The organism is Phyllobacterium sp. SB3, from assembly GCF_040009165.1.
In the GTDB taxonomy this organism is placed as follows: domain Bacteria; phylum Pseudomonadota; class Alphaproteobacteria; order Rhizobiales; family Rhizobiaceae; genus Phyllobacterium.
Window position 1 is genome coordinate 1 of sequence record NZ_JBDYKI010000010.1, and the last position, 181799, is coordinate 181799.

Here is a 181799-nt window from a genome sequence, read left to right on the forward strand (position 1 = left end):
CTTCAAAATGAAGGCGATCTGCGCTTCTGTAAACTTCGTCTTCTTCATCGGTTTCTCCTCAGCCCGTAACCGGGGCATTATTGGAAAATTCCAGTTGAGAATGGACTAATTTAACGGGAGCACGTCAGCACAAATAGACGCTCAGATACAGAACACAGTTAGACTTCTTTAGTTCGCAGCTTCACAAATACGTCCGACCTCGCTTCAATCGCAGCGACATATTCGGGGTTATTTTCTATGTCATCAATATAAAGAAGATATGCATACTCGGGAAAATCCTGCTCAAGTAATTCATCATCATCAATCAATTCGTTCGTATGCAAGTATACAATTTCCTCGTCTGGTGTTGTAGAGAAATAATCTCCATATGTTACACTGTCTCCCATTTCGAGTTTTATATTCAGACATGCGTTTATCAGTTCAGATATGGCAATAAATTCTCTTAAATCCCAGATGGCATCTTTTTCTTCGTTTTGTATTCCAAATATTACTTCAGTCATCACTCACCTGTCTCGGATCTTATAAAATTACCATTTCTATCAAGTATAGCAAATGGGGTTTTCCGATTAACAACCGCTTCTCTGGTCTCAAAAATTACAAATCCCAAGTCTCGACTCGTTTGGTGGCAATCCACTTTCTTTCGGTGGTATGGTACAGATGCGCAAACGAGACGCTCAGATACAGAACATAGTTACACTTCTGTAGTTCGCAGCTTTACGAATATGTCCTGTCGCCTTTGAATTGCAGCCAAATAATCTGGATAGGTTGGATAGTTCTCGATCTCAGAAATATAAAGCAGAAATGGATACTGAGCAAAATCGGGTTCAATCGGCTCATATTCCTCTGCCGGAAACATATTCTCTCTTAACTCTAAATATCTATCCGCGCTTTTCAAACGATAATAGGTTCCCTTATGGTCGCTGTTTCTCTCTTGCAAATCGCCGCCAATTACTTGTTCAATACTTGTCGCAATGCCCTGCATAATAGACAGTTTTCTGTCATCCAACTGCTTATGATGTTCGTCAAGTGCGTCGGTATCAATTGGCCAATTCTCAATTTCCATTGCCTCTACTTCTGCACAACGAATTCCAAATAAAATTTCTCTGTTCAAAATCGCCCCCCTTAGTAAGGCACCAATCCATAATGATCGATAATTTCATATTCGCCGCGACGACCTACATCGACTTGTGATCGATAAATCATAAAATTTACATCTCGTCCGCCCATACGCGACGTTAATGTATCACGTAATTTCAAGAGACCTAGCTTTTGAAGCTGACTATCCGTTAGCCGCTCCGTACGGCTTCCGCTCGTGCGCAAGTTCCACCCTTCATTTACCGCCCGTCGAAACAACATCGGACTGACAATGGCCATGTCCAAATCGCTTTTTTCATCGAATGGTACTCTTCTCTTGAAACTCTGACCGGTAACGGCGCTTCCCCGAATATAGGTTTCTACATCTTTCAGGCCTGCTCTAACATATCCGCTACGCAAGTCTTGGCGAAACCCTGCAATGTCCTGACTGTTGCGAAAACCATGTGGAACATAAGCTGGCCTTGTCGTGAAATCGAGTTCCCTTATTCTACCCTCAGCCTCTAGCGCTCGGCCCTGATTGTAGCGGATTTGGCCCTCTACGTTCTCATAAATACCGGCACGGGGTTTCCAGCTTGGATCCCGTTGCTGTACACTTCGGACTGCTTCATCGGCGCGTATTCGCGATGCTTCAAGTCTAAGTTCCTGTTCTGGCGTTACCGTCTGAGGACGTCCCGCGATGATACGGACGTTTGGACCACGTGCGCCACGCCCACCGCGAGTCTGAGCCAGTTGAACCGGTGTGCCGTCCGGCGCTTTGGGTGCCGCACCTTGTGGCTTCGGCGCAGGCACTGCTCCGGCGAAACGGCCTCCCCTCGAGGTAATGGGGCGATTAACGGCACTCGCCTGCCCGCCTCCTCCACCACTGGTCCACTGCCCTCCATCGGAGTTGCCTTCGGACACACGCGGCTGGTTCGGATCATATTTGTGCGTCAGCCACAGTTGAAACAGCTCATAGTTGTTCGAGCGGCGTTTCAACTCCGCATTCTCCGCTTGCAGACTTTCAATCCAGCGGCGGTTGTAGTCGGTCGGGCTGGCACGCTTCAGTGCGCCAAGCAGCAGTTCATTAGCTTTGATGTTCCAGAGCAGCTGCGGCGGATGTTTATAGCTTGGCTTCTGCAAATCCGGCGGCTGGCTTTTAACCTGCCCCACTCTTGCCGAAGGCAGCATGGGAAAGGTGACGACTGAGATTTCCCACAGATCAGCCTCGTGAATGTGCCGCACGCCCGCGCCATCCGCCTTGGCACGCACAGTTTTGAACCCAATGGAGAGGCCATCGATTGCGCCGGATCGCATCAGCTCCAGCACTTCCTGAGCCTTGGCGACGCCTTTCGCCAACTTACCCTCTACGTAAAGTCCGCGCTTGTCCTCGCGCACTTCCGTCCAGACGCCGATAGGCTGGTTGGGATCATGCTGCCAGAGCATGCGGATGCCACCCGGGCCTCGCTCCCGTACAGACTTCAGAAAGGCTCCCGCTTCCACGGAGTCCTTACCAAGGTCCACTTCACCGAAAAGGCTGGCATAGCCTGTAAAGCTGCCATCGGCGGTAACATTCTCAATCGTCAGGCCGGCAAACTTCTTTTCGATGAGCGGAATTGTTCTTCGAGTAAGCCCAAGGCTAACCGGCATTGGCCGCATCCCCCTTGTCAGAGGAATCGGGGATAACCGGCGGTGCTTTTGCCTCGCCCATGCGTGCAGCGATGCGTGCGAAAACGCCAAGTGCCGTCCATGCCGCAAGACTTGCCGCAGCCGCACCCATCAGCATGAGTTCGCCATCGCCAAGCTGACCGCGAATATCGAGTTCGGCGGCAATCTTGATGCCTGCGACACCGCCGAAGGCGAGGCCGCAGACAATGCCTACGATGAAACGGATGGCTGCATCGCTTTTGTCGCGCGGCAGCATGTAGGCGAGAGAGACGGCGGAACCAGCAATGGCACCAGCCGCCTTTGCCGCCAATATCCAGGCGGCATCGGACCAGTTTGTCATGATTTTCTTCCTTTCAAAGCAATTCCAGGAAAAGTGTGAAGCGGTTTTCCGTCCGGAATTGCGAAACAAGAAATTGGAATTCCAGGAAAAGTGCGAGGCGGTTTTCCGTCCGGAACTGCCGTCTTTATTGCGGCGCGTAGCCGACAGCTTCGCGCTTTTCCTCATCGCTGAGGAATGGTGCAGCGGAGATGCGCGCCCATAATGCATCGCGCTCCTGAGCCAGACCGTCGATACGGTCGAGATCAGGCTCAAGACGCAGATCCTTGCCGAAAACCGGGCCAAGCCAGCCGCTGATTGCCTTTGCCGTGCGCATGACCAGAGGCAGCACTGTCAGGCGGTAGAAGGCGCGGTTTGCCTCCGCATAATTGGCGTAAGTATTGTCGCCCGGAATACCGAGCAGCATCGGCGGAATGCCGAACGCCAGCGCGATATCGCGGCTGGCCGTGTTCTTTGCTGCAATGAAATCCATATCGAGCGGCGAAAGACCCATGCTTTTCCAGTCGAGGCCGCCTTCCAGCAGCAAAGGTCTTCCGGCCTTCGCCGCACCCGTATAACCCTCTTCAAGCTCGCCTTTCAGCCGATCAAACTGATCCTCGGTCAAATGGCTGGTTTCGCCCGGCGCATAGACCAGCGCCCCTGATGGGCGGGCCGAATTGTCAAGCAGCGCCTTGTTCCAGCTGCCGGACGCATTGTGGATATCCAGCGCCATAAGTGCCGCTTCCAAGGGTGCAAACCCATAATGATCGTCGAGCGGGTGAAACAGTTTCAGATGCAGCCCGCGCCCGTCATCGAGAGGTATTGTGCGCTTTTGCGCGCCTGCCCCATAAGCCAGCGCAATCGGCCAGCCATTGTCGTCGGCCATTACGCGCACCCGGTCCGGGCGCAGCAGATGCAACTCGCTCGCTCCCCCGCCGCCCTGCACGCGCTCGATATAGGCATTGCCCGATAGAAGGATATGCCCGTAAAGCGCCTCAAAGAAGCTTGCTCCATCCATGCCGCGATGCGGGCTGGCCAGAAGTGCCAGCAATGGATGTTCGCTGTGCTCGGCCTTGCCTTCATAAAGCAACCAGGGTGCAGCCCCCGCTGCCTCTGCCAAATGCCGCACGCAGCGATAGGCTACAGGGTTGCGCATGAAGCCCTGCCGTGACAGGCCGACATAGCCGCTTTGCGACCAGCGCGCTTCCCGGTCAAATTGCAGGGCGACAAAACCCTGTGCTGACTTTTGCTGCAGATGCGGGTTCTCGTTCGCGGCGCTTCTGCGCCACGGCCAGTTGATTGCCATGGTTGGAATTCTTTCTGTTATGACGTTTTTAGAGCGGTTCTCGATCAGCCAACTACGCGCACCCTCGGCCGGTTGTCGCGCCTGCCGAAAAGATCACTCAGCGCCCAAACCAAAGCATCCACGCGGTCGGGCGAGCGGCCGTTGGAAAGGCCAGTATGAGAAAAGTCGCACATCTCATCTTCAAGCATTGGAAATCGCGCCGCATGACGCACCCTGCCCTGTTCGTAAAGCGCCGCGACGGGTTCTGCCCGTACCGCCTTGCCGCGGTTGGCCCGCACCGGCTTTACCGGCACATTCATGTCTTCGGCTGCAATCACGGCGGGCACCATATCGCCGCCCTGATTGACCTCCGCGATCATCAAATCCGCCTCCAGCCGATAGTATAGAGCGATGGCACGCCGCGCCCATTCGTGCGGCTTGGCAGGGGCAAAGCTTTCATCGGCCAGCACCCAGCCTATTCCCTTGTCATCAAGGCCAGCAGCGACAATCCCGCAAGCATCGGATTTCTTGGTAGCGCTCGCAGGTGGATCAATAGCAATGACAACGCGTTTCAGCTCCGGCACATCGGGACAAAAGACATTTTCCATCATCAGACGTGACCAGAGAGCGCCTTCGCTTTCCTCGATCAGTTCTCCATCAAGTTCCTGACGCCCAAGTCGCGTATCGCCATAAAGCCCGCTAATATGCTTGACGAAGCCGGGTGCCAGAAAATCGGCATTCTCGCGCATCTTCATGCGGCGCACGGGAATACTTGGATCGGCCAGCATTTTCTTCAGCAACGGCAATGGTTTCGGCGTCGTTGTGATGACCTGTTTCGGGTTTTGACCAAGGCGCAAACCAAATTGCAGCATGTCCCATGTCGCTTGCACATTTTTCCACTTCGCCAATTCATCGCACCAAGCCGCGTCAAATTGCGGCCCGCGCAGGCTTTCGGGATCTTCCGACGAGAACATCGAAGCGGTCGCGCCGCTGTTCCAGAGCAGTCGACGCCTTGTCATCTCAAAGCGTGGACGTTCAGCCCGAGAGACCGACATGATGCCGGAAGGACCGTCAATCATCACTTCGCGCACATCGGCAAATGTTTCGCCGACAAGAGCAATGTGCAATGATTGGGTGTCGGAAAATGGCCGATAGCCCTGAGCCATTCCGCTTACCCATTCGGCACCCATCCGTGTCTTGCCCGACCCGCGACCGCCAAGGATCAGCCATGTATGCCAATCATTTTCCGGCGGCTGTTGTGTCGTTCTGCCTGTGAATACCCATTCCGGATTGACCGCCTCCGTCTCCCGCTTGCTTAGATTGTGTAATGCCCAACTCTTGTGCGCGGATGTGAGCAAGTTCATCGATCCTTTCATCAATGCGTTTCAAAACCACGCGAAGCTCATCGGGCGAAAGCCCGCTGGAACTGCTTTCCCGCGTCGCATCAAACCTGTCCTGCAGGTCGCTCACCTTGTCGATCGTGCGAGCCAGAAGCGCCAGCGCGTCGAGGCGTGCTTTGCTCGACGTTTCGCTTTCAACAGCAGAAAGTGTTTCCAGCTCTTTACGCAGCAGTTCCATTATTTTCCGGGCGGCACGCAGTTGGCTGTTGCCCTGCTGCATGTCCTGAAGCGAAAGGCCATCACGATGAATCCCGCCAAGAAAACATTGCTCGCTGACGCCAAGCAACGGCGCAATCTCGCCGGGCGGGATACCGTATTCGCGGCACAGCGCAAAGGCGCTGCGCCGGCGCATTGCCATCGCAAACGGGGTTGTCATCAATTGTCCTTGAAGCATGTCGGCTGACTGGCGGAAGGCCCTAGTCACAATTCCGACGATGACTAATATCTACAGCAGCATCGTTACGCAGTCAAGGACTATTTTCCTATAAAGGTAAATTTTCTTACGATGCCTTTTTCCATCCGGCGGCGAGAAGTCCTGCTCCGATCATCAGCGAGCCGCCTGTCCGGTTAACGATACGCTGCACGCGAGGCTTGCGGATTGTCTGGCGCGCCATGGATGCCATCAACGCATAGACTCCGGCGTTGAGTGTCGCCAGCACAAGGAACGTTGTTTCGAAGATCATCATCTGCGTCAGTATCGGACGCGTCGTGTCGAGGAATTGCGGTAGGAACGCTACGAAAAAGATGATGCTTTTCGGGTTCAAAGCCGTCACGACATAGGTATGCAGGAAGATGCGATGCGCCTTCTCGTTTTTTACCGGCGCTTCACCTGTCTGCGGATCGGCTACAGGCGCGCGCCAGAGTTTGATGCCGAGATAGATCAGATAGGCCGCGCCGATCCACTTCAATGCCGTGAAAATCGTGGCAGATGTTGCGAGCAACGCGCCAAGGCCGAGCATGGAAGCTGTCATGGCTGTGAAATCGCCCAGCGCGACCCCTGCAACAGTTGCCATAGCGAACCGTCTTCCATGGCCAAGCGCATAGGAAATCACCAGCAGGATGGTCGGCCCGGGAATGGCGAGGAGAATTGCCGATGCCGCGACGAATGCCAGCCAATGCTCAATAGACATGTTCCTGCTCCATTTTGAAATCAAAGGCCAGCAATCCATCGGAACCCGCCATTTGCAAGAGAAAAATTCACGAGGCTTCCGTTGCACAGAAAGCCGGATTTTTTGGCTTCACTTGTCGCAGGACATAAAAAGGGGCTAATCTGCCCATCGGGGTGAAATGACAAGGCAACGCTTCAAAATAACAAACTTCAGAAGCTGTTAAGCGTAATCGGATACACCATATTCTTTATAGGGAATGTGGATACAGGGCAGGCACAGAGTTTCGATGAAAGAGACCAAGCCAGATAAGCGTAAACGATTCAGAGTCTCGCCACTTCTAGGGCTTGATGCATGGATTGATTCATCGCTTTACGAGCTGCGGTTTCGTGCTGCCGAATATTGGGAAGATCTGACGATATTCTTCCGCCGCTTCCATGTTTCAGGCTGGCGGCGCGCGATTATCGAGGTACTGGGCGAAGGTTTCACCTGGGGCACTGCCGGTTCTGTTGTCATGCTGACGCTGGCGATACCGGCATTTCACGAGACGGACAAAAACTGGCGCACCCGTGATGACTTTGCCGTCACCTTCCTTGACCGTTACGGCAATGAAATCGGCCAGCGCGGCATTCTTCATCGCAGCGCCGTTCCCATCGACGAACTTCCGGACCATGTCATCAAGGCGGTTCTTGCCACGGAAGACCGGCGCTTCTTCGATCATTTCGGCATAGATTTCCTCGGCCTGTCGCGGGCAATGACGGAAAATCTGCGCGCCAATTCGGTGGTTCAGGGCGGATCGACGATCACCCAGCAGCTGGCGAAAAACCTGTTCCTTACCAATGAGCGCAGCCTTGACCGCAAGATCAAGGAAGCTTTCCTTGCGCTTTGGCTTGAAGCCAACCTCAGCAAGAAAGAAATTCTCCAGACATATCTCGACCGCGCCTATATGGGCGGCGGCACATTCGGCATCGCTGCCGCATCGCAATTCTATTTCAACAAAAGCGTCAAGGATGTGAACCTTGCCGAGGCCGCCATGCTGGCTGGCCTGTTCAAAGCGCCCGCGAAATATGCCCCGCACGTCAATCTTCCCGCCGCCCGCGCCCGCGCCAATGTGGTGCTGAGCAATCTGGTGCAAGGCGGTCTGATGACGGAAGGTCAGGTCGTCGGTGCGCGGCGCAATCCCGCCACCGTGGTTGATCGCGGCCGTCTTGAAAGCCCCGATTACTTCCTCGACTGGGCCTTTGATGAGGTTCGCAAGGTTGCTCAAAACCTCAGCACGCATACGCTTGTTGTCCGCACTACCCTCGACGCCGGTATCCAGAAGGCCGCCGAAGAATCCGCCGAATATCATTTGCGCCAATACGGCAAGGAATATCACGTCGGACAGGCTGCCATTGTCGTTCTTGAAAACAATGGCGCAGTACGGGCAATTGTCGGCGGGCGCGATTATGGCCTCAGCCAGTTCAACCGCGCCACGGCCGCGCTGCGACAGGCAGGCTCCTCGTTCAAGCCTTACGTTTATGCTGCGGCGATGGAAAAAGGCATGACGCCGAAAACACTGGTTTCCGGTGGTGCGGTATCGTGGGGCAACTGGTCACCGCAGAACTACTCCCGCCGTTATCTGGGCAAGATCGATCTCACGACTGCTCTGGTCAAGTCAATCAACACCGTGCCGGTACGCCTCGCCAAGGACTATCTCACCACTGCACCTATCGTGGCATTGGCCAAGGCGATGGGCGTTGAATCAGCAATCAGTTCACACAAGACCATGGTGCTTGGCACATCAGGCATGACGGTCATGGATCAGGCAACAGGCTACAATGTCTTTGCCACCGGCGGCATTGTTGGCATGCGCCACGCCTTCACCCAGATATCGAGCCAGAATGGCGACGTTCTATGGGATTGGCGCAAGGACGGCGCCAAGCCGCACCGCGTTCTGACGGAAACCGCGGCAAACAACATGAACATCATGCTGTCCCAGGTGCCGGAATGGGGTACAGGACGCCGTGCTGCCCTGCCCATGACTCGCGTTGCAGGCAAAACCGGCACGACCCAAAGCTATCGCGATGCGTGGTTTGTCGGGTTTACCGGCAACTTCACGGCGGCAGTATGGTTCGGCAATGATAATTTCACACCAACCAAGGAACTGACAGGTGGCATACTACCCGCCATGACATGGCAGCGCTTCATGAATTACGCGCACCAGAATATCGACCTGAAGGCTATTCCCGGCATCGACCCGACCATGCCGAAGCAGGAAAAAGTCGTGGCTGAAAATACTGCCACCGATACAGACAGCGAAATCAAGGCTGGCGAGCGGCCCCGCGTTCTTTCCAACGCTACCGCGCAAGTATTGCGGGAGATTGATCAGGCGTTGAAAACAGCGCCCAAGCTGAAGTTGCCCCTGCTTCCCACAAAAGTTTCCGCACGCTGATTGCGCGTTGCGATAACGCCGTGTAGTCATCGTTCATGCTTCGTAATGTCTTCCTCGCCCTTGTTGCGCTTGTCATTGCCGTCGGCGGCGGCACAATGAGCGCATGGTATGCGGTGAACCGTTTCGATGGCTTCGGCGCTCTCGCTATCGGCCAGTGGACAGGCCATCCGGATGCTGGCACGCCGCTTTCCGATCCTTATGCCAAGGCTCGCGCAGCGCGCGAAGGCGCTTTTCCGCTCGGTTCTGCCGAAGGGCTGGCGTTCTATGCCTATGACGACGACAAGGGCGCGGCGCTCGACCGGCGTTGCACCTACAGTCTAAGTGGTAATAGCCCGAACTCCCGCTTCTGGACCCTTTATGCTGCTGATCGCGCCTTGCTGCCACTGGACCCCGGTTCTGGCCGCCTGCCTGCGTTGCACTCACGGCAAATCCTGCGCGGTGAGCATGGCACTTTCGTTGTCACTGTTTCGCCGCACGCCCAACCCGAAAACTGGCTTGCCACATCCGGTTCGGGGCGCATGACTCTCGTTATGACGCTGTATGATACGCCGGTGGGCAGCAATTCCGGTCTTGTCGATATGACCTTCCCCGCGGTCACAAGGATTAGCTGCGATGGGTAAGCTTCTGCGCACTCTTCTTTTTGGGCTCATTGGCGCAGGCATCATCCATATCAGCGTTGTGCTGCTTGTGCCTCATTACTCGGATCGCAACGCCTGGTCGCGTATTTCAGCCTATGGAAACGATTGGCAATTCCATACGGTGACCGGAGAAACCAAGCCGGGCACTGCCCGCCTTGCGTTTGACCCGTTGTTTCAGGCTGCGGCGTGCCGGTTCGATATCACCGACCTGCCAGCCCACATAACGGGCGTCGGCACCCTGCCCTATTGGTCGATTTCCGTTTATAATCGTCAGGGTGAAAACATCTATTCAATCAATGATCGCACGGCGATTGCCGATCAGCTTGATCTGGTCGTCGCAACACCGCTGCAGATGATCGAACTGAATAAATCCAAGCCGCTTTCCGCTGAAAACTCCGTGCTGATCGAAGCCGATATGGACGAGGGATTTGTCGTCATCCGCAGTTTCGTGCCGGACGAGTCATGGAGCGAGCAGGTTGCTTCCTTCCTCAAGAACGCGAACTGCTCGCCGTTGCTGTAGCTTAGCCGTTACAAAACCAGTGTACGCCAACCGGACCCGATAGAGAGAGTGACCCATGAAAAAGATCGCTGCCGCAACCATTGCTTTGCTGACACTGAGCACCTCGCTTGCATTTGCCTATGACCCGCAGAATGCCGAGCGCATCAAGACGCTGGTTGATACCGGCATGCAATATTACTGGTCAGGCGGCGATGTGAAAAAGGCGGAAGCGGAGATTTTCAAGGGTATCACCCTGCATGGCCGGTATGATGTGGTTGAGCAATCCTTTGCGGAAGCTTCAAAGCTGGCGCCCGAGCGACTGGATTTCCGCTTTGCCGTTGCTTCCTCACAGATTTTGCAAAAGAACCTTGATGGCGCACGCGCGACTTACGAGGAAATCCTTGCGAAAGACCCGACTTCTTTCGATGCGCAGGCATGGCTGGAAGCGCTTGGCCGCATCCGTAATGATGAAACCGAAGCTGGTCTTGCGCATCAGGCTCTGGCCGGTCTCGACCGTGAACGCGCCGAGGCTTATCGCCAGCGTTTTGTGCGCGCAGAGCAAATCATCGCCGAAAAGCCGAACACGGATGCTCCCGCCCTATCCGGCAAGGTCATGATCGTCACCCTCGGCTATGCGCTGGCCAAGGATGGTACAGCCGAAAAGCCATTGCTGGACCGGCTGGATGTCGCTCTCAAGGCTGCGCAGGCAAACCCGACTGCGCGTGTCATGGTGACAGGCGGACAGCCGCAGGCAGGTGTTACCGAAGGCGATGTCATGATGAAATGGCTGGTCGAACGCGGTGTAGACCGCGACCGCATTCTCATCGAGGACAAGTCCAAGGACACTGTCGGCAATGTGCTGAACGTTGCCAATCTTATCAAACGCCATACGGCCGACAGCGTTATTCTGGTTACGAGTTCCAGCCATATGCGCCGTGCCCGCACCTTGCTGGAAGACGCGCTGAAGCAATATGATCTTGACGCCAATGTCGTGCCGGTCGTCGCGCTGGACGCCCCTTCCGTGGAGGAGGCCGCCAAGGTTTCGGCTGATGAGCGGCTGGTCATCTACCGGGACCTGATGCGGGTTTCAGGTCTATGGGCATATCCGGGTGTACAGCAGTAACGTTTTTATTGCCGTTCGGACTGCATGAGCGAACCACGCACTACATTGGTGCAGCCAGCGTAGCTAGGGATTCAAAGCAACCCCTCAAGCCCCGGCTGTACTTTTGACGGCGCAAATTCCTGTACGTCAAAATTGGCGAGCTTGCGTGTGTGAAACGGGTCTTCCTCAAGTACTTTGAGAAGCGCCGCTTCACTTTCCGCTTTTGCGAGAATGATACCGCCGGTGCGCGGCACTTTCCGGCCGGAGGCAACAAACATTCCTGTAGCGTAGTGTTTTTCGAGGAAAGCAACGTGGTCTGCCATTGCGGCATCAAGATCGGCCAACGGCGCGATGTAGGTAAGGGAAACGATAAACATTCGGGACTCCTGATATGCGAGTCCTGATAGTCACATAGCTGCGTTCACAAGAACAGGTTCAAATCAGCCCGGTTGGGGCATCTTGTCGAAAAACCGGCGCTGATGCTTTGTCTTGTCGCGCTTCTGCGGCTCGGCTGCATAATGTTCATACCGCACGCCGGGAAAGATTGTGATCTCGGCGGTTACCTGACGTTTTCTTGTGTCCCGGTTGCTGCGCGTTTTGGCGCTTCCCGGAAATGCGATTACAAATCCCATTTGGTCCATCCGTAAGGTTCGTTGCTCTCCTGAACTCGAATGCTACGCAGATGCCTGTTGGTACTTATGCCGTATGCGCGTGATTTGCGCTATTATTTAATAAGACACGTCGATGGTTAACGACTTGCTAACGCTTAGAGGCTAATTTTAGAAACTGTTATTGCGTTGCGTGCAGTGTTGGAGTGTGTTCGTGAAGTATCCTGAGTTTCGGGCGCTTGAAGACCGCAGTGGCGGCAGCAAGGCTGACGATCTCCTTACCGCGTCCATTACCGCGTTCTGCTGCGTCGCAAGGCCGGCAAAAAGCGATGCTCAGCAACTCGAAGATCTCGCTGTCCCTCTCCTGCCTCTCACTTCCCCGCGCGTGCGCCGCCATGCGGCCGCTGTGCTTTCCGAGCTAACCCATGCGCCCCGCCGTCTCATCATGGCACTTGCCGAAGATGACGTGGACATTTCCGCGCCTATTCTGCTGCGCTCGCCTGTGCTCAAGACAGCCGACCTACTCGATATCATCCGGCGCAAAGGCCTTGGCCATGCCCGGGCCATAGCCCGCCGCGCAACCACCGACCCGCTATTGCTGGATGCGCTGCACAGTTTCGATGATGCTGCACTTGAACGCACGCTGGCGTTTCAACCCCCGGTGGAGGCTGAATCCCCTGCCGTCCCGCAGTCGGAGCGCTTGCGCGAGACACGGCAGGCTCTCAAGGAACTAATGCTCAGCAGCGACATTGGGCAATCGGATGATCAGGCGCTTGCCGACCGATTGATCGATGCAGCCCTGCTGGACGAGACGGCAACGTTCCACGCAGAATTTGCACAGGCGCTTGATCTTGGCGTTGAGAACACTTCGCGGATTATTGGTCGCGGGCTTAATGCTGAACTGACAATCGCCTTTGCATCGCTGGGCCTGTCGGCGGAAGCCGCACACCTTATCCTAACAGGGCTTTTCGGCCTCGTGCACAAGGACCTGCACTCGCTGCGCCTGTTTGTTCAATCCTATCGCCAGATCGATCAGGAAAAGGCCGGGCTTACAGTCGCGCGCTGGAAGCTCCAGGAAAACTCGCAAGCACTGCGTGAGAAACTGCGCGAGATGGCCAAGGACGTAGAGAATACCGCGCGCAAGGTTTCCTGACAGTCGCAATCTCCCTGCGCTAGCAGGATTCTCATTGCGTGGTTCGACAAGGCTCACCATGAGGGAGGTTGTTGATTGCAATGACAGTGGCCACGGTTACAACCATGTTGCAGATACGCAGGTAGAAATCTCCCTGCAACTATCCAACTTTCCTCATGGTGAGCCTTGTCGAACCACGCATTAAAGATACTGCAGCCTAAACCTCAACCACCCCAAAAAGCTCTGAGCGATCACCTCGATAATCTTCTATTTCGACGATCCATAGATCGCGATCCCAGCGCTTCTGCTTTTCCAGATCGTCATTGATGTCCATCTCGGCCGACCCCGATTTCAGCCGTGTAAACAGCCGCTCGTCGAGTTTTGTTTCATCATAGACCATCTGTGGCGCGGGACCGAAAAGATCATATGTGCCGTCAAAATTACGAAACTTGATGAAGATCGCCCCCGCCTCCGTCGCCCCTTTGTTACTCAGAGCAGCGAATGCACCTGTGCCATTAACCCGTCTTACCAATGCGGAAACCCAGAAATCAGATGTCAGCCGCATGAGAACAATCCTTGGTGGTGAAAATTCGCGTCATGACGTGCCGAAAATGGTGATTTCGAGTATCGGCGCGCAGTGAACTTTTGGTTCATGAGCACCGAAGCAAAGAAAAGTGCCATTTGCAGGCCATCACGGCGTGAATTTAATTGATAAGGCCGATTTCCTGCATCTTGGCCAGAAGCTTCGCATCCGGCTCGCCTGTTACCGGCAGGCGGAACAGCTTCTGGAATTCGCTAACGGCGGTTTTGGTGGATTCGCCAACCTTGCCGTCGATCTCCACCTTGTCATTGCCGAATGCGCGCAGGCCTGCCTGTACGCGGACGATCTCCGGCGCCGAAAGACCGCCTTCCGAGGCACCGCCCTCATCCGAAGACGCGGAGATTTTCTGTACTGTTGCCTTCTCGGGCGCAGCATCCGGTTTTTTTGCAGGCACGGCAATACTGGCGGTCGTGTCGTCGGCGTTGCCAACTGCAGGTTCAGCGTCAACACCAAGTTCGGCACTGGCCTTGCGATAAGCCTCTATCGCCGCCCGCGTACCCTTGCCGGAAATTCCGTCTACCGTTCCACTGTAGAAGCCCAGCGCCAGCAATTTCTGCTGAAGCTGAGCGACTTCGGGATCGCCGCCCGGTCCAAGAACCGGATCGCCATTGATGGCGGCGGCAATTGCGTCCTCGTTTTTGGGAACAGGAACAGAATTAACCTTGCGGATTGGCGCATCAACCGATGACTGTTTTTGACCTGACAGGGCAGGCTTTTCCTGCTTTATCGGTTTGAAAACAAGCTCCGGACGCGTCGAGAAAAAGACGCCCTCATGCACATGCGGCTGATACCAGAGCGCATTTGCCGAGATGAAACCGAGCGTGACCAGAAAAGCCGTCGTACCACCTGCAATACCGGGATTGCTGGCGATCAAGCCACCTGTTGCAATCAGGGCTTTCAGCGCCGGGTTTCTTTTAGGTGCGCGGCGCTTACCTGTCCGGCTGCTAGGCCGACTTGCGGGCTTCCCCATGGGAACCTCCCTTTACATCGCTAATCTCTTTGAAGTCGACAATATTGGCAGCGAGTTCTTCGGCTTGCTCATCGCTGGCGGCAATGCGGCCGGAGCGGGGAATGCGAACGTCCACAATTGTGCCCTGCCCCGGAACGCTCTTGATTGTCAGTTCGCCGCCGTGAAGACCGATCAGCCCCTTGACCGTCGCCAAACCTAACCCCGTACCTTCCTGGGCGCGGGTATAGTCGTTCTGCACCTGCCGGAAAGGCTGTCCCAAGGTCTTGAGGTCGGCTTCGGCAATACCGATACCCGTATCGCTCACTGAGAACACCAGCATATCGTCCTCGACCTGCGCGTCGATAGTGACCACACCGCCGGTTTCAGTGAATTTCACCGCGTTGGAAACGAGGTTGATCAAAACCTGATGAATGGCGCGATTATCCGCAACGACATTGCCGATGCGCGGGCTTACACGATCGCACAGGGTCACTTTCTTCTGTGCGGCCTGATGCGCCATCATATCGTGCACCATGACAACCGTATCCTTGAAGGCAAAGCTTTCAGCGTAGATCGGATAGGCTCCGGCCTCGATCTTCGACACATCAAGGATGGCATTGACTACGGAAAGCAGATGATTGCCCGAACGATGCACCAGCTCGACATATTCGCGCTGGCGGCCATCCGGCAATTTTCCGCAGATTTCCTGCAACAGGATATCGGAAAAGCCAATGATGGAATTAAGCGGCGTGCGTAGCTCGTGGCTCACTGTCGACAGGAAGCGGCCCTTGGTTATTTCCACTGTTTCGACTTCGCGGCGCGCGGCCACCAGAGCGTGGCGGTCGGCAACAGCCTGAGAGATATCGGTAGCAACAACCAGAAAACCTTCGCCCTGACTGTGGGGAACGGCGCTCAAATGATAGGTAGCAAACCTGACGTGGTGCGGCTGGCCGGATGTTTCTGCCGGAGCAACGCAGCGCAGCTTCACATCGACATTGGCCCTTGCGGCACCGCGCTTCATATCGCTGAGAAAGCCGAGAAACTGCACACGGTCTGCCACGTGCACCCGTTCGAACAGCGGCGTGCCGATCAGAAGGTTGCGTGCAATGCCGAATTGTTCCTGTGCCTTGGCTGAAAGAGACTTCACCAGTCCATCGGTGCCCAAAGTCAAGACCACGCCGTCGATGGCATCTTCAAGGTCCGCTACACGATCATCACGACGAGCCGCTGCAACGCGCTGAACGAGCCCATTGGCAATACGAATAATGAGCGTAGCTGAATAGGCAAGCGAGCCGAGCAGCGCAAAAGCAGAAAGCCCGACGTTGGCACTCCTGATTATTGTCAGACCAAGCAGGACAGCCAATACCGCAGCTGAGATGCCGCCAGCAATATGTAGCGAGCGTTCTGTCCGGTATATAAACCATGCTTCAAGCGGAATGGCAGCAGCCAGCAGCCAGAGCAGTAGATTTGGCACCGGCGAGGCAATCGCAATCGCGCAAATAGATGCGCCATAGGCAATGAGAGCACCAAGCCCAATCTTCCGGCTGTCCTTTGACATGACAAGCGCACCGCAGAAAATCATGGGCAGCGCCAGAACGCCGATGACCATACTGACGATACCGGCCATTTCACCAGCAAGGACATGATTGGTCAAAGCGGCAAGTGCAAGTATCAGTGGCATCGCCAGAAACGCACCTGCCATGCGCACATCGCGGTCGCGGGCAACCGGGCAGGCAACAGACGTATTGACCCAATGCTTGCACAGCCCACGAAAACGACTGGCAATATCGAGCCGCCGGTTCTTACCGGCAATATCGGAACTTGTGGCGGAATGAATCGGCACCAATTTTTTCCTGCTTTCCGCAAAACCCCGGCTGGCGCCTGAATGAAGCGGTCATTTCACGAATGCTCTTTCAAGCACTCTTGTCGGCGTTAACTTTTGCAGACGAGGCTTTAAGGAAAGGATAAAACGGACGGCCAGAATGCCCCTCAAACACCGTTTCAAGCGATTGTGGCTGTCATGGTAAATGAAGGGTTTCGCGGAAGCGCCGATTGGCAGGCCGAATCGTGAAATCGGGGATTTGCGCCTCAACAGTTGTTAATGCTTGGTTTCTATAGTGGCTCAAATTCCGATGCCGGCTTCAACGGTATTTTGCCAAGCTTGTGTCACTGTCGTCGCGTGGATCGCCCTATGGCGGTTGGTTTTGCGCAAAAGGGTTGGGTCATGTTCTTTTTGATCAGATTTGCGATCAAGTTCTGCTTCTGGATGGCAGTGGTGTCCATATTCATGCCTTCGCTATCCGATGAAAAAGGTGGGCCCAGCACGATTGATGCCTTGATTGCTGCGCAGGATACAATCAGCGATCTCTCGGATTTCTGCACGCGCAAGCCCCAAGCGTGTGAAACCGGCAAAGCCGCCTTTGCAAATGCCGGTGCCCGCGCCGGTGAAGCAGCCAAGGCCGGCTATGAATATCTTGATTCCCAGCTCGGCAAAAAATCCGATGATCCCAATTCGCTGGTTGCCAGAGCCCACGGCGAAACTTCGGATACAAGCGAGACCGAAGCGATAAAAGCCAAGCTGCGCGAAATGGCTTTGCGCGAGATTATAAATGCAGTGGCGCGTGAGCGTGAAGAGACCAGTAAGGTCGATGCCAAGGCCCACACAGGTTCAGTTACAAAGAACTGAGCATGTAATCCATAAAAACGGTGACGTTTGCGGCCCGGAGCACTATATGTGCCCCGAACAGGACGGTACCTATGGCACAGACTATTGATGACATCATTGGCGATTTCGACTTCATCGACGATTGGGAAGAGCGCTATCGCTATGTCATTGACCTTGGCCGCGATCTGAAACCCTATCCGGAATCGGCCCGCGATGCGGCGCACAAGGTCAATGGCTGCGTCAGTCAGGTCTGGCTGAAGAGTACGCTGTCAGAAGGCCAGGACCCGGTCATTGAATTTGTCGGCGACAGCGATGCGCATATTGTGCGTGGTCTGGTTGCAATCATGATGGCGCTCTATTCCGGCAAAAAGGCATCTGAAATCCTCGCGGTTGACCCGGAGGCGGTGCTCAAGAAGCTCGGTCTCAATGAAAACCTGACACCGCAGCGCTCGAACGGCCTGCGCGCCATGGTCGCCCGCATCCGCCGTGAAGCCGAAGCAGCGCTCGGCACGACGGATGCAACACAGCATTAATCAGATCACTGGCCGGTAGCCCTCAGCACCCCAATGAATAATCGTCGGGCCATAGCGAGTTGGTGCAGGCGGGTTGTAGTGCCTGTCCAGCACCGCCAAAGCTGTCTTGAGGATAAGTTTCGCTGAACGCACAGGCCATTGCCGTTCTCGCTCAACCATTTCCAAACCTTTCAGGAAGCAGCATACGTCAACCAGCACTCCGGAAAGTTCCGGCCCTACCGCACTCAGCGCGCGCTCAACGCGTTGGCGCGCGGCCAAAGCAGCGTCGGTAATTTCAAGAACTCCGTTGGCCCGCGAACCGCTGCCTGTAACGTCCCAATTCACGCCGATCGAAGGCATAAGATTGCCAAGTGTGAAATCACGGCGCAGTTGCTCACCCGCCTTGAATGCCGCCTCGCTGATCAGGGCGCGACCGGAGGCATCCTTGCGTTTACGCAGGTTTGCCAAGGGCGACTCAGCCTCGTTAGTGCGGACTTTGCTTGATCCATTTTCGTCCTGAATATGTATCAGTGCCTCGCGCCGGTGCTGACTGGCGAAGGCGTCAACACCAGCTTCCTGCCGCCGCAACCACGCCTTGCCAGCGTCCGTAATACTCAATTCAGCTTTGCTACAAGCTAAAAGTCCCGCTCTTTTGGCATGAATAATGACATCGCCTTTTGCGGACATAACTCCATAGGCTGCGCTTTCCAGCGCCATCTTGCCCGGCGTTGCTGTTTCAATGAGTTGCACAGGCCCCTTGGCGAGAAACCGCAAAAGGCGCGCAAGCATGGCATTATCTACCCGGGGCATAGAAGTACTCATCGGCGCACCCTCCCGCTATTGGCGAATGCTGCCCTGACAACCGTTTCAACCGTTTGGACGATGCGGTCGAAATCCTGATCCTCCCGCATGTCCTCAATCAGATGACACGCATGGGCAACCGTGCTGCGATCCCGCCCGAAGGCGCGGCCAACTTCTGTCATGGACATGCCAAGCGTCACGTGAACCACATACATGCCAATCTGGCGAACGCGCGCGACAGCACGTTCGCAGCGTGAATGCGAACGCAGGTCCCTGCCGGAGATATTGAAGAAGGCCGACAAGATATCCAGAACGTGGTCACACGTCCGGAAAGGTCGCTCATCGATTGCCTCGCAAGCCTGAGCGACTACAAGTACAGGCTTTGCCTTATCACGACGCGAACGGAGTGCATAAATCATCGCACGCGCATCTGCTGCTGATCTGATCGTGCGGTTGAAATTCGCGGCCATTACTCAACTCCACCTCTTATGTAGGAATATCTTCTTATAAACTTCCTATCAAGAACGTGGATAAGTTTTTGCTCAAATATCTTTTAACACTTTGTTTTATAAGTATTATTTGTTTTTCGTGCTCAAAGTTATAGGTCTTTTATCCTACACCATTGCACTCCGCATAATATCGGACATCCATGAAAGGAGTGGTCCGATGTTGATAGATGAATGGAAAAAAGAGCGGGGTATGTTTCTGGCAGCCAAGGAAACGCTTGCAACAGAAACGCGGCAACGCCTGGCATTGCAGATACTTTGCAATGTAGATCTGGAAAAGATGCTTTTGCAGGACGAGGCAAGCAGAATGCATATGTGCCTCCGTCTCACGCGTCTCATGGAGCGCGAACGACTGAAAGGAATAAGCGGCCACTGGAGCTACGATCTTAACCGGCACATCGGCTTGAAGCAGGCATTGGATTGCCTGCGGTCAAAGGCAAGGCAGACGGACGCAGCATAACAAAAAAACGGCGCCAAAGGCGCCGTTAAGCCGATTATCACAATCGGAAGTCCAGTCTGGTCCCAGCGCATTTATCACCCCCCGAAAAAAGAGTGAACGTTTGCCCACCGACTCCGCGAGGTTGAATTTGTGCGGCTATCAGACCGAAATAAAGCCTTAAGCGGCCTTCTTGCGCTTGCGGCCAAGACCCATGTTTTTGGCAAGGCGCGAGCGAGCAGCAGCATAGTTTGGCGCAACCATCGGATAAGATGGATCAAGATCCCACTTCTCACGATACTGTTCCGGCGTCAGGCTATAGTGCGTCATAAGATGGCGCTTGAGTGATTTAAACTTCTTACCGTCTTCAAGGCAGACAATATAATCATCCGCAACGGACTTCTTCGGGTTGATTGCTGGTTTCGGTTTCTCCTGAACAGCAACAACTGTCTCCGCACCACCATTAACGCGGCCCAGAGCTGAGTGTACATCCGCGATGAGCGTCGGCAGATCGCCGGCCGGAACAGAATTGTTGCTAACATAAGCAGCAACCAATTCAGCCGTAAGCTCAAGCAGAACGTCGCTGGCTGTGGAGTTTGAATTGTCGAATGTGGTCATTAAAGTCCAATTCCTTCGTCTAATTTGAAATATCGGGAGGGAGTTAAAAAACACCAATATAAAGCTCGTAAGGCGCTTGGTTCAGCGACGCCTTTGGCGACTCTCTTTTTCGGATTTTGCTGAATTTGTCAAATCAATACTTCATTTACAAAAGAAATATTTCAAATGAAGCCAAACTCAGAGATTAAACACCAATCGCACCAAGAAGCCACAATAACGCCACTCAGCGAATGCATTCGTCAACCAAGACGTGCACTCGAGAATTCGCCCCATACAACTAAGACAAAAAATGGCAAAAATGAGGAATATAACGTTTCACGCAAAGCATTCTATAATAACGGATGTTGTCGAGTGCAGTGTTCATGCTTACATTTGCACCGAAAGGAATAAAAAATGAATACAAAAACGTTCAAAGTTGTAAAAACTGATGCAGAGTGGCGGGAGCAGTTAACACCAGAACAGTATCAGATTACACGAAACCATGGAACGGAGCGAGCCTTCTCCAGTCCCAACTTCGATAGTAAACTCAAAGGTGTTTACAAGTGCGTTTGCTGTGATCGCCCGCTTTACAAATCAGAAGCAAAGTATGAGTCCGGTACAGGCTGGCCAAGTTTTACAAATCCGATTGAACCCGATGCAGTAATAGCTGTCGAAGATCGTTCCTATGGCATGGTCCGCACCGAGATCAAATGTTCCGATTGCGATGCCCATCTTGGCCATGTATTCCCTGACGGTCCTCCTCCAACAGGCCTGCGTTACTGCATGAATGGGAATGCCTTGGTGTTCGATGCCGCATAAGGTCCAAGCGGCTGCCGTTCAAATCAGACCAAACGACTAAAGCTGCATTGACGCGATACAAGCTTGTATGAAATCTGTCTCGCAGCCCGGCTGTTTTGCCGGGCGCAGAGTTGATTTTCTGCTCCGCCTGTCCGCCAACATTTTGAAAGTCCCTTATGACGAATTCGTCGCGTTTTTCCACCCACCCTGTTCCGCAATCTGAAAAACAGCCTGTTTCCGATACACGTCATGGCATAACACGCATTGATAATTACGCTTGGATGCGAGCGGAAAACTGGCAGGATGTGTTTCGCGACCCATCAACGCTGGACCCGGCAATTCGCAGCCATCTTGAAGCTGAAAACGCTTATCAGTCGGCCCTCATGGCCGACACAAGGGAATTGCAAGCCAAACTGTTCGAAGAGATGAAGGGCCGCATCAAGGAAGACGATTCGTCTGTGCCCTCAAAGGATGGCCCTTTCGCATACGGTACTTCGTTCAAAACGGGAGGCCAGCATCCGCGCTTTTTCCGGACACCGCGCGATGGCGGCGAACAGACAATGCTGCTCGATGGCGATCTCGAAGGGCAGGACAAAGCCTATTTCAGCCTCGGCTCTGCCGATCACTCTCCGGATCACGCCAGATTGATATGGGGTTTCGATGACAAAGGCTCGGAGTATTACACGCTCAAGGTGCGCGACCTTCAGACATTGCAGGATGATGCCGAAACGGTCAGCGATACGTCAGGCGGCGGTGTCTGGAATGCCCAGTCCGATGGCTTTTACTATACGCGCGTCGACGCCAATCATCGCCCTTCCCGCTTGTTCTATCACAAGCTTGGAACGCCGGAGAGCGAAGACCGCCTGATCCATGAGGAAAAAGACCCCGGTTTCTTTCTTGGCGTCGGCGGCAGTTCGCTCGATGATTTCGTCTTCGTGGATATTCACGACCATGAAACCTCGGAGGTCTGGCTGATCCCTGCCAACGACGCTTCCGCGGAACCGAAACTTGTCGCATCACGGCAACCAGGAGTTGAGTACAGCCTCACTGAAGGCGGTGATGTTTTTTATATTCTCACCAATGCCGACGGTGCCAAGGACTTCAAGATCGTGAGTGCGCCGGTGGCGACACCGGAGAAAGCGAACTGGAAGGAAGTCGTCGCCCATAAGGCCGGACGTCTCCTGCTTGGTCATTCCGCCTACAAGAACCATCTCGTCTGGCTCGAACGCGAAAACAGCTTGCCCCGCATCATTATCCGTGACCGTACGACAGGTGAAGAACACGCCATTGCCTTCGATGAAGAGGCCTTTTCACTCGGCCTATCCGGCAGCCCCGAATATGACACGGAAGTCATCCGCTTTTCCTATTCGTCCATGACGACCCCGACGCAACTTTATGACTATAACATGCGGACGCGCGAGCGCACTTTGCTCAAGACCCAAGAGGTGCCTTCCGGTCATAATCCCGACGACTATGTAACCCGCCGCCTGCTTGCACCGGCGCATGACGGCGAAACTGTTCCCGTGTCCATTGTCTATCACAAGGACACCAAACTCGATGGCTCCGCGCCAGCGCTGCTTTACGGATATGGCTCATACGGACACAGCATCCCGGCAAGCTTCAATACAAACTGCCTGTCACTGGCAGATCGTGGCTTCATCTATGCCATCGCCCACATTCGCGGCGGCAAGGACAAAGGCTATGACTGGTATGAAAATGGCAAGCGTCTCAACAAGCTGAATACGTTCAAGGACTTTATCTCGGCTTCCGAACATCTGGTTGCCAAAGGCTTTACCAGCCACGACCGGATTATTGCTCAGGGTGGCTCTGCAGGCGGCATGCTCATGGGCGCCATCGTGAACATGGCGCCGCAAAACTTTGGCGGAATCATCGCGGAAGTGCCATTCGTCGATGTCATCAATACCATGCTGGATGACACCTTGCCCCTCACCCCGCCCGAGTGGACGGAATGGGGCAATCCGATCACGTCGGCTACGGATTATTCCTACATGGCGTCCTACTCGCCTTACGATAATGTCAGCGCCCAGGCCTATCCGCCTATCCTTGCCGTGGCAGGGTTGACTGATCCGCGTGTGACTTATTGGGAGCCCGCAAAATGGGTTGCCAAGCTGCGCGAACTCAAGACCGACGATAATCCAGTGTTGTTCCGCATCAATATGGATGCGGGTCACGCAGGAGCTTCCGGGCGATTTTCAAGACTGGAAGAAGTTGCCTACACTCAGGCCTATGCGCTGAAACTCGTTGGCAAAGCCGGAGTGTAACCATTTTGCTGTTGGTTCCAGCCGAGTATTGTGAATACCGGCTGGACGGCGCCCCTCCTGCGAATTATCTATAAAAAATGACGACTGCCAAAGATGAAACACTCGCGGTGCGGATCAGCCGGGCCCTTGCTGATCGCATTATCGCGGGAGCACTCGAACCCGGTTCCAGACTGGGTCAGGATCATATCGCGGAAGAGTTCGGTGCAAGCCATGTGCCTGTGCGCGAGGCTTTTCGTCGTCTGGAAGCTCAGGGCCTTGTAGCCAGTGAACCGCGGCGCGGGGTGCGTGTCGCAGGTATCAGCCTTGATGAGGTCAAGGAAGTGGCCGAAATGCGGGCAAGCCTTGAAATTCTGGCACTTCAACATGCGGCACCGCACCTGACCAGAGCCATACTCGATCAGGCTGAAAATGCTATTCGGGCCGGTGACAAGGCTGGCGATGTGCAGTCTTGGGAAGAGGCAAACAGAGCATTTCACAGAACCATTTTAATACCTTGCGGCATGCCAAGGCTGCTGAAAGCCATCGATGATCTGCATACAACCAGCGCCCGCTTCCTGTTTTTGGGCTGGAGGGCAGAATGGGAAGCCCCTACGGATCGTGACCACCGTGCAATTTTGACCGCTCTACGCGACGGACAGATAGAATTGGCATCTTCCGTACTCGCAAGGCATGTCCGCTGGAGCGGCCATAAACCACAAAAAGCAAAATAATAGATATTATTGAGCTAGGTATGCAACCGGTGAAACCGGAGGCGAATGGCTATCTATCCTGCTGTTTTTAAGCATATTATTCGACAACCCCTTCTTATCTTCCAGCAAGAATCCCACAGTGATTGGATTTCCCCACGCAGCTTCTTGCGTTCACTGCATTTATGTGAAAGTTTTTAGCGATAGATTCTTTAAATTATCTATAATTTATAACGAGGAAGATGATGGCACACATCCCTGAAGGTTCAATTCTTGAAAACAGCGTTATTCCGTCGAGGCGTACGGTTCTCACCGTCATTGCCGGGGCGGCGTTAATGACACTGGCAGCCAAGACGCAAATACCATTCTGGCCCGTCCCAATGACCCTGCACACGCTTGCCGTCATGGCATTTGCGGTTGTTTTCGGCCCGCGCATCGCAGCTTCGATTTTCATCGCCTACCTTGCGGCAGGCGCAACCGGTCTGCCCGTGTTTTCCGGCTCTCCGGAACGGGGCATCGGTCTTGCTTACATGGTTGGCCCGACAGGCGGCTATCTGCTGGGCTATCTCGTTGCGTCTTGGCTGGTTGGCGTAATGGCGTATGGCAAAGGCGCTCTCGGACGCATCGGCGCGATGCTTACAGGCCTGACCCTAATCTACGCACTCGGCATTACCTGGCTGGCTGTCTACGTACCTTTTGGGAAACTACTTACCACAGGCGTATTCCCGTTCCTGCTCGGTGACCTGATGAAAATTGGTGTTGTTGCACTTGGTGCCACACTGATGGGCGCATCATTCAAGCGGTTTAGGGAAAAGCGTCAATGACCATGACAGATGGAACTATTCGCTCCGACTGGACAATTGCCGAGATCGTCGACCTGCATAATCTGCCGCTTCTCGATCTGGTGGGGCGGGCCAATGCCGTACATCGCCAGTATCACGACCCGAGCAAAGTCCAGAAAGCCAGCCTTCTCTCCATCAAGACCGGTGGATGTCCGGAGGATTGTGCCTATTGCCCGCAATCAGCGCATCATCGTGAAGTTGACCTGACACGTGACAGGCTCATGCGTCCCGAAAGCGTCGTGGCAATGGCTGCAACGGCAAAGGCGGCGGGCGCTGAGCGTTTCTGCATGGGAGCTGCATGGCGGCAAGTGCGTGATGGCCGCGATTTCGATGCTGTTATTGAAATGGTCAAAGGCGTCCGCGCATTGAATATGGAAGCCTGCGTGACCCTTGGGATGCTCCAGCCACATCAGGCGGAGCGGCTGGCAGACGCCGGACTGACGGCCTATAATCACAACATCGACACCAGCCCCGAGTTCTACAACCGGATCATTACCACCCGGACTTATGAGGAAAGACTGGACACGCTGGCAACCGTGCGGTCTTTCGGAATAGATGTTTGCAGCGGCGGCATTATCGGCATGGGCGAGACCATTCACGACCGTGCTTCCATGTTGCAGGTTCTGGCGGCATTTGACCCGCATCCTGAAAGCGTGCCCATAAATGCCCTTGTTCCCGTTGCAGGAACTCCTCTGGCAAACCGACCGCTTATCGATCCTCTCGAACTGGTGCGAATGGTTGCAACCGCCCGTCTCGTCATGCCCACTTCAACGGTGCGGCTTTCGGCTGGACGCTCCAATCTGAACCGGGAGGCGCAAATTCTTTGCCTTGCAGCAGGAGCAAACTCGCTTTTCTACGGCGATACATTGTTGACGACGCCTAATGCAGGCATAGGCGAAGATGCAGAATTGTTCAGCGCAATTGGTCCGATCGATACCGATTGCGGCTTGCATCCCGGTTTGCCTGATGCGAATTCGGGCTTGTATGAGGATATGCGTCAGGCAACATAGTTGCGACCGAAATCAGCGGCGGAATATCAGCTTGAGCGAAAATACCGTCAACCTCCCGACAAGACGTATAAAGAGCCTCGCGACCGCTCCCGGCGGTCGCGTCGGACTATTATTGCAACGGGCTTTAGCTTGCTTGCAGCGCGAATCCTGATAATCAGGAATTCCGGTTCAATCGAAGGAAAACGATATGCCGGATTTCTCTACCATCATCATTTTTGCCCTTGCCGCCATTGTTCTGACGGCAACACCGGGTCCCGATATGCTGCTCATCGCCTCGCGCAGCGTCAGTCAGGGGCGCGCTGCGGGGTTTCTCACCTATGCCGGAATTGCTGCGGGAACATATTGCCATGCTCTGGCGGCAGCGCTCGGCCTTTCTCAACTCTTTCTCGCAGTACCGGTAGCCTATGAAATAGTCCGCTGGGCCGGTTGTGCATATCTGCTTTATCTTGCGTGGAAGACAATCCGCTCGGAAGGAACACGTTTTTCTCCAACCGCCGGACTGAGGCAGCTTTCTTCCCGGCGTATTTTCGCCGAAGGTCTTGCGACCAATCTGCTCAATCCCAAGATGGCGCTTTTTGTTCTGGCTCTCTTTCCGCAATTTGTGCAGCCCGAGGCGGATCCGTTGATCGGGCAGATGCTGGTACTTGCGACTGTTCTCAATGGTATAGGGTTTCTGGTGAACGGCTCGGTGATCCTCCTCAGTAACCACATAAGAAGCCGCATGAGCGGGCTTGGCAGGTTCAGGAAACTGCCGCAATATCTTCTCGCTACCGTATTTGCCGGGCTTGCCTGCCGTCTCGCTTTGGGCAGCAGGAACTAAACCTGCATTTCTTGCGTATAAGGATTACAAGCTGCGGCTCGCGTGGCCGCAGTCTTGCCGTTAATGCAAGCTAGTTTTGAAACATGCCCGCCGCGTGATCGCTTGAAGCTGAAACAGGCCGCTTGATCGCGCATAGGAGAAGTAAAATGAAGCGCTTTACTCAGATATTGATGTTTGGTCTGGCCGTTTGTGTGCAGCCAGCACTTTTATCCGCAGACATTTCGCAGGCACAAGCTGCCGTTCGCAAGAATGTCAGCGAATATGCAGGCGAGCGCTGCACCCCGCCGCCTGTCGGTTCTGGTGTAATCGTTGGTCGTTATACCGGCACTTCCGACAATGGGATGATTTCGTTTGGCGATGGCATGAGCACTATTTGGGAGCTTCGTTGCTTTACCTCGATGTCTGAGTGTCAAGGCTGGCTTTATACGATGCGCAGCAAGTACACCGATGGAAACTCGGTGCTCATTAGCTGCAAGCGGCGCTAATCAACCTGCCTGTTGCCCCTTCCAGACGATCTCGCTGACATTGAGCTTTTTTGGAACAATCTTGAGATTATAGAATTCATCGGCGAGAGCCTGCTGATATTTTATGGCCTCCTCCGATATGGTCGTCACATCGCCGAGATCAGCGTCCTTGCGCGTCAGAATGATGCGCTGGATATCTTCCGGCACACCTGTGATCTTCGACAAGGTGGCAACCGTCTCATCGAGATTGTCCTGTGCGCTGCGCCCAACGATGGCAAGCTCGTCAATGATTTCGGTCAGCACGTCGCCGTGCTGCGTTGCGAATTCTCCGTTGCTCAGGAAGAATGACCAGGATTCCACAATCCCGTCCGCCGTGGTCAATACCCGGGCTTCAGGGCGCTTTTCCGCAATGGCAAAGTAAGGGTCCCATATGGCCCAGGCGTCGATCTTGCCAGCGGTGAATGCAGCGGCTGCATCGGAGGGCGAAAGGTCAATCGCCTCGACATCGTTCACCGTAAGCCCCGCTGTGCGCAGCGCCTTCACCGTGAAATTGTGTGCGCTGGATCCCCGTTTAAAGGCTACGCGTTTGCCTTTAAGGTCTGCAATTGATTTGAATGGCGCATCCTTTGCCACCAATATCCCCGAGCCTGACGGCGAGCCGCGATAGGTGCCCGCATAGACAAGATTGCCTCCTGCGGCCTGCGCGAAAAGCGGAGGCACATCGCCGGTCGGTCCGAAATCGATTGCACCGGCGCCAAGCGCCTCAAGCAGTGGCGGGCCGGAAGAGAATTCGGACCACTTGACGTCGACACCGCGGGATTTCAGCCGCGCTTCCAACGCACCTTTTCCCTTTGCCAGTGCCAGAACACCATTCTTCTGCCAGCCTATGCGCAAAGTCTTCAGCGGCTGCCCTGCGGAATTGGCCGAAAATGGCAGGACTACACTTCCGGCGGCAGCGCCTAGCAAGGCAAGTGTCTGTCTACGATTGAACATTTGCGGCATTCCTTTCCAGTGGCAATGACGCCGCATGATCGGGCGCTCTGATGGAAAGCATCGCGGAAAGGTAGCATCGCAGCGAGTTCAGAAGATGCGAATATATGGGCTTGGCGGGAAAATATTCGCAAATTTCAGCCAAACCGCGAAATCAATGCGGTGAGCCAACGCAACAGCGATGGGCGCATTTGCTGTCAATAGCAGTTGGGCGGGTCTTCCTGCACGACTGTCCAAGGCGTATTCGGCGGCAGGATTACAGATCTGACAAACGCAACCAGCCCGTTGGATTTTGGCTGAACATTAAAGCTGTCATTGCGGGTATCGCTTTGTCCGGCAATGGTCAGCGTGTATCTCGTGGAACAGTTGTAGGAGCGGTCCTCCGGATTAATCGCTGTAATCCAGAATCCTTTGTCGTTGGAATCCCACATTAATAGCGGCGAAGACCAAGCTGCGCTCGGAACGGTGGCAAGCACAAGCAAACAGCAAATAATCCACTTTCTCATCACGCACCTCACGAAGGCCGGAGCTTCGGCCAATGTGTCTGAGATTATCAGCTATTGCTGGCTCGCAGGCATCAAAGATTCTTTCACAATCAAGCAAATAGATACCGGCCGGTTACTCTTCGCGCGAAGCTAAGCACGGATCGAGGACGATGTGCGTTCTATCCAGCATTCTCATACCACCGCGAATGAGAATGCGTTCGCCGATCTTCATTCCGTTACCGGAATAGGTGATGCACATCACCTGCACGCCGGGTTCGGAACATATGGCCAAATACCAGAGGGCTTCATCACTATGAATAAAGGTGAGAGGACCTGAGGCCCAAAGGTCAATCCGGTCACCTGAAGGAACTTCAAGCCCGGCAATCGTCGCCGCAAGTCCTTCACACGATACATTTTGTTTAGGCATCTCTTCCGGCCCAGCCAATCCCGGCCGATCGGAAAGAGAGTTGCTTTGCGCCAGCGCCGGATAGTTCATGCCACTGATCGATAAGTATATAGTACAGAAAATGCGGAGTTTTGCGGAAACCATTGCTGTGGCGAGCACCTTTGTCGTGATCAGATACCGCCAGTGGACGACACAAGACGCCCATGCCGCAAGCAACTAATTCCAAGGTTTGTCATAAGAAAATCTATGGCAGATCACTGCGCGGCAGGATATCCGTTCGGATGCGCAGGGATGGCCTTCAGATAGGCAGCGATGGCATCGCGATCAGAGGCTTGCAGATGGGACATATTCTGCACCACATCAGCCATGGAACCACCGAGAGAATCGAAATCCGGCGTGAACCCGCTTTCCAGCGCATAGGAGATATCCTGTGCCGACCATGAGTCGATACCGCCCTCACCGCCGGTAATATTCGGCACGACGCCTTTGCCTTCGGGTGCCTTGGCACCCGCCAGCCAAAGCGTTTTATCAGGCCCGCCAATCGCATTGCGCGGAGTGTGGCACTCCCCGCAATGTCCCGGTCCCTCAACCAGATATTGGCCACGTCTGATGGCCTCGCTGGCATTGGCAATTTCGAGTACGGGCTGATCGGAAAGGTAAAGCCGCTTCCATAGGCCGATACCGCGCCGCACTGTGAACGGGAAGCTCAGCTTGTGCGGCCCGGCGACGTTATCCGATGGCGGCAGAGTCTTCATGAAGGCATGAAGATCGGCAATGTCCTGCAATTGCATGCGGGCATAGGACGTATAGGGAAAGGCAGGGTAATAATGCCTTCCATCAGGCGAGACCCCGTGGGTCATGGCATTGGCAAAATCAGAGAGCGACCAGTCGGCAATTCCCTGCTTGGAAGGCGAAATATTGGGCGTAACGAAGGTGCCGAAGGGCGTCACCAGTTCCTCACCGCCACTCAAGACCAGCCTTGCATCGCCCGTTGCGCCCGGCGCGGCATGGCAGGAGGCACAGCCGCCCTGCCAGAATATGCCCTGCCCGCGAGTCACATCGCCCGGTGCTGTTGCCGCAAGCTTTGCCTCGTCAAGATGGGTCGGTGCTGATATCAGCCAAAAACCGGCACCGCCGATAATCAGCAGGCTGAAGATAAGCTTGAAAAGCCGGCGCACCACCGGAAGATTCGGGTCCGGACTCATTAATCTGGTCGCAATGGTATGAGGCTTTTCGTTTGGCCAGGAGGAGCAAAGGCGAAGGCAATGTGGTTCATTGTCGAGACTTTGCGACAAACTGGGCGGGCGAAAAGACCATATCCTGCGGACGCCGAAACGGCTGCAAGCTGCAGTGTCGAACCGCTCGTCCGGGGGAAAGACCCCCGCCCTTCGCACTTCTCCTCGCATCTTGCAGCCGTTTCAGGCGCCATTGCGATCATATTAATGAGTCCTGACCCTAGTTCTTCTTTACGCGGAATGCCTGATGGCATGTGCCGCAGTTTTGCGTCACTTGATTGAATGCAGTCTTGAAGCTTTCAAGGTCTTTCGGGTCAGCGGCTACGGCCGCGGCCGTATCGGCCTTATACTTGTCGACTGCTGCCACGAAGGCGGCGTTGTCTTCCCATATTTTCGGTGCAGCAGTCGTATCGCCCGTGTCACTACCCGCCGGGAACAAGGTGGCCGGGTCCAGTTTCTGCGCGTCGTCATTCAGCTTTTTCAACGCGGTCATCACGGTCGCGGCATCGAAGGGCTTTTCGCCTTTGGCAATGGGAGCGATGCTTCCTATCGCTCTGCCCTGATCTTTCATCAGCGCCTGCCTGTCCGCAATAGGGTCAGCGTTGGCTGCAGCGGCAAACACTGCAACAGCCAAAATTGGCGCTGCGGAAAAAGCAATCAGTCTCTTCATTGGGTAAGTCCTACTCTTGTGGCTAACAACTTGGCTTCAAGGGCTTGGAATCACTCTAATCAAAAGATTTCGAATTGCACGGGCGCAGCGCCATCACATTTTCGTTTGCCGCACTAGGCAGACCGTGACGATGAAAGTTCGATCTGACCCTGCAGGAACTCGCCAAAACTCATGCCATGAGCCGCCAAAGCCTTGGGAAAGAGCGATGACTTGGTCAAACCCGGCAACGTATTGATTTCAAGGAATATCGGGCCATTGGCGGTGATGATGAAATCGCTTCGTGAATAACCGCGTGCACCTACGGATGAGTGCGCTTTCAAGGCCATTTCTTGCAGCGATATATTGACATGCTCATCAAAGGTGGAGGGGCATAGCTCGTTTGTTTTGGGTGACAGATATTTGGCTGCATAGTCAAACACTCCATCCGCCGGCCGGATTTCGACAGGCGGCAATGCAATCAATTTGCCTCCGTGTTCCAGAACGCCGCAGGTGGCCTCAACCCCCTTGATAAATGGCTCAATCAGATAGGCTTCCTTCTGCGCCGCCTCTTCAAGCTCCGCAAGCTCTTCCTGCTTTTCAACGAAGAAGAGACCGTAACTCGACCCGTCGGCAATCGGCTTTGCCACGAGCTTGCCATAGGTACCGAGACTGCTCGCGGCTTTCTCAAGCGTCAATGTTGGCGGCGTTGAAACACCGGCCTTTGCGACGGTCTCCTTGGTGGCAAGCTTGTCGAACGCAAGTTTGCTCGCCTTGGAACCGGAACCAGTAAACCGGGCACCGTGCTTCTCACACAAGGCCGCAAGATCGCCATTTTCAGCCATGCCGCCATGCATTCCGAGGACAAGCACCCGCTGCTCGCGAGCAGCGCGCTCAATCGCTGTTTCAATCGGGCCAAGAGGCTCGCCGGACACTGGCAGTTCGGTTTCGAACGGACGCGAATGCTGCATGAGCACGTTTCTGTCGCAACTGCTGACAATGCCATCGCTGCCCCAGAACCAAAGGTCGGCATCCGGCAGCGTAGCGGCTATCGCTTGCGTGCTTGCAACCGAGACGAGACGTTCACGATTTTCGCCGCCGAAGAGGATGGTATTGCGCATGTAATGAGAATCCCTCGATATTTATGATGCCGTCACTGGCCTCAACACCAGTCTTATCGTTTGACGGCTTTTTCAAGGAATCCGATGCAGTTTCAGTCTGCTTTCAGCCCGCCATTTGAAAGCGGATTTCGCCATTGTTCACAAAACATGTCTTGTTGAACAGCGACAGATCCAGCGGATTTGGCAAGCGGACATCCGTGATTTCGGGAAAGGGTTTTGCCGCCGGATCATACAGGCGGTCAATCTGCGACAGGAGTATGATGATTATTCCCTTGTCTTTCGCAAATGATTTCAGCTTGCGAATCTGCGTCATCAATTCCGGCTTATCGCGATTTTGATCGAGTATCTGCAAATAGTCGATCACAACCAGAGTGCCCCGTGCGGCTGATGCGAGCCTCCCGACAATATAATCAGCGCTTATGGCGTCTGATGTGTCAAACTCAAACAAGCCTTTGAATTTCTCCCAATCCGCTCCGATGCGACGGAAGCAATCCACAATGTCCTTGCGGGTATACTCCAATGTAAAAAAGGAGGCTGATTTGCCGGTCTTCATGGCCTCAACCGCCAGTTCCAGACTGAGCAGCGTTTTGCCATGGCCGGGACGCGCACCTATCAGAACAAGATCACCCGCTCTCAGCTGTTCAAACAATTTTGCTGAATGGGAAACTTCCGATATTTTGGCGGCAAGCAGGCTCCAGCTGTCGAAGCCTTCCCCGGCTGCAATCCGGTCGAGCGCCTTGTGCAAGGGAATCTTTTCCAACCGGGAAAGTAGCTTGGCCTTACGCTTCAAATGGTAGACGGGAGCAGAAATTTTCATCACAGGCAAACCTCCTATTGCGAGCAATATTCCTGCAACTCCTCCTTATGCATCATGCCCGAACAGATGGTTCAACAACCATGAAGCCCCGCATGAATTATACTTTCCTGATGGAGGGCGGAGGCGCGGGCCGAGCCAGAATCAAATCATAACTCAGCATTGCCGAAACCCCAATATGCAAATCTCTATAGAACAAAAAGCCCCTCCATCGTGCGATGGAAGGGCTTTGGTTTATTGCAGTCAAATCAACGAATTAAAGATCGAAGATGATCTGCGGGTTGCCCGTGCGGTAATAGCGTGGACGACGGTGACGCGGACGGTCCCAACGCCGATCCCAGCTGCGATAATACGGCCGGTCATAGCGACGATAATGCGGGCGGTCATAGCGGCGATAGTGGCGACGCTCCCAACGGTTGCGGCGATCACGACGATCCCAACGGCGCTCGTAACGATCACGTCGATGCCAACGGCGGTGGTCTACTTTCTGAACCAGTGTATCAGCAGTCGTTCCTGCTGTTTCTACCGGCCTTTGCACGGTTGCAGGCGCGGCGCCGGCCGTTCCTGCAGTTCCCAGAGTACCAACCGATATTAAAACAGCGCAAATGGCTGAAATCAGCTTTCTCATCGTTCCTCCAGTGAATGCCCCCTCTACATGAAGGCGTTCAGCATGTTAAAAGTCCCTAAGGATTTAGACTTAAGTCTAATCCTCTGAACCACAGATGAACAATCAATATGGCAAGCCGAAGGCATGAAGTTTCGTCAAACGGAACCCGAAACCGCTCCGGCTGAATTTGAGGAATACGGTGTCACGATCCGAACGACTGCTTGATCTTATTCAGATTATGCGCCGCCACCGCCACCCTGTCAGCGGCAAGACGCTGGCTGAGGAAACCGGCATCAGTATCCGCACGCTCTATCGCGACATAGCGACATTGCAGGCGCAAGGGGCACATATTGAAGGCGAACCGGGGCTGGGTTACGTGCTGAAGCCGGGCTTTGTCCTGCCACCGCTCATGTTTTCCCAAGATGAACTGGAGGCTATCGTGCTCGGATCACGCTGGGTCACCAATCAGTCCGATGCGCGTCTTTCGACCGCCGCCCGCGATGCCTTGGCAAAAATTGCGGCCGTTCTTCCTGAAAATCTGCGCAACGATGTGGATGCATCCACATTGCTGGTCGGTCCGTCTAATCCAGTCAATACGGATACCGTCGATCTGGCCATTGTCCGCAAGGCAATACGTTCGGAATACAAGCTTGATATCATCTATCAGGATGTGGATGGCGCAGCCTCGACACGTATTATATGGCCGTTTGCGCTCGGCTTTTTTGACCGGGTACGGGTCATCGTCGCTTGGTGCGAACTGCGCCAGGATTTCCGGCATTTTCGCGCGGATCGGATATCCGACGCGAAAGTGACTGAAAGCCGTTATCCGCGCCGTCGGCAGGTACTCTTGAAAGAATGGCGCCGCAGCCAGAACATCGCAGAGCCCCTATGACCGCTATCGCTACTGCCGGAAACTGACAGCATCGCGGTTTAGATCTTTCTCCACATCAACCGGAGAAAGACAAATGCTCAATTCCTCATTCGTGCTGTTTTACGTGCAGGATGCCGCTGCAAGCCTGAAATTCTATTCGCAGTTGCTTGACCGCGAGCCTCTGGAAAACTCTCCCAACTTCGCCATGTTTGGCTTTGATTCCGGCCTGAAACTCGCCGTCTGGTCACGGGATGCCGCAAAACCGGCCCCTGTTGCAGAAGCTGGTGGCTGTGAACTGCTTTTCATGGCTGCGAATGTCAAAGCGCTTGATGCGATGCACGACGATTGGCGTGCCCGTGGTCTCCCGATAGAACAGGAGCCGGTAACTCTGGATTTCGGGTACACATTCGTCGCGCTCGACCCGGATGGACACCGCCTGCGCGTTCTTGCACCTGTTTCTGAAAGCAGCCATCAACATGCGTAATCACTGGATAGTGGTGGCCTCTGCCGATCATATCGGACACGGCAAGGCGGAAGGCTTCATGCAGGCCTGTCATGGCAGGGAAGCGCCTCTCAAAAGGATGCGTCCGGGAGACGGGATTGCCTGCTACTCCCCCTCGACGGAGTTTCGCGGCAGCGATCGGCGTCAATCCTTCACCGCCATAGGTATCGTCTCGGACGGCGATCCCTATAGGTTCGACATGGGTGCCGGGTTTGTACCATGCCGACGCGACGTGGAATGGGCGCAAGCTGTAGAAGCGCCCATCCACCCCTTGCTGGAACAACTTTCCTTCACCGCCAACCGGAAGAATTGGGGTTATCAGTTCCGGTTTGGCCTGTTCGGTATCACGCAACAGGATTTTGAGATCATCGCGGCAGCCATGTCGGCAACCATCAGGACTGATGAATTGCAGGTGCCGGGGTCAAATGCCTCGTCGCCGCCCAGAATGCCAATGTTGCTATGCTGATGGCAAAGCCTGCGACACAGACCCCGGCCCAGCCTGCATGGGCATAGATGATCGTTGAGCTTAACGAACCCGAAGCGCTGCCGATGGAATAGAAGATCATATAGCCCGCAGTCAGGCGGCTTTGCGCTTCGGGGCGTACGCGATAGATCATGCTCTGATTGGTGACATGAACGGCCTGCAAGCCAAAATCGATTGCGACCACGCCGATAACAAGCAGCCAGAGCGACGACTGCATGAAGGCTATGGGTATCCAGGCGAGCAGCATGACCGTAAGCGCTATGCCGGTCATGCGCTGGGCGTATCCCCTGTCAGCCAGACCGCCCGCACGCGATGCTCCCAAAGCCCCCGCAACACCGGCAAGACCAAACAGGCCGATCTGCGTGTGGGAAAGATCAAATGGCGGGGCGCTCAACGGCAGAACCAGCGGCGTCAACAACATGGTAATATTGGCGAAGATCAGCATTGTAATCAGGGCGCGAACACGCAGCACCGGCACTTCGACGAAAAGCTGGAAAACCGAGGCAATGAGTTGAGGATAGCTGATATCGCTAACACGTTTTTCGTGCTTGGGCAGATACCGGAAAAGCAAAGCTGCAATGATCAAGGTCAGCACAGCGGAAACCGCATAGACGGAGCGCCAACCCGCAACGTCCGAAAGTGCGCCAGCCACAGACCGCGCCAGCAATATTCCGATGACAATGCCGCTGGTGACGATACCGACGATTTGTCCGCGCTCATGCGGCTTTGCAAGGCTGGCTGCATAGGCAACCAGCGTTTGCGTGACAACCGCAAGCAATCCGATAGACGCCATGGCGATCAGCAAGGCCAAGGCATTTGGCGCGAAATATACCGCCATCAGGGCAATGGCAGACAAAACCGATTGCCCTGCGATCAACAGGCGCCGGTCAAGCAGGTCTCCAAGCGGCACCAGCAGAAGCAAGCCCAAGCCATATCCCACCTGCGATATCGCAATGATGATACCGATTGTAGCATGGTTCATACCGAACGTATCAGCCATGGCGTCAAGCAATGGTGGCGCGAAATAGACATTGGCAACCGCCAACCCGCTGGCAACGGCAAACAGTAGCGCCAGCGGTCGTGACAGACCGGAAACAGGTGATGTACGCGCCGTGGCGGAGGCATCTCTTTCGCCAGACTGGCCATCAGTCGCGAGTACGCCGCCCTGTTCAAACGCCATCTTATTCTCCATAAACGGTTGCAAATTAAAACCACTTGCTCATTATTGCGTTTGGTTTTATCTTGCAACCATAAAAATCAAAACAGCTTCAATGAAAGCTGAAAGGGGGAATGGATGGTCAAACGCACAAGTCATGAATTTTCAGCCTGTCCGGTCGCAAGACCACTCGATGCGATAGGCGATTGGTGGTCGCTCCTCATCATCCGTGATGCTTTCGAGGGGGTGACGCGTTTTGGCGAGTTCCAGAAAAGTCTGGGCCTTGCCAAGAACATCCTGTCGGCGCGGCTGAGAAATCTGGTTGCCCATGAGATTCTCGAACTGAAGCCCTGCGCTGATAACAGCAACTACAACCAATATGTGCTGACGGAAAAAGGGCGCGGTCTCTTCCCGCTGCTCGTTGCGTTACGCCAGTGGGGCGAAGACTATTTCTGCACAGAAGACGAAGAGCACGTTACACTTGTTGACCGCCAAAAAGGTGAGCCTGTGCGACGTCTTGAATTACGGGCGCAGGACGGACGGCTTCTAGGGCCGGATGATACGCTGGTATCCGGTCATTAAAAATGCCAACCTGATCTTTGAACAGCGACACTCAAAGGCAGGCACGCATGCAGAAATCGCCACCCCGGCAGGGTCCGCTTACTGGTGTCAAGGTGCTGGAGTTTATCGGCCTCGGACCCGCCCCGCATTGCGCCATGTTGCTTGCAGATCTCGGTGCTGACGTCGTGCGGATTGAGCGCGCCGGTGGCAATGGCTGGCCCAATCCTGTTCAGGATCGCGGTCGCCGCATTGTCGAGCTGGATATACGAACCGAAGCAGGATGCGCGCGCTGCCTTGAACTTGCAGCGAAAGCCGATGTCCTCATCGAGGGCTACCGCCCCGGTGTCATGGAGCGGCTTGGCCTTGGACCGGATATATTGCAACCCCTCAATCCCGGCTTGATCTATGGCCGCGTGACAGGCTGGGGACAGACCGGCCCGCTTGCTCAAGCGGCCGGGCACGATATCAATTACATTGCGCTTGCGGGTGCGCTGGCCTCCATGGGAACCAGCGGACCGCCGGTACCGCCGCTCAATCTGGTCGGTGATTATGGCGGCGGCTCCATGCTGCTCGCTTTCGGCATTCTTGCTGCGCTGGTCGAACGCCAAAGTTCAGGCAAGGGACAGGTCATCGATGCCGCAATTGTCGATGGCGTCTCATCCCTGATGAGCCTTTTTAGCGGCCTTGCCGCTTCCGGCAGCATCTCCATGGATCGCGACAGGAACCTTATCGGCGGTGCGGCGCCCTATTATCGCAGCTATGCCTGCTCCGACGGGCGCTATGTTGCTATCGGCGCATTGGAGCCAAAGTTCTTTGCCGAATTGCTGGAAAAGCTCGGCATGGACTCCGGCTTTCGGGAGTTGCAGAACGTCACCGCAAGCTGGCCACAAATTGAAGCAGAATTTGCCCGGATATTCGCGACACATACGCAGGCGGATTGGTGCGAACTTCTGGAATCAACCGATGCATGTTTTGCGCCGGTGCTCACTTTGAGCGAAGCGCCGGATCATCCGCACATGTCAGCGCGCGAGACTTATGTTCAGGTCGACGGCCAGCGGCAATCCGCACCCGTACCAAAATTCTCGCGGACACCCGGCGCTGCGCGGCCATCCGTAACGCTGACGGGAGATGATGAGATTTGGTAGAGCCAGAGCCTATCCAGGCCGCTTTGTTTCATCAGCCAGCTCGGTCGCTCCAGCCGAGTTTTCAGCTTCATCCTGCAATAGCACGTTTCGCAAGTGGACGGTCTTTGTTGCCGCTTGCTGAACGTTGTTGACCTCGCAAAGCAGAAGCTCATCCCGCGCAGTCTGTTCGGCGCTGATCGCCTGATCGATGCATTTTTCAATCAGAGCACAGTTAACCGGACTCGCTTTATAGTGGTGATGGATTGCTCTCAACCGCGCAATTATCCGGCGTGTTGCAACGTGTCGGTCAATGAGGCCAGCAAGCTCCAGAGTAGTGGCATCCATCTGCTCGGAATTGTCGTTATTAGTGATTTTTTCCGAACTCAATGTGACCCCGTACGATGTGATTTCCACGATGAAATCCCGATAGCCGGGTTCACATTCCACCGGAAGTGACAACGCTGTCCCTTTTCGATATATGTACACTTATTGGTGTATCCTGTTGTATATTTTTTTAAGAATTATTTTTTATGACCAAGTCGAATACCTTCCGGCATGTGCTGGTAATTGAAGATCAGCATCTCATGCGTCTTGCTCTCGTTCAGGAGTTAAAGGCAGCTATTCCCCTCTCGGTTGTCCATGCGGCGCCAAACCTTGAAACGGCGCTGGACCTGATCCGAGCTTTCTCTTTCGAGCTTGTTTTCATTGATCCGGGACTGCCCCACCCGCCTCCCGGTTCCAGCAGGCATCGTCTGACCGTTGTGAAAACGATTGTCGAACGATCCCCCGGTGCCACCCATATTGTCGTAACCGGGGCCGATAAAGGCAAGGAATCCGGTATTTTCCGAAAACTCGGCGTGAGCGGCTACATTACGAAGAATGAGCTGAAGCCCCGAACGATGCGCGCGATACTGGATGAAATTGCCCAGCATGGATGGAGCGATGGTCTGATCCTGAAAACGTCCACAAAACCTGAGATTTATCATGCGGCATTGTCGGCACGCGAACAGGAAGTGCTGGCATGGATGCGTCAAACCCCTGCAGGTATCAGCCGCAAACAGGTCTACGACCAGTTGGCCGAGCATATGAGCATAGATCCGGCCTCTGCCGAGCGCTATTACAAGCGTGCCAAGGCCAAGCTTTTGAAATATGGGCCGGTGCCGGGGATGGTCTAACGCCCTGATTTCTGCCACTTGCATATATTGGAAAATTCCTTACCTTAATGTAAGGAATTTTTCAATATGGAGACTGACATGCCAGTAGCGACGCTTACATCAAAGGGCCAGGTTACAATACCTGTATCTGTACGGAATGCTTTGGGCATTGATACTGGCGACCGGATTGATTTCGTCCAGACGGAAGATGGTGCCTTTACGATCGTTGCAGCAACCCTGCCGGTCACAACTCTCAAAGGACTTCTTGGCAAAGCATCCCAAACGGTTTCAATTGATGAGATGAATGAGACGATTGCACGGAAGGGTGCATCTGCCGGATGATCGGTCTGGATACCAATATTATGGTCCGGTATATTTGGCAGGATGATACGGGCCAATCGCCGAAGGCTACAAAGCTTATCGAAGGATTGAGCGCAGAAAATCCCGGCTATCTACCCTTGATTGTCGTTGTCGAGCTTGTTTGGGTTCTTTCCGGGCGATACGCCGTCGCCAAGCCCGGCATTGTGAAAGTGCTTGAGACACTCTTGCGTATAGATCATCTTTATGTCGAACAATCGGATCTGGTATGGGCAGCGCTTCGCGTCTTTGGCGGCTCAAATGCCGATTTTACTGATTGCCTGATCGAACGAAACTGCCATTTCGCCAACTGCAGCCATACGGCCACCTTTGACGAAAAAGCCGCAAAAACTGCAGGCATGAAACTGCTCAAATAAAAACGGCCCCGCATGAGCGAGGCCGTAATGAAGTCTTTTGCAAAAGCCGCTTACTTGGCTTTTTCGTAGAGTTCGAGAACATAGTCCCAGTTGATCAGGCTATCGACAAACGCTTCCAGATATTTCGGACGGGCGTTGCGATAGTCGATGTAGTAGGAATGCTCCCAGACATCGACGCCTAGAATTGGCGTTGCACCATGAACCAGCGGATTTTCGCCGTTTGGTGTCTTGGAGATCTCAAGCTTGCCATCCTTGACGGAAACCCATGCCCAGCCGGAGCCGAACTGTGTCGTTCCGGCAGCGATGAAGTCGGTGCGGAACTTGTCGTAACCGCCGAGATCGGATTCAACTGCCTTTTCAAGTGCGCCGGGAAGCTTCTTGCCGCCGCCGTCCTTCTTCAGCCAGTTCCAGAAATGCAGATGGTTGTAGTGCTGGCCTGCATTGTTGAACAGGCCGGCATTCTTTCCATAGGACTGCTTGACGATTTCCTCAAGCGAGAGGCCGTCAAGGCCAGCTTCGGCAGCCAGTTTGTTGCCGTTGTCGACATAAGCCTTGTGGTGCTTGTCGTGGTGATATTCGAGCGTTTCGCGCGACATGAAAGGTGCGAGCGCGTCGTAATCATACGGCAGTGCGGGCAATTCGAAAGCCATGGAAGTCTCCTCTTCGATCTATATCTGTGACGGGATAGGCTGCCCGTTCGGGTAATGGCCTATCCTGACAAAACCTGCCTTGGTTACATAGGTCCGTATTTGTTCGGGAGCAATGCGAAACGGATCAATATTTCGGCTTGATCGCATTATCGGGTCAAATTTTCGGCCCGGCATGGGCGAACTCCCAATAAAGCTCCCTCGCCTTGCGGGCTATCGGACCGACTTGCAACTCACGGTCCTCAATTTTGATAACGGGAACAACCTTTGAATGGTTCCCCGTCGAGAAAATCTCGTCCGCTTCAAGGAAATCCTGAACCGTCAACGTTGTCTGCGTTGTGCGGAAGCCGTAATCGGCCAGAACATCGATAATACGCGAACGGGTGATGCCTGAAAGGAATGTGCCATTCGGCGCAGGCGTGAAGATATGCCCATCCTTGACCATGAAGATATTGGAGCTTGCTGTTTCAGCCACATTGCCCAGCATGTCGAGAACCAGCGCATTGTCGAAGCCGCGCGAGCGGGCTTCCAGAATGGCGCGGCCATTGTTGGGGTAGAGGCAACCGGCCTTGGCATTTGTCGGCATGGTTTCGAATGTCGGGCGGCGGAACGGCGAAACGCTTAGCGAAAACCCACTTGGTTCCAGCATTGGCGCTTCATAGATGCTCAGGCAAAAGCGCGTGGATTCCGGATCGGCCGGAACGCCCATATAGCCGCCATGCTCGCCCCAATACATGGGACGGATATAGACAGCCGTATTGCCGTCGAACTTTTTCAGGCCATCATGGGTCAGGCCGACGATTTCATCGGCCCTCATGGTGGGCTTCAGGCCCATGGCAAGCGCCGATGTGTTGACGCGGGCGCAGTGCAGATCGAGATCAGGCGCCACGCCTTCAAACCAGCGCGCGCCATCGAACACTGTCGAAGCCAGCCACATGGCATGGGTTCGCGGACCGATCAGCGGCACGTTTCCCTCATACCAATCCCCGTCAACATAGGTCCAGGTTACGGTTTGCGCTGCTGAGTTGACTGCCATGATGCTGATTCCGTTCATATTGATTGTGTCGGCGCATCGAAAAGCCATTTAGCGCCAAGGTCAATGGTGGAGTGTTAATGGTGATATCAATTGACTGGCGATTTGCATTAACATTGTGCGTGGTTCTTAAAGCTCTCAGGCACCTCCCCATCCTCACAAAGTGTTTATCATCGGGTGATACAAGAAAACTGATAATGGCCCGGCGTTTCTGTTGCCTTCGCGCAACAGTTGTGTCTTTGCCTTGTTTACGCCCTATTGCTAACGGTTCATCGCCATATTCTTTGTGCGTTTAGAGCACGTTACATCGATTTGACTACCTGTTGAACTTTCCCGCCACCAACCTGGTTTAATGATGCAAAACACACTTACCCGTCGCGGCTTTCTGACCGCAATGACTGCTACCGCAGCTGCCGGTCTCGCAGGATGTGCCCAGATCCGCGGTGATATGCCGGTCATCAAGGTCGATGATTATGGCAATCCGTTGCGGCCCGGATCTGACGTTGATCCGGCATTGGGCTCTTATGAAGCCATGTATTCGGCTCGCGAAGATGGCGGCTTCCAGTTGCCCGCCATCCCGGTAAAGAAGATGGACCCGCGCTATCTGCGCCAGATCGTCCGTGACCCCACCGGCGAACAGCCGGGAACCATTGTCGTCGATACCAATACCAAGTTTCTTTATCTGGTGCGCGAGAATGGTGAAGCGCTGCGCTATGGCGTCGGTCTCGGCCGTGAGGGCTTTGCCTGGTCCGGGCGAGCCATTGTCCAGTGGAAGCGCCATTGGCCAAAGTGGACTCCACCGGATGAGATGGTTGCCCGTCAGCCGGAACTGGCTCAATACAGCGCCGCAAATGGCGGCATGGCACCGGGGCTGAAAAATCCGCTGGGTGCGCGTGCACTTTACATTTTCCAGAACGGCGTCGATACGCTCTATCGCCTGCATGGTTCACCAGAGTGGTGGAGCATTGGCAAGGCAGTGTCTTCCGGCTGCGTCCGCTTCATCAATCAGGACATTATCGATCTCTACGATCGCGTTCCAAACAAGACGCCGATCCTCGTTATCTGATCTCATCTCGTTTCCAGACAAAAGGCCGGTGGAGCGATCCACCGGCCTTTTTCTTTCGTGCTCCGGTAGTTTGCTGCCACTGTATAAAAAGACAGGCCCCGAAGGGCCTGCAAGTTTCCGCAGGGGAACAGTTCTGCGGGGGAAGCTGTCAAAACCTGACGCTGAGATCGGCCTTGATGGCGTTGTCATGTGACTGGCTGGAGAACTGCCCGGTATAGCTGAGGCCGATGGTTGTGGCCCTGCCGATGCCGATATCAAAGCCCGCCTCGATGATGGCCGCATCTTTTGCAATGCCGGCACCCTCAACCGTAAAGCCTGCGCTGCTGTTCAGGGCAAGGCTTGCCTCAGGTGTCACATCGCCAAAGCCATGGGTCCAGCCAAGCATGCCGCGTGCCGTCAGTGTCGTGCTTTCGCTCAAGGTGAACTGATGCGCGGCACGCAGGCCAAGCGTCGTGATCGTCAGGTCGGTGCTTGAACCTTCCCCGCTCAGACTGCTGACAGCGCCATCCTCCTTGAAGCTGCCGGTTTTGACATGCACATGCCGTGCTGCAGCAAAGGGTTCGAGCTTGGCATAGGGCGTAGCGATCTCATAGCCGAGTTCGCCGAATACCTGCACCGTCTGTGCATCATAGGAAGCCTCATGCTCATTGTTGAGAGTGCCGAAGCGTGCTGTTCTTTTCGTGTCGATCTCATGCTGACCGAGATTGACGCCAAGGCGCAGGCCGAGTGCATCGAGCTTCGTGCCGCCATAGACGCCGATCTGATAGCTGTCGACCGATGCCTTGCCATATCCTGTCTGCAGCGAGGTGCTGCCATATCCGGCAAGCAGGCCAAAGCGCCAATCATCGGCAACAATGCCGTCAAAGCCAGTGACAAGACCGCCGGTATTGCGGCTGTAGCCGGAAGCATTGCCATCCCCGTCCGCATGCGCCCATGAGCCATAGGCTTCACCCCAGAATGCCGTGGTGGCAGGGGCAGGCTCAACGGGGGCAAAGGCATCGCTGTGCTTTGCCTTGCTCTCCGGACCATAGGCCAGTGGCGTGGTCACTGCCTGCTCTTTGCCTGCAACACCGCCAAAGGCATTGCGCACCCGTGCCTGAGCCGCATCAGCGATGAAGTGGCTATCGGCCGCCAAAACACCCGACAGGCTGGCATGGACTTCACCCGATAGCACATCGAAGTCGAGGGGATTGTCGCTGCTTGATGCCGCTACCTGTGCCAGCAGGGGATTACCCCAACCCGTGGATTGAATGCCTTTCCACACACTTTTTTGATTGCGGCTCTTAACGCCAATCGCCAGAAATTCAGGCGACAGGAATGTTTTGATCGCCGCTTCAAGCTCTGCTTCTTTCGTGGTCTCTGCTACCTCGGTAACCAGGAGTTTGGTCTCTGCCCCTGCTTCCGCAGCCTTATCATCGGCCTCCTCGGCAACACGCTTGGCTTCTGCTTCTGCAATGCGAATATCCTCCGCCTTCTTCGCAGCCTCCGCTTCCGCCTCCGGCGTAAAATTAAAACCAAGGATCACCTTGCTCGCGTCAGTCTTGTAGTCAAGGTTGGCAGTGATGTAGTTGTATCGCGGCCAAACACTCTCAAACTGACCTGTTACACCACCAACAGCAGTCAGAATGTCAAACGTTTTCAGGAACAGGCTTTTGGTCACGTCTTCGGTCAAAAGCGCTGCATCGTTTTCCAGGCGCACATTGACGACACCGCCGAGAAGCGTTGCCTGACCCGCGATTGCCAAATGATCCGCACTCAGGAAATCAGGTTTGATCTCGACCTCGAAGCTACTGCCCTTCTCGAACGTTGCATCCTTGCTCACATTGAGCGTTCCTACTGAATTGCCCGGCGAGACAACACCGCCGCTTTTGGCAATAAGGCTATCAAGCGTACCACCTCCTGAAACAACACCCGCATCGCCAACACTGGTCGAACCGCTCTTGCCATTGACTGCAGCCCATCCGCCAATAACCGATGTATCGCCGGTTGACCCGCCAACGGCAACGTTCAAACGACCACCCTTGTTGACGGTCGTTGCCGCAGCAATCCCCTCAACCGTAAACAACGCAGTGTCATTGACGAACGATGCAGAGGTAATCGAGCCTTCCTTGCCGATCACCAGCTCCCCGCCATCGACAATTGTATCACCCGAATAAGTGCTGTCGCCGGTCAATGTCAGTTGGCCAGTACCAAGCTTGGTCAGTCCGGATTCGTAAGATGAAGGATCTTCAAGCTTTTGCATCAGATATTTATTGCGTTGTACGCTGACATCATACCCTCCTAACTCAGCGGCAATAGCCTCTGTAATGAAAAAGTTTGATATTTTATTCATATCACCTTCTGGGGATACTTCGAACTTACTCACACGAGCGGAAAGAAGCTCAGAGGTATATATCCATCCAGGATTTACCTTCTCAAACGCATTAAGATATGCCTTTCCTGCGGAGTTTGCCTGAGCCTCATTGTAAGTTGCCCAAAAGACTGCCACGTCAATCGGACGCGTATCAAAAATCTGGATCAATTTCGTCAGTACAGGCTTCGCGATGTTCCACTCGGACACAAAGCGATCTCTTGTAGAATTTTTTAGCATGTCTGTTGACGTACCCTCACGACCATTGGTCCAGCCGTACGCCGATTTCTTCGCTTCCCAGTCAGCGATCTCTTTAACTTCTTCTGCTTTGCGTGCAATTAGTGCCTTATCCGAAATATCGTTGGACCAGGTGTCCTTGCCAATCACCTCGTCAGAAATAATGTCGTCTTTCGAAAGATTTACTACAAACCGATCCATAAACTGCGCTGGGCCATTCATGGCACTTTCCATGTTTGGTCGACCCCAGCCAAAGACCTCATTCGGCAAGTCAGGATTATCGTTGGGCACCCTGGCATCTGTGAGGTGCGTCGCTGTGGTGAACATGACATCTCTGGCCTGAGAATTGTCCAGATATGGAAACCGCTGCATGACCAGTGCAAGTGACGCAGTCACATTGGGTGCTGCTGCCGAAGTGCCGTTATACCAACTAAGGTAGGTAGGTGCGATTTTGTCGGTGGGCTGACCGTGACCAAAATCGTAGTCATTCCCGTTTCGGCCGACTGACGTGGAGTAGATATCCACAGTGGGCCCCGCCATGCACCAGTACTTGGTAACACCGCAACGATCGTAATGGGAATTTCCATTTTTATCGACGCCAGTTACTGCAATCCAATACTTTTCCAAACCTGGCCTGAAATAGGGAAGACTTGCAACTGCACGAGGATTATTTCTTCCCTCATTTCCATTAGCCCAAACTTGTATTGTTTTATATTGAGTTGACACTTCATCGACTGCGTCCAGAAAGGTTTTTTTACCGAAGAACATACTGTAAAGATTGGTCAGACCAGCGATAGTGCCGTAGTCTCCGGCCTTGGAGTATTCCTGCCCCCAACTGGAGTTGACAACGCGAGCGCCATTGCGAGAAGCAACGCTATAGGCCTCTTTAAAATAATCGTAGTCGACAATGTGACCGAAAACAGTGGCGTCAGTCCCGCCCGTATTAACCGAATAGAGATGCGCATCAAAAGCGATACCATGCATCTCTTGACCATCACGAAGTCCGACCATCTCACCTGCTGCGGCCGTTCCATGGCTGTCATTGATTGCCGGATCATAGTCTCCTGAAACTGAAAACTTGTCGCCTTTTTTCCAGCTCCATTTTCCCGCCTCTGCTCCTTCATATCTGTCGCCATCTGCGCCATAGGTGCCCTGAACAGTCAATGAAGTAATTTTACCGGCAAGTTGCGGATGGCTTGTCAAAACACCTGAATCGACTGCAGCGATTTTAACACCTTTACCAGTAATGCCATGGGCATAAGCATATTCCGCTTTGACGCCTGCCAAAGCATGGTCCTTCAAAAATTCCGGTGTTCGCCATGTTGCTGCGGCCGCTTCCAGATCGTCGGTCTTACTGCCATCAGCATTAAAATACTTGCCGTCTGCCAGTGCCGCGGCACCGGTCGCAACAAGGATCACTGCAATACACGCGGAACTCTTCAAAAATTTACGAAAAACAGAAAGGTAGTTGTGGCGTGCGGAAACAGCCGCAGCTTCGGCATAAAAAGACATAATAAAATTCCCCGACTTATAAAAAAGTTCTTACAATATCCGGGTATTAAGAATGAAACTCTTTGCTCGCGTCAAGTGCCTAATTTAGGTGCAGTCATTATTGATGCACTTTTGAACGTCAATTTTCTGGTTCCATGTCTTTAAAACTGATTGAGAAATCAGGACTGTAAAGGTTTACAAGGCAAACGCTTTAGCCTCGCGTAAATCGTGGGGCTTCATTCTTTTTAAAGACAGTGCTTCAGGTTCAACAGGCTAGCGCTTGCTCAGGCTTCCGAGGATGCCGCGTACCAGCGCCCGACCAAGCGACGAGCCGACAGAGCGGACCACGGACTTCATCGCCGCTTCCGCCACCGTCTGGCGGCCGCGTGTCTGACCGCCGCGAGGGCCTGTCTTGGTCTCGCCGCCAAGGAAATCCGGAAGCTTCCACCCCCCGGTGCTGTCAGCTTCAGTCTGCTGGGCCTGCGCCTCTTCGACTGTCTTGGTCTCGACGGCCTTCTTCTGCAAAAGCTCATAGGCGGATTCGCGGTCGATCATTTCATCGTAGACGCCTGAAACAGGGCTGGCATTGATGAGCTTTTGGCGTTCGTCACTGGTCAATGGACCGATGCGGCCTGATGGCGGGCGGATCAATGTCCGCTGGACGATTGAAGGCACGCCCTTTTCAGCCAATGTCGAAACCAGCGCTTCACCCGTTCCAAGATTAGTGATCGCTTCGAATGTGTTGAAGTCCGGATTGGCGCGGAATGTATCGGCAGCCGTCTTTACGGCGTTCTGTTCGCGCGGCGTATAGGCCCGCAAAGCATGCTGCACGCGGTTGCCAAGCTGGGCCAGCACGGTTTCAGGCACATCCAGCGGATTTTGCGAGATGAAGAATACACCGACGCCCTTGGAGCGAATCAGTCGGACAACCTGCTCAACGCGGTTCAACAGTGCCTTTGGTGCTTCATTGAACAAAAGATGGGCCTCATCGAAGAAGAAAACCAGACGCGGCTTTTCCGGATCGCCGATTTCCGGCAGTTCCTCGAAGAGTTCCGATAGCAGCCAAAGCAGGAAGGTCGAATAAAGCCGCGGATTCATCATCAGCTTGTCAGCGGCAAGGATGCTCACCTGCCCGCGACCATCGGTTCCCGTGCGCATGATATCGGCGATTTTCAGCGCGGGTTCACCGAAGAACTTGGTGCCACCCTGTTGTTCGAGCACCAGTAGCGAGCGCTGGATTGCGCCAACGGAAGGCTTTGTCACATTGCCATAGCGCGCCGAGATTTCTTCGGCGCGTTCCGCGATATTGACCAGCAGCGATTGCAGATCCTTCATGTCGAGAAGCAGCAGCCCCTCCTCATCGGCAATCTTGAAGGCGATGTTCAAGACGCCTTCCTGTGCTTCCGTCAGGTTCATCAATCGCGAAAGAAGAAGCGGGCCCATTTCAGAAATGGTCGCGCGGATCGGATGCCCCTGCTCGCCAAAAATATCCCAGAAGATAACCGGCGATGAAGCCAAGGTGTAAGGATCGAGTTTTACATCGGCCGCACGCTTGACAAGAAAATCCTTCTCCTCGCCCTTCGCCGCAATACCTGAAAGATCGCCCTTGATGTCGGAGCAGAAAACCGGAACGCCGGCAGCCGAGAAACCTTCAGCCAAAACTTGCAGCGTGACAGTCTTACCCGTTCCGGTTGCGCCTGTGATCAGACCATGCCGATTACCGAATTTGAGCAGCAGCGACTCGGCCTGGTTATAACTGTCATCCGGCTTGCGGCTTGCCCCAAGGAAAATACTGTCTGCGGCCATGTCGTTTTATCCTCGTCACTATCGTCACTTTATCCATGGTATAAACAGCCAAATCCGGTGCGACAATGGCAGAACGTCGATGTTGCGGAAAAGCTCGGGCGAAGAGCGCCAAGCCGGATTGCAAATACGACGAAATGGTTGCGGCTTTCGAGAGATTTCGGACATATTGCTAGTAAAACGAACGAGTTTTGCAGCAAATTCGCTATCTGTGATTGTATTTTGGTTGCGTGACGTTGAAAACGCCGGTCAAATGTAAAAACATCGATTGTATGAAAACGAAGGCTTGTGTCATGGAACGTTCACGCATATTACGTAAACGTAATTCAAGCCAGTTGGGAGATTGCACTTATGGATGAACTTATCGCTCGCATCACCGCCAATGTCGGTACTGACCCTGAGACAGCCCGCAAGGCTGTTGGTCTCATTCTGGCTTTCCTGCAAAAGGAAGCGCCTGCTGATAAGGTCGATCTGTTGATCGCCGGCGTTCCGGGCAGCGAAGAAGCCATTGCCGAAGCCAAGGGTAGCGGCGGCCTGCTTTCCGGGCTTATGCCGGGCGTTATGGGCCTTGGCTCAAAGCTTATGGGCATTGGCCTCGGCATGGGCGAAATCAGTGGCATCTCCAAGGAAACCATTGCTTTTGCTCGCGAAAAGGCTGGTAGCGGTCCTGTCGATGAAGTCGTAAATTCGATCCCGGGCCTTAGCCAGTTCGTTTAATCAGGTCAAGTCCGTCTGGGCAAAATCCGCTCCTTTGTAAAGCAACGGAACCCCGGCGACTTTAGCACTGGCATAAGAAAGGCAGTCGGCGAGATTAAGTTGCGCCGGGTGCCCTCTCCCTTTTCCGTATTCCGAAAAAGCCTTAACTGCTGCAACTGCCATGCTGCCATCAATCGGCACAATAGTAATTTCAGCCTCATCAAAAAAGTCCTGAAGCAATCCAGCAATAATTGTTGGGTCTGCACTCAGCTTCGTTGACAAACGCATTGCTGCTTCAAGAAAAACCAGTGTTGAAGTTGTTCGTACTTTAGCAGATTCAATCGCTTGCGCGAAGAAATCCGCGTCTTCTTCTTTTGAAAGTATGGCAACAATAACTGATGTGTCGATGAACATCAGTTATGACCCCACATTGCGTCAATTTCGTCTTTGGTCATTTCCCGGCCTTTTGAACCGGCCAGCGCCTGCATGCGATCAGCAATTTCTGCAAGCCGTGCGGAAAGGGGAACTTGATGATTTTCTCTTTGCAATTCGGCTTGAAGCGCTTCAATCACCGCTTCGGTCAGTGACGTTTTACGCTTCTCGGCCAACTGCCGCGCTAGCTCATGCGCTCTCGGATCGCGAATTTGCAAATTCACAGTTACCACCATTTGCTTGAAATACTTCAATACACTTTATAATCTTTGTCATGACAAATCCATGAAGATTTTTAAAGGAAATTTTACAATGCCCAATGCTCTCGATCAACTGGACTGCCTGAACAATCGCTAATCACGCCAGCGGCACTTTGCTTTGTTGCGAAGCAGCATGGTTCCACATAAAGTCGCGGCCAAAGAATAGGACTGCCGGGAGAAAGCATGGACGCGTCACTGCTCAAGGAAACTGAATTTGCCGGGACAACCCATGAGAAATGGGTCCAGCTTGCGCAAAAAGCCTTGAAAGGCGCAGATTTCGATCAAACCCTGATTTCCCATACGGATGACAATATTGCCATCAATCCTTTGTATGACCGCGCTCGCAAGGCGCAACTGACACCGCGCAAGAATTCATCGCAGCCGTGGCATATCGTGCAGCGAATTGACGATCCCGATCCCGTGCGGGCCAACAGGCAATTGCTTGAAGATCTTGAGAATGGTGCAACGGGAATCGCACTGGTTTTCGAGGGAGCGCCGAACGCTTTCGGCTATGGCATTCCGTCAACCCGTGAGGCTGTCGATCAGGTGCTTCGCGGTGTCTATCTCGACATGATCCATCTGCGCATGGACGTTCATCCCAAGAGCCGCGCCTGCGCCGACTGGTTCGTCGATTACATGCGACCACGCGATGTCAATCCGAAGACATTGAGTTTCTCGCTGGGCATTGATCCGGCGGCAACTCTTGCCGGCACCGGGCGTTTGCGCATGAGTATCGCAGCGTTGAAAGCTTCGCTGCCTCAATCACTTGCCGGATTCTTTTCAGATGACTTGCCCGGCATTGTACTGGAAGCCGATGGCCGGGTTTATCACAATGCCGGGGCCACCGAGGCGCAGGAACTGGGAGCCGTGCTCTCCATTGCTGCCGGACATTTCCGGTTGTTCGAAGAGGCGCGCCAGCCCATCCACTACGCCGCGCCGCATATCGGTTTTGCACTGTCAGTCGATCAGGATCAATTCGTTTCCATCGCAAAAATACGTGCTCTGCGCCGCCTTTGGGCGCGTCTGCAGGAGGCCTGCAGTATCAAGCCGTCCGCCGCTATGATCCACGCGGAAACCTCCATGCGGATGATGACGAAACTTGATCCGGAAACCAATATTCTACGCACGACCATTGCATCCTTCGCTGCTGCTATAGGCGGCGCAGATACGATCTCCATCCTGCCGCATACGATTGCCCACGGGCTGCCGGATGCTTCGGCACGCCGCCTTGCCCGCAACACCCAGCTTGTACTGGCGGATGAAAGCAACCTTGCTTTTGTGGCTGATCCAGCTTGCGGTTCGGGCGCGGTTGAAAGCCTCACAGAAGCGATGTGCGAAGCTGCATGGAAGGAATTTCAAACCCTTGAACGTGATGGCGGAATTCTCCAAAGCCTTGTTGATGGAAAGATTCAGGCGCGCATCATCAACGCCCGTCAAGCCCGCGCTGAAGAGTTTAAATCGGGCAAGCGTGCCATCATCGGTACGACGGTTTTTCCGGCAGCCACCGAGCGCCCCGTCACAATATTGGATGCTCCGCATATGCCTTTGCCCACGGACGGCGTGGTTCATTGCGAACCGCTGACTTTCCCGCGCATCGACGAAACATTGCAGGCTTGAATCAATGAGAATTCCTGATTTCACCAAAGTCGAGTGGCAAGAGCCAAAAAGTTCCGGCGCTAAGCCAGATGCAACGGTCTGGAAAACGCCGGAAGGCATAAAGGTCAAGCGTTCCTACAGTGACACATCCCTGCGTGGCCAACCGCATCTGGACACATTTCCCGGCGCTGCCCCGTTCATTCGAGGCCCCTACCCGACCATGTATGTGCAGCAGCCATGGACGATCCGGCAGTATGCAGGTTTCTCCACCGCGGAAGAGTCCAATGCCTTTTATCGTCGCAACTTGAAGGGTGGTCAGAAGGGCCTTTCCGTGGCCTTCGATCTTGCCACCCATCGCGGCTACGACAGCGATCATCCCCGTGTAGCGGGTGATGTTGGCATGGCCGGCGTTGCAATCGATTCCATTCTCGACATGCAGCAATTATTCGATGGTATTCCGCTCGGCGAGATGACCGTTTCAATGACGATGAACGGTGCGGTGCTGCCCATTCTTGCGCTCTATATCGTGGCTGCGGAAGAACAGGGCGTGCCGCAAAACAAGCTTGCCGGAACCATTCAGAACGATATTCTGAAAGAGTTCATGGTGCGCAACACCTATATCTATCCGCCGCAGCCATCAATGCGGATCATTTCGGACATTTTCTCCTATACCTCTGAAAACATGCCGAAATTCAACTCCATTTCGATTTCCGGCTATCACATGCAGGAGGCTGGAGCGACGGCAGATCTCGAGCTTGCCTATACCATCGCCGACGGCATTGAATATGCCCGTGCTGGCGTAGCGGCAGGTCAGGACATCGATACATTTGCGCCAAGACTTTCGTTCTTCTGGGCGATTGGCATGAACTTCTTCATGGAAGTGGCCAAGCTGCGCGCTGCACGCCTGCTCTGGGCTGTCTTGATGAAGAAGAACTTCAATCCCAAGGATGAGCGCTCGCTTTCACTGCGTACCCACTCGCAAACGTCCGGCTGGTCCCTGACGGCGCAGGACCCGCATAACAACATTATGCGTACGATGATTGAGGCGATGGCTTCAACGCAGGGACACACTCAATCCTTGCACACCAACTCCTTCGATGAAGCATTGGCGCTGCCGACAGATCACTCCGCGCGTATTGCGCGTAATACGCAGCTGATCCTGCAAAAAGAGTCCGGAACAACGCGGATCATCGATCCTTGGGGCGGTTCTGCCTATGTCGAGCGCCTCACCTATGATCTGGCACGGCGGGCACTGTCGCATATTGAAGAGATTGAAACGCTGGGTGGCATGGCCAAGGCTATCGAGCAGGGCATTCCAAAAATGCGGATCGAGGCAGCCGCTGCCCGTACGCAGGCCCGGATTGATAGCGGTCAGCAGCCTGTAATCGGCGTTAATTCATATCGCCCGACAGAAGACACGCTGGTGGACGTACTCAAAGTCGACAATGCCGAAGTGCGCGCCCGCCAGCTTTCCAAGCTACAGCAATTGAAGGGCACACGTGACGTTGCAGCCGTTGATACGGCTCTTTCCGTGCTGACCTCCGCCGCCAAATCCGGCACCGGAAACCTGCTCGATTTTGCCGTCAAAGCCGCTCGTGCAAGGGCGACAGTCGGCGAAATCTCGCTGGCGCTGGAAAAGGCCTATGGCCGTCATGTCGCCACCATTCATACGATCTCCGGTGTGTACCGGAAAGAAGTGGGCAAGAGCGAAGTCATTGATCGTGTGCATGCCAAATGTGCAGCATATGAGAAGCGAACCGGTGAAAAACCCCGTATTCTTGTCGCTAAAATGGGTCAGGATGGTCATGACCGCGGCCAGAAGGTCATTGCCACAGCCTTTGGCGATCTCGGCTTTGAAGTGATCGTCGGAGCGATGTTCCAGACGCCTGAAGAGGTGGCCGAGCTTTCGTCGGAAAGCAATGTCCACATTGTCGGCGTATCTTCTCTTGCAGCTGGTCATCTAACGCTGGTGCCGGAACTCAAGGAAGCATTGAAAAGGCGTAACCGCGAGGACATATTGGTCATTGTCGGCGGTGTCATACCACCGCAGGACTACGAGGCCGTTCTGCAGGCTGGAGCCGCTGCGATCTTTCCTCCGGGAACGGTTATTGGCGAAGCTGCAGAGAAACTGATCGATACGCTGTTGGATTCGCTTTGAAATGATTACGATTTATACGCTTGATGGCGATCGCCTCGTCCCTCATGTCGCTCAGGCGGGCGATCCCGCGCCGGACAATGCCGTGTGGATTGATCTGTTGAATCCTACCCATGAAGAGGATGTGCATACAGAAAGCTGGACCAATGCATCGATCCCGACCAAGGAAGACATGGTTGAGATCGAGGAATCGAGCAGGTTCTACGCTGATAATGGTTCACAATATTTGACGGCATCCATCCTCCATTCCACCGAAAACAAACATCACGGCATTGCCCCAATCACGTTCATATTGACTGGCCATCTGCTGGTGACGGTTCGCTACAGCGAGCCGAAAGCTTTCGCGCTCTATGTCAGCCGCGTCACCAAGGCCGGTAATGGCCTGATCAATACCAAATGCAGCGGTGTAACCATTCTGCTTGGGATCATCGAAGCCGTGACCGACCGCATCGCCGATATTCTCGAAGGCGTTGCGGGCGATATCGATCACAATTCATTCGCGATTTTCCGCCGCTCTGAAAAAGACCGGCCTATGACCACCAAGAACTTTCGCGACAGCCTGACCCGCATTGGCGGCCAAGGCGCGTTTCTTTCCAAAATTCGTGAAAGCATTGCGGGTGTCAGCCGCCTTCTGGTCTATATGACCGCAATTACCGACCAGAACACCTACAAGAAAGAAACCCGCGCCTGGATCAAATCACTTGAACGCGACACGCAATCGCTGAGCACCTATGTCGATTTTCTTTCCAACAAGATTACGTTCCTGCTCGATACGGTGGTTGGCCTCATCTCCATCGAGCAAAACGCCATCATCAAGATTTTCTCCGTCGCGGCAGTAGCGTTTATGCCTCCGACGCTGGTAGCCTCGATCTACGGTATGAACTTCCATTTCATGCCTGAACTCGACAAGGTATGGGGCTATCCCATGGCTCTTGGTGTCATGGTCGCGTCAGCCGTCATCCCCCTGCTGATCTTCAAGAAAAAGGGCTGGCTTTAGACGAATTGATGAGGCCAGCTAGCTTGACTGTCTGCGAAATTGTAGCTGTAGTCTGCTTTTAAGACTAAGGCCTAATTATGCATATTGTCACCTTATTGGAACTTGAAGATGAAGTGGGTTTCATCTTTCCAACAGAGATTGTTGCCTGGCATAATTTAACTACGGGTGACGCGTTGGAATTAGTTGAGATGGAAGACGGATTTCAACTTAAGAAAGCAATTGAACCAATACAGCCCTGACAGCGCTGGCTACGTGCGCGCCACTTCCATCCCAACAATCTCCCACTCGCGGCCATTCAAAACAAAACTGTCGCCGACAGACTTGCCGAACATCAGGTTAGCGATGGGGGAAACATGCGAAATCTTGCCGTGGCTGGCGTCTGCTTCGTCCTCGCCGACAATCTTCCAAACCTGCTTTTTGTCATCCTCATCGGCAATAGTAACAACCATGCCGAACCGCACGACATCGCTGTCCGGATCGGGATGCGATAACTCGGCCGTTTCCCGGCGCGCCGACCAATAACGCAGATCACGGGAAGCACGGGCAATCACGTTGCGGTCAGCATTGGCGTTTCCCTTGGCCAGTTCGGCATGGGCGGCAGCAAGTTCCGCATCAATCATTGCAAGCCCCTCATCCGTCACCAGATTGCGATGCGGGCTGATCGGGCGCTCGCCCAGATCGATTGATGAATTACTGTCATCTTCCTTGGTAAAAGCTCTGCTCATACAGCTAAGGTAGGGATTGCGGCGTGTCGCAGCAAGTGCGAAGAAATAGCTCGCAATGTTGTCTCCCACCGTTATGGGCTTTCAAATGATCAACAGACGCTATGTTCTTGGAAGTCTTGCCGGAATTGCAGGGGCTGCGCTCCTTCCCCATTCGTCACGTGCAATTGCGGCCGCTGGCGCTATCAATGCCGTAGATTTCGGCTTGAAGCAGGCGTCAAAGGAAGACCAATCCGCCAAGTTCAATGAGCTACTCAAACAGGCAGCGGTTAAAGGCGAGCAGATATTCTTGCCGTCAGGAACATATATCGTCTCGGATCTCCAATTTCCTTCCTATGTAAACCTCTTCGGTGTAGCCGGAAAAACACGTTTGAAGTTCGGCGGCAGCAAAAGTCTTATCAACGGCCATGAAGGTCATATCCAGCTAACTGGCCTCGTATTGGACGGTGACAAACGCCCTCTGAGCAAACAAGCCAGAGGTTTGATTGAGATCAGCAATGTCGATCATCTGGTGCTGGACGATTGCCAGATTGTTAATGCCGACAAGAATGCTCTCGATCTCTTCAAGTGCGGCGGACGAATTGAAAACTGTCGTATTTCAGGTGCAGCCGATGTTGCTATTTTCAGCGCTGATGCAATTGGTATGCAGATCACCGGCAATCAAATTGTCAGTTGCGGGAATGGCGGCATCATCGTGCATCGATACGAGCAAAGCCGCGATGCGACGTTAGTGACTGGCAATCGTGTATCTAAAATAAGCGCCAATGCCGGCGGAACAGGCCAGAACGGCAATGGCATCAATGTTTTTCGCGCAGACAATGTGATCGTTGCGAACAATATCATCAATGGATGCGCGTTTTCCGCAATCCGGGCCAACACAGCCAAAAGCCTGCAAATTACCGGCAATAACTGCACGGGCAGTGGTGAGACTGCAATCTACGCCGAGTTTGCTTTTGAAGGTGCCGTTATCGCCAATAATCTCGTGGATGGCGGCACCAATGGCATATCCATGGTCAATTTCGACAGTGGCGGACGCATCGGCACATGCAGTGGCAATATCGTGCGTAACCTTTCCACCAAAGGACCCTATGTACCCGGCCCGGGCACCCCGGCTAATTTCGGCATTGGTATCAGTGTCGAGGCAGATGTCTCGATCATCGGGAATCTCATCGAGAATGCACCGCAATATGGCATTCAATTGGGATGGGGACCCTATATGCGCAATCTGGTTGCCAGCGGCAATATCATCCGCAGTTCAGGCGAAGGCATCGCCGTGAGTGTCGTAAAGGGAGTGGGTTCAGCCATCGTCACCGACAATGTAATTCAGGGTGCAAAGCGTGGTGGAATCGTCGGCCATAGCTGGCTCGAAATTACCGAAAAAGACCTCGTAGCAAGCGCAGCAAAGCATCCCAACCTGACAATTGACGGAAACAGGATCAGTTGATCATTGCATCGGTCAGTGCTTCTGTAGGGCTGACCACGCCAAAGGTGATACCATTCCAGTTGCGCATTTCCCGATCGGCAAAACGATCAAGCCTCGACTCCAGTTCGTCTTCATTGCGATAGATGCGTGCAAGAACGCTCGCAATCATTGCCTCCGACGCCCTTGTCGTACCATCGTCGCACTTGACGGCAATGCCCAGGCCAAGCTCGGGCAACGCTCCGACAAAAACACCTTCCGCACCTGTTTTGACGAATATACGTCCCGGTGCCATTTCCATAAGCTTTGTGCAGGCACGACCAGTACCGGCAACATAGAATGGAGCAGCCATAGCGGCATCGAGGAGCCTTCTTGCCGCGTGGGCTCGCTGCGGTTCAAGCCCTGTTCCAGTCGCCATACGGGCAAAACCATGCGCCAGACTGCGTAAGGGAATGGCATATGTCGGGATGGAGCAGCCATCTGTCCCGCACTGATCCAGCGTATGAGCTGCACCGGTTACGCTTTGCATCGCATCACGCACCATGTCCTGTTCGGGTGAACCCAGAGCAGAATAGCCGCGTGTTTCAATGCCGAGATGCTGGCAGGTGCACAGAAAGCCCGCATGCTTGCCGGAGCAATTATTATGTAACGGCGTCGGTGCCTGCCCACTCTTGGCGAGGTCAATCAACACGGATTGTTCAAATGGCCAGTGCGACCCGCATTCGAGAGCCGCGGCATCCAATCCGGCACGGCCAAGCATTTCACTGGCCTTTGCCACATGCAACTGTTCGCCGGAGTGAGAAGCGCAGGCCATGGCAAGTTCCTCATTGCCGAAGCCATAAGCGTCCGCAGCGCCGCTTTCCACAAGTGGCAATGCCTGAATGGCTTTTATGGTCGAGCGGGGAAATGTCGGTCGATCAATATCGCCGAGCGAGAAGACAACTTTGCCATCGCCGTCCGTGACAACGACTGAACCCCGATGACGGCTCTCTGCCGTTTCGCCCCGAAAAACTTCCACCAGAACCGGATTGCTCATGATACCTAAATTTTCCCATCAATAGGGCTGAAATCGGCCCGAATTTATGCCGTTATAGAGTGCTCCGTCTGCCTTTCCAATGGAGAAAACTGCTTGCTCAAATTCACACGCCGCCTTGCACTTTCCATCTTCGTGCTTTTTCTGGCACCCGCTATGCTGGCGACCGGATGGTGGATGACCCAGACCCGCGCTTCAAACTGGCGTGATGCGGATTGGAGTTCAAGTGGTGTACTGCTTGCGAAACCTGCCGCAAACGACGCGGCGATATATGTCATGGCGGCGCGGACAGGCGGCCTGAAGGGCGCTCTCTCCTTGCATACATGGCTGGTGCTGAAGCGTCCGGGTGCAACCAGCTATGATCGTTACGATGTGGTTGGCTGGGGCAATCCCGTGCGCAAGAATGCCTATGATGCAGATGGAAACTGGTATTCCAACCGACCCGCCATCATCCACGAGATTCACGGCCAGCAGGCAGCCTCGCTGATACCGCGCATCGAATCGGTCATCGCAAGCTATCCTTATGCCAATCGCGGCAACTATGTCATCTGGCCCGGCCCCAACTCAAACAGCTTCGTTGCCCATGTCCTGCGGGCTGTTCCGGAGATCGGAATTGTGTTGCCATCCAATGCCGTGGGGCGAGATTTCCCGACGGAAGGAAAGTTCTTTGCAATCGATGATGACTGGAAGAACTTCCACGCTAACCTCTTTGGATATGCCGGAATTTCGGCAGGCGTTCGTAGCGGATTCGAGATTCAATTCATGGGCTTGGTCGCAGGTCTGGATGTTTTGAATCCGGGACTTAAAGTTCCGGGATTCGGTAGGATTGGCTTCTAGCCACCTGTCATAGCTTCACCGCCAATCCAATTTTCTTCACCGTAAAACGTGGCACATCTTGAAGCGGCTCCCTATTGTAACTTATATAGTTACATGAAATGAATTGGCTCTTTGAGCCTCGAATGAGATGGAGAACGAGATGTCGTCCTTTTCCAATCCCGAAATTGTGTCAGGATATGCAGCACGAACCGAACAGCTCGTGCCGGGGCTTCATCATCTCCATCAAATGACCGGGCTGCTTCTGGCAGAGAGCGCTCCCGTCAATGCGAGGGTTTTGGTCCTTGGTGCTGGTGGTGGAATGGAACTCAAGGTACTCTCAGAGATGCAGCCGGGCTGGCACTTTGATGGCGTAGATCCTTCAGCTGAGATGCTGCAGCTCGCCAAGATCAACCTCGGCGCACAGGCGTCCCGCGTGGCGTTTCATGAAGGCTACATCGACAGCGCATCCGAGGGCCCATTTGACGCTGCGGTCTGCCTTTTGACGCTTCATTTCCTGCCGAAACAGGAGCGACTACAAACGCTGCATGAAGTGCAAAGCAGGCTGAAACCGGGGGCTCCATTTGTCACCGCGCATCACAGCTTCCCTAACACTGATGCGGAACTGGACAGATGGCTGACGCGCTATGCTGCTTTTGGAGCAATGTCCGGCGTGCCAGATGCTCAAAACAACATCAAGGCGATGAAAGAACGATTGCCTGTGCTTTCGCCGGAACAGGATGAGACCCTGCTTCGCGAAGCAGGGTTCTCAGATATAGAGCTGTTCTATGCCGGACTGACGTTCAAGGGCTGGGTCGGCTATAAAACTACTTGATACGCTCAAGCACCGAAACATAGTTGGCAACCGCCGCACCGCCCATATTGAAAATACCAGCGAGCTTGGCATCCGGCACCTGAATGCCACCTGCCTCGCCCGTCAGCTGCATTGATGAAAGCACGTGCATCGAGACACCGCTGGCGCCAATCGGATGGCCCTTGGCTTTCAAGCCGCCTGATGGATTAACCGGCAGCCGTCCGCCCATCGCCGTCTGGCCTTCCAGCGCAACCTTGGCACCCTGCCCCGGCTTCGCCAGTCCCATGGCCTCATACTCAATCAGTTCGGCAATGGTGAAGCAATCATGGGTTTCAACGAACGACAAATCATCAATCGTCACACCTGCCTGACTGAGAGCTTGCTTCCAGCCTTCAGCGCAGCCTTCGAACTGCAATATGTCGCGCTTGGAGATTGGGAGGAAATCCTGCACGTGAGCAGCCGCACGGAATGCCACGGCGCGGCGCATCTTCAATGCCGTCTGCGTATCTGTCAGCACCAAAGCAGCAGCGCCATCGGATACCAGCGAGCAGTCAGTACGCTTCAACGGACCAGCGACAAAAGGATTCTTTTCGCTTTCCTGACGGCAGAAATCATAGCCGAGATCCTTGCGCATCTGCGCATATGGATTGTTGACACCATTCTTGTGGTTCTTGGCCGCGATGCTGGCAAGCGCGTCCGACTGGTCACCATATTTCTGGAAATAAGCCGCCGCAATCTGCCCGAAGACCCCAGCGAACCCCGCAGGAATGTCGCCTTCCTCTGGCAGATAGGAGGCCTTCAACAGGTTCTTGCCAATCTCGGGTCCGGGCGTTGAAGTCATCTTTTCAACGCCCACGACGAGCACGACCTTGGCTGCACCGGCGCGAATTGTCTTGATACCCTGATGGACGGCAGCAGAACCGGTCGCGCAGGCGTTTTCAACGCGCGTAGCAGGCTTGAAGCGAAAAGCATCGCTGGCCTGCAGCACAAGACTTGCCGTGAAATCCTGCGGCGAAAAACCCGCATTGAAATGGCCAAGTACGATTTCATCGACGTCTTCCGGACCGATACCGGCGTGATCCAGCGCGCCCAGCGCAGCTTTGACGATCAGCGTTTCCACTGTTTCGCCTTCGAGCTTGCCAAAAGGCAAATGCGACCATCCAACGATGCAGGCTGTCATTTTATTCCTCCACAAAATGTCCTGTTCTTTTGAAGTAACCATGGACCCGCACCCCATCAAGGTAAACGCCGTATAAATACGTAAATCTCGCATAATTTTATTATTGATTGATCAGTCAATCAATAATAATCTTGCCGTTGAAGAAGGACATTCTCATGCCAAAAGTTGGAATGGAGCCACTGCGCAAGCGCGCGCTGATTGATGCAGCTATACGCACTATCGGCGAACGCGGCTCACTGGATGTAACTGTTGCGCAAATTGCGCAGGAAGCCGGTGTATCCGCCGCTTTGGCGCATCACTATTTCGGCGGCAAGGAGCAGTTGATCCTCGCAACCATGCGGCATTTGCTGAATGAGCTTGGGCAGGATCTCCTTGGTGCACTTCATAGCGCACATACACCCGCCGCACGTATCGCAGCAGTTATTGCGGTCAACTTTTCCGCAGCACAATTCGCACCGCAGACAATTGCGGCTTGGCTAACATTCTATGTGCATGCACAGCAGTCAGATGAAACTCGGCGCCTTTTGCGGATCTATGCAAGGCGTATGCATTCAAACCTTGCCTATGCCTTGCAGCAACTCACTGACCGGCAGACCGCCCTCCAGATCGCCGAAGGCACCGGCGCGATGATTGATGGCCTCTATATCCGCCACGCGCTACGCAGTGGCGCGCCTGAGGCAGCAAACGCTATCGCCCTCGTGGAAGATTACGTGACCACCAAACTTGCCGCAGCCAAGTCTGCCGAACATCCAAGAGCATCCGCATGAAGCCCAACATTCTCATCATCATGGTTGATCAACTAAACGGAACATTGTTTCCGGACGGTCCCGCCGATTTCATCCATGCGCCGCACCTGAAAGCCTTGGCTGCAAGGTCTGCGCGCTTTGCCAATACCTACACCGCTTCACCGCTTTGCGCTCCTGCCCGTGCCTCGCTGATGTCGGGCCAATTGCCATCGCGCACCCGCGTTTATGACAATGCTGCCGAGTTTGCTTCGGACATCCCTACCTATGCTCATCATCTGCGTCGTGCCGGTTATTACACCGGCCTTTCCGGCAAGATGCACTTTGTGGGCCCAGACCAATTGCACGGTCTTGAAGAGCGATTGACGACCGACATCTACCCGGCTGACTTCGGCTGGACGCCGGATTATCGCAAGCCCGGAGAGCGTATCGACTGGTGGTATCACAATCTTGGTTCGGTCACTGGCGCGGGCGTTGCCGAAATTACCAACCAGATGGAATATGATGACGAGGTTGCGTTTCACGCGCGGCAGAAGCTGTACCAGCTATCGCGCGAGTCTGATGACAGCGCCCGGAGACCTTGGTGTCTGACCGTCTCGTTTACTCATCCGCATGACCCCTACGTCGCTCGGCGCAAATATTGGGACCTGTACGAGAATTCACCGGCGCTGAACCCTTCGGTTACAGCGATCCCGTTTGATGATCAGGATCCGCACTCGCAACGTTTGCTGCACGCTTGCGATCATGAAGCTTTCGACATCACGCCTGAGCAGATTCGCCGTGCACGTCAGGGTTATCTGGCCAATATTACCTATGTCGATGACAAGGTGGGGGAACTTCTCGAAACCCTCAAAACAACCCGCATGCTGGATGATACGATTATCGTTTTCACTTCCGACCATGGTGACATGCTGGGCGAGCGCGGGCTGTGGTTCAAGATGAACTTTTTCGAGGGTTCTGCACGCGTGCCATTGATGATCGCGGGCAAGGGCATCAAGCCGCAACTGATCAGCCAACCTGTATCGACACTAGACATCAATCCGACGCTTGGCGCTCTCGCTGGAATCGACATCGCTGAGATTCTTCCATGGACCGATGGCGAGGATTTGACACCGCTGTTCAGCGGTAATGATCGCAACGGACCTGTGCTGATGGAATATGCTGCGGAGGGCTCACACGCGCCTCTCGTCTGCATACGTACCGGCAAATACAAGTTCGTGCATTGCGAGATCGACCCGCCACAACTGTTTGATCTTGAATCAGATCCCAATGAGCTGACCAACCTTGCGGGCGATGCCGCCTTTGCCGAACTGGTGAGTGAGTTCACCGCCAAAGTACGTAAGCGCTGGAACATCGAAGCCTTCGATGCGGCTGTACGGGAAAGTCAGGCACGTCGCTGGGTCGTCTACGAGGCACTGCGCAACGGCTCCTATTACCCATGGGATTACCAACCGCTGCAAAAGGCATCAGAGCGCTACATGCGCAATCATATGGATTTGAACGTTCTGGAAGAGAACGCCCGCTATCCGCGCGGCGAGTGAGAGAATCGTGGAAGCAGATTTCGTCATAGTCGGTTCGGGTTCCGCAGGTTCGGCAATGGCGTATCGCCTGTCCGAAGACGGGAAATATTCGGTGATCGTCATCGAGTTTGGCGGAACCGATATAGGACCGTTCATCCAGATGCCGGCGGCCCTCTCCTTTCCAATGAATATGAGCACCTATGATTGGGGCTTTACCTCCGAGCCTGAGCCGCACCTTGGCGGACGCACGCTTGTCACGCCGCGCGGCAAGGTCATCGGCGGGTCATCATCGATCAACGGCATGGTCTATGTGCGTGGTCACGCCCACGATTTTGACCATTGGGCGGAGAGTGGCGCGGCTGGCTGGTCCTATGCGGATGTACTGCCCTATTTCAAACGCATGGAACATTCGCACGGCGGCGAAGCCGGATGGCGCGGCACGGATGGCCCGCTGCATGTCCAGCGCGGGCGACGCGACAATCCCCTGTTTCACGCCTTCGTCAAAGCCGGGCAGGAAGCAGGGTTTGAAGTTACCGAGGACTATAATGGTTCCAAGCAGGAAGGCTTTGGACCAATGGAGCAGACCATCCATAATGGTCGCCGCTGGTCCGCAGCCAATGCCTATCTGCGCCCAGCCCTGAAACGCAGAAATGTGAATCTCGTCAATGGCTTTGCCCGGCGGGTGATCATCGAGAATCAACGTGCGGTTGGGGTTGAGATCACACGGCGCGGCAAGGTTGAAACCATTCGTGCGCGGCGCGAGGTGATCATTGCAGCCTCATCGATCAATTCGCCAAAGCTGCTTATGCTCTCCGGCATCGGTCCCGCAGCCCACCTGAAAGAACACGGCATTGGTGTTGTTGCAGACCGGCCGGGTGTGGGCCAGAACCTGCAAGACCACATGGAAGTCTATATCCAGCAGGAAAGCCTGAAGCCGATAACGCTGAACTCCAAGCTGGGGCTGTTCTCCAAGGGCTTGATCGGCGCGCAATGGCTGTTCTTCAAGACCGGTGATGGTGCGACCAACCATTTTGAATCTGCTGCTTTCGTGCGATCCAAGCCGGGCGTCGATTATCCTGATATCCAGTATCACTTCCTGCCTGCCGCAATCCGCTATGATGGCAAGGCGGCCTCCAAGGGGCATGGCTTTCAGGCGCATGTTGGCCCCATGCGTTCCAAATCACGCGGCAACGTTACGCTGCGCTCGTCTGATCCATTCGAGAAGCCGAAGATACTGTTCAATTACATGTCACATCCGGACGACTGGACCGATTTCCGCCACGCTGTTCGGCTGACGCGCGAAATCTTCGGACAGGCTGCGTTGACCCCATATCGCGGCCGGGAGATTTCTCCCGGGGCTCATGTGCAGTCAGATGACGAGATTGACGACTTCCTGCGTGAACATGCAGAAAGCGCTTTCCATCCCTGCGGCACCTGCAAGATGGGCGCGGCAAGCGACCCGATGGCAGTTGTTGATCCGCAGTGCCGAGTGATTGGCGTTGAAGGTCTTCGCGTTGCGGACTCCTCAATTTTCCCGCGTGTTACCAATGGCAATCTCAACGGACCTTCGATCATGACTGGTGAGAAGGCTTCGGATCACATTCTCGGTCGCGATCCACTGCCTCGTTCCAATCAGGAGCCTTGGATCAATCCACGCTGGGAAGTGAGTGATCGATGATCCTGCAATGTCATTATGCGTGGTTCGACAAGCTCACCATGAGGAAAGTTAGCGTGCTGCAATCGCTCACCCTCCTCATGGTGAGCTTGTCGAACCACGCATAACGCTTATGCTAATTATATAATTCAAGGAGAACATCATGCGCGCGCAGCCAAAGGCATCGCATTTCATCAATGGCCGCTTTGTTGAAGACAAGGCTGGCAAGCCGCTCGACGTGATCTATCCAGCCACCGGCGAAATCATCGCCAGGCTGTTCGGCGCCACGCCTGCGCTGATCGAGCAGGCAGTACAAGCGGCTGCCGCTGCACAACCCGCTTGGGCTGCGCTGAAACCTGTGGAGCGTGGCCGCATTCTCCGGCGCGCCGCCGACATCCTGCGGGAACGCAATGCAGAAATCGCTCACCTAGAAACGCTGGATACCGGCAAGGCAATTCAGGAAACCCTCGTCGCCGACCCTGCATCGGCGGCGGATGCGCTGGAGTTCTATGGCGGGATCATTGCCGGTTTCAATGGCGAGATGATCGAACTTGGCGGTTCCTACGCCTACACACGCCGCGAAGCACTGGGCGTGTGCGTCGGCATTGGTGCATGGAATTATCCCATTCAGGGCGCAGGGTGGAAATCCGCTCCGGCTTTGGCTGCTGGCAATGCGATGATTTTCAAGCCTTCCGAGAACACACCGCTTTCTGCTTTGGCGCTCGCCGAGGTTTACAAGGAAGCTGGTTTGCCAGACGGACTATTTAATGTTGTTCAAGGCTTTGGCGATGTCGGATCGCAACTCGTTGACCATCCGCTGGTCGCCAAAGTTTCGCTCACCGGCTCCGTACCTACCGGCAAGCGCGTCCTCGCGCAGGCTGGTTCGCACATGAAACACGCGACGATGGAACTCGGCGGCAAATCCCCCCTGATCATCTTCGACGATGCCGATGTGGAAAACGCTGTTGGCGGCGCGCTTCTGGGTAATTTCTATTCGACCGGACAGGTCTGCTCCAACGGAACCCGCGTCTTCGTGCAAAGCGGCATCAGGGATCAATTTCTTGATCGGCTGACGACCCGTACGAAAGCCATCCGCCTTGGTGATCCGCTTGATCTGGAAATTCATCTTGGTCCGCTGGTTAATGCTGCACAGCGCGATAAGGTCGTATCCTACATCGAGAAGGGCAAGGCTGAAGGCGCAACGCTGCATTTCGGTGGCGGTGTGCCGCAGATGCAGGGTTTTGAAGGCGGCTGCTTCGTAGAACCCACGATCTTCACCAATGTCACCGACAATATGGTCATCGCCCGAGAGGAAATATTCGGGCCCGTCATGGCCGTGCTGGATTTTGCCGACGAGGAAGAAGTCGTTGCCCGCGCCAATGATTCAGAATTCGGGCTTTCGGCAGGTGTATTCACCAAAGACCTGTCCCGTGCGCATCGCGTAATCAGTCAGCTCAAGGCCGGGACATGCTGGATCAATACCTACAATCTTGCGCCGGTGGAAATGCCGTTCGGTGGCTTCAAACAATCGGGTGTCGGCCGCGAAAACGGTCTGGCCGCTCTATATCATTATAGCCAGATCAAGTCGGTTTATGTCGAGACCGGCAATGTGGAAAGCCCTTACTGAGGGTCAATTTGCACCTCCCTCATGCGTGGTTCGACGAGGCTCACCATGAGGAAGGTTGGCGCTCTTGCAATAATCAAACCTTCCTCATGGTGAGCCTCGTCGAACCACGCACAAATATCTTGCAACATCTACTGCGGCCGCTTACCCACATAATCCACATACTGCGTCAGGGCACTGACCAGATGATAGAAAATCGAAGCCGGAACCTCTTCGGCTTTGGCCCTTCCTGTCTGGTCGATAAGATCAATCCATAGGCCCTTTGGCGCAGGCTCGATATGCCAGCGGAACAACCGCCCGACACGTGCCTCGACCTCAGGCTTCAAATCAGGTCCACCATTGCCGTCAAGCGCGATAGCCGCTTTCACTGCTTCGGTCTGCGGCCAACTGCGGGAATTGGTATCAAGCGGGAGGCCATGCCGTGACACGGCTCCATAGGCAAGTTCTGTGGACCTGTTCAGGCCATTGGCAATGGCTGAGGCATAGAGTTTGCGGGCATAACGGATTGCGTCTTTCTGCCCTGACGATGCGGCAAATGCCGACAGAAGATGCGCCCACTCGAAGTGATGGCCCGGCTCTGTCCATTCGCCCTGTTCACCCGGCGCGCGATCCCAATCATTGCTGAAATACTCGCCAAGCGTCCAAGTTTCCGCATCGAACATATGATGCCGGAAGAGATCGACGATACGCGCTGCCCTTTGCAGATAATCACGATTGCCCGTTGCATTATACCAGGCCAAAAATGCTTCCAGCAGATGCATATGTGGGTTGGAACGCCGCAAGCCTTTGTCATCCGGCATTTCAAGGAAACCAGTCATGCGTGAATCCGCAAGATACTCATCAATGAACGCAAAGGTTTCCGTCGCTAGCGTCAGTGCCTGCGGGTGCCCTGCCTTGTGCGCATGGGCGAGCGCCAGCAGCACAAAGGATTGATCATAGGTGTCTTCCGAGGCATCCAGAACGCTGCCGTCCGGATTAAAAGTCTTGACCCATCCGCCGCGATCCGTGCGGCCCTTGGTGATGAAGCTCAGTCCATGTTCGATAAGGTCCTGCGCGGGACCATCCCAGCCCATTTCCTTGGCGACGGCAAAGGCATATATCTGCCGCGCCATGGTGCGCATACGCTTGGTCTTGTTGATGGGGATGGCGTCGAACGACATGGCTTCATGAAAACCGCCATACCGCGTGTCGACGCCGACCGTCGACCAGAGCGGTAGAGTCTCATCGAAAAGCCAGTGCCGCACGCGGTTTCCATAGGCGCCCACCTGCGGAAGGCGATCCTGAGAAGGCGTAAACTTGGTTTCAAGTCTGCCAGTCTTTTCAAGCTGTTCGACAATTTTCCTGACATTTTGACTCTCATTGACAGGCGCCACAAATGTAGCGTCCGCCGTCGCAACAACTGCCGTGTCGCGCAAGCCGACAGCCGAAAGCAGACGCCCTTCACTGCGCAGATAACTGTGTTCGCAATCAATGGCGACGACATCGCCAACGAGCACATTGCCATTACCGTCAACCGACCCTACTTCCAGCAGAGACTGCCAGGAGCCCAGATCGTTCCAGCGAAATCTGGCTGGCACCAGCGCGATATCCTTCGCATGTTCCATGATGGCGTAGTCGACGGATATGGAAGGTACGGCGGCATAAAGATCATGCGGCAGATAGGTGCCGGAGATATTGGTGCTCGCTTCATCCAGCGCCGCAACGGCCTTGTCCCAAATCTCCGCCGCATGCTTCCTGAAAGCATCGCGCATGACACTGGCGCGGAAAAGGAAAATACCGGCATTCCAGAGGAAGTTTCCCGATGCCAGATATTTCGTTGCGGTCTCTTCGTTCGGCTTTTCAACAAACCGCACGACATCACGCGTTTGCGCCGCCTCGGGACCTACCTCAATGTAGCCAAACCCTGTTTCCGGACGATCCGGCTTGATACCGAACACGACAATGCGCCCTGCCTTGGCTGCCTCTACACCAGCTTCGACAGTATTCCAGAAATCGCGGTCGGTTGTAATTTCGTGATCGGATGGCACGACAAGCACCAGTTCGTCGCCATGTTCACGCAGCGTGACTTCGGTTGCCAGCACCACGGCTGAAGCGGTGTTACGCCCCATAGGCTCAAGGATAGGACGCCCGCCCGCAAGATCGATCCCAGCTAAATCCTGATTGATGCGATCTGAATGGCGCTCGGAAGCCAACAGATAGACAGGAACTGCTGTTTCGCTGCGTGCTGCCATGCGCTTGATCGTACGCAGCAGCATGGAGCCCTGCCCCGACAAATTATGAAATTGCTTGGGAAAGTCCTCGCGCGACAATGGCCAAAGCCTTGAGCCGACACCGCCGCTCATGACGAAGCTGATGATCGTTGCTTTATCGGTTGTCATTTATTCCCCGTAACGCCAGCATTTCAGAACTTCTTGTTCAATGAATACAAGACTTATCCTAACGATCCCAGAACTAAAGTCTTACTTATTCATAAGCCGCCAGTTTCGCGCTTCTATAATTAAAAAAGTGCTTCTTAAACGGCTTGCAGCTGTCTAAATCGGGAGTTATAAACCGCCCTCACTGGTTACGGAGTGTAGCGCAGCCTGGTAGCGCACGTCGTTCGGGACGACGGGGTCGGAGGTTCGAATCCTCTCACTCCGACCAGATAGAACGGGGGGTTTAGAACCCTCATGAAATTTCACGGCAACGATTACGGCAATGATACGTCATTTTCGACGCCCTGCCTTGCCACTTGTGAAAGCATTTCCGACACCACTCTGATGGTCTGGGTGATGATGTCCGTAAGTCTTTTCCAGCGTCTCTTTGGTCATCCCAAGATAGCCAGCAGCCTGCCACATATCCACGCCGGCCTGCATCAGCCATGTTGCTGAGGTATGCCGCAAAGTGTGCCGCACAACGCCGATAGCGTCGTCACCTAGCACATCGTTTGCAAGGTTCCTAAAGGCCCGCTTAGGGTCAGCAGGACGGCCCTGAAATTCAACTACGTACTGAGCGCCCATTTTATGCCATCGACGCAGGTGCGTCAGCAATCTGTCTGGAAGGCGTATAGGAGGAGCCTGCTTATTAGATGCCACAACTTCGTCTGTAGCGGCACGATAGAACACGCCCTCCTCCAGATCGATAAAGGGCTTGCCTTTCTCTTTTTTGAAGGATGCTTGCCAAACACGGGCGGATCGGCTGCCAGTATAGACGGCTGCAATGAGGAATCGCGCAACGTGCAAGGTAGGACGCTTCTTGGTAGGAACGCCCTTCTGTATCTCCCGTTTGCGATATGCAGCCCAAATCAGCTTGGCGATTGCATCACGCTCCAGATGCCTCACACGGCCCTTCGGCTTTGGTGGAAGCGTCACTGTCACAGATTGGCGCGTAACGTTGTCAGCGATAGCCATGCGGCACGCTGCGCGCAGGTCTTCAAGCTCACGGCGCGCCTGATTAGGTGTCGACCGTGACTTGGTGTAATCCGAGCATGTTTTTGTCGTTATGTCGTCGAGTGTCTTGTCACCCCAGAATGCAAGCAGAGCCTTCGCGCGACGGGCAAGATCCTTAGCATTGCGTACTGTATCGCCCTTCATGTCCAAATAATGCGCAATGACTTCCGCCACCTCAACATCTGCAGCCGCTCTATTGCGCGACGCAGGGGCGGCCAGAAACTTCTTCGCGAGATACTCGGCTAACTTTTGCTCAGCCTCTCCACGAGCATGTTCGCCGCAGCCCGTGCCATGCTGACGCCCTCCGTCGAGGATGACGTAGATTGCCTCTCGGTCTTTGCTGGCTGGCCTGAGCCATAACCTTGCAGCTTTACGGGCACGCGGCATTTCAGTTTCATCTCCTCAACAGCAGATAGCGTGGTGAAGTCCTTTCCCGCGATCCGCATAATTGTCAACCGCCCCTTCCCTGCCTCTTTGCGAAGTCCGCTCACCGACATTCCTCCATAGGGGAAAGTCATCGTGATGATGTCGCTGAGTCGGATTGGTACGTCTGGTCCAATGTTGTCATTTGCTGGTTGCATTGTTCCCCTCCTCCTTATAAGCGCGCAGCATCATTCCGCGGGCGCGGTTGGTTGGTCTGTTTCTTTGGTATGATTGCTACTGACTCGGGACTCGCGTCCAGATGTCAACTACATGGAAAGTGACTCCGGCCAAGGTGTCAAATCGAATGTATGCCAGGTTAAAGTCGCGTCAAGCAATGGAGCCCCGCCCAAGATTTGAACTTGGAACCTCCAGGGTAGAAAACCGGTGCGCTATCCGATTGCGCCAGCGGGGCAATTCTTGCGGCTACCCCGACTCTAATTGGGGCCAGCCTCCGAAGCTCGCGCTTCAGTCATGCTCATCGCGAAGTCCTGAAGGAGAACCCGCTGCCAGTCATCAGCAATACTATGCAGGAATTCCACAGAGCCGGTACGCAAGCCGTCATCATCAACCGCGTATGACATTGCAAGGCGAAGCTTTGCGATGATGTCAGCCATCGAGTTTGCGGGTGTATCAACGATGATGTCTTCGAGTTGATAGATCGTGCCCATGAGGCTGTCCATCACATCATCCGGATATCCAGAACCATCGGCAGCGATGGCATGCAGTCTGGAACGCTGGCCTTCATGTTTTAGCAGGTCGGTCATGACTGCACCTGTGGTAGCAAGCGATCTGACAGTACGCGAGGAGCGTAATATTCAAAATTGAAATCGGTGCGGTCGATCTCGAAGTGTTGCTCCATGAAGGCGAGCAGGCCGTTCAATCCCTTTTCCAAGCGATCCATCCACTCCCACCCCCTAGCTTCGAGGTCGGAGTCGATCAGTCCAGGTAGCACGACTGAGTGACACAGCAGCGAACACAGTTGGAACATTGCTCCTTCTGGGCATGATGCAACCAGCGAATTTGCAGTGGCTTCCATTGCCCCCAAGCTCTTCGCCGCATTTTCCATAACGGCGTCTTTAAAACTATCGTTTCCCTCGTCCGCTGCATTGTATGCCGAGATCAGATTGCTAGCCTGCTTGGCAAGCGATCCGACAATGCATGGGGTGGGTGAGGCTTGCGGCAGGGGGTGAATGTTAATTGCTGTGTTAGTCATTTCGGCGATCTCCTTCTATCATATTAAAATGTGTATGTCGCCATATTGCGCGATTGAAATCTAATGTCAACATAAAAATATGACATTGCCTGAAAGAACGATAATCATTACTGATAGTGATAAAGTGATATTAGTGATATTAGGCTAAGCAATGACGTTAACCCCCGCACAATCTCGCGCTGCAAGAGCACTTATCAATTGGTCACAGCCACAACTTGCCGAGGCATCTAAGGTCAGCATTTCAACAATACGAGATTTTGAGACCGGAAAGCGCCAGCCCATTACCAACAACCTGACAGCCATCCGCACCGCCCTCGAATCCGCAGGCGTTAAATTCCTAAAGGATGGCGACACTGCTGAAGGTCCGGGCGTCAGTATTTTTTTAAACGATGATTAAAAATATCAGTCGACTTATATTAATCTCCATCACGAGAAGTTACGATTTGTAACATTCCAATTGTGTTCCTCCTGTAGTCATGGCAGCGTGTCTAAAATAACGGGAAGGAATCAAAATGAGTGACGAGATTGCACAGTATCAAGCGGCTCTCCGCGCTTTAAACACAGCTGAAGATAAAGTGCGCGATATGGTAAAGACAATAAACCAGGTCCGCGAAGCTTTTTATCCTAGCAACTTCCCTTCATTCGTAGGCTGGCGTTTCGATATTAACGACCAGATTGAGCCTGGTAGACGTTACGATGAGAAGGCAAACATAAGTTTAGATTCTTGGCCTTCTAAAGAAGATATGGGTGAGTTGATAAGGCATTGGCACGCGACCCTGCTGTCGGCACAGTCGGCTTGGAAAAAAATTCCTGAAGAGAGTAGACTGGGTATCAGTAGCCCTCCCACAAGAATGGACATCAGAAGCTGGTAATCCAAAGATTGATAGTCAAGTACTCTAACTTGTGTCACGCTTCCCCACACTGCTCAACTGGAGGTTTATGTCATGACTGATTCGCCGTTTGAGATTGGCCAAGAGGTCCAACATAAGGCAGGCAATACTAAGATGATCTACATTGGTATGGATGATCTCGGCCAAGCAATCTGTACTTGGATGTCCGGTGTAGATAAGAGGAAAGATACCTTTCATCCCGCTGAATTAATGCCTTACAAGCCGCGTTCGCCAGGCATCTTTGTGGTATGATGAGGATGGGCCAGTATGGCAACTGAGATTGAAGCTGGCGAATTTCCTGAAGGTTCAAAGGCCGCAAAAGCTGGTCGACACGCCCTAAACATAGTCAGCGGTGCAATTCCCTTCGCAGGCGGCCTGTTGGCAGCTGCCGCTGCTGCATGGTCGGAAAAAGAACAAGACCGCATCAATGCTTTCATCAAGCACTGGTTAGAAATGCTAAGCGATGAAGCCAAAGAAAAAGAACAAACCATATTAGAGATCATGTCACGCGTAGACATGAGCGATGAGGAGACTGCTGCTCGCGTCGAGAGTCCAGCTTACCAGTCTCTGCTAAAGAAGTCCTTCCGAGATTGGGCAGGCGCAGAAAGCGAAGAAAAACGCATTCTTCTTAGAAACCTTCTCGCGAATGCCGCATCCATAAAACTCTGCAACGACGATGTAATTCGACTGTTCCTAGAATGGATTAAAGCCTACTCAGAACTACATTTTGCCGTGATAGGCAAAGTGTACAACGGTGGAGGCCTCACGAGAGGTCAAATATGGAGCTCACTTGGTAAAGATCGAGTTAGGGAGGACTCCGCTGATGCAGATTTGTTCAAGCTGTTGATAAGGGATCTCAATACAGGCGGCATCATCAGACAGCCTCGACAGACCGATGGGTACGGCAATTACATTAAAAAGGCGCCACAGCGCAGCCAACCAGGTCAAACCAGTAGACAGATGGTTTCGGCTTTTGATGAAAGAGAACTTTATGAATTGACAGCTCTGGGCGATCAGTTTGTGCACTATGCGATGACAGACTTGCCGCCGAAACTAACATTCCATCAGACATCTGATTAAAGCTTCACATTGCGTTTGTTCGCGTCTCGTACCGCCATTACGACACGCGCAGGCAGTTCAGCCTTCAGCCGTGCGAGACTTTGCTCAGTACGCGCCACCGCCTCAGCTGACGCACCCCGGTTATCGATTACTGGATTGAAGTTTACCACCACACCACCTCCACCAGCATTGGACGCCTTATTCAAAGTCGGCATCCTTGGCGGCACCATAGGCTTGGACAGATCGGGCGTGCCAACTAGGCCACCGTTGGCATAACCGCCTAGGCGAGCCTCGACACCCTTTACGCCCATCTTATCCACCATCGACTTGGGTATGACGTATTCACCCTTGTGGACGACGCCTGCAGGAGTATTCTTTCCGCCTGCGCCTGTGTAGCCGCCCTCGGAGAACAATCCCGCACCAGGCGTTACCTTGAAACCGCCACCGCCCAATGCTCCGAAGATAGATCCAAGCAGGCCGCCGCCAGATCCACCGGCTTGATTCACCTTGAAGATTGAATCTAGAACATCGTCCAGCAATGTATCGCTGATCTTTTTCAAAGCTTCCGAAAACACATCGGCAGCGCTGGCACCGTCCAGAAGGCCCGAAACAATACCGCCAGTCACATCGCGGGCGGTGTTATTGATATCTTCCCATTTATCTTTGCTGTCCTGGAGCGCTTTATTTTCGTTGTAAATCGCCTCGGTCAATGCACCGATCTTTGCCTTTTCCGTATCGGATGCAGCCGCACCGGCATCACGGATGGCATTGAGCTTTTCCTTTTCGACGGCAGTTTTACCGATCAAGGAGCGCTCAAACTCCAAATCAGAAATCAACTGGCGCACTTGTTCAGCTTCGCGGGCGGCTTGTGTGGCGGCTTTTTCACGGGCCGCCCCCTGCTTCTTCGCTGATGCTTCGCCTTCGTCGCGGGCCACCTTTTCACGGGCAAGAGCGTCGGCCTGCTCCTTGGTTACTTTTAGCCCCCTTGACGCAGCATCACTCAATATCCTCTCGGACTCGGCTGCAATGCTCCGCTGCTGATTTGTCAGAGCCAACTCTGCGCGGTACTTCGAGAGATAGTCTGCCGACAATTTCTCCTGCGACGGCAACGCTGCAGGTGCTGGAGTTAGCCTATTGGTCTTGGGCGTCGTGTTAGCACCAATCCGCTCCAACGGCTTGCCCGCCAGGCTGCCCATTGCAGCGCCTACTTCAGCCGCATTCTTGCGCTTGTCATACTCTGCGAAGAACCCTTGGAAGGTATTGATGAACTTCTGCAGTTCCGTGGCAGCACCAACGATTGCCATTTTCAGGCCCGTACCCACCGAGGTTGTTATGGCGTTAAACTTGCGGTCAAGCTCTTCGGCGGACTTGATAACTTCGTCCGTCATCACGGTGCCAAGCTTATGCGCTTCAGCAATGGTTGCGCGGATTCCAGCTTCACCCTGACTAATAAGCTGAACGAACTTCTCGCCTCCAGTGCCGCCGAAGATTTCATCGGCAATACGAATCTGGGCGGCCTTATCCAACTGCCCCAGCTTGCCGATTATCTCGGTAAATAGCGCGGATGGGTCCTGAAGTTTCTTTTTCAGATCCGAGGCGCCATAGCCCAAACGCCCGAATGCTTCGGCAGCACTGCCCTTGCCGGTTGTTATGAACTCATCCGCTCGGAGGTTCAATTCCTTGATTCCGTCCGTAAGGGAATCTACACCGACGCGGTTTTGCTCGGCTACATACTTCAGCTCCTGGAATGACCTAGTATCAATGCCAGCTTGTTTCGCTGCACGGCCAATGTCGGCAACAGATTTAGCAACATCACCAAACTTCGATACAATCCCCGCGATACCACCGGCTGCGATTCCAGCGACTAGCCCCTTGCCGAGGTTTGCGAGGTATCCGTTACCAGTGTCACTGAATTTTTTAAGCCGTTTTTCCATCTTGCCGGACTGCTTATCTACGACGCCAGCGCTCTTCGCCATTGCCTTCTCGAGCTTATCAATGCGCGCGACAACATCGACTTGCAGTTTTTTTGCTTGGTTGGCCATTTGGCCTCCTTTAAAAAGTTAGGTAGAGATCGTCGTCGCTGGCGCTGTCGTAGGAGCTGCGGCCAGTGTTGCCTGCCATGGCGCGACCGACGGACATGATGCTTACACAGGCAGGGTCGATGCGATCTACGGATTTGTCTTTTAGTGGCCTGCGATTTTCGCTGGCGTCTGAATAAAGGACCACATTGCCGACTGCCCATCGAAGTAGTGGATTTCCACCGTGCATAAGACGCCGATTAAACATGGCATCCTCAAAATCGTTGACTGGCTTGGCGTAGGTTGCGACATTCTGAGGAAATTCCACGACCGGCAGCCCTTTATCCTCAAGTGACTCCATTGTGGCGCGTGCTGACCACTTGTCGAAGCAGATTTCCTGAACGTCAAAGCGGTCGCATAGGCTAATAATGTAGTCCTCAACCGTACCCAGATCGACAATATCACCGGGACATTCGGTCAAATAACCCTGATCACGCCATAACGGGTATGGTGCCGTATCAGTATCGGCACGCTTTCGAATGCCTTCGGAAGGCGCAAAAGCCTGAACATGCAGCGCAAACTGCACGTCATCCACCTCAATGCAGATGCCGACAGCAGTCAGATCGACGCGTTTGCTCAGATCCACCGCTATCCACGCCCGTTTTCCCTCAAGCGCGTCCAAGTCATATGGAGCGGCGTTTTCATCCCAGATCGACATGTCCCAAGCAGGCTCTGCCGCACCGTCTAGCCATTGGCCAAGGTGAAGGCGTTTAAACACTTCCCTTGAGGCTGGCCGATGCTCGGCTTCGCGCACAAACTTGCGCAAACCGTCAAGATCGGGATAAGGCGGGCTGCATGAAAGGCCCGGATTGGTTTTAAACCAGACCTTCTCGTCACGGTAATCGTCATCTTTGACCATCTCGAACAAGACGGGCAGGAATGCTTCATCCTCAACCACGCCCGATGCCACCCGTTTGGCGTACTCATATACATTATATGCAGCGGTTGTGGTGCCGACACCGGCAGTCGTGGCGATGAACATCAGCGTGTTTGCTGATTTGTTCAGGCCAGTCTGCATGGCATCGTACAGATCAGACTTGGTAAACTCATGAAGCTCGTCGACCACGCAGAAAACCGGTGTCAAACCGTGGGCGGTCTTGGCTTCATTAGATAGGGCAGCGAACCTCGCTTTGGATTTTGAGTGTGTGACACGCTTCAGCGAATCCTGAATATATGTGGCCTCAAGAGTGCGAGGATGGGCTCTGCATATGCCTGCAAGCTCATCGAAAGTTAGTGCGGACTGCTCGCGGCTGTTGGCAATCGCGTATGTGCGACTGTCTGGACGGCGTTCTGGACCTATAGTCGTGAGCGCAGCCCATGCACCCGCAAGCGTAGTTTTGCGATTGCCACGGCCAACCATGAGAAAAACCGTCTTAATCTTGCGCTGGCCGTCATCACGCACATCACCGAACACTCGACGTGTCAGCCGCTCCATCCACGGGCTTAGATCAAAGGCTTGTTTCGGGAGACTGGATTTTGGGTGGCGAAGCGCCTTGATAAATTTAACAGCGCGTTCGCCTTTGCCTTGCGGATCCGGAATGGGGGAATCGTCGAATAGCCAGGCGTTTGGATCAGAGGTCTCCGAGGTCTGTGTTTTCGTCATTTCCCTTTGCCCCTCCCTTGTTCTTTCCACGGCTTGCGGGTGTACCGCCAAGCTCGATAAGCAACCGGCGAGCAGCTTCTTGGTGTTCCTTGAGGATGGCCGTAGCGGGGTGCCTACGAGGCGTTCCGTCTGGTGCGCGGTAGGTCATGCCCTCACGCTGGATCACCTCTTCAGCCTCGCGGATGCGGGCCACAGATAGGCAATAAGATTCTACGGACTGAAGTTCATGCGATGCCAACTTGCGATCCATGACAAGCAGCGGAACAATCCGCTGCCATTCTGCCTTCGCGTGCTTGGGCATCCATGATGGAGCACGAGGAGCTACAGAAATTGCCCCGTCGATGGCGGTGATTTCCGCTTTTCTACCTCTGGCCATTATGCACCCCTCGCGACACAACGGATTTCCAATCCACGGCGGCGGCCAATAGGTTTGATTTCTTTGATGTTGAAGTCGCGGTCGTCGTATTTAATGAAGTCACCGACCTGAATGTCATCAACGTGTCGGGTGCGGAAAATGATCAAACGTTCGGTGCTGGCACCCCAAGCCCGAATGTATTCCTCGGTATTCGCTTCAATAATCTGGGCACGAAGCTCGTAGATGGACTCGGGCGGTCCCATACCTGGGATAGGCGGACCACCGAGGCCGTCATCACCATCCGTTGCACGCATGATATCGATGACATTATCTAATTTTCCTGCCCTCATAGCGACACTAAATCCTCTGCAAGCACGTTGAAAGTGACGACCCCATGGCTGTAAATGCCTGATGGATCGCGCAAGAATCGGCTATCTTCGAAGGAAAAATCCAAAGAAAATCCATCTTGGACAGCACTTACATTGCGCAAGGCACGCCTGATCTCGCCAGCAATAGTCTTGCAGGCCGTAAAGACGTTTTCCTTAGTCCACACGTGGAGCGTCAAATACACCGTTGAGGTATCGGCACAATCGATGTCCTCCCCAACTGTTTGCGCTTCACCGCAGATAATGCAGGGAAAAATTTCGGGACGTTCGTTTCGATCTATGATGTTCACGGATGGCACCAAGGCCAGCAGCGCCGGACGTGCGCGCATGCTGATGATGGCGAGCCGTTGGGCTGCTAATGATGCTTCCATTATGGCAGCTCCTTGTATGCAGAAGCGGCAGCATTGATCAACGCATCGCGGGTCTCGCCATACGCCAAAGAAACGCCAGACGTCTTTCGCCCGGGGAAGCTTATAAATAGCCTTCCGTCCGTGTGGTCCTCGCGAACCTGAGCGTTGTGAATTTTGAAATCTCCGACGCGTGCATCAAATGCGGCAACGATCGTCGAGCGCTCGCATGTGACGTGACAACGACCCATGCGTAGTATTGAAATATCCATTTTACTTTCTCCAAGCCTTATCAATGGCCTTGCTAATGGCGCGGTCTATTCGACTCTTCACGCGCTTTTTGGTGGTGTTTACCGATGGCCAGAAGAACGGTGAGGCAGGCATATCTGCGGTGCCGTATTCTTGCGCGAGCGCGTTGTCGAAGCCGTCAGGACCGATGTCTATGGCTGATACGCGGATCGCCAACGGCACGTCGCCACGGGTTTTCTTGATGCTTCCCTTAAGGTCGGTTCCGTTCGTCTTCGGGTCGTCTGGAGCGAGGTATCTCATGCGTCCAGCCATCTCTTCGGCACCTTTTTCAATGGCCGGATCGATGTCTTTGCGGACCTGTATGGGGATGGAGAGCAGTGCCTTTCGAATAGCGTCTACGTCTCTACGCGCCATCGAAGCTGTACCTGCGCCGATTAGCTATGATGTCGTCGACGCCGTTTGGTACAAGCTGGATAGACACGCCTGCAATAGTGGCTTCGCGGTTTTCATACATATGAGCGCACTGCATTTTTACGGCCATCACTAAGTCTGCAGGAACTGTGTCTGGGTATTCGTCGGCGATAGCGTAGCCAAGAAATGACTCTAACCACGCCTGAGACTCCTCAATTTTTGCGGAAATCATGGTGTCATCGACATCATCTAGGATGCCGAGCTCAGCCTTCATCGCTTCCAAAGTGACAATTGCCATTGGGTTTTCCTTGCTATTCCATAGTTATGGAATCTGAATTAGATTGAAATGGTGAATCTGGGGCGCGGGTGGTCCCTAGCGGAATCGAAGAAATTGACGACCAGCCCCCGGTCGTGGGATGCTGTGTGAATGGACATGGGTTGGGGGATGCGATGCGCCTATTGTTTTGTCTTGTCATGCTGTCGATGACGATATCGATTTCCAACGCGGATATCCTGCATGTGAAGCAGGCCAAGCTTGCTGGAGCCGCCTTCCGGTGTTCGGTATTCGCCACTATGCTTGGAAATGGAGATGAGATGAAAAGACTCTTCGCTATAGGCTGGCGTGAAGGGATGAACTTTTTGGATGCCACAAATGGAAACCATGCGTTGCAAACGGAAATGTACAAGCAGTTGCCAATCTCCATGATTCCGCAGAACTCAATGCATGGGCGCGATTTCGACCTGGGAAGGTTCTATGAGAAAACGACTGCAAAAATAACAAACCCATTGTCCAACTTGCCCATTGGGGGTGATGCCGATGCTTGGCTAGACGAAAGCGAAAAGACATTACGGGCATTTGCAAAGATGCAATCGGAGAATGAGAATTGCTCCCTTCTTCAATGACCCCAATTAGCTGACTGGTCCTTAGCAGTGCGCCTCGAATGGCATGGACCACACATACTTCGCAGATTGCTATCCACTAGCCTTAGCTGTGGTGCATCTCTTACCGATTGAATATGGTCCACATGCGAGGCAGGCTTACCACACACCACACAGTTGGGATGGTGGTGAAGGTGATGAGCGCGCACCTTTGACCAGTCGGCGTCATAGCCACGACTGGCAGCACTACCACGCTGGGCATCGTTGACCTTCTGCCGTTCCGTGGTTCGCCTTGCCTGGCAGTCACACTTCGTACCTTTGGGTACTGAGAAGCCACAAGGGCATATACGGTTGGCCATGTTGGCTCCTTGAAATGAAAAGGACCACTGCAGCCAAGATCCCACTGCTTCGGCAGGTGCTGCAGTGGTCCTTTGGTGCCCTAACGCGGGCTCCGGTTTTCGCGCTAGTTCTCAGGTAGCACTTGCCGTTCCTGTACCGACACATGTCTGAATGGGCGGCTCGGTGCAGGATTTAAGTGTCGGCCATCACCCAAGGAATTGCCGCCCTGTGTAAGTAGGGGAGCCGAAGCTCCCCCTCGGTATTAGTTACTCCGCAGCGACAGTCAGAACGCGGAAGGCGTCAGCGAGAAGCAGCGAACCACCAACGCGACGGCGCGCACGGAACTTCACGATGCCATTGTCGGCGCCTGTGTAATCATCACGCAGGATGTCCAGGCCAATGCGATCGACGATCTGATAGTTCGAGAAGTCGCCGAGGACGACAGCCTTTGCAGATGCTGCGAAGGCAGGCAGGTCAGGAAATTCGCGAACCGGAGCGCCGAGGAAGCGGGCCGGCGTACCGTCCTGCACCGAGTCAGCCCAGATGCCACGTCCGATACCATCGGCAGCAGCGCGAACCTTACCAATCGTGGCACGTGGCATCGCCCATGTGGCCTTTGCAGCGTAAGCGGAAGGCAGGCTGTAATAAAGAGCGATCAGGTCTTCGATCAGATCGGAGCCGTCAAGTGCGGTCTCTACGCCCTCAAAAACGTTCTCGCTATCAAGCAAACCGGAGGGCTTGCCCGTGCCATCGCCGGAAACAAATGCCAGGCTTTCAGCCTGAGCAAACTTCTGCGCGATGCGATCAGCAAGCAGGCTCGAAAGATCGATGAAACTGTCCTCCAAGAGCTGGCGCGAAATCGGAATGATGACCGCGTGCTCATGAACGTCGATGCCAATCTGTCCAAAGGTAGGCTCAGACGATGGGCGTGTACCGACTTCTGTAACCCATCCACCAGCAGCATCGGTTGCCAAGGTAGGAATAAATACCTTGCTCGTGCCAATCGACAGAGTGGAAGCAACTTGCCGCATCGGGCTCAGTTCAATGAGCTTTTTGATGATGTTCGTCGAATATTCTGGCGCAACGGTATAACCGCCGGCAGCCGGAGCGCCGATAGTGAGCGTTTTAAGTTCTGGATCAACAGAGCCGGTGCGCAAGAATTGGTTGAGCGCCTTGGCTTCAAGCTCGGCAGTCGGTTCGTCGTTGTCGTTGCTGGCCTCAAGGCGGTTTGCCTTGGCTTCGATTGCGTCAAGACGCGCGGCCAGCTTGGCCTCTAGATCGGCGATTGCTTTGGTGTCGATTGCTACTGCGGTGTTTTCAGTTGTCATGGTTTGTTCTTCCTGGCCAGCGGCCTTGGTATTAGTGATTTGAGCATTGGGGTGAGCCGGGATTGCGACGAGACTTACCTCGACAAGATCCAGATCAGTGATTGTGCGTCCGCCACCCTTTCGGGGCAGTGCCTTTTTCGTCATGAAACCGATACTGAGGCCGGTTACACTTTTTGCCTGGAGCAGGGCGCGAACCTCCTTGGCACGCGACACGTCATCGACGAGCAGCTTGCCGCTGACCTTCAAGCCATCGGACTCAACGCTAACGCCATCCCACGTGCCAAGCACTTGCGCCTGATCGTGTGCGAACAGCATTGGCAAAGACTTTCCAACCGCATTGGCGAATGCAGATGGCTCGATGGCGTCACCCACACGGTCAGGCGAAGAGAAGTCCCAAGCCTTGCCTTCGACCAGGCCAGTCTCGTCCGCGGTGAATGCGGCTTTGAACTCAAGCCTCTCCATCAACGGACTCCTTGTCGCCAAAAACTGCTATGGTCAGAATCTCGGCGGCCAAGTCAGCGAAGTTGCCGTGACCATCCCGCTCAAGGACGGCAATAACGTCAGGGTGCGGTTTGTAATGAAATGGCGGATGAGCGAAGCCGAACTTGGCCGCTTGCCGAGCGTAACCGATGGTCTGCCGATCAGTTACAGACGGGCCCTTAAGCGCGAATGAAATGACCTGCGCCACGTCTGGGTAAGTCCAGTGACCATTAGTGAAGTCCTTCAAGACGGCGTATAATGATCGTCCAAGGCTTTGTTCGATGTATGGTACGAATTCACGTTTGATTTCGAATTCGCGGTGTTCGCCGTCGTATAGGCTAGTGATCTTTGTCACGCGGCCTCCTGTTTTGGCTGGTTGTTATCGTTGGCTGCTGGTGCAACCGTTATTGCGGGATTTTCATAAACCTCGCCTCCAGCACGGGGTTCTAATCCGAGCCAGTCTCGTGCCTCATTTGGGTTCAGAACCTTCGAGGCTATTAGTGATGAAATCGCCGTTGCCCTTGCCGTAAGGTCGGCTTGGCTGGTATCGTCAATGTCGAATGCGATCCGATATTCACCGCGCTCGCTGTCTGTGAACAAGGCGCGGTTGAGCGCTGCTTCCAGTGAGCGAATCCATGGAACCAGCGTGTAGGAGATGAACTCCTTTGCCTGTTGTTCTGAATTCCCCCATGTGTTGCGCGTGAGCTCAAACAACATCCCCGGTGGAACGCGGAAAGCCCGGGCAATTTCCAGAATCTGGAACTGGCGATTTTCAAGGAACTGGCCATCCGTTGATGAAAGAGCCAGTTGCTTATAAGTAGCCTCGTCAAAAAGGATTGCAGTTTTACCGGCGTTGGCAGGACCGTCATGAGCGGCTCGCCACGCGGTAATCATCTTCCTGATCCCATCATCGCCAACCTTCTTAGGTGTCTCAATCACACCTTTAGGGGAGCCGCCGTTGAGCCACAGGTTCGAAGCGTGGGACTCCATTAGATGTGCAAGGCCAATTGCCTGCCGTGCCAATGTGAGCGGACACTTTGAGAACGGGCCGCGTAAGTGGATCACATCGGCGCTGTTGATTTTCTTGCCGCTAAGCCGGTAGGTTGGCTCGCCAGTGCCCTTCGTCGAGTAGGCAACGCCGATGCTACCCGGATCATAGTGAATGACCTCAGCGGGCCTGCCTGACACGCGGTTGACCCACGCAAATCCGCCAGCATCGTGTGTCAAGGCTTCCGACACTAGATCTCGAATAATCTCATAGCCTGATGTCCAAGGATTGGCGGCACCAGTCAGTAGCTTGGCTGCCGGATGCTCTGGCACGTCAACCTCAGCATCGCCAACCTTGCGTTTTACCGTAACATCCAGGCTTGCCGCAGCTTCGGATATGACGCGGACAGCAGCCTGCACTGCCGGCACGGTCAATGCGGTTGCAGCCGATACTGCGGATGATCCTGCAGCACCGGCGCCGAACAGTTCAAAAAGCCAATCGGCGGGGACTGCGTATCCGGATGTATCGGCCTTGGTTTCCACGACAGGCGCGGGTTTAGAAAACGGCCACTTCATAGGGCCTCCAATTTTTGTTTGATTTCTTTGGCTGTCCTGCCGACAGGTACGATCGAGCAGTTGCACTCAGGCCAGTCATCGTGATCATGCTGAATCCATGCGGCGTCATCGGTGACGATCAGAACGTCATCGGAATGAGGCTCACGAGCCAAGGGTGGCCCGCAAATCTGTAACGCTTCATCCAGACTAAACTCTGGACCAGCCAAGGCACGGGCGGATTTGATGGTGGCGAGATCACGCAGAGAAAATAGGCGTGCACCTTTGCGGCGTTCGCCAAGCGTGAAGCGGTGGACCATGACGTCTAGTGAATTGAGATTTATGCGGAGGACGCGCGAAGCATCGTCGCGCGAGATATCGCGTAGGCCGTATTGCATCACGGACCGCCTTTCATTTGTAAGTTTTTCGTTTGGGCAATAAAAAAGGCAGGCCCGAAGGCCCGCCAAAGTCGCGATGGAAGTTTGAAAAACACCGCGATTGATTTGGTGCATATGCACCGGAACTGCACCCTGCACGACAAGGAGGGAACGCGCAGTGGAGATCATGCCACTGCCATCCCGGCAGCCGTGCAGATAGCAAAAACAGGCGCGTTCTAACTTCCGATAACCTCGATTACCGGAACCCAGAGCGTGTTTTGTGAATTATGGCTGAGCCGAAACATCAGCCATGCGCGAGAACCGCCAAGAACGCGCGCAAAGAAAAAGGCCGCCGAAGCGACCTTTGAAATTGTCTATCCATGCATACCCATGTCGCGGCTCTTAGGGTGCACCTCAACTATGCAGCTTTTGACCTGCCATAGATTACACAGGGCTTTGCTGTCACATCTTTGCCGAAGTACAGAATCCTTCCGGCTTCTATGTCACGCCTTGCCCGGGCAGTCACTATCTCCGCATATTCGGCTGCACCTCTAGCCCTGCGCTTGTCGCAAGTCCACGCATGGCTCAGTGCTTCAATGGCTGCATAAATCAGGGCCTTGGCTGCTGCACTTGCCTGTTTGCCCTTAAAGCCTCGTGCCTCGCCGATTTCGGTTAGTGTGAGGCAGTCTAGTGCCGCGTCCTCGAATGTTTCTAGCAATGGCCCCATAGCAGCTCGCAGCGGACCTAGCACGGCCTTTGCGTCTATGTGCGCGATTAGTGCGTCCTCGCTCCCGGACAGGTTGACAGGCGCCTTAGATGACGCAGGAATATCGCTCGAAGTTACCTTAACCTTCGTTCCATATGAGAGCATTGGCCTAGCTGTTATGCGCTGGCCGTGGTCTTTTAGCTCCTCGCCCGCACCGCCATCTGGAAAAGATGTACGGCGCGCGATTTCGACACCGTCTCTACCCACATCAACATTATCGTCCATGCCTGGTAGGCCTGCAACTTCAACTAGGAGGCGATAACGACGAACTAGCGTAGCGTCGTCATGGCGTTTATCGCGGATGAGTGCCTCGCATAGTGGGACCGACTCCTTGTTGTCGTTCGCAACCTCAAGCCGTTTGGGCTTCCATGCCTTGGGCTCTGGTTGAGGTCTTGTTGGTATCTTCGTTATCTTTGCGCCGACCATTTGTGGCGCAAGCCATTCGCGCAAAGCTTGCTTTTCTGGCGGTACCGTCACCGGAACTTCAAATTCTTCGTTATCGTTTGCTAATGTGAGGTTCATGCGCGTTTAATCATTTGGCGGTTCTCCTTTTTATCTCCTCGAATTTATTTTCGAAGAGGGCTTGACATTCGTATTAACAGTTTGTACTTTTAGAGTAGCTCTTAATGGGCTCTCTAAGTGCGTCTAGTATAAAGCACGAAAACGTGGGGAAAGTCAAGTCCCCCGCGCGCTTTATTTTCACGCCGCCTCTTTCAACGGCCTGTAAGATATCGCACCCCGGTTGCCGATAGTTACGCTGCAAGGCCGGTACAGCAATTCGTCCACGTCCTCGATCTCCCTGTTAATGCCCACAGCGCGCTGTATATCTCGCACGAACCGTTGGCCCCGTTCCTGCTCCTCGGGGACGAATGCCTCGTACAAGAAACTGTGCTCCACCGTTTTCTCCGCAATACCGTCGAGCTGGATTGTCAGGATCACTTGGGTATTATGGCTGGTTAGCTTGTTGACAGTAGCGTCGATAATCTCGCCCCGGAATGTTCCTATTGGAGCAAACTGGCTGACATCACCAATCCATGGACCCGCTGGTTCGTCGTCATTGGCAGGCTCGGCTTTGAGCTTGGATGGTTTGCGCTCCTTAGGTTTATAGGCGGTGGGTGCATCTTCTAGGTAGCACTCGTCACGCAGCCATGTGCTGAGGTGCTTACGGGGAGCATCCGACTTGTTCTGTGCTGCCCATGCTTCCCTCCACAGTTTTGCTGCTGAGATTACGTCCTCTATGTCGACGTTATCAGGAAGACTATCGAAGACCTGCTTCGCATCGATCCTCTTTCGTCGCACACCATAAGCGTTCCACAGACGATCAAATGAGTTGCCTTCCTTTTCTTCCGCACGCGTGGCGGGCGCAAGCCCAGCCAAAGCGGGTGCGGAATCATTTATTCTATCTACTTCCTTACCCGGGTCTTGTACCCGGGTCGGAGTAGATAGGTCTTTGTCACCTACAGGGTTACGCAAAACATCATTAGCGTCACCTACGTGGGTGACAGTGCTGTCACCTATAGGGTGACACAAATGTGTCTCGGTATTAGCGTCACCTACAGGGTGACACAAACTTGGAAACTGCCCATTTGCCGCATTTTCCAGAAGGGCCCAGTTTACGGTGAAGCGGGAGGCATTACGGCCAGTACCTTTGGCTAACAGTGTGATATAGCCCCAATCGCATAAATCACGGTTTGCCAGATTTATGTGATTTAATGATAGAGGTGAGCGACCAGCAGGACTTCGGATAGTCATCTCGTCGTATATCTTGCGGACGCTGGCCAGCGATGTATGCTCATAGTCGGCATGCGACCAGCCGAGGTGGAATTCCCAGACTCGCTTGTGCTTGTAGCTGCAGCGGGGGTCGTAGTTCATAAGGTCGGAAAGCTTGATCTTCCCGACAGGCGTGCGCGGGTCTTTTACGCCTGCTGTCCAATACGGTTGCTTATCGTTCTGCATGGGCTGTACGCTCCGATAGGGCAGCTACAGCTGCCCTGGTGATCTGCTCTGCGATGACAGGATGAAATGAAGCAACATGCTTGCCGCAACTGTTCGGCGCATGGGTGCGGTATTTCCCATCCGGGAATTTCTTGAGCAGCAGACCAAACAAACGGACATGCTCATTAAGCTCTAAATCGAAACGCGCTAAAGCGCCCGTGCCCGTTAAGGCGCGGATTGAAAGGATTCTCATGGAATCTCCTGTTTTGTGGAATGGTACGGCAACGTTACGCCCGGTCTACGGCAACGTTTGCCAATGATTGAACGTTGCCGAACGTGCTTTTTGTTGCCGAACTTGACGACTAAGTTATTGATTACAAAGGGAAATATCCTTGACTTGGTAGTTCGGGACGACGGGGTCGGAGGTTCGAATCCTCTCACTCCGACCAGATAGAACGGGGATTTTAGAACCCTCATGAAATTTCGCACCGTCGCATATGATCAAGGCGCAAATCTTATTCCAGTCTTACAGCTCTCAGACATATGCATGTCATGCCCGTTTGCTATCCAAAAGTGAAATAGCAATGGGTGCGATGGCCCAGCCAGAGCCCACGCTTTACTGGAAGGCAATGCATGATAAAAGACGGCAGTGCCTCAGCCTCGACAAGTGCCATGCCATTTAACCCAGTGCCAACAAAATCCGCCCCTGCCTCTGTTTGGAATTTGGCGTCTCGAAGCCCGGCAATACTTTTTATATTATTGTATTTTGCATTCCAGGTTTTCTACCTCACTGGAATCTCGAACGGCGCAGGCATGGATGATGCGGAACAGCTGGCATATATGGGCACGCTGCAATGGGGGTATGGTGGCTCCCAGCCGCCACTGTACACGTGGATAAATAGTCTCGCGAGCAGCCTTTTCGGGATCAGTCTGTTTACAATCTATCTGGTCAAGTTTTCGATGCTGGCAAGCACGTTTGCCAGCATATATTTTGGGGCGCGGTTACTTAACATAACAAAACTTGTTGCAGCAGCAGGTATGCTGGGTGTCTTCCTTCTTCCTCAGATCGCATGGGAATCCCAAAGAACTCTCACGCATTCTGTAGGTGGCACGGCAGGTTGCGCTTGGGCCTTTTTGACATTCGCCTGGTATATGAAGTCGCGATCGTGGCTGGCTGCATCAATGTTCGGGATTGCAATGGCAGCAGGATTGCTTGGCAAGTTCAATGCGATCTTCTTCATGACCGCTCTTGTAGCATCTGCATTGACCATACCCGGATATCGTTCAGTCATGCTGTCAACAAAAAGTATAGCGACGGTTCTGTCGCTGGTGCTTTGTATTGCCCCTACAGCCTTTTGGGCGTTCACGCATACCGAAAATTTACTGGCCAGAACCCATAAGTTTCAGGTCAATGAGGGTGGCCAATTTTTCAGCAGTCGAATGCACGGAATATGGCGGCTATTGTCAAATAGCGTTCTGTTCTCCGGTGTCGCATTAGTTTGTTTTGGAGCGATATTCACAGTAGCAAAACCACATGAAGAAAGCTCTGCAAAGAAAGCATGGAGTGACGGCGAACTGTTGGTCATTCGGACCTTATTGATTGCTTTCTTGCTTGTTCTGGCGGGCGTCATTTTTAGCGGAGCCGCTGAAGTGAAGGACCGATGGCTACAGCCCGTCCTTTTTCTTGCTCCACTTGGCCTTTCCATAATCATCGGGCGGCGTATCGCCGATGAACGGCACTTGCGCAATTTTGCACTGGCAGGCGTATTTTGTGCCCTGATCGTCATCCCATCGCTTGCTGTTAACCGGTTATACGCCAGAGAGGGAAATGTGCCCTCAATAGGCCAGTTGGATTACGCAGAGCTTTTCAACGTAACGCGCGCCGACGCTGACTATAAGTCGGTTGTCTCCATGGGCCCTCAGCTACCCGGAAATCTGCGCCTCTTCGATACGTCGATCAATCCAGTCCACCTGGAAATGCCCAATGCAGCATTACATCTGAAGCGCCCTGCTTTGATCGTATGGTTTGGAACCGAGCCGAGTTCAAATCTGGTGGAATTCCTCGCATCGACAGGCATAAACCTGCCTCATAATGTTCGTCACATCAGTTTAAAATATAAATACTACCCTGACGTCACAGAAGATGTGAGCTACTTCATAGCGCCTTGACCCGTTCAGGTTGTTGTCAGTTTGTAGTTTCACAATTCGAGTTTGCTTAGAGTCGCGTGGCAACCATCCGCGTCCCTACGCAATGTCCAATCGGATGTGAAAGGCCAGCCAATTTGATTACTCGCGCAATCACCATAGTTATCCCTTCAAGGAATGAGAGCGAAAACCTTACCGTTCTGCTTGATGAGGTCGATAGCGCAATGAATGGCCGTGACTACGAAGTTATCGTTGTTGACGACGGCTCAACCGATTCGACCGCTGCCATATTGCATGAGCGGATCAAGGCAGGCAGGTGTTTGCGCCATATTCGTCACGACAAATCTGCAGGACAGAGCGCTGCGGTGCGCACAGGTGTCCTTGCCGCAAAGGGCGAGATTGTCGTTACCATGGACGGCGACGGACAGAACGATCCTGTTTACATTCCTCGCCTTGTGGACGCATTGATCTCGGCCGGACCAGGCGTTGGAATCGCCGCGGGGCAGCGTTCAAAAAGAACCGACAGCAGGTTGAAACAACTGGCCTCCAAATTCGCAAACGGGCTCAGAGAAGCAATCCTGAAAGACAAGACGCATGATAGTGGTTGCGGCCTCAAGGCAGTCTATACAAAGCTCTTTCGTGAACTGCCATTCTTTGACGGCTGGCATCGATTCCTACCGGCGCTGGTGATGCGCGAAGGCCTCGGTATTATACATATCGAAGTGGTAGACCGCCCTCGTCTCAACGGCCAATCCAACTATGGGGTTCTGGATAGAGGGGCTCGAGGTATCGTCGATCTGTGCGGCGTTTGGTGGTTGAAAAGACGAAGAAGAACTTTACCGGATATAACCGAATCCCACTACGAACTGGTGCCCTTCGATACTCCAGAAGCTTATGAGTTGTCCTCAGGTGAAAATTCAGTCAATATTTCTGCTGCGGGATAGGCCGCCTTTAAACTGATGACCATAGTTCCTTCATAAATCCCAATTGAATCAATTGGTCAGGCCCTGAATATGTTGCAGACCGATTATTATCGCGAAGCTCAAGATCTGGCGCGTCAGAAAGGGCTTTTGCTATTATTTTGTATTCCGCCGCATTGGAGAAATACTGACCGTCTGCAACGGCTATCTCAATCTTCGGTTTAAGATCGGAGAAGAATTTGAAATGTAACATTACGCCGTATATCGGGCTGAAATTGCGTTTCAACGGGAAAGGCTTGTGTATGCCATCGGCTAGAGAGCACTCGCTGTCCCAATAGGTCAACGGGTACTTTATCAACTGATTTTCCAATCCGAACTTTCTTCCCCGGACTCCACCCTTGATCGACCATCCGGAGCTCGACTGCCGGATGACATATCCACTTGCGTCAAATTGATTTGCAATCTCCCATGGCAATATATCATCTGACAAAATGGCAGCCGCATGCTGACCAGAGTAGAAATCAATCATGGGCGCAGCCATGCGGTAATGCTTTTCCTTCTCAAGGTACTTCACAACATCTATAAGCGGACGCTTATCGCAATCCTGGTAGACGAGATACTCGTCCACATCGAGATTGAGATACCACCTGTTTTGCCCGTAGTGATTGAATATCCATTCGCGCCAGAGGATTGAGCGCTTCGCATCGGAATACCGTACAGTCGAGCGCCAAACATCGACGTCATTTTGAGCGGACAAAAATTCTATCGTTCCGTCTGTAGACTGGTCATCAATAAAGATGAACCGTTTCACACCAAGATTTCTGTAATGCCGCAGAAATGAGCCTAGATACTTCCGCTCATTTCTCACTGGTACGACAACTGCAATGTCCTTGGCGTCATAGCCAGCTGCCGCTGATGCAATTTGATGCATACCGAGTTCGAGTTGCCCCGGGCCGGATGGAGCTTTCTCTTTACGCCATGTGCGAAAAGCGGCCACAATCCCCTGTCGCTGAAAGCCGACCGAACTGCGGGAGGGGTAATTCGTATTTTCCAAACCGAACAATCCTTGCTGTCTGACTATTTTTACAGCGTACAAAGGCAGCGAGCCGAGCCCGTTTACCTCACTCTAAAAACACGACATAGAACCAGAGTAAAACCGGGGCAATCAATATGATTGCCAAAAAGCACCAGAATACCCGCCAAACCGTTTCGCGCGTACCGAACTTAGCTAAAAGCAGAAAGATCAAAACCACTGTCAGGGTAACAGGCCAGTAGTGCCCAAGGTACATTACGACTATGGCCCAGTACGGTATCGACATATTGCCTGTTTAGCTTAACGCGAAAGTTCCAGCAACGAGCTGGGGCGGGTGCTGAACAAGTAAATTTTAGTTCGCAATGAACCTATACCCGACGCCGGGCTCGGTGCGGATGAAATGCGGCTGGTTCGGGTCCTGCTCTATCTTGGCACGCAGTTGCCCGACAAATACATAAGGATTTGCCGGTTTATCAGAACCCGACACCTTTTCTGGTCGTTTCAACGGCATAGACTGAACTTGTGGCGGTAATGAACAGACGCGACCCATGAGGCCCGCCAAATGTCAGATTGGCGACGACCTCCGGAATCAGGATGCGGCCCAGCCTGCGTCCTTCGGGCGTGTAGCAGTGAATGCCGTCCTCGGCCGAAATCCACAGCAACCCCTCCGTGTCCACGCGCAGGCCATCCGGCACCATATCAATATCAGCGACGACACGGCTTTTGCCGAGTTTGATCCCATCGATCACTTCCAGCGCCCGGACATGGTGCGGACGGCTATCGTCAAAGCCGAAACCATGCCCTCGCGCACGGCCCGAATCGGCGACATAAAGCACGCTCTCATCGGGCGAAAATGCCAAGCCATTGGGACGGTCAAAATCATCGGCCACCAGCTCCACCTCACCCGTGGATGGGTCGAGCCGGTAAACATTGTTGCTGCCGATCTCGCTGTCGGCCCGAATCCCCTCATGATCGGAAATGATCCCGTAAGGAGGATCAGTGAACCAGATCGAGCCATCGGATTTGACAACAAGGTCGTTCGGTGAGTTTAGTCGCTTGCTCTCCCAGTGCGTTCCCAGCACCTCGTAGGTGCCATCTTTGCCGGTACGGCTGATACATCGCCCGCCATGCTCGCAGGAGACCATATTGCCCGCGCGATCCACTGTGCTGCCATTGGTGCGCTGCGAAGGCTGGCGGAAAACCCGTGTGCCTTTTTCCTGCGACCAAGTCATCATTCGATTGTTTGGTATGTCGGAGAAACGCAGTTCGCCTATATCATCGAGCCAGACAGGCCCTTCAACCCAGATATAGCCGGTGGTCAGGCGCTCAAGCGTCGCGTCCGGCTTGAAAAAGGATTGGAACTGCTGATCGTCCTGCGCAAGAAACCCGTGTTGCGACGCCATAATCCAGCCCTCCCAGCCTTGATGATTATTTGCCTCAAACTTGCCGAACATTTATCTGAGGTATCATATATTAGTATAAATCCATCGATGATTTGCAAGAGGAAACGGCGCTCGAATGACTGAAATTCTGATCAATGCAGGCGACCTTTCTGCTCGTCTTGCCGCAGCGCTGAAGAACGAGAATGTATCGGATGAAGCGGTCGCTGCAACGACCCGCGCGTTGATGCATGCATCGCGCCTTGGTGTCGACAGCCATGGCGCCCGATTGATCGCGCATTACTGCAATGTCCTGCGTGGCGGGAGGGTAAATCCTCAGCCGGCAATCTCGACGCAGCGTACAGGTCCTGCCAGTGCCATCGTCGACGGTGATGACGGGCTTGGTCATTTGACTGCTTACCGCGCCACAGCGCTCGCCGTCGAGATTGCTCGCGAAAGCGGCATCGGTGCAGTCGGGGCAGTCCGTTCCTCGCATTTCGGTGCTGCCGGTGCCTATGCGCTGGATATTGCCGAGGCTGGAATGATCGGCTTTGCCACTACCAACACCGATTCCGTTGTCACCCTGTTTGATGGTGCCCGCTCGTTTCACGGTACCAACCCTCTGGCCTTCGCCGCGCCTGTAGCAGGTGGCAAGCCTTGGCTTCTCGACATGGCAACCTCATCGATTCCGCTTAACCGCGTCCTGCTCTATCGGTCGTTGCAAAAAGAACTGCCGGAAGGTGTAGCCGCCGATGAAAACGGCGCTCCGACCCGCAATGCGGATGAAGCGGAAATGCTCCTGCCTCTCGGTGGTGCAGGATATGGCTTCAAGGGCGCAGCACTGGCGGGTGTCGCGACCCTGCTTTCAGCGGTTTTGATGGGCACAACGCTTGATGCCGATTTCATTCCAATGGTCAGCAAGGACGATGTTTCGACCCCGCGAAACATGGGGCATTTCTTCATTGCCATTGATCCGGCGCGCTTCGCCGGAGCAGATATTTTTGCCGCCGGGATGCGAGCCTACCTCGATCAATTGCGATCTGTTCCTGCTGTCGAGGGCGGCAAGGTCATGGCGCCGGGCGACCGGGAATGGGCCGTGGAGGAACAACGGATGCGTGATGGCATACCCATTGATCCTGACACGGCTGCATTCCTCGGCATCAGCGTCTGATCAGGACGGATTATTTGGCCTTTTTGGCGCCAACGAGTTCGTCCCACTTCCTGAAGGCAACAACCATCTTGTCCGGCTTCAACGGCAATTCAATCGGATTGTTGGCAATCAGGTCGGCATATTCCGGCCTGCCGAATTCCTTGATGACATCCTGGCTATGCTGGGGTGCCATCGAAAGCGGCACATTCTTCACCGCAGGGCCGGGATAGAGATAACCTTCATCATAGGCATAGGCCTGTGCTTTTGGTGTCAGCAGGAACGCCATCAGGTCAAGAACGACCGCGACCTTATCTTCGGCGATCCCCTTTGGAACGCACATGAAGAACGCGTCAGACACCCAATGGAAGCCCTTCAGCGTGCCGATCTTGGCCGTTTCAGGCACGATACCGAGGGCGCGCGGATTGATGTCCCAGCCCGTTGTACTGATGATGATATCGCGCGAACCTTCGCCGAATTCCTTCATGGTTACGCCGGTTCCCGCCGGATAATAGTCGATGTATTGGCCAATCTCGGCCAGATAGGCCCATGTCTTTTCCCAGCCATCTACTGGATCGGAAGGGTCTTTGTCGCCAAGCAGATAAGGCAAGCCCATCATGAATGTGCGGCCCGGACCTGAGTTTGTCGGGCGGGCATACATGAAGCGCCCGGGGTTTTCCTTGGCGTAGGCCAGCAATTCCTCAGCAGTCTCCGGCACCTTCTTTACGCGCTCGGGGTCATATTCCAGCAAGGGACCGGACGGGTAATAATTGATGACGACACCAAAGCCATCGCCCTGTGCCTTCAAGAGGTTAAGTGCAGCAGGTTCGTAGTTTTCTTCAAGGTTCGGGAAGGTCGATGAGAAGTCCGGGAGCAGCTTCATCCACGTTTCATTGACGAGACCGGCGGCGAGCCCATCGCTGCCTGTCAATACGAGATCAATGTCGACACGGTTGGCGCTTTGCTGTGCTTTCAACTTTCCGGCAAGCTCGGTGACCGGTGCTTTGGCGAAAATGATCCGCGAAGCACGCTCGGGAAAAGCCTTGGCATATTCTTCAAATGCAGGCTGGCTCAGGGCCAAAGCGCCACCAACATCCATGACAGTGATAACGACCGGCGACGCGGGCAATGCCGGTGCTGCAGCCCGTGCTCCGGTGATGCCGGTGACAACCGAAGCGGCCATGCCGCCAAGCACCGCGCGGCGATTCAATCTGAAAAAGTCCTGTGTCATTTCATTCCCCTTATCTTTGGATGATTATCGGAAAAACCGTTCTTCATTACCTATGCGAACCCGCGTGACGGCTAAAGTATCCGACCATTCGAGTTCACTGTCTGCCAAAGTCACGCCATGCGCTTTCAAAACCGGAGCGAGCACATGCATTAGCCGTGCTGATGCCATCTCCACCGCCTGATCGAACGTCGCGATATTCCAGCGCACCAGATTACGGACCGCATCATCCAGACAAAGCGAAGATCCGGCCAATCCCGTGGCGCCGCTTTGGCTGACTGTACCGTCTTGCGTACGATCAACATGCATACCCGCAAAAGCGTAAGTACCGGCTGGTGCTGCGGCGGCAGCAACCGCATCGGTTACCAGTGCGGACCGCTCGAAACCCTTGGCGCGGATCAGGCTTTTCAGGACATATGGCGGCATATGAATGCCATCCGCGATGAATGTAGCGAGCAGCCGGTCTTCCGCCAATTGCGCGAATAGCGGATTGTCAAGTTTCGGCAATATTTGCGGTAGGCCATTGCCAAGATGGGTGGAAAGCGCTGCTCCTGCTTCTGCCGCAGCAGTGACAATCTGATTATTGGCCGAAGAGTGGCCAATGGAGACGAGCCTGTCGCTGGCGCGCATCGCCTTGATGAAATCAAGGCCGCCATGAACTTCAGGAGCAACAGTTACCAGCAGGATTGGCCGCTCGATCATTTCCTGCAACGCGATGACAAGTTCCGGATCGGCTGCAATCATCGCGTTCGCCGGATGACAACCGGAAAAACCGTCTGCCGGATTGAGAAATGGGCCCTCAAGATGATAACCGGGGCACATCAAGGGCCCGAGCCGACTTTCACCCACAGCCCGGTCCAGCGCCGCGAACCGTGCCTCAAGCTCATTGCGGTGTGCAGTGATAATCGTTGGCAGACAGGTGGTAACGCCCGACACCAGCATGGCCTCGAGCGCATGGTCCATCGCATCAGGTGTGATGCCGGGATCGTTGAAATCAACGCCCGCGAAACCGTTCACCTGTATGTCAACGAGGCCCTTCGTAATCATGCAAGTCTCGATGCGGAATCAGGATCGAGTAAAAGCACGGTATTCGGATGCTTCTGTACGATGGAAGCCGGATGCATTGGGTCGACCTTGCCCTGCACCGCGTCCTTTACGGCCTGCGCCTTACGCTCGTCCGGTACTGACAAGATGATGAGTTCACTCTTCAATATCTGGCGGATACTCATGGAAATGGCCTTTTGCGGCACAGCCTCAAGTGTTGGAAACCACCCCTCGCCCATTTGCTGTTTGCGGCAAGCTTCATCAAGTGTGACAACAATGTAAGGCTTGTCAGTTTCAAAATCGGCGGGAGGATCGTTGAAAGCAAGATGACAATTCTCACCAATCCCCGCAAAACACACATCGATCTTGTGACGGGCAATCAACGCACTCACACGCTCCGCTTCGGCTGCGGCGTCACCCTCTCCATTAATCCGATGAAATGCAACAGCTCCGCCCAAAGGATCGACGAATCGTTCCTGCAGAAATTTGCGGAAACTCGCCGGATGGGTAATTTCCATCCCAACATATTCATCGAGATGGAAAGCCGTAACCTTGGACCAGTCAATATCGTCAGCCGTCACCAGATTCTGCAAAACTTCAAACTGGCTTGCTCCTGTGGCAACAATGATCGAGGCTTTGCCTTTGGCAGCTATTGCGGCCCGAATTGCTTCTGCACCAAGCTTGGCTGCCGCTGCACCGAGGGCGGTTTTGTCGGCTAATTGCCTTATATCGATCATATTTTATCCCTTTTGGACATGTCATTCGCCTTGCTCTCATAGTAAGCACAGCTTTATATGACACAGCAAGGTATTTTCGAATATTAAAGTTCAAAAATAAAAACAGGCAGAAATTCCATGTTTTTGACGATAGACGAAACCGTTTATGAGGATGCGCACCAGCGCGATTGCGCACGCGTTGCTGCACTGCTTTCCGGCAAGGGCCCGCATTCGCGCGCCAGTGTCGCCGATCAGCTGAAAATGACATCGACGGCAACATCCCATGTCGTCAGCGACCTGACAGAACGTGGCCTTGTCACTGAACGTCCGGGCACGAAGATGGGTCGTGGACGCCCGCCGATCGAGATAGCTCTGAACTTGGGACGGCTGGGTGCTTCCGTCATCCATATATCCAGCCGTACGTTGCTTGGGTTTCTTCTGGATCTTGGCGGAACCGTCATTGAACACAAGGCCGTGGAGATTCCCGCCAGCTCGGACAATGCCGCCATGGCCGATGCAATGCGCCAATTGGTACATTGGTTGATCGAAAAATGTCCGGCCGGAATGGTACATCTGGGCACCTCCGTTGCAGTACCCGGCGTCGTCGATGTCAAAGCCCGGACATGGCTTATAACTTCCCGTTGGCCGAAGGTGCGCAACCTCGATATCGGCAGTGCGCTTACTTCCGTAACACCCGTCACAATTGTTTGCAGGCATCTTGATGCTGAGCTTGACGCACGCACGACAAGGGAGGTGGCCTATCGCAGCGGCAACACGCTGTTGCTGCACTGGGGATGGGGTATTGGACTTTCCTGCAGTATAGGCGGCCAGCCTCTTTTGCAAAATGGCGGCCCGTTTGGCGAGATCGGCCATTGGCGTTTCAACGCGCTGGATCAACGTGAATGCGACTGCGGCAATCACGGATGCCTTGAAACGGGAGCCGCCTTATGGGCAATGCTGCCGCACCTGCGAAACCTGTGGCCGGACATATCGGAGGAAGAGGAGCCGCTGGCTGAGCAATTGGCCGATCTGCCCCTGCTCAACATTCCCGAAATGGCGGAGGCGATAAAGCTGATGGCCCGCTCCTTGGCAAATGTATGCCGGTTGCTGTTTCCGTCGCGTGTTATCGTAACGGGTCCTTTTGTAGCCAATGCAGATCTATGGGACGCGTTTACCAGCACATTCAACACGGAAGGATTGATCGGCACGCTCGAACTTCCCACCTTGATCGCTGACAAGTTCAGCCAGGATTATGTGATCCATGGTGCCTGCCTGCCGCTGTTGAATGCCGGACTGGAAACATTCATCAGGGAAAACAGGCGTGCGACATAAACATAACAAAAAGCCCGCGGCTTGATCCGCGGGTTTTTGAACCATCATTACTTTGAATAATCAGGGTTGATTTGAGTAATAGATACCAAAGTTGACTGCAATCAGCACTGCCAGCATGGCCACAAAGCCAATGACAAAGTTGAGCAATCGTTTCAAACCGGACTGCTCACGGCTTTTCTTGGAAAACGTCATGACGATAGCAACGCCAAAAGAGATTCCGACAATTGCCGGAAGGGACATCATGTTCATTTTGGATTCTCTGTTTAAGGTAGGACACCCCTTGCATAGCCATCCTCGCCGCTGCGAACAAGGCTCACGTGGCACTATTGACGACGCCTATGTTGATAACCACCTTTCGGAACAAAACCTCTCGTCGAATATTGTTCTCAGATGCAGTAAAGGAGGACTCCCATGGGCCTGCCCATCACTATACATCCGTTTTCCGGTACGGTGACCGTACGATTTCTTGACGTTGTTATTGCGTCAACGACCAAAGCGCTCGAATTGCGTGAGGCAGGGCATGACCCTGTGCTCTATATTCCCTTCGACGATATCTATTTCGTCCATCTCGAAAAGACCGCTACTCATACACACTGCCCGTTCAAGGGTGACGCCTCATATTGGCGAGTTACAGGTCAGGGCGAAGCCGCCAACGATACAATGTGGGCCTACGAAGAACCCAAGACCGAAGTATCTCAAATTGCCGGACACGGTGCCTTCGATCCTCGCAAAGTGACCTTTGAAGGCGTCGAAGGTGCTCGGCAGGTTCTGCCTTAAACTTCAAACGTTCAAGCGCGGCACGGCGTCAATCAGCACGCGTGTCGTGTTGGCTTGCGGATTTGCCAGTACAGTTTCCGTATCACCCTCTTCGGCAATACGCCCCTCTTCCATGATGACCATCCGGTCCGCAAAGGCCCGGACCACGGCGAGATCATGAGAAATAAACAGGTAAGACACTCCTGTTTCCTCCCGCAGATCCAACAGCAGGTTTAGTATCTGCGCGCGGACTGATACATCCAGAGCCGAGACTGCCTCGTCCAGCACGATCAGCTGAGGTTTGGTCAGGATTGCCCGTGCAATCGCAACACGCTGCCGCTGGCCACCGGAAAGCTCCCGTGGCAACCGCTCCAGGTGATCCGCGCCGAGCCCAACCCTTTGCAGAGCATCCACAACGATATCGCTATATTCATTCCTGCCGGCAAGACCATGAATTCGCAATGGATCTTCCAGAATACGCTTTACATTCGCACGCGGATTAAACGCCGCTAAAGGGTCTTGGAAAACCATCTGGAAGCGAGGCCTGATACGTCGCAAAGCTTCTCCGCCAAGGCGCGAAATATCCTGTCCCAGAATATGAACGCTGCCCTCATCAGGCGAAGTGAGCCGCATCACCAGACGTGCAAGGGTTGTCTTGCCTGATCCTGAACTGCCCGCCACAGCCAAGGTTTCGCCATGTGCCAGCGAAATGTTTATTCCCTTCAAACCTTCATGGGTTCGCTCACCAAATCTCTTGCTAACGTTCCTCAATTCCATGACTGGCGATGTTGATGTGCTCATGCCTGCAACCTCGCCATATCGATTTCCGGGAGCCGGCGACTGCGTGGCTTGTCCACTGACACATAGGTATCAATCAACGCTTTGGTGTAAGGGTGCTTTGGTTCTTTGAGCAATTGGCTCGCAGGCCCGGTCTCCACCAATTCTCCCTGATAGAGCACGGCGATCTCGTCAGCCCGTTCCGATGCCAGCGCTATATCGTGCGTGACAAACAAAAGAGTCAGTCCGTCATCCTTCACCAGTTCGTCCAGCAGATCGACAATGTGCCGTTGGATCACTGTGTCGAGTGCGCTGGTTGGCTCGTCCGCGATCAATATGGAAGGACTACCGGCAAGCGCCGCGGCCAAGGCAATGCGTTGTTTCTGTCCGCCCGAGAATTCATGCGGGTAGCTGTTGAGACGTGAAAGGGCTTTGGGAATTTTCACCCTGTCGAGCAGTTCGGCAGCACGCACCCGGGCCGATATCCAGCTCATGCCAAGGTGTGTCATCACCACTTCGGCGATCTGATCGCCAATCTTCATGACCGGATCGAGGCTACCGCTGGCATCTTGAAACAGGACGCCGATATCACTTCCAAGCTTTGGTCGATGCCCGGCAAAATCTATCGTACCATCAATACGTGCCTGTTTTGGCAGGAGACCGGCAACAGCCATTGCCAAGGTGGACTTGCCCGACCCGCTCATCCCGATCAATGCAAGCCTGCCGCCGTTTGCCACCTGTAATGAAATATCTTTCAACGCAGCCGTTTCGCCATAGCTCACATTCAGATTCCGCACATTCAGGTAACTATCTGTCATGATTGCAACCTTTGCGTGCGAGACAGCCCGCGTCCAATGAGATGAACACTGAGAACTGTCACAACCAGAGCGATACCCGGTATGATCGAGAGATAGGGTGCAGCGCGTAAAACCGTCCGCCCTTCCGCAATCATGCTGCCCCATGTCACCCGGTTCGGATCGCCAAAGCCAAGGAACGATAGTGCCGCTTCGATAAGGATCGCCGTTGCAACAGAGATGGCCGCGAGTGATGCCGTCGGACCGAAGGCATTCGGCAATATTTCCCGGAACGCAATCTCCAGCGGGCGCATACCCATTGTACGGGCCGCCGCAACAAAATCGCGCTCACGCAACGACAAGACCTCGGCGCGTGTAACACGGGCGGCCTGTGTCCAATTGCCAAGACTGATGGCGAAGATCAGTGTAGGCACGCTTGGTCCGGTAACACTGACCGCGGCAAGTGCTAGAAGGAAGCCGGGTACCGTCTGGAATGCCTCGGTGATGCGCATGAGGACCGTATCGGCAAATCCGCCAAGGAAACCGGAAATCGTTCCAACGGCACTACCGACAACCAAAGCCGCCGCAGCGGAGAAAAACGCCACCAGCAGCGTTGTTCGCGTGCCGTGAACCAGACCCGCCAGCACATCGCGGCCGAGCCTGTCGGTTCCAAGCAGATGCGCTTCGGATGCAAATGGTCTCAGCATTGCCTCTCCACTGATTGCCAGCGGATCACCCGGGGCAATCAAGGGAGCGAACAGTGCTATCAGAATGAGCACCAACAACAGCGCAATGCCGATCTTCGCCTCCAATCCACTTGATCTCATCGCCCGATCCTCACGCGGGGATCAAGTTTGCCATAAGCCAGGTCGACAAGAAGATTGGCAATAATCACCGTGACGGCACTACATAAAAGTACACCGAGCAGCAGAGGCGTATCGCGCTTTGCCACGGCTTCGGCAGCCAGCCTGCCAAAACCCGGAATGCTGAAAACGCTTTCCACGACCACACTTCCACCAAGCATTGCCGCCGATTGCCAGCCGAGCATCGTTATTGCTGGCAGGATGGCATTGCGGGCAACATGACGCCAAACGATGCGGCGGCGGGTCAATCCCCTCGCCTCCAGCCCTTTGACAAAGGGATCGCGCCATATCTCCGCCATGCGGTCGCGCATCAGCCGCAGATAAAGCGCTAGATAAACCATCGCCAACGATGAAACGGGCAGGACCAGATGCACCGCAATATCGCCAAGCCGCGCAAACCCGGTCTTACCGGAAGCGATGCTTTCAATTCCACCAATCGGCAACCAGCGCAGATCGACGGCAAAAATTACGATCAGGACCAGACCCAGCCAGAAACCCGGCACCGCATAGAGCGCGAGCGAGCCTGTCGACAATATCCGATCCCTTATTGATCCGGGATGGGCACCCGCGATTACGCCGAGCAATGATCCTGCGAAAAATGCCAGACCAGTCGAAATGCTCATCAACAGCAATGTAACCGGCAATCTTTCCGCTATAACTGACGTTACTGGCCGCTCGAATGCAGTTGACCAGCCAAGGTCCCCATGCGCCAGCGCTGAAACATAAGCTTCAAAGCGATTGAGAGGGCTTTTATCCAATCCCCATTCGGTTCGCATCTGCGCGATTTGTTCGGCATCCATCGCCCCCGATCTTGCAATATAGGCGTCCACTGCATCGCCGGATGCAGCTTCAAGCAGGAAAAAGCTTCCCACAAGCACAATAAAAAGCACCGGAAGCGCTGCGATGAGGCGTTTCAGGAAAAAGGAAGCAAGAAGCGGCAAAGGAAACCCTTAAATGAAAACGTCGTTGCATTATTGTGTTGCGTGGTTCGACGGGGCTCACCATGAGGAAAGTTATTGGCCGAAGCATAGGAAGTGATTGCCTGCAATTTAGCGAAGTCCCTACAGACTCGGCTTTTGCTACCAGACCACTTTCCTCATGGTGAGCCCCGTCGAACCACGCATAATTTGTAGTGCAATTCTATAACTAAGAAACTGAAAATTATTGCTTCAACCAGACATTCGACCAGTTAGAAACAGCCCATCGTGGATTGTCCGAAACATTCTGTACCGTATCTCTCGCTACCGTAATGAATGAAAACTCAGCAACGTTTATCAGTGGCAAGTCCTCCGCCACCTTCTTCTGAAGTTCCTTGTACAAGCCCGCCCGCTTCCCCGCATCCAGCTCGGAAGCAGCGGCTTTAATCAGTTTGTCGACGTCTGCACTGGCATATCCATACTGATTGGAGAAAGGCACCCCTGCAGGCAATCCGCTTTCGAAGAGGATTGTCGTCGAGATGGCAGGATCAGAACGATAGACCGGCGTTGCGACTGTAATATCGAAATCATGGTCGGTATAAACCGCTTTCAGATGCGCAGGCGTATCATTGCTGACAACTACCGCATCGATACCGATCTTGCCCAAGGCCTGACGAAGATAATCGCCAAACTGCTTGGTCTCGTTGAAGAACGGCGCAGGCAGCAATTTCAGCTTGAAGCGGTTGCCATCGCTGCCCCGTTTGTATCCGGCTTCATCAAGCAATGCTTCCGCCTTGGCAGGATCGAAGACATAGGTTGCCGTTCCGGGTTCATAGAAAGTCTGGTCATAGGCTGGAACCGGACCAGTCGACGATTTGGCATAGCCAAGGAAAATGGTTTTCACGACGAAATCATGATCGATCGCATGGGCAATAGCCTGACGTACTTTCACATCCGCCAGCTCCTTGCGACGATGATTTATCTCGACAATCAGCTGATAGGTCAGTCCTTCATAGCCATTGGCATAGACTTTGAGTCCGGATGATTTTGATATGCGGCCGATGTCGGCAAGCGGAACGGCGGAGAATGCTGCCAGCTGTATTTCCTCTGCCTCCAGTGCATTTCCGGCGGCAGCGCGGTCGGGCAGGAACTGATAGACGATTTCATCCAGAAGCGGTTCGTCCTTCTGCCAATAGGTGTCGTTACGCTTGAGCAGGAAATATTCGCCCGGCTTGTATTCACCGAATTTGAACGGGCCGGTGCCAACCAGTTTCTGATTGGCCGGGTTCTTGGCAATATCCGTGCCTTCATAAATATGCTTCGGTATTACCGAAGTAACCACTGGGAGTGCGTTGCGGATAAGCTGAAAAGGCGTTGGTTCGGAGAATTTCAGGATCGCGGTATGCTCATCCGGCGTGTCAACGGAGGTCAGGTTTTTGAACACGATGCGGCCAAGGTTCTGCAACTTTTTCCAGACTTCAAGCGCGGAGAATGCCACGTCTGCCGACGTGAAAGGCTTGCCGTCATGCCACGTCACACCTTCACGCAGCTTGAAAGTTGCAGAAAGTCCGTCCGCCGCGCCTTCCCATGAAACCGCCAGCCGGGGATCAAGGCCGTCCTTCCCATTGTAAGATTGTTCGGCCAGCGGTTCAATGACTTTGCTGGCGACGAAGAACACGCCATTGGACGCAACGATTGCCGGATTGAGATTGGCAGGTTCGCTATCCCCTGCAACGACAAGGCGTCCGCCTTTTACCGGCGCTTCCTGCGCCCAGCCGATTTGCGGGACAAGCGATATCGCACTCACACTAGCGGTCAACTGGAAAAAAGTACGGCGATTCAACAGGATACGGGACATGGCTGCAACCTTTTAGTCAGTGGATCTGGAGAAAATGAGGCTTAACGCTGAGATTGTCTTGCGGGCGAATTCCGGTTGGGCGGATGCCCCCATATGCGCGATGCGCAGAACCTTTCCCGCCGTATCTGCACGGCCGAGCGAAAGCAGGATACCATGCTCGTTCAGAAGCCGGTCACGCAAGTTCACATCGCTGTAGCCATCGGGTATCCTGAAAGCCGTGGTTGTCGGTGCACACCACTCCTCGCGTTTCGGCCACAGGGAAATGCCGAGAACGTTCAAGCCTTCACGTGCGATTGCTGCCGTCTCGGCATGGCGGGCCCAGACATTTTCGGGCCCTTCCAGCGCGTAACGATCAAGCGCGGCATCCAGCGCATAAATCTCGGCAATGGAGGGGGTCACCGGAAAAGTCCTGCCCGGAATGGAAGCATCCTTCCAAGCAGCCAAACTCAGGAATGAACCGCGCGGAGCGTCCCTGTTCCGCTCAATCTTTTCCCAAGCACGCGAGCTAACACTGATCAGGCTCAGGCCCGGCGTACTGCCAAGACATTTCGACGGCGAAGTTATGAAAATATCCACATGAGCAGCCTGCGGATGCGCATCCATCCCACCGAATGACGACACTGCATCAACAATAAGGTAAGCGCCGTGTTCGGCAACAATCGCGCCGATCTCGTTCAGCGGGTTCAGGGTGCCCGAAGGCGTATCGTGATGGCAGAGCGAGACCACGGTAATATCGGGCCTCCGGCGAAACGCTTCCCGAACGGCCTGTGGATCAATCACTTCGTCAAACGGAACCGCGAGTTCCACGATTTCCTTGCCATAACGGTTTGCCCAGCCTTCAAACCCTTTGCCATAAACGCCGGATACAAGATTGAGAACCACATCATTCTTCGAGATTAACGCCGCGGCCGCAGCTTCGATGCCAAGGATTGCCTCGCCCTGCATGATGACCGGGGCAATATCGCTCCGGAATGCAATTCGAAGCTTCTCGATAACGCCAGCGTAGAAGTCTTGAAACACAGGATGATAATCATAGAGAACGGGAGAACTGAGCGCTTCAAGCACTTCAGGATAAACAGGAACCGGCCCGGTCGTGAGCATCAAAGGCGGTACAGAAAGAGACAATGGCACTTTGGAATATCATCCCACAATTGGACGCTGATGGCTCGAAAATTGAACCATATTCCCCAAACTACCGAAACCCAAGAAAAACCATTCCAATAATCTTGTCACCGTTGCAAATCTGTTGTGCCACATCATTGGGATAAATCAGTTAGCTCGCTGGAAAAAGAATACGCTCGTAATCCTGCGCGCCATTTAGAATGTGGAGGATATCAACGCTTGTCTCACTTATCTTGTAGAAGATCAGATATTCTCCATAAGGAGCACGGCGAATTCCCATTGACTCGTATCGTGGCACGAGAGGGAAAGCGCGGGGCATATCTTCAAGGCGTCGACATTGGTCAACCAACTCAATAATGAAGCTCAATGCACGTTTGGGATTATCCCGGGCAATATAATCACCGATGTTCTCTAAATCAGTTTCGGCTTCTTCAGTGAGATTGACAATCACAGGCCGTTATCTTTGGATATATTGCTGTATTTTTTTTTGAGACGAGCTGATGTCTCCTCAAGCGGCGTCACACGTCCCGCCTGCACGTCAGCCAGCCCCCTGCTGATTGCTGCATCAAGCGCATCAAGGCGCTTTTCGCGCTCTTCAACCATACGCACTCCTTCACGCAGAACTTCGCTGCGCGAGTTGTAGCGCCCGGTTTTTACGAGGTCGTCAACGTAGTTTTCAAGTTTTTGTCCAAGATTTGCGCTGCTGGCCATCTTCATTTTCTCTCAAAAATTCAGAGCATATGATAATAGTTAGCAATATCATTCCAGCGGGATCACGTCCACTGATTGCTTTCCTTCCTGCGAGCCACTGGTCTTCAGCACACCGACAATCGGCGAAACATCGGAATAGTCCCGGCCGCAGCCAATCGTAATGTGATCGTTGCTTGCAGCCATATTATTGGTCGGGTCGAATTCCAGCCAACCAGCCTCCCGCCCGCACCACGCACGCACCCAGGCATGCATGGCGTCGGCGCCTTCAAGCCGTACCTTGCCCGGTGCCGGTATGGTCCGCAGGAACCCGCTGACATAACCCGCCGGAATGCCAAGTCCGCGCAAGCCTGCTATCATCACGTGACTGAAATCCTGGCAAACGCCGGCTTTCAGATCGAATGCCTGCCGTGCGTTCGTGCGCACATCCGTGGCATCGCCATCATATTTGAAGTCCGCATGAATACGCCGATTCAGGTCCTTGACGGCTTCCGTAACCGTTCTCGTATTGGCGAGACTTAGAGCGGCATAGGCAGTAATATCCGGATCAATGGCAGCATGTTTACTGGAGGTGAGGAAATGGTGCGGCGCGTCTGCTGCAATCGACCAGACGCTGCGAATTTCCTTCCTCAGCCCGGCAATATCCGGCGAGACATCGAGCATGACAGGTGGACGCATAACATTCACCCGCGCTGTCATCGTCACATCCAGCGTCTCATGCGGATTGCGATAAACGATGGATGTAACTGAGTTGGAAAAAAAGTCGGTGAATTCCGAGCGCTCTGCCGAGGCTGGTTCGAAGGAAAGGCTGGATGCGATGACGCGCTGAACACCCGGCAACGTCTGCGGCATGACCCGGACGTGGTGCCTGCCAGCGGCGGCTGACCGCTCATAATCATAATGGAGATGAAGGCGGATATTATAAAGCATCAACAGCTACCTTCAGGCGAAATACGTGTCAGAAATTGCGTCGGCAAGCGCACCAATATCGTAGGCAACCTGATGGAGCGTTTCGGGCTTCAATTCCCCGGCTTCCGATATCGCCAATTGTGTGTGCAGGCGCAGCGCATCTTTGGAGAAAACCTGCATGCCTGCGGGCGTATTGCGACCCGTTTCGCGCACCGGCAACAAGCTGAACTCGGTTTTCAACGCATCGAGCTGGAAAATGATCGAGCGGGGATTAAGCGGATCGAGAGCCAGAAGATCGAGCACGCTGATGCGCCCCGAATAGACGCTATACTGCCGACGATGGGTCATGACGCTGTCGCCGATTTCCAGCAGCATTTCCAGTGAACCTTCGGCTGCATCATGACGAGCCAGCCTCGCAAGAACGCCGGCCATCTGGATGCCGCGCTCAATCCTGCGGCCAATCTCCAGAAACCTCCAACCCGTAAAACGGTACATATTCTCGTGGACGAGACCGGAGAACCCGGCAAGCTTGCGCAGGATGATCGTCATGGCGCGGGTAGCATCATCGCCCGGCGTCACCACATCGGAAAAGCGATGCACGGTCTTTGACAAATCATGCAAGGCAAGCCAGCCATCCGGCGAAAAGCGGTCGCGTATACGCCCGGCGGAAAGCATTGCACCATCAATCGAACGCTGCAGCCCCTTTGGAATTGCCTGATCAAGATCGACACCGAGCGGTTTGAGGTAAGCGCGCATCTCCGTCAGCAGCGGCAGCTCCTGATTTGGCGCTTCGGCAAAGCGGGCATGGCAGGCGCGCAATATTCGGGCGGTTCCTTCGGCACGTTCAATATAGCGGCCCATCCAAAGCAGGTTTTCCGCAGCACGCGCAGGCAATGTTCCCGGCACGTTGCGCTGAAATAAATCATCTTCGCGAGGTAGCAGCGTATCTTTCGCTACAGGCCCTTTGCTGGTGATCCATACATCTGCAGCCTGCCCGCCGCGCTGCATGGCGATAGCCGCCGTATCCAGCGTGAAGCCGACCCGGGCAAACCCGCCGGGCATAAAGCTCCAGCCATCCTTGTGGCGCGCTGCAAACACGCGCAGCACAAAGGGGCGCGGCTCAAGCTTGCCATCGACATAAACCGGCGTCGTTGAAAGTTTGACCGCCTCCTGGCCAACTAGTCCACGTCCATCGCTTTGGAGCCGTGCCAGCAGTTCGCTGCGTGCTTCAGGGTCAAGCTTCGATCCAAGCACCGTTGCCTGCACGTCTTCAAAGGGCAATCGCGTTGAAAGTGCCGGTCCCACCATCATCTGATCGAGACGGTCCATCACATGTTTGCGCTCTTTCTCCTGCCCGCACCACCACGTTGCTATACTTGGCAAAGCCAGATCACGTTCATGCAGCGCTTTTGAAATCGCCGGAAGAAAAGCGAGCAGCGCGCGGGTTTCAAGAATGCCGGAGCCGAGCGCGTTGACAAGCGAGACTGTGCGCCTGCGCAGGGCACCGACCATGCCGGGCGTGCCAATCCAGGAGTCCGATTTCAGCTCCAGCGGGTCCATATAGGCAGCATCCATGCGCCGCCACAGCACGTCCACCGGCTTCAATCCCGAAACAGTCCGCACCATCACCCTGCCCTTGGCAACCGTCAGGTCCTCGCCTTCCAGCAGCATGAAGCCAAGATAACGGGCAATATAAGCATGTTCGAAGTAGGTTTCGTTGTTTGGTCCGGGTGTCAGGATCGCAGCGCGTCCCTGTGGATCGGTGACCAGCGATTGTATGGAATCGCGGAAATCCTTGAAGAATCCGGCAAGGCGATGAACATTCATCGATGCGGAAATATCCGACAGTGCGCGCGTTGTTGCCACGCGGTTTTCCAGCGCGAACCCTGCGCCAGACGGCGCTTGTGTTCTATCGCCGAGCACCCACCACTGACCGTTTGGGGCACGTCCAAGCTCGAATGCACAGAAATGCAGGAAGCGCCCGCTTGCCGGTTTAACTCCAGCAACGGGATGCAGGAATTCCGGATTGGATGCAATCAAGTCCGGCGGCAGCACGCCATCGCGGACAAGTTTCCCTTCGCCATAAATGTCGGCAACGATATCCTCAAGCAGATCGGCGCGCTGGGTCAGACCGGCTGTAATCGTATTCCAGTCTTCCTCGTTGATGAGCAGCGGGATATGAGCGAGTGGCCACTCCCGCTCCTGCGTGCCGTTCTCGTCATAGATACGATAGAATACACCAGCGTCGAGCAGATACTGGTTTGCGCGTGCAAAGCGGGTTGCAAGCTTCTCCGGCCCAATCTCATCGAGCGCGCCGAGCAGTCTTTCCCAGCCAGGTCGCACGACGCCGGAAGGATCAACCATCTCGTCGGCAATACCCGGCAAGGGCGTGTATCCCGCAAGCAGGCCGGGGCTTAGTTTTGGTTGAGCCTTAGTCACTTGTGACATCTGCGCTTACGACCATCTTTGTTTCATCGTCGGACAGCGGATCAACCGCAATGTTCTGCCCTCTGTAAAACACGCCCAAAATCAAAACAGAATCATCGAGTACCGCGAATGCAATACTTCCTATACGCTTGAATCCGACCACTCGGATACCCTTAGCGATATCATCGCGAATGAGTCCGCGATGAGGAAATGTCGAGAAGCCAAGACAATAGGATTGAATTTCACGCAGGAATACCGTGGCCCGATTAGGCCCGAAATTCTCATTTATATAATCATACAACTCGAAAAGGTCTTTTTCCGCACGCGGATGAAATTTGACTTTATACTTCATCCACTATCCGGCTTTTTTGCGATCAGGGTGCCTAGCTTCAATCCGAGCAAAGACCTCTTCAGCGGAAATTGCCATCGCCGGATTATTCTTGATCTCTGCAAGTCGCGCCGGAATCTCTTCCTTTAGCCAATTTTCTCTAGCTGATTCGAAGTCCTCCAACATACGTAAGCCAGCTCTCACAATCTCGCTGGCGTTGTTATATCGGCCCGATTCCAATTGTTTTTTGATAAAACGTTCATAGTGCTCATTGAGCGCAATGCTAGTCACGGCAACACCCTCTTTCGATTGTTCCTTCGGTACTTTTAACAAATATTGACAATAGATAACACAACTATTCCTAACCACGCGGCCTTCTCAAATCGAGCGTCATCGGGAATTCCGGCGAAGCCTGTTCTTTACGTAGCTCGTAAGCCCCTGCCGTATGGCCGCGCGGTTCAAATCGCGCCAGCCTGCGAGCCTCGGCTTCGTTGGAATTAATGGGGAAGGTGTCATAACTACGTCCGCCGGGATGTGCGACGTGATAGGTACAGCCCGCGATAGCTCGCCCGGACCACTGATCGTAAATATCAAACACCAGCGGGGTGTTGACCGGGATCATCGGATGCAGACCGGAGCGTGGTTGCCAAGCCTTATAACGGACACCCGCAACTGCGGTGCCATTGGTTTCGGTCATTCTCAGTGGCACTTCGCGGCCATTGCACGCGACACTGTAACGGGCTGCATTATACCCTTCGACCTTGATCTGCAGCCGCTCCACGGAGCTATCGACAAAGCGGACTGTACCGCCGATAGCGCCCTGCTCACCCATGACATGCCATGGCTCCAATGCCTGCCGCAGTTCGAGTTTGACGCCTTCATTCTCGATTTCCCCACAGAATGGAAAGCGAAACTCAAGCTGCGCTTCGAACCATTCCGGCCGGAAATCAAAGCCGTTTTGCCGCAGGTCGGCGAGCACATCGAGAAAATCCGCCCAGACGAAAGCAGGCAGCATGAACCGGTCATGCAATGTCGTTCCCCAACGCACGAAACTGCCTTCAATTGGGCTGTTCCAGAAACGTGCAATCAAAGCCCGAACCAGCAATTGTTGCGCAAGACTCATACGGGCATTCGGCGGCATTTCGAAACCGCGAAACTCGACAAGGCCAAGCCGCCCCGTTGGGCCATCGGGCGAAAACAACTTGTCGATGCAAATCTCGGAACGATGCGTATTGCCGGTTACATCCACCAGCAGATTGCGGAAGAGCCGGTCGACCAGCCACGGCAATGGCGGCGTACCATGCCCCGGCAAAGGCACCTGTGCCATGGCGATTTCGAGTTCATAGAGACTATCGTGGCGCGCCTCGTCAAAACGTGGCGCTTGGCTGGTCGGGCCGACAAACATGCCCGAAAACAGATAAGACAAGGAAGGATGACGCTGCCAATGCAACACCAGACTCTTCAAAAGGTCGGGACGACGCAGGAACGGGCTGTCATTGGGTGTTTCACCACCAACCACCACGTGGTTGCCACCACCCGTGCCGGTATGCCGCCCATCGATCATGAATTTGTCCGCACCAAGCCTTGTCTGCCGCGCCTCCTCATAGATCGTCTCGGTCGTCGCAACGCATTCACGCCAGTTCGAGGCTGGATGAATGTTAACTTCGATCACGCCCGGATCTGGCGCAACACGTATGACACTGATGCGCGGGTCCTGCGGCGGACCATAACCCTCAATGTGTACCGGCAGACCGAGTTTGGCGGCTGCAGCTTCCGCTGCGCCTACCAGCTCAAGATAATCCTCAAGCGCCTCAACCGGCGGCATGAATACACTTAACCGGCCATCGCGCGGTTCAACAGAGATTGCCGTCCGAACTGCTCCGCCAATCTCGCCAAGTTCCTGCTCCACCCGCTCCTGTGCGCTGCCTTCAGCGGCGGTAAACGAAGCAACCGCTTGTGAAGCCTCTCTCGCATCAACCGCTGCTGGCGCTGGTGAATCCGGCAATGGGCCCCGCTCGACCGAGGGATCGACCGGCACAATAAATGGAAACTCTGAAGGCGGCACATGCGGCAGCGCGCCCAATGGCAGGCGATAACCAACGGGTGAGTCCCCCGGCACAAGGAATAGTTTGCCGCGCCGTGTCGTCCATTTCTCACTGCGCCAGCGTGGACCTTGTGCGGCCTGACTGTTCCAGCGCTGCACAGGAAGTACGAACCCCGTGGGCTCGGTCAGTCCGCGCTCGAAAACGCGTGCCATGCGGCTGCGCTCTTCCGGGTCTTTCAACTTGGAGTTCGAAGGATCGACATTCTCCGGAAGATTGCCTTCCTTGACGATCCATTCCGCCGGGTCCTCATAGGCCGCGGTAACCATTTCGTCTTCAATGCCAAGTTCACCAGCCATCCCGACCAGCAGCTTGCCCGCATCCTCCGGTTTGACGTCTGCCTCGCTGTTTTCTTCCGCGATAAGGTCCGGATTAACCCAGATCGGCTTGCCGTCCTTGCGCCAGTAAAGCGAGAATGTCCAGCGCGGCAGGCTTTCACCCGGATACCATTTGCCCTGTCCGTAATGCAAAAATCCGCCCGGTGCAAAACGATCGCGTAAACGGCGGATAAGCTTGTCGGCCTTTTCACGTTTTGTCGGACCAACGGCTTCCGTATTCCACTCGCCGGATTCAAAATCATCGATGGAAACGAATGTCGGCTCGCCGCCCATGGTCAGCCGCACGTCCCGTTCTTTCAGCAGCGCATCAACCTCGTTGCCGAGAGCATCCAGCGCGTCCCATGATTCGTCTGAAAATGGCTTGGTGATCCGTGGGTGCTCCGAAACACGCGTCACGCGCATGTCGAAACCGAATTCGACATTGGCGGGTTCGGCCATGCCCGAAATCGGCGCGGCATTGCGATAATGCGGTGTCGTCGCCAATGGAACATGGCTTTCGCCGGTCAAAAGGCCCGAGGTCGGGTCAAGCCCTATCCAACCTGCACCCGGCAGATAAACCTCGCACCAGGCATGGAGATCGGTGAAATCCGTCGTGGTTCCGGCAGGACCATCGATCGCCACAAGATCGGGCTTCAACTGAATGAGGTAGCCGGAAACAAAGCGCGCAGCCAAACCAAGATGACGCAATGTCTGCACCAGAAGCCAACTGGAGTCGCGACAAGAACCGGTACGGACATTCAATGTGGTTTCCGGCTCCTGCACACCCGTTTCCATACGGATCACATAGCCAATCTCGCGCTGGATACGGGCGTTCAGATCAACGACGAAATTGACTGTATTCGTGCTGGAGCGGTCAATCGTCGCCAGAAAATCCGACAGAAGCGGACCAATCGGGTCCGGTTTCATATAAATGGAAAGATCGTCGCGTATTTCTTCCGGATAGGTGAAAGGCCAGATTTCCGCGACCGGTTCAACGAAAAAGTCGAACGGGTTGTATACCGTCATATCAGCAACGAGATCGACTTCGATCTTCAGCTCGGTCACAGGTTCCGGAAAGACAAACCGCGCAAGGAAATTGCCATATGGGTCCTGCTGCAAATTGACGAAATGGTTGGCCGGGCTGACCTTCAGCGAATGGCTCAATACCTTCGTTCGGGAGTGTGGGGCGGGTTGAAGGCGGATGATCTGCGGCCCGAGCATGATGGGGCGATCATATTTATAGTGCGTCAAATGATAGACTGCTGCGTGTATTGCCATGTCGCCCCGAAATTTAATATAAAATTCAATGTCGCCAAAGAGTACGCGCGAAGCCTAGCCTACTCCACGCGCTTGTTCACGTTTAAAAATCCTATTCTGCCATTTATTTTAGCACGTGCTGATTCTGCACCTTAAACGGGCTGATAATTTCTAAGCGAGAGCCAGTATAATTTGCATCTGGCTTGCGGCGTGGTTCGACGGAGCTCACCATGAGGAAGGTATGCTGATTGCAGGAAGTTAACCCTTGAAGGTTGGCGACTAACATGCAGTCAAACCACCTTCCTCATGGTGAGCCCCGTCGAACCACGCAGAGAAACCAATGCAGTAAAGGGAGATCGCTGAGCATCACCCTGGAACTGAAAAAGACCCGGACGAGCTGGACACTCACTATCCGGGTCTCATTTCATTAACACCAGGAAAACGGGAGGCGGGCGAAAGCCTGCCTCTCACTCCTGCTACAAAGATAGCATTTCCTCCGATTTTTCCAAGCACTATCTCTTTTGTGCCATTTCATTTCCAATCTTGTTCCTCTAGTAATCATCACCGATGGTTTCTTCGGCTCGACAACGCCGGAGATGAAAAGAGAACACGGTGAGGCGTACCCAAAAGGGACCGAAACCGTGGCTGCCCCCGCAACTGTAAGCGGTGAGCGACGCCTGACAATGCCACTGGCCGCAAAGCCGGGAAGGCAAGGCAACGCCGAGACCCGCGAGCCAGGAGACCTGCCATCATAATTGAAATTCGAACCGGACGGGGTGTGCCGGGAGCGATGCGATGACCTGTCCGCATGCTGCGGTCCCGAACGCTTTGACATAAAGCCGATCATCGCCTGCGTTCCCTACCCTCCACAGATGGACAGGTATGAACGTTCTCAACGTCTGCGTTTCCGCCCAGATTCTCTCCCCAATTTCACGATCGTTATTGACGATTGTTATAACATTACTATATCGCAAAACCATGTTGAATAGACCGAACGATTTTTGTGGCATCGGAGTACAGGCATGACGCACATCCAGCTTGATGCGAAAGCTGTGAGCTACCAAACCGGCGCGCATGTTCTCGTCAATGCTGCTTCTATAAGCGTCCGGTGTGGTGCCCGTCTCGCAATCATTGGGCCCAATGGCGCTGGCAAATCCACCCTCCTGCGCATGCTGGCCGGGCTGCAGCGGCAAACTTCCGGCGAGATCATCTTCAACGGCAAGAATATCATCCAAATGACACCTCTAGAACGTGCCCGGCAGTTTGCTTTCGTCGGCCAGACCGACTCACCAGACCAGCAGCTGCTTGTCGAGGATTACGTATCGCTCGGGCGTATTCCGCATCTTGGTTTGCTTACCAAAGCGGCAGACCGGGAAATCGTCGAGGATTCGATGCAGCGCGCAAGGATCACGCATTTTCGCCGCCGTCCTCTGGGCTCGCTATCTGGCGGTGAGCGTCAACGCATGCAATTGGCACGGGCGCTCAGTCAACAGCCCGCCATCCTGTTTCTCGATGAGCCTACCAATCACCTCGACCCCAAAGCCCGCAGCGAACTCTTATCGCTGGTCGCAGGTCTGAATGTCACAACCATCGCTGTCCTGCACGATCTGCCGCTTGTCGCGCCATTCGCAACCCATGTTGCCGTCATGCATAGCACACAGCTGGTAGCATCAGGCACGCCGGATGAGACGCTGACCCCGCGCATTGTCAGTGACGTTTTCGATCTTGACGTGCTCCGCCTGCGGCATCCCTCGCGCCAGCGCGATCTCATGGTCTTTGAAGCACCCGAACAAAATCACGATACCCACCCTCATCCACGGAGCATTTGATGAAAAAGTCTTTTCTCGCCCTCGCATTGACCATGCTGTCGGCACCAGCCTTCGCCCTTCCTGTGACGGTCGATAGCTGCGGCAGATCATTGACATTCGATGCCGCCCCCAAACGTGTTGTCGTCAACGATATTAATATGAGCGAAATGGCTTTTGCGCTTGGCCTGCAACCACTCATGGTTGGCGTGACCGGCATCACCGGCTGGTACAAGCTGGACGATGCGTTCATCAGACAGCAGGGCTCCATACCGGAACTGGCACCCAAGAACCCGACACTTGAAAATCTTATTGCCGTGCAGCCGGATTTCTTTTTTGCAGGCTGGAACTATGGCATGCGTGTCGGCGGCGAAGTTACGCCCGACACACTTGCTCCCTACGGCATCAAGACGCTGGAATTGTCGGAAAGCTGCGTTCACATCGACAAAAACCGCCCTGCCGCTACCATGGATTTGCTCTATGATGACATGGAAAAGTTGGGCAAGATTTTCGGCAAGGAAGCTGAAGCTGATAAGCTAGTTTCCGGCTGGAAGGCCCAACTGGCTGAGATCAAGCAGAAGGTCGGTGCCAATAGCGGAACCCGTGTATTCCTTTATGATTCCGGTGAAGACAAGCCATTCACTGCGGGCAAGTTCGCTATCCCCACCGCGCTGATCAGCGAAGCTGGCGGCGTCAACATCATGGATGATCTGGAATCAAATTGGGCTACCACCTCCTGGGAAACTGTCGCAGCGCGCAATCCGGAATTCCTCGTGCTGCTCGATTATCAGGACGATGCCGGGTACAATAAGCTCCTCGACTTCCTGAAAAGCCATCCGGCGATGAAGGAAACCGATGCCGTGAAGAATGAGCGCTTTGTTGCCCTGCGGTATGCCGAAATCACACCCGGACCGGCAAATATCGAAGCCATCGCGAAAATCGCCAAGGCAATGCATCCGGAAGCATTCTGAGTGCATCTCCCGATACGAACAAAGCTGACACTTGCAGCAAGTACGGTGCTGGTCATCGTGCTTGCATTGCTTTCGATTGCCTATGGATCAACTTTCATCGCACTTGGCGATGTCATCAATGCGTTGGCACACTTCTCGGGCCTGAGCGATCTGACTACGACAGTGCCCATTGAACGGATCATCGTCGACCTGCGCCTGCCACGTGCTATTCTCGGCCTGTGTGTCGGTGCGGGGCTTGGTATCATCGGCGCAATGCTGCAGACAGTCACACGCAACGATCTCGCCGATCCATTTCTGTTCGGCCTTTCTTCCGGTGCAGCGGCTGGCGCCGTTTCAGTCATCAGCATTTTCGGGGACCGGTTTGGCGTGTGGACCCTGCCTGTAGCAGCTTTCAGCGGCGGTATGCTCGCCGCTATTATCGTCCTGCTGCTGGTGCGGCGTGTACAGGGTCAAGGCCCGGAACGCATGATCCTCGCTGGCCTTGCAGTATCCTTTATCTTCACGGCACTAGCCAACTATATGGTTTTTTCCGGTGATCAGCGCGCGGCTCATTCGGTACTGTTCTGGACACTTGGCGGTTTAGGGCTGGCGCGCTGGGATAATCTGCCACTGGCGCTGATCGGGCTTGCTTCGATCCTCATCTTCGCGCTTTACAATCACCGCAATCTCGATGCGTTTCTGGCTGGCGAAAACACTGCCGAGAGCCTTGGAGTACGCGTCAATCGCACGCGCAATATCGTTTTTATCGTCTGCGCTTTTTCAACGGCGATTTTCGTTTCGGTCTCAGGTGTCATCGGCTTTGTCGGCCTGATGATCCCGCATATTGCCCGCCGCTTTTCCGGCCAGCTTCACTCAGGACTGATTGTAACCTGCACACTGTTCGGAGCCATACTGCTCCTGCTGAGCGATCTTACCGCAAGACTGCTGCTTGCTCCGCAGGAATTGCCCATCGGCGTCGTTACAAGTTCAATCGGTGCATTCTTTGTGGTGACGCTCCTGCTGCGCAAGGGATCGGGATAGACAAATTATTAAATAGGAAATTTCGAATAATGGCCGTATATTATTACTTGGTATTACCTTTGGAGAATTTTGATGGCCTCGATCTCGATCACCAGCGTGAAATTGGATAGTTCCGTAAAGGATCGGTTGCAACGATTGGCGGAAAGTCGTGACAGGAAGCCTCATTGGCTGATGAAGGAAGCCATAGAACAATATTTGGAGCGAGAAGAAAAGCGTCAGACTTTTCGTAACGAAGCAATTGCCTCTTGGGAGGAATATCAGACCAGTGGCGAACACGTGACCAGCGATGCTGTTACTAAGTGGCTTGATACATGGGGTAACGACGACGAAACACCTGCTCCCGAATGCCACAAATAATTTTCACGGGAGCGGCGCTGCGTGATCTCGAGCGGCTCAGACAATTTCTCAAGTCCAAAAATCCAGCTGCTGCCAAAAGAGCAGCCGATGCGATTTTGCGGACTATTGAGCTTTTAAAACAATACCCGCAAGCCGGACGCCCCGTTGACGAAATGGAGCACTACTATCGTGAACTACTGATCGATTTTGGCGACAGCGGATATGTTGCCTTGTACCGCTATGAAGAAGGCAATGTTGTTATTCTCGCGATCCGTCATGGTCGCGAAGCCGGCTACTGATTACAATCTGCCCCGCGCGACGAAACCGGGATTGGCGAAATCCGCGTCATCCGCCTGATTGCGACGGCCATAGGTGAGTAATTCACCATCGAGCGTCAGCGTTACACCACCAGCCGCCCGTAACACCGCATCACCGGCTGCCGTATCCCATTCCATCGTCCTGCTCAGTCGCGGATAGATGTCTGCCTCGCCCCGCGCCAGCAGGCCGAACTTGATCGACGAACCAACGGAAACACATTCTTCGATATCAAAATCTTCAAGATGAGCATCAGTTTCCGGCGTGCGATGCGAGCGACTGGCAACCGCAATCATCTGCTGCGGTGCCGTGCGACAGGAAATCTGCTTCGTCGAAACCACACCTCCCTCATGATCCAGCGTGATTTCCTTTGCACCATCAGGACCGCCGGTAAACAACCAGCCACGTACGGGAGCATAGACTATGCCCAAAACCGGAACACCGTATTCAATGAGAGCAATGTTCACTGTAAAGTCACCATTGCGATTGACGAATTCGCGTGTGCCATCCAGTGGATCGACAAGATAGAACCTGCCACCGAGATCGCCCGGAACATGGCCACCGGAAATCTCTTCTTCCGCAACCACCGGAATGTCCGGAGTTGCCTCCCGCAATGCTTTCAGAATAATAGCTTCGGCAGCGTGATCAGCAGCAGTGACAGGCGACTTGTCTTCTTTAAGCGCCACGTCGCAGCCTTCCTCATAGATGCGCAGGATTTCGAGTCCGGCTTCAATCGCGGTTTTCTCGAATACCGAAAGCAGCGACGCGTAGTCTATTGTTGGAAGTGCCGGATTTACTGTCACGTTAGCCCTGACTAGATCGACCAAGAACTATGGTCGAAGTTAAAGATGATCCCGCGATCAATGAGCAGCTTTTCAACTTCCGAGGCAAGTTCTTCCGTTGTCCGCCCCACGGTTTTCAGGTGAAGCTCTGGATTCTCCGGCGCCTCATAAGGCGAATCCACGCCGGTGAAATTCTTGATTTCACCCCGCAACGCCTTGGCATAAAGTCCCTTTGGATCGCGTCGCGCACATTCTTCAAATGGCGTATCGACGTAAACCTCCATGAATTCTCCATCACCAAGCAATTCACGAACCATGCGTCGTTCCGCTTTGAACGGCGAAATAAACGACACAAGCACGATCAGCCCGGCATCGACCATAAGCTTGGCAACTTCGCCAACGCGGCGGATATTCTCCACGCGGTCTTCTTCAGTAAATCCAAGATCGCGGTTAAGTCCGTGACGGACGTTGTCGCCGTCCAGAATATAGGTGTGTTTGCCGAGTGCTGCCAAACGCTTCTCGACAAGATTGGCTACAGTGGACTTGCCCGACCCTGACAGACCAGTGAACCAGATCACCGCAGGTTTCTGATCCTTCTGGCCAGCACGTGATGTCTTGTCGACATCGAGAGCCTGCCAATGAACATTCGAGGCACGCCGTAATGCAAAGTCGATCATGCCGGCGCCGACAGTCGCATTTGTCAGCCGGTCGATGAGAATAAACGAACCGGTGGAACGGTTGGATTTATAACCATCGAATGCAATCGCTTCCTGCGTCGAAATATTGACGACGCCGACCTCGTTGAGATCGAGTGATTTGGCTGCTTCCTGTGCGAAACTATTGATATCGATTCGATATTTCAGATCGGTGATCGTCGCTGTTACCTGATCGGTCTCGGTGCGCAGGATATAGGAGCGACCGGGAATCAGAGGAGCTTCGGAAAACCAGACGAGATGCGCAGCAAACTGATCTGCTACCTCGGGCCGATTATCCGGCGAGACAAGCATATTGCCGCGCGAAACCTCGACCTCATCTTCCAGGACAATGGTGACAGCCTGACCTTCTCCCGCGCTATCGAGGTCGCCGTCCCAGTTGGCGATGCGTTTTACGCGCGAAGTCTTGCCTGATTTGGCCACAACGATCTCGTCGCCCGGCGCAATTTTGCCGGATGCGATCGTGCCTGAAAATCCACGGAAATCCAAGTTGGGCCGATTGACGAACTGGACCGGAAAGCGGAACGGTCGCGTGGTATCGGCATCATCCAGCACTACATTCTCAAGATGCTGCAGAAGCGATGGACCTTTATACCAAGGCAGGTTTTCCGAGGGCGCAGTTACATTGTCGCCAAAGCGCGCAGAAAGAGGAATTGCCTGTATGGTTTTGAATCCGAGTTCGCTCGCAAACTCCTGATATTGCGCAACAATCGTCTCAAATACTTCCTGCGAATAGTTCACAAGATCGATCTTGTTGATCGCTAGGACAATGTTGCGGATACCCAGCAGTGAAGCAATAAAGCTATGACGCCGCGTTTGACGCAAAATCCCCTGCCGCGCATCGACGAGCACAATAGCAAGGTCTGCCGTAGAAGCACCCGTCGCCATGTTGCGCGTGTATTGCTCGTGGCCCGGCGTATCTGCAACGATGAATTTGCGCTTCGGCGTCGAGAAAAAACGATACGCGACATCGATTGTGATGCCCTGTTCGCGCTCGGCCTCCAATCCATCAACCAGAAGAGCAAAGTCGATGTCTTCGCCATTCGTGCCATGCTTGCGGCTATCGTTCTGCAATGCCGCGAGCTGGTCTTCAAAGATCAGTTTGGTGTCATAGAGAAGACGGCCGATCAATGTCGACTTGCCATCATCGACAGAACCACAGGTGAGAAACCGCAGCAGCGACTTCTTCTCCTGCTCAGCCATATAGGCATTAATCTCATCGGCAGCGGACTGTGCCGCCGGTATTTCGATCTGGGCTAGTTTGCTCATCAGAAATAGCCCTCGCGCTTCTTCTTTTCCATCGAACCGGCTTCGTCGCGGTCGATCATGCGACCCTGACGCTCCGATGTCCGCGAGATCAGCATTTCACTGACAATCTCGGGAAGCGTTGCCGCGTCGGATTCAACGGCTCCCGTCAAAGGATAGCATCCAAGTGTGCGGAAACGCACCATTTTCTGCTGTATTACTTCACCCGGCAGAAGCTGCATGCGTTCGTCATCGCGCATGATCAGCATCCCATCACGCTCCACAACCGGACGCACGGCGGAAAAGTACAGGGGAACAATCGGAATATTCTCCTGCATGATGTACTGCCAGACATCCAGTTCGGTCCAGTTGGAGATCGGAAACACCCGGATCGACTCACCCTTGGCGACACGCGTATTGTAGATTTTCCACATTTCAGGTCGCTGGTTCTTCGGGTCCCACGAGTGCTGTGCATTGCGGAAGGAGAATATACGTTCCTTCGCGCGGGCTTTTTCCTCGTCGCGTCGCGCACCGCCAAAGGCAGCATCGAAACCGTATTTATCAAGCGCCTGACGCAACGCCACGGTCTTCATGATATGGGTATGCGTGTTCGATCCATGCACAAAAGGGCTGATGCCCTGCTCAATGCCTTCCTGATTGCTGTGAACACGCAAATCAAAACCGAGACGCTCAGCTTCTGAATCACGAAACGCAATCATCTCCTTGAATTTCCACGTGCTGTCGATGTGCAGGAAAGGAAAAGGCGGCTTGGCGGGATAAAAGGCTTTCATCGCCAGATGCAGCATTACGGATGAGTCTTTGCCAATGGAATACATCATCACCGGATTGGCAAATGTAGCGGCAACCTCACGAAAAATATGGATCGCTTCGGCTTCAAGACGCTGGAGATGCGTCAAATTCCTGGTCATAAAAATCACTATCCACTCATGTCATCAGGCATCAAGCCTGCAACGAACATCGACCAAACCCAAACGCAGTTCATCACGTTTCGGCAGCGGCCGCAAACATAGTGTAGCGTCCCGCTTTAGGAAAAGGATAGTTTCTCGGGCCAACATAAATCCGCGCCAATTTATTGCCCTGAATGACTTATTATCAGAACATCGTTCCACTCCGCCGACAATGCGCCGTCACCGTGTTTTAAAAGCGCATCTTGCTAGAAAAAAAATCCGCCCCATATCGCCGGGAACAGGCACCGTCTGAAAAGATGGCAATTGACGGACGCATGGGCTTCGCAATAGATGACCGGCTTTCAGGCAGGACTTTGCTCTTATGGATATTTGTACGTTCTGGTACGGGCCGCGTTTGCGGGAAGTCGACAGGGTCTGCCTCGCATCCATGGTGCTGGCCGGTCAAAGGGTCAAGCTTTTCGCCTACGAACCCATTGAAAATCTGCCCAAATCGATAGAGTGGCACGACGCCTCGACAATCTTGGATAAAGACTATTTCAAACGTTTGGACCCTGACTTTCCGGATGTTCGCAAGAAGAAACGAGTTATCGTGCAGTTTAGCGATATCTTTCGTATTGCCCTTATGAAGCATCGGCAAGGCGTCTGGCTGGACACAGATGTTTATCTGACCAAGCAGTTTCATCCAGCCCCGGAACAACCCTATCTCGCACGTGAAAACTTCACACGGCTTGGCGTCTCGGCACTTTATATGCCCCCCGATAGTCCAGTCATAAAGGAGTTCTATGATTATATCGAAGGCACCGATGTTCTGCCCAATTGGCTGGGTCTTCGACGTGGACTGTTGCGTCCGGCATGGTTTCGTCTAACAGGACAGAAGATATCGCCTGCAACCATTGGCATTACCGTCTTTGGAAATGATGGTATTTCCCGCCTTGCCAAACGTTATGGGTTCTTCAAGGACGCCGCACCCAAGCAGAGCTTTTATTATTGGACAGGCCGGAATGCTTTGCGCATTTATGATCCCGCCTTTGGACTTGAGCCACTAAACCACTCGGATTTCATCGGATTCCATATCCACAAGAAGACGCCCTCCAATCAGCCGCCGGTTGAAGGAAGCTTTTATCACTGGGCCGTCGAGCGGGTGCAGCATCTTCTTTAGACTGATTGCCTAGCGCAGCACCTCAATGCCATGTTTTTGCACCACGGAAAGCAGCTTCAACGCCATGCCGCTCGGCCGCTTCGCGCCGCTTTCCCACTTCTGAACTGTTGATTCGCTGGTATTGAGATAGCTGGCGAATACCGGCTGGCTAACATGATGGCTATCGCGCAATGCCTTAATCGCCGTTGGCTCAAACTCGGGAACAACGAGACAGCTTTGATCAAACTCACGCATGGTGGCTTTGTCGATTGTGCCGGCGCGATACATCGCTGAAGCGCTGCTATGTATTGCTTCAAAAACTTCGCTTTTGAACCAGCTTTGCTACTCAATGTCTTATTCCTAAATCAATAAAATATAGACGCGATAAAAGCTGATCTCGCAAACAAGAGCAAACCGCAGAAATCATTATAAAATTGCGATGAAGATTTGGCTGGGGCGGGAGGGTTCGAACCTCCGAATGACGGTATCAAAAACCGTTGCCTTACCACTTGGCGACGCCCCAACATGTCTGCACCGGACCTGAAATCCTTATGCGACAGCGCGGCTTATAACCGTTGGTTCCAGCTTGTGCAACGTGAATGATCTGCCAGTTTGTCTCATCCCACAATTGTTTCCGCATTATTTTCATGACAAGGGTGCTGTGTTGCATATCTGACCGGGGACCAGCATTGAACACCATCATCATTCCGTTTGTTTCTGTCGCGGTCGCCAGCGCGATTTTGCTTTGGCTGGTTATGCAGATGCTGCCGTCAAATTTTCTGGGGGCCGCGATCACCGAACGGTCGAACCATACTCAGCCTGCGCGCCAGCTTGGCGGCCTTGCTTTGATACCGGCCATTCTTGTTTCCCTTTGGATTTTTGGCATGGATGCCGGTCTTTCTTCGCATTTCCTCGTACCAGCCACTCTTGCAGCCCTACTTTTATGGATCATCGGCTTTCTCGATGACCGCCATCATCTGCCGGAATCCGTACGTCTCGCCTCGCAATTGATTGCATCGGTGGTTGCCGTTTACGGGCTTGGCGAGAATTTCCGGCTGCTGCCGGATTTTCTCCCGTTTCTACTGGAGCGGGCGCTGCTTGTAGTGGCGTTGATTTACTTCATCAACCTCACCAATTTCATGGACGGCATAGACCTGATGGTTGTTGCGGGGCTCGGCCTGCCCCTCGCATTGCTCGCCGGCTTTTCAGTGTTTGGGTTCGTCGGCTACGGCACAGGAAATCTTGCCATGTCCCTTGCAGGCGGACTGGCCGGATTTTTCTTTTTCAATCGCCCGAAAGCAAAAGTCTTTCTTGGCGATTCGGGCAGCCTGCCTATCGGCCTGCTCAGCGGCCTCACATTTTTCATGGCGGCACGTGATATGACTGTTTGGGCGGGGTTGATACTGCCGCTTTTCTTTATCGCCGACGCCACTTCAACCCTGTTGATGCGCTTGATTGCGGGCGAAAACATTCTGAATGCTCACTCCAAGCATGCTTATCAGGTGGCCAAACGCTCCGGTTGGTCGGTCTGGTCAATAATATCCGGCGTGGCGATAACAAATCTCATCCTTGGAGCCTGTGCCCTGCTCACAGTGCATGGAGGCTGGAGCCGTGCGCTCGCCATCCTGATCGCCGTCGCCGCAGTTGTCGTGCTGCTCAGACAGCTAAGACGTGGCAAGCCGTCGAGTTAAGATCGCTCAGGAAGCTGCGATCCCATAAAGCAACTTACGGACACCCTCCGCATCCTGTTTTTCGATGAGACTATGCAGTTCATCGATCGCGCCCGGCAAATGATCGAGCGCGTTCACACGGCGCTGTGCCTGCAGGATTTTCGGATGACGCGTTGGTGTCACACTGGCAGGCTCATAGAAGAGTTCCTCATGCAGCTTCTCACCATCACGAACACCGACTGTAATAATCTCGATATCACCATCCGGATTATCGTGGTCCCTGACGGATAATCCGGCGAGAAGCACCATGTTTTCGGCAAGGTCGCGAATTCGTACAGCCTCGCCCATTTCAAGCATGAGTATATCGCCGCCGCTGGACAATGCTCCGGCCTGTATGATCAGTTCTGCGGCCTCACGTACCGACATGAAGTAACGGGTCATGTCGCTATGCGTGACAGTCAGCGGTCCGCCGCTGGAAATCTGCTCGCGGAACAATGGCACGACCGAGCCACTCGATCCTATGACGTTGCCGAAGCGGACCGAGGCAAATACCTGACCAGCGGCCTGAGCCTGATTCCCGTAATAGCGAACAATCAATTCCGCCCAGCGCTTCGTCGCTCCCATCACATTGGACGGCCTTACCGCCTTGTCAGAGGAAATGAGTACGAAATTACGAACTCCCGCATCACGCGAGCTTTTGGCCAGCACCTCTGTACCGATTACATTGTTACGCGCACCTTCGACCGCATTCTCTTCCACGAGGGGAACATGCTTATAGGCCGCGCAATGATATACATTCTCGACCTTGTGCTCGGCCAATACCCTCCGAATAAGAATGGCATCGCTGATTGATCCGAGAACCGGCACGACTATGCAATCACTGATAGCATTCAGCTCACGCTGCAGTTGATAGATACTATGTTCATTGACATCGAATATGATCAGCTTGGCAGGGGCGAGCTTGACGATTGTGCGACAGAGTTCCGAGCCGATAGACCCACCGGCACCAGTGACAAGTACAACTCGCCCTTCGACAGTCTTGTCGAGCAATTCCGGATCAGCAGGAACAGGCGAACGCCCCAGCAGATCGTCAATATCAATATCGCGCAGATTGCTGACGATATATTTTCCGGCAGTAAGGTCGGAAATCGCTGGAAGAATGCGGACCTTCACGTCCAGGGCTTTCAGGCGACCGACAAGCTTGCGCCGCTCGATACCGCTCAGCGCAGAGGTCGTTACGATCATCTCCTTGATGCCGAAATTCTCGACCAGATATTCGATCTTTGCGGGCGAATAGACGCGGATTCCGAGTATATCCATGCCCTGCAGGCTCTTGTCATCATCGATGAAGCCGGCAACGAACACTTCTTTCTGGGATCGCAACGCATTGGCAAGCTGCCGCCCTGCGTCGCCCGCGCCAAAAATAACGCATTGGCGTTCGAGGAGTTTTCCGCCCAAGGGGCTCCACAAAAGCCATTTCGCCGCAAACCGGCTGCCACAAATGATGGCAATGCCCAAAACCCAGTATAGAAAGGGAATTGCGCGAGGAACACCGGCAGCGCCGGTCATTTGCGTGAGGAACGCCAGACATACCCAGACGATAACGGCAATTGTTACTGCCTGTATCATCGTCCAGATTGCTTTGTCCGGCAGATAACGGATGACAGCGCGGTAGAGGCCGAAGCGAATGAATATCGGCAATGCAATAAGGGGAGCGGAGATCATAAGCATGATCTGTTCGCCGTTCGGCATGAAGAACACACTGAACCTCAGCAAATAGCTGAGCCACACTGCAAATGTCAGTGTAACCATGTCGAAAATAACAAGCAGGATCTGCTTGTAACGACGCGGCATCATTGAGATGCTTTGCCGGAATGTTTCCAATTCTTTATTCCCCGGTATTCGTAATTAGGCCAGAGCAGTAGCATAGGTCGGTATAATTGCAATCTTTGTCTGCGTGCTAGTTGCCCGGTCATCTCACGGGATGCGACTTATCCAACACCCTTTCATTCGGCCTTAGAGTCCAGCGCTTCAATGCATGGAAAAAGGACAATTGAATGGAACAGACTTCGAACCTCAAACTCCCCTATATCGCACCCTCACAAGCACAAAAGCATGTGACCCACAACGAGGCCATAAGAGTTCTCGATGCTCTCGTACAGCTTTCTGTGGTGAGTCGCAGCCTGTCAGTTCCATCAGCCGTCGCCGCTGAGGGTACACGCTATATTGTAGGGACACAGGCGACGGGCCTATGGGCGAACAGGGATAATCAAATCGCGGCATGGCAGGATGGCACATGGGCATTCTTCACTGCTTTGGAAGGTTGGAATGTCTGGGTGGAAGAAGAAGAAAACTTTGTCGTTTTCCATCAGAACAAATGGATCAGCATGGAAATCAGGACCAATCCGGTATCCCGCCTCGGCATTGAAGCCACGGCCGACGACACAAACCGGCTCTCAATTAAAAGCCCTGCATCGCTGTTTGATCACTCCGGCGCAGGCCATCAACTCAAGATCAATAAGGCTGATGACAATCAGGCAGCATCCCTGCTTTTCCAGTCGAACTATCAGGGCCGCGCCGAAATGGGCACCATGTGGGGCCGCGATTTCCGTATAAAAACCAGCGCCGATGGCTCGAAATGGTCCGATGTGATGGTCGCCGATGGCGCAACCGGCCTTGCACGCTTCCCTTCAGGGGTAGCTCACGCAGCTACAGGCAAAAAGCAGTCTGGTTTCATTTTCCTGCCAGCCTCCTCTGGGGTAGCGACCATATTCCAGCCCTCCTCCACCCCGGCAACCCCGACTGTCGTTTCGGTTTCGGCCAACCTGCTCAACCTCGGTGCAAACATGGCCGCCGCAATTTTCGCAACGAGCATGCGTGGCTCCGCAATGGTCCGCATCTGGAACACAACGCGCTCGCCAGCACAGTCGGCATGGGTCAAGTGGGATACGACCGCCGATCAGCTCCAGGTTTCAAATCCAGACCATATAAAATCATGGCTCAAGGGCGATGCGATCCAGATCATTGATCCGTTAAAGAAAAACATCGCAATCGATATTTCGCCGCTCATGCAGAAGGCTTTCGGCGCGATCTTTTTGCAGGATGGCGTTTCGCTGAGTGCTGGTACGGCGGGGGACACAACCATCCCTTGCAATGAACTTTCACCGGTCTCGTCGAGCAATCTGGTTTATCTCAAGGGTGATGAAAAGCGCATTCTCACGGTAACAGGAGTTTATGGGTAGGCACTGCATAGCGCCCTCTATCTCTCCCCTTGTGGGGGGAGATAGAGATGCTAACTCCCGCGATAGGTCGAGTACGACCAAGGCGTCACCAGCAGTGGCACATGGTAATTGCCCTGTACGTCTGAAATTGCGAACCTGATCGGAATGTCCTCAAGAAACATGGGCTCCGTCTGCGAAGCGCCGTTGCCCCTGAAATACTCGCCCACATAAAAGGTCAGTTCGTACTGCCCGGCGGCCATATCCGATGCAAACAACAAGGGCGCATCCGTCCTGCCGTCAGCATTGGTCACTGCTGTTGCAAGCAGTTTCCGCACGCCATCCACGTCGATGCGATGCAATGTCAGCCGCACACCCTCAACGGGCCGACCCTCTGCCGTATTCAGCACATGTGTCGATAGCTTGCCCATTTCAAACCTCTCCCGAAATCAGATCATCTAGGCGGAAGCGTGCAATCTGCCCGATCTGATGCAGCGCTTCCAGCACTTCCTCGCCGGAATTATTCTCAAGCCGTTTGCGAAATGCCGCCAATATCGAATATTTGTCATGGCCACGCACTGCCAGAATGAATGGAAAGTCGAAGCGGCTTTGATAAGCATTGTTCAGAGCATGAAACTCTTCAAACTCCTCATCGGTCAGCCTGTCGAGGCCCGCGCCCTTCTGTTCAGACGTCGAGCTTGATGTCAGCCTACCCTGCCGTGCGGCTTTTCCGGCAAGATCAGGATGGGCACGGATCAAGCCGAGCTGCGCCATCTGCCCTGCCTTATCCACGACGCTGCTCATGGCGGCGTGCAGTTCTTCAACGCTCGAAAAGGGCCGAAGGTCCGCCACACCTTCCGGCACCCATGGCGAATGTTCAAATATGCCGCCAAGCGCTTCATTGAATTCATCGGCGCTGAGAGCATTCAGTTGATCAAGATTCATTGTCATCCAGTTCATTTCCAATGGCACTGATGCCCGTGCGTGGTTCGACAAGCTCACCATGAGGAAAGTTTATTGATTGCAGGGCGCCTGATTTTGACCGCACTGCAATTCACCGCCCATCCTCATGGTGAGCTTGTCGAACCACGCATAATGATTTTGCCATCCATATCCAGTAGAATCACGAATCATTCAGCTTGCCTTTTGCTTCCCGCACCGAGCGTAAAACTGCTTCCGGCGTGGCAGGACTATCCAGTTGCGGTACCGACCCGGCAATTGAAGCAATTGCATCGCGGATCGCCAGCCAGATCGAAATCCCCAGCATCAGAGGCGGCTCGCCAATGGCCTTGGAGCGGAACACTGTTTCCTCACGGTTCGGCATATTATCGAGGATACGCACATTGAATATCGGCGGTACATCGCGGGAGCCCGGTATTTTATAGGTCGATGGTCCCACGGTCCGCAATCGTCCCGCCTTATCCCACCAAAGCTCTTCGCACGTGACCCAGCCCATGCCCTGCACAAAGGCGCCTTCAATCTGGCCAAGGTCGATTGCCGGATTCAGCGGCGAGCCGACATCCTGCAAAATATCCGCGCGAAGACAGCGCGTTTCGCCAGTCAGCGTATCAATGGCAACCTCCGCCACCGCCGCGCCATAGCTGAAATAGAAGAACGGCCTCCCCTTCATGGTCTTGCCGTCCCAGTGAATCTTCGGCGTCGCATAATGACCGGCTTCCGAAAGCTGCACGCGTTTCGCCCAAGCCATTTTTGCCAGCTCGCCAAAGGAAACAGAGCGATTATCGGCGTGAACGCGGCCCTCGCGATAAATAATCACCTCTTCTTCGACGTCAAAATGCTCCGCCGCAACACGCGTCAGCCGCGCCTTGATCGCCGTTGCCGCCTTGAAAGCGGCCATGCCGTTGAGATCGGAACCCGTGGAAGCCGCAGTCGCGCTGGTATTGGGCACCTTGCCCGTCGCGGTTGAGGAAATGCGGACCATGTCCAGTTCGACCTGAAACACTTCCGCCACAACCTGCGCCACCTTGACGAACAGGCCCTGCCCCATTTCCGTACCGCCATGGTTCAGGAAGATCGAGCCATCCAGATAGACATGCACCAGCGCTCCCGCCTGATTGAGCGAGGTCAGGTTGAATGAAATCCCGAACTTTACCGGCATCATCGCCAATCCGCGCCGGATTATCGGATTGGCCGCATTATGCGCGTCGATTTCCGCTCGCCGCTGCTGCCAATCGGCAGAAGCGAGCACGGCGTCAGTCACTTCAACCAACCTGTTATCATCAACCTTCTGGCCGTAAGGTGTCGTATCACCCGTGTCATCGCCGTAGTAATTGATCGCCCGCACTGCGTTGGGCTCAAGCTTCAACTCGCGTGCAATCGTGTCGATCACCGCTTCAATAGTAATGATCCCCTGCGGCCCGCCAAAGCCACGAAAGGCCGTGTTGGAAACCGTATTGGTCTTGCAGGCATGGCCGACAAAACGGGCATGCGGAATATGGTATGAATTGTCCGTATGGGTCAGCGCCCGTGTAATAACCGGCCCTGTCAGGTCCGGCAGATTGCCAGCCCGCGCCAGATATTCCGCATCAAGCCCAAGAATGCGCCCGCGCTCATCGACGCCCACCTTCCAGTTCACGACAAAATCATGCCGCTTGCCGGTTCCAGCCATGTCGTCACGGCGTTTCAACCGCATCTTGCAGGGCTTGCCGGTCTTTGCGGCGATCAGCGCGGCAGCCCCGGCAATAATCGTCGGCTGGCTTTCCTTGCCACCAAAACCACCGCCCATGCGCCGCACCTGACACTCCACCGCATTGGCATGGATGCCTAGAATACCTGCAACATGGTGCTGCACTTCGGTTGGATGCTGCGTTGACGAATGCACCAGCATTTCGCCGTTTTCGCCTGGAATGGCATAGGCGATATGGGTTTCCAGATAGAAATGATCCTGCCCGCCCATTTTGAGCTTGCCGGAAAAGACATATGGCGCACCGGCCAGTGCCGCATCGACATCGCCGTCAACGACCTCCTGCACGGGCACGACATAATTTTTGCGGCGATGCGCATCCTCAATATCAAGCACTGCCTCAAGCGGCTCGATATCCAGCTTGACCTTTTTGGCGGCGCGATAGGCCGTTTCGAAATCACGGGCAGCAACGACTGCAATCACCCGCCCTTCATGATCGACAATATTTTCGGCAAACAATGTCTCGCCGGTATGTATCGGCCCGACCTCATTATGACCCGGCACATCCTTGGCCGACCACACGCCGACAACGCCAGCCATTGCCAGCGCCTCGCTGGCATCGAAACCATTGAGTTTGCCATGCGCTACAGGCGAAAGCACAAATGCCGCATGTAGTGTTCCCGGCAGTTCCGGCATGTCATCAATATAGTTCGCCTCACCAGCCACATGACGCGCAGCGCTGTCATGGGCGATGCCTTTGCCAACAATGCTGCGTTGAACGATTTTGGCGTCAGTATTCATAGCGCCATGACCTCTATTGTCTCGCCCGCCACGTCGCGCCGGAAGCGTTCGACCAGATTTGACGCAACCTGCAATCGATATTCGGCACTGCCGCGCCAATCGCTCAACGGCTTGAATCGCGCGCCAATCGCGTCGGCACAGGCATTCGCCGCCCGCTCGTCAAAATCCGTTCCGACCAGCACCTGCTCGGCTTCGGTTGCACGCAGCGGTGTCGCCGCCATGCCGCCAAAGGCGATACGGGCACTACGCACCTGTCCATCTTCGCGGACGATTGAGAAAGCCCCGCAAACCGTCGAAATATCCTGATCGTATCGTTTGGATATTTTATAGACCCGAAACTCCTGGCCCTCCTTTGGCTTTGGTATGGACACCGAAGCAATTACCTCATTAGGACGCAGTTCAGTCTTGCGGTAATCAAGAAAGAAATCCTCAAGCGGGAGGAACCTGTGTCCGCTGAGTGACGCCAGTTCGACCTCTGCGCCAAGTGCAATCAAGGCAGGCGGCCCGTCACCAATAGGGCTGGCCGTGCCGATATTCCCGCCAATCGTTCCCATTGAGCGTATCTGTGTCGATCCGAACCGGCGAATAAGCGTGGCAAGTGATGGATAATAGCCGCCCACATGTGCCAAAATCTCTTCCCATGTAACCGCCGCACCGAAGCTGAGATGATTATCGGTCTCCCTGATTTGCCTTAGCTCGCGTACCGAACCAAGCGATATCACCTCGTTCCAATCAGTATGATAGTCCGCAAGTGCGACACCGAGATCCGTACCGCCGCCGAGCAGAATTGCGTCAGGCTTCTCGCTGCGCAGGGCCAGAAGTTCATTCAGGGAAGCGGGCTGATGAAACACGGCCCCTCCCTCTGACAACAAAGGCTGCGGTTCGATCTGTGCAAACGCCGCGACATGCGGCCCGGTAATCGTAGCGCCACCGGCAGCAACAACCTTGCGAGCCGCCTCCACAATTGGGCGATAGCCGGTGCAGCGGCAAAGGTTACCCGCCAGCGCATCGTGGATTGCTTCATCATCCGCCTGCGGATTTGCCGCCGCTAGTCCAGCCAATGACATGACAATCCCCGGCGTACAAAATCCGCATTGTGACGATCCGTTTTCAGCCATTGCAGCCTGTATAGGATGCAACTCACCTGTTTTCAGCCCCTCGACTGTAACCAGCGCCTTACCATCGATCTGCCCCATGGCGAGAATGCAGCTATTGGCCGCATGATATCTCACCTCACCGCCATCAATCTGACCGACCAGTACCGAGCACGCACCGCAATCGCCCTCGGCGCAGCCCTCTTTGGTTCCAGTCAGGCGCGGCGCACTGCGCAGCCAATCGAGCACCGTTGTATCGGGTCGCACACTGGCTTGGTGAATTTGACCATTTAGAAAAAAACGAACGGAATTTGACATGATATCAACTTCATCCGGCGCGGTGCCTGCGTCAAGAGGGAGCGCGAATAACAAGGGATGAACTTAGTTGCAACAATGGAGTGCGTGGTTCGCCCTCCGGTTCTTAACCGTACACACTTGCAGTAATATAATGCGTGGTTCGACGGGGCTCACCATGAGGAGGGTTGTAGACTGCAAGATTTACCGGCAACGTCTCAAAACTGGGCTCCTTGCCAGCGCCAACCTTCCTCATGGTGAGCGTCCTGAGCTTGTAGAAGGGCGAACCACGCATTATGCAACAGCAGCTAACTAAATTGCCCAATCCTGAAAACACTATCCGGCCAGAAATACTCTTCCAGATTATTCCCCTCGCCGCCGCGATCTACCACCATGAAATCCGAAGTCGCCTCCAGCGATATCAGCGGGTGATGCCAGACATTGCGATGGTAGTTCACGCCTTGATTGCCTTGCGCAAGAAATGCCACCGGATTTCCGGGCTTTCCGCCTTTATCTTCGCCGACCACCACTAAAAACGGCCGGTTTTGCAACGGATAGAATGCTTGGCTGCCAAGCGGATGGCGCTCAAGCATTGTAATATCAATTGGCGGCGTGAAAGACTGACCCCGGAAAATATTGACCAGAACGCGCGCCTGTTCGCCCGTTACCTCGACTTTCGCAAGGTCGTGATAGCGTTCCGTTGTGCCGCCATTGATCAGGCGAAGCTCTGCATCCGCTGTTTCGATCACATCACCGAAGGGTGCGAAAGCCGCCTTGCTGAGTGGCTGAACCTCAAGGGCGATGATGTTCATGCCAATGCCTTGCTATATCGATGCGGCGCGCAACCCAGATATCTTCGTGCTGCTGAACATAGTCGAGAAAGCGTTCCAGCGCGGCAGCACGACCCGGACGCCCCACCAACCGGCAATGCAATCCGACAGACATCATCTTCGGTGCACCTTCCTGCCCCTCCCTGTAGAGCACGTCGAACGTGTCCTTGAGATAGGAATAAAACTGGTCGCCGGAATTGAAACCCTGCGGCGTGGCAAAACGCATATCATTTGCATCGAGCGTATAGGGCACGATCAGATGCGGGCCCTTCGGACCATCGACCCAATAGGGCAATTCATCCGCATAGCTATCGGCGGAATAGACGAAGCCACCCTCTTCCATGACAAGCTTCAGCGTATTGTCCGATGGCTTGCCCTGATAAATACCGAGCGGTCGCGATCCGGTAATTTCCGTATGCAGGCGCACAGCTTCAAGAATGTGCTCGCGCTCTGTTGCCTCAGGAAAATCCTTGTATTCCAGCCAGCGCAGGCCGTGGCTGGCGATTTCCCAATCAGCCTCTTTCATCGCGGCGACAGCTTCCGGATTGCGTGCCATGGCAAGCGTCACGCCATAAACGGTCACCGCCATGTTGCGTCGGGTGAACATGCGCCACAAGCGCCAGAAACCGGCGCGCGAACCATATTCGTAGATGGATTCCATGTTGAGATTGCGCTGGCCGGGCCAAGCCTGTGCCCCGACAATCTCAGACAAAAGGTTTTCGGATGCCGGGTCCTGATCGAGGATGCAGCTTTCGCCGCCCTCCTCGTAATTCACGACAAACTGTACAGCCAGCTTGGCGCCGCCCGGCCACTTTGGGTCGGGCGTATTGCGGCCATAGCCTGTCAGATTACGCGGATATCCCGACAAGCAGCTATCAGCGGCGCTTGAGCAACGATCCAAGTGCCGGAACAGCAGCGGCGGCCAATGCCAGCTTTAGCAAGTCACCGATGATGAAGGCGCCAACGCCGTAAGCGAATGCTTTTTCAAAGCCGAAGAGATAAGCCATCCACAGGAAACCCATGCCGAGAATAATCACTTCTGCGGCTAGCATCGAAAGGCCGATTGAAATGGCGTTGCGGGCAAAACCCTTATCCGCCGCACGACCGACAACCCATGCTGCAACGAGGTAAGCCAGAAGGTAACCGGCTGTCGGTCCGACCATATAGGCAAGTCCGATGCCCTTTTCCGGCGTGCCTGTGAACACCGGCATGCCGAGCGCGCCTTCAAGCAGGTAAAGAGCTATGGTGGCGACCGCGAGACGCGAGCCATAAGCCGCGGAAATTGCGAAGACTGCGAAAGTCTGCATCGTCACGTTGACGAAAACCATGTCCACTTTGGTTTTGGCCGAAAGCGTCAGCAAGGCTGTACCGACGAAAGCAAGCGTTACAAACCAGACGGCCTTGGCCAATTGGCCTTCAGGTTGGAATGTTTCGGCCAAAGAGCGGGTTTGTGCAGTGATCATGATCTATCCTCCGTATTGGCTTTCGCCATCTGGGAGAAAGGTATATTTGGGTTCATCCCGCACTGCAATAGTCCTAGAGGCGCATAAAGGTCAGCTAAAATCAATGTCCCTTTCCTTCGATAGCAAATTTGCCCCGCATTATGGTGAGGCGGTGGATATTGCGCCCCATGTCCATCGGATCACGGTGAACAATCCGAGCCCGTTCACCTTTTACGGCACAAATTCCTATCTGGTCGGCACTGACACGCTGGCGTTGATCGATCCCGGCCCGATTGACGATGCACATAAGGCGACGCTTTTAAACGCCATTGCCGGGCGCCCTGTCAGCCATATTTTCGTCAGCCACACGCACCGCGATCATTCTCCGCTCGCAACAATTCTGAAAGATGAACTTGGTGCCCTGCTTGTGGCGGAAGGTCCGCACCGTGCGGCACGCCCCTTGCATATTGGCGAAGTCAATCTGCTCGACGCCAGCGCCGACACGGACTTCGTACCGGACATCATTGCCGCCAATAATACGATCATCAATGGCGATGGCTGGGCGTTGCGAACGATTTACACGCCGGGACACACTGCCAACCACGCGGTTTTTGCTCTTGAAGATACAGGAATTCTGTTTTCGGCGGATCACATCATGGCGTGGTCAACCTCGATCGTTGCCCCGCCGGATGGTTCAATGTCGGACTACATGGCCTCTCTCGACGTGATGCTGGAACTCGATTCGCGGGTTTATTTTCCCGGCCATGGCGGCGCTGTCACCAAGCCGAAAGCATTTGTACGGGGCCTGCGCGGACACCGCAAAATGCGCGAGCGCGCTATTCTGGAAAGGGTTCGCGCCGGGGATCGCACGATTGCGACCATGGTAAAAGCGATCTATCGCGATACTGATCCACGCCTGCACGGCGCTGCGGCTCTGTCGGTGCTGGCTCATCTCGAAGACATGGTGGCGCGCGGTATTGTGCAGACTGAGGGTAATGCCGCAATTGATGGCGTTTACTGGACTTGAGCATCAGGAATTATCGGCGGGAGGAACTTCCGTGGTTTCCTCTTCCGGCTGCACGCCTTGCACCTCGGCGTCGAGGGCCGTCATGAAGGCGGTGATCCGGTCCGCATTCTCGCCAAGATCATGCGTACCGTAGCGCGAAACCGAGCGCATATCGACGTAGGTTGTTTCGCCTTCATCGCTCAAACGAATGACAACATCGCTGGTAAAACCCAGAAGCCACGTCCGCGCCACGACACCAACCAGAATTTCCTCGGTCTCGCCCGGTTCACCTTTCTGACTGACGATCACCCAGCCATTATTGGCGATGACAGTTTTAACCGCCGTGAGAATCCGGTCCGGAGAGCCATCATAGCGGCGGCCGGTGACCTCGCGATAGGCATTGGCTTGCAGGCTCCGGCTATCCTGATCATTGATGACCGGGTTCATGCGCTCTGTCCGCGCAGCTGTGTCGAGCAGTCCGGGCGGGTCGGTCAAATCCGTCGAAACGTCATAAATACTTGGTAGCACAATCACCTGATAGAGAGTGGTCAGGAAGGGCACCAGAACCACAAGCGCTATTATCGATCCCCAGAAGGCCCGGGTAAAACCGAGGTCGCCGCGCCGCCACAGGCTGGTGAATCCCTTCAGCGCCAGCAGCAACGCCAGCAATGCAAGCCCGGCGACAATTGCGAGCAGCCACAGGAATTCCGGCGTCTCGATTTGCTCGAAGCGATGGCCCAGCCCCGCAACCACGAAAAGTATAAGGCTGAGAAACGCGATGCGAACCGACCATTTTGCTGAAATCGAATGGCGGCGACGCCATTGGCTTGAGTGTTGCGGTCGCATGGCTTCCTGAAAATTCCGATCAATGAATGCAACAGCTAATCGCATTTTGCTGGCGATACAAGCATATCGAAAAAGGCTTCCACTCCCTTCAGGGTGCGGAAGCCTCTATGGACTTATGCCACGACGGAAACATAAACCCGCTTTGTATCGTCATACTTCATACCGATGGCAGGATCAGTCCTGCTGATCTTGCCATTTTCCGCATGACCGGCATAACGGCGGAGATATTTTGACGAATTGATCGCATCTACAAATGAAATGTCGTACCAGCCATCCTTCGTCTCGAACGAGACGGCTTTTGCTCCGCTATCGATTGTTCGCTCTTCGCCTGTATATGCACTGACCGCCTTGAGTTTGCCGTTTGCTGAAGGCCAATTTCCAAAAATAAACTCGATTGTTTTGCCGTCAGCGGAAGGTTTGACATCGGCAAGATGAGCTATCTGATTGTCGCCGACGCTTTGCAGTTCTCCGCGGAATTCTGCCAGATAGCCATTGGGACCATGAACGGCGTAAGAGTATTGCTGGCTTGACCAGCCACTTACCTTATTCATATTCATATTCCAGACATCGAAAATGTCGATTGGTGCGCTACCCTGTTTGACGCCTTCGACGCTATCAAACCAACCGCCATCATTACGGTCATAGGACAAAATCGTAAATGACGCGCCAAGCTGGCCGCGATTCCTGAATGTGATTTTCAGTTTCGGTGGCGAGTCAGCGGTGAAACCGCAAAGTGTTTGAAAGTCATAGCCGACAGGCAGGAGATCACATGACGTCTGATCCTGTTTGACTGAAACCGGTCTGGCTGCATCCGGATCGGCGTTCACGTCTTTAATGCCCGGAATATATGCGCCTGCGCTCTTTGCAACCTGCCTCTCACCGGGTGAGTATATCTTTGTTGGCTGAATCGCATCCACCAATTTGTCCATTGGCTTGACTTTCGTACGATCAAAATCAAATGCGCTGGTCAAATCACCCGTAATAGCCTGTCGCCAGGACCATATGTTCCCGAAGGTCGTGGGAGCATCAATCCCCCTTGCCTGATGCCAGGCTTCCAGAAATTGGATAACCGATGTGTGGTCGAATGTTTCGGAGCAAACACGTCCTCCAGAACTCCATGGTGAAATGACAAGCATGGGCACACGTATTCCCAAACCAATCGGCTTACCGGCAGAAGCTTCGGAATCGAAATCTCCGCCCCTTCCGGAAACACTTAATTTTATGCCCGGAGATACCACACCAATGCTTGAAGTCATCGGCGGTACTGGCGGCAGGACATGGTCAAAAAATCCACCATTCTCATCATAAGTTATGAGCAAAACAGTCTTATGCCAGACTGCCTTGTTCGCCAGAAGCGCACGCAGGATTTCACTCAAATAAAACTCGCCGAAGTGCGGCGGGTATTTGGGGTGTTCGGTAAAGGCTTCCGGTGGCACGATCCACGAGACTGCAGGCAGCTTGTCATCGATTATATCCTGCTCGAATCGCGATGGCTTGCCTTCCTCTGTCCGCAATACGGAATTGATTGTCTGGTTCTTGACGTTGATGACAGACCGCTCGCTTAGCGGTTTGTTTGTGCCTCGATATTGCCTGAAATATTCAAGCGTGTTGTCACCGTAGTTTCCGCTAAATGCGTCATCCGTCCAAGTCAGTCCGTCCTGATAGAATTTCCACTCAACTTCAAGCTCTTCAAGCCTTTCCGGGTAGGTCTTCCAGTTGGGCCTTGACGAGGAATCGTCCGCAACGTTAAGCCCACTGAAATCCCCATTGCTGGTTCGGCTATAGCTTGTTCCCGTGAAGAAATAGGAGCGATTGGGATCTGTTGGTCCATTGACGGAACAATGATAGGCATCGCAGATCGTAAAAGCTTTCGCGAGCTGGAAGTAGAGTGGAATGTCGGGCTCGACATAATGGGCCATACTTACGATTTTTTTCTGCGGAATCCACTTGTCACTAAGGCCATTGTTCCAGGCAGCGAGACCGTCGCTAAAACCATGTGGCGGGTCCTGCAAGAAAACATCCCCCGCGTCTGTATCGGCATTTGCGCCTTTGGGCAGGCGATAGGGTTTTATTGTCGGCGTAGAAGGATCAAAGAACGACTCGAGTTGAGGCTGGTGCCAGATCGGCTCGCCGTTTTTTAATTTCATCGGCCTTGGGTCGCCAAATCCACGCACACCGCGCAGCGTACCGAAATAATGATCGAAAGAACGGTTTTCCTGCATCAGGATCACCACATGCTCAATATCCGCCAGTGAACCCTTCGCGCAGTGTGGATCGGCGGTAAGCAAATCCGTCACCAATGTAGAATTAGCCAATGCTTCGCTCATATAAGCGGAACAGGCAGAATATGCTGCCGCGCTTGAGCCAGCTAGCCCAAGCATTTTGATGAAATTGCGTCTGTCCATGATTATTCCTGAATTCGATATTTGAAAACTACTTTCCACGCAGCCAAATTGGCGAGTGCATGGGATTATTTACAAAGGTCTTCGCGTAGAGAGACTGCCTCAGCCTTGAGCGCTGCAATTTCGGCATCGCGCGTTCCCTTGTCGGCCATGAGCTGATCAATCGTTGCCTTGTTTTCTGCGATTGTTTTCGCCAGCGCGGCCTTATCCGCGAGAGAATCGGCTTTTGCCTTTTCAAGCGCAATTGCAGACTCGGCAAGCAGGCTGTCGAGATTGGCTTTCGACACTTCCAAGCCAGCGAGCGTTGCTTTGATGTCTTTCACCTGCTTCAAAAGGTCAGGATTATCTTCACCGGGCTTGGCTAACTCTATCGTCAGGTCTTCAAGCTTCTTCCTGAGTGCATTTCTGTCAGCCTGGTTATCGTCAAGGGCAGTTTTAAGCTCGGCAACCTGCACCGCCAGTTTTTCTTTGTCGTTTTGCAGGTCGGAAATCACCTTACCGTTGTCAACGATCTGGGCTTGCAGTGCCTCGATACCGGTTGCCGGATCTTCAAGCTTTTTCGTGGTTTCAGCCAGCCTTGTTTCAAGTCTCTCTTTGTCGGTTTTCAGCTCATTCCTCTCGATTTCGAGAGCAGTTTTCTTGGCAATCAGGTCTGCGGCATTGGCACTGCCAGCGGCAGTAATCTCGTCGCCTATAAGCGTGATCTGCCTTTCGAGTTCCCCGACCCTGGCAGTCTTTTCAACATCAATTTTCTTGAGGTCTTTTACCTGTTCCGCCAAAACCGCCTTGTCATCCCGCAGCGTTGCGATGAGGGCAGTATTATCCTCTATCTGCTTTTTCAGTGCTGCCAGACCGGTCGCTGGGTCGCTGATCACTTTCAGTGAGGCGGTAAGTTCTTTTTGAAGTTCGCTCTTCTCGCTACCTGTTTTAAACAACTCAGCCTCAAGGTCAGCGATTGTTTTTTCCAGAAGCGGATCGTCCGAGGTGGCTAGCGCCAGACTCTGTTTGGCTTCATCAAGCTCTTGTTCAAGCTTTACGTTGCGAATTTCATTCTGTTTTACAGCGCTGGTGAGCGTTTTGATCTGTTCAGCGAGTTTGCGTTGTTCATCCGCATTTGCTTGCGTCAAAATCTCAACCCGCTTGGTCAGATTTTCGTTGTCAGCCTTGAGAGTCTTGATTTCGGTCTCGAACGTTGAGCCGGCTGTATCGGATTTGGAATCGGAACCGTTGCAACCGGCAATAAACACAAGCGGCAACAATAGATAAAAACGATGTTTCAAAATCGCACTCCTGAAATAGAAAAAATAAATAACTTTGCTGATGAAAAACCCCCGTCTAACGGGCATTTGTAAAATCTTGATGACAGTTCAGATTTGCATTTTCGCACGGCAAAATGCCGGAAGTTTAAGCCGTTTACATTTTATGAGTGTATCGGATGGCACACTGCTGCCATGATCGAATCAAGTGATTTGCGTAGACACAGAATGCGGAGATCATACCGCTGATAGAAGATAACATGACGAGGCCGGATATGATGCCTGAGACTGGCAAAGCGGTTTCGCTTGAAGTTGTAGAAGTTGAACTCGCGCTCGGCGCACAGGACATCGTTACCGATGGCTTCGAGGGTGCATTGCAAAAGGCTGTTGAACTTGTCGGCGGCAAATTGATTTTCAATATCAGGGCTCCTGAAAACAGCGAATATCAGCGTATCGCAGCTATCTCCGTTTCAGATGGCTCTGTCGAGCAAACGGTTTTCATAACGCTGGGTAATGATGGAACCAGTTTTTCCGTAACGGCAGACAAAGCCGCTATCAATGTCAATACCGATCTGCCGTTGCTCTAACGCCGCATCGTCTTTCTCGATTCTTCGCGCCAGCCCTTGCTCTTCATTCAACTAAGGCTAATCTCCGTCCATCCCATAAACGGAGTTAGAAAATGGCAACCAGCCGCCCCCTTACCAATGTCCAGCAGCGCGATGTAAACGCACTCCTCCATCCTTACACGCCAATCCACAAATTGCAGGAAACAGGTCCGCTGGTCATGGGGCATGGCAAGGGCGTCTATCTCTACGACACGCAAGGCAAGGAATATATCGAGGGCATGTCCGGTCTCTGGTGCGCCGGTCTGGGCTTCGGCGACGAGGAGATGATTGAGGCCGCCAATGAACAGATGCGAACCCTGCCCTATTACCATCTCTTCGGTGGCAAGGGCATGGAGCCGGCAATCGAGCTGGCGGAAAAGCTGAAGGAAATTGCGCCGGTACCGATCTCGAAAGTCTTCTACACTTCGTCCGGTTCCGAGGCGAACGATACGCAGGTAAAGCTTGCCTGGTATTACAACAATGCGCTTGGCCGCCCGAAAAAGAAGAAGATCATTTCCCGCGTCAAAGCCTATCATGGCGTGACCATCATGGCGGCATCGCTGACCGGCTTGCCATACAATCACAAGGGTTGGGATTTGCCTGTCGAAGGCATTCTGCATACGGATTGCCCGCATTATTACCGTTTCGGCCAAGAGGGCGAAAGCGAAGCCGAATTCGTCTCACGTCTTGCCGCATCGCTGCGTGACATGATCGAGCGGGAAGGACCCGATACAATTGCCGCTTTCATTGCAGAGCCTGTCATGGGTGCCGGCGGTGTGCTTGTGCCCCCCGCAGATTATTTCGCTGCCATCGAGCCGATCCTGCGCGAGCACGATATCCTGATCATTGCCGATGAGGTCATCAATGGATTTGGACGCACCGGCAACTGGTGGGGCAGCCAGAGCGTTGGCATGACGCCAACCACCATTTCCGCTGCCAAGCAGTTGACCGCTGCCTATTCGCCGCTTGGTGCAGTGCTTGTACCGGAAGATATCTATCAGGCCTATGTGGATCACAGTGCCCAGATCGGCACGTTCGGTCATGGCTTCACCTATGGCGGCCATCCGGTCGGCTGCGCGCTCGGCGTCAAGGCAATCGAGATTTACCAGCGCCGAAACATTGTTGATTATGTGCGTGGCCTCACCCCCACTTTCGAGGCGCGGCTTGCCAAGGTCAAGGATCATCCATTGGTCGGCGAAGTGCGCAATAGCGGCCTGATGGGCGCTGTCGAACTCGTCGCCGACAAGGCAAGCAAGCGTTCATTCAATCCCGCTCATGCCGTTGGTCCCACACTTGCGCGTTTTCTGGAAGGTCACGGCGCAGTGCTGCGCGCTGTTGGTGACAGTATTGCATTCTGCCCGCCCATGATCATCACCGAGGACGAACTGAACGAGTTGTTCAACCGCTTCGAACTGGCTCTCGCAGACACTGAAGCCTATGTCTCAACGGGCGGTCTGCGCGCCGCCTAGATCATCAGGACCAGGAAATGACCGCCTCGACTTCCTTTCTCGGCTTTCCGGATCACCTAACAGATGGCCGCGCCCCTCGCGCGGTCATTTTCGGCGCTGGCCATGGCAGCACCTATCCCGGCAAGGACAGTACCGGCTATGCTTTGGCTCCCGGAGCTATCCGTGCTGCCAGTCAGGAAGAAACCTCACTCATCGGGCACTGGGATTTCGATCTTGGTGGTCCGCTGTACGACGGCAAACTGGACTGTTGTGTCGATGCGGGCGATATACCGACAATCATGCATGACAATGCCGGCAACCGTGCGCTTATCGAAGCGAAAACGCGAGAGGTGTTGGCGTTGTCAGCCGTGCCGATCCTGCTTGGCGGTGATGATTCCGTGCCAATTCCCTTCCTCGCTGGCTTCTCGGATCACGGGCCTGTCTGGGTATTGCAGATCGATGCCCATATCGACTGGCGTGACGAGTTGCATGGCGAACGCCACGGCTATTCAAACCCAATGCGCCGGGCGAGCGAGATGACGCATGTCGCGGGGATCGTGCAAGTCGGCATTCGCGGTGTTGGCAGTGCGCGGCTTTCCGAAATCGAAGCGGCACGGAGCTATGGCAGCCGGATCGTAACCGCCCGGGAGGTTCACTCCCAAGGCGTCGAAGCGGCTCTTCGGCATATTCCTGATGGAGCGCGGGTTATCATCACACTTGACTGTGATGGCCTTGATCCGGGCATCATGCCGGGTGTCGCCGCGCGCACGCCGGGTGGCCTCACCTACACGCAAGTGATCGACCTGATCGCAGGGGTGGGTATGCGGGCGAGGATCGCAGGATTTGATCTTGTCGAGCTTTATCCTCCCGCCGATATTGACGGCCTCACCGCCCTGACTGCCGCCCGCCTTCTCGTCAATGTCATCGGCACAATCATCCGGCAGGCTTGAACCTGCTCCATACTTCTCGGCAATATATGCACTTTCGGCCTCATCTTGGCGATAGACCGTCAAGCAGGAAGTCCAGCCCTCTTCTGAAAGTGCCGTCCCAATCGTCATCCAAAAGCAAACGCGAGCCCGCGATTGTCGGGTAATGTTCACTGAGACTTGCAAGTTGCTGTTGTGCGGCCACCCTTTCATCCTCCGAAAGGTCGAAGCTTGCGCGGGTGATGGTTGCGCCCATCACATAGTTCCACAGCGACCATATCGCGACGTTCAAATTTGCTTCCGCTATGCCAGCTCCCGACAGGGACTTGCTCAGCATTTCCAGGCGACCGAGCATGTTCGGGCCAAGCGCCCGCCGCGGTAAGAGCGATGCAGACCAGGGATGGCGCAGCATACTTGCACGCCAATCTTCAAGCATTGAAACCACCTCATTGCGCCAGTCATGAGGTTCAACCGTTTGCAGCAGTCCGCGATATCCGAGCACCGAATCGAGCGCCAGATCGAGGACCTTCTCTTTATTGTCGACATGCCAATACAAGCTCATTGCGCCTGCGCCGAGGCGATCAGCCAGCCTGCGCATCTTCAGCCCATCAAGTCCTTCAGCATCCAGCAGTTCCACCGCTGTCGCCACGATACGTTCAAGCGAAAGAGGCACTACCTCGCGCGGTTCCGGCGTGGACTCGAGTTGTACGCTTCTACCCTGAGGCCGTTTGTTTTGCGCGCCGTTGCTTTTGGCTGCCATCCATCTTCCCTACTGATTACAATGCGATTTAAGCCGACAATACTACGAATGTCGATGCTGAGCGATTGACTCGTACGACGTACGATGCAATTTAATCGTACAATGTACGATCCAATCACATGGACAATGGGTTAGCGTTCAATTCCGGGCCACGGAAAACATTACTCGCAGTCCTCAGAGCCACGAGAAAATCATGTCACACGCAATCAATCATCTGCTCATCGGAGGGCTAATTATCATGACCATGGGAATTTCTACTGCGACAACAGCGAGCGAGAACAATCTCAAGCTGACCATCGTCAATCCGAAAACCCTCTACGATCCATCGCCGAATGGTTACAGCACGGCGGTAATTGCCCCAAGTGGCGGCCGGGTTGCCTATATCTCCGGACAGGGAGGTCAGGACAATACAGGAGCCTTGTCGCCCGATTTCGCCGTACAGGTTAAGCAGGCCTATGCAAATTTGGGCGCCGCACTTGATGCGCTCGGTGCCAAGCCGGATCAGGTTGCCAAGCTCACAATATTCGTGGTCGACCACGACATGTCAAAGCTTGAGGTGTTGACGAGGAACGTCAAGGAAATGTTCGGCGCGACACTACCGGCGCAGACTTTAATTCCTGTCCCCAAGCTGGCAATCGACCCGATGCTCTTTGAGGTCGAGGCTACTGTTATTTTGGAATAGGAGCCGCCTGACGGTGGTGCGTTAGCTGCGTGGTTTGACCTTCGGCTGATTCAAAGCCTGATTGTATAACTGCATTAGTATTATGCGTGGTTCGACGGGGCTCACCATGAGGAAGGTTGAAGGTTGCAGGACCTTCCGGTTGCTAGCCGCTTGAGCGTACATGCAATCTGCGTCCTTCCTCATGGTGAGCCTCCTGAGCCTGCCGAAGGGCGAACCACGCACTATAGTTATGCCAGCATTAAAATGCTTTCAAAGCCGAATGCATTGTCGCAGAAATCGGTCCAGAAGCTCAATTTGTGCCCGATCTCTGCGGCAATCATTATTCCCGGTTCCGGCTATTTCGCCTTGAGCAGATCGCCAACTTCCAGAATGACAAATTCATTGTCGTCAGCCTTGTCGACAGCGCGGCCAGCTGAAAATGGCAGGTTGTTATCATTGCCAACGATGATGTGGGTATCGTCTACAACGTCAACATTTTCGATGGTGACGAAAGGCATGTCGTAGAAGCCTTCACCGCCGCCCTGACGCTTTTTGTTGTCCGGATCGGCGATCTTGAGCAGGTCGATATAACCGATCTTGCGAACAGCTTTATCCACGTTGGCGTCAGTCATCTCAATCTTGTAGATGCGCTTGTGCTTGGATGGCTTGTCGAAGCAATCCGGTGTTGGCGCTTTTGGATCAGGGCAAGCTTTTGCGTCCGTTCCTGCGCCATTGTCGCGCTCGATCACCAGTGCTGTCGTATCATCGATCATATTGAAATCACCGATGGCTTCGCCGCCTGCGGATAGCGGATAAAGCCAGCTGCGGCCTGTCCAGTTCTTCGCAACAACGTCAAATTCGATAACCCGCAGCGCTGGCTGGTCCTCAACTTTTTCAACAGCGCCATCGTCTCCGAAGAGTGGGCCTTCCAGCAGAGCGTATAGCTTGCTGCCATCTTTCGATTGCGCCAAGCCTTCATAGCCGCCGGAGCGCTTCAGATTGAAAGACGGGTTCTTGAGTGTCGGGTTGGCTGGCAGGCTGATCGCAGGATTGTCTGGTGAGCGAACATCCCTGTCACCAACTTTAGTTGCGATGACATCCGTTACCTTGCCCTCAAGCGTTACCTTGACCAGATAAGGCCCAAACTCTTCGCCCAGCCAGAAACCATCGGCAACCGGCTGGATGGATTCGATATCGAGATCGCTGCCGGTCAGATAGCGCGTGTCGCTGCCTTCCATCACAATCGGAAAAGGCACCTTCTTGTCGGGGTCACTCAGGAAAATTGTCTGCTTACGTTCAACAGTTCCCTTATCCCAGTCAAAAGCCAGATGATGCAGCATCAGCATGGCATCGACGGAGTTCAGCTTCGTTCCAAATCCATTATCGGATAGCGACCAGTAGGTTCCATCGCCGATAGCCTTTATCCCCGAAAAACCCTGAACCGGCTGCCCGTCAAATGGCAGGGACAGATTGGTAAGCCGCACTCCGTCGTTACCCGGCACAGTTCCAAGCTCTGCCGCGCGTTTGCGATCAGCAGTTGTAAATTTGCCTGCTGCCTTCAAATGTTCCGGCGCATTTTCCGGGGCCTTCACCAAAGTGTTGGCAGGCAGGATTGCATGGGAAACAAGCTTGGCTGGAAACTCCTGTTCAGCAGCTTGAACCGGCATGATCATCAAAGTGGTGGACATAAGAAAAGCAAAAGAAATTGAGCGCATGAGGCATCACCATTTCGGGTTGAGGTATGAAAATCTCGACAACGCTTAGGTGTGCATTGTGTCCGCGGTTTTATGTTTTCATGACGGGCAGATGAAGATGAGCCGCATCGGGTCCACGTCACCAAGTCACGAGACAAGTTTCTGTAGTGAAATTGTCGGGTTTGGCGCGGCCTTGCAGCGTTTCGTTATCTTTTCAGACAGAAATCGCCGGGGGACAAAGAAAAATCGTCGTTTTTCGCAGCAAATTCGCTATCTGGGGTGGTGTTTTGGTTGTGCCTAGTTGAATTCAGGCATTGGGGCCGATTGGCTTCTCGCTTTCGACCACATCGCTCAGGCGTACAAAATGGAAGCCTTTTTGTTTCAGGCTGAGGATACCCTTTACAACGCCTGCTCCTGCTGCCCGACTTGGCTGATTGATGTGCGCAATAATGACATCGCCATCCTTCGCAGCGGAAATCCGCTTCTCCACTTGGCCCGAAAGCAATGATGCGCCCATGTCAGCGTTGAGCGAATAGCCTGCAACCCGGTACCCCATTTCATGAATGAGCTTGATTGCATTATCGCTATAGCGAGCGGTCGCGTCGCGGTACCAGATCGGCTTTCCGGCAGCGACCGCCTGCATTGCATTTGCCCCGCCTTCGATCTCAGACCTTATGGCAGGGATCGATCCGGCGGTTTTAAGTCCGAACATCAAGGGCTGGTTATCGATCGCTGGAATATGGCTAAGGCCATGATTTTCCAGTTCAAACAGCTCAGGATGCGCCTTCATGATGGCAACGGAAACGGCATTGCGCTTCAACCATCGGCCGGTAACGAAGATCGTTGCAGGTATCCTGTTTTCCACCAAAGCAGTCAATATCCGCTGATCGGTCTGGCCCGAACAGGCATCAAGCGTCAGGGCCACTTGCGGCGCAGTTGCACCGCCTTTTGCAATGTATAGTTGTGGCTCGACAAAATGCGGATGGTTTCCCGCGTTGGCCGCTCCCGCTGCCAGGGTGATGGAGCAGGTGAGAAAAAATACTGAAATGATACGCATGATATTGCCATAAGCAGAGGAGCCTGCGCCGGATTAGCGCCCGGAAACGAGCGGAATTGTGGCAATAAACCCCTATTTTTGCTTGGGTTTTGCAGATGCCTGCGCCGCAGCTAGACGAGCTATCGGCACACGAAACGGAGAGCAGGAAACATAGTCCAGTCCCACGCTGTCGCAGAAGTGAATCGATGCCGGATCGCCGCCATGTTCGCCGCAAATACCGAGCTTGATATTCGGGCGTGTAGCCCTGCCCTTCTCTGCTGCCAGCCGTACCAATTCACCGACACCATCGACATCGATCGAGACAAACGGGTCCTGTTCGATGATGCCTTTAAGCTGATAGGTCATCAGGAATGAAGACGCATCATCGCGGGAGATACCGAACGTGGTCTGCGTCAAGTCATTGGTTCCAAAAGAGAAAAACTCGGCAGCTTCAGCAATCGAATTAGCGCGGATTGCAGCGCGCGGTAATTCGATCATCGTCCCGACCAGATAATTGATCTTGATATCGGCTTCCTTCATGACGTCCGCTGCGACGGCGCTGATGCGTGCCTTGACGAAATCCAGCTCTGCCCGCAGGCCCACCAGCGGAACCATGATTTCCAGTTCCACGGGCGCCCCGGTGGACTTGCCTGCCTCTACTGCCGCCTCGAAAATGGCCCGCGATTGCATCTCGGCAATTTCAGGGTAGGAAATCGCCAGACGGCAACCACGATGTCCCAGCATCGGGTTGAATTCATGCAGAGATTCCGTTCGCTCCCGCAGCTTGTCGGAGCTGATATTCATGGCCGCAGCAACTTCGGCAATTTCCTCATCAGTCTTCGGCAGGAACTCATGCAGTGGCGGGTCCAGCAACCTGATTGTCACCGGAAGGCCATGCATAATTTCAAATAACTCAATGAAGTCAGCACGTTGCATCGGCAGAAGCTTGTCCAGAGCCGTACGGCGACCCTTTTCATTTTCAGCCAAAATCATCTCGCGCATGGCAATAATGCGCTCGCCTTCAAAGAACATATGCTCGGTGCGGCAAAGCCCAATTCCTTCCGCGCCGAAGGAACGCGCAGTACGCGCATCGTTGGGCGTCTCGGCGTTGGCACGAACTTTCATGCGCCGCGCGCCATCCGCCCATTCCATGATCTTACCGAAATCACCTGACAGTTCAGGCTGAAGCATCGGCACAGCGCCCTTCAGAACCTGACCAATTCCACCGTCAATCGTGATGATATCGCCCTTTTTGAGGGTGACTCCCATGGCAAGCAATGTCTCGTTGCGATAGTCAACGCGAAGCGCTCCTGCGCCCGAAACACAGGGCTTCCCCATGCCACGTGCAACCACCGCAGCATGACTGGTCATGCCGCCACGCGTCGTGAGAATCGCTTCCGCCGCATGCATCCCATGAATATCTTCGGGACTGGTCTCGATACGCACCAGAATGGCTTTACGGCCTTCCGCTTTGAGCAGTTCTGCGTCTTCAGACGAGAAGACAATCTCGCCCGTTGCCGCCCCAGGTGAAGCAGGAAGGCCTGTTCCGACGACTTCGCGCTTTGCCTTCGGATCGATTGTCGGATGCAGCAATTGATCAAGCGAAGCGGGTTCGATACGCAAGACCGCCTCTTCACGGCTGATCAAACCTTCGTCGGCCATCTCTACGGCGATCTTCAGCGCAGCCTTTGCCGTGCGCTTGCCGGAGCGGGTTTGCAGCATCCATAATTTACCATTTTCAATAGTAAATTCAAGGTCTTGCATGTCGGTATAGTGCTTTTCGAGCTCGTCCGAAACAGCACAGAATTCAGCGAATGCCGCTGGCATGATCTTTTCCAGCGAGGGCTTGTCGGAGCCTGCGGCGATACGCGCTTCTTCGGTAATGTTCTGCGGCGTGCGAATACCCGCAACAACATCCTCGCCCTGAGCGTTGACCAGAAACTCGCCGTAGAGTTTTTTTTCACCCGTTGACGGGTTTCGCGTAAAGGCAACACCGGTGGCCGATTTATCGCCCATATTGCCGAAAACCATGGCCTGCACGCTGACAGCAGTTCCCCAGCTTTCGGGTATGTTATGCAGACGTCGATATGTGACCGCGCGCGCATTCATCCAACTCGAAAAGACCGCGCCTATTGCACCCCAGAGCTGTTGTTCCGGGTCTTGCGGGAAAGGTTCTTCAAGCTCTTCTTCGATCTTGGCCTTATACTGCGAAACGACGTTCTTCCAATCATCTGCAGTAAGCGCCGTATCGACGTCATGCCCCAGATTGGCTTTCGTATCTTCGAGAATCTCTTCAAAAACCGAATGATCGAGCCCCATGACCACATCGGAATACATCTGGATAAACCGCCGGTAGCTGTCATAGGCAAATCTTGGATCGCCTGACTCGCGTGCGATTGCTTCAACGGTCTCATCGTTTAGACCGAGATTGAGAACCGTATCCATCATTCCCGGCATGGAGGCACGAGAGCCGGACCGCACGGAAACCAGCAAAGGTTTTTCACTATCGCCAATGGCGCGCCCGGTCACACCGGCAATGTGCTCCAACGCTTTCGTGACTTCCTTGGCAAGTGTTTCCGGATAGCTGCGCCCGTGTTCATAGAACCAACTGCAAACTTCCGAAGTGATTGTAAAACCTGGGGGAACCGGCAAACCAAGCGAGCACATTTCGGCAAGATTTGCACCTTTTCCGCCTAGAAGGTTGCGATCCCCCGCAGAACCTTCTGCCTTGCCATCCCCGAATGTGTAAACCCACTTTACCATTGCAGCCTCCCATGCCGCTAAGCTTCAATGAGGTCTACGCGATGATTGCATAAACTGCCAGCGGCAAATGCTGCAATGCAACATTCAAATCGATTAAGGGAGTAAATCCGCGTTAAGCCTTGAAATGTTTGGTCATTTCTTAAGCGTTAGCTCGCCTCGCGTAGTTGCTCTGCAGTCTGGAGATCGACTGAAACAAGCTGACTGACGCCCTGTTCTGCCATGGTCACGCCGAAAAGCCGATTCATGCGGGCCATGGTGATCGGGTTATGGGTAATGACGACGAAGCGGGTATCGGTTGATGCAGCCATTTCATCCATAAGGTTGCAGAAGCGCTCGACGTTATGATCGTCGAGCGGTGCGTCCACCTCGTCGAGGACGCAAATCGGGGCTGGATTTGTCAAAAATACCGCAAAAATCAAAGCCATGGCTGTGAGCGCTTGCTCCCCACCAGACAGCAAGGTCATTGTTTGCGGCTTCTTGCCGGGAGGTCGGGCCAGAATTTCAAGCCCGGCTTCCAACGGATCATCGGACTCGATCAGCTGTAGCTCTGCTGTTCCGCCACCAAACAAATGTGTGAAAAGCCGCTTGAACTGGACATTCACCACCTCAAAAGCTGCCAGCAGGCGCTCCCGTCCTTCACGATTAAGACTCTGAATTGCCTGACGCAGCTTCTTCACCGCCTCGATAATGTCTTCGCGCTCGGTGACAATCGCTTCCAGCCGGACAGAGAGCTCTTCCTGCTCTTCTTCAGCCCGCAGATTTACAGCGCCTAAACGTTCACGCTCAATTTTGAGCCGTTCGAGATTGCGTTCGGTCGCGTCTACCTCTGGCAATGGGTCGTTGGGACCAAGGCCGGTCAACCGCATCGTCTCGTGCGGAGCACAGTTCAATGCCTCGAAAATGCGTGCTTCCGTATCTTTGCGGCGCTCCTGTGCAGCAGACAAGCGTTCTTCAGCGCGAGCCCTGCCCTCCCGGGCAGTTGCAAGTGATTGGATGGCTTCCGTTGCTGCGCGATCAAGCTCCTGCTGCTTTGCCTCGGCTACGGCCAGTTTGTCACCAGCGCTTTTCCGCAGTTCCTCGGCTTCCGAAAGCTGCGAAAGCAGGGCTCGATTGCGCTCGGCAATTTCGTCTGGCGCATCGGCCAGATTGACTGCCTCTCTTTCCGCCTCCAAACGCCGTTCACCGAGTGACCTTATCTGCCGATCGGCATTCTCTGCGCGAGTAATCCAGCTCTTGCGCTCAAGCCCAATCGATTCGAGGCGGCGTATGCGCGCTTCCGCTTCACGCCTTAAACCGTCATAGACTGCACGGGCCTCGGCAAGGGTTGCCCTGTCGAGCGTCACCTCTGCTGTAAGAGCAGAAAGCCGACGGTTCAGTTCATCCAAATCGGCAGCGCTCTCAAAGCGCATCTGCGTTTCGACAAACTGTTCCTGCGTCTCTTCAAGTGTTTCAGAGAGCCGGGATTTTCCTTCGTCCAGGGCAGCGCGCCTGCTGAACAGCTGGCCAGACGCCCGTTCCGCTGCGGCCAGCGCTTCGCGAGCATCATTCAAAGATCGCTGCCGGGAACGCCAGTGCTCCCGTGTGGTGCGCTCATTATCAACCGCGTCACGGACGCCTTTCTCGGCTTCTCCAATAGCAGCTTCCGCGGCGCGCAACTGCTTTGTTGCTTCAACAACCTCGAGATCAAGTTCCGCCAGACGATTCTTCTGGGCAAGCCGGAGCGCCGCAGGTGTCGGAGCGTCCGCGCTGGCCGTATAACCATCCCAACGCCATAATGCTCCCGACTTGCTTACCAACCGTTGGCCGGGCTTCAAAGCAGCCTGCAACCGTTCGCCATCTGCCTGTTCAACAAGGCCGATCTGGGCAAGCCTGCGTGCCAATTGGCGTGGAGCGCGAACAAATTCTGCCAGCGATCTGACACCTGCTGGCAAGGTAACGTTATCGAAAGACGAGGGAAGTTCGCCCCAGAAAACCGGGGCTGAATTATCTATTGGCGCATCGAGATCTTCGCCAAGCGCAGCACCAAGAGCCGTTTCATAGCCCTTTTCGACCTTTATCGCTTCCACGATTGCCGGAAAGAGGTCCGATGCACCGGCATTGAGCATCTTGGCCAAAGTATTTGCTTCAGTCTCGACACGTCCGAGATTGCTGCGAGCTTCCTGCAATGGCTGGCGCAATGCTGCTTCTCTCTGGCGTGCTGTCTCCACTGCTGCTTCTGAAGTAAAAGTAGCTTCTTCTGCCTGAGCAAAAACCGCTTCCGCTTCCTCAACGAGTCTTTGCTTTTCAACAGGATCAGCCAAAGCAGATATCTGCGCCGCTACCGAGTTCAACTCCTGCTCGACATCACCCACTTGCCGGATCAGACGGTCACGCCTTTCGGATATCTCGCGCAGGTTCCGCTCAATTTGTGCCCGTTCCGCCGAGGCTTCTGCCCGCTCAGCGGTAATTTTCGCCAGTGCCGTCTCGCTTTCCTTCAACTTGGCTTCGGCGCGCTCAAATTCTGCACGCGTTTCCAGTTCACGTGTCCCGGCATTGGTGTTTTCGTCGTTGAGTGATTGCTCTTCTGTTACCAAGCGCTCCAGCACATCGGCATTGTCGCTTACCATCTGCTCTTCACGGGCAATGTCTGCCGTGAATTGCTGCAAGCGCTTCTCGATTTCGCTCTGGCGTGCGCGAACACGTTCAGCTTCTTCCTGTAGCTGCGATCTGGCAATGGTCAGGCGCTGCAGTACCGCTGCGGCCTTCGCCTCTGCATCACGCAAATCCGGGAGATGATGGGCACCGACAGCCTGCTCCTTGGCAGCATTCATCTGGCGCTGCGCCTGCTCGCCAACGCCCGATGTCGCAACCGCCAGAGCAGATTGTGCTTCGCCCTCCTGAGCTTTGGCAACAGACCACTTCAGATGCAGAAGGATCGCTTCCGAACGCCTTATATCAGCCGAAAGACTCTTGAAGCGGCTGGCTTGGCGCGATTGCCGTCTCAAGCTTTCAATCTGGGTCTCAAGCTCGCCAACGACGTCTTCCAGCCGTTCGAGATTCTGCTCGGCAGCACGCAAGCGCAGCTCTGCTTCGTGGCGGCGCGTATGCAGACCGGAAATCCCGGCAGCTTCTTCCAGCAGGGCGCGGCGCGCCTGCGGCTTGGCTTGAATCAGCTCGCCAATACGCCCCTGCCCGACCATTGAAGGTGAACGCGCACCCGTCGACTGATCGGCAAAAAGCAATTGTACATCCTTGGCACGGGCATCCTTGCCATTGATACGATAGACGGAGCCAGCCTCGCGCTCGATGCGGCGGGAGACCTGCAGCTCATCGGAATTGTTGAATGCGGAAGGCGCAGTGCGATCCTGATTATCGAGAAAAAGCGTTACTTCCGCCGTATTGCGCGAGGGCCTCGTGCCTGAACCGGAAAAAATAACATCATCCATGCCGGATGCGCGCATGTTCTTGTACGAGCTTTCGCCCATCACCCAGCGCAGAGCTTCAACGAGATTGGATTTGCCGCAGCCATTAGGGCCAACAACACCAGTCAGACCGCCCTCGATGACGAATTCGGCAGGCTCAACAAATGATTTGAAACCGAGAAGGCGCAGTTTGGTAAAGCGCATCAGATGCCCTTTCCAACAAATACGCCAGGAATCGAAACGGCGGACACAGTTACGCGCCCGCCGTAAATCTGGTTGCGGGTATTACAGCAGGCCGTCGATGATCGCTGACATTTCGTCAACCGATAGGGCTCCCGTGTATTTGGCGCCATTGATGAAGAAGGTAGGGGTCGAATCCACACCAAATTCATTGGCACCACGCTCACGCACAGCATTCACATCATCCAGAAGCTTTTGGTTCGTCAAGCAAGCTTTGAATGACTCCTGTGTAAAACCGGCCAATTTGGAGATTTGAAGCAGTGGTTCTTCTGCATTTGCAGCCGCAGCCCACTGTTCCTGCTGTTTGAACAGCACCTCAACCATTGGATAGTAACGATCTTCCGGTGCACAACGTGCCAGCATGAAAGCTGCTGCGGCACGCGGATCAAACGGGAATTCCCGCAAGATCAACTTGGCTTTACCGGTGTCGATGTATTTTTCTTTGATCGTTGGCAAAGTCGTCGTGGAGAAGTGCGCGCAATGCGGACAGGTCATTGAAGCGTACTCGATGATTGTGACCGGCGCTTCTGCCTTGCCAAGAACCATATCTTTCAAACCACTTGCCGCAACGAGCTTGGCTTCGTCCACCTTGCCCGTCGAGTTTGGTACTTTCACGTCCTTGGGCGCGGCAGCCTCCTGCGACCATGCGCTGGTGCCAGCCGTGACAGCAATGGCAGCCGTCGAAACAGCAGCAAGGCCCAGAAGTTTTCTGCGATTCAGCAATTCAGTCATCAGGATCACCAGTCTCCGGCGTTGATCAACAAATAGAAGTTATTTGCAGCGTTAAGGCTCAATGGCAGTCTCTTTAAGGCAGGTTTTACATTCTGTCTTTGAATTTTTCGTGATGAGGCATGCCGACTCGAACCTAGCGCTTGATCTTTTCAGCATGAATACTTTGGCCCAATCTTTCCAACGCGTCACGTAAGCTGTCATCCTCGATCTTTTCCACCGAATGGCTGATCTTTGCGCGGGTTGATGCATCTACCGGAGGAAGCTCCCGGCGCTTGGTAACAGGCAAAGCCACAGGTTTCTGCTCGATCTTGATACGCCCGACTGCTGCAAAACCAAGGAAGGCATTTACGCGACTGATAATCTCACCGGTTTCGTGGCTCATTCGCATCGCCGTAAAGCCCTGACAGGCAATAATCAGGGTTGCAGGCTGGAAAGGATCATCCTCATGCGCCCGTCGCGGCCAGAGCAGCTTGAGAGGCCGTGATTGCCGCCCCAGTTCCGGACCTACAACCTCCTCCCATGATTGGACGAGTTCTATGGTGATTCCGGCGCGCTTACGCAGCACGGGATCAAGAATACCAGCTGCAGGATCAGCAAGAGGACGAAACCCCTTTTTGCTACGATCATTGCTCATGGAAACTGATCGAATTAGCGAGAATATACATCATCGGCCATTATAGCCGCGAAACCATTCTACGAACAACGGCAAGCCATCTTCCAATTCCACAGTTGGGGCAAAGCCCAGATCGCGCGACGCCAAGCCAATGTCAGCATAGGTGCGCGCAACATCGGCAGGGGGCATCGGTTCAAATTTCTTGATAGCTTCCCGCCCGCAAGCCTTTTCAAGGATTTCGATGAAACGCATCAGGGCAACAGGCTTGTTATTACCAAGATTGTAGATCGGTGCAGTTTCATCGGGGTTCGACAATATCCGGCGAACGGCCGCATACACGCCATTGACGATATCGTCGATGAATGTGAAATCCCGCTCCATATTGCCGTGATTATAAACCTTGATCGGCTCTCCCCGCAAAATCGCATCGGTGAAAAGCCAAGGTGCCATATCAGGTCGCCCATAAGGTCCGTAGACCGTAAAAAACCGCAGGCCGGTAGACGCGATTTTATGCACATGCCGGTATGAATGGGCGAGAAGTTCTGCCGAACGCTTCGTGGCGGCATAAACAGAAACCGGCTGATCAACTGGATCACTCTCGGCGAATGGTACTTTCTTGTTTGCACCATATACCGAAGAGGAGCTGGCATAGACGATTGGGGGGCGTTTGGACATTTTGCAGGCTTGTTCAAACACAGTCACCTGTCCCTGAACATTTGCATCTACATAAGCTGCAGGGTTTTCGACCGAATAGCGTACGCCTGCCTGCGCAGCCAAATGCACTATGATATCTGCGTCAAGATCATTGGCGATGGCCGCTGCCAGATCGTGCGGGTTAGTTATATCCGCATGCACGAATCGATTGTCGGACTTTCCCTGCAATACGGAAACGCGGGCTTCTTTAAGAGCAACAGGATAATAATCATTGAGATTATCTATAGCGAGAACGTCAAATCCCTCACTGACGAGACGGCTCGCGACGTGAAACCCGATAAACCCCGCTGCACCGGTTACAATTGCCTTCATTAACAGATTTTCTCACTTAGCTTGTTCGTTTACCCAGTACTGCTTTATCAGTCTCCGCCTGCATAGCGACTTGCGGAACAGACAGATAGGCTGATTCTCCCGCAATCCAACAAAGCACTATCGTGAGGTAGATGAAAACTGCATCCGTGGCATCATGACCAAACATGATGCCGAACATTCCGGTAACGACATAACTGGTTACGAGCAGAAGTGAAACGGCAATTGCGATATCGCGGCCCGGACCGGAGGGTTTACGCCAAGCGGCGATGAGCGGCGCTGACAAAAGGGCCAAAATACCCAACAGACCGACTATCCCTCCATCGACCGCAGCGTTCAGGAATCCGTTGTGAACATGGGTGAATGACAGTTCCTTACCCGCGGGCATATTCAATGCACTATTGACTTTGTCCATGCGATTCTGAGGGCCGTGGCCGATCAAAGGAGCTTGCAGGAAGGCCTTAACGCCCCCCTCCCACAGAAGCAGACGGGCTTTCAAAGAACTTACCTTGCTTGGCGTCTCATCCAGCTGAGAAATATCGACCTCCAACGCTTCGTAACGCTCTTTTACCTTCATGCCGGCAATAGCAAGTACAGCAACAATCAGGATTGCCAACGCAATCTTGATTGTTCTGCTGATTGCTGGAAGGTCCTGACCTCGCAAGTACCAGAAAAGAATTGCAAAATTGAACGGCATTACGAGCCATGCTGAACGCGTCCCGGAGAGAAATGCACACAGAAGACCGCACGCAAAACCTGCAACCGCTATTATGCGCTCCGTTTTGCTCTCAGAATGGGCATTCAAGAGCGAAATGCTTCCGAACAGCACAGTAAACAATCCAAAGACGGCCGCGTTGCCCGCACCGCCTTCCGCCCGAGCGGAAAGAAAAGCGATTTGTATGATACTGAAAATCAAAGAGCCGATCATTCCAATCCCCGCACCAGTGATGAGGAATGGAAGCAAGCGTCCGGCAATACTCACCCGGAGACGGGGGATAACAAACCAGACCGCCAAAAACGGTATCATCTTGAGCAGGAAAGTCTTGTCATCTGATGCGTTGGGGTGCATCACGACCGACAACAAGGTCGTCAAAACATAGAATGTGATGCATGAGGCGACTATTTTATCAGTGCGGGTAAGCTCGAATGGAAAGCGCTTAGTGACAAGCGAGATAACCGCCCAGGTAAGCGCGCACACCAGCGTCACTGAAGTTCCGCTTGCAAGAAGGCCAGGGAAAAGCGCAAAAACAAACGTGAAAATACGGTTATTGCGATCAATTCCCACAAAATGCCCCTTGGAGGGGATCAGTAGCGCTTTGGTTAATTGGTCTGGAAACATGATGATTCCGAATATGACTGAAACTGGCACTTGCCGCCAGTTTATAAGTAATGTCGTTTTTCTACCCTGTAGCGCAGTTTGTGATTGATGCAACAGATAACGACAAAACTAGTAAAATGGTATGACTCCCACCACAGGATTCTACCATGGCGCATTTCCCCGATGGAGCGATTGCGCGGCAAGATTGCCGACCCTTACCGCATCTGGCTGTCTGAGATCATGCTGCAACAGACAACAGTCGAAGCGGTAAAGCCCTATTTCAATGCCTTCATCAAAAAATGGCCAACGGTCTCTAGTCTGGCTGCTGCGAGCCAGGACGACGTTTTGAGGGCATGGGCAGGTTTGGGTTACTATTCGAGAGCAAGAAACCTCAAGAAATGCGCTGATATAGTATCGAACGACTATGACGGGCAGTTTCCAAGCGAAGCGACCGCTCTGAAAGCCTTGCCAGGAATAGGTGACTATACGGCGGCGGCCATTGCTTCCATTGCATTTGATCTGCCTGCAGCCGTGGTGGATGGCAACGTTGAACGCGTTATTACAAGGCTTTATGCGATAACGACGCCGCTTCCTTTAGCGAAACCGGCCATTCGGGCAAAAATGCAGGAGCTTACTCCCAACGAGCGTCCCGGTGATTTTGCGCAAGCAATGATGGACCTTGGAGCCACTATTTGCACGCCGAAGCGGCCAGCCTGCGTCATATGCCCGGTCAATGATAATTGTCAGGCGTTAAGAACAGCAGATCCAGAGCTTTTTCCGGTTAAAGCGCCCAAGAAAGATAAGCCGGTTCGGCTTGGAGCAGCCTTTGTCGCCATTTCGCCCGACAATGAGGTTTATCTTCAGAGCCGGGTGGAAACTGGTCTGCTCGGCGGCATGGCACAGGTGCCAACCACAGCATGGACCGCGCGTCTCGATGGCGAAACTGAAATTGATGCTGCGCCGTTTTCTGGAGCGTGGACACCAACTGGTAGTATCATCCATGTTTTCACGCATTTTGAACTACGGTTACGGGTCTTCATGGCCGCCAACGTTTCCCGACACGACGGTACAGACGGCTGGTGGGTGAAAGTTGAAAATCTTCATGAAGAAGCGTTGCCGACGGTCATGAAAAAGGCCATTGCTGCTGCCATCCCAGACGCATTCGCGAAAAGAAGGAAACCGGAATGACAGCCGTCAAGCATATCGTATTCGACATTGGCATGGTTCTTATCGGCTATGAGCCGGAAGCCGCATTTCGCGAACTTATTCCCGATGCCACTGAACGGAAATGGTTTCTCGAAAATGTTTGCACGAGCGCTTGGAACATCGAGCAGGACCGGGGCAGAAAATGGCCTGATGCAGAGGCGCTGCTCATTGCGGATTACCCTGATCATGAGCGAAATATCCGGGCCTTCAGGCAAAATTGGCACATGATGATCACTCATTCCATTGATGGTAGCGTGGGCATCATGCGCCAGCTGATTGCCGATGGGCACGACGTCACGATGCTCACGAATTTTGCTTCGGACACCTTACGCGAAGCATGGCAACGCTTCCCGTTCCTTACTGAAAGTCGCGGCGTTACCATCTCGGGGGATATCGGCCTCCTAAAGCCAGACAAGGCGATTTATGATCATCATGTCAAAACTTTCGGTGTCGACCCGGCGGCGACATTGTTTATCGACGATAGCCCAAAGAATGTTCTCGGGGCGCAGGCAGCCGGTTGGCAGTCAGTGCAATTCATTGATCCGGATACATTAAAAGCCGATCTGAACAAACTCGGCATCCGGGTGTGATCTCGAGCTACTTTTGAAAACAGAACGCCCGAGGCAAACCCCGGGCGTTGGTGTATCGGAACGGCGCTGGAGGTCACCGCCGATCAGATTGTTAAGCTCCGGCTGAAACCATTCCGTTGCGAACCTGCTTTCGCAATTCGTCGATGGGTTTTAGCGATCCTTCATCCTCATAATGCCAGAACGTCCAGCCGTTGCAGGCGTCAAACCCTTGCACTTTTGCGCCCATACGGTGGATTGAGCCTGCATCGCCACCGGCGGTGACAGTGCCGTCTGCCCTGACGATTGCCGCATAACGACCCCGCGCATCACTCAGAATAGCCCCTGGCTTCAACATGCCCGACTCTACAATGCTGCCGAAAGCCACGCGTGGCTCTGAGCGCTTGCTTGTCATCACTGTCAGTTCGGCACCTGCCAGCGGCTCCACGGAAGCAATCCGAGCCGTCGCAGCATCAATATACTTCTGCTCACGCTCGATCCCGACAAAGTGCCGTCCGAGGCGTTTTGCGACAGCGCCGGTTGTTCCCGAACCAAAGAAGGGATCGAGAATGATATCCCCTGGTTTCGAGGAGGCCATGAGTATCCGGGCAAGCAGGGCTTCCGGTTTCTGTGTCGGGTGAATTTTGTCGCCATTCTCATCTTTAAGACGCTCTCCCCCTGTGCAAATCGGGAAAAGCCAGTCTGACCGCATTTGCAGATCGTCGTTGGCTGCCTTCATCGCCTCGTAATTGAACGTATAGCCCTTGCCCTTCTGATCGCGCGATGCCCAGATCATGGTTTCATGGGCGTTCTGGAAACGGCGTCCACGAAAATTGGGCATGGGATTGTTTTTGCGCCAGACAATATCGTTGAGCATCCAGAATCCGAGATCCTGCATGCTGGCGCCAACACGGAAAATGTTATGATAAGAGCCAATGACCCAGATTGTGCCGTTTGGCTTCAGAACACGCCGACAGGCCAGCAGCCAGGCTCTGGTGAAGGCATCGTATGCTTGAAAGCTTTCGAACTGATCCCAATGATCATCAACAGCATCAACCTTCGATTGGTCGGGCCGATGCAAATCACCTTCAAGCTGCAGATTATAGGGCGGATCGGCAAAGATCACGTCGATGGAATGGTCGGGTAGCCGGTTGAGGGCGGCGACGCAATCGCCTTTGAGAATCGTATCAAGCCAGGAAGCTTGCGGTGCGGAGTGGGGAAGTTCATTCACGCGACGGACAACAGACATGGGATACTCGATTACTGGAGACGCTTTACTGATCCTTATGGTTACCGCGTAGGGTAAATATCGCGTTAAGAGGGACCAAGTGAGTACCCTATCCATGAGCTTTTCTTTGACGCATCGCCGATAAGCGTGTAGTCGATGCCCGTAATCCCCCCAATTGACCCGAGGCGTGCATTGTTTGCCGCACACTATTCCGGACAGGTATAATCCAATGGAACCCCAGCTTATAATCTTCGACTGCGATGGCGTGCTCGTCGATTCAGAATTCCTTGCTGCTGAAGTTGAATCACAACTGCTTACACAATCTGGTTATCCGATTGATCCCGAGACAATCGCTGAACGTTTTGCGGGCCTCACATGGACCGATATCCTGTTACAGGTCGAAAAAGAGTCCGGCATTCCGATCTCCGCATCCTTGATTGAAGAATCTGCCCGCCAGATGGACTACAAACTGCGTAATGAGCTTAATGTAATCGAGGGTGCAGAACAAATTATCGCCGGGCTGAAATATCCAAAATGTATCGCATCGAACTCCATCAGTTCTTCGCTTAAAATGATGCTCGAGCAAAGCACGTTGTATGGATTGTTCGCTCCGCATATCTTTTCTGCGCGCGAAGTAGGGACCCAGAAACCAAAGCCTGCACCCGACGTCTACCTCTTTGCAGCCAAGCAGTTCAACGTGAATCCGGCGAATGCCATCGTGATAGAAGACTCGACCCATGGTGTACACGCAGCCCACACCGCAGGCATGCGCGTGATCGGCTTTACCGGCGGCTCACACACATATCCGGGTCACGCGGACAAATTGACAGATGCAGGAGCCGAAACGGTCATCAGCCGCTACAAGGATTTGCCAGCCACTATCGAAGCAATGTCGATTTGGTCGGAAGCAGTTTAACTAAAAAGAAGAAGCCGGCTTTTTACTTCTTTCTGGATTTCTTAGGCGCATCGCCCGATTCATCGAAGCCAATGAAGACTTGAACGTTCTGAGCTGACGGTTTTGGGAACGAGACATTCGCATCATTAAAAACGAACTGCGTTGCGGCGCTACCGTCGCTCGCAGGCACGGCCTGATTATGCAGCTTGGAGTAGAGCACCTCAGTCCCCTGTATCACCGCTACTCGGATCGGTACATTGACTGTGTTGGGCGCAAATTTTGGCCCAGGGACGACCTTACCAGCAATGGCAACATTCATTGTCATGTTTCCATCGACGGTTTTACAGGATCGCGTTTCATTGGAAATCGAAGCTTGGTAAACCAGATTATCAGGAGTTTTATCGGCTGAGCCATAACGTGTGATAACCGACGTGCCCTCTCGAATCGTAACCTGTGGGCAGAAGGCCAATAGTTCCGAAGCTTTTATACGTTCTTGAGCCTGAGCCAGTTCCTGGGCTTTTGGACTGTTCGGATCTTCTACATTGGTGCCTGAGGTAGAACAGGCACTCAGTCCCACAGCAAAGACCAAAGCACAAATAGGGGCGTAAAGTTGATAGAAGGGCTTGGAATTATGTGTTTCTGACTTCATGAACTGAACTTTCCTCGAAGAACGAAGCTTGACGAACCGACATGTTCTATACCAACGGTAAGCAAATAATGCGACGGGCATCATCGGCTTTTTTAATGGAACAACGTCGGCACTCTTAGATAAGGTACACAAGGCAAAAATATGAAATACATCAGTACCCGTGGCGAAGCTCCCAAACTTGGCTTTTCTGACGCGCTTCTGGCCGGCCTTGCACGTGATGGAGGGCTCTATCTTCCAGAGCATTTTCCACAGTTTTCCGCCGATGAGCTTCGTTCGCTCCGAGGTAAAACCTATGCCGAGGTCGCGATTTATGTGCTGACACCCTTTATCGAGGGTGACATCGATCAAGCTGACTTCGAGCGTATGGTGCACGAAGCATATCAGACATTCCGCCACGATGCGGTCTGCCCTCTTGTCCAAACGGCACATAATGAATTCGTCCTTGAGCTTTTTCACGGGCCGACGTTGGCGTTCAAGGATGTGGCGATGCAGCTGCTGGCCCGATTGATGGATTACATCCTTACTCAGCGCAATGAGCGAGCCACTATCGTTGGAGCAACCTCGGGCGACACAGGCGGTGCAGCCATCGAGGCTTTCGCGAATCGTGACAGGACTGATATTTTCATCATGTTCCCACACAACCGGGTATCGCAAGTGCAGCAGCGTCAGATGACGACCTCTGCAGCGTCCAATGTTCACGCTTTGGCGATTGAAGGTAATTTTGACGACTGCCAATCTCTGGTTAAAGGCATGTTCAACAATCTGAATTTCCGCGACGCTCTATCACTGTCAGGGGTAAACTCGATCAACTGGGCTCGCATCATGCCCCAGATCGTCTATTATTTCACTTCGGCACTCTCGCTTGGCAGTCCCGATCGCAAGATATCCTTCACGGTTCCTACCGGTAATTTTGGCGATATTTTCGCGGGTTATGTTGCCAAGCGTATGGGCCTGCCAATCGACAGGCTGATCATTGCGACAAATGATAATGATATTCTGACCCGGACTGTTGAGACGGGAAATTACGAAACGCGCGGCGTTTTTCACACAACCTCGCCTTCAATGGACATTCAGGTATCGTCCAATTTCGAACGGTTGCTGTTTGAAGCACATGACCGGGACGCTGAAGCTGTCCGGCGATTGATGGACAGCTTGAAACAATCCGGCGGGTTCGTCATCTGTGACACCGCCCTCAACAAGATACGTGATGAGTTCGATGCTGGCCGTTCCACAGCAACCGAAACCGCGGAAACAATCGGGCAAGTGCTGAAATCGACGGGTTATCTTCTGGACCCGCATTCAGCCATTGGCCTGAAGGTTGCCCGCGACAAAGTTCGAGCGGATCAACAGAGCGTCGTTCTTGCGACAGCGCATCCAGCAAAATTTCCCGATGCTGTGGAGGCTGCCAGCGGTGTGAATCCGGGGCTTCCGGCGTGGCTCGGCGATCTGATGGAGCGAAAAGAACAGTACACGGTACTTCCCAATGACCTGAAAAATGTGGAAGAGTATATTAGCCGACATTCGCGTGCGTCGTCCCAAAAGCCTTGAATGGCTTGAACGGTTGACGGACAAATAAAAAGTACTGATGCGTCCTGTGTGCTTCCAGTCCGGATGTGCAACGCAACAGGGCGGCAAGTGAGGAGCATTGTATGGGCGTTGAAATCAGTCGCCTCTCCAACGGTTTGACGATTGCGACAGAGACAATGCCGCATGTGGAGAGTGTAGCGCTTGGCATCTGGGTAAAAGCAGGGTCGAGAAGTGAGGCGAAGAACCAGCATGGCATGGCTCATCTCCTCGAACATATGGCATTCAAAGGGACTGAAAACCGCTCTGCCTGGAAAATCGCTGCTGACATCGAAGATGTTGGCGGTGAGATAAACGCTGCTACCAGCGTCGAAACAACATCTTACTATGCGCGTGTTTTACGCGATGACATGCCGCTGGCCATCGACATCCTGACGGATATCATGACGAGTTCCAAGTTCGATGCTGATGAACTGGAGCGAGAAAAAAATGTCATCATGCAGGAAATCGGTGCGGCTCATGACACGCCCGACGATGTTGTTTTTGATCGCTTTACCGAGGCCGCCTTTCAAAATCAGACTCTCGGTCGGACCATTCTCGGAACGCCTGAAACCGTTCAATCGTTCTCCTCGGCCGATCTGCGTCGTTATATGGACGAGCAGTACAGCGCCGAGCGCATGGTGGTGGTTGCGGCAGGTGGTGTAAAACACGACGAATTTGTGCGTGAGGTTGAAAAACGCCTCGGTTCGTTCCGGGCAAAATCCACAGCACCGGAAGCTGATCCCGCGCACTATGTCGGTGGTGATTTCCGTGAAGAGCGCGAATTGATGGACGCTCAAGTCGTCATGGGTTTTGAAGGCCGCGCCTATCATGTGCGCGACTTCTACGCATCTCAATTATTGTCGATGGTGCTTGGCGGCGGCATGTCTTCCCGGCTCTTCCAGGAGGTGCGGGAAAAACGTGGCTTGTGCTATTCCGTCTACGCATTTCACTGGGGCTTTTCGGATACGGGCATTTTCGGCATCCACGCCGCAACCGGCCGGAACCATTTAAAAAAGCTGGTGCCGGTCATTATCAACGAACTGCATGAATCCGCACGCAACATCTCTCAAGAAGAGTTGAACCGGGCCAGGGCACAATACCGGGCCAGTTTGCTCATGTCGCACGAAAGTGCCGCCAGCAGAGCAGGACAAATCGCACGTCAGATTATGCTCTATGGTGAAGCCGTGTCGACGGAAGAGCTTGTGGAACGTCTGTCTAAAATAACGATTGAACGCTTGACCGATCTGGCGGGCCGACTATTTCTCGATACGACACCAACAATCGCCGCTGTCGGGCCAGTGGGATCATTGATGAAATTTGATGATGTTCGTAGCGGCTTGACTTCCGTCACTGCAAGCCCGCGAAAAATCGCTGTCTAAGGTGCGATGATCGCCCTGCCCTTCCTGAAAACTGCCGCTCCGCCCCTGCAGGGCGAGCGGCTGTATTTACGACCACCCCAGCTTTCAGACTATAAGGCTTGGGCGACACTGCGCGCTCAGAGCCGCGATTTTCTGGTACCGTGGGAGCCACTCTGGGCTCTGGATGATTTGGAGCGAAGCGCATTTCGCCACAGGATCAGACATTATGACGAGGAAGCCGCTGCAGGGACGGCGTATCCGTTTTTTCTGTTTCGTAATAACGACTCGCGACTAGTTGGTGGAATTACCCTTGGAAACATTCGCCGTGGTGTCGGGCAGAATGGTATGATCGGTTATTGGGTCGGCCAACCATTTGCCGGACAAGGTTATATGTATGAGGCTCTTCGGCTGGTTATACCCTATGCTTTTACGAAGCTAAGGTTGCACCGACTGGAAGCGGCCTGTATTCCAAGCAATGAAAGATCTATCCGGCTTCTCGAAAAAGCCGGATTTCAGAGGGAAGGACTATTACGCTCCTACCTCAAAATTAATGGTATGTGGCAAAACCATTTGCTCTTCTCGCTTGTTGAAGACGATCGGTGGCGGTAACCAAGCAAAGGTAATATCAGTGACTTTATTGACCGGACATATGCTGAAAAGCTTGTTGCGCATGTGTGTCCTTATCGTTTCGCTGTTGTCGCTTCACGCGACTGCCCAAGCATTCGAGACCATCAAGATCACCAAGGAAAGCACTGCGCTCGACCTTTCCAAGGCTGTGGAAGTATACAGCAATCAGGGTGAGACCTTTCAGGTTTCCACCGCTCCCGGCACCGATGGTATTGTGCGCCGTATTGAGGTTCCTGCCAATGACAAGCGCGCGACTGGGGATTGGGCTGCCTTCGCTCTTGCAAACCCAACTGATGAACAGATTGACCGCCTGATCGTTGCGCCGCACTTCCGGCTCGTTGGCTCGGGTTTTATCTGGCCCGATCTGGGTTCAACCCGCATTACCTCGATCACACCAAGTGAAGGTTTTGCGCTTGACCGGCAAGCCAGCGAAGATGCCGATATATTCCTGATCACTCTCAATCCGGGTTCCGTAATAACCCTCGTTGCCGAGCTGGCGTCTCCCAACCTGCCTCAGGTGTATGTATGGGAGCCAAATGCCTACAAGGATACAGTCAATTCCTATACACTCTATCGTGGTATCCTGCTTGGCATCGCGGGTTTGCTCGCCTTGTTTCTCACCATTCTTTTTGTGGTCAAAGGCACGTCCCTCTTCCCTGCTACGGCAGCTTTGGCGTGGGCCGTTTTGGCCTATATCTGCGTGGATTTCGGGTTCTGGAACAAACTCATTGAAATAACACCCGGCAATGAGCAAGTTTGGCGCGCGGGTACCGAGGTTGCGCTTGCTGCAACTTTGGTGATTTTTCTTTTTACCTATCTCAATCTCAATCGATGGCATGACAACTTTAGCTATGGTGCACTTACCTGGATTTTGGGTCTGGCTATCGTCTCGGGTGTCGCCATTTTTGATCCACCAATTGCCGCCGGCATTGCCCGCTTTTCGTTCGCATTGACCATCATTTCCGGGACATTGCTAATCGGGTTTTTCTCTTTCCGGAGCTATGACCGGGCGATCATGCTGATACCGACATGGATGCTGCTATTGGTCTGGCTGCTCGGCAGTTGGCTGACTGTTTCCGGCCTGTTATCCAACGATATTATCCAACCGGCCCTAGCTGGAGGGCTGGTCCTGATTGTGCTGCTCATCGGCTTTACCGTCATGCAACATGCATTCTCCGGCGGGGCACTGCAACAGGGACTTTTCTCGGACGTCGAGCGACAAGCCCTCGCCATTATCGGTTCCGGCGATATAGTCTGGGATTGGGACGTTCCAAGGGATCGCGTTGTGACTACCCCGGACCTCACCAACTTCCTTGGCGCGTCTGCCAGTTCGCTACATGGCGCTGTCCGCAATTGGCTGCCGACGCTGCATGCTGACGACCGCGACCGCTTCCGTACAACGCTTGATGTTATTCTCGAAAACCGGCGCGGGCGTATTTCCCAGACCTTCCGCTTGCGCGCCAATGACGGCCATTATTACTGGTATTCCTTGAAAGCGCGGCCAGTTATCGGCTCTGATGGAGAGATCGTACGTTGTGTCGGCACGCTTATTGACGTGACCGAGCAGAAAAAGGCGGAAGAACGTCTGTTGCATGATGCGGTCCACGACAACCTCACGGGCCTGCCCAATCGCGAACTATTCCTTGATCGCCTGGGTTCTGTCATCACCATGGCGCAGACCGAAAGCAAACTGCGTCCGACGATTTTCATCATCGACATAGACCGTTTCAAGCAGGTCAATGACGGTCTCGGCATGTCTGCTGGCGATACATTCCTGCTGACCATATCGCGGCGTCTGCATCGGCTATTACGCCCGCAGGACACATTGAGCCGTCTCTCCGCAGATCAATTCGGTCTTATCCTTGTGTCGGAAAGCGAACCTGCAAAAATCGCGGCCTTTGCCGAGGCGATCAAACAGGCAATCCGCGCACCTATAGCATTTTCGAAACGTGAGATTGTGCTGACTGCCTCGCTTGGTTTGATTACCTGGACAAGCGGCAGTTCTGCGTCTCCTGAGGATCTGGTCAAAGACGCCGAACTGGCTATGTATCAGGCTAAACGTTTTGGTGGCGACCGCATCGAGCCATTCCGTCCTGCTTTCCGGGCCGTTGGCAGTGACCGGCTCCAACTGGAATCCGATTTGCGCCGAGCGCTTGAGCGCCGCGAAATTCATATGGCATACCAGCCCATCATACGCCTTGAAGACAATAGCATTGCTGGCTTTGAAGCGCTTATGCGATGGGATCACCCGCGTCGTGGCTCTATACCGCCATCGGAATTCATACCAATTGCGGAGAGTTCCGGCCTGATTGTTCAGCTTGGTTTGTTTGCCATGCAGCGTGCCGCAGATGATCTGGTAAATTGGCAGCGTAATCTCGGTGCGACACCATTATTCGTGTCGGTGAATATTTCCAGCAGCCAATTAATCCGGCAGGATTTGATTGACGATGTGCGTTCTGTTCTGGTGCAAACACAGATCAACCCCGCCAGCCTGAAATTGGAACTAACGGAATCTCTTATGATGGAGAACCCCGAGCGTTCGGCCTACGTGCTGTCAAGCATCAAGGCGATGGGCGTCGGCGTTTCTCTCGATGACTTTGGAACAGGATATTCTTCTCTATCCTATCTGACCTCATTCCCTTTCGACATGATCAAAATCGACCGATCGTTCCTGAAAGCGGATCAACCGCAAAAGGTAACACTGCTGCGCTCGATGATCAGCATGGCGCATGACTTGGGGTTGTCAGTTGTCACAGAAGGTATCGAGAACGAAAGCGATGCTTTGCAACTGCGCCAGATGGGATGTGAATTTGCCCAGAGCTTTATGTTCAGCCCGCCGCTGACATTGGACGTGGCAACCAAGTTGCTCCGGGACCAATTCCAGCAGTCAAAGGCATCTTGAATGATTAAGTAGGCTAAGCATGGCCTGCCACAGTTGCCAGCCTTGATGGGTCAACGCCCATATGGCTGAGAATTCGATCGTATTTGCGATCCATATCAGTATCGAATAGTAATTCCTGAGGAGCATGGCACGTCAGCCAGCCATTATTTGCTATCTCAGTTTCCAGCTGACCGGATGCCCAACCTGAGTACCCAAGTGTCATGAGGGCTTTGCGCGGTCCTCGCCCTCCAGAGATCGCCCTGAGAATATCGATGGTTCCGGTCAAACAAATTTCCTCAGCGACAGGCATCGTCGAATCCGTAAGATAATCATCCGAATGCAGCACGAAACCGCGCCTCATTTCGACAGGACCTCCGCTGCGTACGAGAAAATCTCGCGTCCTATCCGGCATTACGATAGCTTGTTCCTCGTCGAGCACACCGAGTTGAACCAGAATGTCGGCAAATTCCATTTCCTGAGAGCGATTTATAATTAGCCCCATCGCACCTTTTTCGGAATGAGCGCATACGTAAATTACAGAGCGTGCAAAACGGCTATCATCCATTCCCGGCATTGCGAGAAGGAACTGTCCATTCAGAAATCCTGTATTCTTACTGGCGTCTCTGAAAATCTCCATGGCAATAAAGGTATCAAGGAATTCACAAATGACAACGGGCATGGATAACGAATTGTAACCATCCGTATAATTCACTGCTCTCGGAAAGCTCACGCAGAAATGATGGCTTATGGCTCCAGCCTTCTTGCCCACGTCCCTGAGGGCTGTAATGGTTAGATATGAAGATCAAACTGTTTATTTTTCTGATTGCTCTGGCCACTGCCTTTCAGGCGCATGCGGGAAGCTCCGAATGGACGAAAACACCCGGAGGCAGTGTTCGTCTGGTTATCGATAATCCGTTGCCACAAGCAACCGAGGTGCGCGGCGTCATTCAGATAAACCTTGATCCGGGCTGGAAAACCTATTGGCGCGAACCCGGGGATGCAGGCGTGCCACCTGAATTGAGTATCTCCGGCAGCACAAATGTCAAAAATGCTACACTTGCCTTTCCGGCACCACACCGCTTTGACGATGGAGGTACGCATTGGGCTGGTTACAAAAAACCGGTTTCTTTACCAGTCACGCTGACTTTGGCAGCGCCTAACCAGCCGGCCCGCCTGAAGGGACATGCGTTCCTCGGTATATGCGAGACAATTTGCATCCCCGTTACGGCCGAGTTCGATATCCCCATCGATAACACACAATCCGACAGTCTTTCGAAAACACTTGTAAGTACTGCGTTTGAACAGTTGCCTTCCAGCGCCAGTGCGAGCTTTGGAGCCACATTGGCCACCAAGACTGACGATGAAATTAAACTTGCAGTCAATTTGCCGTCGAACGATCCTGATATTGATGTATTTGCCGCTGGTAATGGATCTGTAGTCTATGGAATGGCCAAGCTGGAAAAGCGTGACCCTAAACGCGCTGTTTTCTCCATACCTATTGCCTCTGGAAAGCACGAGAAATCGATGGTGCTGAATTACACATTGGTTCAGGGTAAACAGGCGGTCTCAGGAACGATTGACGTCCGCGAATAACTCGTAAAAACATGGCAGCGGTACTATGTCTGCTGTGTTGCAATTTTCCCCAGGGAGCTAATTCATGACGATTAAAGTGGGCGAGCGTTTGCCCGACGCAAAATTTAAAACCAAATCCGATGACGGTGTCAGTGAAGTCAGCTCCGAGGCGCTGTTCAAAGGCAAAAGAGTAGTGCTGTTTGCTGTACCCGGGGCGTTCACTCCGACCTGCAGCATGAACCACCTGCCGGGCTATCTGGAAAACCGTGACGCCATTCTCGCCAAAGGCGTGGATTCCATTGTGGTTGTTGCCGTCAACGATCCACATGTCATGGGCGCGTGGGCCAAGGCCACCAATGGCGAGGGCAAAATCCAATATCTTTCTGATGGCAATGCCACCTTTACGAAGGATGTTGGTTTGGACATCGATCTTGGCGCAGGCAATATGGGCGTGCGCTCCAAGCGTTATTCCATGCTGGTTGAAGACGGTGTAGTGAAGCAACTCAATATCGAAGAATCGCCGGGTCAGGCAATTACTTCCAGCGCTGCGACAATTCTCGAACAAATCTGATAAGTCCGGCAAGGATCGAAACCCTCGTCCTTGCCGACTACTTGCGCTTATAGGGTGCCATACCAGCGCGGGCCAATTCATCGGCCCGCTCATTTTCCGGATGGCCTGCATGACCTTTCACCCAGTGCCAGACAACCTTATGGCGCTTGCGCGCCTCATCCAACGCTTGCCAAAGTTCGGCGTTCTTTACGGGCTTTTTCGCTGCCGTTTTCCAGCCATTTCTTTTCCAGCCCTCGATCCAGCCGGAAATGCCGTCTCGGACATAGACTGAATCGGTATAGACATCGACTTGGCAAGGCTCTTTCAATGCATTCAATGCCGCGATCGCGGCCATCAGCTCCATGCGATTATTAGTGGTATCCGCCTCGCCACCAGAAAGCTCTTTTTCATTGCCGTTCCAGCGAAGGACAGCACCCCACCCCCCGGGGCCTGGGTTGCCTGAGCATGCGCCGTCGGTAAAAGCTTGAATCTCTTTCACGTTTTTTGCCCCTCAAGTACCAGCCCATACTCATCGGAAGATATGATCTGCCTATGAAAGCGCATGCGGCGTAAATACTCGAGCGGATCTTTTTTGACCACGAAACTGCCTTCGGGCGTGTTAAGCCAGTCATAAAGCCTCGTGAGCATAAAACGCAGTGCTGAACCACGAGCCAGAACAGGTAGACTTGCAGCCTCTTCCTCTGACAATGGCCGGACAGAGTTATAGCCGCGTAGTAACGCTGTACCCTTCGTCAAATTGAACGAGTTATCTTTCTCGAAGCACCAGGCATTCAGGCAAACCGCAACGTCGTACGCCAGAATATCCGTGCAGGCGAAATAGAAGTCGATGATTCCGGACAGCTTGCTGCCAAGGAAAAAGACATTATCGGGAAACATATCCGCGTGAATGACGCCAGAAGGAAGGTGTGACGGCCAGTTCTTTTCAAGAAAAGACAATTCCTCCTCGGTTTCTTTCACAAGCCCCGCCTCTACGCGGTCCGCGTCGGCTCTTGAGTTATTCCATAAAGGCCGCCAGCCATCCACTGACAGCGAGTTCTTGCGGTTTAAGGGGAAATCCTCGCCTGCAAGGTGCATGTGTGCCAGCGCCTCTCCAAGAGCAGCACAATGCTGCACCGTTGGCCTGCGCATCCACATGCCTTCGAGAAAAGTTACAATGGCCGCCGGACGACCCGCAAGTTCCCCAATATTCGAGCCCGACTTCTGTACAACGGGCAGAGGACAGCTGATGCCTTTGCCTGCAAGATGCTCCATAAGACCTAGAAAGAAAGGCAAATCGTTACTATCGACCCGCTTCTCATAGAGTGTGAGAATGAAGGCGGCCTTGCTTGTGTGCAGGAGATAGTTCGAGTTTTCGACACCTTCGGCAATGCCCTTATAGGAAAGTAATTCCCCGATGTCGTAATTTTTCAGAAACTGTGCGAGATCGACTTCATTAATATCAGTATAGACAGCCATGGTCAGTGGGTTCCATTGACGAAAGCCATGTCGTGGCTTGTCAGTTCTACATCCCGCAGATCGCGCATAACATGGAAATTCTCTGTTTCAACAGTCGTCTCGGCCAACTCAATCGAAACCGAATACCGCTCTGAAAACGATTGGATGATCTCATCGACAATGATCTCCGGTGCGGAGGCCCCGGCTGAAAGACCAACCGTTGTAATTTCGCCAACACCGCTCCAGTCAATATCGGATGCGCGCTGAACCAGAAGCGATTGTCTGGCGCCAGCGCGTTCCGCAACCTCAACCAACCGCTTGGAATTGGAGGAATTCGGCGCACCAACAATTAAAAACAGATCACAGCCGGGTGCCGCAGCTTTGACGGCATCCTGACGATTGGTCGTCGCATAGCAAATGGACTCGGCCGCCGGTGCAGTGAGTGCCGGGAAGCGCTCTTGCAAGGTTGCCAATATACCGGCTGTATCATCCACAGACAGGGTAGTCTGTGTCACGAAACCAAGATTTTCTGGGTCCGAAGGCACATAGCTCGCGGCATCTTCGATGGTTTCGATGAGCGTTACAGCCCCTTCCGGTAACTGTCCCATAGTACCGATTACTTCCGGATGACCTGAGTGCCCCACCAGAACCACATGACGTCCAAGGCGTTGATGGCGCATCGCCTGTTTATGTACCTTGGAGACAAGGGGGCATGTTGCGTCAAGGTAAAACAGGTTCTTGTTTTCAGCGTCTGCGGGAACCGATTTCGGCACCCCGTGCGCTGAGAAGACGACGGGTTGATCGCGATGTTCCGCAGGAATTTCATCCAACTCTTCAACAAACACCGCGCCTCGTGCCTGCAACCCTTCGACCACATAACGGTTGTGAACAATCTCATGACGAACATACACGGGAGCGCCATACTTCTTCAATGCCAGTATAACGATCTGGATTGCCCTATCCACTCCCGCGCAGAAACCGCGCGGTCCGCAAAGGCGGATTGTCAATGGAGCTTTGTCGGTCATCGTCATATCTCGGCTAGAATTATGTCTTCTTGGAATTGGGCGGCATTCAGCGCGAAGTCAACCCCGAACCTTTAGATTGATCCGTCTCATCCGGCTTTGGATGAGTACGCCGCCAGACCGATATGCCTGCTATAGCCAGCAGAGTTGCGGCGAGCCCATACCACGTGACCGCATATTGCAAATGGCTATTTGGCAAATCGATAATTGTCACTCCACCGACAGGCAGTCCACTCGGATTTGGCGTTTTGTCCGCATCGATAAAGAAAGGCACAAGTTTGTCTTGCGGCACACCAGACTGAGCCGCCATTACCGGCAAATCCTTCCAGTAATATATATTGGCCTTCAGATCGTTGTCCGGAACGAGGGACGAGGGTTTGGCGGCAAGGGGATTACGCGCCAAGCCGTTTATCGTCACGGGCCCCTGTGCGCTCTGGCCACGGCTAGCCGGTTCTTTCTTGTCATAAGGTACGAAACCGCGATTGATGAACACGACCCGGCCGTCCTCCAGCCGTAGCGGTGCGTAGATATAAAAACCTGACATACCTTGGTATGTTGCCAAGTAATGACGTTCCTGCCCATCAATGAACTGGCCAGCTACCTTGATCGTCCGATAGTCAACATCGTGTTTTTCTGCCCATAGGCTCTCGATTTCGCTAAGTGAAGCGGGCGTCGCATGGGTCCTTTGTTCGATTTCTGCGAGCAGATTTTCTTTCCATTGCAGACGCTCCACCTGCCAGGTCCCCAGACCAATGAGAATGGCAAAGACAATGGAGCCGAGAATCAGCGTGATCCACGGGAAGCGCCGACGCTCCACAATGTCTGAACTGCTATTCATTTGATGACGGAAGATCCAGTTGGCCCTCTGCGGCCTTATGTTTGTATTGAAGGGCGATCAATACGCCCTTCATCCAGCGGAGTGCCGTCAAGCACAATAACAGCGCCAGAGGTATCCACAAAAGGAAGTGCACCCAGAGGGGTGGATCAACATTGACTTCCATCCACAGTGCCAATCCGACAACGATAAAGCCAATGAGCAGCATGACAAGAACTGCCGGGCCATCGCCGGAATCAATGAACGAATAGTCCAGACCGCAGCTATTGCAGCGCTTGGCTGGAGTGATGAAACCATCGAACAATTTCCCCTGCCCGCAACGAGGGCATTTGGCCTTCACTCCCGCGGCAAATGGGTCGACGGGCGGATAAAGGGCGGAGTCTTCGTTCATCGTAAATCACTCAAGGATAAATTTCGATTGGCGTTCCATCTTGGACGAGAGTCCAGATTTCATCCATCTCGGGATTAGTGACCGCTATGCACCCATCTGTCCAGTCGATAAGTTGAAGCACCCAACCCCACCAACCATAACCATTAACCGCTCCGTGAATCATGATCGCACCGCCGGGCGATACTCCCATGGACTTGGCGGCAGCCTTGTCCTGAGCATTCGGATAAGAAATATGGATGGATTTGTGAGCCATGCTCTTCGGATTACGCCAGTCGAGGATGTAACGGCCTTCCGGCGTACGCTCGTCGCCTTCCCATCGCTTGTGCCCTACTGGTCGAGCGCCAAGAGCAATCTTATACTCTTTGACTACGGTACTTCCGGATAAAAGCTGCATCTTGCGCAACGATTTTTCCACCCGCACCAAATCAACCGTTGCACCCCCATAAGCAAATGTTGCCCACATTGTTATGAGGCAAATAATCAGCAGTGACAGATTTCTACGAACCATGGCAAACCCATGCCGCAGCATTGCGCCAAAATAAAGAGAGCGGCCGCATTGCTGCGACCGCTCTCTTTATTGTTGAACTTGCCAGTTTAGTGGCCGGCGGCGATCGGCGCACCCCACGATGCCCAGACGTAGATCGTGAAGAAAAGGAACAGCCAGACTACGTCGACGAAATGCCAATACCAGGCAGCGGCCTCAAAACCGAAATGCTTGTCTGGCGTGAAGTCACCACGGACCGAACGAAGCAGGCAAATCGCCAAAAAGATCGTTCCGATGATAACGTGGAAGCCGTGGAAACCCGTCGCCATAAAGAATGTTGCACCATAGATCGAATCTTTGAATGCAAACGGCGCATGGATGTATTCATATGCCTGAACAAACGAGAAGAGAACGCCCAGCACAACTGTGAGCGAGAGTCCCGTTATCAAGCCTTTGCGGTCATTGTGGATCAATGCATGGTGCGCCCAGGTAACAGTTGTCCCCGACAGCAGAAGGATGACGGTGTTGTAGAGCGGTAAATGCAAAGGATCGAGAACTTCAAGTCCCTTGGGAGGCCAAACACCACCGGTAAAGGTTGTGCGTGCAACCTGTTCGACTTCGCCTGGATATAGGCTCACATCAAAGAATGCCCAGAACCATGCAGCAAAGAACATCACTTCCGATGCGATGAACATGATCATGCCGTAACGAAGATGCAGCGACACAACGCGGGTGTGATGTCCCTGCTTGCCTTCCTTGATCGTATCCGACCACCAGCCATACATCGTGTAAAGCACGATGACCAAGCCTATGGCGAACAGCCAAGGAGTTGTCAGATTGGCCTTGAACAGGATGAACTCGCCACCCTTGTTGTATTGCATGAAGCCAATACCGCCAATGGCAAGGATGAATGCGCCGACCGAGGCAAGGAACGGCCAGGGGCTCGGATCGATAATATGATAATCGTGGTTCTTTTGGTGCGCTTCGGCCATGTTAACCCCCGCAAGGTCTCTTTATTGCACTAGACATCGACATCTCTTCAGAGCTGTCCCGATGTCGTTGTCTTGTTCACCTCTGCGCTGGCCGCAACGGGCGCAGGCATTGGTATCGGAAAGAATGTGTAGGATAGCGTAATCGTATTTACGCCCTTGAGTTCGGGAGCATTTACAATCTCCGGATCAACGAAAAACACGACCGGCATTTCAAGATCTTCGCCGGGCTTCAAAACAGTGTCGGTGAAACAAAAACACTCGACTTTGTTGAAATAAGCACCAGCAGCCATCGGTGTCACGTTGAACAGCGCGCGTCCCGAGGTCGGCTGTGACGTGATGTTTCTGGCTTCATATTTAATTAGTTTTGTTTCGCCGATTTTCATCGTTACATCGCGCTGCATGGGCCTGAAGTCCCATGGCAGACCACCTGATGTATTGGCATCGAAACGCACGGTAATTGTCTTGTCGAGGATTGTATCCGACATTTGCTCGACGCGTTGTGTTGTACCGCCATAGCCCGTCACCTGACAGAACATTGCGTAAAGCGGCACCGCCGCGAAAGCCATACCTACCATGCCAAAGAAGAATGCGAGGCAGGAGATAGCGATCGTCCGGTCGGAAACCTTACGCTTTGTCACCGACGCCGGTGCGCCATGATCAGTCTCAATGCTCATCACATAGGCCTATTCAATATGTTGGCACCGAGTTTAGCCCATGTACCGACATAGACAATAATGACAAAAGCAGCGAGCGCCAGCGCCAGCGCCAGCGAACGGCTGCGGCGTGCCCGTTTTTGCTTGTCACTTAGAGTTACGCGATCCTCGCTCATTTCACACACCCAAAACCAGTAGTGCTTTACGCACGAGTATCTCACCAAGCAGAACGGCATAAAGGCTGAAGAGATAAAAGATGGAAAATGCGAACATCTTCTTGGCGGGCCTGATCATTGCCTCACCGACTTCGGAACGCCAGACTGTCCAGGCCGAGTACAAAAATGCAAAACCCATGACGATGGAGAACACCCCATAAACAGGTCCGGCAAAGCCCATGATCCAAGGAAGTATGGCCACAGGTGCTACCAAAATCGTGTAAAGCCAGATCTGGAATTTCGTTGATGCCTCGCCCATGACATTCGGCATCATCGGAATTTTCGCCTTCTCATAATCGTCGGACATGAACAGCGACAACGCCCAAAAGTGAGGTGGTGTCCATAGGAAGATGATCAGGAAAAGAACAATACTTTCCATGCTGACCGAACCGGTCACAGCGGCCCAGCCGATCATGGGCGGGAACGCCCCTGCTGCACCACCGATAACAATGTTCTGCGGTGTCGAGCGCTTCAGCCACATCGTATAAACGACTGCGTAGAAGAAAATCGTGAAAGCCAGCAAAAAGGCTGAAAGTAAATTGACGAACAGGCCGATTGTCAGAACAGAGAAAATTGACAGCAGTAGGCCAAAGGTCAGCGCTTCATCACGTGACAACCGACCGGCGGGAATGGGTCGTTTGGCCGTACGCTTCATGACTGCATCAATATCGGCATCATACCACATATTGAGAGCACCGGACGCACCGGCTCCAACGGCGATACAAAGGATCGCAATCGCGGCAATAACCGGATTGATGTGACCAGGTGCCGCCATCAAACCAACAAAGCCTGTAAACACGACGAGCGACATTACACGCGGTTTGAGGAGCGCAATATAATCTGATGCACTGGCTTCCGAGAGGCCAATGTTTGCATCCAGTGTTGCGTGTTTCTCAATCAGTGACATGCGCTCAATCTTGAAGTATCGGATTTATTCAGGAGATAACCGGGCTGTTTTGCAGCCCGGTTATTGTGATCATTACTTGATGCGTGGGAGCTGTTCCCACTGGTGGAATGGCGGAGGCGATGAAAGCTGCCATTCGAGTGTCGTTGCACCTACGCCCCACGGATTAGCCCCTGCTTCACGCTTCTTGGCAAATGCCTCGAACACACCGAAGAGGAAGATCAGAACCGCAACACCGGAAATATACGATCCGATGGACGATACTTCGTTCCAGCCCTGGAAAGCATCCGGATAGTCGATATAGCGACGTGGCATACCTGCAAGTCCAAGGAAGTGCTGCGGGAAGAACACCAGGTTAACACCGACGAACATAACCCAGAAGTGTGTATGGGCAATCGTGTGGTTGTACATGTAACCGGTCATCTTCGGGAACCAGTAGTACCAGCCAGCGAAGATACCAAACACAGCGCCCAACGACAGAACGTAGTGGAAGTGAGCGACGACGTAGTAAGTGTCATGCATTGCGCGATCGAGACCGGCATTGGCCAACTGAACACCTGTAACACCGCCAACGGTGAACAGGAAGATAAAGCCAATCGCCCAGACCATTGGAGGTTTAAACTCAATCGAACCGCCCCACATCGTAGCAATCCACGAGAAGATCTTTACGCCTGTCGGTACCGCGATAACCATCGTCGCGAAGACGAAGTAACGCTGTGTGTCGAGCGAAAGACCGACTGTGTACATGTGATGCGCCCAGACGATAAAGCCGACCACGCCGATGGCAACCATCGCGTAAGCCATGCCCAGATAGCCGAAGATTGGCTTTCTGGAGAAGGTCGAAACGATGTGACTGACAATGCCGAAGGCTGGCAAAATCATGATGTACACTTCCGGATGACCAAAGAACCAGAACAGATGCTGGAACAGGATCGGATCACCGCCACCTTCAGGCGAGAAGAATGTCGTACCGAAGTTGCGGTCGGTCAGAAGCATGGTGATACCACCGGCAAGCACTGGCAGCGCCAATAGCAGCAGGAAGGCGGTGATCAATACAGACCATGCAAACAGCGGCATCTTGTGCAAGGTCATGCCCGGCGCACGCATGTTGAAGATGGTTGTGATGAAGTTGATCGCACCGAGAATGGACGAAGCACCGGCAATGTGGAGCGAGAGGATTGCAAAATCCATTGCCGGCCCAGGCTGACCGGTCGTCGAAAGCGGCGGATAAATGGTCCAGCCGCCGCCTGTTCCGTAACCACCTGCAGGACCCTGAACGAAGAGCGACAAAATGAGGAGAAGCAAAGCTGGCGGGAGCAGCCAGAAAGAGATGTTGTTCATGCGGGGAAACGCCATATCTGGCGCACCGATCATGATTGGCACCATCCAGTTTGCGAAACCACCGATCAGCGCGGGCATAACCATGAAGAAGATCATGATAAGACCGTGAGCCGTCGTGAACACAAGGAACATGTGCTTACCGGCATCGATAGCTGCATCCCCCTCGAAACCGTAGACCATGGCAGCAAGACCATGGAAAATCTGAATGCCGGGCTCTTGAAGCTCCGCACGCATGGCTATCGAAAGCGTGCCGCCAATGATGCCCGCGATGATCGCGAAAATCAGATAAAGCGTTCCGATATCCTTGTGGTTGGTCGAATTGACCCAACGCGTCCAACCACGAGGTTTGTGGTCGTGATGTTCGTCGTGGGCTTCGTGAGCAGCTGAACCTGCCATGAGATAGCTCCCGTTCCTCAAATGCAAAGCGCAGCCAGCTTAGTTGCCAGCCACATTGATATTCTTGCCACCATCGACTGATGCGGCGAGTGTTTTATAGGCCCCCGGCAGGTCGCTGCCAGCCGCTGCGTACCACGCATTGTACTGCTGCTCGGACACCACGCGGATTGCGATCGGCATGAAAGCATGATCCTTGCCGCAGATTTCCGAGCACTGACCGTAATAGAGGCCTTCTTTGTCTGCCTTGAACCAGGTTTCGTTCATACGGCCAGGTACGGCGTCGATCTTCACACCGAATGCAGGCATCGCAAAAGCGTGAATAACATCAGCGCCGGTAGCAAGGATGCGAACGGTTGTGTTGACCGGAACGATCATTTCATTGTCCACAGCCAGAAGGCGCGGATACGCCTTGATGTCTTCCTTACCGGCATCAGCGCGGTCAGTATCCTTGAGAATCAGCGAGTCAAACGAGAGAGGCGTCTCGCTGGCTTGATACTCATAGCCCCAATACCACTGATATCCGGTTGCCTTGATTGTGAGCTTGGGATCTTCAGGTGAATATTGCGCAGTCAAAAGCTGGAAGGAGGGAATAGCGAGGAAGAGAAGAATCACTACCGGGCCGACAGTCCAGACGATTTCCACAGCCGTATTATGGCTGGTCTTCGATGGGACAGGATTGGCACTGGCGCGATAACGAAACATCACCCAGCCAAGCAATGCCATCACGAAAAGCGTGATTGGAACAATGAACCACAGCGTATAGCGCTCGAACCAGATGATCTGCTCCATGATACCGGATGCAGCTGGCTGGAATGTCATTTGCCATGGCTCAGGCTGAGCCGCGAAGGCCGTACCGGCACTCAGGAAGCTACCCAGGATACCGGTCAGCTTGACAATATTCTTCTTCACCTAGAGATCTCCCGAATGAAGCATTAGTTCCATACGTTAATGCCGGACGTTCGAGGTCCGGTCGCATGTCGCGTTCAAACCACACATTAGCCTACATCGCAAGGAAGGCGAACGTGATCTCATGCGGCATTTTTGCGCGCAGCTTGTCATGTAAAAGCGCAGACCTATGAAAGTTGCGATTTTTTAAGGTTAGCCCGCCATTTTCCGGCATAAGTATAAAGCAAGCCCACAATGCAGCCATTTTTGCACTACAACACAACAAAGGCTGCCATACCTTGGGGAGTGTTCGTGCAGCATTCTTTTCATCCGGTTCCGGGCGGTCTAACGTCTGGATGATTCGTTTTGGAGCCACCATGTCCATTTTAGCCCTACGTAATATAGCTGCCGGTATTTTTGCCCTATCATTGACTGCCTTCTCTGGCAGCGCTTTCACTGCGCCGCAAAGCGGAACTGTCAAGTCCACCCACGGTGCATGGTCTATCCTTTGCGATACACCGGCAGGTGCGAAATCAGAACAGTGCGCGCTTATCCAGAACGTTGTGGCAGCTGACCGCCCTGAAATGGGCCTTTCCGTAGTGGTCCTGAAAACTGCAGATAACAAAGCAAAGATCTTGCGCGTTCTTGCTCCACTTGGCGTACTCCTTCCGAATGGCCTTGGCCTGAATGTCGATGGCAAGGACATTGGCCGCGCCTATTTCGTACGCTGCTTCGAGGATGGCTGCTACGCTGAGGTTATTCTGGAAGAACAGCTCGTACAGACGCTCAAGACTGGCAAAGCTGCGACCTTCATCGTGTTCCAGACACCTGAGGAAGGCATCGGTATTCCGGTAGAACTCAATGGCTTCGGCGAAGGCTTTGACGCCCTTCCCTGACCTTTCCGCAAGATTGCGGTTGTCGTGCGCGACCTGAAGGCTTACATCCGGTGCACTTTAACGAAACCGGACCGGATACAATGAAAAGCCTTATCGACAGTTTCGATGCGCCGCGTGAAAAAATTCTGGATACCGTCAAGCAGACCCTGAAGAGTGCTGACGATGGTGAGCTTTTCATCGAGTATCGCGAGTCGGAAGGCCTTGTCTTTGACAATGGCCGGTTGAAGAACGGCTCGTTCAATCAGGACCAGGGTTTTGGATTGCGGGCCGTGGCTGGCGATGCAGTCGGTTATGCACATGCGGGCGAACTATCGCTCGGCGCACTGAAACGCGCCGCGGATGCAACCTCGGCGGTCACGACCGGTCATGCCGGAGCCTATACGGCCGCACCTCCCGGAACCAATAGCAGTCTCTACAGCGATGAAAATCCGCTTGGATCGCCGGGCTTCGAAGCCAAGGTTAAACTCCTGCAGGAGATCGACGCTTATCTGCGTGCGAAGGACCCTAAGGTACGACAGGTTTCCGTATCGCTCGCAGGTTCATGGCAGCAGGTCGAGATTTTGCGGGCGGATGGTCATTTCGTTCGTGATATACGCCCGATGGTACGGCTCAACGTTTCCGTAGTGGTTGGCAATGGCGATCGGCAGGAGAGCGGCTCATACGGCGCGGGCGGGCGCAAGGGATTTGGCGATTTCATTGCTACCGATAAATGGCAACACGCTGCAGACGAAGCCTTGCGGCAGGCACTTGTCAATTTAGAAGCCATCCCCGCCCCTGCGGGAACATTTGACATTGTTCTTTCCAGCGGTTGGCCGGGCGTGATGCTGCACGAAGCCGTAGGCCACGGTCTTGAAGGTGATTTCAACCGGAAGAAAACCTCTGCCTTTGCTGGTCTGCTTGGCCAGCGAGTGGCATCCAAAGGTGTCACGGTGGTCGATGATGGGACAATCTCGGAACGTCGCGGCTCACTTACTGTAGACGATGAAGGAATGCCGACCAACAAGACCGTGCTGATCGATGACGGTATTCTGGTCGGTTACATGCAGGACCGCCAGAATGCACGACTGATGGGTATGCAACCGACAGGCAATGGACGGCGCGAATCATACGCCCATGCTCCGATGCCCCGCATGACCAATACTTACATGCTTGGCGGCGATAAAACGCCCGAAGAGATTATCGCATCGGTCAAAAAAGGCATCTACGCCGTTTCATTTGGTGGCGGACAGGTTGATATCACGTCCGGCAAGTTCGTCTTCGGCTGTACCGAGGCCTACATGATTGAGAATGGCAAGATCGGTGCGCCTGTAAAGGGAGCAATGCTCATCGGCAATGGTCCCGATGCAATGCAGCGAATCTCGATGATCGGTAATGATCTGCAATTAGACACCGGCATCGGCAATTGCGGCAAAGGCGGCCAATGGGTGCCTGTTGGTGTTGGCCAGCCGCATTTGCGCATGGACCAGATGACCGTTGGTGGAACCTCGGTTTAAACCTCACTTCTGATTTTCAAAGAACCCGGTCGTGGTGATCCCTTGCCACGCCCGCTTTTGCGTCTGACTGTTGATGGGTGGGGAAAGACGGGCGGTCATCGAAGCGCGTCTTGGTAGATAAATTATGCGATCCGAGGACCGCCCGTCCGGCGATTTTGTCATCTGCCCGTTCCGCTTGGGGGGCTCCGGCTGCA

General features: G+C 53.8%; 181 protein-coding genes, 3 tRNA genes, 2 pseudogenes and 1 riboswitch. Of the genes and pseudogenes, 71 read left to right on the top strand and 115 right to left on the bottom strand.

Translation table 11 applies throughout. The annotated features are described in order from the left end of the window. Positions 1-158 precede the first annotated feature (158 nt). The 8 genes and pseudogenes from ABKW30_RS25440 to ABKW30_RS25475 form a co-directional block, all read right to left on the bottom strand. Positions 159-500, bottom strand: a complete 342-nt coding sequence (locus tag ABKW30_RS25440; RefSeq protein WP_348601750.1) for a hypothetical protein — start codon at positions 498-500, stop codon at positions 159-161. Positions 501-691: 191 nt separating this feature from the next. Then, positions 692-1111 carry a hypothetical protein gene (locus ABKW30_RS25445; protein WP_348601751.1) on the bottom strand — a complete coding sequence of 140 codons (420 nt, stop codon included), beginning with the start codon at positions 1109-1111 and terminating at the stop codon, positions 692-694. A gap of 1094 nt (positions 1112-2205) precedes the next feature. Beyond that, positions 2206-2721, bottom strand: a pseudogene (locus ABKW30_RS25450) (HK97 family phage prohead protease); the annotation flags it as partial. Then, positions 2711-3079, bottom strand: coding sequence for a DUF6107 family protein (locus ABKW30_RS25455; RefSeq protein WP_348601752.1), 369 nt, complete (start codon positions 3077-3079; stop codon positions 2711-2713). The gene ABKW30_RS25455 and the pseudogene ABKW30_RS25450, both read right to left, overlap by 11 nt. 124 nt (positions 3080-3203) lie before the next feature. Beyond that, positions 3204-4361 carry a phage portal protein gene (locus ABKW30_RS25460; protein ID WP_348601753.1) on the bottom strand — a complete coding sequence of 386 codons (1158 nt, stop codon included), beginning with the start codon at positions 4359-4361 and terminating at the stop codon, positions 3204-3206. A 44-nt stretch (positions 4362-4405) separates the two neighbouring features. Then, complete coding sequence (locus tag ABKW30_RS25465; RefSeq protein ID WP_348601921.1) at positions 4406-5698, bottom strand: terminase family protein; 1293 nt, start codon at positions 5696-5698, stop codon at positions 4406-4408. Beyond that, positions 5580-6116 carry a hypothetical protein gene (locus tag ABKW30_RS25470; RefSeq protein WP_348601754.1) on the bottom strand — a complete coding sequence of 179 codons (537 nt, stop codon included), beginning with the start codon at positions 6114-6116 and terminating at the stop codon, positions 5580-5582. Before ABKW30_RS25470 ends, ABKW30_RS25465 begins: the two co-directional genes overlap by 119 nt. A 124-nt stretch (positions 6117-6240) precedes the next feature. Then, positions 6241-6870 carry a LysE family translocator gene (locus ABKW30_RS25475; RefSeq protein WP_348601755.1) on the bottom strand — a complete coding sequence of 210 codons (630 nt, stop codon included), beginning with the start codon at positions 6868-6870 and terminating at the stop codon, positions 6241-6243. Between the two features lie 265 nt (positions 6871-7135). On the opposite strand from ABKW30_RS25475, the gene ABKW30_RS25480 reads away from it, so the two are divergent. From ABKW30_RS25480 to ABKW30_RS25495, 4 genes are read left to right on the top strand one after another with little or no spacing between them, the layout of a single operon-like run. After that, positions 7136-9280 carry a penicillin-binding protein 1A gene (locus ABKW30_RS25480; RefSeq protein WP_348601756.1) on the top strand — a complete coding sequence of 715 codons (2145 nt, stop codon included), beginning with the start codon at positions 7136-7138 and terminating at the stop codon, positions 9278-9280. 35 nt (positions 9281-9315) lie between these two features. After that, positions 9316-9900 carry a DUF1214 domain-containing protein gene (locus tag ABKW30_RS25485; RefSeq protein WP_348601757.1) on the top strand — a complete coding sequence of 195 codons (585 nt, stop codon included), beginning with the start codon at positions 9316-9318 and terminating at the stop codon, positions 9898-9900. Next, positions 9893-10438, top strand: a complete 546-nt coding sequence (locus tag ABKW30_RS25490) for a DUF1254 domain-containing protein (protein ID WP_348601758.1) — start codon at positions 9893-9895, stop codon at positions 10436-10438. Before ABKW30_RS25485 ends, ABKW30_RS25490 begins: the two co-directional genes overlap by 8 nt. A gap of 55 nt (positions 10439-10493) precedes the next feature. After that, on the top strand, positions 10494-11540 hold the full coding sequence (locus ABKW30_RS25495) for an ElyC/SanA/YdcF family protein (protein ID WP_348601759.1): 1047 nt from the start codon (positions 10494-10496) through the stop codon (positions 11538-11540). 71 nt (positions 11541-11611) lie between these two features. Here the strand turns inward: ABKW30_RS25495 and ABKW30_RS25500 are convergent, their stop codons facing one another. Further along, a complete protein-coding gene (locus ABKW30_RS25500; RefSeq protein WP_348601760.1) occupies positions 11612-11896 on the bottom strand; it encodes a YciI family protein in 285 nt (94 codons plus the stop codon). Between the two features lie 63 nt (positions 11897-11959). Beyond that, positions 11960-12151: a hypothetical protein gene (locus ABKW30_RS25505; protein WP_348601761.1), complete on the bottom strand. Its 192-nt coding sequence runs from the start codon at positions 12149-12151 to the stop codon at positions 11960-11962. Between the two features lie 190 nt (positions 12152-12341). Between ABKW30_RS25505 and ABKW30_RS25510 the strand changes: the two genes are divergently transcribed. Then, positions 12342-13280 carry a DUF2336 domain-containing protein gene (locus ABKW30_RS25510; RefSeq protein ID WP_348601762.1) on the top strand — a complete coding sequence of 313 codons (939 nt, stop codon included), beginning with the start codon at positions 12342-12344 and terminating at the stop codon, positions 13278-13280. A gap of 196 nt (positions 13281-13476) precedes the next feature. On the opposite strand, the gene ABKW30_RS25515 is transcribed toward ABKW30_RS25510, so the two are convergent. The 3 genes from ABKW30_RS25515 to ABKW30_RS25525 form a co-directional block, all read right to left on the bottom strand. After that, positions 13477-13824, bottom strand: a complete 348-nt coding sequence (locus ABKW30_RS25515) for a DUF1491 family protein (RefSeq protein ID WP_348601763.1) — start codon at positions 13822-13824, stop codon at positions 13477-13479. A 139-nt stretch (positions 13825-13963) separates the two neighbouring features. After that, positions 13964-14830: a peptidoglycan-binding domain-containing protein gene (locus ABKW30_RS25520; protein WP_348601764.1), complete on the bottom strand. Its 867-nt coding sequence runs from the start codon at positions 14828-14830 to the stop codon at positions 13964-13966. Then, positions 14805-16652, bottom strand: coding sequence for a PAS domain-containing sensor histidine kinase (locus ABKW30_RS25525; RefSeq protein WP_348601765.1), 1848 nt, complete (start codon positions 16650-16652; stop codon positions 14805-14807). The genes ABKW30_RS25520 and ABKW30_RS25525 overlap by 26 nt, the downstream gene beginning before the upstream one ends. A gap of 348 nt (positions 16653-17000) precedes the next feature. On the opposite strand from ABKW30_RS25525, the gene ABKW30_RS25530 reads away from it, so the two are divergent. Then, on the top strand, positions 17001-17495 hold the full coding sequence (locus ABKW30_RS25530) for a DUF5330 domain-containing protein (protein WP_348601766.1): 495 nt from the start codon (positions 17001-17003) through the stop codon (positions 17493-17495). Positions 17496-17566: 71 nt separating this feature from the next. Next, positions 17567-18007: a SufE family protein gene (locus ABKW30_RS25535; protein WP_348601767.1), complete on the top strand. Its 441-nt coding sequence runs from the start codon at positions 17567-17569 to the stop codon at positions 18005-18007. Here ABKW30_RS25535 and ABKW30_RS25540 read toward each other — a convergent pair whose 3' ends face one another. Both ABKW30_RS25540 and ABKW30_RS25545 read right to left on the bottom strand, forming a co-directional pair. After that, positions 18008-18808, bottom strand: a complete 801-nt coding sequence (locus tag ABKW30_RS25540; RefSeq protein WP_348601768.1) for a DUF6456 domain-containing protein — start codon at positions 18806-18808, stop codon at positions 18008-18010. After that, entirely contained in the window at positions 18805-19257 is a 453-nt protein-coding gene (locus ABKW30_RS25545) for a helix-turn-helix domain-containing protein (RefSeq protein ID WP_348601769.1), read from the bottom strand. The genes ABKW30_RS25540 and ABKW30_RS25545 overlap by 4 nt, the downstream gene beginning before the upstream one ends. Before the next feature lie 196 nt (positions 19258-19453). Between ABKW30_RS25545 and ABKW30_RS25550 the strand changes: the two genes are divergently transcribed. Further along, a complete protein-coding gene (locus ABKW30_RS25550) occupies positions 19454-19753 on the top strand; it encodes a cytoplasmic protein (RefSeq protein ID WP_348601770.1) in 300 nt (99 codons plus the stop codon). A gap of 156 nt (positions 19754-19909) precedes the next feature. Here ABKW30_RS25550 and ABKW30_RS25555 read toward each other — a convergent pair whose 3' ends face one another. Then, entirely contained in the window at positions 19910-20347 is a 438-nt protein-coding gene (locus tag ABKW30_RS25555; protein ID WP_348601771.1) for a MucR family transcriptional regulator, read from the bottom strand. Positions 20348-20740: 393 nt separating this feature from the next. On the opposite strand from ABKW30_RS25555, the gene msrB reads away from it, so the two are divergent. From msrB to ABKW30_RS25590, 7 genes are all read left to right on the top strand, one after another. Next, complete coding sequence (gene msrB, locus ABKW30_RS25560; protein ID WP_348601772.1) at positions 20741-21145, top strand: peptide-methionine (R)-S-oxide reductase MsrB; 405 nt, start codon at positions 20741-20743, stop codon at positions 21143-21145. A gap of 155 nt (positions 21146-21300) precedes the next feature. Beyond that, positions 21301-23406, top strand: coding sequence for a S9 family peptidase (locus ABKW30_RS25565; protein WP_348601773.1), 2106 nt, complete (start codon positions 21301-21303; stop codon positions 23404-23406). 77 nt (positions 23407-23483) lie between these two features. Next, entirely contained in the window at positions 23484-24116 is a 633-nt protein-coding gene (locus ABKW30_RS25570; RefSeq protein WP_348601774.1) for a GntR family transcriptional regulator, read from the top strand. Between the two features lie 221 nt (positions 24117-24337). After that, positions 24338-24916: a biotin transporter BioY gene (locus ABKW30_RS25575; protein ID WP_348601922.1), complete on the top strand. Its 579-nt coding sequence runs from the start codon at positions 24338-24340 to the stop codon at positions 24914-24916. Further along, complete coding sequence (gene bioB / locus ABKW30_RS25580) at positions 24913-25944, top strand: biotin synthase BioB (protein WP_348601775.1); 1032 nt, start codon at positions 24913-24915, stop codon at positions 25942-25944. The genes ABKW30_RS25575 and bioB overlap by 4 nt, the downstream gene beginning before the upstream one ends. A 187-nt stretch (positions 25945-26131) precedes the next feature. Further along, positions 26132-26764, top strand: a complete 633-nt coding sequence (locus tag ABKW30_RS25585; RefSeq protein WP_348601776.1) for a LysE family translocator — start codon at positions 26132-26134, stop codon at positions 26762-26764. A gap of 146 nt (positions 26765-26910) precedes the next feature. After that, positions 26911-27249 (top strand): metallophosphoesterase, encoded by a 339-nt coding sequence (locus ABKW30_RS25590; protein ID WP_348601777.1) that lies wholly within the window; start codon positions 26911-26913, stop codon positions 27247-27249. Here the strand turns inward: ABKW30_RS25590 and ABKW30_RS25595 are convergent, their stop codons facing one another. The 8 genes from ABKW30_RS25595 to ABKW30_RS25630 form a co-directional block, all read right to left on the bottom strand. After that, on the bottom strand, positions 27250-28221 hold the full coding sequence (locus ABKW30_RS25595; protein ID WP_348601778.1) for an aliphatic sulfonate ABC transporter substrate-binding protein: 972 nt from the start codon (positions 28219-28221) through the stop codon (positions 27250-27252). It lies immediately after the preceding gene. 194 nt (positions 28222-28415) lie between these two features. Beyond that, on the bottom strand, positions 28416-28724 hold the full coding sequence (locus ABKW30_RS25600; protein WP_348601779.1) for a hypothetical protein: 309 nt from the start codon (positions 28722-28724) through the stop codon (positions 28416-28418). Positions 28725-28836: 112 nt separating this feature from the next. Then, on the bottom strand, positions 28837-29199 hold the full coding sequence (locus ABKW30_RS25605; protein ID WP_348601780.1) for a hypothetical protein: 363 nt from the start codon (positions 29197-29199) through the stop codon (positions 28837-28839). Between the two features lie 164 nt (positions 29200-29363). After that, positions 29364-30314, bottom strand: coding sequence for a cytochrome c (locus ABKW30_RS25610; RefSeq protein WP_348601781.1), 951 nt, complete (start codon positions 30312-30314; stop codon positions 29364-29366). A 250-nt stretch (positions 30315-30564) separates the two neighbouring features. After that, positions 30565-31014, bottom strand: a complete 450-nt coding sequence (locus ABKW30_RS25615; protein WP_348601782.1) for a cytochrome c — start codon at positions 31012-31014, stop codon at positions 30565-30567. Between the two features lie 113 nt (positions 31015-31127). Further along, positions 31128-32111 (bottom strand): ATP-grasp domain-containing protein, encoded by a 984-nt coding sequence (locus tag ABKW30_RS25620; protein WP_348601783.1) that lies wholly within the window; start codon positions 32109-32111, stop codon positions 31128-31130. A gap of 103 nt (positions 32112-32214) precedes the next feature. Beyond that, positions 32215-32928, bottom strand: coding sequence for a DNA helicase (locus ABKW30_RS25625; protein ID WP_348601784.1), 714 nt, complete (start codon positions 32926-32928; stop codon positions 32215-32217). A 253-nt stretch (positions 32929-33181) separates the two neighbouring features. Then, positions 33182-33553 (bottom strand): hypothetical protein, encoded by a 372-nt coding sequence (locus ABKW30_RS25630; RefSeq protein WP_348601785.1) that lies wholly within the window; start codon positions 33551-33553, stop codon positions 33182-33184. A 178-nt stretch (positions 33554-33731) separates the two neighbouring features. Between ABKW30_RS25630 and ABKW30_RS25635 the strand changes: the two genes are divergently transcribed. From ABKW30_RS25635 to ABKW30_RS25645, 3 genes are all read left to right on the top strand, one after another. Further along, entirely contained in the window at positions 33732-34424 is a 693-nt protein-coding gene (locus tag ABKW30_RS25635; protein WP_348601786.1) for a YafY family protein, read from the top strand. Positions 34425-34497: 73 nt separating this feature from the next. Next, positions 34498-34887 (top strand): VOC family protein, encoded by a 390-nt coding sequence (locus ABKW30_RS25640; protein ID WP_348601787.1) that lies wholly within the window; start codon positions 34498-34500, stop codon positions 34885-34887. After that, positions 34880-35371, top strand: a complete 492-nt coding sequence (locus ABKW30_RS25645; RefSeq protein ID WP_348601788.1) for an EVE domain-containing protein — start codon at positions 34880-34882, stop codon at positions 35369-35371. Before ABKW30_RS25640 ends, ABKW30_RS25645 begins: the two co-directional genes overlap by 8 nt. Here ABKW30_RS25645 and ABKW30_RS25650 read toward each other — a convergent pair. After that, entirely contained in the window at positions 35298-36569 is a 1272-nt protein-coding gene (locus ABKW30_RS25650; protein ID WP_348601789.1) for an MFS transporter, read from the bottom strand. The two genes, ABKW30_RS25645 and ABKW30_RS25650, sit on opposite strands and share 74 nt — an antisense overlap. 114 nt (positions 36570-36683) lie before the next feature. Between ABKW30_RS25650 and ABKW30_RS25655 the strand changes: the two genes are divergently transcribed. Together ABKW30_RS25655 and ABKW30_RS25660 are read left to right on the top strand one after the other, a co-directional pair. After that, positions 36684-37127, top strand: coding sequence for a helix-turn-helix domain-containing protein (locus tag ABKW30_RS25655; protein ID WP_348601790.1), 444 nt, complete (start codon positions 36684-36686; stop codon positions 37125-37127). 47 nt (positions 37128-37174) lie between these two features. Further along, positions 37175-38251: a CaiB/BaiF CoA-transferase family protein gene (locus tag ABKW30_RS25660; RefSeq protein WP_348601791.1), complete on the top strand. Its 1077-nt coding sequence runs from the start codon at positions 37175-37177 to the stop codon at positions 38249-38251. Positions 38252-38260: 9 nt separating this feature from the next. Here ABKW30_RS25660 and ABKW30_RS25665 read toward each other — a convergent pair whose 3' ends face one another. Then, positions 38261-38644, bottom strand: coding sequence for a hypothetical protein (locus ABKW30_RS25665; RefSeq protein WP_348601792.1), 384 nt, complete (start codon positions 38642-38644; stop codon positions 38261-38263). A gap of 116 nt (positions 38645-38760) precedes the next feature. On the opposite strand from ABKW30_RS25665, the gene ABKW30_RS25670 reads away from it, so the two are divergent. From ABKW30_RS25670 to ABKW30_RS25680, 3 genes are all read left to right on the top strand, one after another. Then, positions 38761-39405, top strand: a complete 645-nt coding sequence (locus ABKW30_RS25670; protein ID WP_348601793.1) for a response regulator — start codon at positions 38761-38763, stop codon at positions 39403-39405. A gap of 78 nt (positions 39406-39483) precedes the next feature. Next, the gene (locus tag ABKW30_RS25675; RefSeq protein WP_348601794.1) at positions 39484-39726 is read left to right on the top strand and encodes an AbrB/MazE/SpoVT family DNA-binding domain-containing protein; all 243 of its coding nucleotides are present in this window, start codon (positions 39484-39486) and stop codon (positions 39724-39726) included. Next, positions 39723-40118 carry a type II toxin-antitoxin system VapC family toxin gene (locus tag ABKW30_RS25680; RefSeq protein ID WP_348601795.1) on the top strand — a complete coding sequence of 132 codons (396 nt, stop codon included), beginning with the start codon at positions 39723-39725 and terminating at the stop codon, positions 40116-40118. The genes ABKW30_RS25675 and ABKW30_RS25680 overlap by 4 nt, the downstream gene beginning before the upstream one ends. A gap of 50 nt (positions 40119-40168) precedes the next feature. Here the strand turns inward: ABKW30_RS25680 and ABKW30_RS25685 are convergent, their stop codons facing one another. Both ABKW30_RS25685 and ABKW30_RS25690 read right to left on the bottom strand, forming a co-directional pair. Next, positions 40169-40768, bottom strand: coding sequence for a superoxide dismutase (locus ABKW30_RS25685; protein WP_348601796.1), 600 nt, complete (start codon positions 40766-40768; stop codon positions 40169-40171). A gap of 154 nt (positions 40769-40922) precedes the next feature. Beyond that, positions 40923-41801 (bottom strand): branched-chain amino acid aminotransferase, encoded by an 879-nt coding sequence (locus ABKW30_RS25690; protein WP_348601797.1) that lies wholly within the window; start codon positions 41799-41801, stop codon positions 40923-40925. 352 nt (positions 41802-42153) lie between these two features. On the opposite strand from ABKW30_RS25690, the gene ABKW30_RS25695 reads away from it, so the two are divergent. Next, positions 42154-42864: a L,D-transpeptidase gene (locus ABKW30_RS25695; RefSeq protein WP_348601923.1), complete on the top strand. Its 711-nt coding sequence runs from the start codon at positions 42154-42156 to the stop codon at positions 42862-42864. A gap of 148 nt (positions 42865-43012) precedes the next feature. Here the strand turns inward: ABKW30_RS25695 and ABKW30_RS25700 are convergent, their stop codons facing one another. Both ABKW30_RS25700 and ABKW30_RS25705 read right to left on the bottom strand, forming a co-directional pair. Beyond that, positions 43013-46963 (bottom strand): autotransporter domain-containing protein, encoded by a 3951-nt coding sequence (locus ABKW30_RS25700; RefSeq protein ID WP_348601798.1) that lies wholly within the window; start codon positions 46961-46963, stop codon positions 43013-43015. A gap of 252 nt (positions 46964-47215) precedes the next feature. Then, the gene (locus tag ABKW30_RS25705; protein ID WP_348601799.1) at positions 47216-48748 is read right to left on the bottom strand and encodes a helicase HerA-like C-terminal domain-containing protein; all 1533 of its coding nucleotides are present in this window, start codon (positions 48746-48748) and stop codon (positions 47216-47218) included. 348 nt (positions 48749-49096) lie between these two features. Here ABKW30_RS25705 and ABKW30_RS25710 point away from each other — a divergent pair, with 348 nt between their 5' ends. Then, positions 49097-49462 carry a DUF2267 domain-containing protein gene (locus ABKW30_RS25710; RefSeq protein ID WP_115051976.1) on the top strand — a complete coding sequence of 122 codons (366 nt, stop codon included), beginning with the start codon at positions 49097-49099 and terminating at the stop codon, positions 49460-49462. Here ABKW30_RS25710 and ABKW30_RS25715 read toward each other — a convergent pair whose 3' ends face one another. Together ABKW30_RS25715 and ABKW30_RS25720 are read right to left on the bottom strand one after the other, a co-directional pair. After that, positions 49463-49855, bottom strand: a complete 393-nt coding sequence (locus ABKW30_RS25715; protein ID WP_348601800.1) for a type II toxin-antitoxin system VapC family toxin — start codon at positions 49853-49855, stop codon at positions 49463-49465. Next, the gene (locus ABKW30_RS25720; protein WP_348601801.1) at positions 49855-50127 is read right to left on the bottom strand and encodes a type II toxin-antitoxin system VapB family antitoxin; all 273 of its coding nucleotides are present in this window, start codon (positions 50125-50127) and stop codon (positions 49855-49857) included. Before ABKW30_RS25720 ends, ABKW30_RS25715 begins: the two co-directional genes overlap by 1 nt. Before the next feature lie 189 nt (positions 50128-50316). On the opposite strand from ABKW30_RS25720, the gene ABKW30_RS25725 reads away from it, so the two are divergent. The 4 genes from ABKW30_RS25725 to ABKW30_RS25740 all read left to right on the top strand — a co-directional run bounded on the left by ABKW30_RS25725 (position 50317) and on the right by ABKW30_RS25740 (position 55120). Further along, complete coding sequence (locus ABKW30_RS25725; protein WP_348601802.1) at positions 50317-51750, top strand: methylmalonyl-CoA mutase subunit beta; 1434 nt, start codon at positions 50317-50319, stop codon at positions 51748-51750. A gap of 4 nt (positions 51751-51754) precedes the next feature. Next, positions 51755-53887: a methylmalonyl-CoA mutase gene (gene scpA / locus ABKW30_RS25730; protein ID WP_348601803.1), complete on the top strand. Its 2133-nt coding sequence runs from the start codon at positions 51755-51757 to the stop codon at positions 53885-53887. A gap of 1 nt (position 53888) precedes the next feature. Then, on the top strand, positions 53889-54881 hold the full coding sequence (gene corA / locus ABKW30_RS25735; protein WP_348601804.1) for a magnesium/cobalt transporter CorA: 993 nt from the start codon (positions 53889-53891) through the stop codon (positions 54879-54881). Positions 54882-54958: 77 nt separating this feature from the next. Beyond that, positions 54959-55120 (top strand): hypothetical protein, encoded by a 162-nt coding sequence (locus ABKW30_RS25740; RefSeq protein WP_348601805.1) that lies wholly within the window; start codon positions 54959-54961, stop codon positions 55118-55120. Positions 55121-55129: 9 nt separating this feature from the next. On the opposite strand, the gene greA is transcribed toward ABKW30_RS25740, so the two are convergent. Then, complete coding sequence (greA, locus tag ABKW30_RS25745) at positions 55130-55606, bottom strand: transcription elongation factor GreA (RefSeq protein WP_348601924.1); 477 nt, start codon at positions 55604-55606, stop codon at positions 55130-55132. 85 nt (positions 55607-55691) lie between these two features. Between greA and ABKW30_RS25750 the strand changes: the two genes are divergently transcribed. Continuing rightward, positions 55692-57047, top strand: coding sequence for a TIGR03808 family TAT-translocated repetitive protein (locus ABKW30_RS25750; RefSeq protein WP_348601806.1), 1356 nt, complete (start codon positions 55692-55694; stop codon positions 57045-57047). Here ABKW30_RS25750 and ABKW30_RS25755 read toward each other — a convergent pair. Beyond that, on the bottom strand, positions 57040-58062 hold the full coding sequence (locus ABKW30_RS25755) for an asparaginase (protein WP_348601925.1): 1023 nt from the start codon (positions 58060-58062) through the stop codon (positions 57040-57042). The two genes, ABKW30_RS25750 and ABKW30_RS25755, sit on opposite strands and share 8 nt — an antisense overlap. A gap of 90 nt (positions 58063-58152) precedes the next feature. On the opposite strand from ABKW30_RS25755, the gene ABKW30_RS25760 reads away from it, so the two are divergent. Then, positions 58153-58893, top strand: a complete 741-nt coding sequence (locus ABKW30_RS25760; protein WP_348601807.1) for a DUF3750 domain-containing protein — start codon at positions 58153-58155, stop codon at positions 58891-58893. 139 nt (positions 58894-59032) lie between these two features. After that, the gene (locus ABKW30_RS25765; RefSeq protein ID WP_348601808.1) at positions 59033-59704 is read left to right on the top strand and encodes a class I SAM-dependent methyltransferase; all 672 of its coding nucleotides are present in this window, start codon (positions 59033-59035) and stop codon (positions 59702-59704) included. Here the strand turns inward: ABKW30_RS25765 and ABKW30_RS25770 are convergent. Further along, positions 59697-60863 carry an acetyl-CoA acetyltransferase gene (locus ABKW30_RS25770; RefSeq protein WP_348601809.1) on the bottom strand — a complete coding sequence of 389 codons (1167 nt, stop codon included), beginning with the start codon at positions 60861-60863 and terminating at the stop codon, positions 59697-59699. The two genes, ABKW30_RS25765 and ABKW30_RS25770, sit on opposite strands and share 8 nt — an antisense overlap. 155 nt (positions 60864-61018) lie before the next feature. Here ABKW30_RS25770 and betI point away from each other — a divergent pair, with 155 nt between their 5' ends. The 4 genes from betI (at position 61019) to betB (ending at position 66407) form a co-directional block, all read left to right on the top strand. Further along, positions 61019-61630, top strand: a complete 612-nt coding sequence (gene betI, locus ABKW30_RS25775; RefSeq protein WP_348601810.1) for a transcriptional regulator BetI — start codon at positions 61019-61021, stop codon at positions 61628-61630. Continuing rightward, positions 61627-63147 (top strand): choline-sulfatase, encoded by a 1521-nt coding sequence (gene betC / locus ABKW30_RS25780; protein ID WP_348601811.1) that lies wholly within the window; start codon positions 61627-61629, stop codon positions 63145-63147. The genes betI and betC overlap by 4 nt, the downstream gene beginning before the upstream one ends. Before the next feature lie 7 nt (positions 63148-63154). Then, on the top strand, positions 63155-64804 hold the full coding sequence (gene betA / locus ABKW30_RS25785; RefSeq protein ID WP_348601812.1) for a choline dehydrogenase: 1650 nt from the start codon (positions 63155-63157) through the stop codon (positions 64802-64804). A 139-nt stretch (positions 64805-64943) separates the two neighbouring features. Next, entirely contained in the window at positions 64944-66407 is a 1464-nt protein-coding gene (gene betB / locus ABKW30_RS25790; protein WP_348601813.1) for a betaine-aldehyde dehydrogenase, read from the top strand. Positions 66408-66535: 128 nt separating this feature from the next. Here betB and ABKW30_RS25795 read toward each other — a convergent pair whose 3' ends face one another. Further along, on the bottom strand, positions 66536-68782 hold the full coding sequence (locus tag ABKW30_RS25795) for an AGE family epimerase/isomerase (RefSeq protein ID WP_348601814.1): 2247 nt from the start codon (positions 68780-68782) through the stop codon (positions 66536-66538). 188 nt (positions 68783-68970) lie between these two features. Between ABKW30_RS25795 and ABKW30_RS25800 the strand changes: the two genes are divergently transcribed. Next, positions 68971-69047, top strand: a tRNA-Pro gene (locus ABKW30_RS25800). A gap of 62 nt (positions 69048-69109) precedes the next feature. On the opposite strand, the gene ABKW30_RS25805 is transcribed toward ABKW30_RS25800, so the two are convergent. The 4 genes from ABKW30_RS25805 to ABKW30_RS25820 form a co-directional block, all read right to left on the bottom strand. Next, positions 69110-70219 carry an integrase gene (locus ABKW30_RS25805; RefSeq protein WP_348601815.1) on the bottom strand — a complete coding sequence of 370 codons (1110 nt, stop codon included), beginning with the start codon at positions 70217-70219 and terminating at the stop codon, positions 69110-69112. 371 nt (positions 70220-70590) lie between these two features. Beyond that, positions 70591-70667, bottom strand: a tRNA-OTHER gene (locus ABKW30_RS25810). Positions 70668-70689: 22 nt separating this feature from the next. Further along, on the bottom strand, positions 70690-71019 hold the full coding sequence (locus ABKW30_RS25815) for a hypothetical protein (protein WP_348601816.1): 330 nt from the start codon (positions 71017-71019) through the stop codon (positions 70690-70692). Further along, the gene (locus ABKW30_RS25820; RefSeq protein WP_348601817.1) at positions 71016-71468 is read right to left on the bottom strand and encodes a hypothetical protein; all 453 of its coding nucleotides are present in this window, start codon (positions 71466-71468) and stop codon (positions 71016-71018) included. The genes ABKW30_RS25815 and ABKW30_RS25820 overlap by 4 nt, the downstream gene beginning before the upstream one ends. Positions 71469-71619: 151 nt before the next feature. Here ABKW30_RS25820 and ABKW30_RS25825 point away from each other — a divergent pair, with 151 nt between their 5' ends. From ABKW30_RS25825 to ABKW30_RS25840, 4 genes are all read left to right on the top strand, one after another. Next, the gene (locus ABKW30_RS25825; protein ID WP_348601818.1) at positions 71620-71865 is read left to right on the top strand and encodes a helix-turn-helix transcriptional regulator; all 246 of its coding nucleotides are present in this window, start codon (positions 71620-71622) and stop codon (positions 71863-71865) included. A gap of 115 nt (positions 71866-71980) precedes the next feature. Continuing rightward, complete coding sequence (locus tag ABKW30_RS25830) at positions 71981-72340, top strand: hypothetical protein (RefSeq protein ID WP_348601819.1); 360 nt, start codon at positions 71981-71983, stop codon at positions 72338-72340. A gap of 72 nt (positions 72341-72412) precedes the next feature. Next, positions 72413-72610 (top strand): hypothetical protein, encoded by a 198-nt coding sequence (locus ABKW30_RS25835; protein WP_348601820.1) that lies wholly within the window; start codon positions 72413-72415, stop codon positions 72608-72610. Between the two features lie 15 nt (positions 72611-72625). Further along, on the top strand, positions 72626-73438 hold the full coding sequence (locus tag ABKW30_RS25840; RefSeq protein WP_348601821.1) for a hypothetical protein: 813 nt from the start codon (positions 72626-72628) through the stop codon (positions 73436-73438). Here ABKW30_RS25840 and ABKW30_RS25845 read toward each other — a convergent pair. Genes ABKW30_RS25845 through ABKW30_RS25880 form a run of 8 tightly spaced genes read right to left on the bottom strand, consistent with a single transcriptional unit; the run spans position 73435 to position 79144 of the window. Then, positions 73435-75459, bottom strand: coding sequence for a tail tape measure protein (locus ABKW30_RS25845; protein WP_348601822.1), 2025 nt, complete (start codon positions 75457-75459; stop codon positions 73435-73437). The genes ABKW30_RS25840 and ABKW30_RS25845 overlap by 4 nt on opposite strands. Before the next feature lie 10 nt (positions 75460-75469). Continuing rightward, positions 75470-77098: a terminase TerL endonuclease subunit gene (locus tag ABKW30_RS25850; RefSeq protein WP_348601823.1), complete on the bottom strand. Its 1629-nt coding sequence runs from the start codon at positions 77096-77098 to the stop codon at positions 75470-75472. Continuing rightward, positions 77067-77474, bottom strand: a complete 408-nt coding sequence (locus ABKW30_RS25855) for a phage terminase small subunit P27 family (protein WP_348601824.1) — start codon at positions 77472-77474, stop codon at positions 77067-77069. The genes ABKW30_RS25850 and ABKW30_RS25855 overlap by 32 nt, the downstream gene beginning before the upstream one ends. After that, positions 77474-77803: a phage head closure protein gene (locus tag ABKW30_RS25860; protein ID WP_348601825.1), complete on the bottom strand. Its 330-nt coding sequence runs from the start codon at positions 77801-77803 to the stop codon at positions 77474-77476. The genes ABKW30_RS25855 and ABKW30_RS25860 overlap by 1 nt, the downstream gene beginning before the upstream one ends. Continuing rightward, entirely contained in the window at positions 77800-78210 is a 411-nt protein-coding gene (locus ABKW30_RS25865) for a DUF3168 domain-containing protein (RefSeq protein WP_348601826.1), read from the bottom strand. Before ABKW30_RS25865 ends, ABKW30_RS25860 begins: the two co-directional genes overlap by 4 nt. Then, complete coding sequence (locus ABKW30_RS25870) at positions 78210-78458, bottom strand: hypothetical protein (protein ID WP_348601827.1); 249 nt, start codon at positions 78456-78458, stop codon at positions 78210-78212. Before ABKW30_RS25870 ends, ABKW30_RS25865 begins: the two co-directional genes overlap by 1 nt. Before the next feature lies 1 nt (position 78459). Further along, a complete protein-coding gene (locus tag ABKW30_RS25875; RefSeq protein WP_348601828.1) occupies positions 78460-78849 on the bottom strand; it encodes an HK97-gp10 family putative phage morphogenesis protein in 390 nt (129 codons plus the stop codon). Continuing rightward, complete coding sequence (locus ABKW30_RS25880) at positions 78839-79144, bottom strand: head-tail connector protein (protein ID WP_348601829.1); 306 nt, start codon at positions 79142-79144, stop codon at positions 78839-78841. The genes ABKW30_RS25875 and ABKW30_RS25880 overlap by 11 nt, the downstream gene beginning before the upstream one ends. Before the next feature lie 152 nt (positions 79145-79296). Between ABKW30_RS25880 and ABKW30_RS25885 the strand changes: the two genes are divergently transcribed. Continuing rightward, complete coding sequence (locus ABKW30_RS25885; protein WP_348601830.1) at positions 79297-79749, top strand: hypothetical protein; 453 nt, start codon at positions 79297-79299, stop codon at positions 79747-79749. 581 nt (positions 79750-80330) lie between these two features. Here ABKW30_RS25885 and ABKW30_RS25890 read toward each other — a convergent pair. The 7 genes from ABKW30_RS25890 to ABKW30_RS25920 form a co-directional block, all read right to left on the bottom strand. Continuing rightward, positions 80331-81854 carry a phage major capsid protein gene (locus tag ABKW30_RS25890; RefSeq protein WP_348601831.1) on the bottom strand — a complete coding sequence of 508 codons (1524 nt, stop codon included), beginning with the start codon at positions 81852-81854 and terminating at the stop codon, positions 80331-80333. Then, positions 81841-82227, bottom strand: a complete 387-nt coding sequence (locus tag ABKW30_RS25895) for a hypothetical protein (protein WP_348601832.1) — start codon at positions 82225-82227, stop codon at positions 81841-81843. Before ABKW30_RS25895 ends, ABKW30_RS25890 begins: the two co-directional genes overlap by 14 nt. Beyond that, positions 82224-83435, bottom strand: coding sequence for a phage portal protein (locus ABKW30_RS25900; protein WP_348601833.1), 1212 nt, complete (start codon positions 83433-83435; stop codon positions 82224-82226). The genes ABKW30_RS25895 and ABKW30_RS25900 overlap by 4 nt, the downstream gene beginning before the upstream one ends. Further along, positions 83432-83809 (bottom strand): hypothetical protein, encoded by a 378-nt coding sequence (locus ABKW30_RS25905; protein WP_348601834.1) that lies wholly within the window; start codon positions 83807-83809, stop codon positions 83432-83434. Before ABKW30_RS25905 ends, ABKW30_RS25900 begins: the two co-directional genes overlap by 4 nt. A 397-nt stretch (positions 83810-84206) precedes the next feature. Next, positions 84207-85076 (bottom strand): hypothetical protein, encoded by an 870-nt coding sequence (locus ABKW30_RS25910; RefSeq protein WP_348601835.1) that lies wholly within the window; start codon positions 85074-85076, stop codon positions 84207-84209. Positions 85077-85253: 177 nt separating this feature from the next. Next, positions 85254-86510, bottom strand: a complete 1257-nt coding sequence (locus ABKW30_RS25915) for a hypothetical protein (protein WP_348601836.1) — start codon at positions 86508-86510, stop codon at positions 85254-85256. Next, the gene (locus ABKW30_RS25920; RefSeq protein ID WP_348601837.1) at positions 86497-86742 is read right to left on the bottom strand and encodes a hypothetical protein; all 246 of its coding nucleotides are present in this window, start codon (positions 86740-86742) and stop codon (positions 86497-86499) included. Before ABKW30_RS25920 ends, ABKW30_RS25915 begins: the two co-directional genes overlap by 14 nt. Positions 86743-87302: 560 nt before the next feature. Between ABKW30_RS25920 and ABKW30_RS25925 the strand changes: the two genes are divergently transcribed. Further along, on the top strand, positions 87303-88658 hold the full coding sequence (locus ABKW30_RS25925; protein ID WP_348601838.1) for a glycosyltransferase family 39 protein: 1356 nt from the start codon (positions 87303-87305) through the stop codon (positions 88656-88658). Positions 88659-88771: 113 nt separating this feature from the next. Then, the gene (locus ABKW30_RS25930) at positions 88772-89578 is read left to right on the top strand and encodes a glycosyltransferase family 2 protein (protein WP_348601839.1); all 807 of its coding nucleotides are present in this window, start codon (positions 88772-88774) and stop codon (positions 89576-89578) included. Between the two features lie 7 nt (positions 89579-89585). Here ABKW30_RS25930 and ABKW30_RS25935 read toward each other — a convergent pair whose 3' ends face one another. The 3 genes and pseudogenes from ABKW30_RS25935 to ABKW30_RS25945 form a co-directional block, all read right to left on the bottom strand. Next, positions 89586-90608, bottom strand: a complete 1023-nt coding sequence (locus ABKW30_RS25935) for a glycosyltransferase family 2 protein (protein ID WP_348601840.1) — start codon at positions 90606-90608, stop codon at positions 89586-89588. 331 nt (positions 90609-90939) lie between these two features. Beyond that, positions 90940-91041, bottom strand: a pseudogene (locus ABKW30_RS25940) (helix-turn-helix domain-containing protein); the annotation flags it as partial. 19 nt (positions 91042-91060) lie between these two features. After that, on the bottom strand, positions 91061-91990 hold the full coding sequence (locus ABKW30_RS25945; protein ID WP_348601841.1) for an SMP-30/gluconolactonase/LRE family protein: 930 nt from the start codon (positions 91988-91990) through the stop codon (positions 91061-91063). 115 nt (positions 91991-92105) lie between these two features. Between ABKW30_RS25945 and ABKW30_RS25950 the strand changes: the two genes are divergently transcribed. After that, positions 92106-93137 carry an Ldh family oxidoreductase gene (locus ABKW30_RS25950; protein WP_348601842.1) on the top strand — a complete coding sequence of 344 codons (1032 nt, stop codon included), beginning with the start codon at positions 92106-92108 and terminating at the stop codon, positions 93135-93137. Between the two features lie 10 nt (positions 93138-93147). Here the strand turns inward: ABKW30_RS25950 and ABKW30_RS25955 are convergent, their stop codons facing one another. From ABKW30_RS25955 to ABKW30_RS25965, 3 genes are all read right to left on the bottom strand, one after another. After that, positions 93148-94296: an extracellular solute-binding protein gene (locus tag ABKW30_RS25955; protein WP_348601926.1), complete on the bottom strand. Its 1149-nt coding sequence runs from the start codon at positions 94294-94296 to the stop codon at positions 93148-93150. 72 nt (positions 94297-94368) lie between these two features. Beyond that, on the bottom strand, positions 94369-95388 hold the full coding sequence (locus ABKW30_RS25960; protein ID WP_348601843.1) for an N-acetylglucosamine-6-phosphate deacetylase: 1020 nt from the start codon (positions 95386-95388) through the stop codon (positions 94369-94371). After that, on the bottom strand, positions 95385-96122 hold the full coding sequence (locus ABKW30_RS25965; protein WP_348601844.1) for a glucosamine-6-phosphate deaminase: 738 nt from the start codon (positions 96120-96122) through the stop codon (positions 95385-95387). Before ABKW30_RS25965 ends, ABKW30_RS25960 begins: the two co-directional genes overlap by 4 nt. Positions 96123-96239: 117 nt before the next feature. On the opposite strand from ABKW30_RS25965, the gene ABKW30_RS25970 reads away from it, so the two are divergent. Next, positions 96240-97433 carry an ROK family protein gene (locus tag ABKW30_RS25970; RefSeq protein ID WP_348601845.1) on the top strand — a complete coding sequence of 398 codons (1194 nt, stop codon included), beginning with the start codon at positions 96240-96242 and terminating at the stop codon, positions 97431-97433. Between the two features lie 60 nt (positions 97434-97493). Here the strand turns inward: ABKW30_RS25970 and ABKW30_RS25975 are convergent, their stop codons facing one another. Then, a complete protein-coding gene (locus tag ABKW30_RS25975; RefSeq protein WP_348601846.1) occupies positions 97494-97682 on the bottom strand; it encodes a hypothetical protein in 189 nt (62 codons plus the stop codon). Between the two features lie 162 nt (positions 97683-97844). On the opposite strand from ABKW30_RS25975, the gene ABKW30_RS25980 reads away from it, so the two are divergent. After that, a complete protein-coding gene (locus ABKW30_RS25980) occupies positions 97845-98210 on the top strand; it encodes a DUF427 domain-containing protein (protein ID WP_348601847.1) in 366 nt (121 codons plus the stop codon). A gap of 3 nt (positions 98211-98213) precedes the next feature. Here the strand turns inward: ABKW30_RS25980 and ABKW30_RS25985 are convergent, their stop codons facing one another. The 13 genes from ABKW30_RS25985 to ABKW30_RS26045 form a co-directional block, all read right to left on the bottom strand. Further along, positions 98214-98990 (bottom strand): ATP-binding cassette domain-containing protein, encoded by a 777-nt coding sequence (locus ABKW30_RS25985; protein ID WP_348601848.1) that lies wholly within the window; start codon positions 98988-98990, stop codon positions 98214-98216. After that, positions 98987-99784 carry an ABC transporter ATP-binding protein gene (locus ABKW30_RS25990; RefSeq protein ID WP_348601849.1) on the bottom strand — a complete coding sequence of 266 codons (798 nt, stop codon included), beginning with the start codon at positions 99782-99784 and terminating at the stop codon, positions 98987-98989. Before ABKW30_RS25990 ends, ABKW30_RS25985 begins: the two co-directional genes overlap by 4 nt. Further along, the gene (locus ABKW30_RS25995) at positions 99781-100587 is read right to left on the bottom strand and encodes an ABC transporter permease (protein ID WP_348601850.1); all 807 of its coding nucleotides are present in this window, start codon (positions 100585-100587) and stop codon (positions 99781-99783) included. Before ABKW30_RS25995 ends, ABKW30_RS25990 begins: the two co-directional genes overlap by 4 nt. After that, entirely contained in the window at positions 100584-101564 is a 981-nt protein-coding gene (locus ABKW30_RS26000; protein ID WP_348601851.1) for an ABC transporter permease, read from the bottom strand. Before ABKW30_RS26000 ends, ABKW30_RS25995 begins: the two co-directional genes overlap by 4 nt. A gap of 220 nt (positions 101565-101784) precedes the next feature. After that, a complete protein-coding gene (locus tag ABKW30_RS26005; RefSeq protein WP_348601852.1) occupies positions 101785-103398 on the bottom strand; it encodes an ABC transporter substrate-binding protein in 1614 nt (537 codons plus the stop codon). Between the two features lie 12 nt (positions 103399-103410). Continuing rightward, positions 103411-104529, bottom strand: a complete 1119-nt coding sequence (locus tag ABKW30_RS26010; RefSeq protein ID WP_348601853.1) for an alanine--glyoxylate aminotransferase family protein — start codon at positions 104527-104529, stop codon at positions 103411-103413. Between the two features lie 142 nt (positions 104530-104671). Continuing rightward, positions 104672-104971, bottom strand: a complete 300-nt coding sequence (locus ABKW30_RS26015; RefSeq protein WP_348601854.1) for a type II toxin-antitoxin system RelE/ParE family toxin — start codon at positions 104969-104971, stop codon at positions 104672-104674. Then, a complete protein-coding gene (locus ABKW30_RS26020) occupies positions 104968-105231 on the bottom strand; it encodes a type II toxin-antitoxin system ParD family antitoxin (RefSeq protein WP_348601855.1) in 264 nt (87 codons plus the stop codon). The genes ABKW30_RS26015 and ABKW30_RS26020 overlap by 4 nt, the downstream gene beginning before the upstream one ends. A gap of 48 nt (positions 105232-105279) precedes the next feature. After that, positions 105280-106158 carry a transglutaminase family protein gene (locus ABKW30_RS26025; RefSeq protein WP_348601856.1) on the bottom strand — a complete coding sequence of 293 codons (879 nt, stop codon included), beginning with the start codon at positions 106156-106158 and terminating at the stop codon, positions 105280-105282. Positions 106159-106170: 12 nt separating this feature from the next. Further along, a complete protein-coding gene (locus ABKW30_RS26030; RefSeq protein WP_348601857.1) occupies positions 106171-108585 on the bottom strand; it encodes a circularly permuted type 2 ATP-grasp protein in 2415 nt (804 codons plus the stop codon). Continuing rightward, positions 108569-108916 (bottom strand): type II toxin-antitoxin system RelE/ParE family toxin, encoded by a 348-nt coding sequence (locus ABKW30_RS26035; protein ID WP_348601858.1) that lies wholly within the window; start codon positions 108914-108916, stop codon positions 108569-108571. The genes ABKW30_RS26030 and ABKW30_RS26035 overlap by 17 nt, the downstream gene beginning before the upstream one ends. Positions 108917-108919: 3 nt before the next feature. Further along, complete coding sequence (locus ABKW30_RS26040; protein ID WP_348601859.1) at positions 108920-109183, bottom strand: type II toxin-antitoxin system ParD family antitoxin; 264 nt, start codon at positions 109181-109183, stop codon at positions 108920-108922. A gap of 70 nt (positions 109184-109253) precedes the next feature. Next, positions 109254-112589: a transglutaminase family protein gene (locus ABKW30_RS26045; protein ID WP_348601860.1), complete on the bottom strand. Its 3336-nt coding sequence runs from the start codon at positions 112587-112589 to the stop codon at positions 109254-109256. A 530-nt stretch (positions 112590-113119) separates the two neighbouring features. Beyond that, a riboswitch (cobalamin riboswitch) is annotated at positions 113120-113334 on the top strand. Between the two features lie 256 nt (positions 113335-113590). Here ABKW30_RS26045 and ABKW30_RS26050 point away from each other — a divergent pair. The 5 genes from ABKW30_RS26050 (at position 113591) to ABKW30_RS26070 (ending at position 116999) form a co-directional block, all read left to right on the top strand. Next, positions 113591-114397, top strand: a complete 807-nt coding sequence (locus tag ABKW30_RS26050; RefSeq protein WP_348601861.1) for an ABC transporter ATP-binding protein — start codon at positions 113591-113593, stop codon at positions 114395-114397. Next, entirely contained in the window at positions 114397-115344 is a 948-nt protein-coding gene (locus ABKW30_RS26055) for an ABC transporter substrate-binding protein (RefSeq protein ID WP_348601862.1), read from the top strand. Before ABKW30_RS26050 ends, ABKW30_RS26055 begins: the two co-directional genes overlap by 1 nt. Further along, positions 115345-116364 (top strand): iron ABC transporter permease, encoded by a 1020-nt coding sequence (locus ABKW30_RS26060; protein ID WP_348601863.1) that lies wholly within the window; start codon positions 115345-115347, stop codon positions 116362-116364. Between the two features lie 72 nt (positions 116365-116436). Then, a complete protein-coding gene (locus ABKW30_RS26065) occupies positions 116437-116721 on the top strand; it encodes a CopG family ribbon-helix-helix protein (protein WP_348601864.1) in 285 nt (94 codons plus the stop codon). After that, the gene (locus ABKW30_RS26070) at positions 116709-116999 is read left to right on the top strand and encodes a type II toxin-antitoxin system RelE/ParE family toxin (protein ID WP_348601865.1); all 291 of its coding nucleotides are present in this window, start codon (positions 116709-116711) and stop codon (positions 116997-116999) included. The genes ABKW30_RS26065 and ABKW30_RS26070 overlap by 13 nt, the downstream gene beginning before the upstream one ends. Here ABKW30_RS26070 and cysQ read toward each other — a convergent pair whose 3' ends face one another. Genes cysQ through cysD form a run of 3 tightly spaced genes read right to left on the bottom strand, consistent with a single transcriptional unit; the run spans position 117000 to position 120684 of the window. Beyond that, a complete protein-coding gene (gene cysQ, locus ABKW30_RS26075) occupies positions 117000-117818 on the bottom strand; it encodes a 3'(2'),5'-bisphosphate nucleotidase CysQ (protein WP_348601866.1) in 819 nt (272 codons plus the stop codon). An 11-nt stretch (positions 117819-117829) separates the two neighbouring features. Continuing rightward, a complete protein-coding gene (gene cysN, locus ABKW30_RS26080; RefSeq protein ID WP_348601867.1) occupies positions 117830-119779 on the bottom strand; it encodes a sulfate adenylyltransferase subunit CysN in 1950 nt (649 codons plus the stop codon). Beyond that, a complete protein-coding gene (gene cysD / locus ABKW30_RS26085) occupies positions 119779-120684 on the bottom strand; it encodes a sulfate adenylyltransferase subunit CysD (protein ID WP_348601868.1) in 906 nt (301 codons plus the stop codon). The genes cysN and cysD overlap by 1 nt, the downstream gene beginning before the upstream one ends. Positions 120685-121045: 361 nt before the next feature. Between cysD and ABKW30_RS26090 the strand changes: the two genes are divergently transcribed. Then, entirely contained in the window at positions 121046-121843 is a 798-nt protein-coding gene (locus ABKW30_RS26090) for a glycosyltransferase (RefSeq protein WP_348601869.1), read from the top strand. A gap of 9 nt (positions 121844-121852) precedes the next feature. On the opposite strand, the gene ABKW30_RS26095 is transcribed toward ABKW30_RS26090, so the two are convergent. Further along, positions 121853-122131 (bottom strand): DNA-binding transcriptional regulator, encoded by a 279-nt coding sequence (locus ABKW30_RS26095; RefSeq protein WP_348601927.1) that lies wholly within the window; start codon positions 122129-122131, stop codon positions 121853-121855. Positions 122132-122270: 139 nt separating this feature from the next. Beyond that, positions 122271-122345 (bottom strand) — tRNA-Gln (locus ABKW30_RS26100). Between the two features lie 166 nt (positions 122346-122511). Between ABKW30_RS26100 and ABKW30_RS26105 the strand changes: the two genes are divergently transcribed. Further along, entirely contained in the window at positions 122512-123513 is a 1002-nt protein-coding gene (locus tag ABKW30_RS26105; RefSeq protein WP_348601870.1) for a glycoside hydrolase, read from the top strand. Between the two features lie 6 nt (positions 123514-123519). Here the strand turns inward: ABKW30_RS26105 and ABKW30_RS26110 are convergent, their stop codons facing one another. Then, positions 123520-125349: a nucleoside-diphosphate sugar epimerase/dehydratase gene (locus tag ABKW30_RS26110; protein WP_348601928.1), complete on the bottom strand. Its 1830-nt coding sequence runs from the start codon at positions 125347-125349 to the stop codon at positions 123520-123522. Positions 125350-125549: 200 nt separating this feature from the next. Here ABKW30_RS26110 and ABKW30_RS26115 point away from each other — a divergent pair, with 200 nt between their 5' ends. Further along, a complete protein-coding gene (locus tag ABKW30_RS26115) occupies positions 125550-126734 on the top strand; it encodes a DUF2793 domain-containing protein (RefSeq protein WP_348601871.1) in 1185 nt (394 codons plus the stop codon). 50 nt (positions 126735-126784) lie between these two features. Here the strand turns inward: ABKW30_RS26115 and uraH are convergent, their stop codons facing one another. From uraH to ABKW30_RS26150, 7 genes are all read right to left on the bottom strand, one after another. Next, positions 126785-127141 carry a hydroxyisourate hydrolase gene (gene uraH / locus ABKW30_RS26120; protein ID WP_348601872.1) on the bottom strand — a complete coding sequence of 119 codons (357 nt, stop codon included), beginning with the start codon at positions 127139-127141 and terminating at the stop codon, positions 126785-126787. Between the two features lies 1 nt (position 127142). Then, positions 127143-127661 (bottom strand): 2-oxo-4-hydroxy-4-carboxy-5-ureidoimidazoline decarboxylase, encoded by a 519-nt coding sequence (gene uraD / locus ABKW30_RS26125; protein ID WP_348601873.1) that lies wholly within the window; start codon positions 127659-127661, stop codon positions 127143-127145. 172 nt (positions 127662-127833) lie between these two features. Beyond that, positions 127834-130155 (bottom strand): xanthine dehydrogenase molybdopterin binding subunit, encoded by a 2322-nt coding sequence (gene xdhB, locus ABKW30_RS26130; protein ID WP_348601874.1) that lies wholly within the window; start codon positions 130153-130155, stop codon positions 127834-127836. Further along, positions 130152-131567 carry a xanthine dehydrogenase small subunit gene (gene xdhA / locus ABKW30_RS26135; RefSeq protein ID WP_348601875.1) on the bottom strand — a complete coding sequence of 472 codons (1416 nt, stop codon included), beginning with the start codon at positions 131565-131567 and terminating at the stop codon, positions 130152-130154. Before xdhA ends, xdhB begins: the two co-directional genes overlap by 4 nt. A gap of 284 nt (positions 131568-131851) precedes the next feature. After that, positions 131852-132355: an ureidoglycolate lyase gene (locus ABKW30_RS26140; protein WP_348601876.1), complete on the bottom strand. Its 504-nt coding sequence runs from the start codon at positions 132353-132355 to the stop codon at positions 131852-131854. Beyond that, a complete protein-coding gene (gene puuE, locus ABKW30_RS26145) occupies positions 132336-133241 on the bottom strand; it encodes an allantoinase PuuE (protein ID WP_348601877.1) in 906 nt (301 codons plus the stop codon). Before puuE ends, ABKW30_RS26140 begins: the two co-directional genes overlap by 20 nt. Before the next feature lie 7 nt (positions 133242-133248). Next, a complete protein-coding gene (locus ABKW30_RS26150) occupies positions 133249-133836 on the bottom strand; it encodes a biotin transporter BioY (protein WP_348601878.1) in 588 nt (195 codons plus the stop codon). A gap of 103 nt (positions 133837-133939) precedes the next feature. On the opposite strand from ABKW30_RS26150, the gene ABKW30_RS26155 reads away from it, so the two are divergent. Continuing rightward, on the top strand, positions 133940-134842 hold the full coding sequence (locus ABKW30_RS26155; RefSeq protein ID WP_348601879.1) for an MBL fold metallo-hydrolase: 903 nt from the start codon (positions 133940-133942) through the stop codon (positions 134840-134842). Between the two features lie 3 nt (positions 134843-134845). Here ABKW30_RS26155 and ABKW30_RS26160 read toward each other — a convergent pair whose 3' ends face one another. The 3 genes from ABKW30_RS26160 to ABKW30_RS26170 all read right to left on the bottom strand — a co-directional run bounded on the left by ABKW30_RS26160 (position 134846) and on the right by ABKW30_RS26170 (position 139349). Further along, positions 134846-135667, bottom strand: a complete 822-nt coding sequence (locus ABKW30_RS26160) for a DUF1499 domain-containing protein (protein WP_348601880.1) — start codon at positions 135665-135667, stop codon at positions 134846-134848. Between the two features lie 113 nt (positions 135668-135780). Continuing rightward, positions 135781-138072 carry a phospholipase C, phosphocholine-specific gene (locus ABKW30_RS26165; RefSeq protein WP_348601881.1) on the bottom strand — a complete coding sequence of 764 codons (2292 nt, stop codon included), beginning with the start codon at positions 138070-138072 and terminating at the stop codon, positions 135781-135783. Positions 138073-138137: 65 nt separating this feature from the next. Then, positions 138138-139349, bottom strand: a complete 1212-nt coding sequence (locus ABKW30_RS26170; RefSeq protein ID WP_348601882.1) for a hypothetical protein — start codon at positions 139347-139349, stop codon at positions 138138-138140. A 236-nt stretch (positions 139350-139585) separates the two neighbouring features. Here ABKW30_RS26170 and ABKW30_RS26175 point away from each other — a divergent pair, with 236 nt between their 5' ends. The 3 genes from ABKW30_RS26175 (at position 139586) to ABKW30_RS26185 (ending at position 142328) form a co-directional block, all read left to right on the top strand. Then, entirely contained in the window at positions 139586-139912 is a 327-nt protein-coding gene (locus tag ABKW30_RS26175) for a hypothetical protein (protein ID WP_348601883.1), read from the top strand. A 92-nt stretch (positions 139913-140004) separates the two neighbouring features. After that, entirely contained in the window at positions 140005-141399 is a 1395-nt protein-coding gene (locus ABKW30_RS26180) for an aminotransferase (protein ID WP_348601884.1), read from the top strand. A 17-nt stretch (positions 141400-141416) separates the two neighbouring features. Next, entirely contained in the window at positions 141417-142328 is a 912-nt protein-coding gene (locus ABKW30_RS26185) for an agmatinase (protein WP_348601885.1), read from the top strand. A gap of 40 nt (positions 142329-142368) precedes the next feature. Here ABKW30_RS26185 and ABKW30_RS26190 read toward each other — a convergent pair whose 3' ends face one another. Continuing rightward, positions 142369-143064 (bottom strand): TetR/AcrR family transcriptional regulator C-terminal domain-containing protein, encoded by a 696-nt coding sequence (locus ABKW30_RS26190; protein ID WP_348601886.1) that lies wholly within the window; start codon positions 143062-143064, stop codon positions 142369-142371. Positions 143065-143257: 193 nt separating this feature from the next. Here ABKW30_RS26190 and ABKW30_RS26195 point away from each other — a divergent pair, with 193 nt between their 5' ends. Next, the gene (locus tag ABKW30_RS26195; RefSeq protein ID WP_348601887.1) at positions 143258-143746 is read left to right on the top strand and encodes a RidA family protein; all 489 of its coding nucleotides are present in this window, start codon (positions 143258-143260) and stop codon (positions 143744-143746) included. 335 nt (positions 143747-144081) lie between these two features. On the opposite strand, the gene ABKW30_RS26200 is transcribed toward ABKW30_RS26195, so the two are convergent. The 8 genes from ABKW30_RS26200 to ABKW30_RS26235 form a co-directional block, all read right to left on the bottom strand. Next, positions 144082-145413 carry an esterase-like activity of phytase family protein gene (locus tag ABKW30_RS26200; protein ID WP_348601929.1) on the bottom strand — a complete coding sequence of 444 codons (1332 nt, stop codon included), beginning with the start codon at positions 145411-145413 and terminating at the stop codon, positions 144082-144084. A 313-nt stretch (positions 145414-145726) separates the two neighbouring features. Then, the gene (locus ABKW30_RS26205) at positions 145727-146476 is read right to left on the bottom strand and encodes a polysaccharide deacetylase family protein (RefSeq protein ID WP_348601888.1); all 750 of its coding nucleotides are present in this window, start codon (positions 146474-146476) and stop codon (positions 145727-145729) included. Positions 146477-146548: 72 nt separating this feature from the next. Continuing rightward, a complete protein-coding gene (ppdK, locus tag ABKW30_RS26210) occupies positions 146549-149218 on the bottom strand; it encodes a pyruvate, phosphate dikinase (protein ID WP_348601889.1) in 2670 nt (889 codons plus the stop codon). Positions 149219-149364: 146 nt separating this feature from the next. Next, positions 149365-152823 (bottom strand): chromosome segregation protein SMC, encoded by a 3459-nt coding sequence (smc, locus tag ABKW30_RS26215; RefSeq protein WP_348601890.1) that lies wholly within the window; start codon positions 152821-152823, stop codon positions 149365-149367. An 81-nt stretch (positions 152824-152904) separates the two neighbouring features. Then, positions 152905-153591 (bottom strand): DsbA family protein, encoded by a 687-nt coding sequence (locus ABKW30_RS26220; RefSeq protein WP_348601891.1) that lies wholly within the window; start codon positions 153589-153591, stop codon positions 152905-152907. A gap of 133 nt (positions 153592-153724) precedes the next feature. After that, positions 153725-154225, bottom strand: coding sequence for a DciA family protein (locus tag ABKW30_RS26225; protein WP_348601892.1), 501 nt, complete (start codon positions 154223-154225; stop codon positions 153725-153727). 30 nt (positions 154226-154255) lie between these two features. Beyond that, positions 154256-155230, bottom strand: coding sequence for an SDR family NAD(P)-dependent oxidoreductase (locus ABKW30_RS26230; protein WP_348601893.1), 975 nt, complete (start codon positions 155228-155230; stop codon positions 154256-154258). A gap of 16 nt (positions 155231-155246) precedes the next feature. Further along, positions 155247-156566 (bottom strand): O-antigen ligase family protein, encoded by a 1320-nt coding sequence (locus tag ABKW30_RS26235; protein WP_348601894.1) that lies wholly within the window; start codon positions 156564-156566, stop codon positions 155247-155249. A gap of 87 nt (positions 156567-156653) precedes the next feature. On the opposite strand from ABKW30_RS26235, the gene mutY reads away from it, so the two are divergent. Beyond that, entirely contained in the window at positions 156654-157733 is a 1080-nt protein-coding gene (mutY, locus tag ABKW30_RS26240; protein WP_348601895.1) for an A/G-specific adenine glycosylase, read from the top strand. After that, positions 157730-158341, top strand: coding sequence for an HAD family phosphatase (locus ABKW30_RS26245; protein WP_348601897.1), 612 nt, complete (start codon positions 157730-157732; stop codon positions 158339-158341). Before mutY ends, ABKW30_RS26245 begins: the two co-directional genes overlap by 4 nt. Before the next feature lie 91 nt (positions 158342-158432). Here ABKW30_RS26245 and ABKW30_RS26250 read toward each other — a convergent pair whose 3' ends face one another. Further along, complete coding sequence (locus ABKW30_RS26250; protein ID WP_348601898.1) at positions 158433-159566, bottom strand: site-specific DNA-methyltransferase; 1134 nt, start codon at positions 159564-159566, stop codon at positions 158433-158435. A gap of 208 nt (positions 159567-159774) precedes the next feature. Here ABKW30_RS26250 and ABKW30_RS26255 point away from each other — a divergent pair, with 208 nt between their 5' ends. Then, positions 159775-160461, top strand: coding sequence for an HAD family phosphatase (locus ABKW30_RS26255; protein ID WP_348601899.1), 687 nt, complete (start codon positions 159775-159777; stop codon positions 160459-160461). 22 nt (positions 160462-160483) lie between these two features. Here ABKW30_RS26255 and ABKW30_RS26260 read toward each other — a convergent pair whose 3' ends face one another. Continuing rightward, positions 160484-161089, bottom strand: a complete 606-nt coding sequence (locus tag ABKW30_RS26260) for a hypothetical protein (protein ID WP_348601900.1) — start codon at positions 161087-161089, stop codon at positions 160484-160486. A 141-nt stretch (positions 161090-161230) separates the two neighbouring features. On the opposite strand from ABKW30_RS26260, the gene thrC reads away from it, so the two are divergent. The 4 genes from thrC (at position 161231) to ABKW30_RS26280 (ending at position 167542) form a co-directional block, all read left to right on the top strand. Beyond that, positions 161231-162637, top strand: a complete 1407-nt coding sequence (gene thrC, locus ABKW30_RS26265; RefSeq protein WP_348601901.1) for a threonine synthase — start codon at positions 161231-161233, stop codon at positions 162635-162637. A 101-nt stretch (positions 162638-162738) separates the two neighbouring features. Continuing rightward, the gene (locus tag ABKW30_RS26270) at positions 162739-164034 is read left to right on the top strand and encodes a pitrilysin family protein (RefSeq protein WP_348601902.1); all 1296 of its coding nucleotides are present in this window, start codon (positions 162739-162741) and stop codon (positions 164032-164034) included. Between the two features lie 6 nt (positions 164035-164040). Beyond that, entirely contained in the window at positions 164041-164622 is a 582-nt protein-coding gene (locus ABKW30_RS26275) for a GNAT family protein (RefSeq protein WP_348601904.1), read from the top strand. 61 nt (positions 164623-164683) lie between these two features. Beyond that, entirely contained in the window at positions 164684-167542 is a 2859-nt protein-coding gene (locus ABKW30_RS26280; protein ID WP_348601930.1) for an EAL domain-containing protein, read from the top strand. Between the two features lie 13 nt (positions 167543-167555). Here ABKW30_RS26280 and ABKW30_RS26285 read toward each other — a convergent pair whose 3' ends face one another. Then, positions 167556-168158, bottom strand: coding sequence for a YqgE/AlgH family protein (locus ABKW30_RS26285; RefSeq protein WP_348601931.1), 603 nt, complete (start codon positions 168156-168158; stop codon positions 167556-167558). Positions 168159-168316: 158 nt separating this feature from the next. On the opposite strand from ABKW30_RS26285, the gene ABKW30_RS26290 reads away from it, so the two are divergent. Together ABKW30_RS26290 and ABKW30_RS26295 are read left to right on the top strand one after the other, a co-directional pair. Continuing rightward, entirely contained in the window at positions 168317-169114 is a 798-nt protein-coding gene (locus ABKW30_RS26290; protein WP_348601905.1) for a protein-disulfide reductase DsbD domain-containing protein, read from the top strand. Between the two features lie 64 nt (positions 169115-169178). Continuing rightward, a complete protein-coding gene (locus ABKW30_RS26295; protein WP_348601906.1) occupies positions 169179-169664 on the top strand; it encodes a peroxiredoxin in 486 nt (161 codons plus the stop codon). Between the two features lie 37 nt (positions 169665-169701). Here ABKW30_RS26295 and rnhA read toward each other — a convergent pair whose 3' ends face one another. From rnhA to coxB, 12 genes are all read right to left on the bottom strand, one after another. Then, entirely contained in the window at positions 169702-170142 is a 441-nt protein-coding gene (gene rnhA, locus ABKW30_RS26300; RefSeq protein ID WP_348601907.1) for a ribonuclease HI, read from the bottom strand. Further along, positions 170139-171119, bottom strand: a complete 981-nt coding sequence (locus ABKW30_RS26305) for a homoserine kinase (protein ID WP_348601908.1) — start codon at positions 171117-171119, stop codon at positions 170139-170141. Before ABKW30_RS26305 ends, rnhA begins: the two co-directional genes overlap by 4 nt. A gap of 2 nt (positions 171120-171121) precedes the next feature. Then, entirely contained in the window at positions 171122-172123 is a 1002-nt protein-coding gene (gene ispH / locus ABKW30_RS26310) for a 4-hydroxy-3-methylbut-2-enyl diphosphate reductase (RefSeq protein WP_348601909.1), read from the bottom strand. Positions 172124-172169: 46 nt separating this feature from the next. Continuing rightward, complete coding sequence (locus ABKW30_RS26315; RefSeq protein WP_348601910.1) at positions 172170-172958, bottom strand: SURF1 family protein; 789 nt, start codon at positions 172956-172958, stop codon at positions 172170-172172. Then, complete coding sequence (locus tag ABKW30_RS26320) at positions 172951-173346, bottom strand: DUF983 domain-containing protein (protein ID WP_348601911.1); 396 nt, start codon at positions 173344-173346, stop codon at positions 172951-172953. The genes ABKW30_RS26315 and ABKW30_RS26320 overlap by 8 nt, the downstream gene beginning before the upstream one ends. Positions 173347-173356: 10 nt before the next feature. Next, the gene (locus ABKW30_RS26325; protein ID WP_348601912.1) at positions 173357-173854 is read right to left on the bottom strand and encodes a L,D-transpeptidase family protein; all 498 of its coding nucleotides are present in this window, start codon (positions 173852-173854) and stop codon (positions 173357-173359) included. Between the two features lie 86 nt (positions 173855-173940). Continuing rightward, positions 173941-174822 carry a cytochrome c oxidase subunit 3 gene (locus ABKW30_RS26330; RefSeq protein WP_348601913.1) on the bottom strand — a complete coding sequence of 294 codons (882 nt, stop codon included), beginning with the start codon at positions 174820-174822 and terminating at the stop codon, positions 173941-173943. A 47-nt stretch (positions 174823-174869) separates the two neighbouring features. Beyond that, a complete protein-coding gene (locus ABKW30_RS26335) occupies positions 174870-175496 on the bottom strand; it encodes a cytochrome c oxidase assembly protein (RefSeq protein WP_348601914.1) in 627 nt (208 codons plus the stop codon). Beyond that, the gene (locus ABKW30_RS26340; RefSeq protein WP_348601915.1) at positions 175496-175651 is read right to left on the bottom strand and encodes a hypothetical protein; all 156 of its coding nucleotides are present in this window, start codon (positions 175649-175651) and stop codon (positions 175496-175498) included. Before ABKW30_RS26340 ends, ABKW30_RS26335 begins: the two co-directional genes overlap by 1 nt. 1 nt (position 175652) lies before the next feature. Next, entirely contained in the window at positions 175653-176597 is a 945-nt protein-coding gene (cyoE, locus tag ABKW30_RS26345; RefSeq protein ID WP_348601916.1) for a heme o synthase, read from the bottom strand. 72 nt (positions 176598-176669) lie between these two features. Further along, positions 176670-178331: a cytochrome c oxidase subunit I gene (ctaD, locus tag ABKW30_RS26350; protein ID WP_348601917.1), complete on the bottom strand. Its 1662-nt coding sequence runs from the start codon at positions 178329-178331 to the stop codon at positions 176670-176672. A 39-nt stretch (positions 178332-178370) separates the two neighbouring features. Next, positions 178371-179240, bottom strand: coding sequence for a cytochrome c oxidase subunit II (gene coxB / locus ABKW30_RS26355; RefSeq protein ID WP_348601918.1), 870 nt, complete (start codon positions 179238-179240; stop codon positions 178371-178373). Between the two features lie 353 nt (positions 179241-179593). On the opposite strand from coxB, the gene ABKW30_RS26360 reads away from it, so the two are divergent. Both ABKW30_RS26360 and tldD read left to right on the top strand, forming a co-directional pair. Beyond that, positions 179594-180112: an invasion associated locus B family protein gene (locus tag ABKW30_RS26360; RefSeq protein WP_348601919.1), complete on the top strand. Its 519-nt coding sequence runs from the start codon at positions 179594-179596 to the stop codon at positions 180110-180112. Between the two features lie 80 nt (positions 180113-180192). Then, positions 180193-181605 carry a metalloprotease TldD gene (gene tldD, locus ABKW30_RS26365; RefSeq protein WP_348601920.1) on the top strand — a complete coding sequence of 471 codons (1413 nt, stop codon included), beginning with the start codon at positions 180193-180195 and terminating at the stop codon, positions 181603-181605. Positions 181606-181799 lie beyond the last annotated feature (194 nt).

Coding starts and splice junctions, on each gene's coding strand:
- ABKW30_RS26280 (WP_348601930.1), top strand. CDS start 164,684: ATGTGTGTCCTTATCGTTTCGCTGTTGTCGCTTCACGCGACTGCCCAA.
- ABKW30_RS26140 (WP_348601876.1), bottom strand. CDS start 132,355: ATGAACATCATCGCCCTTGAGGTTCAGCCACTCAGCAAGGCGGCTTTC.
- ABKW30_RS25645 (WP_348601788.1), top strand. CDS start 34,880: ATGCGTAATCACTGGATAGTGGTGGCCTCTGCCGATCATATCGGACAC.
- ABKW30_RS26295 (WP_348601906.1), top strand. CDS start 169,179: ATGACGATTAAAGTGGGCGAGCGTTTGCCCGACGCAAAATTTAAAACC.
- ABKW30_RS26045 (WP_348601860.1), bottom strand. CDS start 112,589: ATGGCAATACACGCAGCAGTCTATCATTTGACGCACTATAAATATGAT.
- betB (WP_348601813.1), top strand. CDS start 64,944: ATGCGCGCGCAGCCAAAGGCATCGCATTTCATCAATGGCCGCTTTGTT.
- ABKW30_RS25715 (WP_348601800.1), bottom strand. CDS start 49,855: ATGTTCATCGACACATCAGTTATTGTTGCCATACTTTCAAAAGAAGAA.
- uraH (WP_348601872.1), bottom strand. CDS start 127,141: ATGGGCAAGCTATCGACACATGTGCTGAATACGGCAGAGGGTCGGCCC.
- ABKW30_RS25875 (WP_348601828.1), bottom strand. CDS start 78,849: ATGGCGCGTAGAGACGTAGACGCTATTCGAAAGGCACTGCTCTCCATC.
- ABKW30_RS25880 (WP_348601829.1), bottom strand. CDS start 79,144: ATGGCAATTGTCACTTTGGAAGCGATGAAGGCTGAGCTCGGCATCCTA.
- ABKW30_RS26185 (WP_348601885.1), top strand. CDS start 141,417: ATGACCGCCTCGACTTCCTTTCTCGGCTTTCCGGATCACCTAACAGAT.
- ABKW30_RS26175 (WP_348601883.1), top strand. CDS start 139,586: ATGACGAGGCCGGATATGATGCCTGAGACTGGCAAAGCGGTTTCGCTT.
- corA (WP_348601804.1), top strand. CDS start 53,889: ATGATTACGATTTATACGCTTGATGGCGATCGCCTCGTCCCTCATGTC.
- uraD (WP_348601873.1), bottom strand. CDS start 127,661: ATGACAATGAATCTTGATCAACTGAATGCTCTCAGCGCCGATGAATTC.
- ABKW30_RS26070 (WP_348601865.1), top strand. CDS start 116,709: ATGCCACAAATAATTTTCACGGGAGCGGCGCTGCGTGATCTCGAGCGG.
- ABKW30_RS25990 (WP_348601849.1), bottom strand. CDS start 99,784: ATGACAGATAGTTACCTGAATGTGCGGAATCTGAATGTGAGCTATGGC.
- ABKW30_RS26005 (WP_348601852.1), bottom strand. CDS start 103,398: ATGTCCCGTATCCTGTTGAATCGCCGTACTTTTTTCCAGTTGACCGCT.
- ABKW30_RS25855 (WP_348601824.1), bottom strand. CDS start 77,474: ATGGCCAGAGGTAGAAAAGCGGAAATCACCGCCATCGACGGGGCAATT.
- ABKW30_RS25765 (WP_348601808.1), top strand. CDS start 59,033: ATGTCGTCCTTTTCCAATCCCGAAATTGTGTCAGGATATGCAGCACGA.
- ABKW30_RS25710 (WP_115051976.1), top strand. CDS start 49,097: ATGGATGAACTTATCGCTCGCATCACCGCCAATGTCGGTACTGACCCT.
- ABKW30_RS25925 (WP_348601838.1), top strand. CDS start 87,303: ATGGATGATGCGGAACAGCTGGCATATATGGGCACGCTGCAATGGGGG.
- ABKW30_RS26165 (WP_348601881.1), bottom strand. CDS start 138,072: ATGGACAGACGCAATTTCATCAAAATGCTTGGGCTAGCTGGCTCAAGC.
- ABKW30_RS26325 (WP_348601912.1), bottom strand. CDS start 173,854: ATGGTTCGTAGAAATCTGTCACTGCTGATTATTTGCCTCATAACAATG.
- ABKW30_RS25805 (WP_348601815.1), bottom strand. CDS start 70,219: ATGCCGCGTGCCCGTAAAGCTGCAAGGTTATGGCTCAGGCCAGCCAGC.
- ppdK (WP_348601889.1), bottom strand. CDS start 149,218: ATGGTAAAGTGGGTTTACACATTCGGGGATGGCAAGGCAGAAGGTTCT.
- ABKW30_RS25515 (WP_348601763.1), bottom strand. CDS start 13,824: ATGCGGCTGACATCTGATTTCTGGGTTTCCGCATTGGTAAGACGGGTT.
- ABKW30_RS25650 (WP_348601789.1), bottom strand. CDS start 36,569: ATGGCGTTTGAACAGGGCGGCGTACTCGCGACTGATGGCCAGTCTGGC.
- ABKW30_RS25590 (WP_348601777.1), top strand. CDS start 26,911: ATGAAGCGCTTTACTCAGATATTGATGTTTGGTCTGGCCGTTTGTGTG.
- ABKW30_RS26320 (WP_348601911.1), bottom strand. CDS start 173,346: ATGAACGAAGACTCCGCCCTTTATCCGCCCGTCGACCCATTTGCCGCG.
- ABKW30_RS25470 (WP_348601754.1), bottom strand. CDS start 6,116: ATGACAACCCCGTTTGCGATGGCAATGCGCCGGCGCAGCGCCTTTGCG.
- ABKW30_RS25690 (WP_348601797.1), bottom strand. CDS start 41,801: ATGGCAGTCAACTCAGCAGCGCAAACCGTAACCTGGACCTATGTTGAC.
- ABKW30_RS26305 (WP_348601908.1), bottom strand. CDS start 171,119: ATGGCTGTCTATACTGATATTAATGAAGTCGATCTCGCACAGTTTCTG.
- ABKW30_RS25955 (WP_348601926.1), bottom strand. CDS start 94,296: ATGGCCGCTTCGGTTGTCACCGGCATCACCGGAGCACGGGCTGCAGCA.
- ABKW30_RS25900 (WP_348601833.1), bottom strand. CDS start 83,435: ATGAAGTGGCCGTTTTCTAAACCCGCGCCTGTCGTGGAAACCAAGGCC.
- ABKW30_RS25725 (WP_348601802.1), top strand. CDS start 50,317: ATGGACGCGTCACTGCTCAAGGAAACTGAATTTGCCGGGACAACCCAT.
- greA (WP_348601924.1), bottom strand. CDS start 55,606: ATGAGCAGAGCTTTTACCAAGGAAGATGACAGTAATTCATCAATCGAT.
- ABKW30_RS25945 (WP_348601841.1), bottom strand. CDS start 91,990: ATGGCGTCGCAACACGGGTTTCTTGCGCAGGACGATCAGCAGTTCCAA.
- ABKW30_RS26155 (WP_348601879.1), top strand. CDS start 133,940: ATGTCCCTTTCCTTCGATAGCAAATTTGCCCCGCATTATGGTGAGGCG.
- ABKW30_RS26190 (WP_348601886.1), bottom strand. CDS start 143,064: ATGGCAGCCAAAAGCAACGGCGCGCAAAACAAACGGCCTCAGGGTAGA.
- ABKW30_RS25595 (WP_348601778.1), bottom strand. CDS start 28,221: ATGTTCAATCGTAGACAGACACTTGCCTTGCTAGGCGCTGCCGCCGGA.
- ABKW30_RS26195 (WP_348601887.1), top strand. CDS start 143,258: ATGTCACACGCAATCAATCATCTGCTCATCGGAGGGCTAATTATCATG.
- betC (WP_348601811.1), top strand. CDS start 61,627: ATGAAGCCCAACATTCTCATCATCATGGTTGATCAACTAAACGGAACA.
- ABKW30_RS25675 (WP_348601794.1), top strand. CDS start 39,484: ATGCCAGTAGCGACGCTTACATCAAAGGGCCAGGTTACAATACCTGTA.
- ABKW30_RS25610 (WP_348601781.1), bottom strand. CDS start 30,314: ATGAGTCCGGACCCGAATCTTCCGGTGGTGCGCCGGCTTTTCAAGCTT.
- tldD (WP_348601920.1), top strand. CDS start 180,193: ATGAAAAGCCTTATCGACAGTTTCGATGCGCCGCGTGAAAAAATTCTG.
- ABKW30_RS26150 (WP_348601878.1), bottom strand. CDS start 133,836: ATGATCACTGCACAAACCCGCTCTTTGGCCGAAACATTCCAACCTGAA.
- ABKW30_RS25505 (WP_348601761.1), bottom strand. CDS start 12,151: ATGGGATTTGTAATCGCATTTCCGGGAAGCGCCAAAACGCGCAGCAAC.
- ABKW30_RS26030 (WP_348601857.1), bottom strand. CDS start 108,585: ATGTCACAAGTGACTAAGGCTCAACCAAAACTAAGCCCCGGCCTGCTT.
- cysD (WP_348601868.1), bottom strand. CDS start 120,684: ATGACCAGGAATTTGACGCATCTCCAGCGTCTTGAAGCCGAAGCGATC.
- ispH (WP_348601909.1), bottom strand. CDS start 172,123: ATGACCGACAAAGCTCCATTGACAATCCGCCTTTGCGGACCGCGCGGT.
- ABKW30_RS25840 (WP_348601821.1), top strand. CDS start 72,626: ATGGCAACTGAGATTGAAGCTGGCGAATTTCCTGAAGGTTCAAAGGCC.
- ABKW30_RS25500 (WP_348601760.1), bottom strand. CDS start 11,896: ATGTTTATCGTTTCCCTTACCTACATCGCGCCGTTGGCCGATCTTGAT.
- ABKW30_RS25535 (WP_348601767.1), top strand. CDS start 17,567: ATGGCACAGACTATTGATGACATCATTGGCGATTTCGACTTCATCGAC.
- ABKW30_RS25570 (WP_348601774.1), top strand. CDS start 23,484: ATGACGACTGCCAAAGATGAAACACTCGCGGTGCGGATCAGCCGGGCC.
- ABKW30_RS26065 (WP_348601864.1), top strand. CDS start 116,437: ATGGCCTCGATCTCGATCACCAGCGTGAAATTGGATAGTTCCGTAAAG.
- ABKW30_RS25750 (WP_348601806.1), top strand. CDS start 55,692: ATGATCAACAGACGCTATGTTCTTGGAAGTCTTGCCGGAATTGCAGGG.
- ABKW30_RS25700 (WP_348601798.1), bottom strand. CDS start 46,963: ATGTCTTTTTATGCCGAAGCTGCGGCTGTTTCCGCACGCCACAACTAC.
- mutY (WP_348601895.1), top strand. CDS start 156,654: ATGCAACAGATAACGACAAAACTAGTAAAATGGTATGACTCCCACCAC.
- ABKW30_RS26090 (WP_348601869.1), top strand. CDS start 121,046: ATGGATATTTGTACGTTCTGGTACGGGCCGCGTTTGCGGGAAGTCGAC.
- ABKW30_RS25795 (WP_348601814.1), bottom strand. CDS start 68,782: ATGACAACCGATAAAGCAACGATCATCAGCTTCGTCATGAGCGGCGGT.
- betI (WP_348601810.1), top strand. CDS start 61,019: ATGCCAAAAGTTGGAATGGAGCCACTGCGCAAGCGCGCGCTGATTGAT.
- ABKW30_RS25455 (WP_348601752.1), bottom strand. CDS start 3,079: ATGACAAACTGGTCCGATGCCGCCTGGATATTGGCGGCAAAGGCGGCT.
- ABKW30_RS26340 (WP_348601915.1), bottom strand. CDS start 175,651: ATGAGCGAGGATCGCGTAACTCTAAGTGACAAGCAAAAACGGGCACGC.
- scpA (WP_348601803.1), top strand. CDS start 51,755: ATGAGAATTCCTGATTTCACCAAAGTCGAGTGGCAAGAGCCAAAAAGT.
- thrC (WP_348601901.1), top strand. CDS start 161,231: ATGAAATACATCAGTACCCGTGGCGAAGCTCCCAAACTTGGCTTTTCT.
- ABKW30_RS25520 (WP_348601764.1), bottom strand. CDS start 14,830: ATGGGGAAGCCCGCAAGTCGGCCTAGCAGCCGGACAGGTAAGCGCCGC.
- ABKW30_RS25850 (WP_348601823.1), bottom strand. CDS start 77,098: ATGACGAAAACACAGACCTCGGAGACCTCTGATCCAAACGCCTGGCTA.
- ABKW30_RS26260 (WP_348601900.1), bottom strand. CDS start 161,089: ATGAAGTCAGAAACACATAATTCCAAGCCCTTCTATCAACTTTACGCC.
- ABKW30_RS25540 (WP_348601768.1), bottom strand. CDS start 18,808: ATGAGTACTTCTATGCCCCGGGTAGATAATGCCATGCTTGCGCGCCTT.
- ABKW30_RS26245 (WP_348601897.1), top strand. CDS start 157,730: ATGACAGCCGTCAAGCATATCGTATTCGACATTGGCATGGTTCTTATC.
- ABKW30_RS26290 (WP_348601905.1), top strand. CDS start 168,317: ATGAAGATCAAACTGTTTATTTTTCTGATTGCTCTGGCCACTGCCTTT.
- msrB (WP_348601772.1), top strand. CDS start 20,741: ATGAATACAAAAACGTTCAAAGTTGTAAAAACTGATGCAGAGTGGCGG.
- ABKW30_RS25870 (WP_348601827.1), bottom strand. CDS start 78,458: ATGGATATTTCAATACTACGCATGGGTCGTTGTCACGTCACATGCGAG.
- ABKW30_RS26055 (WP_348601862.1), top strand. CDS start 114,397: ATGAAAAAGTCTTTTCTCGCCCTCGCATTGACCATGCTGTCGGCACCA.
- ABKW30_RS25910 (WP_348601835.1), bottom strand. CDS start 85,076: ATGAACCTCACATTAGCAAACGATAACGAAGAATTTGAAGTTCCGGTG.
- ABKW30_RS26275 (WP_348601904.1), top strand. CDS start 164,041: ATGATCGCCCTGCCCTTCCTGAAAACTGCCGCTCCGCCCCTGCAGGGC.
- ABKW30_RS25460 (WP_348601753.1), bottom strand. CDS start 4,361: ATGGCAATCAACTGGCCGTGGCGCAGAAGCGCCGCGAACGAGAACCCG.
- ABKW30_RS25640 (WP_348601787.1), top strand. CDS start 34,498: ATGCTCAATTCCTCATTCGTGCTGTTTTACGTGCAGGATGCCGCTGCA.
- ABKW30_RS25950 (WP_348601842.1), top strand. CDS start 92,106: ATGACTGAAATTCTGATCAATGCAGGCGACCTTTCTGCTCGTCTTGCC.
- ABKW30_RS26270 (WP_348601902.1), top strand. CDS start 162,739: ATGGGCGTTGAAATCAGTCGCCTCTCCAACGGTTTGACGATTGCGACA.
- ABKW30_RS26285 (WP_348601931.1), bottom strand. CDS start 168,158: ATGGAGATTTTCAGAGACGCCAGTAAGAATACAGGATTTCTGAATGGA.
- ABKW30_RS25695 (WP_348601923.1), top strand. CDS start 42,154: ATGCAAAACACACTTACCCGTCGCGGCTTTCTGACCGCAATGACTGCT.
- ABKW30_RS26235 (WP_348601894.1), bottom strand. CDS start 156,566: ATGTTTCCAGACCAATTAACCAAAGCGCTACTGATCCCCTCCAAGGGG.
- xdhA (WP_348601875.1), bottom strand. CDS start 131,567: ATGTCAAATTCCGTTCGTTTTTTTCTAAATGGTCAAATTCACCAAGCC.
- ABKW30_RS25685 (WP_348601796.1), bottom strand. CDS start 40,768: ATGGCTTTCGAATTGCCCGCACTGCCGTATGATTACGACGCGCTCGCA.
- ABKW30_RS26330 (WP_348601913.1), bottom strand. CDS start 174,822: ATGGCCGAAGCGCACCAAAAGAACCACGATTATCATATTATCGATCCG.
- ABKW30_RS25530 (WP_348601766.1), top strand. CDS start 17,001: ATGGCGGTTGGTTTTGCGCAAAAGGGTTGGGTCATGTTCTTTTTGATC.
- ABKW30_RS26230 (WP_348601893.1), bottom strand. CDS start 155,230: ATGAAGGCAATTGTAACCGGTGCAGCGGGGTTTATCGGGTTTCACGTC.
- ABKW30_RS26315 (WP_348601910.1), bottom strand. CDS start 172,958: ATGAATAGCAGTTCAGACATTGTGGAGCGTCGGCGCTTCCCGTGGATC.
- ABKW30_RS25600 (WP_348601779.1), bottom strand. CDS start 28,724: ATGAGAAAGTGGATTATTTGCTGTTTGCTTGTGCTTGCCACCGTTCCG.
- ABKW30_RS26200 (WP_348601929.1), bottom strand. CDS start 145,413: ATGTCCACCACTTTGATGATCATGCCGGTTCAAGCTGCTGAACAGGAG.
- ABKW30_RS26035 (WP_348601858.1), bottom strand. CDS start 108,916: ATGAAGTATAAAGTCAAATTTCATCCGCGTGCGGAAAAAGACCTTTTC.
- ABKW30_RS25920 (WP_348601837.1), bottom strand. CDS start 86,742: ATGAGAATCCTTTCAATCCGCGCCTTAACGGGCACGGGCGCTTTAGCG.
- ABKW30_RS26335 (WP_348601914.1), bottom strand. CDS start 175,496: ATGAGCATTGAGACTGATCATGGCGCACCGGCGTCGGTGACAAAGCGT.
- xdhB (WP_348601874.1), bottom strand. CDS start 130,155: ATGAATACTGACGCCAAAATCGTTCAACGCAGCATTGTTGGCAAAGGC.
- ABKW30_RS25740 (WP_348601805.1), top strand. CDS start 54,959: ATGCATATTGTCACCTTATTGGAACTTGAAGATGAAGTGGGTTTCATC.
- ABKW30_RS26250 (WP_348601898.1), bottom strand. CDS start 159,566: ATGTCTGTTGTCCGTCGCGTGAATGAACTTCCCCACTCCGCACCGCAA.
- ABKW30_RS26360 (WP_348601919.1), top strand. CDS start 179,594: ATGTCCATTTTAGCCCTACGTAATATAGCTGCCGGTATTTTTGCCCTA.
- ABKW30_RS25550 (WP_348601770.1), top strand. CDS start 19,454: ATGTTGATAGATGAATGGAAAAAAGAGCGGGGTATGTTTCTGGCAGCC.
- ABKW30_RS26255 (WP_348601899.1), top strand. CDS start 159,775: ATGGAACCCCAGCTTATAATCTTCGACTGCGATGGCGTGCTCGTCGAT.
- ABKW30_RS25770 (WP_348601809.1), bottom strand. CDS start 60,863: ATGACAGCCTGCATCGTTGGATGGTCGCATTTGCCTTTTGGCAAGCTC.
- ABKW30_RS25830 (WP_348601819.1), top strand. CDS start 71,981: ATGAGTGACGAGATTGCACAGTATCAAGCGGCTCTCCGCGCTTTAAAC.
- ABKW30_RS25490 (WP_348601758.1), top strand. CDS start 9,893: ATGGGTAAGCTTCTGCGCACTCTTCTTTTTGGGCTCATTGGCGCAGGC.
- ABKW30_RS25585 (WP_348601776.1), top strand. CDS start 26,132: ATGCCGGATTTCTCTACCATCATCATTTTTGCCCTTGCCGCCATTGTT.
- cyoE (WP_348601916.1), bottom strand. CDS start 176,597: ATGTCACTGATTGAGAAACACGCAACACTGGATGCAAACATTGGCCTC.
- ABKW30_RS25615 (WP_348601782.1), bottom strand. CDS start 31,014: ATGAAGAGACTGATTGCTTTTTCCGCAGCGCCAATTTTGGCTGTTGCA.
- ABKW30_RS25995 (WP_348601850.1), bottom strand. CDS start 100,587: ATGAGATCAAGTGGATTGGAGGCGAAGATCGGCATTGCGCTGTTGTTG.
- ABKW30_RS25620 (WP_348601783.1), bottom strand. CDS start 32,111: ATGCGCAATACCATCCTCTTCGGCGGCGAAAATCGTGAACGTCTCGTC.
- ABKW30_RS25975 (WP_348601846.1), bottom strand. CDS start 97,682: ATGAACATGATGTCCCTTCCGGCAATTGTCGGAATCTCTTTTGGCGTT.
- ABKW30_RS25555 (WP_348601771.1), bottom strand. CDS start 20,347: ATGACCACATTCGACAATTCAAACTCCACAGCCAGCGACGTTCTGCTT.
- ABKW30_RS25890 (WP_348601831.1), bottom strand. CDS start 81,854: ATGGAGAGGCTTGAGTTCAAAGCCGCATTCACCGCGGACGAGACTGGC.
- ABKW30_RS25575 (WP_348601922.1), top strand. CDS start 24,338: ATGGCACACATCCCTGAAGGTTCAATTCTTGAAAACAGCGTTATTCCG.
- ABKW30_RS26115 (WP_348601871.1), top strand. CDS start 125,550: ATGGAACAGACTTCGAACCTCAAACTCCCCTATATCGCACCCTCACAA.
- ABKW30_RS25680 (WP_348601795.1), top strand. CDS start 39,723: ATGATCGGTCTGGATACCAATATTATGGTCCGGTATATTTGGCAGGAT.
- ABKW30_RS25625 (WP_348601784.1), bottom strand. CDS start 32,928: ATGAAAATTTCTGCTCCCGTCTACCATTTGAAGCGTAAGGCCAAGCTA.
- ABKW30_RS26050 (WP_348601861.1), top strand. CDS start 113,591: ATGACGCACATCCAGCTTGATGCGAAAGCTGTGAGCTACCAAACCGGC.
- ABKW30_RS26020 (WP_348601855.1), bottom strand. CDS start 105,231: ATGGCCAGCAGCGCAAATCTTGGACAAAAACTTGAAAACTACGTTGAC.
- ABKW30_RS25495 (WP_348601759.1), top strand. CDS start 10,494: ATGAAAAAGATCGCTGCCGCAACCATTGCTTTGCTGACACTGAGCACC.
- ABKW30_RS26205 (WP_348601888.1), bottom strand. CDS start 146,476: ATGCGTATCATTTCAGTATTTTTTCTCACCTGCTCCATCACCCTGGCA.
- ABKW30_RS25865 (WP_348601826.1), bottom strand. CDS start 78,210: ATGGAAGCATCATTAGCAGCCCAACGGCTCGCCATCATCAGCATGCGC.
- ABKW30_RS25485 (WP_348601757.1), top strand. CDS start 9,316: ATGCTTCGTAATGTCTTCCTCGCCCTTGTTGCGCTTGTCATTGCCGTC.
- ABKW30_RS25660 (WP_348601791.1), top strand. CDS start 37,175: ATGCAGAAATCGCCACCCCGGCAGGGTCCGCTTACTGGTGTCAAGGTG.
- ABKW30_RS25965 (WP_348601844.1), bottom strand. CDS start 96,122: ATGATCGATATAAGGCAATTAGCCGACAAAACCGCCCTCGGTGCAGCG.
- ABKW30_RS26160 (WP_348601880.1), bottom strand. CDS start 135,667: ATGCGACCGCAACACTCAAGCCAATGGCGTCGCCGCCATTCGATTTCA.
- ABKW30_RS25820 (WP_348601817.1), bottom strand. CDS start 71,468: ATGACTAACACAGCAATTAACATTCACCCCCTGCCGCAAGCCTCACCC.
- ABKW30_RS25440 (WP_348601750.1), bottom strand. CDS start 500: ATGACTGAAGTAATATTTGGAATACAAAACGAAGAAAAAGATGCCATC.
- ABKW30_RS25845 (WP_348601822.1), bottom strand. CDS start 75,459: ATGGCCAACCAAGCAAAAAAACTGCAAGTCGATGTTGTCGCGCGCATT.
- ABKW30_RS26180 (WP_348601884.1), top strand. CDS start 140,005: ATGGCAACCAGCCGCCCCCTTACCAATGTCCAGCAGCGCGATGTAAAC.
- ABKW30_RS25835 (WP_348601820.1), top strand. CDS start 72,413: ATGACTGATTCGCCGTTTGAGATTGGCCAAGAGGTCCAACATAAGGCA.
- ABKW30_RS25705 (WP_348601799.1), bottom strand. CDS start 48,748: ATGGCCGCAGACAGTATTTTCCTTGGGGCAAGCCGCAAGCCGGATGAC.
- ctaD (WP_348601917.1), bottom strand. CDS start 178,331: ATGGCAGGTTCAGCTGCTCACGAAGCCCACGACGAACATCACGACCAC.
- cysN (WP_348601867.1), bottom strand. CDS start 119,779: ATGAGCAAACTAGCCCAGATCGAAATACCGGCGGCACAGTCCGCTGCC.
- ABKW30_RS25475 (WP_348601755.1), bottom strand. CDS start 6,870: ATGTCTATTGAGCATTGGCTGGCATTCGTCGCGGCATCGGCAATTCTC.
- ABKW30_RS25960 (WP_348601843.1), bottom strand. CDS start 95,388: ATGATTACGAAGGGCCTCGTTGACATACAGGTGAACGGTTTCGCGGGC.
- ABKW30_RS25980 (WP_348601847.1), top strand. CDS start 97,845: ATGGGCCTGCCCATCACTATACATCCGTTTTCCGGTACGGTGACCGTA.
- ABKW30_RS25825 (WP_348601818.1), top strand. CDS start 71,620: ATGACGTTAACCCCCGCACAATCTCGCGCTGCAAGAGCACTTATCAAT.
- ABKW30_RS25655 (WP_348601790.1), top strand. CDS start 36,684: ATGGTCAAACGCACAAGTCATGAATTTTCAGCCTGTCCGGTCGCAAGA.
- ABKW30_RS25670 (WP_348601793.1), top strand. CDS start 38,761: ATGACCAAGTCGAATACCTTCCGGCATGTGCTGGTAATTGAAGATCAG.
- ABKW30_RS26225 (WP_348601892.1), bottom strand. CDS start 154,225: ATGAGCAATGATCGTAGCAAAAAGGGGTTTCGTCCTCTTGCTGATCCT.
- ABKW30_RS25915 (WP_348601836.1), bottom strand. CDS start 86,510: ATGCAGAACGATAAGCAACCGTATTGGACAGCAGGCGTAAAAGACCCG.
- ABKW30_RS25885 (WP_348601830.1), top strand. CDS start 79,297: ATGCGCCTATTGTTTTGTCTTGTCATGCTGTCGATGACGATATCGATT.
- ABKW30_RS25815 (WP_348601816.1), bottom strand. CDS start 71,019: ATGACCGACCTGCTAAAACATGAAGGCCAGCGTTCCAGACTGCATGCC.
- bioB (WP_348601775.1), top strand. CDS start 24,913: ATGACCATGACAGATGGAACTATTCGCTCCGACTGGACAATTGCCGAG.
- ABKW30_RS25970 (WP_348601845.1), top strand. CDS start 96,240: ATGTTTTTGACGATAGACGAAACCGTTTATGAGGATGCGCACCAGCGC.
- ABKW30_RS25905 (WP_348601834.1), bottom strand. CDS start 83,809: ATGCAATACGGCCTACGCGATATCTCGCGCGACGATGCTTCGCGCGTC.
- ABKW30_RS25545 (WP_348601769.1), bottom strand. CDS start 19,257: ATGGCCGCGAATTTCAACCGCACGATCAGATCAGCAGCAGATGCGCGT.
- smc (WP_348601890.1), bottom strand. CDS start 152,823: ATGCGCTTTACCAAACTGCGCCTTCTCGGTTTCAAATCATTTGTTGAG.
- ABKW30_RS25985 (WP_348601848.1), bottom strand. CDS start 98,990: ATGAGCACATCAACATCGCCAGTCATGGAATTGAGGAACGTTAGCAAG.
- ABKW30_RS26110 (WP_348601928.1), bottom strand. CDS start 125,349: ATGATGCCGCGTCGTTACAAGCAGATCCTGCTTGTTATTTTCGACATG.
- ABKW30_RS25480 (WP_348601756.1), top strand. CDS start 7,136: ATGAAAGAGACCAAGCCAGATAAGCGTAAACGATTCAGAGTCTCGCCA.
- ABKW30_RS25605 (WP_348601780.1), bottom strand. CDS start 29,199: ATGAACTATCCGGCGCTGGCGCAAAGCAACTCTCTTTCCGATCGGCCG.
- ABKW30_RS26025 (WP_348601856.1), bottom strand. CDS start 106,158: ATGCTTTATAATATCCGCCTTCATCTCCATTATGATTATGAGCGGTCA.
- ABKW30_RS25630 (WP_348601785.1), bottom strand. CDS start 33,553: ATGAGAAAGCTGATTTCAGCCATTTGCGCTGTTTTAATATCGGTTGGT.
- ABKW30_RS25860 (WP_348601825.1), bottom strand. CDS start 77,803: ATGAGGGCAGGAAAATTAGATAATGTCATCGATATCATGCGTGCAACG.
- ABKW30_RS25565 (WP_348601773.1), top strand. CDS start 21,301: ATGACGAATTCGTCGCGTTTTTCCACCCACCCTGTTCCGCAATCTGAA.
- ABKW30_RS26220 (WP_348601891.1), bottom strand. CDS start 153,591: ATGACTGAATTGCTGAATCGCAGAAAACTTCTGGGCCTTGCTGCTGTT.